At 65.0% G+C, this 230,686-nt stretch carries 218 protein-coding genes, 5 tRNA genes and 1 other RNA gene (2 of these 224 only partly in view); 158 read left to right on the top strand and 66 right to left on the bottom strand.

Annotation, left to right across the window (positions count from 1 at the left end; translation table 11 throughout):
- A protein-coding gene (locus BM197_RS01335) for a GNAT family N-acetyltransferase (RefSeq protein ID WP_090708138.1) crosses the window boundary here: on the bottom strand, positions 1-379 show its 5' portion. It extends 110 nt beyond the left edge of the window; the window shows 379 of its 489 coding nt (coding positions 1-379); the start codon lies at positions 377-379; the stop codon falls past the left edge of the window.
- Between BM197_RS01335 and BM197_RS01330 the strand changes: the two genes are divergently transcribed.
- From BM197_RS01330 to BM197_RS01310, 5 genes are all read left to right on the top strand, one after another.
- The gene (locus tag BM197_RS01330) at positions 359-1,228 is read left to right on the top strand and encodes a sulfite exporter TauE/SafE family protein (protein WP_342714537.1); all 870 of its coding nucleotides are present in this window, start codon (positions 359-361) and stop codon (positions 1,226-1,228) included. The genes BM197_RS01335 and BM197_RS01330 overlap by 21 nt on opposite strands.
- 96 nt (positions 1,229-1,324) lie before the next feature.
- Positions 1,325-1,981 carry a DUF937 domain-containing protein gene (locus BM197_RS01325; RefSeq protein WP_090708134.1) on the top strand — a complete coding sequence of 219 codons (657 nt, stop codon included), beginning with the start codon at positions 1,325-1,327 and terminating at the stop codon, positions 1,979-1,981.
- A 64-nt stretch (positions 1,982-2,045) separates the two neighbouring features.
- A complete protein-coding gene (locus BM197_RS01320; protein WP_090708133.1) occupies positions 2,046-2,492 on the top strand; it encodes a MaoC family dehydratase N-terminal domain-containing protein in 447 nt (148 codons plus the stop codon).
- Complete coding sequence (locus BM197_RS01315) at positions 2,489-2,908, top strand: MaoC family dehydratase (RefSeq protein ID WP_090708131.1); 420 nt, start codon at positions 2,489-2,491, stop codon at positions 2,906-2,908. Before BM197_RS01320 ends, BM197_RS01315 begins: the two co-directional genes overlap by 4 nt.
- A gap of 3 nt (positions 2,909-2,911) precedes the next feature.
- Entirely contained in the window at positions 2,912-4,048 is a 1,137-nt protein-coding gene (locus BM197_RS01310; RefSeq protein WP_090708128.1) for a UDP-N-acetylmuramate dehydrogenase, read from the top strand.
- Positions 4,049-4,139: 91 nt separating this feature from the next.
- Here BM197_RS01310 and BM197_RS01305 read toward each other — a convergent pair whose 3' ends face one another.
- From BM197_RS01305 to BM197_RS01295, 3 genes are all read right to left on the bottom strand, one after another.
- Positions 4,140-5,342 (bottom strand): pyridoxal phosphate-dependent aminotransferase, encoded by a 1,203-nt coding sequence (locus BM197_RS01305; protein ID WP_090708126.1) that lies wholly within the window; start codon positions 5,340-5,342, stop codon positions 4,140-4,142.
- An 82-nt stretch (positions 5,343-5,424) separates the two neighbouring features.
- Positions 5,425-5,865, bottom strand: coding sequence for a VOC family protein (locus BM197_RS01300; RefSeq protein ID WP_090708124.1), 441 nt, complete (start codon positions 5,863-5,865; stop codon positions 5,425-5,427).
- Between the two features lie 217 nt (positions 5,866-6,082).
- Positions 6,083-7,507, bottom strand: coding sequence for a dihydrolipoyl dehydrogenase family protein (locus BM197_RS01295; protein WP_090708123.1), 1,425 nt, complete (start codon positions 7,505-7,507; stop codon positions 6,083-6,085).
- Positions 7,508-7,757: 250 nt separating this feature from the next.
- Here BM197_RS01295 and BM197_RS01290 point away from each other — a divergent pair.
- The 6 genes from BM197_RS01290 (at position 7,758) to BM197_RS01265 (ending at position 11,307) form a co-directional block, all read left to right on the top strand.
- Positions 7,758-7,830 (top strand) — tRNA-Trp (locus BM197_RS01290).
- 50 nt (positions 7,831-7,880) lie between these two features.
- Positions 7,881-8,156 carry a preprotein translocase subunit SecE gene (gene secE, locus BM197_RS01285; RefSeq protein WP_090708121.1) on the top strand — a complete coding sequence of 92 codons (276 nt, stop codon included), beginning with the start codon at positions 7,881-7,883 and terminating at the stop codon, positions 8,154-8,156.
- Positions 8,157-8,239: 83 nt separating this feature from the next.
- Positions 8,240-9,235 carry a transcription termination/antitermination protein NusG gene (nusG, locus tag BM197_RS01280; RefSeq protein ID WP_090708119.1) on the top strand — a complete coding sequence of 332 codons (996 nt, stop codon included), beginning with the start codon at positions 8,240-8,242 and terminating at the stop codon, positions 9,233-9,235.
- Positions 9,236-9,323: 88 nt separating this feature from the next.
- Positions 9,324-9,755, top strand: coding sequence for a 50S ribosomal protein L11 (gene rplK, locus BM197_RS01275; protein WP_090708117.1), 432 nt, complete (start codon positions 9,324-9,326; stop codon positions 9,753-9,755).
- Positions 9,756-9,893: 138 nt separating this feature from the next.
- Positions 9,894-10,583 carry a 50S ribosomal protein L1 gene (rplA, locus tag BM197_RS01270; protein ID WP_090708116.1) on the top strand — a complete coding sequence of 230 codons (690 nt, stop codon included), beginning with the start codon at positions 9,894-9,896 and terminating at the stop codon, positions 10,581-10,583.
- A 181-nt stretch (positions 10,584-10,764) separates the two neighbouring features.
- Positions 10,765-11,307, top strand: coding sequence for a GNAT family N-acetyltransferase (locus BM197_RS01265; protein WP_342714535.1), 543 nt, complete (start codon positions 10,765-10,767; stop codon positions 11,305-11,307).
- A gap of 4 nt (positions 11,308-11,311) precedes the next feature.
- Here BM197_RS01265 and BM197_RS01260 read toward each other — a convergent pair whose 3' ends face one another.
- The 3 genes from BM197_RS01260 to BM197_RS01250 form a co-directional block, all read right to left on the bottom strand.
- A complete protein-coding gene (locus tag BM197_RS01260) occupies positions 11,312-12,322 on the bottom strand; it encodes an NADP-dependent oxidoreductase (RefSeq protein ID WP_245762330.1) in 1,011 nt (336 codons plus the stop codon).
- 132 nt (positions 12,323-12,454) lie between these two features.
- Positions 12,455-13,087, bottom strand: coding sequence for a YqaJ viral recombinase family protein (locus tag BM197_RS01255; protein WP_090708112.1), 633 nt, complete (start codon positions 13,085-13,087; stop codon positions 12,455-12,457).
- Between the two features lie 86 nt (positions 13,088-13,173).
- On the bottom strand, positions 13,174-13,434 hold the full coding sequence (locus BM197_RS01250; protein ID WP_090708110.1) for a thioredoxin family protein: 261 nt from the start codon (positions 13,432-13,434) through the stop codon (positions 13,174-13,176).
- 67 nt (positions 13,435-13,501) lie between these two features.
- On the opposite strand from BM197_RS01250, the gene BM197_RS01245 reads away from it, so the two are divergent.
- The 11 genes from BM197_RS01245 to rplL all read left to right on the top strand — a co-directional run bounded on the left by BM197_RS01245 (position 13,502) and on the right by rplL (position 23,747).
- Positions 13,502-14,338: an NAD-dependent epimerase/dehydratase family protein gene (locus tag BM197_RS01245; RefSeq protein WP_090708109.1), complete on the top strand. Its 837-nt coding sequence runs from the start codon at positions 13,502-13,504 to the stop codon at positions 14,336-14,338.
- A 90-nt stretch (positions 14,339-14,428) separates the two neighbouring features.
- Positions 14,429-15,256, top strand: coding sequence for an IclR family transcriptional regulator (locus tag BM197_RS01240; RefSeq protein WP_090708107.1), 828 nt, complete (start codon positions 14,429-14,431; stop codon positions 15,254-15,256).
- Between the two features lie 180 nt (positions 15,257-15,436).
- Positions 15,437-16,210: a protocatechuate 3,4-dioxygenase subunit beta gene (gene pcaH / locus BM197_RS01235; protein ID WP_090708106.1), complete on the top strand. Its 774-nt coding sequence runs from the start codon at positions 15,437-15,439 to the stop codon at positions 16,208-16,210.
- A complete protein-coding gene (gene pcaG / locus BM197_RS01230; protein WP_090708104.1) occupies positions 16,203-16,850 on the top strand; it encodes a protocatechuate 3,4-dioxygenase subunit alpha in 648 nt (215 codons plus the stop codon). The genes pcaH and pcaG overlap by 8 nt, the downstream gene beginning before the upstream one ends.
- Before the next feature lie 22 nt (positions 16,851-16,872).
- Positions 16,873-18,375, top strand: a complete 1,503-nt coding sequence (locus tag BM197_RS01225) for a lyase family protein (RefSeq protein ID WP_090708103.1) — start codon at positions 16,873-16,875, stop codon at positions 18,373-18,375.
- Complete coding sequence (gene pcaDC, locus BM197_RS16770) at positions 18,372-19,547, top strand: bifunctional 3-oxoadipate enol-lactonase/4-carboxymuconolactone decarboxylase PcaDC (RefSeq protein ID WP_090708101.1); 1,176 nt, start codon at positions 18,372-18,374, stop codon at positions 19,545-19,547. Before BM197_RS01225 ends, pcaDC begins: the two co-directional genes overlap by 4 nt.
- Before the next feature lie 72 nt (positions 19,548-19,619).
- Positions 19,620-20,378, top strand: a complete 759-nt coding sequence (locus BM197_RS01215; protein ID WP_090708099.1) for a response regulator transcription factor — start codon at positions 19,620-19,622, stop codon at positions 20,376-20,378.
- Complete coding sequence (locus tag BM197_RS01210) at positions 20,375-21,865, top strand: sensor histidine kinase (RefSeq protein ID WP_218151792.1); 1,491 nt, start codon at positions 20,375-20,377, stop codon at positions 21,863-21,865. The genes BM197_RS01215 and BM197_RS01210 overlap by 4 nt, the downstream gene beginning before the upstream one ends.
- The gene (locus BM197_RS01205; protein WP_090708097.1) at positions 21,862-22,524 is read left to right on the top strand and encodes an HAD family hydrolase; all 663 of its coding nucleotides are present in this window, start codon (positions 21,862-21,864) and stop codon (positions 22,522-22,524) included. The genes BM197_RS01210 and BM197_RS01205 overlap by 4 nt, the downstream gene beginning before the upstream one ends.
- A gap of 270 nt (positions 22,525-22,794) precedes the next feature.
- Positions 22,795-23,310: a 50S ribosomal protein L10 gene (rplJ, locus tag BM197_RS01200; RefSeq protein ID WP_090708095.1), complete on the top strand. Its 516-nt coding sequence runs from the start codon at positions 22,795-22,797 to the stop codon at positions 23,308-23,310.
- A gap of 53 nt (positions 23,311-23,363) precedes the next feature.
- Complete coding sequence (gene rplL, locus BM197_RS01195; protein WP_090708093.1) at positions 23,364-23,747, top strand: 50S ribosomal protein L7/L12; 384 nt, start codon at positions 23,364-23,366, stop codon at positions 23,745-23,747.
- 123 nt (positions 23,748-23,870) lie between these two features.
- Here rplL and BM197_RS01190 read toward each other — a convergent pair whose 3' ends face one another.
- Positions 23,871-24,896 carry a LacI family DNA-binding transcriptional regulator gene (locus BM197_RS01190; protein ID WP_090708091.1) on the bottom strand — a complete coding sequence of 342 codons (1,026 nt, stop codon included), beginning with the start codon at positions 24,894-24,896 and terminating at the stop codon, positions 23,871-23,873.
- A 324-nt stretch (positions 24,897-25,220) separates the two neighbouring features.
- On the opposite strand from BM197_RS01190, the gene BM197_RS01185 reads away from it, so the two are divergent.
- The 4 genes from BM197_RS01185 to BM197_RS01170 all read left to right on the top strand — a co-directional run bounded on the left by BM197_RS01185 (position 25,221) and on the right by BM197_RS01170 (position 30,571).
- Positions 25,221-26,570, top strand: coding sequence for an ABC transporter substrate-binding protein (locus tag BM197_RS01185; protein ID WP_090708090.1), 1,350 nt, complete (start codon positions 25,221-25,223; stop codon positions 26,568-26,570).
- Between the two features lie 78 nt (positions 26,571-26,648).
- Positions 26,649-27,620 carry a carbohydrate ABC transporter permease gene (locus tag BM197_RS01180; protein ID WP_090708088.1) on the top strand — a complete coding sequence of 324 codons (972 nt, stop codon included), beginning with the start codon at positions 26,649-26,651 and terminating at the stop codon, positions 27,618-27,620.
- On the top strand, positions 27,617-28,609 hold the full coding sequence (locus BM197_RS01175) for a carbohydrate ABC transporter permease (protein ID WP_090708086.1): 993 nt from the start codon (positions 27,617-27,619) through the stop codon (positions 28,607-28,609). The genes BM197_RS01180 and BM197_RS01175 overlap by 4 nt, the downstream gene beginning before the upstream one ends.
- 84 nt (positions 28,610-28,693) lie before the next feature.
- Positions 28,694-30,571 carry an ABC transporter ATP-binding protein gene (locus tag BM197_RS01170; RefSeq protein WP_218151807.1) on the top strand — a complete coding sequence of 626 codons (1,878 nt, stop codon included), beginning with the start codon at positions 28,694-28,696 and terminating at the stop codon, positions 30,569-30,571.
- Between the two features lie 18 nt (positions 30,572-30,589).
- Here the strand turns inward: BM197_RS01170 and BM197_RS01165 are convergent, their stop codons facing one another.
- The 3 genes from BM197_RS01165 to BM197_RS01155 form a co-directional block, all read right to left on the bottom strand.
- Positions 30,590-31,324 carry a LysM peptidoglycan-binding domain-containing protein gene (locus BM197_RS01165; protein ID WP_090708083.1) on the bottom strand — a complete coding sequence of 245 codons (735 nt, stop codon included), beginning with the start codon at positions 31,322-31,324 and terminating at the stop codon, positions 30,590-30,592.
- A 256-nt stretch (positions 31,325-31,580) separates the two neighbouring features.
- Positions 31,581-32,294 (bottom strand): DUF305 domain-containing protein, encoded by a 714-nt coding sequence (locus BM197_RS01160; RefSeq protein WP_218151791.1) that lies wholly within the window; start codon positions 32,292-32,294, stop codon positions 31,581-31,583.
- Between the two features lies 1 nt (position 32,295).
- A complete protein-coding gene (locus BM197_RS01155) occupies positions 32,296-32,991 on the bottom strand; it encodes a thioredoxin-like domain-containing protein (protein WP_090708079.1) in 696 nt (231 codons plus the stop codon).
- Positions 32,992-33,295: 304 nt separating this feature from the next.
- On the opposite strand from BM197_RS01155, the gene BM197_RS01150 reads away from it, so the two are divergent.
- The 12 genes from BM197_RS01150 to BM197_RS01095 all read left to right on the top strand — a co-directional run bounded on the left by BM197_RS01150 (position 33,296) and on the right by BM197_RS01095 (position 49,760).
- A complete protein-coding gene (locus BM197_RS01150; protein WP_090708078.1) occupies positions 33,296-34,663 on the top strand; it encodes a cystathionine beta-synthase in 1,368 nt (455 codons plus the stop codon).
- Between the two features lie 137 nt (positions 34,664-34,800).
- On the top strand, positions 34,801-35,973 hold the full coding sequence (locus tag BM197_RS01145) for a cystathionine gamma-synthase (protein ID WP_090708912.1): 1,173 nt from the start codon (positions 34,801-34,803) through the stop codon (positions 35,971-35,973).
- Between the two features lie 139 nt (positions 35,974-36,112).
- Complete coding sequence (locus BM197_RS01140) at positions 36,113-37,537, top strand: MFS transporter (RefSeq protein ID WP_425435660.1); 1,425 nt, start codon at positions 36,113-36,115, stop codon at positions 37,535-37,537.
- Positions 37,538-37,711: 174 nt separating this feature from the next.
- On the top strand, positions 37,712-38,731 hold the full coding sequence (locus BM197_RS01135) for a LacI family DNA-binding transcriptional regulator (RefSeq protein ID WP_090708076.1): 1,020 nt from the start codon (positions 37,712-37,714) through the stop codon (positions 38,729-38,731).
- 454 nt (positions 38,732-39,185) lie between these two features.
- The gene (gene chvE, locus BM197_RS01130; RefSeq protein ID WP_090708074.1) at positions 39,186-40,265 is read left to right on the top strand and encodes a multiple monosaccharide ABC transporter substrate-binding protein; all 1,080 of its coding nucleotides are present in this window, start codon (positions 39,186-39,188) and stop codon (positions 40,263-40,265) included.
- Between the two features lie 95 nt (positions 40,266-40,360).
- On the top strand, positions 40,361-41,890 hold the full coding sequence (gene mmsA / locus BM197_RS01125; protein ID WP_090708072.1) for a multiple monosaccharide ABC transporter ATP-binding protein: 1,530 nt from the start codon (positions 40,361-40,363) through the stop codon (positions 41,888-41,890).
- 28 nt (positions 41,891-41,918) lie between these two features.
- A complete protein-coding gene (gene mmsB, locus BM197_RS01120; RefSeq protein ID WP_090708070.1) occupies positions 41,919-43,160 on the top strand; it encodes a multiple monosaccharide ABC transporter permease in 1,242 nt (413 codons plus the stop codon).
- Positions 43,161-43,204: 44 nt separating this feature from the next.
- A complete protein-coding gene (locus BM197_RS01115; RefSeq protein WP_143094956.1) occupies positions 43,205-44,551 on the top strand; it encodes a sugar ABC transporter ATP-binding protein in 1,347 nt (448 codons plus the stop codon).
- Between the two features lie 14 nt (positions 44,552-44,565).
- Positions 44,566-46,221 carry a xylulokinase gene (locus BM197_RS01110; RefSeq protein WP_090708066.1) on the top strand — a complete coding sequence of 552 codons (1,656 nt, stop codon included), beginning with the start codon at positions 44,566-44,568 and terminating at the stop codon, positions 46,219-46,221.
- Positions 46,218-46,949, top strand: coding sequence for an L-ribulose-5-phosphate 4-epimerase (locus BM197_RS01105; protein ID WP_090708064.1), 732 nt, complete (start codon positions 46,218-46,220; stop codon positions 46,947-46,949). Before BM197_RS01110 ends, BM197_RS01105 begins: the two co-directional genes overlap by 4 nt.
- An 80-nt stretch (positions 46,950-47,029) precedes the next feature.
- Positions 47,030-48,547, top strand: coding sequence for an L-arabinose isomerase (gene araA, locus BM197_RS01100; protein ID WP_090708062.1), 1,518 nt, complete (start codon positions 47,030-47,032; stop codon positions 48,545-48,547).
- 124 nt (positions 48,548-48,671) lie between these two features.
- On the top strand, positions 48,672-49,760 hold the full coding sequence (locus BM197_RS01095) for a glycerate kinase (RefSeq protein ID WP_090708060.1): 1,089 nt from the start codon (positions 48,672-48,674) through the stop codon (positions 49,758-49,760).
- Between the two features lie 75 nt (positions 49,761-49,835).
- On the opposite strand, the gene BM197_RS01090 is transcribed toward BM197_RS01095, so the two are convergent.
- Positions 49,836-50,816, bottom strand: coding sequence for an N-acetylglucosamine kinase (locus tag BM197_RS01090; protein WP_090708058.1), 981 nt, complete (start codon positions 50,814-50,816; stop codon positions 49,836-49,838).
- A gap of 93 nt (positions 50,817-50,909) precedes the next feature.
- On the opposite strand from BM197_RS01090, the gene BM197_RS01085 reads away from it, so the two are divergent.
- The 5 genes from BM197_RS01085 (at position 50,910) to BM197_RS01065 (ending at position 55,993) form a co-directional block, all read left to right on the top strand.
- Positions 50,910-51,878 carry a MurR/RpiR family transcriptional regulator gene (locus BM197_RS01085; RefSeq protein WP_090708056.1) on the top strand — a complete coding sequence of 323 codons (969 nt, stop codon included), beginning with the start codon at positions 50,910-50,912 and terminating at the stop codon, positions 51,876-51,878.
- Positions 51,871-52,626 (top strand): sugar isomerase domain-containing protein, encoded by a 756-nt coding sequence (locus tag BM197_RS01080; protein WP_090708054.1) that lies wholly within the window; start codon positions 51,871-51,873, stop codon positions 52,624-52,626. Before BM197_RS01085 ends, BM197_RS01080 begins: the two co-directional genes overlap by 8 nt.
- A 42-nt stretch (positions 52,627-52,668) precedes the next feature.
- On the top strand, positions 52,669-54,075 hold the full coding sequence (gene ngcE / locus BM197_RS01075; protein ID WP_090708908.1) for an N-acetylglucosamine/diacetylchitobiose ABC transporter substrate-binding protein: 1,407 nt from the start codon (positions 52,669-52,671) through the stop codon (positions 54,073-54,075).
- Between the two features lie 113 nt (positions 54,076-54,188).
- Positions 54,189-55,088, top strand: coding sequence for a carbohydrate ABC transporter permease (locus BM197_RS01070; RefSeq protein WP_245762358.1), 900 nt, complete (start codon positions 54,189-54,191; stop codon positions 55,086-55,088).
- Positions 55,085-55,993: a carbohydrate ABC transporter permease gene (locus BM197_RS01065; protein WP_090708050.1), complete on the top strand. Its 909-nt coding sequence runs from the start codon at positions 55,085-55,087 to the stop codon at positions 55,991-55,993. The genes BM197_RS01070 and BM197_RS01065 overlap by 4 nt, the downstream gene beginning before the upstream one ends.
- A 13-nt stretch (positions 55,994-56,006) precedes the next feature.
- Here the strand turns inward: BM197_RS01065 and xylB are convergent, their stop codons facing one another.
- Together xylB and xylA are read right to left on the bottom strand one after the other, a co-directional pair.
- Positions 56,007-57,404, bottom strand: coding sequence for a xylulokinase (gene xylB / locus BM197_RS01060; RefSeq protein ID WP_090708048.1), 1,398 nt, complete (start codon positions 57,402-57,404; stop codon positions 56,007-56,009).
- Between the two features lie 140 nt (positions 57,405-57,544).
- Entirely contained in the window at positions 57,545-58,735 is a 1,191-nt protein-coding gene (gene xylA, locus BM197_RS01055) for a xylose isomerase (RefSeq protein WP_090708047.1), read from the bottom strand.
- A 107-nt stretch (positions 58,736-58,842) separates the two neighbouring features.
- On the opposite strand from xylA, the gene BM197_RS01050 reads away from it, so the two are divergent.
- The 6 genes from BM197_RS01050 (at position 58,843) to BM197_RS01025 (ending at position 66,071) form a co-directional block, all read left to right on the top strand.
- Positions 58,843-59,544 carry a ThuA domain-containing protein gene (locus tag BM197_RS01050; RefSeq protein ID WP_090708045.1) on the top strand — a complete coding sequence of 234 codons (702 nt, stop codon included), beginning with the start codon at positions 58,843-58,845 and terminating at the stop codon, positions 59,542-59,544.
- Positions 59,529-60,626 (top strand): Gfo/Idh/MocA family protein, encoded by a 1,098-nt coding sequence (locus BM197_RS01045; protein WP_090708043.1) that lies wholly within the window; start codon positions 59,529-59,531, stop codon positions 60,624-60,626. Before BM197_RS01050 ends, BM197_RS01045 begins: the two co-directional genes overlap by 16 nt.
- A gap of 134 nt (positions 60,627-60,760) precedes the next feature.
- Positions 60,761-61,945 carry an ROK family transcriptional regulator gene (locus tag BM197_RS01040; protein WP_090708042.1) on the top strand — a complete coding sequence of 395 codons (1,185 nt, stop codon included), beginning with the start codon at positions 60,761-60,763 and terminating at the stop codon, positions 61,943-61,945.
- 244 nt (positions 61,946-62,189) lie between these two features.
- On the top strand, positions 62,190-63,419 hold the full coding sequence (locus tag BM197_RS01035; protein WP_090708040.1) for a multidrug effflux MFS transporter: 1,230 nt from the start codon (positions 62,190-62,192) through the stop codon (positions 63,417-63,419).
- Positions 63,420-63,579: 160 nt separating this feature from the next.
- On the top strand, positions 63,580-65,883 hold the full coding sequence (locus tag BM197_RS01030) for a carbon starvation CstA family protein (RefSeq protein WP_090708039.1): 2,304 nt from the start codon (positions 63,580-63,582) through the stop codon (positions 65,881-65,883).
- On the top strand, positions 65,880-66,071 hold the full coding sequence (locus BM197_RS01025) for a YbdD/YjiX family protein (RefSeq protein WP_090708037.1): 192 nt from the start codon (positions 65,880-65,882) through the stop codon (positions 66,069-66,071). Before BM197_RS01030 ends, BM197_RS01025 begins: the two co-directional genes overlap by 4 nt.
- Positions 66,072-66,188: 117 nt before the next feature.
- Here BM197_RS01025 and BM197_RS01020 read toward each other — a convergent pair whose 3' ends face one another.
- Positions 66,189-67,001: a DUF2382 domain-containing protein gene (locus tag BM197_RS01020; RefSeq protein ID WP_090708035.1), complete on the bottom strand. Its 813-nt coding sequence runs from the start codon at positions 66,999-67,001 to the stop codon at positions 66,189-66,191.
- Between the two features lie 250 nt (positions 67,002-67,251).
- Between BM197_RS01020 and BM197_RS01015 the strand changes: the two genes are divergently transcribed.
- The 6 genes from BM197_RS01015 to BM197_RS00990 all read left to right on the top strand — a co-directional run bounded on the left by BM197_RS01015 (position 67,252) and on the right by BM197_RS00990 (position 74,213).
- Positions 67,252-67,965: a phosphatase PAP2 family protein gene (locus BM197_RS01015; RefSeq protein WP_090708034.1), complete on the top strand. Its 714-nt coding sequence runs from the start codon at positions 67,252-67,254 to the stop codon at positions 67,963-67,965.
- Entirely contained in the window at positions 67,962-68,762 is an 801-nt protein-coding gene (locus BM197_RS01010) for a hypothetical protein (protein WP_090708032.1), read from the top strand. Before BM197_RS01015 ends, BM197_RS01010 begins: the two co-directional genes overlap by 4 nt.
- 34 nt (positions 68,763-68,796) lie before the next feature.
- The gene (menC, locus tag BM197_RS01005; RefSeq protein ID WP_090708031.1) at positions 68,797-69,909 is read left to right on the top strand and encodes an o-succinylbenzoate synthase; all 1,113 of its coding nucleotides are present in this window, start codon (positions 68,797-68,799) and stop codon (positions 69,907-69,909) included.
- 161 nt (positions 69,910-70,070) lie between these two features.
- Positions 70,071-71,333: an FAD-binding protein gene (locus tag BM197_RS01000; RefSeq protein WP_090708029.1), complete on the top strand. Its 1,263-nt coding sequence runs from the start codon at positions 70,071-70,073 to the stop codon at positions 71,331-71,333.
- A gap of 172 nt (positions 71,334-71,505) precedes the next feature.
- Positions 71,506-73,356, top strand: coding sequence for a helicase HerA-like domain-containing protein (locus tag BM197_RS00995; protein WP_090708028.1), 1,851 nt, complete (start codon positions 71,506-71,508; stop codon positions 73,354-73,356).
- A gap of 272 nt (positions 73,357-73,628) precedes the next feature.
- Positions 73,629-74,213, top strand: coding sequence for a GNAT family N-acetyltransferase (locus BM197_RS00990; RefSeq protein ID WP_090708026.1), 585 nt, complete (start codon positions 73,629-73,631; stop codon positions 74,211-74,213).
- Here the strand turns inward: BM197_RS00990 and BM197_RS00985 are convergent.
- Both BM197_RS00985 and BM197_RS00980 read right to left on the bottom strand, forming a co-directional pair.
- Positions 74,210-74,761 carry a hypothetical protein gene (locus tag BM197_RS00985; RefSeq protein ID WP_143094955.1) on the bottom strand — a complete coding sequence of 184 codons (552 nt, stop codon included), beginning with the start codon at positions 74,759-74,761 and terminating at the stop codon, positions 74,210-74,212. The genes BM197_RS00990 and BM197_RS00985 overlap by 4 nt on opposite strands.
- 168 nt (positions 74,762-74,929) lie before the next feature.
- Positions 74,930-75,017: transfer RNA gene (locus BM197_RS00980), tRNA-Ser, on the bottom strand.
- Positions 75,018-75,134: 117 nt separating this feature from the next.
- On the opposite strand from BM197_RS00980, the gene ffs reads away from it, so the two are divergent.
- The 5 genes from ffs (at position 75,135) to BM197_RS00955 (ending at position 83,008) form a co-directional block, all read left to right on the top strand.
- Positions 75,135-75,231, top strand: an RNA gene (gene ffs, locus BM197_RS00975) — signal recognition particle sRNA small type.
- A 294-nt stretch (positions 75,232-75,525) separates the two neighbouring features.
- Complete coding sequence (locus BM197_RS00970; RefSeq protein WP_090708022.1) at positions 75,526-77,979, top strand: phosphoketolase family protein; 2,454 nt, start codon at positions 75,526-75,528, stop codon at positions 77,977-77,979.
- Positions 77,980-78,045: 66 nt separating this feature from the next.
- Positions 78,046-80,160 (top strand): phosphate acetyltransferase, encoded by a 2,115-nt coding sequence (gene pta / locus BM197_RS00965; RefSeq protein ID WP_090708021.1) that lies wholly within the window; start codon positions 78,046-78,048, stop codon positions 80,158-80,160.
- On the top strand, positions 80,157-81,377 hold the full coding sequence (locus BM197_RS00960; RefSeq protein WP_090708019.1) for an acetate/propionate family kinase: 1,221 nt from the start codon (positions 80,157-80,159) through the stop codon (positions 81,375-81,377). The genes pta and BM197_RS00960 overlap by 4 nt, the downstream gene beginning before the upstream one ends.
- Positions 81,374-83,008, top strand: coding sequence for a sensor histidine kinase (locus tag BM197_RS00955; protein WP_090708017.1), 1,635 nt, complete (start codon positions 81,374-81,376; stop codon positions 83,006-83,008). Before BM197_RS00960 ends, BM197_RS00955 begins: the two co-directional genes overlap by 4 nt.
- On the opposite strand, the gene BM197_RS00950 is transcribed toward BM197_RS00955, so the two are convergent.
- The 3 genes from BM197_RS00950 to BM197_RS00940 are packed head-to-tail and all read right to left on the bottom strand — an operon-like array spanning position 82,983 to position 85,783.
- Positions 82,983-84,443, bottom strand: a complete 1,461-nt coding sequence (locus BM197_RS00950) for a glycosyltransferase family 2 protein (protein WP_090708015.1) — start codon at positions 84,441-84,443, stop codon at positions 82,983-82,985. The two genes, BM197_RS00955 and BM197_RS00950, sit on opposite strands and share 26 nt — an antisense overlap.
- A 1-nt stretch (position 84,444) precedes the next feature.
- On the bottom strand, positions 84,445-85,413 hold the full coding sequence (locus BM197_RS00945; RefSeq protein ID WP_090708014.1) for a HEAT repeat domain-containing protein: 969 nt from the start codon (positions 85,411-85,413) through the stop codon (positions 84,445-84,447).
- Position 85,414: 1 nt separating this feature from the next.
- Positions 85,415-85,783, bottom strand: a complete 369-nt coding sequence (locus tag BM197_RS00940) for a response regulator transcription factor (RefSeq protein WP_090708012.1) — start codon at positions 85,781-85,783, stop codon at positions 85,415-85,417.
- A 152-nt stretch (positions 85,784-85,935) separates the two neighbouring features.
- Between BM197_RS00940 and BM197_RS00935 the strand changes: the two genes are divergently transcribed.
- On the top strand, positions 85,936-86,514 hold the full coding sequence (locus tag BM197_RS00935; protein WP_090708011.1) for an ArsR/SmtB family transcription factor: 579 nt from the start codon (positions 85,936-85,938) through the stop codon (positions 86,512-86,514).
- Positions 86,515-86,518: 4 nt separating this feature from the next.
- The gene (locus BM197_RS00930; protein WP_090708009.1) at positions 86,519-87,760 is read left to right on the top strand and encodes an MFS transporter; all 1,242 of its coding nucleotides are present in this window, start codon (positions 86,519-86,521) and stop codon (positions 87,758-87,760) included.
- A gap of 84 nt (positions 87,761-87,844) precedes the next feature.
- Here BM197_RS00930 and BM197_RS00925 read toward each other — a convergent pair whose 3' ends face one another.
- Positions 87,845-88,708 carry a type IV toxin-antitoxin system AbiEi family antitoxin domain-containing protein gene (locus BM197_RS00925; RefSeq protein WP_143094954.1) on the bottom strand — a complete coding sequence of 288 codons (864 nt, stop codon included), beginning with the start codon at positions 88,706-88,708 and terminating at the stop codon, positions 87,845-87,847.
- A 258-nt stretch (positions 88,709-88,966) separates the two neighbouring features.
- Here BM197_RS00925 and BM197_RS00920 point away from each other — a divergent pair, with 258 nt between their 5' ends.
- The 6 genes from BM197_RS00920 to BM197_RS00895 all read left to right on the top strand — a co-directional run bounded on the left by BM197_RS00920 (position 88,967) and on the right by BM197_RS00895 (position 97,828).
- A complete protein-coding gene (locus tag BM197_RS00920; RefSeq protein WP_090708906.1) occupies positions 88,967-91,594 on the top strand; it encodes a DNA polymerase III subunit gamma and tau in 2,628 nt (875 codons plus the stop codon).
- A 6-nt stretch (positions 91,595-91,600) separates the two neighbouring features.
- The gene (recR, locus tag BM197_RS00915; protein ID WP_090708006.1) at positions 91,601-92,200 is read left to right on the top strand and encodes a recombination mediator RecR; all 600 of its coding nucleotides are present in this window, start codon (positions 91,601-91,603) and stop codon (positions 92,198-92,200) included.
- Positions 92,201-92,456: 256 nt separating this feature from the next.
- Positions 92,457-93,725 (top strand): aspartate kinase, encoded by a 1,269-nt coding sequence (locus BM197_RS00910; RefSeq protein ID WP_090708005.1) that lies wholly within the window; start codon positions 92,457-92,459, stop codon positions 93,723-93,725.
- 121 nt (positions 93,726-93,846) lie between these two features.
- Entirely contained in the window at positions 93,847-94,905 is a 1,059-nt protein-coding gene (locus tag BM197_RS00905) for an aspartate-semialdehyde dehydrogenase (protein WP_090708002.1), read from the top strand.
- A 70-nt stretch (positions 94,906-94,975) separates the two neighbouring features.
- The gene (locus tag BM197_RS00900; protein WP_090708001.1) at positions 94,976-96,619 is read left to right on the top strand and encodes an ATP-binding protein; all 1,644 of its coding nucleotides are present in this window, start codon (positions 94,976-94,978) and stop codon (positions 96,617-96,619) included.
- 3 nt (positions 96,620-96,622) lie between these two features.
- Positions 96,623-97,828 (top strand): GGDEF domain-containing protein, encoded by a 1,206-nt coding sequence (locus BM197_RS00895; RefSeq protein ID WP_090707999.1) that lies wholly within the window; start codon positions 96,623-96,625, stop codon positions 97,826-97,828.
- On the opposite strand, the gene BM197_RS00890 is transcribed toward BM197_RS00895, so the two are convergent.
- Positions 97,817-98,431, bottom strand: coding sequence for a MerR family transcriptional regulator (locus BM197_RS00890; RefSeq protein ID WP_090707997.1), 615 nt, complete (start codon positions 98,429-98,431; stop codon positions 97,817-97,819). The two genes, BM197_RS00895 and BM197_RS00890, sit on opposite strands and share 12 nt — an antisense overlap.
- 85 nt (positions 98,432-98,516) lie before the next feature.
- On the opposite strand from BM197_RS00890, the gene BM197_RS00885 reads away from it, so the two are divergent.
- The 7 genes from BM197_RS00885 to BM197_RS00860 all read left to right on the top strand — a co-directional run bounded on the left by BM197_RS00885 (position 98,517) and on the right by BM197_RS00860 (position 105,764).
- Positions 98,517-98,933, top strand: a complete 417-nt coding sequence (locus tag BM197_RS00885) for a hypothetical protein (RefSeq protein ID WP_090707996.1) — start codon at positions 98,517-98,519, stop codon at positions 98,931-98,933.
- A 773-nt stretch (positions 98,934-99,706) separates the two neighbouring features.
- Positions 99,707-99,841, top strand: coding sequence for a hypothetical protein (locus BM197_RS16685; RefSeq protein WP_281247377.1), 135 nt, complete (start codon positions 99,707-99,709; stop codon positions 99,839-99,841).
- A gap of 213 nt (positions 99,842-100,054) precedes the next feature.
- Positions 100,055-101,533 carry a malate:quinone oxidoreductase gene (locus tag BM197_RS00880; protein WP_090707994.1) on the top strand — a complete coding sequence of 493 codons (1,479 nt, stop codon included), beginning with the start codon at positions 100,055-100,057 and terminating at the stop codon, positions 101,531-101,533.
- A gap of 248 nt (positions 101,534-101,781) precedes the next feature.
- Positions 101,782-102,987, top strand: a complete 1,206-nt coding sequence (locus tag BM197_RS00875; RefSeq protein ID WP_177216671.1) for a glycosyltransferase family 4 protein — start codon at positions 101,782-101,784, stop codon at positions 102,985-102,987.
- A 19-nt stretch (positions 102,988-103,006) separates the two neighbouring features.
- The gene (locus tag BM197_RS00870) at positions 103,007-103,621 is read left to right on the top strand and encodes a thymidine kinase (protein ID WP_090707990.1); all 615 of its coding nucleotides are present in this window, start codon (positions 103,007-103,009) and stop codon (positions 103,619-103,621) included.
- 177 nt (positions 103,622-103,798) lie between these two features.
- Complete coding sequence (locus tag BM197_RS00865) at positions 103,799-104,806, top strand: diacylglycerol/lipid kinase family protein (protein WP_090707989.1); 1,008 nt, start codon at positions 103,799-103,801, stop codon at positions 104,804-104,806.
- 28 nt (positions 104,807-104,834) lie between these two features.
- Positions 104,835-105,764 (top strand): alpha/beta fold hydrolase, encoded by a 930-nt coding sequence (locus BM197_RS00860; protein WP_090707987.1) that lies wholly within the window; start codon positions 104,835-104,837, stop codon positions 105,762-105,764.
- A gap of 20 nt (positions 105,765-105,784) precedes the next feature.
- Here the strand turns inward: BM197_RS00860 and BM197_RS00855 are convergent, their stop codons facing one another.
- Entirely contained in the window at positions 105,785-106,252 is a 468-nt protein-coding gene (locus BM197_RS00855; RefSeq protein ID WP_090707986.1) for a VOC family protein, read from the bottom strand.
- Between BM197_RS00855 and BM197_RS00850 the strand changes: the two genes are divergently transcribed.
- A complete protein-coding gene (locus tag BM197_RS00850; protein WP_090707984.1) occupies positions 106,251-106,955 on the top strand; it encodes a histidine phosphatase family protein in 705 nt (234 codons plus the stop codon). The two genes, BM197_RS00855 and BM197_RS00850, sit on opposite strands and share 2 nt — an antisense overlap.
- 164 nt (positions 106,956-107,119) lie before the next feature.
- Here BM197_RS00850 and BM197_RS00845 read toward each other — a convergent pair whose 3' ends face one another.
- Together BM197_RS00845 and BM197_RS00840 are read right to left on the bottom strand one after the other, a co-directional pair.
- Positions 107,120-108,094: a LacI family DNA-binding transcriptional regulator gene (locus tag BM197_RS00845; RefSeq protein ID WP_245762329.1), complete on the bottom strand. Its 975-nt coding sequence runs from the start codon at positions 108,092-108,094 to the stop codon at positions 107,120-107,122.
- A gap of 7 nt (positions 108,095-108,101) precedes the next feature.
- The gene (locus BM197_RS00840) at positions 108,102-109,160 is read right to left on the bottom strand and encodes a carbohydrate kinase family protein (RefSeq protein ID WP_090707980.1); all 1,059 of its coding nucleotides are present in this window, start codon (positions 109,158-109,160) and stop codon (positions 108,102-108,104) included.
- A 145-nt stretch (positions 109,161-109,305) separates the two neighbouring features.
- On the opposite strand from BM197_RS00840, the gene BM197_RS00835 reads away from it, so the two are divergent.
- Both BM197_RS00835 and BM197_RS00830 read left to right on the top strand, forming a co-directional pair.
- Entirely contained in the window at positions 109,306-110,148 is an 843-nt protein-coding gene (locus tag BM197_RS00835) for a class I fructose-bisphosphate aldolase (RefSeq protein WP_090707978.1), read from the top strand.
- Positions 110,145-111,293 carry a Gfo/Idh/MocA family protein gene (locus BM197_RS00830; protein WP_090707977.1) on the top strand — a complete coding sequence of 383 codons (1,149 nt, stop codon included), beginning with the start codon at positions 110,145-110,147 and terminating at the stop codon, positions 111,291-111,293. Before BM197_RS00835 ends, BM197_RS00830 begins: the two co-directional genes overlap by 4 nt.
- Here BM197_RS00830 and BM197_RS00825 read toward each other — a convergent pair.
- Together BM197_RS00825 and BM197_RS00820 are read right to left on the bottom strand one after the other, a co-directional pair.
- The gene (locus BM197_RS00825) at positions 111,261-112,304 is read right to left on the bottom strand and encodes a LacI family DNA-binding transcriptional regulator (RefSeq protein WP_218151790.1); all 1,044 of its coding nucleotides are present in this window, start codon (positions 112,302-112,304) and stop codon (positions 111,261-111,263) included. The genes BM197_RS00830 and BM197_RS00825 overlap by 33 nt on opposite strands.
- A 26-nt stretch (positions 112,305-112,330) precedes the next feature.
- Complete coding sequence (locus BM197_RS00820) at positions 112,331-113,059, bottom strand: SDR family oxidoreductase (protein WP_090707973.1); 729 nt, start codon at positions 113,057-113,059, stop codon at positions 112,331-112,333.
- A gap of 226 nt (positions 113,060-113,285) precedes the next feature.
- Between BM197_RS00820 and BM197_RS00815 the strand changes: the two genes are divergently transcribed.
- Together BM197_RS00815 and BM197_RS00810 are read left to right on the top strand one after the other, a co-directional pair.
- Positions 113,286-113,957, top strand: coding sequence for a nucleoside/nucleotide kinase family protein (locus BM197_RS00815; protein ID WP_090708905.1), 672 nt, complete (start codon positions 113,286-113,288; stop codon positions 113,955-113,957).
- A 41-nt stretch (positions 113,958-113,998) separates the two neighbouring features.
- Positions 113,999-115,483, top strand: a complete 1,485-nt coding sequence (locus BM197_RS00810; protein ID WP_090707972.1) for a mannitol dehydrogenase family protein — start codon at positions 113,999-114,001, stop codon at positions 115,481-115,483.
- A 48-nt stretch (positions 115,484-115,531) separates the two neighbouring features.
- On the opposite strand, the gene BM197_RS00805 is transcribed toward BM197_RS00810, so the two are convergent.
- Positions 115,532-116,065 carry a P-loop nucleotide/nucleoside kinase family protein gene (locus BM197_RS00805; RefSeq protein WP_177216670.1) on the bottom strand — a complete coding sequence of 178 codons (534 nt, stop codon included), beginning with the start codon at positions 116,063-116,065 and terminating at the stop codon, positions 115,532-115,534.
- Positions 116,066-116,288: 223 nt separating this feature from the next.
- Here BM197_RS00805 and BM197_RS00800 point away from each other — a divergent pair, with 223 nt between their 5' ends.
- From BM197_RS00800 to BM197_RS00780, 5 genes are all read left to right on the top strand, one after another.
- A complete protein-coding gene (locus tag BM197_RS00800; RefSeq protein WP_177216669.1) occupies positions 116,289-117,332 on the top strand; it encodes a LacI family DNA-binding transcriptional regulator in 1,044 nt (347 codons plus the stop codon).
- A complete protein-coding gene (locus BM197_RS00795) occupies positions 117,329-118,372 on the top strand; it encodes a class I mannose-6-phosphate isomerase (protein ID WP_090707967.1) in 1,044 nt (347 codons plus the stop codon). The genes BM197_RS00800 and BM197_RS00795 overlap by 4 nt, the downstream gene beginning before the upstream one ends.
- Before the next feature lie 106 nt (positions 118,373-118,478).
- Positions 118,479-119,240, top strand: a complete 762-nt coding sequence (locus tag BM197_RS00790; RefSeq protein ID WP_090707965.1) for an ATP-binding cassette domain-containing protein — start codon at positions 118,479-118,481, stop codon at positions 119,238-119,240.
- Positions 119,237-120,319, top strand: a complete 1,083-nt coding sequence (locus BM197_RS00785; protein ID WP_090707964.1) for an ABC transporter permease — start codon at positions 119,237-119,239, stop codon at positions 120,317-120,319. The genes BM197_RS00790 and BM197_RS00785 overlap by 4 nt, the downstream gene beginning before the upstream one ends.
- 97 nt (positions 120,320-120,416) lie before the next feature.
- Positions 120,417-121,412, top strand: coding sequence for an ABC transporter substrate-binding protein (locus BM197_RS00780; RefSeq protein ID WP_218151789.1), 996 nt, complete (start codon positions 120,417-120,419; stop codon positions 121,410-121,412).
- Positions 121,413-121,471: 59 nt separating this feature from the next.
- Here the strand turns inward: BM197_RS00780 and BM197_RS00775 are convergent, their stop codons facing one another.
- Entirely contained in the window at positions 121,472-122,287 is an 816-nt protein-coding gene (locus BM197_RS00775) for a class II fructose-bisphosphate aldolase (protein ID WP_090707962.1), read from the bottom strand.
- A gap of 13 nt (positions 122,288-122,300) precedes the next feature.
- A complete protein-coding gene (locus BM197_RS00770; protein ID WP_177216668.1) occupies positions 122,301-123,107 on the bottom strand; it encodes a DeoR/GlpR family DNA-binding transcription regulator in 807 nt (268 codons plus the stop codon).
- A 189-nt stretch (positions 123,108-123,296) separates the two neighbouring features.
- On the opposite strand from BM197_RS00770, the gene BM197_RS00765 reads away from it, so the two are divergent.
- From BM197_RS00765 to BM197_RS00755, 3 genes are read left to right on the top strand one after another with little or no spacing between them, the layout of a single operon-like run.
- Positions 123,297-124,832, top strand: coding sequence for an FGGY-family carbohydrate kinase (locus tag BM197_RS00765; RefSeq protein WP_143094953.1), 1,536 nt, complete (start codon positions 123,297-123,299; stop codon positions 124,830-124,832).
- Positions 124,829-125,617 (top strand): DeoR/GlpR family DNA-binding transcription regulator, encoded by a 789-nt coding sequence (locus BM197_RS00760; RefSeq protein WP_090707957.1) that lies wholly within the window; start codon positions 124,829-124,831, stop codon positions 125,615-125,617. Before BM197_RS00765 ends, BM197_RS00760 begins: the two co-directional genes overlap by 4 nt.
- On the top strand, positions 125,614-126,594 hold the full coding sequence (locus BM197_RS00755; protein WP_090707956.1) for a 1-phosphofructokinase family hexose kinase: 981 nt from the start codon (positions 125,614-125,616) through the stop codon (positions 126,592-126,594). The genes BM197_RS00760 and BM197_RS00755 overlap by 4 nt, the downstream gene beginning before the upstream one ends.
- Before the next feature lie 28 nt (positions 126,595-126,622).
- Here BM197_RS00755 and BM197_RS00750 read toward each other — a convergent pair whose 3' ends face one another.
- A complete protein-coding gene (locus BM197_RS00750) occupies positions 126,623-127,384 on the bottom strand; it encodes a DeoR/GlpR family DNA-binding transcription regulator (protein ID WP_090707954.1) in 762 nt (253 codons plus the stop codon).
- Between the two features lie 92 nt (positions 127,385-127,476).
- Between BM197_RS00750 and BM197_RS00745 the strand changes: the two genes are divergently transcribed.
- The 8 genes from BM197_RS00745 to BM197_RS00705 all read left to right on the top strand — a co-directional run bounded on the left by BM197_RS00745 (position 127,477) and on the right by BM197_RS00705 (position 137,210).
- On the top strand, positions 127,477-128,964 hold the full coding sequence (locus tag BM197_RS00745) for a rhamnulokinase (RefSeq protein WP_090707952.1): 1,488 nt from the start codon (positions 127,477-127,479) through the stop codon (positions 128,962-128,964).
- Positions 128,961-129,764 (top strand): class II aldolase/adducin family protein, encoded by an 804-nt coding sequence (locus tag BM197_RS00740; protein ID WP_218151788.1) that lies wholly within the window; start codon positions 128,961-128,963, stop codon positions 129,762-129,764. Before BM197_RS00745 ends, BM197_RS00740 begins: the two co-directional genes overlap by 4 nt.
- The gene (locus tag BM197_RS00735) at positions 129,761-130,489 is read left to right on the top strand and encodes an SDR family oxidoreductase (RefSeq protein WP_090707951.1); all 729 of its coding nucleotides are present in this window, start codon (positions 129,761-129,763) and stop codon (positions 130,487-130,489) included. The genes BM197_RS00740 and BM197_RS00735 overlap by 4 nt, the downstream gene beginning before the upstream one ends.
- Before the next feature lie 57 nt (positions 130,490-130,546).
- Entirely contained in the window at positions 130,547-131,314 is a 768-nt protein-coding gene (locus BM197_RS00730; protein ID WP_245762328.1) for an SDR family oxidoreductase, read from the top strand.
- A 151-nt stretch (positions 131,315-131,465) separates the two neighbouring features.
- The gene (locus BM197_RS00725) at positions 131,466-132,356 is read left to right on the top strand and encodes a DUF4432 family protein (RefSeq protein WP_245762357.1); all 891 of its coding nucleotides are present in this window, start codon (positions 131,466-131,468) and stop codon (positions 132,354-132,356) included.
- 166 nt (positions 132,357-132,522) lie between these two features.
- The gene (locus tag BM197_RS16410) at positions 132,523-134,871 is read left to right on the top strand and encodes an FGGY family carbohydrate kinase (protein WP_218151787.1); all 2,349 of its coding nucleotides are present in this window, start codon (positions 132,523-132,525) and stop codon (positions 134,869-134,871) included.
- Between the two features lie 48 nt (positions 134,872-134,919).
- Positions 134,920-135,909 carry a LacI family DNA-binding transcriptional regulator gene (locus BM197_RS00710; protein ID WP_090707946.1) on the top strand — a complete coding sequence of 330 codons (990 nt, stop codon included), beginning with the start codon at positions 134,920-134,922 and terminating at the stop codon, positions 135,907-135,909.
- 362 nt (positions 135,910-136,271) lie between these two features.
- A complete protein-coding gene (locus BM197_RS00705) occupies positions 136,272-137,210 on the top strand; it encodes a hypothetical protein (protein ID WP_090707944.1) in 939 nt (312 codons plus the stop codon).
- 113 nt (positions 137,211-137,323) lie between these two features.
- On the opposite strand, the gene BM197_RS00700 is transcribed toward BM197_RS00705, so the two are convergent.
- Together BM197_RS00700 and BM197_RS00695 are read right to left on the bottom strand one after the other, a co-directional pair.
- Positions 137,324-138,550 carry an ice-binding family protein gene (locus BM197_RS00700; RefSeq protein ID WP_090707942.1) on the bottom strand — a complete coding sequence of 409 codons (1,227 nt, stop codon included), beginning with the start codon at positions 138,548-138,550 and terminating at the stop codon, positions 137,324-137,326.
- A gap of 103 nt (positions 138,551-138,653) precedes the next feature.
- On the bottom strand, positions 138,654-139,307 hold the full coding sequence (locus BM197_RS00695; RefSeq protein ID WP_090707940.1) for a cyclodeaminase/cyclohydrolase family protein: 654 nt from the start codon (positions 139,305-139,307) through the stop codon (positions 138,654-138,656).
- 139 nt (positions 139,308-139,446) lie between these two features.
- On the opposite strand from BM197_RS00695, the gene BM197_RS00690 reads away from it, so the two are divergent.
- The 13 genes from BM197_RS00690 to BM197_RS00635 all read left to right on the top strand — a co-directional run bounded on the left by BM197_RS00690 (position 139,447) and on the right by BM197_RS00635 (position 153,880).
- Positions 139,447-140,646, top strand: coding sequence for a hypothetical protein (locus BM197_RS00690; RefSeq protein WP_143094952.1), 1,200 nt, complete (start codon positions 139,447-139,449; stop codon positions 140,644-140,646).
- A 111-nt stretch (positions 140,647-140,757) separates the two neighbouring features.
- Positions 140,758-141,051: an IclR family transcriptional regulator domain-containing protein gene (locus BM197_RS00685; RefSeq protein WP_090707937.1), complete on the top strand. Its 294-nt coding sequence runs from the start codon at positions 140,758-140,760 to the stop codon at positions 141,049-141,051.
- Positions 141,052-141,232: 181 nt separating this feature from the next.
- A complete protein-coding gene (locus BM197_RS00680) occupies positions 141,233-142,696 on the top strand; it encodes a tyrosine-protein kinase domain-containing protein (RefSeq protein ID WP_090707935.1) in 1,464 nt (487 codons plus the stop codon).
- Positions 142,697-142,698: 2 nt separating this feature from the next.
- Positions 142,699-143,301, top strand: coding sequence for an arsenate reductase/protein-tyrosine-phosphatase family protein (locus tag BM197_RS00675; protein ID WP_090707933.1), 603 nt, complete (start codon positions 142,699-142,701; stop codon positions 143,299-143,301).
- A 10-nt stretch (positions 143,302-143,311) separates the two neighbouring features.
- Complete coding sequence (locus BM197_RS16005) at positions 143,312-144,277, top strand: hypothetical protein (RefSeq protein ID WP_143094951.1); 966 nt, start codon at positions 143,312-143,314, stop codon at positions 144,275-144,277.
- Positions 144,274-146,112 carry a polysaccharide biosynthesis protein gene (locus BM197_RS00670; RefSeq protein ID WP_342714533.1) on the top strand — a complete coding sequence of 613 codons (1,839 nt, stop codon included), beginning with the start codon at positions 144,274-144,276 and terminating at the stop codon, positions 146,110-146,112. Before BM197_RS16005 ends, BM197_RS00670 begins: the two co-directional genes overlap by 4 nt.
- Complete coding sequence (locus BM197_RS00665) at positions 146,109-147,245, top strand: DegT/DnrJ/EryC1/StrS family aminotransferase (protein ID WP_090707931.1); 1,137 nt, start codon at positions 146,109-146,111, stop codon at positions 147,243-147,245. Before BM197_RS00670 ends, BM197_RS00665 begins: the two co-directional genes overlap by 4 nt.
- The gene (locus tag BM197_RS00660) at positions 147,242-147,880 is read left to right on the top strand and encodes a sugar transferase (protein ID WP_342714532.1); all 639 of its coding nucleotides are present in this window, start codon (positions 147,242-147,244) and stop codon (positions 147,878-147,880) included. The genes BM197_RS00665 and BM197_RS00660 overlap by 4 nt, the downstream gene beginning before the upstream one ends.
- Complete coding sequence (locus BM197_RS00655; protein ID WP_090707930.1) at positions 147,880-148,524, top strand: acetyltransferase; 645 nt, start codon at positions 147,880-147,882, stop codon at positions 148,522-148,524. The genes BM197_RS00660 and BM197_RS00655 overlap by 1 nt, the downstream gene beginning before the upstream one ends.
- 74 nt (positions 148,525-148,598) lie before the next feature.
- Positions 148,599-149,864 carry a glycosyltransferase family 4 protein gene (locus tag BM197_RS00650; RefSeq protein ID WP_218151786.1) on the top strand — a complete coding sequence of 422 codons (1,266 nt, stop codon included), beginning with the start codon at positions 148,599-148,601 and terminating at the stop codon, positions 149,862-149,864.
- Positions 149,861-151,045 (top strand): glycosyltransferase, encoded by a 1,185-nt coding sequence (locus BM197_RS00645; RefSeq protein WP_090707926.1) that lies wholly within the window; start codon positions 149,861-149,863, stop codon positions 151,043-151,045. Before BM197_RS00650 ends, BM197_RS00645 begins: the two co-directional genes overlap by 4 nt.
- Positions 151,035-152,498, top strand: coding sequence for a lipopolysaccharide biosynthesis protein (locus BM197_RS00640; protein WP_143094950.1), 1,464 nt, complete (start codon positions 151,035-151,037; stop codon positions 152,496-152,498). Before BM197_RS00645 ends, BM197_RS00640 begins: the two co-directional genes overlap by 11 nt.
- 260 nt (positions 152,499-152,758) lie before the next feature.
- Complete coding sequence (locus tag BM197_RS00635; protein WP_177216665.1) at positions 152,759-153,880, top strand: O-antigen ligase family protein; 1,122 nt, start codon at positions 152,759-152,761, stop codon at positions 153,878-153,880.
- A 66-nt stretch (positions 153,881-153,946) separates the two neighbouring features.
- Here the strand turns inward: BM197_RS00635 and BM197_RS00630 are convergent, their stop codons facing one another.
- Positions 153,947-155,017 carry a glycosyltransferase family protein gene (locus BM197_RS00630; protein ID WP_143094949.1) on the bottom strand — a complete coding sequence of 357 codons (1,071 nt, stop codon included), beginning with the start codon at positions 155,015-155,017 and terminating at the stop codon, positions 153,947-153,949.
- Between the two features lie 444 nt (positions 155,018-155,461).
- Between BM197_RS00630 and BM197_RS00625 the strand changes: the two genes are divergently transcribed.
- From BM197_RS00625 to BM197_RS00575, 11 genes are all read left to right on the top strand, one after another.
- A complete protein-coding gene (locus BM197_RS00625; protein ID WP_281247376.1) occupies positions 155,462-156,658 on the top strand; it encodes an N-acetyl sugar amidotransferase in 1,197 nt (398 codons plus the stop codon).
- A complete protein-coding gene (gene hisH / locus BM197_RS00620; protein ID WP_218151784.1) occupies positions 156,655-157,284 on the top strand; it encodes an imidazole glycerol phosphate synthase subunit HisH in 630 nt (209 codons plus the stop codon). Before BM197_RS00625 ends, hisH begins: the two co-directional genes overlap by 4 nt.
- The gene (locus BM197_RS00615) at positions 157,281-158,048 is read left to right on the top strand and encodes an AglZ/HisF2 family acetamidino modification protein (RefSeq protein ID WP_090707916.1); all 768 of its coding nucleotides are present in this window, start codon (positions 157,281-157,283) and stop codon (positions 158,046-158,048) included. Before hisH ends, BM197_RS00615 begins: the two co-directional genes overlap by 4 nt.
- A 140-nt stretch (positions 158,049-158,188) precedes the next feature.
- On the top strand, positions 158,189-159,490 hold the full coding sequence (locus BM197_RS00610) for a nucleotide sugar dehydrogenase (RefSeq protein ID WP_090707915.1): 1,302 nt from the start codon (positions 158,189-158,191) through the stop codon (positions 159,488-159,490).
- Positions 159,491-159,639: 149 nt separating this feature from the next.
- On the top strand, positions 159,640-160,251 hold the full coding sequence (locus BM197_RS00605) for an acyltransferase (protein WP_090707913.1): 612 nt from the start codon (positions 159,640-159,642) through the stop codon (positions 160,249-160,251).
- Complete coding sequence (locus tag BM197_RS00600) at positions 160,244-161,344, top strand: DegT/DnrJ/EryC1/StrS family aminotransferase (protein WP_090707912.1); 1,101 nt, start codon at positions 160,244-160,246, stop codon at positions 161,342-161,344. Before BM197_RS00605 ends, BM197_RS00600 begins: the two co-directional genes overlap by 8 nt.
- The gene (locus BM197_RS00595; RefSeq protein ID WP_090707910.1) at positions 161,344-162,330 is read left to right on the top strand and encodes a Gfo/Idh/MocA family protein; all 987 of its coding nucleotides are present in this window, start codon (positions 161,344-161,346) and stop codon (positions 162,328-162,330) included. The genes BM197_RS00600 and BM197_RS00595 overlap by 1 nt, the downstream gene beginning before the upstream one ends.
- Positions 162,331-162,638: 308 nt before the next feature.
- The gene (locus BM197_RS00590; RefSeq protein WP_177216664.1) at positions 162,639-163,499 is read left to right on the top strand and encodes an LCP family protein; all 861 of its coding nucleotides are present in this window, start codon (positions 162,639-162,641) and stop codon (positions 163,497-163,499) included.
- A gap of 91 nt (positions 163,500-163,590) precedes the next feature.
- A complete protein-coding gene (gene galE, locus BM197_RS00585; protein ID WP_090707907.1) occupies positions 163,591-164,607 on the top strand; it encodes a UDP-glucose 4-epimerase GalE in 1,017 nt (338 codons plus the stop codon).
- Between the two features lie 168 nt (positions 164,608-164,775).
- Positions 164,776-165,774, top strand: a complete 999-nt coding sequence (rfbB, locus tag BM197_RS00580; RefSeq protein WP_090708885.1) for a dTDP-glucose 4,6-dehydratase — start codon at positions 164,776-164,778, stop codon at positions 165,772-165,774.
- Between the two features lie 34 nt (positions 165,775-165,808).
- Entirely contained in the window at positions 165,809-167,197 is a 1,389-nt protein-coding gene (locus BM197_RS00575; protein ID WP_090707905.1) for a sugar nucleotide-binding protein, read from the top strand.
- Positions 167,198-167,242: 45 nt separating this feature from the next.
- On the opposite strand, the gene BM197_RS00570 is transcribed toward BM197_RS00575, so the two are convergent.
- On the bottom strand, positions 167,243-167,677 hold the full coding sequence (locus tag BM197_RS00570) for a VanZ family protein (protein WP_090707903.1): 435 nt from the start codon (positions 167,675-167,677) through the stop codon (positions 167,243-167,245).
- A gap of 182 nt (positions 167,678-167,859) precedes the next feature.
- Between BM197_RS00570 and BM197_RS00565 the strand changes: the two genes are divergently transcribed.
- Together BM197_RS00565 and BM197_RS00560 are read left to right on the top strand one after the other, a co-directional pair.
- Positions 167,860-168,339 (top strand): MarR family winged helix-turn-helix transcriptional regulator, encoded by a 480-nt coding sequence (locus tag BM197_RS00565; RefSeq protein WP_090707902.1) that lies wholly within the window; start codon positions 167,860-167,862, stop codon positions 168,337-168,339.
- A 337-nt stretch (positions 168,340-168,676) separates the two neighbouring features.
- Positions 168,677-169,387 (top strand): spermidine synthase, encoded by a 711-nt coding sequence (locus BM197_RS00560; protein ID WP_090707900.1) that lies wholly within the window; start codon positions 168,677-168,679, stop codon positions 169,385-169,387.
- Here BM197_RS00560 and BM197_RS00555 read toward each other — a convergent pair.
- From BM197_RS00555 to BM197_RS00510, 10 genes are all read right to left on the bottom strand, one after another.
- A complete protein-coding gene (locus tag BM197_RS00555; protein ID WP_090707899.1) occupies positions 169,384-169,653 on the bottom strand; it encodes a hypothetical protein in 270 nt (89 codons plus the stop codon). The two genes, BM197_RS00560 and BM197_RS00555, sit on opposite strands and share 4 nt — an antisense overlap.
- A 124-nt stretch (positions 169,654-169,777) precedes the next feature.
- Positions 169,778-171,013, bottom strand: coding sequence for an RNA polymerase sigma factor (locus BM197_RS00550; RefSeq protein WP_090707897.1), 1,236 nt, complete (start codon positions 171,011-171,013; stop codon positions 169,778-169,780).
- A gap of 10 nt (positions 171,014-171,023) precedes the next feature.
- Positions 171,024-171,449 (bottom strand): YciI family protein, encoded by a 426-nt coding sequence (locus tag BM197_RS00545; RefSeq protein ID WP_090707896.1) that lies wholly within the window; start codon positions 171,447-171,449, stop codon positions 171,024-171,026.
- Positions 171,450-171,666: 217 nt separating this feature from the next.
- Positions 171,667-172,635 (bottom strand): hypothetical protein, encoded by a 969-nt coding sequence (locus BM197_RS00540; protein ID WP_143094948.1) that lies wholly within the window; start codon positions 172,633-172,635, stop codon positions 171,667-171,669.
- A gap of 278 nt (positions 172,636-172,913) precedes the next feature.
- The gene (locus BM197_RS00535; protein ID WP_090707892.1) at positions 172,914-173,606 is read right to left on the bottom strand and encodes a nucleoside/nucleotide kinase family protein; all 693 of its coding nucleotides are present in this window, start codon (positions 173,604-173,606) and stop codon (positions 172,914-172,916) included.
- A complete protein-coding gene (locus BM197_RS00530) occupies positions 173,593-174,465 on the bottom strand; it encodes a sugar phosphate isomerase/epimerase family protein (RefSeq protein WP_218151783.1) in 873 nt (290 codons plus the stop codon). Before BM197_RS00530 ends, BM197_RS00535 begins: the two co-directional genes overlap by 14 nt.
- A gap of 9 nt (positions 174,466-174,474) precedes the next feature.
- Positions 174,475-175,377: a sugar phosphate isomerase/epimerase family protein gene (locus tag BM197_RS00525; protein WP_090708882.1), complete on the bottom strand. Its 903-nt coding sequence runs from the start codon at positions 175,375-175,377 to the stop codon at positions 174,475-174,477.
- Between the two features lie 35 nt (positions 175,378-175,412).
- Entirely contained in the window at positions 175,413-176,165 is a 753-nt protein-coding gene (locus tag BM197_RS00520) for an ATP-binding cassette domain-containing protein (RefSeq protein WP_090707891.1), read from the bottom strand.
- Positions 176,162-177,145 (bottom strand): ABC transporter permease, encoded by a 984-nt coding sequence (locus BM197_RS00515; protein WP_090708880.1) that lies wholly within the window; start codon positions 177,143-177,145, stop codon positions 176,162-176,164. The genes BM197_RS00520 and BM197_RS00515 overlap by 4 nt, the downstream gene beginning before the upstream one ends.
- 107 nt (positions 177,146-177,252) lie before the next feature.
- Positions 177,253-178,278, bottom strand: a complete 1,026-nt coding sequence (locus BM197_RS00510) for a substrate-binding domain-containing protein (RefSeq protein ID WP_090707890.1) — start codon at positions 178,276-178,278, stop codon at positions 177,253-177,255.
- A gap of 149 nt (positions 178,279-178,427) precedes the next feature.
- Here BM197_RS00510 and BM197_RS00505 point away from each other — a divergent pair, with 149 nt between their 5' ends.
- The gene (locus BM197_RS00505) at positions 178,428-179,603 is read left to right on the top strand and encodes an ROK family transcriptional regulator (protein WP_090707888.1); all 1,176 of its coding nucleotides are present in this window, start codon (positions 178,428-178,430) and stop codon (positions 179,601-179,603) included.
- Between the two features lie 139 nt (positions 179,604-179,742).
- On the opposite strand, the gene BM197_RS00500 is transcribed toward BM197_RS00505, so the two are convergent.
- From BM197_RS00500 to BM197_RS00480, 5 genes are all read right to left on the bottom strand, one after another.
- The gene (locus BM197_RS00500) at positions 179,743-180,510 is read right to left on the bottom strand and encodes an HAD-IIB family hydrolase (RefSeq protein ID WP_090707886.1); all 768 of its coding nucleotides are present in this window, start codon (positions 180,508-180,510) and stop codon (positions 179,743-179,745) included.
- Positions 180,503-180,910, bottom strand: a complete 408-nt coding sequence (locus BM197_RS00495; protein WP_090707884.1) for a hypothetical protein — start codon at positions 180,908-180,910, stop codon at positions 180,503-180,505. The genes BM197_RS00500 and BM197_RS00495 overlap by 8 nt, the downstream gene beginning before the upstream one ends.
- Before the next feature lie 139 nt (positions 180,911-181,049).
- Entirely contained in the window at positions 181,050-181,403 is a 354-nt protein-coding gene (locus BM197_RS00490; protein ID WP_090707883.1) for a hypothetical protein, read from the bottom strand.
- 127 nt (positions 181,404-181,530) lie between these two features.
- Positions 181,531-182,250 (bottom strand): ANTAR domain-containing protein, encoded by a 720-nt coding sequence (locus BM197_RS00485; protein ID WP_090707881.1) that lies wholly within the window; start codon positions 182,248-182,250, stop codon positions 181,531-181,533.
- Entirely contained in the window at positions 182,247-182,957 is a 711-nt protein-coding gene (locus BM197_RS00480) for a GAF and ANTAR domain-containing protein (protein ID WP_090707880.1), read from the bottom strand. Before BM197_RS00480 ends, BM197_RS00485 begins: the two co-directional genes overlap by 4 nt.
- Before the next feature lie 313 nt (positions 182,958-183,270).
- Here BM197_RS00480 and BM197_RS00475 point away from each other — a divergent pair, with 313 nt between their 5' ends.
- Positions 183,271-183,570: a hypothetical protein gene (locus BM197_RS00475; protein WP_090707878.1), complete on the top strand. Its 300-nt coding sequence runs from the start codon at positions 183,271-183,273 to the stop codon at positions 183,568-183,570.
- An 8-nt stretch (positions 183,571-183,578) separates the two neighbouring features.
- Positions 183,579-184,595: an NAD-dependent epimerase/dehydratase family protein gene (locus tag BM197_RS00470; RefSeq protein ID WP_090707876.1), complete on the top strand. Its 1,017-nt coding sequence runs from the start codon at positions 183,579-183,581 to the stop codon at positions 184,593-184,595.
- Between the two features lie 247 nt (positions 184,596-184,842).
- Here the strand turns inward: BM197_RS00470 and BM197_RS16520 are convergent, their stop codons facing one another.
- From BM197_RS16520 to BM197_RS00455, 3 genes are read right to left on the bottom strand one after another with little or no spacing between them, the layout of a single operon-like run.
- Entirely contained in the window at positions 184,843-185,250 is a 408-nt protein-coding gene (locus BM197_RS16520; RefSeq protein ID WP_245762327.1) for a heavy-metal-associated domain-containing protein, read from the bottom strand.
- Between the two features lie 20 nt (positions 185,251-185,270).
- Positions 185,271-185,684, bottom strand: coding sequence for a heavy-metal-associated domain-containing protein (locus BM197_RS16515; protein WP_245762326.1), 414 nt, complete (start codon positions 185,682-185,684; stop codon positions 185,271-185,273).
- A gap of 50 nt (positions 185,685-185,734) precedes the next feature.
- Complete coding sequence (locus BM197_RS00455) at positions 185,735-186,016, bottom strand: metal-sensitive transcriptional regulator (RefSeq protein WP_090708875.1); 282 nt, start codon at positions 186,014-186,016, stop codon at positions 185,735-185,737.
- Positions 186,017-186,109: 93 nt separating this feature from the next.
- Between BM197_RS00455 and BM197_RS00450 the strand changes: the two genes are divergently transcribed.
- Positions 186,110-188,380, top strand: coding sequence for a heavy metal translocating P-type ATPase (locus BM197_RS00450; protein WP_090707875.1), 2,271 nt, complete (start codon positions 186,110-186,112; stop codon positions 188,378-188,380).
- A 181-nt stretch (positions 188,381-188,561) separates the two neighbouring features.
- Here BM197_RS00450 and BM197_RS00445 read toward each other — a convergent pair whose 3' ends face one another.
- From BM197_RS00445 to BM197_RS00435, 3 genes are all read right to left on the bottom strand, one after another.
- A complete protein-coding gene (locus BM197_RS00445) occupies positions 188,562-189,458 on the bottom strand; it encodes an EamA family transporter (protein ID WP_245762325.1) in 897 nt (298 codons plus the stop codon).
- Between the two features lie 126 nt (positions 189,459-189,584).
- Positions 189,585-189,794 (bottom strand): CDGSH iron-sulfur domain-containing protein, encoded by a 210-nt coding sequence (locus tag BM197_RS00440; protein WP_090708872.1) that lies wholly within the window; start codon positions 189,792-189,794, stop codon positions 189,585-189,587.
- Positions 189,795-189,808: 14 nt separating this feature from the next.
- Positions 189,809-190,906, bottom strand: a complete 1,098-nt coding sequence (locus BM197_RS00435) for an iron-containing redox enzyme family protein (protein WP_090707873.1) — start codon at positions 190,904-190,906, stop codon at positions 189,809-189,811.
- A 179-nt stretch (positions 190,907-191,085) separates the two neighbouring features.
- Here BM197_RS00435 and BM197_RS00430 point away from each other — a divergent pair, with 179 nt between their 5' ends.
- Entirely contained in the window at positions 191,086-191,571 is a 486-nt protein-coding gene (locus BM197_RS00430) for a transporter substrate-binding domain-containing protein (protein ID WP_090707872.1), read from the top strand.
- Positions 191,568-192,578, top strand: a complete 1,011-nt coding sequence (locus tag BM197_RS00425) for a cation efflux transmembrane domain-containing protein (RefSeq protein WP_090707870.1) — start codon at positions 191,568-191,570, stop codon at positions 192,576-192,578. Before BM197_RS00430 ends, BM197_RS00425 begins: the two co-directional genes overlap by 4 nt.
- Positions 192,579-192,608: 30 nt before the next feature.
- Here the strand turns inward: BM197_RS00425 and BM197_RS00420 are convergent, their stop codons facing one another.
- The 3 genes from BM197_RS00420 to BM197_RS00410 are packed head-to-tail and all read right to left on the bottom strand — an operon-like array spanning position 192,609 to position 195,244.
- Positions 192,609-192,956 carry a DUF7882 family protein gene (locus BM197_RS00420; protein WP_483869182.1) on the bottom strand — a complete coding sequence of 116 codons (348 nt, stop codon included), beginning with the start codon at positions 192,954-192,956 and terminating at the stop codon, positions 192,609-192,611.
- A 55-nt stretch (positions 192,957-193,011) separates the two neighbouring features.
- Positions 193,012-194,448, bottom strand: a complete 1,437-nt coding sequence (locus tag BM197_RS00415; RefSeq protein WP_090707868.1) for a diguanylate cyclase — start codon at positions 194,446-194,448, stop codon at positions 193,012-193,014.
- Positions 194,432-195,244: an alpha/beta fold hydrolase gene (locus tag BM197_RS00410; protein WP_090707866.1), complete on the bottom strand. Its 813-nt coding sequence runs from the start codon at positions 195,242-195,244 to the stop codon at positions 194,432-194,434. Before BM197_RS00410 ends, BM197_RS00415 begins: the two co-directional genes overlap by 17 nt.
- Before the next feature lie 349 nt (positions 195,245-195,593).
- Here BM197_RS00410 and BM197_RS00405 point away from each other — a divergent pair, with 349 nt between their 5' ends.
- Complete coding sequence (locus tag BM197_RS00405) at positions 195,594-196,352, top strand: EAL domain-containing protein (protein WP_177216663.1); 759 nt, start codon at positions 195,594-195,596, stop codon at positions 196,350-196,352.
- Positions 196,353-196,446: 94 nt separating this feature from the next.
- Here the strand turns inward: BM197_RS00405 and BM197_RS00400 are convergent, their stop codons facing one another.
- On the bottom strand, positions 196,447-196,710 hold the full coding sequence (locus BM197_RS00400) for a hypothetical protein (RefSeq protein ID WP_245762324.1): 264 nt from the start codon (positions 196,708-196,710) through the stop codon (positions 196,447-196,449).
- Positions 196,711-196,924: 214 nt separating this feature from the next.
- Here BM197_RS00400 and BM197_RS00395 point away from each other — a divergent pair, with 214 nt between their 5' ends.
- Together BM197_RS00395 and BM197_RS00390 are read left to right on the top strand one after the other, a co-directional pair.
- Positions 196,925-198,223: a UDP-glucose dehydrogenase family protein gene (locus BM197_RS00395; protein WP_090707863.1), complete on the top strand. Its 1,299-nt coding sequence runs from the start codon at positions 196,925-196,927 to the stop codon at positions 198,221-198,223.
- 63 nt (positions 198,224-198,286) lie between these two features.
- Positions 198,287-198,360, top strand: a tRNA-Pro gene (locus tag BM197_RS00390).
- 210 nt (positions 198,361-198,570) lie between these two features.
- Here BM197_RS00390 and BM197_RS00385 read toward each other — a convergent pair.
- Together BM197_RS00385 and BM197_RS00380 are read right to left on the bottom strand one after the other, a co-directional pair.
- Positions 198,571-199,548, bottom strand: a complete 978-nt coding sequence (locus BM197_RS00385; protein ID WP_090707862.1) for a metallophosphoesterase — start codon at positions 199,546-199,548, stop codon at positions 198,571-198,573.
- On the bottom strand, positions 199,548-202,133 hold the full coding sequence (locus tag BM197_RS00380; protein WP_090707860.1) for a transglycosylase domain-containing protein: 2,586 nt from the start codon (positions 202,131-202,133) through the stop codon (positions 199,548-199,550). Before BM197_RS00380 ends, BM197_RS00385 begins: the two co-directional genes overlap by 1 nt.
- Positions 202,134-202,206: 73 nt before the next feature.
- Here BM197_RS00380 and sp36 point away from each other — a divergent pair, with 73 nt between their 5' ends.
- The 3 genes from sp36 (at position 202,207) to BM197_RS00370 (ending at position 203,861) form a co-directional block, all read left to right on the top strand.
- Positions 202,207-202,365, top strand: a complete 159-nt coding sequence (gene sp36 / locus BM197_RS16175) for a Sp36 family protein (protein WP_177216662.1) — start codon at positions 202,207-202,209, stop codon at positions 202,363-202,365.
- Complete coding sequence (locus tag BM197_RS00375) at positions 202,365-202,826, top strand: RidA family protein (protein WP_090707859.1); 462 nt, start codon at positions 202,365-202,367, stop codon at positions 202,824-202,826. The genes sp36 and BM197_RS00375 overlap by 1 nt, the downstream gene beginning before the upstream one ends.
- Before the next feature lie 198 nt (positions 202,827-203,024).
- A complete protein-coding gene (locus BM197_RS00370; RefSeq protein ID WP_090707857.1) occupies positions 203,025-203,861 on the top strand; it encodes a type IV toxin-antitoxin system AbiEi family antitoxin domain-containing protein in 837 nt (278 codons plus the stop codon).
- Positions 203,862-203,974: 113 nt separating this feature from the next.
- On the opposite strand, the gene acs is transcribed toward BM197_RS00370, so the two are convergent.
- Positions 203,975-205,945, bottom strand: coding sequence for an acetate--CoA ligase (acs, locus tag BM197_RS00365; protein WP_090707856.1), 1,971 nt, complete (start codon positions 205,943-205,945; stop codon positions 203,975-203,977).
- A 429-nt stretch (positions 205,946-206,374) separates the two neighbouring features.
- Between acs and BM197_RS00360 the strand changes: the two genes are divergently transcribed.
- The 5 genes from BM197_RS00360 to BM197_RS00340 all read left to right on the top strand — a co-directional run bounded on the left by BM197_RS00360 (position 206,375) and on the right by BM197_RS00340 (position 209,788).
- Positions 206,375-207,532 carry a TadA family conjugal transfer-associated ATPase gene (locus BM197_RS00360; RefSeq protein ID WP_425435659.1) on the top strand — a complete coding sequence of 386 codons (1,158 nt, stop codon included), beginning with the start codon at positions 206,375-206,377 and terminating at the stop codon, positions 207,530-207,532.
- 41 nt (positions 207,533-207,573) lie between these two features.
- Positions 207,574-208,653: a hypothetical protein gene (locus tag BM197_RS00355; protein WP_143094946.1), complete on the top strand. Its 1,080-nt coding sequence runs from the start codon at positions 207,574-207,576 to the stop codon at positions 208,651-208,653.
- Positions 208,654-208,769: 116 nt separating this feature from the next.
- Positions 208,770-208,967 carry a DUF4244 domain-containing protein gene (locus BM197_RS00350; RefSeq protein WP_090707852.1) on the top strand — a complete coding sequence of 66 codons (198 nt, stop codon included), beginning with the start codon at positions 208,770-208,772 and terminating at the stop codon, positions 208,965-208,967.
- A gap of 2 nt (positions 208,968-208,969) precedes the next feature.
- On the top strand, positions 208,970-209,410 hold the full coding sequence (locus BM197_RS00345) for a TadE family type IV pilus minor pilin (RefSeq protein ID WP_090707851.1): 441 nt from the start codon (positions 208,970-208,972) through the stop codon (positions 209,408-209,410).
- A 12-nt stretch (positions 209,411-209,422) separates the two neighbouring features.
- Entirely contained in the window at positions 209,423-209,788 is a 366-nt protein-coding gene (locus tag BM197_RS00340; RefSeq protein WP_090707849.1) for an Rv3654c family TadE-like protein, read from the top strand.
- Positions 209,789-209,831: 43 nt separating this feature from the next.
- Here the strand turns inward: BM197_RS00340 and BM197_RS00335 are convergent, their stop codons facing one another.
- Entirely contained in the window at positions 209,832-210,074 is a 243-nt protein-coding gene (locus BM197_RS00335; protein WP_090707847.1) for a hypothetical protein, read from the bottom strand.
- A 119-nt stretch (positions 210,075-210,193) separates the two neighbouring features.
- On the opposite strand from BM197_RS00335, the gene topA reads away from it, so the two are divergent.
- From topA to BM197_RS00255, 16 genes are all read left to right on the top strand, one after another.
- Positions 210,194-213,055: a type I DNA topoisomerase gene (gene topA / locus BM197_RS00330; RefSeq protein WP_090707846.1), complete on the top strand. Its 2,862-nt coding sequence runs from the start codon at positions 210,194-210,196 to the stop codon at positions 213,053-213,055.
- Positions 213,055-213,690 (top strand): dTMP kinase, encoded by a 636-nt coding sequence (tmk, locus tag BM197_RS00325; RefSeq protein ID WP_090707844.1) that lies wholly within the window; start codon positions 213,055-213,057, stop codon positions 213,688-213,690. The genes topA and tmk overlap by 1 nt, the downstream gene beginning before the upstream one ends.
- Positions 213,691-213,730: 40 nt before the next feature.
- Positions 213,731-214,873, top strand: coding sequence for a DNA polymerase III subunit delta' (locus BM197_RS00320; RefSeq protein WP_090707843.1), 1,143 nt, complete (start codon positions 213,731-213,733; stop codon positions 214,871-214,873).
- A 43-nt stretch (positions 214,874-214,916) separates the two neighbouring features.
- Positions 214,917-216,470: an alpha/beta hydrolase gene (locus tag BM197_RS00315; protein ID WP_245762323.1), complete on the top strand. Its 1,554-nt coding sequence runs from the start codon at positions 214,917-214,919 to the stop codon at positions 216,468-216,470.
- 68 nt (positions 216,471-216,538) lie between these two features.
- Positions 216,539-216,614 (top strand) — tRNA-Thr (locus BM197_RS00310).
- A 435-nt stretch (positions 216,615-217,049) separates the two neighbouring features.
- Complete coding sequence (locus BM197_RS00305; protein ID WP_090707839.1) at positions 217,050-217,961, top strand: PfkB family carbohydrate kinase; 912 nt, start codon at positions 217,050-217,052, stop codon at positions 217,959-217,961.
- Positions 217,962-217,972: 11 nt separating this feature from the next.
- Complete coding sequence (locus tag BM197_RS00300; RefSeq protein WP_177216661.1) at positions 217,973-218,956, top strand: LacI family DNA-binding transcriptional regulator; 984 nt, start codon at positions 217,973-217,975, stop codon at positions 218,954-218,956.
- A gap of 51 nt (positions 218,957-219,007) precedes the next feature.
- Positions 219,008-220,507 (top strand): sugar ABC transporter ATP-binding protein, encoded by a 1,500-nt coding sequence (locus BM197_RS00295; RefSeq protein WP_090707836.1) that lies wholly within the window; start codon positions 219,008-219,010, stop codon positions 220,505-220,507.
- Entirely contained in the window at positions 220,504-221,538 is a 1,035-nt protein-coding gene (locus BM197_RS00290; protein ID WP_090707834.1) for an ABC transporter permease, read from the top strand. Before BM197_RS00295 ends, BM197_RS00290 begins: the two co-directional genes overlap by 4 nt.
- Positions 221,531-222,616, top strand: a complete 1,086-nt coding sequence (locus tag BM197_RS00285) for an ABC transporter permease (RefSeq protein ID WP_090707832.1) — start codon at positions 221,531-221,533, stop codon at positions 222,614-222,616. The genes BM197_RS00290 and BM197_RS00285 overlap by 8 nt, the downstream gene beginning before the upstream one ends.
- The gene (locus tag BM197_RS00280; RefSeq protein WP_090707831.1) at positions 222,616-223,662 is read left to right on the top strand and encodes a rhamnose ABC transporter substrate-binding protein; all 1,047 of its coding nucleotides are present in this window, start codon (positions 222,616-222,618) and stop codon (positions 223,660-223,662) included. Before BM197_RS00285 ends, BM197_RS00280 begins: the two co-directional genes overlap by 1 nt.
- A gap of 93 nt (positions 223,663-223,755) precedes the next feature.
- The gene (locus BM197_RS00275) at positions 223,756-224,757 is read left to right on the top strand and encodes a nucleoside hydrolase (RefSeq protein WP_090707829.1); all 1,002 of its coding nucleotides are present in this window, start codon (positions 223,756-223,758) and stop codon (positions 224,755-224,757) included.
- Positions 224,758-224,957: 200 nt separating this feature from the next.
- Positions 224,958-225,033, top strand: a tRNA-Thr gene (locus BM197_RS00270).
- Positions 225,034-225,123: 90 nt separating this feature from the next.
- On the top strand, positions 225,124-225,588 hold the full coding sequence (locus BM197_RS00265; RefSeq protein WP_090707828.1) for a phage tail protein: 465 nt from the start codon (positions 225,124-225,126) through the stop codon (positions 225,586-225,588).
- A 4-nt stretch (positions 225,589-225,592) separates the two neighbouring features.
- Positions 225,593-225,958 carry a VOC family protein gene (locus tag BM197_RS00260; RefSeq protein WP_090707826.1) on the top strand — a complete coding sequence of 122 codons (366 nt, stop codon included), beginning with the start codon at positions 225,593-225,595 and terminating at the stop codon, positions 225,956-225,958.
- Positions 225,959-226,024: 66 nt separating this feature from the next.
- Positions 226,025-226,357 carry a hypothetical protein gene (locus BM197_RS00255; RefSeq protein WP_090707824.1) on the top strand — a complete coding sequence of 111 codons (333 nt, stop codon included), beginning with the start codon at positions 226,025-226,027 and terminating at the stop codon, positions 226,355-226,357.
- 9 nt (positions 226,358-226,366) lie between these two features.
- Here the strand turns inward: BM197_RS00255 and BM197_RS00250 are convergent, their stop codons facing one another.
- The gene (locus BM197_RS00250) at positions 226,367-226,882 is read right to left on the bottom strand and encodes a GNAT family N-acetyltransferase (RefSeq protein WP_218151782.1); all 516 of its coding nucleotides are present in this window, start codon (positions 226,880-226,882) and stop codon (positions 226,367-226,369) included.
- Between the two features lie 39 nt (positions 226,883-226,921).
- Between BM197_RS00250 and BM197_RS00245 the strand changes: the two genes are divergently transcribed.
- The 3 genes from BM197_RS00245 (at position 226,922) to BM197_RS00235 (ending at position 230,131) form a co-directional block, all read left to right on the top strand.
- Positions 226,922-227,908 (top strand): Gfo/Idh/MocA family protein, encoded by a 987-nt coding sequence (locus BM197_RS00245; RefSeq protein WP_090707822.1) that lies wholly within the window; start codon positions 226,922-226,924, stop codon positions 227,906-227,908.
- Between the two features lie 40 nt (positions 227,909-227,948).
- On the top strand, positions 227,949-229,454 hold the full coding sequence (dacB, locus tag BM197_RS00240) for a D-alanyl-D-alanine carboxypeptidase/D-alanyl-D-alanine endopeptidase (protein ID WP_245762322.1): 1,506 nt from the start codon (positions 227,949-227,951) through the stop codon (positions 229,452-229,454).
- Positions 229,455-229,528: 74 nt separating this feature from the next.
- The gene (locus tag BM197_RS00235; RefSeq protein ID WP_090707821.1) at positions 229,529-230,131 is read left to right on the top strand and encodes an isochorismatase family protein; all 603 of its coding nucleotides are present in this window, start codon (positions 229,529-229,531) and stop codon (positions 230,129-230,131) included.
- Between the two features lie 18 nt (positions 230,132-230,149).
- Here BM197_RS00235 and hpaD read toward each other — a convergent pair whose 3' ends face one another.
- Positions 230,150-230,686 carry the 3' end of a 3,4-dihydroxyphenylacetate 2,3-dioxygenase gene (hpaD, locus tag BM197_RS00230; protein WP_090707819.1) on the bottom strand. The gene runs 588 nt beyond the window's last position, so only the last 537 of its 1,125 coding nucleotides appear in the window; its start codon lies beyond the right edge, outside the window — the gene reads right to left on this strand; the stop codon is at positions 230,150-230,152.

Raw genomic sequence — 230,686 nt, 5'->3', positions numbered from 1 at the left:
TCGCGCCGACGTTCGTCTCGACCACGGCGTTGAACTGCATCGCCCGGAAGCCGTCGCTGGCGGCCTTCTCGAGTACGTGCACGGCGAGTGCCCGGCCGATCCCGCGGCCACCGGCGGACGGGGCGACCATGAAACCGGCGTTCGCGACATGCGACCCAGCGGCCGGCTGGTTCGGATGCATTTCGGCTGTGCCGAGGACGCTGCCGTCGTCTCCCTCGGCGACGAACACCCGGCCGCCGGCTTTCTCCATCCACCAGGCCCTGGCGTCCTCTTCGGACGTCGCGGCCGGCCAGCAGTACGTCTCGCCGTCGGCGACGATCTCGTGAAGGAACGGCCAGATGGCATCCCAGTCCTCGCCATGGGCATCCCGAATTCGCATGCCATCACGCTACCGGCATCCTGCGCGGTGATAGCGTCGGAACCTCGCGCCGAAACGAGGAGAAGGATGCCACAGCAACACACCAGAGGACGCTGGGTCCGGTTGGTTCTCATCGGTCTTGCCGCTGGCTTCCTGTCAGGGTTGTTCGGTGTCGGGGGCGGCATCCTCATCGTTCCTGCCCTGATGCTTCTTGTCTCGTTCGACCCGCGGGTCGCGGCCGGGACTTCGCTCGCGGCGATCGTGCCGATGTCGATCGTCGGCGTTCTCAGTTACGCCGCCGGGGGCTATGTCGACTGGGCCGCTGCGGCCCTGCTCGCGGCCGGCGCCATCGTCGGGGCGCAGATCGGAAGCCACCTGCTCAGCCGGCTGCCGCGGCGCGCGCTGCGCTGGGGCTTCATCGCCTTCCTCCTCGTGGTGATCGTCAGCCTGTTCCTTGTGATTCCATCGCGGGATGCGTCGATCGAGTTCACGGCCGGTTCCGTAATCGGGCTGATCGCGCTCGGCCTGGTCACCGGTGTGCTCTCCGGCCTGCTGGGGATCGGTGGCGGAGCGGTGGTCGTGCCGATGCTCATCGTGCTGTTCGGAGCGAGCGACCTCGTCGCCAAGGGCACGAGCCTCTTGATGATGATCCCCACCGCGTTGTCGGGCACGATCGGCAACGTGATGCGGAAGAACGTCGACCTTCCGGCCGCCGCCGTTCTCGGCGTCGCCGCGTGCACGACAACGGCTCTCGGTGCCCTCGTGGCCGCGGCGATCACCCCGCAGCTCGCGAACCTCCTCTTCGCGGGCTTCCTCGCCGCCGTGGCCGCGCAGCTGATCGTCAAGGCCATCCGGTCCCCCTCATCCTGAGAACGGGACGCCCGCGCTACCCCTACCCGTCGGCGAATCCGCCTCGGTAGCCTGTCGGAAGCGCCGCTGCCCGCGGCCGCAACCGGAAGGAAGCACATGGCATCCCTGGATGAACTGATGAGCCAGATCCCGATCGGTGACGTCGCCGCGAAACTCGGCGTCGACGAACAGACCGCCAGAGCCGCGGTCGAGCAGGCTCTCCCCGCGCTGGTCGGCGGGCTCGAAGCCAATGCGAAGGACCCCGGCGGGGCGGCGTCCATTGAGAAGGCTGTGAGGAAGCATCCGCCGACCCTTGTCGACGGCGGAGTCAACCTCGACGAGGTCGACACCGACGACGGTGAGAAGATCGTGTCGCACATTTTCGGTCCGAACAAAGAGCGGGTCGTCCAGACGCTCGGCGCCCAGCCCGCCGCGGTGAGCGGTCAGGGTCTCGGCCCGGTGATCGGAAAGCTCCTGCCGATCCTCGCCCCCATCGTGCTCAGCTACCTCGCCAAGAAGTTCCAGGAGCGCAAACCGACGACCGAGTCGGTGCAACCCACCGAACCGATGCAGCCGAAATCGGCGCCGAAGGAACCAGAGGGTGGACTCGGCGGCGTGCTTGGCGGCATCATCGGTGGAGGGTCCGACTCAGGCTCGGGCGGCGGGATCGGTGACATTCTCGGCGGGATCCTCGGCGGAGGCAGCTCGAAGGGCGGTAGCTCCGGCGGTATCGGCGATCTCCTCGGTGGGCTGCTGGGCGGTGGACGCAAGTAGCGCAGCGCTCCCCGGCGTGCCAGCGCTATCCGGCGTCTTGGAGGCGCCGGGTAGGCTGGATTCCGTGTCAGTGAACCCCGAACTCCAGGGCCGTGTCTTCGCGCCGGCCCCGCCCTATCTGGTCGGTCGTGAGAAAGTGCGTGAGTTCGCTCGCGCCGTTTTCGCCACCTCCCCGATCTCCCTCGACCCGGATGCCGCCAGGGCGGCCGGTCACGCGGACGTCGTCGCGCCACCCACCTTCCCCGTCGTGATCCAGGAGCACACGCTCGCCCAGCTGCTCGGCGAGCCTGATGCGGGCATCGACTTCTCCCGGGTCGTCCACGGCGACCAGCGATTCACCTACTCACGGCCGATCGTCGCCGGTGATGAACTCACCGCGACCCTCACCGTGACGAGCGTGAAGACGCTCGGCCCGCACGCCATGGTGACCGCATCCTCCGAGATGCTCGACGCCTCGGGTGCCCACGTCGTCACCGCGGTTTCCACTCTCGTCGTTCGGGGTGGCGAATGAGCGCGCCGCAGCTGGATTCGCTGACCGTCGGTGATGTCGTCGCCGAGCGGGAGTTTTCGCTCACCCGCGATTCCCTCGTACGGTATGCGGGAGCATCCGGCGACTTCAATCCGATCCACTACCGTGACGACGTCGCGGCATCCGTGGGGCTGCCCGGGGTGCTCGCCCACGGCATGCTGACCATGGGATTCGCCGTGCAGCCGGTCGTCGACTGGGTTGGCGACCCGGCGGGGATCGTCGACTACCAGGTGAAGTTCACCCGCCCGGTCGTCGTCGACCCCGAGTCCGGCGCGGCCGTCACCGTGACGGCGAAGATCGGCGCCCTCACCGAGACCACAGCCCGGGTCGACCTCACGGTCACCTTCGACGGGGCGACAGTGCTGGGCAAAGCCCAGGCCGTCGTGAAGCTCGGTTAGGCGATGACGACGCTTCTCTCCGAACTGACGACCCTTCGTGTCGGCGGCCCTGCGGAACGGCTCGTCCAGGCGACCACCCGCGAGTCCCTGGTAGGCACGGTGCTCGAGGACTGGGCAAACGGGGAAGACCCGCTCATCCTCGGCGGGGGCTCCAACATGCTCGCCGCCGACGAAGGTTTCGACGGCACCGTCGTCCAGGTCGCCACCCGCGGCATCGAACGGCTGGAATCCGTGCCGGGGCGAGTCCGGCTCCGCGTCGAGGCAGGGGAGTCCTGGGACGACCTCGTCGCCTTCGCCGTCGGCAACGGCTGGAGCGGGATCGAAGCGCTCAGCGGTATCCCCGGTTCGAGCGGTGCAGCACCGATCCAGAACATCGGCGCGTACGGGCAGGAGCTTGAAAGTGTCCTCGTCTCGGTCGATCTGCTCGACCGTGACCTGCACGAGGTCGTCCGGGTGCAGGCGGAGGAGCTTGCGCTCGGCTACCGGACCTCGGTGCTGAAGCGCCACGGCGGGTCGGTTCCCGAGCGGGACGGCGTCGTCGTCGCCATCGAACTCGACCTCGCCGACGATGCCGGGCTCAGTGCGCCGATCGCTTACGCTCAGCTCGCAAACGCCCTGGGCGTCGAGCTCGGAACGCGGCTACCGATCGCCGATGTCCGCCATTCTGTGCTCGAACTGCGGTCGTCGAAGGGCATGGTGCTCGACCCAGCCGACCCCGACACCTCCAGCGCCGGCTCGTTCTTCACGAACCCGATCGTCTCCGAGGCCTTCGCACGGAGCCTGCCGGCGGATGCTCCGCGCTGGCCGATCACCGAAAGTTCCGACCCAGCGCTCGTCATCCCGCTGGGGGAGTGGGATGGCACGGTGCCTGCTCCGGCCGGCTCCCCGTCGTTCGAACACGATGCGCAGGTGAAACTCAGTGCCGCCTGGTTGATCGAGCGGGCAGGCATCCGTCGCGGATTCCGGTTGCCCGGTTCACGTGCCGGGATCTCGACGAAGCACACCCTCGCGCTCACCAACACGGGCGGGGCGACGGCAGACGAGATCGCTGCCCTCGCGCGGTTCGTGCAGGCCCGGGTCGCCGCTGAGTTCGGTGTCGTGCTGCAGCCGGAACCGGTGTTCGTCGGCGTCTCGCTGTAGGCCCCCGCCGCCACGAGTTCACCCGTTGCGGTCGGGCTCACGCGGTGTGCCGGGTGGTTCCGTCCGGAGTGGGTGAACTGGCGCGCCGGGCTCAGCCGAACAGCTTCTGCAGCCGCTGCACCCCTTCGAGAAGCGGTTCGTCACCGAGCGCATAGCTGAACCGCAGGTAACCGGATGGCCCGAACGCCTCTCCGGGCACCGTCGCGACCTCGGCCTGGTCGAGGATCAGGTCGGCGAGTTCAAGCGACGTCGTCGGCGTGACGCCGCCCCACTCACGGCCGAGCAGCGCCGAGACATCCGGGTACACGTAGAAGGCGCCCTCGGGGGTCGGCGTGCGGAAGCCCTCGATCTTGTTCAGCTCCGAGACGATGAGCGCGCGACGACGGTCGAATGCCTCGCGCATCGCGTCGACGCCGTCCTGGGGCCCGGTCAGCGCGGCGATCGCCGCCCGCTGCGCGATGTTGTTGACGTTCCCGGAGAGGTGCGACTGCAGGTTCGAGAGCGCTTTGATGACGGATGCCGGTCCGACGGTCCAGCCAACCCTCCAGCCGGTCATTGCGTACGTTTTCGCGACGCCGTTCACCAGCAGGGTTTGCTCCGCGAGCTCAGGGACGGCCTCGACGATGGAGACGGCTTTCGCACCGGCGTAGGTGAGGTTCTGGTAGATCTCGTCGGTGATCACCCAGAGGTTGTTCTCGAGAGCCCAGCGGCCGATCGCTGCGGTCTCTTCCGGGGAGTACACGGCGCCTGTCGGGTTCGACGGCGACACGAAGAGCAGCACCTTGGTCCGGTCGGTGCGGACCGCTTCGAGCTGCTCGACGGTGACCTTGTAGTCCTGGGAGGCATCCGCGAAGACGTCGACAGCGACACCGTCCGCGAGCGCGATGACCTCGGGGTAGGTGGTCCAATACGGCGTTGGAACGATCACTTCGTCGCCCGGGTTCAAGAGAACCTGGAACGCTTCGTAGACCGATTGCTTGCCGCCGTTGGTCACGAGCACCTGGCCGGCGGATGCCTCAAGGCCTGAGTCCCGCAGCGTCTTCGCCGCGATCGCCTCCCGCAGGTCCGGCAGCCCCGCTGCGGGCGTGTACCGGTGGTTCTTCGTGTCGCTCGCGGCGGCGATGGCAGCCTCGACGATGTGCGCGGGGGTGGCGAAGTCGGGCTCGCCGGCGGCGTAGCTGATCACGGGACGGCCCTGCGCCTGCAGGGCTTTCGCCTTGGCATCCACCTTCAGTGTTGCTGACTCGGCGATGGCGGAAATCTTGGTGGAAATCTTCGGTGGTGTGCTCACCATAGAAGGGTATCGCTTGACCGCGCGCCCCGAGCGGATGCCGTCGGCGAACGACGAGCGGTGCCCGTCGTTCGCCGACAGACTGTCAGGACTGGGTGCCCTGCTCCGCCAGATGGGCGTCTGGTCCCTTCTCGGCGGCGACCGGGTCCATGTAGACGAATTCGAGGATGTTGCCGTCCGGGTCTTCGAGGTCACGCGAGTACATGAAGCCGTAATCCTGCGCCGGGCGCGGCTCCGTGCCGCCGGCTGCGACGCCCGTGTCGAGAGCGGCGTCGACTGCTTCGCGGCTCTCTTTGCTGAACGCCGTCATCGCCTGCACGTGGGTCCCAGGGTCGATGATCGGCTTGTCGGTGAAGGTGCTCAGGAAGTCGCGGGTGAGGAGCATGAGGTAGATGTTCTTGTCGACGACAATGCAGGCGGCGTTCTCGTCGGTGAAGTTCTCGTTGATCTCCCAGCCGAGGGCCGTGTAGAACGCTTTCGTGCGCTCCAGGTCGGTGATGGGGAGGTTGACGAAGATGTCAGTCATAAGAGTTCCCTTGGACGATTCGGCGGTGACGGTCACCGTCTCGAAAGATGCTCGTTCCCGGTATGCGGATCGTCAAGGGGGCGACCGCCGACCGAGTACGTGTCCGCTGCGGGGGAGGGCGCCATGGCGGAGTCGCTCGTTCATCAGTATCTGGCCGAGAACCAGGCGTGACGGCTGCATATCCGCATCGGCCTGGACGTTGCAGCTGCAAGAAGCGTCACGCCTCCGGGCGACCGTATTCCTCGAGCAGTCGCAGCCAGATTTCGTTCACCGTGGGGTACGCGGGAACCGCATGCCACAGTCGGTCGATCGGCACTTCCCCGACGATGGCGATGGTCGCCGCCTGGAGAAGTTCGCTGACGTCCGGGCCGACGAAAGTCACCCCGAGGAGGACCTTCCGCTCTTCATCCACCACCATGCGCGCCTGGCCCCGGTACCCGCTCTCCCGGAGGCTCGCCCCCGCGATGTCGCCGATCTGGTAATCGACGGAGCGCACCTCGAAGCCGGCCTGCCGGGCGGCGGCATCCGTCAGTCCCACCGACGCGACCTCCGGTTCGGTGAAGGTCACCTGCGGGACGGCATCATGGTCTGCCGTTGCGACGTGCGTGCCCCAGCGTTCATCGGAGACCGTTTTGCCTGTAGCGCGGGCGGCGATCACGTCCCCGGCTGCCCGGGCCTGGTACTTGCCCTGGTGGGTGAGGAGGGCACGGTGGGTGACGTCGCCGGCGGCATAGAGCCAGTCGAAGCCCCGGACGAGCATGGTGTCATCGGTGTTGAGCCAGCCGCCAGGGGTGAGGCCGATCGACTCGAGGCCGATGTCGGCGGTGCGCGGGTTTCGCCCGGTCGCAACGAGCACCTCGTCGGCGGTGATCGACTGACCGTCGCCGGTCTCGACCGTGACTCCCGAGGCGGAGCGGGTCGCTTTCGTCGTGTCTGTGTGAAGCAGCACGGTCACCCCCTTCTTCCGGAGCGCCTTCGCGACGGCCTCGCCAGCGAACGGTTCCATGCCGCCCAGGAGGCCGCTCCGAGCGATCACGGTCACGGCGGTGCCGAACCCGGCGAACGCCGTCGCCATCTCCGCGGCCACGACGCCGCCACCGAGGATGACAAGGCTCTTGGGAACCGTCTGGGTGCTCGTCGCCTCCCTGCTCGTCCATGGAGTCGCGTCGCGGAGCCCGTCGATGTTGGGCACGGCTGCCCGCGAGCCGGTGGCAACGGAGACCGCATGCCTCGCCGTCAGGACGGTGGTGGCGCCGTCCCGCGCGGTCACGGTGACTTCCCTTGGCGCCGTGATCCGGCCGTGGCCGCGCACGAGGTCGATGCCGGCGCCCGTCAGCCATTTGACCTGCCCGTCGTCGGACCAGTGCGAGGTGAAGGAATCACGACGCGCGAGCACGGCCGGAATGTCCAGTGTGCCCGTCACGGCTGCTGCCGCACCGGGAACGCGTTTGACGGCCCGGAGCGCCTGGGCGGGGCGAAGCAAAGCCTTGGACGGCATGCACGCCCAATAGGAGCACTCTCCGCCGACCAGTTCGTTTTCGACGATCACAGCGGTCAGCCCGCCCTGCACGGCACGGTCGGCGAGATTTTCGCCCGTGGACCCTCCGCCAAGGACGATGAGGTCGTATTCGGTGGAGGTCATGCCTGCTGCCTTTCGGTTGGCCGAGTTCGGAGCGCTGCTTCGACCATATGTCGCGCGTGCCCGGCTGGCCAGTTCGAGTCTCGGTGCCGAACTTTGCGGTGCCAGCATCGCCCTGTACACTTATCGAGGTAGTTGAAGTCTGCCAAGCTTTTCTGCGCCAATTTTCTTGGTTCCTTCCCGGATAATCGAAATGCCAGCGAGGAGAAGTACGTCAGGTTTCAGCGTCCTGACCGGGAGAATTTCCGGTCTTAGGGCGGTGGCTCAATTGGTAGAGCAGCGGTCTCCAAAACCGCAGGTTGCAGGTTCGAGTCCTGTCCGCCCTGCGCGTCGGTAGTGAATTCATGAAGTGCCGACACACGAAAGGTGTAACCAGGTGGCCCGAAACGTGATCGACGAACCGAACGAGGAGATCGTCGCAGCAGCAAAGAAGGAACGCGCAGCCAAGCGCGGACCCTTTGCCGGGATCATCCTGTTCCTGAAGCAGGTGATCGCTGAACTCAAGAAGGTCGTCACCCCGACCCGAAAAGAACTGTTCAGCTACACCGGCGTTGTGCTCGTTTTCGTCGTGATCATGATGGCCCTGGTGTACGGCCTTGACCAGTTGTTCGGCTGGATCGTCATCTTCGTCTTCGGGACGCCCGCCGCCTGACGGCTCCGGGATCCGATCGAAAGATCGACAACGCGAACGGTGGCTTCCACGGCCACACCACAAGCAAAAGGAATGAGATTTAGGTGTCTGAGAGAAATCTGGACGACGTCGACTGGGCGACTGCCGCTGAGCAGTCCAGCGAGGATGACGAAGCGCAGGAAGGCAACGTCCTGGCCGCCGAGGAGCACTCGGTCGAGCCCGCTGAGCACGAGGCTCTGCACGTCGAAGACTCGAATGACGTCGTCGACCTCGACGCCGTCCTCGACGCCCTCGCCGAGGTCAGCGACCCCGAAGCCGACGCGGTCGTCGATGACGCCCTGGAGATCGACGAAGCCGCCGAGGTCGAAGCCGCAGCGCTCGCCATCGGCGACGAGATCGAGGTCGAGCTGGAAGAGGACGCCGACACTGAGCCTGAGGTTGAGCCGTACACCGGCGAGGAGCCGGACGTTGAGCCCGCCGACATCGACCCGTACGAGGCGTTCCGCAAGGAGCTTCGCACCCTGCCAGGCAAGTGGTTCGTCATTCACTCGTACGCAGGATTCGAGCGCAAGGTCAAGGCGAACATCGAGCAGCGCAAAGGCTCGCTCGACGTCGCCGACTTCATCTACCAGGTCGAAGTGCCGATGGAAGACGTCGTCGAGATCAAGAACGGCCAGCGCAAGATGGTCACCCGCGTGCGCATCCCCGGATACGTTCTCGTCCGGATGGACCTCAATGAGGATTCCTGGTCCGTCGTTCGCCACACCCCCGGTGTGACCGGGTTCGTCGGCAACGCTCACAACCCGACACCGCTCCGCGCCGAAGAGGCGTTCAACATGCTGAAGAGCCTCGTCGAGGTCAAGGACACCGCTCCGGCGAAGTCCGGCGGCGCAAAGGGCGGCCAGACCGCTCGCGCCATCCCCGCCGAAGTCGACTTCGAGATCGGCGAGACGATCACCATCAAGGAAGGCTCGTTCGCAGGCCTCCCGGGTTCGATCAGCGAGATCAAGCCGGAGAGCGGCAAGCTCACGGTCCTCGTCTCCCTGTTCGAGCGCGAGACCCCGGTCGAGCTCAGCTTCGACCAGGTCACCAAGCTTTAGATTTCCCAATCCACCGCGGCCCAACCGGGTCGGCGGGAGAGCATCCGTCATTCGTCGGGAGCTCGAAACCCAATAAGAAGGAAGAAACATGGCACCGAAGAAGAAGGTTACTGGTCTGATCAAACTTCAGATCAAGGCCGGCGCCGCCAACCCCGCCCCGCCCATCGGCCCGGCCCTGGGTCAGCACGGCGTGAACATCATGGAATTCTGCAAGGCATACAACGCCCAGACGGAAGCCCAGCGCGGAAACGTCATCCCGGTGGAGATCACCGTCTACGAGGACCGTTCATTCACGTTCATCCTCAAGACCCCGCCGGCCGCTGAGCTCATCAAGAAGGCCGCAGGCGTTGCCAAGGGGTCAGGAACCCCCCACACCGTCAAGGTCGCAAAGCTCACCAAGGACCAGGTCCGAGAGATCGCCGAAATCAAGATGGCTGACCTCAACGCGAACGACATCGAGGCTGCCTCGAAGATCATCGCCGGAACCGCCCGTTCCATGGGAATCACCACCGAGGCGTAAAGCCTCAGACGAATGGATGCTCCGCTTCACGCGGCATCCGTCGTCACCCTGGAAGACGCATCGCGTTTTCCGTACAACTTTTTCGTGGCAGCGCCGGCCAGGCGCAGATGACCACATTCTCGAATTGGAGAAATTCACATGGCACAGAAGTCAAAGGCCTACCGGGCCGCCGCCGAGAAAATCGGCACTGACAAGGTTTACTCGGCACAGGAAGCTGTCTCCCTCGCGAAAGAGACCGGCTCGACCAAGTTCGACTCGACCGTTGAGGTTGCACTCAAGCTCGGTGTCGACCCCCGCAAGGCTGACCAGATGGTCCGCGGTACCGTGATCCTTCCTCACGGCACCGGTAAGACCGCCCGCGTCATCGTTTTCGCAACGGGCCCGGCAGCAGAAGCCGCTATCGCGGCCGGCGCTGACGAGGTCGGTGGCGACGAGCTCATCGAGAAGGTGGCCGGCGGCTACACCTCGTTCGACTCCGCCGTCTCGACCCCTGAGCTCATGGGTAAGGTCGGTCGTCTCGGTAAGGTCCTCGGACCCCGCGGCCTCATGCCGAACCCGAAGACGGGCACCGTGACCCCCGATGTCGCGAAGGCCGTCTCCGAGATCAAGGGTGGAAAGATCGAGTTCCGCGTCGACAAGCACTCCAACGTGCACTTCGTCGTCGGCAAGGCCTCGTTCGCTCCCGAGCAGCTCACCGAGAACATCCAGTCGGCGCTCGAGGAGATCAACCGCCTCAAGCCGTCGTCCTCGAAGGGTCGTTACATCCTCAAGGGCACCGTCTCGACGACGTTCGGTCCTGGCATCCCGATGGACATCTACTCCATCTAGTTCTGTGAAAGAGGGCCCCGCGGTTTCCGCGGGGCCTTTTTCGTGCGCCCGGCTCTTTGGTGCGGATGGTATCCGCGGGTCGTCACCTCACCCGTTCCCGACGGGGTCACCCGCTGCGCCCGGTGAGCCGGTCCGGAACGGGTGATCGGGTGGTGTGCCGGCAGCCAATAAACTGGGCGGCGTGACAACAGGAGTGACAGCAACCATGCGACCGGCCGCGAGTACGGATGCCGATGCCCTTGCGGAGCTCGCCCGGGTCACCTTCCCGCTCGCCTGCCCGCCGGGAACCGCGCCTGAGGCGATCGCCGAGTTCCTCGCCACCCACCTCTCCGCCCCGCGTTTCGGCGATTACCTGGCCGACCCGGGGCGCCTGATCACGGTCGCGGAGGACGAAACGGGCCTGTGCGGGTACACCATGCTCATCTCCGGGGAGCCGGGCGACGACGATGTGGCCGCCGCGATCGGCATCCGCCCGACGATTGAACTCAGCAAGGTCTACGTGCTGCCCGGCTCGCACGGGCGCGGGATCGCGGCACCCCTGATGCAGGCAACCCTCGACGCTGCCCGCGGCACAGGCGCCGCAGGGATCTGGCTCGGCGTGAACCAGAAGAACGCACGGGCCGTGCGCTTCTATGAGAAGAGCGGCTTCGCGATCGTCGGCGAGAAAACCTTCCGCCTCGGCCCCGAGCTGCACTCCGACTTCGTCATGGAACGGGCGCTGTAACTGTTCAGCGGCTCGGCACGGTGAGGACGATCTTGCCTCGCGTGTGCCCCGACTCGAGGGCGCGGTGCGCGTCCGAAATCTCCGCCAGGTCGAAGACCTGGTCGACGAACACCCGCACGTCACCCGACTCGAGCAACCGGCTGATCGTCGACAGCGTGTCGCCGTCCGGCGCGACCTTGTAGGTGGTCGCCCTGACCCCAGCAGCGGCGGCCTCGTCGAGGAACGTCGGCCAGCTGCCCGTCGGGGCGTTCACGATGAGCCCTCCGGGGTTCAGGACCGACAGCGACCGGGATCCGGTCTCGTCGTGCACGTTGCCGATCAGGTCGATGACGACGTCGATGTTCGTAGCGACGTCCTCGAACCGGGTCGTCGTGTAATCGACGACCTCCGCGGCGCCGAGTTTGCCGAGCCAGTCCTGATTGCGGCCGGATCCGGTCGCAATCACGTGGGCGCCGAAATACCGGGCGAACTGCACCGCGAAGTGGCCCACCCCGCCGCTTCCGGCGTGGATCAGCATCCGCTGCCCCTGGTGTGCCTTCGCGACTTCGACGACCATGCCCCACGCGGTGAGGGCAGCGAGCGGAACGCCGGCGGCTTCGACATGGGAGAGGGTGGACGGCTTGCGGGCGACAGACAGGCTGGGCACCGCGACGTACTGCGCGAATGTCCCCGACATCCGCGGCACAGGAACCATGCCATACACCTCGGTGCCGGGCGAGAGCGGATGCGCCTCGTATGGCGACTTCACGACGATGCCGCTGAAGTCGTTGCCGAGGACTGCCGGGTACGTCAGCCCGGCCGCCGTGCCCTTGCCAGCCCGAGTCTTAGCGTCGATGGGGTTGATGCCCGCTGCGACGACCTTGACGACGAACTCGGAGTTGAACGAGGCAGGCACCGGCACCGTGTCGAGGCGAAAGGCGTCAGCGTCTCCGGGGCCGTCGATGACGGACGCGAGCATGGACTCGGGCACAGTCAGGTTCTCGTCGTTGCTCTCTGGGATCGTGTTCGTCGTCATATCCCGAGTCTGCCACGCCATCCACACACCTTCACGCATGTGAGCCCCCCGTCGCCGTTGCCATGGCCCAAGTCAAGCCGCACAATGCGTCGTCCGTGTTACGGCGTCGTTCCGCGTCGCAAACGAATTGAGCTACGGGATGTCGTACGGGTCGTCGTTCACGAGGTAGCGCGAGACCGGGCGGGTCGTGCGGCGGTGCAGTTCGTCGATCAGATTGTTGGCGAGGCCGACGAGTTTGCTGATTTCCTTCTCGTCGCGATCGACCCAGCGGCAGCGCGGTTCGTCGTCCACCGGCACGAAGTTGGTGTGTTCCTCCCAGACGACGAGAGTGCGTTCGGCGCCGAGCACGTACTGCTGCCACCAGATCTGACGAAGGTAATTCCGCGGAACGGACCGCCACGCTTTCGTCGTCGTTTTGATCTCAGCGAGCACCAGCGCGCCGGATGCCGTCATCGAGAGGCCGTCAGGGGTTGCCAGGTGCCGCCGTTCGATCTCGGCATGGAACAGCGCCGATGACGGGGCGATCCCGTGTGTGGCTGCGACCCAGCGGGCGATCTCCGGCTCGCGGATGCGTCCGTGGTCGGTGTAGGCGTTGCCGGAGAACCCGGGTCCGCCGCCGAGCTTCTCGGTTGCGACGGCGTCGATGGCCGCGGGGCCAGACAGTCGGGCGACATCCGTTGCGGTGATCCCGCGCGAACGTGCGCGAAGCCAGGCCACCCGATCCGTCGAATCGGCGACGAGGCGGTCGAGGTAGGTGGATGGCACCCCCCTATTCTGCCCCGAGCTCGGCGACACGCCCGCCAGCGGATGTCGTCGGCGCGTCCTCGTGAGCGGGGTCCGGGGCCGCGGCGTTAGAGCGCCTGCGCCGCCGCGGTGAGAACCTGGTTGAGTGTCGGGACGCCGGTCGCGCGGAACACTTCGGTGCCGTCATCTGTGAGGACGATGACGGTCGGCGTCACCCGGATTTCGTCGTCGTAGGCCAGCGCGTTCTCCCTCGCCACGTCACGCTCGGTCACCGTCGCCTGCGGGAGAAGCCTGGCGGCATCCGCGAGCACCGACCGGGCCTGGGCGCACGGCGAGCAGAACGACGAGGTGTAGAGGACGAGTTGCATGATTCAAGCCAACCATGCCCGGCGCAATCCCATTCCCCTCGATTGCGGCATGGACCAGACTTGCGCCATGAGAATTGCAGTCACCGGAGGATCAGGCAAGCTGGGACGAACCGTCGTGCGGGTGCTCCGTGAGGCGGGACACGAGGTGGTCACCCTCGATGCGGCCGGCGAAAGGGGTGACGGCTTCGTCCGCGTCGACCTCACCGACTACGGGCAAACTCTCGACGCGCTCCTCGGGGTGGACGGGCAGGACGGGTTCGACGCGGTCGTGCACCTCGCTGCTATCCCGGCTCCCGGCATGACGAGCAACGTGGCGACGTTCTCCAACAACATGCAGGCCACATACAACGTCTTCGCGGCGGCGATCCGGGCGGGCATCCGCAACGTCGTGTACGCGTCGAGCGAGACGGTGCTCGGGTTGCCGTTCGACGTACCCCCGCCATACATTCCGGTCGACGAGGAGTACCCGGCCCGCCCCGAGAGCACGTACTCGCTCGTCAAGCACCTCGAGGAGCAGATGGCCATCGAACTCGTGCGCTGGCATCCGGACCTGAAGATCGTTGCCCTTCGCTTCTCGAACGTCATGGACGAGGAGGATTACGCCCAGTTTCCGTCGTGGGATGCCGATGCCAGAGCCCGCAAATGGAACCTGTGGGGGTACATCGACGCGCGCGACGGCGCCCAGGCCGTGCTGCGGGCGCTCGAACTGGAGAGCGTCGGCTTCGACCGCTTCATCATCGCCGCGGCGGACACGGTGTCCGACCGCCCGAATGCGGAGCTCCTCGCTGCCGTGTTCCCCGACGTTCCGGTGACCAGGGAAGTGGGCGAGCACGACACCCTGCTCTCGATCGACAAAGCTCGTCGCATCCTCGACTACTCGCCCAAGCACTCCTGGCGCGACTAGATCGTCGCGAGATGCCGACTTTGCGGGGGTTCGAGGGCTTCTGGACCCCTGCAAAACCCGGCAACTCGCGAGTGTTGTAGCGTGAGGTTGATGTCAGGAAAGCCGGCCAGGGCCAGATACACCGAAGAGCGAGGCGAGGGCGCCCCGGCAGACGACCGCGGCGTCGCACGCCGGCTGTTCGCGATTCTGGATGCCTTCACCACGCCGACCCTCGCATCCTCCCTCTCGCTCACGGCGATTGCCGACCGCGCAGGACTCCCGCTGTCAACGACTCACCGCATGGTCGCCGAGTGGGTGTCCTGGGGCGGACTTACCCGGCAGGACGACGGCCGGTACTCGCTCGGGATGCGACTGTGGGAGGTCGGCGTGCAGACGCCGACGGCGCGGAACCTGCGCACCATCGCCCTGCCGTACCTGGAAGACCTCTACGAGTCGTCCCGGGAGCACGTGCACCTGGCCGTCCTCGACGGCCTGGATGCCCTCTACCTCGAAAAGCTGTCAGGACACCACGCCGTGCGGGTGATCTCGCGTGTCGGCGGCCGGCTGCCGCTGCATTCGACCGGGGTCGGCCTTGTGCTGCTCGCCTATGCTCCGAACGACCTGATCGACGCGTACCTCTCCGGGTCCCTGGACAAATACCTGCCCGGTACGGTGACCTCGCCGGAGGAGTTGCGGAGGCGACTCGCGGGCATCCGTACCGAGGGGGTCGCGGTGATGTCGGAGGAGATGACCGCCGGATCCAGCTCGCTCGCGGCCCCGATTCGCGATCGCACTGGCCGTGTCGTCGCCGCCGTGTCGATCGTGACGCGGACGAGCCCCTTCGCGCCGCACAAACCAGACCCGGCGCACGAACAGGCGGTCCGGGCCGCGGCGCACGGGGTCAGTCGTGCGCTTGGCTACCGCCGGTCGGACTCCTGACGCAGCCGGGAACCGTCCGCAGCGGGAAAACCGCCCGCCGCTGGGGACAAGTTCAGCTATGAGGCAGCTTCCACTCAGTGGAAACTGCCTTTGTCTCGGCCGCGGCCGCTTCCAGACTGGGGACGCACCCTCCCTGTGCGAAGCAGTTCGGCCGCCTCCCTTTGCAGCGAAAGACACAGCATGACAATGAACAGTCAGAACGAGATCACCGAGGAGATCCTCGCCATAGAAGCCGATGCGCGAAAGAGCGTCGAGGCGGGCGGGTCTCCCGAACTCCACCCGCGCCGCGATTACGCGCCATACCGCAGCTCGCTCCTGCGCCACCCCACGCATGAGCTCGTGCGCGTGGACCCGGAAGAGATCGAACGGGTGTCGCCGGCGTTCGGGCACACCGACGTGAGCCTGCTCGAGAGCGACCTCACCATCGCCCACGCGGCAGAGCCGATCGGTGAACGCATCACCGTAAGCGGCCACGTCCTCGACGGCGAGGGCCGGCCGGTCCGCAACCAGCTGGTGGAGATCTGGCAGGCGAATGCCGCCGGTCGGTATGTGCACAAGCGCGACCAGCACCCAGCCCCGCTCGACCCGAACTTCACCGGCGTCGGCCGGGCGATCACCGGCGAGAACGGCGAGTACACCTTCCAGACGATCAAGCCGGGGCCGTACCCGTGGCGGAACCACGTCAACGCCTGGCGGCCGGCACACATCCACTTCTCGCTGTTCGGCAGCGCATTCACCCAGCGGCTGGTCACCCAGATGTACTTTCCGAGCGACCCGCTGTTCGCGCTCGACCCGATCTATCAGTCCATCGCGGACCCCGCCGCGCGGCAGCGACTCATCGGAGCGTACGACCACAGCCTGAGCGTGCCTGAATACTCACTCGGGTACCGCTGGGACATCGTCCTGACCGGTCCGAAGTCCACCTGGATGGAAGGCGAAGAAGACCATGACTGACACCAGGACGAACACCGACGCCAGTGGTCCGGGCGCTATCGGACCCGTCGAACTGAACACGTCACAGATCGGCACCGAACGGCAGGGCGATGGCAAGCAGACCCCGTCACAGACGGTGGGTCCGTTCTTCGGATACGCCCTGCCCTATAACAAGGGCTGGGAACTCGTTCCACCGCACCGCGCCGACGCGATCCGCCTGCACGGCACGGTCTTCGATGGGGACGGCGCAGTCGTACCCGACGCCATTCTGGAGATCTGGCAGGCCGACGCGACCGGCACCTTCAGCCGCGAACAGGGGAGCCTCGAACCCGACGGCTACACCTTCACCGGATTCGGCCGGGCGAGCGTCAACCTCGCCGGGCACTACTCGTTCACCACCGTGAAGCCCGGACCAACGTCGGTCGGCAGAGCCCCGTCCGTCCTGGTCACCGTTTTCGCACGCGGCCTGACTCACCACCTGTTCACGCGGGTCTTCTTCCCCGAAGACACCGATGCGCACGGCACCGACGCCGTGCTCGCTGCCGTGCCGGCCGACCGGCGCTCCACCCTGCTGTCCGTCTCGGACGGACCGGCGTCGTACCGGTTCGACATCCGCCTGCAGGGCGACGGCGAAACCGTGTTCCTCGACTTCGAGAACTGACGCAGAAACGGATGCTCCACGCATGAACGCAGGACCGGCTTCGAAAATCCCACCATCGGCCTGGGACGTCGGGCTGCTCGACCCCCTCAGCGCCGGCACGGGTGCCGCTGAGATCACCAGCGATTCCGCCTGGCTGCAGGCCATGGTCGACGTCGAACTGGCGCTCACCCGGGCGCTCATCGACGCGGGACTCGTGCCGGAGGAGATGCGCGACGTCTGCGACCGGCTTGCCGACGCCGGGTCGCTCGACCTGGCTGCCATCGCTGCGGAGGGCCGGGGAGGCGGAAACCCCGTCATTCCCCTGGCGAAGCACCTGGGTGTCGCGGCTGAGGCGGTCCGTTCCGGGGCATCGGACCACATCCACGTCGGCGCGACCAGCCAGGACATCGTCGACACCGCAGCCATGCTTCTCGCCTCCCGCGTTGCCGCCGAAGTGCTCGCACAGCTGGACGTGCTCGCAGCAGCGCTGGCGGAGCTTGCCGATTCGCACCGCGCGACAGCAATGGCCGGGCGAACCCTCGGACAGCAGGCCTCACCGACGAGCTTCGGCCTCGTCGTTGCTGGATGGCTCGACGCTACGCTCCGTGCCGCCGAGCGTCTGGCTGACGTGCGCGCCGCCCTCCCCGTGCAGCTCGGGGGAGCAGTGGGAAACCTCGCCGTGCTCACCGGCATCGCGTCGGCCAGACGAGCGGATGCCGCATCCTCCGCGGTCGTGGACCAGGTAATCGCCGCCTTCGCCGGCCGACTCGGCCTGTCGGCTCCCGCGGTCAGCTGGCACACCGATCGCCTGGTCATCTCCGAACTCGCGTCGGTGCTCGCCGCGGCGACCGGTGTCGTCGGAGCGTTCGCGATCGACGTCTCTGTTCTGTCCCGCACGGAGATCGGCGAAGTCAGCGAGCGGCTCGGAAAAGGCGAGGGCGGGTCGAGCGCCATGCCGCATAAACGCAACCCGGTCACCGCTATTCTCGTCACCGCCGCGGCGCGACGCGCGCCTGCCCTCCTCACCACGCTGTACGGCAGCATGCTCGCCGAGGACCAGCGGCCAAGCGGAGCGTGGCACGCCGAGTGGCAGGCGCTGAGAGACCTCGAACGCCTGTGCATCTCAGCCGTCACCGGTGCGGCATCGCTCGCCGAACGACTCGACGTCGACGACGACCGGATGCGCGCCAACCTCGACCTCACGGATGGCCTTGTCTTCAGCGAACGGGTGACGACGATCCTCGCCGAGGCGCTCGGCAAGAGGGTCGCGTTCGACCTCGTCACCAAGGCATCCCACGAGTCGGTCAGCACTTGCCGACCGTTGCAGGTTGTGCTGTCGGGTGCACTGGCGTCTGAGGGGGCATCCGACGAACTCCGCCAGAAGATCTGGGCGGCATTCGACTACTCGGGTGACCTCGGCCAGGCCGACAGTGGGATCGACCGGGTGCTGGTGAAGTACCGCGAGCGTCGTGCCCGCGCCGAGAACACAGGAGGCGCAGGGAACACCGCAGGCGCCGAGAACACAGAAAGCGGAACCCCGTCATGACCGAGCCCATCCTCCGTTGCCTCGTCGAACCGGCAGCAACAGGAGACCCGGAGGCACCCCTGATCGTCCTCGGCCCGTCGCTCGGAACCACGACCGCCCTGTGGGACGGCGTCGTGAGCGCGCTGTCCGCCCAGCACCGCGTCTTGCGCTTTGACCTGCCCGGGCACGGCATCAGCCCGGCCACCACCGAGGGTTTCACCGTCGCCGACCTCGCGGCATCCGTCCTTGCAGCCGTCGACGCAGCCGGTGGTGGCTCCTTCCATTACGCGGGCATCTCATTGGGCGGCGCGATCGGGCTGGAACTGGCCATCCGACACCCGGATCGGCCGCGCAGCCTTGCCGTGATCTGCTCAGGGGCGAAGATCGGAACCGCCGACGGCTGGCTCGAACGCGCCGCAAGAATCCGCGCGAGCGGCACGCCGTCACAGGTGCAGGGCAGCTCCGAGCGGTGGTTCGCGCCCGGGTTCCTCGACCGTGATCCCTCCGCCGGTTCGAAGGCGTTCGAGACGCTGATGGATGTAGACGACGAGTCCTACGCACTCGCCTGCCAGGCGCTCGCCGATTTCGATGTGACGGATGCCGTTCGGAGCATCCGTTCGCGGACGCTGTGTGTCGCAGGAGAGCACGACCTGCCCACGCCGCCCCAACTGCTGGTCGACCTCGCGAACGCGATCCCCGGCGCACGCCAGGTGACAATTCCCGGTGTGGCGCACCTGCCGGCGTACGAGCGCCCGGACGTCGTCGCGGAACTCCTTCTCGAGCACGTCGGAGCCGACGCGAATCGTGGTTCCCGGACCGTTGCGGACACCTATGCCGCCGGCATGGCCGTGCGCCGCGCCGTTCTCGGCGATGCCCACGTTGATGCTGCAAACGCCGCCATCACCCCAGAGACCGCCGACTTCCAGGACTTCATCACCCGGTACGCCTGGGGTGAGATCTGGACCCGCCCAGGACTCGACCGGCGAACACGGAGCTTCCTCACCATCGCGTCGCTTGTGACCGGTGGGCACGAACACGAGCTCGCGATGCACGTCCGGGCGGCGCTGACCAACGGGCTGACCCGCGCCGAGATCAGCGAGGCGATTCTGCACACGGCGATATACGCCGGACTCCCGGCCGCGAACGCGGCACTCGGCATCGCCCGCGACACCTTCGCGAAGCTGGACGGCTAAAACCTGCAACTCGCGCAGTAGCTGCAAAGGTTTCTCAAAGCTCCTTCATAGGTCAAAGAAGATACTGGAAGTGTGAGTTCATTCGTATCGTCGTCCCGTCCGGCCGCGTCCCTGCCGCTCAAGAGAGCGGACGGCAGCGCTGTGCGCGTTCTTGTCGTTGATGATGAGCGAAGCCTCACCGACCTGTTGAAGATGGCCTTGCGCTATGAGGGGTGGGAGATCCGGACGGCGGAAACGGGGCGGCAGGCGCTCGACATCGCCCGCGAGTTCCGGCCGGATGCCATCGTCCTCGACATCATGCTCCCGGACATCGACGGCATGAGCGTTCTCCATCGGTTGCGCGCCGACGGTGACGACGTCCCCGTCCTCTTCCTCACGGCGAAGGACGCGCTCGACGACCGGATCGCCGGGCTGACCGCCGGCGGAGACGACTACGTCACCAAGCCGTTCAGCCTTGAGGAAGTTGTGGCTCGGCTGCGCGGCCTCATCCGGCGTTCGACGCTGACAGGGGCATCCTCCTCGCCCGTGATCTCGCTCGGCGACCTGACCCTCAACGAAGACAGCCACGAGGTGTCCCGCGGCGGTGTGCCGATCGATCTGACAGCGACCGAATACGAGCTTCTTCGATTCCTCATGCGGAACCCTCGCCGGGTGCTCTCGAAGGCGCAGATCCTCGACCGGGTCTGGAGCTACGAATTCCAAGGCAAGTCGAGCGTCGTCGAGATTTACATCTCGTACCTGCGGAAGAAGATCGACGCGGGTCGCCCGCCGATGATCCACACGGTGCGTGGCGCCGGCTACCTGCTGAAGGTCCCCGAGGCGCAGGAGTGAACCCGCTGTCAGGGTGGACCCTGCGAAAGCGCCTCGTGGTCGCCGTGGTCGCGCTGCTCGCGCTCGCTGCGGTGATAATCGGCTTCGCGAGCGTCGTCAGCGTCCGAACGGTGCTGCTCGACCGGGTCGATGCGCAGTTGACCGCGGCAACGACCCGATCGTCCGGCGCCGCTGAGGAGCGGCCGGGCCGCGATGCTTTCGCGCCGTCGTCAGAACCCCCGATCCCCGAGTTCGTCGGAGTACCCGGACAATCCGCAGGCACCCTGGGCGCCATCATCGCCGGGGGCGCGGTGCGTTACGCGGGCTACCTCGACGCCGACGGCGACCTGCAGCCCCTGACCACTCGGCAGGTGGCAACTCTGCTGACCGTCGGCCTCGGTGGAGAACCGGAGTCGATCGACCTCGGCGGGGACCTTGGCTCGTACCGGGTCGTTGCCGTCGAAACCAGCGACGGCGCGATGATCGTCGGGCTGCCGCTCGCCGACCTCGAGTTCACCCTCGGCCAGCTCATCGCCGTGATCAGCGGAATTGCGCTCGGCGTGCTCGTGCTTGCCGGAGTCGCGGCTTACGTCATCGTCCGGCTCGCCCTCCGGCCACTCGACCGGGTCGCGAAAGCGGCGTCGGATGTGTCGGAACTCCCGCTCGACCACGGCGAGGTTGCGCTCGGCGTTCGGGTCCCCGACGACGATGCCGACCCGCACACCGAAGTCGGGCGCGTTGGCGCCTCGATCAACAGGATGCTCGGGCACGTCGCCGCCGCGCTGTCCGCACGCCAGGCATCCGAGAACAAGGTGCGAACGTTCGTGTCAGATGCCAGCCACGAACTCCGCACACCGCTCACCTCCATCCGTGGCTACGCCGAACTCACCCGGCGGTCGGGTGAGGACCTCCCCGAGGATGCGACGTACGCCCTCGGCCGGATCGAATCGGAGGCGGTGCGGATGACGGCCATCGTCGAGGACCTGCTCCTGCTTGCCCGGCTGGATGAAGGGCGCGAACTGGCGAAGGACCCGGTCGAACTCTCCGCCCTTCTTGACTCGGCGGTCAGCGACGCCCGGGCGGCGGCGGCCGACCACGACTGGGTTCTCGACCTCGAAACCGCACCAGTCACCGTGATCGGAGATTCGCAACGGCTGATGCAGGTCGTCGCCAACCTGCTGGGAAACGCGCGCGTGCACACCCCGGCCGGAACGCGGGTGGTGGCGAGGCTGTCCGTCGTTGGCGACCAGGCGCAGATCTCGGTAACCGACAACGGTCCGGGCATCGACCCCGACGTTCTCGGCCAGGTCTTCGAACGGTTCGTCCGCGGGGACGTGTCTCGCCAGCGCGCCTCCGGCGGCACCGGCCTCGGCCTGGCGATCGTCGCCGGCGTGGCCGAGGCTCACGCCGGCGCCGTTGTCGTCGAGTCGGTCCCCGGGCGAACGGAGTTCCGGGTCTTGCTGCCGTTGGCTAGAGTTGGCGCAAACGCCAGGAGCGGGATGCCATGACTGAGACGCCGAAAGCCGTACTCTTCGATGTCGACGGAACTCTGGTCGACTCGAACTATCTGCACGTCGAGGCGTGGAGTCACGCCTTCTACGAACTCCGGGTGCCGGTGCAGGCGTGGCGCATTCACCGCGCCATCGGCCAGGACTCCGCGAAGCTCCTCGGCGCGCTCCTCGGCGATCGCGCCGACGAACTCGGAGACCGGGCAAAAGCTCTCCACTCCCACTTCTACACCCCGCTTGCATACCGGCTGCGTCCGCTCGATGGAGCGAGGGAACTCCTCCAGGCGCTCGCCGAGCGCGGGACGACGGTCGTCCTTGCAACGTCCGCCCCTGAGGACGAACTCGCCCTGCTCACCGCCGCCCTCGACGCCGACAACTCGATCGACGCCACGACGAACGCCGACGACGTCGACGTTGCGAAACCCGACCCGTCGATCGTGCAGGTCGCCCTCAGCAGGGCCGACGTCCGAGCCGAGGACGCCATCTTCGTCGGTGACTCCGTCTGGGACTGCATCGCCGCCTCGCGCGCCGGAGTACGCACCATCGGCTTGCTCTGCGGCGGCTCCTCATCGGCCGAACTCCGGTCGGCCGGCGCGATCGCGGTGTACGACGACCCCGCCGCGCTTCTTCGAGAGATCCATCTCAGCCCGCTCGCCTGAGAACCGCGCGGCCGCCCGATTTGGCCGAGGACAACGGATGCCCTAAGCTGGGACAAAACCAAAGACCGCAGGTTTTCGGCGTGCGCGCAAAAGCGAGCATCCGATCGAAGGTTCTCGACTGAGACAACCCGCGCAGGTGGACGAAACATTCTCGAGATTCTCTCTGACTGCTCCGTGCGCTTGCGCCGGAGCTTTTCTTATTTCTGAGCCGACTGCCCCTTTGGCTCGTGCCGCTTCCGCGGTACGAGGAAGACTAATCAAGGAGTGGCTATGGCGAACAAGGAAGCCTCGGTTGCCGAACTCACGGAGAAATTCCAGAGCTCGACCGCCGTTCTGCTGACCGAGTACCGCGGCCTCACTGTTGCTCAGCTCAAGACGCTGCGCAAAGACATCAGTGCAGACGCAACCTACGCCGTGGTGAAGAACACGCTGACCAAGATTGCCGCGAACAACGCGGGCATTTCGTCGTTTGACGAAGAGCTCGTCGGTCCGTCGGCCGTCGCATTCGTGCACGGTGACCCTGTCACCGTTGCGAAGAGCCTGCGCGCCTTTGCCAAGGCAAACCCTCTCCTGGTGATCAAGGGCGGTTACTTTGACGGTAACCCCCTGACCGCCGCAGAGGTAGGCAAGCTCGCCGACCTCGAGTCCCGCGAAGTTCTGCTCGGCAAGCTTGCCGGCGCCTTCAAGGCCTCGCTGTTCGGAGCCGCATATCTGTTCAACGCACCGCTGTCGAAGGCCGTTCGCACGGTCGACGCGCTGCGTGAGAAGCAGGAGTCCGCTTCCTAGGTTCAAACCTGGGACAGCGGTGAGTAGACCAAAGAAATCTAAGGGAGAAAATCATGGCAAAGCTGTCAACTGAAGAGCTGCTTGAGCAGTTCAAGGGACTCACGCTCATCGAACTCAGCGAGTTCGTGAAGGCATTCGAGGAGACCTTCGAGGTCACCGCCGCAGCACCCGTTGCTGTTGCCGGACCGGCTGCTGCCGGTGGCGAGGTCGAAGAGGTCGAAGAGAAGGACTCCTTCGACGTCGTTCTCGAGTCTGTCGGAGACAAGAAGATCCAGGTCATCAAGGCCGTGCGCGAGCTCACCTCGCTGGGTCTCGGCGAGGCCAAGGCCGTCGTCGATGGCGCTCCGGGCACCGTCCTCGAGGGTGCAAACAAAGAGACCGCCGAGAAGGCAAAGGCTGCCCTCGAAGAGGCAGGCGCAACCGTTACCCTCAAGTAATTGATGCCCTCCGGGGCTTCAGCTTGAAACGGAACGCGCTACCGATTCGGTAGTCGAACGTGGGCGTCACCCCTCCGGGGGTGGCGCCCTTCGGCGTTTAACCGGATGCCGGCTCCGGGGATCTCAGACGGCGTCCGCGCTCAACTGCGCGAATGTCGTGCTCGCGCGCACGACGAGTCGGGCGGGCACGTCGACGACGTCGGCAGCCAACGACTCACCGGAAACAGCGGCGAGCAGGTCTGTCACCGCCGACTGTCCCTGGGCGCGGGGTTGCTGTTCGATCGTCGTCAGCGAGAACATCTCGGCGTACTCATGGCCGTCGATGCCGACGAGGGACAGATCGCCTGGCACGGCGAGACCGAGCCGTCTGGCGGCGATGATCACCCCGATGGCGATTTCGTCGCAGGCTGCGAAGACGGCGGTCGGGCGGGAGCTCGAATTGCTCAGCTCGTGCGCCCCTGCGTCATAACCGCCCGGAACACTCATCTCGGTCTGCGCGAAGCTCATTTCTCGCTCAAGGCCAGCCTGCGTCATCGCGCTGACATACCCGCGCATCCGCCTGCCGTGCACCGATGTGTCGCCCTCGCCCGTCACCGTGCCGCCCATGTGCAGAATCCGGCGATGCCCGAGCCCGATCAGGTGCTCAGTTGCCAGCCTGCCCGCGACCTCATCGTCGATCGTCAGCGATCGCACGTCGGCGACGGGTGCGCCGACGCTCACCAGGGGAATGTCCAGCCGGAGTAGCCGTGCTGTCTCTTCCGGCGTCGGTTCGACGCCGATCACGATCACACCGTCGAATCTTTTGCGGGCGAGGAAGAAGTCGAAGACGCGGTCCCGGTCGGCAGAGCCCGGGTGGATGTTGTAGAGCGTCATGTCGTAACCGCGGTTCAGCAGCGCTTCCTCAACGCCTTCGAGAATCTCCCCGAAGAACCAGCGGTTGATGAAGGGGATGACGACGCCGATGTTCTTCGTGTGCCCGGTGACGAGGCTCGCAGCATTGGGGGAGGCGACGAAGCCGATCTCCTTCGCGGCCTGAACAACCCGCTGCCGAGTCACTTCGGCGACGTAGCCCTTACCGGAGAGCGCACGGGATGCCGTCGCTTTGGACACGCCGGCACGTGCCGCGACGTCCGCGATCGCACTCCCCATGGTGTCCTCCCGACGCTGGGCTGGCGTCGTCGACGTGGCACGGACGGCGCTGTTGGTCCAAAGAGTACCGAATACGCCCTCGATAGGGAAACGGTTCCATAAAGCGGCCGCGAATGAGCGCCACTCACCTTCCAGTTCTCACGCCGGCGGGAGGAGGGCGCCTATAGCCCATTCATTCGTTATACGAGCGACCTTGTGCATCTTCGGACGGTGCCGTAACTTTTGCATGGAACCGGTTCCCTAAGGGGTCCCGGGCCGCACCAACCGGGCCGCAAGCTCCCGACTTCGGCCCAGAGTCAATCACACTCAATGAGGAGAACAGAGATGAGCTTAACGACCCATCGCCGGATACTTCTGCCGTTGGCGGCAGCTGGCATCGTCGGTCTCGCACTCACCGCCTGTACAGGCGATGTCGAGGCGGGGAACGTAGCCGACACCGATTGCGCCGACTACGAGGCGTACGGAACTTTCGACGACAACCCCGAGGTGACCATCGGTGGCACCATTCAGGACGACGAAGCCGACCGGCTCGTGGAGTCCTGGGCGGACTTCTCCACCTGCACCGGAATCGAGGTCTCGTACCAGGGCACGAAGGAATTCGAAGCCCAGATCGCTGTGCTCGCCGAGGCTGGCAACGCACCCGACATCGGCATCGTTCCGCAGCCAGGTCTTCTGGCCCGTCTGGCGGCCGGCGGCTGGCTGAAGCCGGCACCTCAGGCGGTCGAGGAGAACACCGACGAGTTCTGGGGCGAAGACTGGAAGCAGTACGGCAGTTACGACGGAACCTTCTACGCGGCTCCTCTGATGGCCAGCGTCAAGGGCTTCGTCTGGTATTCCCCGACGGAGTTCGAGGAGAAGGGCTACGAGGTCCCCGAGACGCTCGACGAACTCACAGCGCTCAGCGAAGAGATCGCAGCTGAAGGCGACCACAAGCCGTGGTGTGTCGGTCTGGGGTCAGGCGACGCGACCGGCTGGCCGGGAACCGACTGGATCGAGGACTACGTCCTCCGCCAGTCAGGTCCAGAGGTGTACGACCAGTGGATCAACCACGAAATCCCGTTCAACGACCCGCAGATCGTCGAAGCGTTCGACGCCGTCGGTGACATCATCAAGAACCCCGACATGGTCAACGGCGGACTCGGTGATGTGTCCAGCGTCATCTCCACCGAGTTCGGCGACGCTGGTCTGCCGATCCTTGACGGCGAGTGCTCGCTTCACCACCAGGCATCCTTCTACGAGGGATTCTGGCCTGAGGGCACCGACGTCAGCCCTGACGGTGACGTCTTCGCGTTCCTGCTGCCGTCGACCGAGGCCGGTGGAGACAAGGCCGTCACCGGCGGTGGCGAGTTCCCTGTCGCATTCAGCGAAGGTGAAGAAGTGGACGCTGTCCGCGCCTACCTCTCCAGCGACACCTGGGCGAACAACCGCGTCGCGCTCGGAGGCGTGATCAGCGCCAACAAGGGCCTCGACCCGGAGAACGCATCGAGTGACGTGCTCAAGGAGAGCATCGAGATCCTGCAGGACGAGAACACCGTCTTCCGGTTCGACGGATCTGACCTGATGCCGGCAGCCGTTGGCTCGGATTCCTTCTGGAAGGGCATCGTGGCCTGGGTCTCTGGTGACAGCACCCAGCAGACGGTAGATGCCATCGAATCCAGCTGGCCGAGCAGCTAGCTGATCCCACCCCATCAAGGGCGGAGCCGCCAACGGCGGCTCCGCCCTTGATCTCCTTCTTCCGAAAGGCGTAGTTCTATGACGACCGCTGACCTCATCGGCAAAATCATCCAGGTGGTGGGTGGGCTGGCGATCTTCGCCGCCATAGTGGGCCTGCTGTTCTTCTTCCTCGACAAGGCGCCCAAGCGCGGCAAGGACTACTGGCAGCTGGTCGTTTTCCTGGCGCCCGCCCTCATCCTCGTCTTCCTCGGCCTCATCTACCCCGCCATCCGAACGAGCCTCCTCGCCTTCACCAACAACCGGGGTGATTTCAACGGCCTGGACAACTTCGTCTGGATGTTCACCCAGCCGGCCATCATCAACACTCTCGTCAACACCGTCATCTGGGTGCTCCTCGTACCGACCGTGTCGACGGTCGTCGGTCTCGCTTACGCCGTCTTCATCGACAAGTCGCGCGGCGAGAAGATCTACAAAGCGCTCGTTTTCATGCCGATGGCGATCTCCATGGTCGGAGCGGGCATCATCTGGAAGTTCGTCTACGACTACCGCCAGTCGGGCACCCAGCAGATCGGCCTTCTCAACCAGGTCGTCGTCTGGTTCGGGGGTGAACCGGTGCAGTGGCTGCAGACCTCCCCGATCAACACCTTCCTCCTCATCGTCGTGATGATCTGGATTCAGACCGGCTTCGCCATGGTCGTGCTTTCCGCGGCGATCAAGGCGGTTCCTGTGGAGCAGCTCGAGGCAGCGGAGATCGACGGCACCAACCCGTGGCAGAGGTTCACCAACGTGACGCTCCCCGGCATCCGCGGGTCGCTCGTCGTCGTCCTCACCACCATCTCGATCGCCACGCTGAAAGTCTTCGACATCGTTCGAACGATGACAGCCGGAAACTTCAACACCAGCGTGATCGCCAACGAGATGTACACCCAGGCGTTCCGCGCCGCTGAGCCCGGCCGTGGTTCGGCCCTTGCCCTGGTGCTGTTCATCCTCGTCCTGCCGATCGTCATTTACAACGTCAGAGTCATGCGGAAGCAGAGGGAGATCCGATGAGCACCACACCGATCGTGCCCACCACGACCGACACCGCCACCGGAAACAAACTCGCCAAGGGGGCCGACGCCGAAGTCGGTACCAAGTCACGGAGGGTCAAGCGTCGCCTGACCTCCAGAACGGCGACGGTTGTCTCCCTCATCATCGCCGTCCTCTGGACCATCCCGACCTTCGGCCTGTTCGTCTCCTCCTTCCGCCCGGCTGAACTGATCCAGTCGACGGGGTGGTGGACGATCTTCCAGAACCCCGGTTTCACCTTCGGGAACTACTCGGAAGTGCTTCTGTCGGCCTCGCAGTCGTCACCGCAGCTGGGGTCATACTTCGTGAACTCACTGGCCATTGCGATTCCGGGGACGATCTTCCCGCTCATCCTGGGTGCCATGGCGGCCTATGCGTTCGCCTGGATGAAGTTCAGGGGCTCGAACGGGGTGTTCATCCTCATCTTCGCCCTGCAGATCGTCCCGCTCCAGATGGCGCTTCTGCCGCTGCTGCAGATGTTCACCACGTTCCTGCGCCCCCTGCAGAACAACCTCCACGATGTGCTGCCGATGATCCCCGAGCAGAACTACCTGCCGGTGTGGGTCGCCCACACGATGTTCGGTCTGCCGCTCATCATCTTCCTGCTGCACAACTTCATCTCGGAGATTCCGGGCGAAGTGATCGAAGCAGCTCGGGTCGACGGAGCCAGCCCCGGGCAGATCTTCTTCCGGATCGTCCTTCCGCTGGCGCTGCCGGCGATCGCTTCGGTCGCGATCTTCCAGTTCCTCTGGGTGTGGAACGACCTGCTTGTCGCGCTGATCTTCTCGGGCGGTACGCAGGATGTCGCGCCGCTGACGCAGAGGCTCGCCGAACTCACCGGTACCCGAGGGCAGGACTGGCAACGGCTGACCGCCGCGGCATTCGTCTCACTGATCATCCCGCTCATTGTGTTCTTCAGCCTGCAGCGTTACTTCGTCCGTGGCCTGCTTGCCGGTTCGACGAAGGGGTAGGCGCCCGTCCGTTTTCTGCCGGCCCCCGGCATCCGGGCCTCGTTATTCGAGGTCGGATGCCGGGGTTAGGGTGAACCCATGAGTATGCATGGGGGCGGCGGCGGTGGCCGCGGTGGCCGGATGCGTGGCGGCGGCGATGAAGACGCCCAGCGCGCCGTCAACGCCGAAGCACCGCGAATTCCTCACCTCTTCGGCCGCATCGCCGCCCTGTTCAAACCGCACCGGGCGAAGATTGCCCTCACCGTCGCGCTGGTGCTCATTGGTGCCGCACTGAGCGTCATCCCGCCTCTTCTTGTGGAGCGGGCTTTCGATGAAGGACTGTTCCCCGAGAGCGGAGGGCCCAACCTTCCGGCCCTCGTGCAGATCGTCGGCGCGATGATCCTGATCTACGTGCTCGCGACGGGTCTGGGCGTCTGGCAGACCTGGCTCACGGCGACCGTCGGCAACACGGTGATGGGGCAGCTGCGGGTGTTGCTGTTCCGGCGGTTGCAGGCGATGGAGCTCTCGTTCTTCACCCGGACGAAGACCGGCGTGATCCAGTCGCGGTTGCAGAACGACGTCGGTGGCGTTGCCGGGGCACTCAGCAACACCATCGCGAGTGTGCTCGGCAACACGGTGACGGTGCTCGCGGCGTTCGTCGCGATGGTGCTCATCAACTGGCAGCTGACGATCGTCGCGCTCGTGCTGATGCCGGTCCTCGTCATCGCCCAGCGCAGAGTCGGGCAGGTGCGTGCCAGGATCGCGACCAAGACGCAGGAATCGCTGTCGGACATGACGGCGATCACACAGGAGACCCTGAGCGTCTCCGGGGTGCTGCTGTCGAAGAGCTTCAACCAGCAGCCCGCCGAGATCGACCGTTACTCCGAGGCGAACACGGAACAGGTCGGCCTGCAGGTCAAGCAGACGATGAGCGGCCAGTGGTTCTTCGCCATGGTGAACATCTTCCTCTCCTCGATCCCCGCGATCGTCTACCTGGTCGCCGGCTGGCTCATGGCAGGCGGCGCCGATGACATCACGGCAGGCGCGATCGTCGCCTTCACCACCGTCCAGTCGCGGCTGTTGTTCCCGCTGATGGCACTCATGCGGGTGGGACTGGACCTGCAGACATCCGGGGCTCTCTTCGCCCGCATCTTCGAATACCTCGACCTGAAGCCGGCGATCGCCGACCGTCCGGGTGCCGCGCCGGTGACGGATGCCAGGGGTCGCCTCGGCAGCGTCGCATTCGACGAGGTGTCCTTCCGCTACCCCGACGCGTCCGAGGACTCCCGCCCGACCCTCGACCTTGTGTCGTTCTCGATATCACCCGGACAGTTCGCGGCGTTCGTCGGTCCGAGCGGGGCGGGGAAGACCACGGTGTCATACCTCGTGCCCCGGTTCTACGATGCGACCGGTGGGCGGGTGCTGTTCGCTGGGACCGACGTCCGCGACCTCACCTCCGAATCGCTCGTCTCCAACATCGGCATCGTCAGCCAGGAGACCTACCTCTTCCACGCGACGATCGCGGACAATCTCCGGTATGCCAAACCGGATGCCACCGACCTCGAACTCGAGCAGGCGGCGCGTGCGGCGAACATCCACGACACGATCCTGTCGTTCGAGCAGGGGTACGAGACGGTCGTCGGCGAGCGGGGCTACCGGCTGTCCGGGGGAGAGAAGCAGCGGATCGCGATCGCCCGCGTTCTGTTGAAGGATCCGCCGGTGCTCGTGCTCGACGAGGCGACGAGTGCGCTCGACACGATCTCGGAGAGGGTTGTCCAGCGGGCGCTCGAGGCGGCATCCGCTGGGCGGACCACCATCGCGATTGCGCACCGGCTGTCGACGATCGTGCAGGCCGACGTGATCTTCGTGATCGAGGCGGGGCGGATCGCCGAGCAGGGAACGCACGCGGAGTTGCTCGCCCAGGATGGCACGTACACGCGGATGTTTGAGGAGCAGTTGGGCAGTCGGCCGCTGGTGGATTGAGCGGCGCGTTTTCGGTCGTTAGCGGTGGGCCTTGCTGAGGTTGAGGACTTCTCCGGTCTGGAGGAGGGGGTACCGGATATGCGTTGTGCGAATCGGGTTGAGGTAGAAGAGGTCCGTCACCGTGATCCCGAATCGCGCGGCCACCTCGACGGCGAGGTCGTTGCGCGCAACGGTGTAGGCCAGCGGATCGGTGCCCATGAGCGTTACATCGCCCGTCGCCCCGCCGGTCTTTCCGGTGTCCGCGACGATGAGTCCTGGCCGCATGTCGGGCAGCGTCCAGGTGAGGATCGCACTCGACAGAATCGGGACGTAGCATCCGTTCTGGCTCGCGACCGGGTCGAAGTGGCTGATGATGACCGTGTCGAGGAAGCTCGGATCGCCGTGGGTGAAATCCTTCGGCAGCGGAAAGGACTGCAGCATCCCAGCTGGCAGGTTGCCGTACGACATGGTCATGATCGACGTCGTGCACTCCGAGCCGGGCGGCACAACGTGCGGTGACACGCGCAGTTCGACCTCGCCGGCGTTCTCCGACCGGAAATCGATCAACCGCAGCTCGAAGGTACCCTTCCCGGTGACCCGCACGTCGACGTCGCCGGAGATGCTGTCGCTGCCGACCAGTCGGCCGGTAGCGACGACGGAATGGACGTCGAGGATCGGTGGCGCGACGGTGGGTTTCGGTGTCGGCGCCGCGGATGCCGCAGGGGTCGTTGGCGTCGGAGTGGCGGAGTTTTCTGCGTCCCGGCGAACGTGCACCCGCTTAAGAGTGTCGACACAGCTAGGGCGATGGTGACGAAAACGTGCGGACGTTGGGTCGGTGCCACGGCGCTCCTCCGGGCCGCGGTCAGTCCGCCGTCGCCGTGAGCCGAGGCTAGCGCAGGGGGTGAGGGGCCGCGAGCACCCGATCGGGGGTTGCCTCTGGTCGGGCTGCCCGATGAGCCCGGTGGGGCGTTTCCGACCACCGAAGCGATGCGCCGCGGACGCCACAGGATCCGATGACTCTGGACCGCAGCTACGCGGCCGGACGCTCCGCGAGCATGTCGTTCATGAGGTCGATCTCCGACTGCTGGCTCTCCACCACGCCAGTCGCAAAGGTCCGCACCGTGTCGTTCGTGCTGCGGTCGAGCACCGCGTTCGCCATCTCGATCGCACCCATGTGATGGGCGATCATGAGTTCGAGGAACATCCGTTCGGCAGGGACACCGGTCAGGCTCTTCAGTTCCGTGATCTGCTCGGGAGTTGCGAGCCCAGGCATCGGCTCGCCCGGCTTGTGGGCGCTCTCTTCCGAGCCGTGGTTGTGGCCTTCGCCCTTGAGGGTCGGACGCATCATCCACGTCATCTCGGGCTCCGGGGAGTGCGCAGGCAGACCCCAGATGTCGAGCCAGCCGCTCATCCGGCCCGACTGCCCGCCCTGCGTCAACGCGATGTCGTAAGCCAGGACCCGAACTGCTTCGTCGTCCGTGAGGTCACGGATGATCATCGCCAGTTCCACACCCTGGTTGTGGTGGGTCTGCATGTCGCGAGCGAACCCGGCCTCCGCGCTTTGCGTCGTCGGCGTCGGATCACCCAGCGTCGACAGGCGGCCGACGGAGAAGGCGATGATCCCGACAACGACGATCGCCGCGAGGGCGAGCAGAAGAAGGGCGAGCGGAGACCGCTGCCGTGAAACCGGAGCCGACGAATCCTCGGATGCCGAGGCATCCGGTTCGAAGGCGGTGTCGGTCAACTTACGCCTTGCCCGGTCCGTCGACGGCACCCGTGCACGGGGCGTTCGGCTCGGGAACGTCGCCGCTCTTCCAGTACTCCTCGAGGAACTCGCCGATCCGCTCATCGGATGCCTCGTCGACCTGCAGCTGGACATCCCAGCCGGAGAGGACGATGGGGGAGGGCAGTCCCTCGAACGGGGAGAGGATCACGAACGTGGACGGCAGCTTCGTCTTCAGCAGGTCGAGTTCCTCGGCGGAGATCGACGGGTCGTAGGTGACCCAGATGGCGCCGTGCTCAAGGGAGTGCACCGCGTTCTCGTTTGCCTGCGGTTCGGTGTAGACGCCGCAGTTGAGCCACGCCGGGTTGTGGTCGCCACCGGCGGGAGGGGTCTGCGCGTACTGCACAGCCGTCTCGACGTGCTTGTTGGTGTTGGTGAACGTCTCCACGCCTTCGATCTCGGCCCCCGAACCACCGGCGGTGTAGCTTGCGGACCTCGGTGTCGCGATCACCAGGGCGGTCACCAGGAACGCGACGATCGCGACACCGGCGACGATGGCGGTGATGATCCCGATCCGCTTGGTGCGGCGCTTCTTCGCCTGCTCCTTCTTGAACGCCTCGACTTTGAGGGCGCGCTGTTCGGCACGCTGTTCCTTGATCGTCAGCTGCTTCGCAGGGTTGCCGCTCTTGCTACCGGGGGAATCGCTTCGCGGGGTCACTGTGGCCTCTCGTTTTGTCGGGGGAACCCGGACATGGCGCAGTGCACAGAGAATCCGGGTGTCCACTCAGTTTAGAACCCGGAATTCCTGTTTGCTGAGAGCAGGCGGTGAACGGATGCCCCCGCCGTCGCCCCCAGAATGGCCGCCGTCCCGCTGCGGCGGGTCCACGCGCACCCGCCACTCGCCTCCGGCGCGAACCTGTAACAGAACGGGACCAGCGGCTAGGCTCGAACGGACGGCCACGAGCCGCTCCCGGGCCACCGGCATCCGCGCCCGACGCACACCCATCACCGAACGGACGAATGTGAAGTACGCAGAGAGCATTGTCGATCTCGTGGGAAACACCCCGCTGGTCAAACTCAACCGGGTGACCGACGGCATCAGCGCCACCGTGCTGGCCAAGGTCGAATACCTCAACCCAGGCGGAAGCGTGAAGGACCGCATCGCGGTGCGCATTCTCGACGCGGCGGAGGCATCCGGTCAGTTGAAGCCGGGTGGAACGATCGTCGAACCGACGAGCGGCAACACCGGCGTCGGCCTCGCGCTCGTTGCACAGCAGCGCGGATACCGCTGCATCTTCGTTGTGCCCGACAAGGTCGGCGAGGAGAAGCGGAACGTCCTGACTGCGTACGGTGCAGAGGTCGTGGTCACGCCGACCTCCGTCGCACCGGAGGACCCCGAGTCGTATTACAGCGTCTCCGACCGGCTCGCCGCCGAGATTCCCGGCGGCTACAAGCCCGACCAGTACTTCAACCAGAACGGTCCGCTCAGCCACTACGAGACCACCGGTCCTGAAATCTGGAACGACACCGATGGCCGCATCACCCACTTCGTCACCGGCGTCGGCACCGGCGGAACGATCACCGGCACCGGTCGCTACCTGCGCGAGGTGTCGAACGGCGCCATCCGCATCATCGGCGCCGACCCCGAAGGCTCCGTCTACTCCGGCGGAACTGGTCGCCCGTACATGGTCGAGGGCGTCGGCGAAGACATGTGGCCGGGCGCGTACGACCCGGGTGTCGTGCACGAGGTGATCCCGGTGACGGATGCCGAATCCTTCGCGATGACGCGCAGGCTCGCCCTCGAAGAAGGGCTCCTCGTCGGCGGATCGAGTGGCATGGCCGTCGTCGCGGCGCTCAAAGCAGCCCGCGACCTGGGACCCGATGACGTCGTCGTCGTGCTCCTCCCGGACGGCGGACGCGGCTACCTCGCCAAAATCTTCAACGAACAGTGGATGCGCTCCTACGGCTACACCGATGAACCCACCGACGGCCAGACGGTCGGTGATGTCGTGCGGGCCGTGGCTGGTGAAGTTCCCCCGTTCCTGCACGTCCGGCCGACCGACACGCTGCATGACGCCATCAGCCGCATGGCAGAACACGGTGTCTCCCAACTGCCCGTGATCAGCGCCGAACCGCCGGTCGTGATGGGTGAGGTCGTCGGGGCCGTGTCCGAAAGTTCCCTGCTCGACAGCGTCTTCTCCGGGGACGCGCAGGTGACGGATGCCATCGCAACCGTCAACCAGCCTCCCCTGCCGGTCATCGGGTACGGAGAGTCCCTGACGGCGGCGCGGGCGGCGCTGAAAGCATCCGACGCCCTGATGGTGGCCAAGGACGGCAACCCGGTCGCGGTTCTCACGCGCCAGGACCTGCTGACCTTCCTCAGCGAATGACCTCAAATTCAGGAGATTGACCCATATTCAGGAGATTGCAGCAGACACGCCGTCCGGGCGACCCGTCGCACGGCGTGTTGCACGGGATCTCCGCAATTTGCAGCAGCACAGAACACGACGACGAGCAGGGAGACAGCATGAGCGCCGAGAAGAAGAACAGCGGATTCGCCACCCGGGCGATCCACGCCGGACAGGACTTCGACCCGACGACCGGAGCCGTGATCCCCCCGATCCACCAGTCGTCGACGTTCGTGCAGACGCATATCGGCGGCCTGCGCAACGGCTACGAGTACGGCCGGGGAGGCAACCCGACCCGCAACGCGCTCGAGGAGCAGCTCGCGGCGCTCGAGGGTGGCACGCACGGTATCTCGTTTTCATCCGGGCTCGCCGCTGAAGACGCACTGCTGCGCGGCATCCTCAAGCCCGGCGACCACATCGTGCTCGGCAATGACGCATACGGCGGAACCTACCGCCTGATCAACCGCATCTTCGGTGCATGGGGTGTCACCCACACTGTTGTCGACATGTCGAACCTGCGCTCCGTGCAGTCGGCGATCACCGAGAACACCCGGGTACTGTGGGTGGAGACGCCCTCGAACCCGCTGATGAAGATCACCGACATCGCTGAGCTGGCCGAGATCGGACACGCCGCGGGACTCACCGTCGTCGTGGACAACACCTTCGCCTCGCCTGCGCTGCAGAACCCCCTCGCTCTCGGTGCCGACGTCGTCGTGCACTCGACCACGAAGTACCTCGGCGGGCACTCCGATGTCATCGGCGGCGCCCTTGTTCTCAACGACGACGACATCCACGAAAAGGTCCGGTTCATGCAGTTCGCCGCCGGTGCCGTCTCGGCGCCGATGGACGCCTTCCTGACCAGCCGCGGCATCAAGACCCTCGATGTGCGGATGCAGCGTCACTCTGACAACGCCGAAGCGCTCGCTGTGTACTTCGCCGAGCACTCGGCCATTGAGACCGTGTACTACCCGGGCCTCGAGTCGCACCCGGGGCACACCCTTGCGGCGAGCCAGATGTCGCGATTCGGCGGGATGCTCGCACTCGGCTTCGCGGGCGGAGAACGGATCGCACGCCGGTTCGCCGAGTCGACGCGGGTGTTCCAGCTGGCGGAGTCCCTCGGCGGCGTCGAGTCGCTCGTCAACTACCCGGCTGAGATGACGCACGCCTCCGTCGCCGGCACGGAACTCGCCGTTCCCGCCAACGTTGTGCGGCTGTCGGTCGGCCTGGAGTCGGTCGATGACCTGCTCGCCGACGTCGACCGGGCGGTCGGGAAGGCACTCAAGAAGCGCTGAGTGCGCATAACTCAGTCTCGGCGTCCACGACGGCCGTCGGCGGGCCCGCAAACTCGGGCCCGCCGACCGGCCGGTTGCACTGCCAGGCTGAGTTACGCGCAGGCGAGACGCGTGCCCTGGGGAGGGTTAAGCTCGACTGGTGACGTCCGACGCCAGGCTTGACGCGGCATCCGGAAACCAAGCACCGGATGCCCCGCGCGGGATCTTCTCGTCCCGCTACCTGTGGGTGACGATCGGCGCCTGTGCACTCGTGTTCCTCGCCGCGTTCGAGTCGCTCGCCGTCACGACGATCATGCCGCTGGTCAGCGACGACCTCGACGGCGCTGCACTCTACGCGCTTGCGTTCGCCGGTCCGCTCGCCACCGGCGTCATCGGCATGGTCTTCGCCGGCAACTGGTCAGACCGCAACGGCCCGATCGCGCCCCTGCTCACCTCGGTTGCAGTCTTCATTGTCGGGCTCCTCGTCGCCGGCCTCGCGACCGACATGACGATGTTCCTCGTCGGCCGCCTCGTGCAGGGACTCGGTTCAGGCGCCATGAACGTCGCACTGTATGTGGTCGTCGCCCGAATCTACCCACCGACGCTTCACGCCCGCATCTTCGCCGGGTTCGCCGCAGCCTGGGTGGTCCCCTCGCTGATCGGGCCGTTCGCGGCCGGTATCGTGGCCGAGGCCACGAGCTGGCACTGGGTGTTCCTCGGGGTCGTCGTGCTCGTGCTTCTCGCCATGCTCATGGTCGTGCCGGCGATCCGGATGCTGCGCGGCGGCCCGCAGCCGGACCCCTCGACGCGACCCGGCTGGGCTTTCGGCAAGATCGCCTGGGCGCTCCTCGCTGCCGCAGCGGTGCTCGGCCTCAACCTCTCCTCCCAGCTCGACGGCGCCCTCGTTGGGGTCGTCGCCGTTCTCGCCATCGTGGTCGCACTCATCGCCGTGCGACCCCTGATTCCTGTCGGCACCCTCCGAGCCGCCCGTGGGCTCCCCGCTGTGATTCTGCTCCGCGGTCTCATCGCAGCGGCGTTCTTCGGCGCCGAGGTGTATATCCCCTATCTCCTGACCGACCGCTACGGGTTCTCGGCGTCACTCTCCGGGCTCGCGCTGACCGGTGCAGCCCTCACCTGGGCAACGGCATCCTGGCTGCAGGGGCGGCTCGACGGCATCCTCAGCCACGTGAACGCGATGCGGATCGGAACAGTCCTCGTCCTCGTGGCGATCGCCCTCGCCGTGGCAACGGCTGCAGCCGAACTCTCCCCAGCGGTGGTCATCGGCGGATGGCTTCTTGGCGGCGCGGGGATGGGGCTCATGTATCCGCGGCTGAGCGTGATGACGCTCTCATACTCCACCCCGAGCAACCAGGGCTTCAACAGCTCTGCCCTGTCCATCTCGGATTCACTCGGCGCGGCGCTTGCCCTCGCGTCGACCGGTATCGTTTTCGCGGCCCTGGTCGGAATCGGCGGTTCGTGGCCGTTCGCGGGGTGCTTCGCCCTCGCCGCGGTGATCTCCTGCGTCGCGCTCAGCATCGCCTCACGGGTGGGAACCGGGCGGTGCATCGACGACGCGCGGGTATAGCGTTCGCGGCATGCTCTGTTTGAATGAGCAAAGTCTCCGCATGTGACAACGTGTGACAGGGCTCGGAGCCCGTCACATGGTCGTCACATTTCCCCCCACGATCCGCTTGGGGGCGTGCATAATTGACGTAATAGTGCGGATGTGACCGTGCACATACGGGAGCGGGTTTCGACAATGGCCGACAGCATCGATCGAGGCCGAGCGCCGAACATCCGTGATGTCGCGCGCCTCGCCGGGGTGAGCCACCAGACCGTTTCACGCGTTCTCAACAACCACTCCAGCATCCGAGAGTCGACGAAGCAGCGGGTGCTCGACGTGATGAGCGAGCTGCAGTACCGGCCGAACCGGGCTGCGCGGGCGCTCGTCACCAGCCACTCCCGGACCATCGGAGTGCTCGCCTCCCAGCGGTCGCATTACGGCCCGTCGAGCATCATCCAGAGCATCGAGACCGCAGCGCAGGATGCCGGTTACTTCGTGACGACCGCGAACATCACCAAGGCGGATGAAGATTCGATCGTCACCGCGCTCGACCACCTCAACGCGCAGGCCATCGAGGGGCTCGTCATCATCGCCCCGCAGGTGCGCGTGCTGCGCGCGATCTCCAATCTGGACCTCCGGGTCCCGTTCGTCACCATGCACACGACCGGCGGTGACGACGACCACGCCGTCGCCGTCGACCAGGTCGCCGGCGCACGGCTCGCCACCCGCCACCTGATCGGGCTGGGGCACCGCAACATCTACCACCTGGCCGGTCCGCAGGACTGGATCGAGGCGGAAGCGAGGATGCACGGTTTCCTGCAGGAGATGAACGCCCAGGATGTTCCCACGACCGCTCCGATCCTCGGCGACTGGTCTGCCGAATTCGGCTACTACGCGGGCCGGGAACTCATGCGGGTGCGCGACTTCACGGCGATCTTCTCGTCGAACGACCAGATGGCGCTCGGTTTGATGCACGCGATCCGCGACGCCGGCCAGGATGTTCCGCACGACGTCTCGATCGTAGGGTTCGACGACATCCCGGAGGCGGCGCACTTCTGGCCCCCGCTGACAACCGTGCGCCAGGACTTTCCCGAACTCGGGCGACGCTGCGTCGCCCAGCTGCTGGGGACGATGGGGAAGTCGACGGAGGGGTACACCGGCCGGATCCAGCCGGAGCTCATCGTGCGTGCGTCCACGGGCGCGCCCTCGTTCTAACGTGCTTTCCTCAGGCATGTGGTGCTCGCGCGGGCGTTGTGGCCACCCGCGGGTGTTGTTACGCCTGCGCGAGGCACATTCACCCGCGCGAGCTTGCGGCGCGGGGCATCCGAAGCTCGGTTATCAAATCGAGACATTCCGACTTGACATCATTGTGGGTTCTCTGCGTAACATGTGAGACACAATGTGAACGGTCACATTACGCCACCGAAATCGACAGCGTCGAGTTCGACCGTGTCGAAGTTCAGTGACGAAGGAGTCCCCCCACACTTTTGCGGTTACCCGCCCCGGCTTGCTTCGGCAGTCGACTCGAGCATGGCTTTCATGGACGCAGCCTGCTCTCGCGGTCCACCACCCTGTCTGAATCTCAGACGACAACGACGTCCATGGCACCGATTACAGAGAGGTAAACACAGTGAAAAAAATTCTCATCGCTACGCTTGCGGCCGGCGCAATGGTCGTGTCGCTCGCAGCTTGCTCAGGGGGCGGCGCAGGCAGCGGAGGCGGCGAAGGCGGAGGCGCTCTCGTCGGCGTTGCCATGCCGACAAAGTCGAGCGAGCGCTGGATCCAGGACGGCGACGCCGTCAAGAAGCAGCTCGAAGACGAGGGTTACAAGGTCGACCTGCAGTACGCAGAGGACGACATCCCCACGCAGGTGTCCCAGATCGAAAACATGATCACCAAAGGCGCAGAAGCCCTGATCATCGCATCGATCGACGGAACGACGCTCACGCAGGTCCTCCAGGATGCCGCTGACGCCGAGATCCCCGTCATCGCCTACGACCGCCTCATCCGCGACACGGAGAACGTCAGCTATTACGCGTCGTTCGACAACTACAAGGTCGGCGTGCAGCAGGCCAACTCGGTACTCAACGGCCTCGGCCTGGTCGACCTCGACGGTGCTCCGGTCGACGGCGCCCCTGCTGGTCCGTTCAACATCGAGATGTTCGCCGGTTCGCCCGACGACAACAACGCGACCTTCTTCTGGGACGGCGCGCAGGACACCCTGAAGCCCTTCCTCGACGCGGGCACGCTCGTCGTCAAGAGCGGACAGACCGACTTCGAGCAGGCTGCAACCCTCCGCTGGGACGGCGAAACCGCCCAGAAGCGCATGGAGAACATCCTGACGTCGAGCTACTCCGACGGCTCCAAGGTGAACGCCGTGCTGTCGCCGTACGACGGCATCTCGCGAGGCATCATCTCGGCACTGACCGACGCCGGCTACTCGACCGGCGACGAATGGCCCATCATTTCGGGTCAGGACGCTGAGATCGACTCGGTGAAGGCCATCGCCAACACCGGTGAGCAGTACGCAACGATCTTCAAGGACACCCGCAAGCTGGCAACGGCTGCGGTCGAGATGACGATCGCCGTTCTGAACGATGAAGAGCCCGAAGTGAACAACGAGAAGGACTACGACAACGGCAAGTTCGTCGTCCCGTCGTACCTCCTCGAGTCGCAGATCGTGGTCAAGGACAACGTCAACGAGGTCCTGGTCGAGTCCGGCTACTGGACCGAAGAGGAAATCGGCTAAAACCGATTCCCAACTTGACGCCGGTGGGGGAGTAGATTCTCCCCCACCGGCAGTCACGCAATGAAGCAGGTTTTCGGTATGGAGAAGGTGCGGAAGTGACCACAAACATCCTCGAGATGCGCAACATCACCAAGACGTTCCCGGGTGTCAAGGCACTGTCGGATGTCACACTCGACGTTGAGCGCGGGACGGTCCACGCCATCTGCGGCGAGAACGGGGCGGGCAAGTCGACGCTCATGAAGGTCCTCTCTGGCGTGTACCCTCACGGCACGTACACCGGAGACATCGTCTTCGAGGATGAGACAGTGGAGTTCAAGGACATCCGCGACTCGGAAGCCAAAGGAATCGTCATCATTCACCAGGAGCTGGCTCTCAGCCCGTACCTGTCGATTGCCGAGAACATCTTCCTCAACAACGAGCAGACCGGACCACTCGGGCTGATCGACTGGAACAAGACCAACCATGAGGCGGCCAAGCTGCTCGCCCGCGTCGGGCTGAAAGAGAACCCGACCACCAAGATCCTCGACATCGGCGTCGGCAAGCAGCAGCTCGTCGAGATCGCGAAAGCGCTCTCGAAGCGGGTGAAGCTGCTCATCCTCGATGAGCCGACCGCAGCCCTCAACGACGAGGACTCCGACCACCTGCTCGACCTGATCCTGCACCTCAAGGGGCAGGGCATCACGTCGATCATCATCAGCCACAAACTCAACGAGATCAAGAAAGTCGCCGACACCGTCACCGTGATCCGCGACGGCAAGACCATCGAGACCATCCAGAAAACGGATGTCACCGAAGAGCGCATCATCAAGGACATGGTCGGTCGCGACCTCGAACACCGCTACCCCGACCACACGCCGAACATCGGCGCCGAGATCCTGCGGGTCGAGGACTGGACGGCCCACCACCCGCAAGACCCCACCAGGGTCATGGTCGACGAGGTCAGCCTCAACGTCCACGCCGGTGAGATCGTCGGCATCGCCGGCCTCATGGGTGCCGGCCGCACCGAGTTCGCCATGAGCCTCTTCGGCCACACCTACGGCACCCGGATCTCGGGCAAGGTCTTCAAACACGGCATCGAGATCAAAACCCGCACCGTGTCCGAGGCGATCAAGAACGGCCTGGCCTACGCGACCGAGGACCGTAAGCACTACGGCCTCAACCTGCTCGAGGACATCAAGCGCAACATCGCCCTTGCCTCGCTCGACAAGCTGTCGAGCAACGGCCTCGTCAACGACAACGAGGAATACAAGATCGCCGACGGCTACCGCAAGAGCATGAACATCAAAGCTCCGAACGTGCTGGCCAAGACCGGCAAGCTGTCCGGTGGCAACCAGCAGAAGGTCGTGCTGTCGAAGTGGATCTACTCCGACCCGGATGTCCTCATCCTCGACGAGCCGACCCGCGGTATCGACGTCGGCGCCAAGTACGAGATCTACGCGATCATCAACGCCCTCGCGGCTGAGGGCAAGGGGATCATCGTGATTTCGAGCGAGCTGCCCGAACTCCTCGGCATCTGCGACCGCATCTACGCCCTCAGCGAGGGACGCATCACCGGCCAGCTCCCCATCGAGGAAGCCAGCCCGGAATCCCTCCTCAAACTCATGACCATGGAAAAGCCGCGCTAGAGCGCCGCCACCAAGGAGAATCGCGACAATGACAAACACACAGACCCCGGTGACCGAGGAAACCGCCGCAGGCGGTGGAATCCACCCGACCGAGAACAAGTTCACCAGCTGGCTCAGCCACCTGCTCGCGGACCTCGGCAAGAATGGCATCTTCCTCGCCCTCCTGGCCGTGGTGATCTTCTTCGCCATCGTCACCGACGGCATCCTGCTGCGTCCGCAGAACATCTCGAACCTCATCGTCCAGAACGGGTACATCCTCGTGCTGGCCATCGGAATGGTGATGATCATCATCGCCGGGCACATCGACCTCTCGGTCGGATCGGTCGCGGCATTCGTCGGCGCCTGCTCGGGTGTCTTCGCGGTCTCGTGGGGCCTGCCGTGGTGGCTGTCCATCATCCTGTCGCTCGGAATCGGCGCGCTCGTCGGCGTCTGGCAGGGTTTCTGGGTCGCCTACGTCGGCATCCCGGCGTTCATCGTGACGCTGGCCGGCATGCTCATCTTCCGCGGCCTCGCGCTCGTCGTGCTCGGTAACGCGAACATCGGCTCGTTCCCCACCGAGTACCGCGCTCTCGGCAACGGCTTCCTCAGCAACGTGTTCGGCGACCTCGACCTCGACCCGCTCACCCTCATCGTCGCTGCCATCGCGGTCGTCGCGCTCATCGTCGGTCAGTTCCGCACCCGCGTGGCCCGCCAGAAGTACGGCCAGGAGGTCGAGCCGATCGTCTGGTTCGTCGCCAAGCTCGTGCTCATCACGCTCGCCATCGGATTCTTCGCCTACGCTCTCGCCAGCTACAAGGGCATCCCCGTCACGCTCATCGTTCTCGCCGTCCTCGTCCTGATCTACGGCATCATCATGAACCGCAGCGTCTTCGGCCGCCACGTCTACGCGATCGGCGGAAACCGCCACGCTGCAGAGCTGTCGGGCATCAAGACCCGCAAGACCGACTTCCTGCTCTTCGTGAACATGGGAGTGCTCGCCGCCCTCGCCGGGCTCATCTTCACCGCCCGCCTCAACCTCGCCGGGCCGAAAGCCGGTGACGGGTTCGAGCTCGAAGCCATCTCGGCAGCGTTCATCGGTGGAGCCGCGGTGCAGGGCGGTGTCGGCACCATCGGCGGCGCGATCATCGGTGGTCTGATCATCGGTGTCCTCAACAACGGCATGTCGATCCTCGGCCTCGGAATCGAGTGGCAGCAGGCGGTCAAGGGCCTCGTCCTGCTCCTCGCCGTCGCCTTCGACGTCTACAACAAGCGTCGTTCAGGCGGAAAGTAACGAAGCGCGGGTCGCCGGCCTGTCCGGCAACCCGCGTACTTACCATGGAAGAGAAACGGATGCCCCTCAGCGGCGCGCTGCCGGACGGTGCCCGGCTGATCGCCGTTCTCGGCGACCCGCCCGCGGTCGACGGCGTGCCCGTCCTCGGCGTCGAGTCGCTTCTCATCCCACTCCAGACCGTCGCCGACAACGTTTTGCTCGGTGCAACCAGCGGGTTTTTCCTGAACAAATCGAGCCGGGAGCGGCGTGCGATGGAGCTGATCGACCGCGTTGGGCTGGCTGTTCCGCCGACGACGCCGGTCTTCGAGCTCGACGCCGTCGACCAGCGCATCGTCGAACTGGCTGGGATCCTTGGGCGGACGCCCGAGGTCGTGCTCGTCGATGACCGTTCGAGCCGCTTTGACGCAGCTGAGGCGCTGCGCTGGCACACGGCTCTCGCCCACGCGACCGAAGTTGCGCCTGTTCTTGTCGCGGTGAACACGCTTGCCGATCTCCGGTTCAGCCCCCGCGCTGTCGACTGTGTCGCGGTTCTCCGAGCAGGCGACGTGGTGGGCACGGCGGGTCCCGCGGACACGGATCGCCTGCTGGGGCTTCTCGTTGGCGACGGCCCGGCTGTAACGGAGAACGCCGACGACGCGCCAGAGAATCGACCGTTCGGCCCTGTCGTTCTCGAGCTCCGGAACATCTCCGTCTCCCACCCCGTCCACCGTGAGCGGATGCTCGTTGAGGACGCTTCGCTGGCCGTGCGAGCGGGGGAGATTGTGGGACTGGCAGACGCGCAGGACCTCGTGCTCGGGGTCTTCGGCGCTTCCTCCGGCGGTGAGGTGAGCGGAACGATCCTGCTCGACGGCGCGCCGGCCGACCTGTCTACGGTCGAGCGGGCCATCGCATCCCGGGTGCTGTTCATTTCCGAACATCCGCCCACATATGACATCGGTCTCCTCGGCGGCATCCCGACGAGTGTCTCCGGTGAGAAGCTGGCGCGGCTTGCCCGGATGGGGGTCATCGACCGCCGTAGGGAGTACCTTCCCCGGCAGGCGCCATCGATGCTCATCGACGCCCTCTCCGGTGCGCGGTCGCGGCCGTCGACCGCCGCCATGAACGAGGTCCTGGCGGGCTGGGTGGCGAACCCGCCGCGCGTCGCCATGATTACCGAGCCGTTCTCCGGGCTGTCTCCGGCCGAGCAGGGAAAGCGTCGCGCGCTGATCGAGCGCATCGCGGCGGCCGGTGTGGCTGTGATTCTCGAGTCGACCGAGCCTGAACAGCTCGTCGGGCTGAGTGACCGCCTTCTCCTGCAACACGGACGACGCCTCGCCACCGAACTTCGCGGTGAAGACGCAACTCTCCGCGGGGTCGCGGCTTTCCGCACCCGCACCGATTTTCCAACCTGAGATTGAAGGACCATGTGACGAACCAGCAGGTGCCCACCCCCGGGCGAGCCGAGAACGACTCCATCCGGGACGCGCTTCGGAGCGGGAAGACCTCGCTCGGAATCGAACTGGGTTCCACCCGTATCAAGGCCTGCCTCATCGGCGAGGACGCGGCAACGGTGCTCGCTACGGGGAGTTACGAGTGGGAGAACGACTTCATAGACGGAGTGTGGACATATTCGCTTGAGTCCGTGTGGTCTGGTCTGCAGGCGGCTCATGCTGCCCTTGTCGCCGACACCGAACGCCGCTATGGCGTTCTCCCGGAGCGTTTCGGTGCGATCGGGGTCTCGGCGATGATGCACGGCTACCTCGCCTTCGACGAGTCGGACGAGTTGCTCGTGCCATTCCGGACGTGGCGCAACACAACCACCGGCGCCGCCGCGGCAGAGCTCTCGGAACTATTCAAAGTGAACATTCCGCTTCGATGGTCGATCGCGCATTTTCACCAGGCAGTGATCGACAACGAGCAGCACATCCCTGACGTGCGGTTCATGACGACGCTGGCTGGGTACGTGCATTGGCAGCTCACCGGCGAGAAAGTGCTCGGAATCGGCGACGCGTCGGGGATGTTCCCTATCGATTCGCCGGCGAAAGACTACGACGCCAAGCTTCTCGCCCGGTACGACCGCTTGGCCTCCGAGAAACCACCGGCGCCGAGAATCGCCGATCTTCTGCCCAAGGTTCTGGTCGCAGGAGAGTCAGCCGGACGGCTCACCGCCAAGGGCGCCTCGCTCCTGGACCCGACGGGCACACTGAAGCCCGGCACCCCGTTATGTCCGCCAGAGGGCGATGCTGGGACGGGCATGGTAGCCACGTGTTCCGTGGCGCCACGTACCGGTAATGTCAGCGCCGGCACAAGCATCTTCGCGATGGTGGTGCTCGAGCGCCCACTCGACGAGGTGCATCACGAGCTCGACGTCGTCACCACCCCGGCCGGGGATCCAGTGGCGATGGTGCACTGCAACAACGGCGCGAGCGAGCTTGCCGCGTGGGTTGGCCTCTTCAGCCGCTTCTCAGTCGCGGCCGGCGCCACCGTCGACTCCGACGCGGTGTTCGACGTTTTGTTCCGCGAAGCGCTCGAGAGCGAAGCTGACGCCGGAGGCCTGCTGGCCTACAACCACCTGTCCGGTGAGCCGATCGCAGGGCTCACCGAGGGCAGGCCTCTGTTTGTCCGCACACCCGACAGCCGGTTCACGCTCGCTAACTTCATGCGCGCTCAGCTCTACGGCGTGTTCGGCAGTCTGAGCCTCGGTATGCGCGTCCTGGCTGAGGAGGGCGTCGCCTTGGACCAGATGTTCGCGCACGGAGGCGTGTTCCGCACCGCAGGGGTAGCCCAGCGGTTTCTCGCCGCGGCGCTGAATGCGCCCGTATCGGTTACCAAGACTGCCTCTGAAGGCGGGGCCTGGGGTATTGCGGTGCTGGCCTCATACCTGTCAGAAGCAGGATCAGGCCAGAGCCTCGACGGGTACCTGCGCGAGCGGGTATTCGGTGACGCAGCATTCGAGAGCACTGATCCAGATGCCGCAGACGTCGCCGGATTCGCCACCTACCTCGACCGCTACCGCGACGGGCTCGCCGTCGAGCGCACTGCCGTTACCGCGCTCCCGCTGAAAAGAGAGGCCCACACGTGAGCACATTCTCCCCTGAAATCGAGGTCGCCATTGCACGGGTGCGCGCCGACGTCGCACGACTGCACGGCGAGCTCGTACGCTACGGACTCGTCGTCTGGACCGGCGGGAACGTCTCGGGCCGTGTGCCCGGCGCCGACCTGTTCGTCATCAAACCCTCCGGTGTCTCGTACGACGACCTGGCACCCGAGAACATGATCCTCTGCGACCTCGACGGCTCCGTCATCCCCGGTACCCCAGGGGCGGAGCGGTCACCGTCGAGCGACACGGCCGCGCACGCATACGTTTACCGGCATATGCCGGAGGTCGGCGGTGTCGTGCACACCCATTCCACCTACGCGGTCGCCTGGGCGGCACGCAACGAACCCATTCCCTGTGTCATCACCGCCATGGCCGATGAGTTCGGCGACGCGATTCCCGTCGGGCCGTTCGCGATCATCGGCGACGACTCGATCGGCCGCGGGATCGTCGAAACCCTGACCGGGCACCGCAGTCGCGCCGTGCTCATGGCCAACCACGGCCCGTTCACCATCGGCAGCAACGCGAAGGATGCCGTCAAAGCGGCCGTCATGGTCGAGGACGTCGCCCGCACCGTGCACATCTCCCGCCAGCTCGGCGAGCCGGTGCCGATGCCGCAGTCCGCCATCGACTCCCTGTTCGACCGTTACCAGAACGTCTACGGCCAGGCGCCGCAGGGGGCGCTTGCCAGTTCGCAGGACCCCGGCCGCTGATCGCCCCGCTGATCGAGTAGGCCGCCCGCGGCCGTATCGAGATCCCCGACAAGCCCCATCCAACTCCCAAGGAGACATCCATGCCGAAACTCACCACCTCACTCGACGCGTACGAAGTCTGGTTCCTCACCGGAAGCCAGAACCTCTACGGCGAGGAGACCCTCCGGCAGGTGGCCGATCAGTCGCAGGAGATCGCGCGGACCCTTGGTGCAGCATCCGATGTGCCGGTGAAGGTTGTCTGGAAGCCGGTGCTGAAGGACTCCGAGTCGATCAGGCGTGCGGCCCTCGACGCCAACGCGGACGACCGGGTCATCGGCCTGATCGCCTGGATGCACACCTTCTCGCCCGCGAAGATGTGGATCGCTGGCCTCGACGCTCTGCGGAAGCCGCTGCTGCACCTGCACACCCAGGCCAACGTCGCGCTGCCCTGGGGTGAGATCGATTTCGACTTCATGAACCTCAACCAGGCAGCGCACGGTGACCGTGAATTCGGTTACATCCAGACCAGGCTCGGGGTCTCCCGCAAGACCGTCGTCGGCCATGTCTCCAACCCTGCCGTCACGGCACAGGTGGGCACCTGGATGCGCGCCGCCGCTGGCTGGGCTGCCACCCACGAGCTCAAGCTCGCCCGCTTCGGCGACAACATGCGCTACGTCGCCGTCACCGAGGGTGACAAGACCGAGGCTGAGCTGCGCTTCGGTGTGCAGGTCAACACCTGGGGAGTGAACGAACTGGCGGATGCCGTCGCGGCAGCATCCGAGAGCGACATCGACGCCCTCGTCGCCGAGTACGAAAAGTTGTACGACGTCGTGCCCGAGCTGAGGAAGGGTGGCGACCGCCACTCGGCGCTCCGCGACGGTGCAGCGATCGAGATCGGGCTGCGTTCCTTCCTCGAGGAGGGCGGATTCGGGGCGTTTACGACGTCGTTCGAGGACCTCGGCGCCCTCAAACAGCTGCCAGGACTGGCCGTGCAGCGGCTGATGGCCGAAGGTTACGGGTTCGGCGCCGAGGGAGACTGGAAGACCGCGATTCTCGTGCGCGCGGCATCCGTGATGGGGTCCGGCCTGCCCGGCGGGGCGTCGCTCATGGAGGACTACACCTACCACCTGGTTCCCGGTGAGGAGCAGATCCTCGGCGCGCACATGCTCGAGGTCAGCCCGGGCCTCACTTCCGCGAAGCCGACTCTCGAGATCCACCCGCTCGGCATCGGTGGCAAGGACGACCCGGTCCGGCTGGTCTTCAACGCCGACCCCGGCCCCGCCGTCGTCGTCGCGATGAGCGACATGCGCGACCGGTTCCGCCTCGTCGCGAACGTCGTCGAGGTTGTCGAGCCTGCCGAAGCGCTGCCCAACCTTCCGGTCGGGCGCGCGGTGTGGAAGCCGCAGCCGTCGTTCGCGACCTCCGCCGCTGCCTGGCTCACCGCCGGCGCCGCGCACCACACCGTGATGAGCACCGCGGTGGGCGTGGACGTGTTCCGGGACTTCGCCGAGATCGCCGGCACCGAACTTCTCGTCATCGACGAGGGCACCACCCTCGACGGTTTCGCCCGCGAGGTTCGCTGGAACAACGCGTACTACCGGCTCGCACAGGGGTTCTAGGGGCTTTACGGCCCGGTGCACCCCCAACAGGTGAACAGCACTGAAAAGTGCTGATTCCTCCTGTTGAGCGTGCATCCGCGCCTCATTGCCCGGTTGGGCGGTGCGAGCGTGGCATTGTGGAGTCATGACAGACCTCCGAGTGGCGATCGCGCCTGACTCCTTCAAAGGCACAGCGACCGCCATAGAGGTGACGACCGCGCTCGCCGAAGGCTGGCTCTCGGTCCGCCCCGGTGACAGCCTGATCCGGATGCCGCTTGCAGACGGCGGCGAAGGAACCCTCGACGCGTTCGAACTTGCCGTGCCCGGCGCCAGGCGGATGCCGGTGACCGTTGCCGGCCCGGACGGGCGACAGGTCGAGGCCAGCTGGATCCTGCTGCCGGACAACTCCGGCGTGATCGAGCTCGCCGTAACGAGCGGCATCACCCTTCTCGATCCGCTGCAGCCTATGGATGCACACACCCTCGGCTTCGGGCAGGCCATCGCCGCTGCCATCGATTCCGGCGTCGACCGGCTCTACCTCGCCATCGGCGGGAGCTCCTCCACCGACGGTGGCGCCGGAGCCCTCACCGCGCTTGGCGCCACATTCTTCGACGAGGACAATCGCCCGATCGCCCCGGGTGGGCACGGGCTCGCCAGTGTCGCGTCGATCGACACGTCACACCTCCGCGCGGTCCCGGCCGGCGGGGCGATCATCCTCAGCGATGTGACGAACCCGCTGCTCGGCCCCAGCGGGGCGGCCGCGGTGTTCGGTCCGCAAAAAGGCGCCAGCGAAGCGCAAGTCGCCGAACTGGACCAAGGGCTTCGCCGCCTGGCTGCCGTCCTCGGCACAGACCCCGAGACGCCAGGCGCAGGCGCCGCCGGTGGCACCGGCTTCGGCTTGATCGCCTGGGGCGCCGCGATCGCCTCCGGTGCCGACGCGGTAGGCACGGTGATGCGTGCACCGGAAGCGGTGTCGTCTGCAACGGTGGTCCTCACTGGCGAGGGCCGCTTCGACGGACAGTCCGACGCGGGCAAAGTGCCGTCATACGTTCGGTCACTGGCGGAACAGGCCGGAGTTAGGCCGATGCTCGTCGCCGGTGCGATCAGCGCGGAACCGACCGGGTTCGCCGCTGCGGTGTCGCTGACCGAGCTCGCCGGAAGCGCGGATGCCGCCATGGGCGAGACCGTGCACTGGCTGCGGGAGGCCGGCGCTCACCTCGCACAGAGCCTGTAGGCGCGGACTCACCCGGTTCGGACGGAAGCAGCCGCCGTGCCGCGTGAAGCCGTCCGGAGCGGGTGAACCGGCGAGTCAGCGGAGGGCGGCGAGACTCGTCACGATCCGATCGAACACCTCGGGTCCCACATCGACGCCTGCCGCCCGGAGGCTCAGCACGATTGCGCCGACCATCCCGTCCGGGACCTGGTGCATCCGGGTCACCCTGCCCGCGGCCGCAGCCGCGACCGACTCCGCCACCACCCCCTCCTGCGCCAGGATGCTTCCGCCGAGAACAAGCGGACCGGTCACCGCGGGCGACGCGATTGCGGTGAACAGGTCGGCAAGCGCGTCGGCGGCGTCGGCCAGGATCGCCTTCGCCGTCGCGTCGTCTCGGGCGGCGAACGCCAGTGGTGCGAAGCGAGACAGCTCGACGGGACGCAGGCGGTACAGCGCGTCTGTGGCAAGGCGCAGTGACTCGAGCCGGCCGCTTTGAACGAGCTCTCCCGTCGCCGGGATGCCGAGGTCCTCGAGCAGCAGGGCGGTGAGAGCCGTCGGGCCCGTGCGTCCGTCGAGGGCGGCGACGACAGCGCGGGCGACCCGGTGCCCGATCCAGAAACCGGATCCGACATCCCCGAGAAGCCACCCCAGCCCGTCGGCTGATCGTTCGACGAGACCGGAACGCACACGGATGCCCGCCGATCCGGTTCCGGCTACGACGCCGTAGCCGTCTGGCTCCCAGGTGCCGGAGAAAAAGGTGGCGAGGAGGTCGGACTCCAGCCGGATTGGACCGTCGAAGCCACGGTTTTTCAGAGGGCCGGAGATCCAGTCCGTCGAGGCATTGACACTCATCCCGGCCATGGCCATAAGCACAGGTCCGACGTCCGACGGCGCGGCACCGGTCGATGCCACAGCGCCCTCTGCCGCAAGGCCGAGCTGGGACGACGCGTGCTCCAGACCCGATGAGACGGGGTTTCCGCCACCGGCCCGGGCGTAGGCAATGCAGCGACCGGTCGGGTCGAGGAGCGTGGCCCGGGTGGATGTTCCACCGGCGTCGAGAGCGAGGAGAAGAGGCATTGTTACCAACTTGTAGTGAATCGTCGTTGACCACAGTGAGCACTAAGAATAGTTTTCAGTCAAGCGATAAGCCAGTGAAACGGATTTTCAGCTATGACGACGACGTCAGCGACCGGCACCACCGAGGGCGGTGTCCGTGCATCCCATCGCATCCAGGCCAACCTGCCACAGATGTCGAGCGTCATGGTGAAAATCGCTGAACTCCTCCTCGAGAATCCGACAGCTCCGCTCGAACTCTCGATCACCGAACTCGCCGAGCGAGCCGGGACATCAGCCGCCACCGTCACACGGTTCTGCCGGCTGATCGGATACTCGGGTTACGTCCAGTTCCGCGTCGGCGTGGCCAGCGACATTGGGCGCGGCAACGCCCACGATTCGTGGCGGGCGGACATCGGCCGCGCGTTTGACCCGGACGACTCACCCCGGGACGTGCTTGGCACGCTGCTGAACTCGCACATGCACTCACTCCAATCGACGGCGGACCGTATCGACCTCGAGACGGTCGCCGAGATCGCCCGGCGGATCAGCGTGTGCAGCCACCTCGACATCTACGGGATCGGCGGAAGCGCTGGCATGGCCGCCGAGATGCAGAGCCGGCTGTACCGGATCGGAATCAACGCCCACTGCTGGGGCGAGGTACACGGCGGCCTGACGAGCGCCGCGATCCTCGACGAGGGTGCGATGGCGCTCGGCATCTCGAACACCGGTCGAACCGAAGAAACCATCCAAATGCTCTCCCAGGCGAAATCCTCAGGGGCGTTCACGATCGCCCTCACCAACAACGCCGACTCCCCGCTCGGCGAGGTCGCCGACGTCACGGTCATCACCGCAGCACCCGAGCTCTACCTGCAGCCGGACGACCTGTCCGCCAAGCACTCGCAACTCTTCGTGCTCGACCTGCTCTACCTGCTCGTCGCGCAACTCGACTTCACCGAAATCGCCACCCGGCTCGCGGCATCCGCGATGGCCGTTTCCGAACATCGGCGCCCCGGCCGCCCCGCGCGCGGATCACGCCGGACTATCCAGCCCCAACCAGTCTCCGGGAGCACCTCACATGTCTGACCTCGTCCCGGAATTCCTCGCCCAGGCCACCAGCCGTCTCGAAGCGATCGCCCAGGCCGCATCAGCAGGGGCATACGACGAAGCGATCGACCTGATCGTCGACGCCCTCGACAACGGTGGAGTCGTCCAGGCATTCGGCACAGGACACTCGCAGGCCTTCGCGATGGAGATCGCCGGCCGCGCCGGTGGGCTGATTCCGACCAACAACCTCGCCCTGAGGGATGTCGTGCTGCACGGCAGCCGCGACGTGTCGGCTCTCGGCGGGTCGAGCCTCGAACGGGACCCGTCCGTCGTCGATGAACTGTTCACCGTCTCGCCGATCAACCCGGCAGACGTCTTTATCATTGCGTCGAACTCGGGCGTCAACGGTTCCGTCGTGGGCGTCGCGCTGCGGGCGAAGGAACTCGGCCACAAGGTCATCGGGGTTACGAGCATCGAACACACCAGCGCCGTGGAGCCGAAGCATCCGAGCGGCAAGCGACTGAGCGAGATCGCCGACGTCGTCATCGACAACCGGGCGCCGTTCGGCGACACCACGCTGTCACTGCCCGACGATGTCGGAGTGGGGGCGATCTCCTCGATCACCTCAGCGTTCATCGCACAACTGCTCACCATCGAAGTGTCCAGCCGGATCTCGGAGCGCGGGAATGTTCCGCCGCTCTACATTTCGGCCAACATCCCCGGGGGAGACGAGCACAACTCAGCCCTCGAGAATCTCTATCGCGATCGGATCCGACGCACCGCCTGACCCCAAGAGTCCCACCCACACGGAAGGTACACAATCACCATGATGAACATCCAGAACGTCACTATGGACCGAAGGAACGTCCTCCGCGGCGCTGTTGCCGCCGCGATTCTCATCCCGCTGGGCTCCACGCTCGCCTCGTGTGCGACGGGCGGCCCATCCACCACCGCGCCGGGGGGAACGGTTTCGAAAACGAACCCGTTCGGCATGGCGGACAATTCGACCGTCGACGCCGTCATCTTCGACGGCGGTTACGGCGTCGACTACGTCGAGTACGCCGCGAAGATCCTCGAGAAGAACCACGACGGTTCAACCGCCAAGGTGGCGTCGTCGACGCAGATCTCCCAGGAGCTCCAGCCGCGCTTTGTTGGCGGAAACCCGCCTGACCTCATCGACAACTCCGGTGCCCAGGCGATCGGCTTCAACACCATCCTCGACCAGCTCGAGGACCTTCAGGATGTCATCGACGCTGACAACCTCGAGGGCGACAAGATCTCGGACACGCTCTACGGCGGAGTGCTCAAGCCGGGTACCTTCGACGGCAAGCTCGCCGCGATCAACTACGTGCTCACCGTGTACGCGGTGTGGTACTCGTCGAGCCTGTTCGAAGAGAACGGCTGGACGCCCCCGACCACCTGGGCCGAAGCGCTCGATCTCGGTGCGAAAGCCAAAGCTGCAGGCAAGTATCTGTTCGTCTTCGGTAAGGAAGCAGCGACGTACTACCAGACCCTCGCCATCGAGTCGGCGATCAAGGAAGGCGGCGACGAAGTACGGCTCGCCCTCGAGAACCTGCAGGAAGGCTGCTGGTCGCTGCCTGCAGTGCAGAGCGTCTTCGAAGCGATGCACGAGATCATCGCGGCTGGCTACATGAAGCCGGGCGGATCGGGAACCCAGTTCACCGCGGCGCAGGCGCAATGGAGCAACGACCAGGAAGCACTGCTGTACCCGTCGGGTTCCTGGATCGAGAACGAGATGAAGGACAACACCGCTGAGGGCTTTGAGATGAGGGGCTTCCCGGCGATGGTCGTCTCCGAAAACTCCGCCATGCCGGTCGAGGCGCTGCACTCCACGGCAGGCGAGCCGTTCATCGTCCCGTCGCAGGGCAAGAACGTCGCCGGGGGCAAGGAGCTTCTCCGCACGATGCTGTCGAAGGATGCCGCGACGAACTTCGCGAAGACGAAGCTCGCCCCGACGATCGTCAAGGGCCTCGTTCCCGCCGACGGTTTCGGCTCCACCGCCCTGGTCTCGCAGACCGACATGCTCGATGCCGCCGGTGAGAACATCTTCACCTGGGGCTTCGTCGACCTGTACGGCATGAACCAGGACCAGCTTGTCCCGTGGAACACCTTCCTCGAAGGCAAGTCTGATGTCGCCACTCTGACCGCGGCCCTCCAGACCATCACCGACAAGGTGAGGGAAGACGATTCGGTGAATAAAATCGAGGTCAAATGACCGCGGCCGGCGCAAACCCAGGGCCTGCGATTGCATCAACCCTGGCACCCTCCGGCGGTCGAAAGACCGCCGTGGGGCGCCGGCGCAAGCTCACGGTCGACTACGTGACGTTCATGCTGGTCTTCCTTGGGCTTCCGCTGGCAATCTTCCTGATCTTCGTGATCTGGCCGTTCATCCAGGCGGTGTTCTACTCGCTGACCGACTGGTCGGGGTTCAGCCCCGAAATGAACATCATCGGCATTGAGAACTACATTCGGCTCTTCAACGACGACATCTTCATGACGGCGCTGGGGAACAATATCCTGCTGGCCATCGTCGTCCCGCTGGTCACGATTGTGCTCTCGCTCGCCCTCGCCACGATGGTCACCGTCGGTGGGCCGAGCCACGGGCCCATTCGAGGGCTCCGTAACTCCAGCTTCTACCGTGTCGTCTCGTTCTTCCCGTACGTCATCCCCGCCATCATCATCGGCATCCTGTGGAGCCAGATCTACACCCCCGGCGGGCTGCTCAACGGCATCTTGGGACTCTTCGGACTCGACATGTTCGAGTCCTTCCCCTGGCTCGGCGATGAGCGAACGGCGATGGGAGCGACCATCTTCGTCATCGTCTGGAGCTTCGTCGGCTTCTACATGGTGCTCTTCGTCGCCGCGATCAAGGGGGTGCCTGCGGAGACGTATGAAGCCGCTCGCATCGACGGCGCCGGGCGTGCCCGCACCGCATTCTCCATCACGATCCCGCTGATCCGCGACAACATCCAGACCGCGTACATCTACCTGGGCATCCTCGCGCTCGACGCCTTCGTTTACATGCAGGCGTTGAACCCGAGCGGTGGCCCGAACAACTCGACGCTCGTGATGAGCCAGCAGCTGTTCCGGACCGCGTTCAACAAGGGTGAGTTCGGGCAGGCCAGTGCGATGGGTGTCGTCCTCGCCGTCGTCACCCTGGTCTTCGCGGCCATCGTCTTCGTCGTGAACCGCCTCACCGGCGGCAAGGACGAGGGAGGTCGGGCATGACAACCCAAGCCATCACCACCGCAGGTTCGCGGAAGGGCACGGTGAAACCCGTTTTCACCCGCAAACCGAAGAACACACCGGGCGATAGAGCGGTCGGGGTGATCTCGCACACCGCCCTGATCATCTGGTCGCTGATCGTCATCCTCCCGCTTCTCTGGACGCTCATGACGAGCTTCAAGACGACCCGGGAGATCTTCGCCTCGCCGTTCTCACTGCCGGCGAACTGGAATTTCGACAACTACGTCTCGGCGTGGACGCAGGAGGGAATCGGCAACTACTTCCTCAACACCGTCATCGTCGTCGGGTTCGCCCTCGTCATCGTCATGGTTCTCGGCGCGATGTGCGCGTATGTGCTTGCACGCTACAAGTTCTTCGGCAGCCGCGCGATCTACTACCTCATGCTTGCCGGGCTCACCTTTCCGGTGTTCCTCGCGATCGTTCCGCTGTTCTTCGTACTCCGTAACATCGGGCTGCTCAACACGCTGCCGGGGCTCATCCTCACCTACGTCGCTTTCGCGCTGCCGTTCACGGTGTTCTTCCTCTATTCCTTCTTCAAGGGGCTGCCTGACGAGATCGCCGAGGCGGCCGCCATCGACGGCGCAGGTGAGTGGCGGACCTTCTTCCAGGTGATGCTGCCGATGGCGAAACCGGGCATGGCATCCGTCGCGATCTTCAACTTCCTCGGCCTCTGGAACCAGTTCCTGTTGCCGGTGGCGTTGAACACGAACAAGGACAACTACGTTCTCTCGCAGGGCATGGCATCCTTCGCGTCATCGGCGGGTTATGCCGTGGACTTCGGTGCGCTGTTCGCCGCTGTGGTGATCACGATCGTGCCGGTGCTGATCGCGTATGTGATCTTCCAGCGCCAGCTGCAGGGTTCGGTCAGTCAGGGGACGATGAAGTAACGGATGCCGCCGGTCAGGCCCGGCGCGCCCGGTACTGCTCGCGGATGACGGGTCGATAGTCGACGGCGGGCTCAGCGACGACCGACAGCGGCCAGGAGGGGCGGTCGCCGGTCAGCGCCCAGGCAGCCTGGGCCGCGGCCCCAACGGCGACGTACTCGCCCGGGGTTGGAATGACGACCGGAACGTCGAAGACCTGCGCGGCGATCCGCTGAACCGCCGGGTTTTGCGCGGCGCCCCCGATGAGAAGGATGCGGTGGGCGTCGACGCCCTGCGCTCGCACCGCCTCGAGCCCGTCGGCAAGGCCACAGAGCAGCCCTTCGATCGCGGCACGGGCCAGGTTCGGCCGCGTCGTCGAGCCGAGGGTCATGCCGAACAGCGTTGCTGTGGCGTCCGGGAGGTTCGGCGTGCGTTCGCCCTCGAAGTAGGGCTGCAGCACGAGGCCGCCGGAACCGGGTTCGGCTGTGAGCGCGAGATCGCCGAGCTCGTTCTGGCTGACCCCGAGGAGCGCGGCGAGAGAGTCGACGATACGCGCCGCATTGAGTGTCGCGATGAGGGGCAGGAACAGTCCTGACGCGTCGGCGAACCCGGCAACCGTGCCTGTGGCATCCGTTGCAGGGGTTTCGGTCACGGCGAAGACGGTGCCGCTCGTCCCGATCGAGAGGACGACGTCACCGGATGCCGCCCCAAGGCCGAGCGCGGCGCCTGCGTTGTCGCCTGCGCCGGGGCCGACGAGGGTGCCAGTCGTCGTGATACCTGCCTGCTCCCCAGGGCCGAGCACGCGGGGAAGGGCGGCCGAGTGGCCGAGGGCGCGTTCGAACAGGTCGAGGTCGTATTCACCGGTGACGGCGGACCAGTATGCGGTACCCGAGGCGTCGGACCTGTCGGTTGTCAGCTCCTCGAGAACTGGGCCGAGCTCGGAGTCGTCGACCGGGCCGAAGCCGCGGAGGCGCCAGGTCAGCCAGTCGTGGGGGAGCGCGACAGCGGCGACGCGGGCTGCGTTCTCGGGTTCCGCGTCGCGCAGCCAGCGGAGCTTCGCCGCCGTGAACGAGGCCACAGGGACGACGCCGAGCCGCTCGGCGTATTCGTTCGCCCCGACCTCGTCGATAAGGTCGCGCGCGGCCTGTGCGCTGCGGGTGTCGTTCCACAGGAGGGCGTCGCGGATCACCCGGCCGTCCTCGTCCAGCACGACCATGCCGTGCTGCTGCCCCGCGACCGAGATCGCCACGACGTCATCCAGCCCGCCGGCAGCGGAGATCGCTGACTGGAGCGCCTCCCACCACGCCGACGGCGCCACCTCCGTGCCCGCCGGGTGTGGTGCACGGCCCTTCCTCACGATGTCGCCGGTGTCGGCGTCGACGATCACGATCTTGCAGCTCTGGGTCGATGAGTCGACGCCGGCGACGAGGGCCATGAGGTACCTTTCGGGGTTCTGGTGTGGGAGTGCGCATAACTCCGCTAATCCGCGGGGCGGCATCCGTTGCCTCAGTGAGTTACCGGCTAGCGGCAACCCACTGAGGAAATTCTGGCGGAGTTATGCGCAGGCTGCTGGGATCAGCGGGCGTTGAGCAGGTGCTCGAGCGCCAGCTGCTGGAGGCGGACGAAGCCGAAGCCCTTGCCGTTGAAGTAGGCGTTGGCGTCGAACTCCTCGTAGGCCGAACGGTCGGCGAGGAAGTCGTCGTAGCTTTCGCCCGCGCCCAGGGTCGGGGTGGACAGCTCGTCGACGCGCGAGGCGGCGAGGGCCGCCTGCACCTCGGGGTCGGCACGGAACGCCGCTGCCCGCTCCTTAAGCAGAAGGTAGGTGCGCATGTTCGCTGCAGCGGACTCCCAGACGCCGGTCTCATCTTCGGTGCGGCTGGGCTTGTAATCGAAGTGGCGCGGGCCGTCGTACGCCGGTCCGCCGTTGGGGCCACCGTTTTCGAGCAGGTCGACGAGCGAGAACGCATTCTGCAGGTCGCCGTGACCGAACACGAGGTCCTGGTCGTACTTGATGCCGCGCTGGCCGTTCAGGTCGATGTGGAACAGCTTGCCCGCGTCGAGCGCCTGGGCGATGCCGGCGGTGAAGTTGAGCCCGGCCATCTGCTCGTGACCGACCTCGGGGTTGACGCCGACGAGTTCGGGGCGCTCCAGGGTGTGGATGAAGGCGATGGCGTGGCCCAGGGTCGGCAGCAGGATGTCGCCGCGCGGCTCGTTCGGCTTCGGCTCGATCGCGAAGCGGATGTCGTAGCCCTTGTCGGTGACGTAGTCGCCGAGCAGGTTGACTGCCTCGCGGTAGCGCTCGAGTGCGCCGCGGATGTCCTTGGCTGCGTCGTACTCGGCGCCCTCGCGGCCGCCCCACATAACGAAGGTCTTCGCGCCGAGCTCTGCGGCGAGATCGACGTTGCGCATCACCTTGCGGAGAGCGAAGCGGCGCACGGCGCGGTCGTTCGAGGTGAAGCCGCCGTCCTTGAAGACGGGAGCCGAGAAGAGGTTCGTGGTGACCATCGGCACGATGATGCCGGTGTCTGCGAGGGCCTGCTTGAGGCGGTCGATCTGCTTCTGGCGCTCCGCGTCTGTCGAACCGAAGGCGAAGAGGTCGTCATCGTGGAAGGTGAGGCCGTATGCGCCGAGTTCCGAGAGCTTCTCGACGCCGTGCACCACGTCGAGGGGTGCGCGGGTGGGGCCGCCGAAAGGGTCGGCTCCGTTGTATCCGATGGTCCAGAGCCCGAACGAGAATTTGTCTTCGCGGGTGGGGGTAAGTGACATGAACGTGCTCCGTTTTCAGCGTCGTTGGTGATATGTTGGTTATTAAAACATATTACAGGGACGGGGACAAGAATCGCACCGTGCGCCAATGAACGAAAAGGACAACGATGACCGTGCAGCGCAGGGCCCTCATCGTCCGCGGAGGCTGGGACGGACACCAGCCCATCGAGACGACGAACAGCATGATTCCGTTCCTCGAGTCCAACGGATTCGAGGTCCGGGTGGAGGACTCGACGGCGGTTTACGCGGATGCCGACTATCTCGCGACGGTCGACCTCATCGTGCAGACCAACACGATGAGCACCATCGAGGCGGACGAACTGGCCGGGCTCATCGCTGCGGTTCGGAGCGGGACAGGCCTTGGCGGATGGCACGGCGGGATCGCTGACTCATACCGCAACAGCGCCGATTACCTGCACATGATCGGCGGGCAGTTCGCGCACCATGCGGCCAAGGCACCCAAAGACCAGCTGGACGGGACCCAGGCAGACAACTACCTGCGTCACACCATTAACATCGTGCCCGAGCGCGCCGACCACCCGATCGTGGCCGGACTCAGCGACTTCGAACTGGAAACCGAGCAGTACTGGGTTCTCAGCGACGACCACAACGATGTGCTCGCCTCGACGACCGTCGCCGCACGGGACTTCGACGCCTGGAACCGACCGGTCACAACACCGGCCGTCTGGACCAGGCAATGGGGGAACGGCCGAATTTTCGTATGCACCGCCGGGCACCGCCTCGAGGTGCTCGACAACCCAAACGTCCGGACCATCGTTGAAAGGGGACTGCTGTGGGCAGCCCGTTGAGAGTCGGCGTGATCGGCGTGGGGCACATCAGCGCCCAGTATTTCGAGCAGTTCCCGGCGCTCCCCGGCATTCGCCTCGTCGCAGTCGCAGACCTGAGCGCCGAGCGCGCAGCGGCCGTCGCCGCCGAGCAGGGTGTGCGCGCCCTGGGCGTCGATGAATTGATCGCGGATCCCGACGTCGACATGGTTCTCAACCTGACGATTCCTGCGGCGCACGCAGAGATCGGCATCCGCGCGCTGAAGGCCGGCAAGCACGTCTACGGTGAGAAGCCACTTGCGCTCAGCCCTGACGAAGGCGCTCCCCTTCTCGCGCTCGCCGCGGAGCGCGGACTGCGGGTCGGAAGTGCCCCGGACACGGTCCTGGGGACGGGCGTACAGACGGCGCGCCGCCTCCTCGACGACGGCGCGATCGGTGAACCGGTTGCCGCAGCGGTGCACTGGAGCGCGGCCGGCCATGAGCGGTGGCATCCAGCGCCCCAGTTCTATTATCAGCCGGGTGGTGGGCCGCTGTTCGACATGGGTCCGTATTACCTGACCAGTCTGGTCACGCTGTTCGGCCCGGTACTCCGGGTGTCAGGAACATCGCGCCGATCCGTGCGCGAGCGGTCGATTGCGACCGGGCCGCTGGCAGGGACCGCCATTGCCGTCGAGGTCGACACGCACATCAACGCGCTGCTCGAGCACGCCGACGGTGTCACGGCGACCGTGACGATGAGCTTCGACGTGTGGGCGACGAAGACGCCCCTGTTCGAGGTGTACGGCACCTCAGGCACCCTGGCCGTACCCGACCCGAACCAGTTCTCCGAACCCGTCTCGCTGTACACCGCCGACGAGCCGGGCTGGACGACGGTCGAAGCATCCGTCGGTTACCGTGACGCTGGGCGAGGGTACGGCCTTGCCGATATGGCCCGAGCCATCGAGACCGATCGCCCGCACCGGGCCTCGGGCGAGTTGGCGTTCCACGTGCTCGAGATCATGGATGCCGTGCTGCGCGCCGGCAGGGAGCACAGGGTCGTTGAGCTGTCCAGCACGGTCAAGCGCCCCGAGGCGGTGCCAGAAGGCGCGACGCCGGACTCATGGTGACGAACCGGCGACAGTCGGCAGAGAAAGAGTTCGGTATCGTTCGTCTGGACTATGAAATCCTCGAACGCTCGCCCACGAACCGTGCGCACTGGTGCGCCTCAGCTGCCGGCAGCCACAGAACTCCGAGCTGACCGATGAACAATCGCGGAACCAACCTCGATACGGTTCGGCGATACAACCTGTCTCGGATCCTCGGGCTCGTTCACCACAGCGGAGCTGTGTCTCGATCGACGCTGACCCGGGAGACCGGGCTCAACCGCTCGACCGTTGCCGCGCTGGTCGGCGAACTCACCGCGCTTCGCCTCGTCATCGAGGTCGAGCCAGCCGGAACCCGCAGTGTCGGCAGGCCGTCGCCCGTGGTTCGCCCGCACCCGGACTGCGTGGCGTTCGCGGTGAACCCAGAGCAGGATGCCATCACCGTCGGAGTCGTGCGCATGCACGGGCACGTGATCACACAGGTGAGGCACGAACTGGAAGAACCGCTGGGGGTGGCAGAAACGGTGCAGGTGACCGCCCGGCTGATCGCCGAACTGCGGGCCGGGCTGCCGGCATCCGTCGTGGTCGCCGGTGTCGGGGTGGCTGTTCCCGGGTTGGTGCGCACACCGGACGGCCTCGTGCGCCTGGCGCCGCACCTCGGCTGGGTTGATGAACCCGTGGCTACTCTCCTTGCTGAAGCGACCGGGTACGCCTGTTTCGCGGCCAACGATGCAAGCCTCGGAGCGCTCGCCGAGCACATCTTCGGCGCGGGCCGCGAGGTCAGCAACCTGATCTACCTCAACGGCGGGGCGAGCGGCATCGGAGGCGGCGTGATCGCCAACGGGATGCCCCTCGGCGGCGCCGGCGGCTACGCAGGCGAATTCGGGCACAACCTCGTCACCGCGCCCGATGGGCCCGCCGAGCCTTCCACAGGGGGAGTGCTCGAGGATGAGGTCAACCGGGGCCGCCTGCTCGAGCTGCTGGGCCTCAAGTCTGCCGATCCGGTGGAACTGGAGCGGGCGCTGCTCGAGTCGGACGACGCAGAGGTGCGCCGTGAGGTGTCGCGGCAGCTGGGCATCCTCAGCATCGCGATCCGGAACGCAATCAACGTGCTCAACCCGGAACTCGTGGTTCTGGGCGGGTTCCTCGGCTCGCTTCATGCGATTGACGCGGATCTGCTTGAAAGGCTCGTGGCCGGGCAGACGCTTTCGGCGTCGTACGAGGACGTGCGCATCGTACGTGCGACGCTCGGGCCGGATCTGCTGCTGATCGGGGCGGCCGAGTTGGTGTTCGAGCCGCTTCTCGCCGATCCGGCCGGCGTGGCCGCGCGCGCGGGAGCCTGACGCCGGTCAACAGGAGGGTTGGTCCTGCAAACGGGCATTTCTCCTGTCGAGCGTTCGAGTCGCGGATTGCCACCTGTTGAGTGCACGGGCTCTGCCACTGGTACTGCCTTTTCGTCCAGGTCGAATCGATTCGATTTCTGTCGCCGAACGGGAATACCACCCCGACCAAGCGGTTACGTTCAGGGCACCGGTAGTCGGCCGGGGCATTCCCGGCTCTCCCGCTCGTACCAAGGACTGAACTTTCATGACCACCGTTGTGCACCCAGGCGACGCGCTCTCGCGCCGGCAGAGACTCGTCTACATTGTCATCCTCGGGGCGCTCACGGCGCTGGGTCCATTCACCATCGACCTGTACCTGCCGGCGTTCCCCGTGCTTGAGAACGAGCTCAACGTCTCTGCGACGCTCATCCAGCTCACCCTCACCGGTACGACCATCGGCTTCGCAGTCGGCCAGTTGTTCATGGGCCCGTGGAGCGACAAGGTCGGGCGTCGCCTTCCGCTGCTCCTAGCGACAAGCGTGCACATCGCCGCGAGCGTCGGCGCCGCATTCGCCCCGGACATCGTCTGGCTCGGCGTCTTTCGGGTGCTCCAGGGTGCAGGCGCAGCGGCAGGCGGTGTCGTGGCGATGGCGATGGTGCGTGACCTCTTCGGCGGGAAACCGCTGGTCAGGATGCTGTCGCGCCTCGCACTCGTGAACGGCCTCGCCCCGATCTTCGCCCCGGTGATCGGATCGCAACTGCTGCGATTCCTCGACTGGCGCGGCCTGTTCGTGTTCCTCGCCTTGTACGGGGTGCTCGTGATCATCGCCGTGTCGCTCTTCATCGTCGAGACATTGCCTCCTGAGCGCCGCGTGGTCGCCGGCCACTCGACTGCTCGTGAGCGTTACCGTGCCGTGTTCAGCGACCGGGTTTTCGTCGGCGTCGCCCTGATCGGAGGGATGAGCTTCTCCGGACTGTTCGCCTACCTGTCGGCCTCCTCGTTCCTGTTCCAGGACGTGTACGGGCTCAACCCGCAACAGTACGGTTACCTCTTCGCGATCAACTCGCTCGGCATCGTCCTCGGCGTGCAGATCTCGTCACGACTGATGCGGCGCTACGGCCCGCAATGGATCCTCGGCGTGACCACCGCCGTCCAGGCCCTCGCCGCCCTGGCCATCGTGGTGCTCGCGGAGTCCGGTGTCGGGTTCCTGGGCGTACTCATCCCGCTGTTCTGTTTCATCACGGCTGCCGGCTTCGGTTTCCCCGCCGTTCAGGTGCTCGCCCTGGTGAACCACGCCCGTGAGGCGGGCACCGCGGCATCCGTTCTCGGCGCCCTGAACTTCGGACTCGCCGGGGTTATCTCACCGATCGTCGGCTGGCTCGGCATCGACACCGCTGTGCCGATGGGGTCGGTGATGTTCGCGACGGCCCTCGTGTCGATCGGCGCCCTGTGGCTGGTCGTGCAGCCGAAGCGGGTGCCAGCGCTCGTCGGGTAACGGGCAACCCTCAACCACGGGTCTCTTTGGCGCTGCCACTCCAGCCGATCAGTGGCCCCCGTTCGGGCCGCCGCGGCTGTAGCATCGGAGCTAACACAAGCTCGCGACGTGGCGGAACGGATGCCACGCAGCGCGGGTAAAAAGCGACTGAGGGGTTCCGATGAGTTACGACGCCAGGCACGAGAAAGACAGTGCCGTTCCGGCCAGCACCACGGCGGCCACGATCGAGCAGGATCCCACCCTGCCCCCGGTCGCTGTCCCCGACGACGAGCGGGAGGCAGAGGAGCGCCACTGGACTCCCGCGAAGATCGCCATCTGGGCGGCGATCGCCCTGCTCGGCGGTGTGGCCTGGGTCATGCTCGCTGTGGTTCGCGGCGAAACCGTGAACGCGATCTGGTTCGTCTTCGCCGCTGTCTGCACCTACCTCATCGCCTACCGCTTCTACTCGAAGTTCATCGAACGGGCGATTACCAGGCCAGACGACCGGCGGGCGACACCGGCCGAGTACAACGCCAACGGCAAGGACTACGTCCCCACCGACCGGCGCGTGCTCTTCGGTCACCACTTCGCCGCGATCGCCGGAGCGGGTCCGCTGGTCGGCCCCGTCCTCGCCGCACAGATGGGTTACCTGCCCGGCACGCTCTGGATCATCGTCGGCGTCATCCTCGCCGGCGCGGTGCAGGACTACCTCGTGCTCTTCTTCTCCACCCGCCGGGGCGGCCGTTCGCTCGGCCAGATGGCCCGTGACCAGCTCGGCCGGGTCGGCGGAACAGCCGCCATCCTGGCGACGCTCGTCATCATGGTCATCATCGTGGCCATCCTCGCCCTTGTCGTGGTCAACGCCCTCGGCGAGAGCCCCTGGGGTGTCTTCAGCGTCGCGATGACCATCCCGATCGCCCTGTTCATGGGCGTGTACCTGCGCTTCCTGCGCCCAGGCAAGATCACCGAAGTGTCGATCATCGGTTTCGTCCTGCTCATGGCCGCCATCATCGGCGGTGGCATGGTCGCAGACACCGAATGGGGTGCAGCGGCATTCACGCTCGACCGCACGACCATCGCATGGGGCATCATCATCTACGGCTTCATCGCGGCGATCCTCCCGGTGTGGCTGCTCCTCGCCCCGCGCGACTACCTCTCCACCTTCATGAAGATCGGCACGATCTTCATGCTCGCCGCCGCCATCATCTTCGTGCGGCCCGAGATCAGCGTCCCCGCATTCAGCGAATTCGCCGGAAACCCGGCGGGTGGCCCCGTCGTTCCTGGGTCTCTGTTCCCGTTCCTCTTCGTCACCATCGCGTGTGGCGCGCTGAGCGGGTTCCACGCGCTGATCGCATCCGGAACCACTCCAAAGCTCCTCGAGAAGGAACGCCAGGCCCGGTTCATCGGCTACGGCGGAATGCTGATGGAAAGCTTCGTCGCGATCATGGCCCTCGTCGCTGCAATCTCGATCGACCGCGGCCTGTACTTCGCAATGAACGTCTCCGCCGCGAACACCGGCGGGACGATCGAAGGCGCCGTCGCGTTCGTCAACTCGCTAGGCCTCACCGGCGTGAACCTCACCCCTGAGCTGCTCGCCGAAACGGCGAAGAACGTTGGTGAGGAAAGCATCGTCTCGCGCACCGGTGGCGCGCCGACTCTCGCCGTCGGGCTTGCGCACATCATGCAGTCGTTCATCGGCGGCACCGCGATGATGAGCTTCTGGTACCACTTCGCGATCATGTTCGAGGCGCTGTTCATCCTCACCGCCGTCGACGCAGGTACCCGGGTCGCCCGGTTCATGCTCCAGGACACGCTCGGAAATGTCATTCCCCGGTTCCGGGATGCCAGCTGGACGGTCGGTGCCTGGATCTGCACGGCCATCATGGTCGCAGCCTGGGGAGCGATCCTCATCATGGGGGTCACCGACCCACTCGGCGGGATCAATACGCTGTTCCCGCTCTTCGGGATCGCGAACCAGTTGCTCGCCGCAATCGCCCTCGCTGTCTGCCTCGCCATCGTCGCCGACCGCGGGTACTTCAAGTACCTATGGGTCGTCGCCCTGCCGCTCGCGTTCGCAACCGTGGTCACGGTCACCGCGTCGCTGTACAAGATCTTCTCGCCGGTCCCGGCCGTCGGGTACTGGGCGCAGAACGCCGCGTTCCGCAACGCGCTCGAGCAAGGGGAAGAGAGCTTCGGCACCGCGCCGACGAGGGCGGCCATGGAAGCGGTCGTGCGCAACACGTTCGTCCAGGGCACGCTGTCGATCCTCTTCGTCACCCTCACCGTCATCGTGATCGGGATCGCGGTGTACCGCACCATCCGAGCGTTCCAGAACGGTGGAGGTATCAACACCGAGGACCCGATCGTGCCGTCGAGGATCTTCGCCGGTTCCGGGATCTGGTCCAGCAAGGCCGAGAAACGTATCCAGAAAGAGTGGGATGCTCTCCCCGTCGAGCGTCGCCGGGTGAAAGCGAGGCACGAATGAACGTTCTCCAGGCCGGCCTCACCGCCGCCGGGCGCTACGTGAAGGCGGTGATGGGCGACAACGCGTACGAGGTATACCTCGCCCACCATGCAGTCACGCACCCCGATACGCCGCCGATGCCTGAACGTGTGTTCTGGCGTGAACGCGACGACGAGCAGGACCGCAACCCGCAGGGACGCTGCTGCTGACACCGTGAGAGGATCGGATGCCGCGGCATCCGGTCTCAACGCATCCCCGTTCACAGACAAGAAGCGGTCGGCCGGCGAAAAGCCGGCCGACCGCTGTATTGTCTCGGTCAGAGGTACTCAGACGCGGTCGCGATCCGTTCCGCGAACCGTGGTGTCTCCCTCGAGTTCGATCTCTTCGTGAGCGACCTCTTCCGACACGCTCTGCTGCTCGGTGACCGTGTCCTTGTCGAGGCGGACGCGTTCGACAGGAACGGTCTCCTTCTCGATGACCACGCGCTCCTCTGTGAGCGTGACTTCGTGCTCCTCGTTGCTGAGGTCAGGGCCCGACATGGCGTCGCCGACGTTGGCATCCGTGATCGGCTCGCGCTCGAGCCGGACCTCCTCGCGCTGCACCGGAACCGTGACGTTCTGCTGCTCGGTGACGACGTACTTGCGGAGCCGTGCCTTGCCCGTCTGGACTTTCTGGGTGCCGACGTTCAGCTGCTGCTCGGAGCGGGTCATGGCGGAGTCGGTGTTCGGACCGGAGGTGTCCTGTCCTGGGCCGCCGACGGTGTCCCTCCTGCTGGTGTCTGTGTAGTCGGCGGTGTCGGTGTCGCGGTAATCGGCCCCGGCATAGCTGGAGCTCATGCCGTAGTACTCGTAGAGCTTCTCCTGGTCGACCGTGGAGAGCTCGCCGTCCACGTCGATGCGCGGAGCATCCTTGACGAACGCCTTGTCATACGGGACGCGAAGGGTGTCGCCGTCCGGGGTTGCGTTCTCGAGGGGCACGAACGACTCGCTTGTGCCGAAGAAACCGGTGTTGACGCTGGCCCAGACTGGGCGGCCGTCGTCGGGGTCGACGTATACCTGGCCGACCTTGCCGATCTTGTCTCCGTCGTTGTCGTACGCGGTTGCGCCGATGACGGCGTCGATAGAGCTGGTCTCAATCATCGTGAATCTTCCTTTGCTCGACTGTTTTTTTCGCTCAGGGGGCATCAGGCGAGAGACAACAGCCCGGGGTGGGTGCTGCTGGCACAGTCAGTATGCGACGGGATGGCATTGAACCCCGCGGGGCTTGACACTCGATCCTCGGTGCCAGAACATATGCCGCCATCGACCCGGTACAGATCACACCGGGTACGCCGCTGTCAATGTCGGCTGTCAATGACCGTTTCTTCGCGAGCCGGTGCATTATTAACCAATGTCTCAACAACGCGTCGATCCCTCAACACAGGCCGATCCGTCCGCTAAACGCGTCGCCAACCATTGGCCGTGGATTTCGGGAGGAATCGCGCTCGCACTCGGCGTTATCCTCGCCGTTCTCATCATGCAGCGCGCCAACGAACTGCCGTTCGCGCTCGACTCCGAGTGGAGCGAAGAGGTCTTCGATGACGATCGGCTTCCCATCCTCGAATGGCTCTCGTATGGCATGAACTGGCTCGGCGGAGGTGTTTTCGCCACGTTCATTCTGCCGATCGTCGTCGTGATTGTTTTGCTGATCATGAAACGGCCGTGGTCGGCGTTGTTCTTCGCGCTGGCGTCGCTCGCCAGCGTCGCCGTCGTGCAGCTTCTGAAGAACCTGGTCGACCGCGCCCGCCCCGAGGAGATGCTCGTCCTGAGCGATCACGGGTCCTTCCCCTCAGGCCATGCGGCGAACGCGGCGACCATGGCGGTCGCCCTCGGCATCATTTTCCCGAGGCTTTGGGTCTGGATCGCGGGCGCGGTCTGGGTCGCCCTGATGATGTTCTCCCGCACCTACCTCGGCGTGCACTGGCTCACCGACACCATCGGCGGTGCCCTGCTCGGCGCGGGGGTCGTGCTCATCCTCTGGGCACCGTTCGCTGCCAAGATCTCAGGTGAACCGATACGGAAGAAATCGCCGGCCATCCCCGACCGTAAGGAATCGGTGGCGTGACGTCGGCCCGCGAGCAGGCGGATGCCGCCGCGCGCGACTGCGGCGTCGGCATCCGGCCGGCACGGGCGTTGAAGGACTTTGCCGAGATCTCCCGGCTGCTCGATGAGACCTGGGGCCGTGGAGCAGGTGCCGACCCGTCGTTCGTTCAGGCCATCGCCCACGCGGGGAACACCGTGCTGCTTGCTGAACGGGAGGGAGCGACGGTCGGCGCCCTCGTCGGCGTGCTGGGCTGGGATGGCGGGCTGCACGTGCACTCGCACGTGACCGCTGTGACCCCGGCCGCCCGCGGCGGCGTCGGCTTCGCCCTCAAACTGGCCCAGCGTGCGCTCGCCCTCGATCACGACGTGCGCGAGGTGCGCTGGACGTTCGACCCGCTCATCCGCCGCAACGCCCACCTCAACCTGGAGAAGCTCGGCGCGACGGTGCGCGCGTACCTTCCCGACTTCTACGGCCGCCTCGACGATTCCATTTCGGGCGCCGATGCGAGCGACCGATTCGAGGTGAGCTGGCAGCTGGACTCGCCGGGTGTCGACTCGGCTATCTCGCGGGTGCTCGCGCGGGCGTCTTCGCCCGGCGCGGGTGAAAAAGAGCCAGCGCCCGGCGCGAACACCGGCGCGGAGCCCGCTGCCCACGACCACGGCATCCGTTTTGAGCTCCACGAGGACTTCGAGACCCTGCGGTGGAACAACCCGGATGCCGCAGCCGAGTTCCGGGAGGCATCCCGCGCCGTCTTCGTGCCCGCTTTCGAGGAGGGCCTCTCGGTCGAGTTCGTGAACGGCGGCTACCTGTTCACGTAGGGTGACCCCAGCGGTGACACGCTAAGGTCAGGCCATGAAGGTCGAATCGATCACCCTCCACCGTGTCGGGATGCCACTCGTCCGCCCCTTCGAGACGAGTTTCGGCCGTGAAACCGAGCGGGTTGTTCTGCTCGTGCACCTCGTCACCGACGTCGGCGAGGGCTGGGGCGAGTGCGTGGCCGGGAAAACGCCCGGGTACAGCTCCGAGTATGTCGAGGGTTGTGCGCACGTGATCGAACACCATCTCGCCCCGCTGCTCTTTCGCGCCCCCCACGTCAGGGCGGCCGACCTCGAGCGGCTGTTCGCCCCGGTCGTCGGACACCGCATGGCAAAGGCGGCGCTTGAAGCCGCCGTCCTCGATGCCGAGCTGAGGGCATCCGGAATCAGCTTCGCCCACTACCTGGGCGCCGTCCGCACCGAGGTTGACTGCGGCGTCTCCGTCGGCATCAGCCCGTCGATCGATGAACTGCTCACCGAAGTGCAGGGGTACGTCGACGCTGGCTACCGCCGCATCAAACTGAAGATCAAGCCGGGCTGGGATTTTGAACCGGTCCGCAGGGTGCGTGACCTGCTCGGACCGGATGCCGCCCTGCAGGTTGACGCGAACACCGCGTACACGCGGGAGGACATCGCGCACCTCAGCCGCCTCGACGATTCCGGGCTGCTTCTCATTGAGCAGCCGTTCGACGAGGAGGACATCGCCTCGCACGTGGTGCTCGCCCAGGCGATCGAGACGCCGGTGTGCCTCGACGAGTCCATCGTCTCGGTCGGTGTCGCGATCGACGCGATCGACCGCGGCGCCACCTCGATCGTCAACATCAAGCCCGGACGGGTCGGCGGCTACCTGCCTGCGGTCGCGATCCACGACGCCTGCCGTGCCCGCGGCATCCCCGTCTGGTGCGGCGGGATGCTCGAAACTGGCATCGGCCGGGCGATGAACGTGGCGCTCGCCGCGCTGCCCGGGTTCACCCTCCCGGGGGATACCAGTGCGTCCGACCGGTACTACGCCGAAGACCTCACCGAACCGTTCGTGCTCGACGACGGCCGGCTCGCCGTGCCGACCGGCCCGGGCTCCGGGGTGACCGTGCGCACCGAGCTCGTCCGGGAGTGGGGGCTGCAGCCGCCGGTGCTCCTGACGGAACGGTAGTGAGCGAGTGGTCGCGCTGCCTGCGGCCCCTGGTCGCCCGTTCCGGTCGGTCTCACCCGGTGTGCCGTGTTCCGGTCCGTATTGGCATCGCGGCCCAGCATCCCGGTACGGTTCCAGAGGGCGCCACTACGACCCGCGGCTCCGCGCAACGAAAGGCAGCAATGACGAACGTCCTCGGCACGAACTGGTCAGGCAATCACGCATACCGCGCTGCCCGCATTGAAGCGCCGGCCAGTGTCAGCGACGTTCAGGACCTGCTTCGCGGGGCAACGGCGGTGCGGGCGTTGGGGACCCGGCACTCGTTCAACACCATCGCCGACTCGGCCGACCTGCTGATCTCGACCGAGCTGCTGCGTGCCGAGCCGGTCCTCGATGCGGAGGACCGCACGGTGACCGTGGGCGCGGGCATCCGTTACGGGGACCTCGCGGCACAGCTGCAGGAATCCGGGTGGGCGCTGCCGAACCTCGCATCGCTTCCGCACATCTCTGTCGGCGGTGCCATCGCCACCGGGACGCACGGTTCGGGTAACCGGATTCCGTCACTCGCAGCCTCCGTCGCGGCCCTGGAACTCGTCCTGGCCTCGGGGGAGGTGCTGCAACTGCGCCGCGGCGACCCGGACTTCGACGGTGCCGTCGTCAGCCTCGGCGCTCTCGGGATCGTCACCCGGGTCACGCTCGACATCGAGCCAACCTTCGACATCGAGCAGTCCGTGTTCGAGCGACTCCCGTTCGCCGCGGTGGAGTCGAATTTCGACGCGATCACATTCTCGGCCTACAGTGTGTCCCTCTTCACGACCTGGCAGGATCCGGATGTTCTCGACCAGGTCTGGCTGAAGCGGCGGGCGAGCGTGGATGCGGCGGCACCGTCCGACCTGTTCGGTGCGACGGCGGCGCCGGCCGACCGGCATCCGCTGCCCGGCATCTCAGCGGTGAACTGCACCGCGCAGATGGGCGTGTCGGGAGCGTGGCTGGACCGCCTGCCGCACTTCCGGCTGGACTTCACTCCGTCGAACGGTGAAGAATTGCAGAGCGAGTTCCTCGTTCCGCGGCAGCACGCCGTCGCCGCGCTGCGCACCGTGCGGGGTCTTGCCGACCGGATCGCGCCGCTGCTGCAGGTGTGCGAAGTGCGGACGTTTGCCGCAGACAGCCTGTGGCTGAGCGGCGCCTATGGCACGGATGCCGTTGGGCTGCATTTCACCTGGCTCAGGAAACAATCCGACGTCGAGGCGCTGCTGCCGGTGCTTGAGGCGGCGCTCGCGCCCTTCGCTGCCCGTCCGCACTGGGGCAAGCTGTTCTCCGCCGATGCCGCGGCGCTGGAACGCGTGTATCCGCGGCTCCCGGAGTTCCGGGCGCTCGCCGCACGGCTCGACCCCGAGCGTGTGTTCGTGAATGAGTTCCTGGAGCGGACAGTGCTGCCCGCCTGATCCGGCGGTGACGGTGTTCCGAACTTCGGAGATTTTCGTGGATTTGTGTCGCCGGTTCCGGAAATGCGAGCTTTACGGAGCTTTCTCCGAAGTTGTGAAGGGTGTCGGGCGATCTACGCAATCCCTCTGTCGAAACCTCTGGCGAAAAGGTGCCGATGGTTAGGCTCAACCCATGAGCGACGCCACCCGATCAGACCCCCTTGCCGCAGCACGAGCCGAAGCCGCTGCCCTCGCCGCGGCAGCCGAGCAGGCCCAGGCTGCTGCGGCTGCGGCTCTGAAACGGCTCGAGGACGCAGCCGCGGCAGCAGAAGCCGAGGCAACGGCAGCGCAGGCAACCCCCGCGGATGCCGTACCACCGGCACCCGCCGCACCACCGGCATCCGCCGTGCCTGGACCCCTCGGCGCCGACGACGTCGAGAAGATCCGCGCCGGCTACAACTTTGAGGGGCCTGCCCTGCAGATGGGCGCCCTGGTCAACGGTGACGCGCTCCCAGACGTTCAGGTGCGCATCCCGCTCGCGATGATGAACCGGCACGGGCTCGTCGCCGGAGCGACCGGCACCGGCAAGACCCGCACCCTGCAGGGGCTCGCCGAGCAGCTCAGCGCCCACGGCGTGCCGGTCTTTGCCGCTGACATCAAGGGCGACCTGTCGGGGATGGCTCAGCCGGGTGAGGGCAACGAGAAACTGCTGGCCCGCACCAGGGGGATCGGCCAGGACTGGACTCCTGACAGCTTTCCGCTGGAGTACTTCTCACTCGGCGGTGTCGGCAGGGGAGTACCCATCCGGGCGACGATCGCCGGATTCGGACCGATCCTGCTGAGCAAGGTGCTCGGACTCAACGACACGCAGGAATCCAGCCTCGGCCTCGTCTTCCACTACGCCGACCGATCAGGGCTGCCGCTGCTCGACCTGACCGACCTCCGCGCCGTGCTCACATTCCTCGCGAGCGATGAGGGCAAAACCGAGCTCAAGGATCTCGGCGGTCTCTCGAGCGCTACCGTCGGGGTCATCCTGCGCGAGCTCATCATCTTTGCCGACCAGGGCGCCGACGTGTTCTTCGGCGAACCCGAGATCGACACGGCAGAGTTCCTCCGCAACACCGCCGACGGCAAAGGCATCATCAGCCTGCTCGAAGTGCCCGGAGTGCAGGACAAACCGGCCCTCTACTCGACGTTCCTCATGTGGCTGCTGGCTGACCTGTTCAACGACCTGCCCGAGGTCGGTGACCTGGACAAGCCCAAACTGGTCTTCTTCTTCGACGAGGCCCACCTGCTGTTCCAGGACGCGTCAAAAGACTTCCTCGCCCAGATCACCCAGACCGTCCGTCTCATCCGTTCGAAGGGCGTCGGCATCTTCTTCGTGACGCAGACGCCAAAGGATGTCCCCGGCGACGTGCTCGCGCAACTGGGCTCGCGCGTGCAACACCAGTTGCGCGCTTTCACTCCCGACGATGCGAAGGCGCTCCGTGCCACCGTCTCGACCTACCCGAACTCCGGCTACGACCTCGAGGAGACGCTGACAGTGCTCGGCACCGGCGAAGCCATCGTCACGGTGATGAACGAGAAGGGCGCCCCGTCACCGGTCGCCTGGACGCGCCTCCGCGCACCGCAGGGACTGATGTCGCCGAGTCCGGATGCCGCCATCGACGCAGCCGTCGCGGCATCCGCTCTGCTGCCCAGATACGGCACACCCGTCGACCGGGAGTCCGCGCGCGAAATCCTCGCAGCGAAGATGGAAGCCGCGAGTTCGGCTGCGGCCGCTGAGGAAGCAGCCCTGGAACAGGCCAAGGCTGAGGCGGAGTACGCGAAGCAGAAGGCGGCGATGGACAAGGCGCAGGCAGCGGCGCAGAAGAAAGCCGACGCCGAGTATGAGCGGCTGGTGCGCAAAACCCGGGGCACCGGCCGGCGCACGAGCACCCGCAAACAGAAGACCGTGCTCGAAGAAGTTCTCGGCTCCCCGGCGACGAAGACGATCCTCACCGGTGTCGTCGAGGGGATCTTCGGGACCCGCAGGCGACGCTAGCGGATATTTGGGCGGTCATCCTCCGGGTCCAACGAGCAGGTGACATCCGTTCGCTTCTTCTGCGATCCGGGCGACTTTGAGCATGGCGCGCTCGCCGTGCCACAGCACCGGCTGCAAGTGTGATGAGGGCGTGGAGAACGCGGTGCCCACCGGGTGAGGTGCCAGCGGCGAACGTATTCGTCGAGCGTCGCGGTCTGCCAGGTCATGCGTTTCAGCTTTCGAGGGTCGATCCCGCCGACTGTACTCCGACTGTGGGTAAGCTCAGGCGCGTGATGCACATTCGACCGTTCGAGCCCACTGACCGTGCGGATATCGCCGACATTTGCGTCAGGACCGGGGACAACGGGCAGGATGCCACGGGGCTGCACTCTTCGGACGGTCTCCTTCCCGACATCTACGCCCTCCCGTACGCCGACCACGAGCCGGAGTTGGCCTTCGTTGCCGACAACGGCGAGCGCGCGGTCGGATACATCGTCGGCACGGGAAACACGAGGACTTTCGCCGAGTGGTTCAGCGCCGAATGGTGGCCGACGGTCGCCGGGAAGTACCCAAGCGACGGAGAACTCGAACGCTCGATCATCGCCTCGGCGCACAACCCGGAGCGGATGCTCATCGCCGCCGTCGACGAGTATCCCGCCCACCTGCACATCAACCTTCTCCCCGAAGCGCAGGGCCAGGGACTGGGCCGCCGGCTCATCGAGACGCTGGCGGCGGCGCTTGCCGAGCGGGGCGTCCAGGGGCTGCATCTCGTCGTCGGCACCGGGAACACGGATGCCCAGGCCTTCTACCGTCGCGTCGGATTCACCGAACTAGCGTCAAATGAGGGCGGGATCGTGTTGGGGATGAAACTCGCCTAAGGCATCCGGCTGGGGCGGCGCTCGAACCAGTAGAGCATCTCCGGTCGCGTGCTCTGGAGCTCGTCGAGCGTGACCGGGTGGTCGACGTGTTCGATGGGCGCCATGGTCAGGTGCGAGGCGATGCGGTTGATGTCGTTGCGCGACCAGTACTCGCCGCGCATGCGCATGAGTGGGCGGCCGGCGGCATCCAGGACGAACATCTGAAGCCGGGACTGTGAAGCCATCGTGCGATGCATCTCGAGCATGACCACGCGGCCGATCGAGGTGAGGGGCACGCGATTGGTGCCGAAGAAGAATCGCCGTTCGAGCAGGTGCGTCGGCGTCACGCTGACGCACACGCGAAGATAGCGGATCACACCGAGCAGCACGGCGGCGAGAACCACCGTCTGGACGGTGACCACCCATACCCAGTCACCGGTCGGAATGGTGAGCCAGTAGAGCACGAGCAGCACAGGCACACTCAGCGCGAGCAGCGCCGAAATGCCTTGCGCGAGGAGCCCCTGGCGCACGCGAACGGTCACCACCACATCTTCAGTTTCAATCGTCACGTTGCGCCCCCGCTTCGACATTCATTCTGGCGCATGAACATACGAATCGGGTAGCCACCCATACGGGGATTCGTTCACATGACGAAACATCACGAAAAGCCCAACACGCTTTTGTTTCCGACCGCAGAAACGCCCACCGTCTGCGGTGGGCGTTTCTGGTTGTGCAATTGGCGGAGAATGGGGGATTCGAACCCCCGAGGGCGTTAACCCAACACGCTTTCCAAGCGTGCGCCATAGGCCACTAGGCGAATTCTCCTGGCCGGTTTTGACGTTCGCACGTTTTCAACCTCAGCTATCCTATCGTGCTTGCGGAGAGCATCCGACCGCATGGCCCAGCGCGCGCAACCACCGGTCCGGATGTCGTAGAATGGATGTCGGCTCCCCGCGTGGCGCCATCCAGGCCAACTCCCCCAGGACGGAAACGTAGCAAGGGTAACCGGGCTCTGGCGGGTGCGCGGGGAGTCTTATACGTTAACTGGCCGTCAAGGGTAACCGGGGCTGCGCCGTTATGCCGAGGTGCGCGGGGAGTCTTATACGTTAACTGGCCGTCAAGGGTAACCGGGGCTGCGTCGTTATGCCGAGGTGCGCGGGGAGTCTTTTACGTTAACCGCACCGGGCCCGGACGCGTGAGTTCATCCGCTCCGGACGGATGCATGCGGCGCAACGGGTGTCTTCGACCGCAATGGGTGTTCCAGCGGCCCAGCGCGTGTCAACTCCGGCGGCAGCCCTATCGGCAGCCGCACCCCGCTTCCTAAGATGAGCGCATGGCTCCCCAGACGGAAGACACCGAATCACTCGAACTCATCGACGCCTGGTGGAGAGCCGCCAACTACCTTTCAATCGGGCAGATCTACCTGCTGGATAATCCGCTGCTGCGAGAACCGCTCACCGCAGACCACATCAAACCCCGACTTCTCGGGCACTGGGGCACGACGCCCGGCCTCAACTTCGTCTACGCGCACCTCAACCGGGTGATCCGTGAGCGCAGCCAGCCGATGCTCTACATCGCAGGTCCCGGGCACGGCGGCCCCGGCATGGTCGCCAACGCCTATCTCGAGGGAACATACTCCGAGTTCTACGCGCGAATCAGCGAGGACGAAGAGGGGTTGCGGCGGCTCTTCCGCCAGTTCTCGTTCCCCGGCGGCATCCCGAGCCATGTGGCCCCGGAGACGCCCGGGTCGATCCATGAGGGTGGCGAACTGGGCTACGCGCTGAGCCACGCCTACGGCGCCGCCTTCGACAACCCCGACCTCATCGTCGCCGCCGTGGTCGGTGACGGGGAGGCCGAGACCGGTCCGCTCGCAACGAGCTGGCACTCGAACAAGTTCATCGAGCCCCTGCAGGATGGCGTCGTGCTGCCGATCCTGCACCTCAATGGGTACAAGATCGCGAACCCCACGGTCCTCGCCCGCATCCCCGAAGAAGAACTCCTCGACCTGATGCGTGGTTACGGCCACAACCCGTACCTCGTCTCCGGCGGATTCGACGGCGAAGATCCCATGCTCGTGCACGCCCGCATGGCCGAAACGCTCGACGCGGTGATGGATGAGATCGCGGCGATCAAGCGGACCGCCGCCGAGCGGCACGAGGCGGGCGAGGAGTTCGAGCGACCGCGCTGGCCGATGATCATCCTCCGCACACCGAAGGGCTGGACCTGCCCGGCCGTGATCGACGGCGAACCCGTCGAGAACACGTGGCGCGCGCACCAGGTTCCGCTTGCGAACGCGCGCGACACCGCCGAGCACACGAAGATCCTCGAGGACTGGCTGAATTCGTACCGTCCAGACACACTCTTCGACACCGACGGCCGGTTGCGCGAGGATGTCGCCGCCCTGGCCCCGGCCGGGAACCTGAGGATGAGCGCGACCGCCCACGCCAACGGTGGGCTCCTCCGCCGCGACCTCGACCTGCCCGACTTCCGCGAGTACGCCGTCGAGGTCGCGGCCCCGGGCGCGACGACAGCGGAGGCGACGAAAGTGCTCGGCATCTGGCTGGCCGACGTGATCGCCGAGAACCCGCACAACTTCCGCATTTTCGGGCCCGACGAAACGGCATCCAACCGCCTCGCGCCCGCCGTGTACGAGCACACCGGCAAACAGTGGAACGCCGAACTGCTGCCGGTCGACAAGAACCTCTCCAGGGCGGGCCGGGTGATGGAGGTGCTCAGCGAACACCAGTGCCAGGGCTGGCTCGAGGGATACCTGCTCACCGGGCGGCACGGCCTGTTCAACTGTTATGAAGCGTTCATCCACATCGTCGACTCGATGTTCAACCAGCACGCCAAGTGGTTGAAAACCTCACGCGAGATCCCCTGGCGCCTGCCTGTCTCGAGCCTCAACTACCTGCTGTCGAGCCACGTCTGGCGCCAGGACCACAACGGCTTCAGCCACCAGGACCCCGGCTTCATCGACCACGTCGTCAACAAGAAGGCTGATGTCGTGCGGGTCTACCTGCCACCGGATGCCAACACGTTGCTCTCGACGTACGACCACGTCCTCCGCTCGGTCGATTACGTCAATGTCGTCGTCGCCGGCAAACAGCCGCAGGCGAACTGGCTCACCATGGACGAAGCCATCGCCCACTGCAGCCGCGGCCTGGGGATCTGGGACTGGGCCGGCAGCGAGGTGCCCGGCACCGAGCCGGACGTCGTCCTCGCCTGCGCCGGCGACGTGCCGACCCTGGAGACGCTCGCTGCGGCATCCATCCTGCGTGAGCGGCTGCCCGAGCTGAAGGTCCGCGTCGTCAACGTGACCGACCTGATGCGGTTGCAGGCGGCGTCCGAGCACCCCCACGGCCTGTCCGACGCCGAGTACGACACGATCTTCACTACCGAAAAGCCCGTCGTCTTCGCCTACCACGGGTACCCGTGGCTCATCCACCGGCTGACCTACCGGCGCACCGGCCACCCCAACCTGCACGTGCGCGGATACAAGGAAGAGGGCACGACGACGACCCCGTTCGACATGGTCATGCTCAACGACCTCGACCGGTACCGGCTGGTCATCGATGTGATCGACCGGGTGCCCGAACTCGCCGCAACCGCCGCGGGACTGCGTCAGGAGATGCAGGATGCCCGCCTGCGCGCCCGCCAGTACACCCGCGATCATGGCGAGGACGTTCCCGAGGTGGCGAACTGGTCCTGGTCGTCCGACGGCGCTGGGGTCTCGCAGGAAGACGCCCAGGAACGAGTGGACGAAACCGGCGGCGACAACGCCTAACCCGCCAGCTCGAGACGACGACAGTACTGAGCGGTGTGCCCCGGTGTGGGGCCGTAGGGTGGAACCGTGGCAAAAAGCATCTACATAACCTCGGCCGAGGGACAGACAGGCAAGTCGACGATCGCGCTCGGCACCCTCGACACTCTCTCGCACCAGGTTCAGCGCGTCGGCGTGTTCCGTCCGATCGCGCGGTCGACGTCTGAACGCGACTACGTCGTCGAACTGCTGCTCAACCACGACAGCGTCGACCTCGACTACGACGAGTGCATCGGCGTCACCTACGACGCCGTCCACGAGGATGCCGATGCGGCGCTGTCGCACATCGTCGAGCGATACAAGGCGGTTGAGTCGAAGTGCGACGCCGTCGTCATCCTCGGTTCGGACTTCACCGACGTCGGCAGCCCGACTGAACTGGGTTACAACGCCCGGATCGCCACCAACCTCGGTGCCCCGGTGCTGCTCGTGCTCGGCGGCCGGTCGAATCAGGGCTCGGGCGAACGCCTCGGCCAGGCCGACCCTCGGAGTGCGCACCAGATGGGCGACATTGCAGAGCTTGCGCTTCTTGAACTGAAGAACGCCCACGCCACCCTCCTCGCCGTCATCGCGAACCGTGTTGACGCCGACCACCTCGGCGAGGTCACCGCTGCGATCGAGAAGGCGGAACCGGGTGTGCCGGTCTGGGCCATCCCCGAAGACCCGTACCTCATCGCGCCGAGCATGGAATCGATCATGCGCGCAACCGACGGCGTGCTCCTCAAAGGTGACCCGGGGCTCCTCGGCCGCGAGGCGCTCGGCGTGGTCGTCGCAGGCATGGGCATGGTCAACGTGCTGCCACGGCTCATCGAGGGCGCCGTTCTCGTCGTCGCCGGCGACCGCACCGAAGTCCTGCTGGCCGCAATGATGGCGCAGAGCTCAGGCACGTTCCCGTCCATCGCCGGCATCGTGCTCAACGGCGGGTTCGACCTGCCCGAACCGGTCGAGCGTCTCCTCGACGGACTCCCGCAAACGCTGCCGATCATCCGGACCAACCTCGGCACCTATGACACGATCGTCGCGATCACCCGCACCCGCGGACGCCTCGCCGCCGACTCCCAGCGCAAGTATGACGCCGCACTCGCCCTGTTCGAGAAGAATGTCGACGCCGAAGGGCTGGTCCGGCTGCTCGAGTTGAGCCGCACCGATGTCGTCACCCCGCTCATGTTCGAGTACGGGCTCCTCGAACGCGCCCGTGCGAACACCAAGCACATCGTCCTCCCCGAGGGCGACGACGACCGGATCCTCCGCGCCGCCCACACCCTCCTGGCTCGCGGCGTCGCCCAGCTCACCATCCTGGGTGAACCGTTCGAGGTGCGTTCCAGGGCCATCGAGCTCGGGCTCGACATCTCCGCCGCCGAAGTGCTCTCGTCGCACGACCCGGTGCTCGGGCTGAAGTTCGCCGAGGAGTACGCCAGGATCCGCGCCCACAAGGGTGTCACGCTCGACCAGGCGCGCGACCAGGTCAGCGACGTATCGTACTTCGGCACGATGATGGTGCATCTCGGCCTCGCCGACGGCATGGTCTCCGGCGCTGCACACACGACGGCGCACACCATCCGCCCCGGGTTCGAGATCATCAAGACGAAACCCGGCGTCAATGTCGTCTCGTCGGTGTTCCTCATGGCGCTCGAGGACCGCGTGCTCGTCTACGGCGACTGTGCGGTGATCCCCGACCCGGATTCGTCACAGCTCGCTGACATCGCGATCTCCTCCACCGAAACCGCTGTGCGGTTCGGCATCGACCCCCGTGTCGCGATGCTGTCGTACTCCACCGGCGAATCCGGCTCAGGAGCCGACGTCGAGAAGGTGCGTGAGGCCACCGCTCTTGTTCGGTCGCGTCGGCCTGACCTCCTCGTCGAAGGACCGATCCAGTACGACGCCGCAGCGGATGCCGCGGTCGGCGCGTCGAAGATGCCCGGCTCAGAGGTGGCCGGTCGAGCCACGGTCTTCATCTTCCCCGACCTCAACACGGGCAACAACACGTACAAGGCCGTGCAGCGCTCGGCCGGTGCCGTCGCCATCGGTCCCGTGCTCCAGGGACTCAACAAGCCGATCAACGACCTCTCCCGCGGTGCCCTCGTGCAGGACATCGTCAACACCGTCGCCATCACGGCGATCCAGGCGCAAGGTGACGTCCCAGTATGAGCACAATCCTCGTCGTCAACTCGGGATCGTCGTCGTTCAAGTACCAGCTGATCGACATGGACACCGAGCAGATGCTCGCAACGGGGCTCGTCGAACGCATCGGTGAAAGTACCGGTCGCTCGGTGCACACGATTCCGTGGGATGCCGTGCCCTCGGTCGACCGGACGGATGCTCCGCAGACGACGGAGCGGGACCTCCCGATCCCCGACCACACCGCCGGATTCCGGGTCATGCTCGATGCGTTCGAAGCGCACGGGCCGTCGCTCAAACGGCATCCGCTTCGAGCAGTGGGCCATCGGGTCGTCCACGGCGGCAAACGGTTCTTCGAACCGACCCTCATCACCGATCTCGTGAAGATCAACATCGAGGAGCTCTCCGAACTCGCGCCGTTGCACAACCCGGCGAACCTGCAGGGCATCGAGGCCGCGCAGAAAGCCTTCCCCGACATCCCGCACGTTGCCGTCTTCGACACAGCATTCCACCAGACCCTGTCGCCGGCTGCATACAGCTACGCCATCGACACCACGCTGGCCGACAAGCATCGACTGCGGAAATACGGCTTCCACGGCACCTCGCACAAGTTCGTTTCCGAGCAGGCTGCGGCCTTCGTCGGCCGCCCGCTCGGCGAGCTCAACCAGATCGTCCTCCACCTGGGCAATGGGGCGTCGGCGACCGCTGTCGCCGGCGGCCGTTCGGTCGAGACCTCGATGGGGCTGACGCCGCTGGAAGGCCTCGTCATGGGCACGCGCTCTGGCGACATCGACCCGGCTGTCCTCATCCATCTGCACCGCCGCACAGGGATAAGCTTCGACGAGCTCGACACGCTGCTCAACCGAAAGAGCGGCCTGCTCGGGATGTCGGGTGCCGGCGATATGCGCGATGTGCTGGAACGGTCGGCTGGGGGCGACGAGAAAGCGTCCATCGCCTTCGACGTCTACATTCACCGGCTCAAGGGGTACATCGGAAACTACCTGGCGCAACTCGGCCACGTCGACGTCATTTCGTTCACCGCCGGAGTGGGGGAGAACGCCGCAGCCGTACGCAAGGCGGCGCTGTCGGGTCTCACCCGGCTCGGCATCCGTCTTTCGGACGAACGCAACGAAGAGCGATCGCGCGATGCGCGGCGCATCTCAGCGGATGACTCAGATGTCACCGTGCTGGTGATACCGACGAACGAGGAACTCGAGATCGCCCGGCAGACACTGTCGGTCGTATGACCGGCATCAGTTCGGCGGAGCGCACACCCCGCTGGTTCGGTTATCGGGCGGACGTCGCGTTCCAGGTCGCAATGCTTCTGCTCGTGGCCGCAGCGATCGCCGTCTCGGTAGCCTTCGACCCTGCGCCGCTGCAGACCGTCGCGTCCGTCATCGCCGTGGCCATCTTCGGGACGGCGACCGTGCTCGCCCTCATTCTCGGTCGTTTCGACACGGTCTGGCTGCTCGTCGTTCCTGTCCTCGACATGATCGCGCTCATCGTCCTGCGGCAGCTGCCGCAGGACCACGTGCACGCCATCGGATACCTGGCGATTCTCCCGGCGCTGTGGCTGGGCTGGTCGGGGCGCGCGCCGTTCGCCGCGCTGGCCGTGGTGCTCTCCGTCGGGCTGATCGAGCTCCCAGGGCTGAGCAACACCGAGTCTCTCGATCTCGAACACGCGCTACGGAATCTGCTCGTCCCGTCCGTGGTCGCGATCGCCACCACCAGCACGTACCTGGCAGTCCGGCTCATGCGGTCGATCATCCGGTCCCTGGTCAGCCTGGAGAAGAGAACCGCTGAGGCGCTTGAACAACAGCAACGGGCGTCGAAGCTGATCGACGCCATCGTCGACGCCGTCGATACGGGGGTTCTCGCATTCGATGCCGACGGCAACCAGCTCCTGGTGAACCGACGGGCGAAGAATCATCCGTTGGTCGTCGAAGCCGGCGTCGCCAGTCTCGAACTGGAAGCAGAGGGTTTCCTTTACGAACTGGACCGGGTCACACCGATTCCAGCAGGAGACGGGATCATCGGGCGAGCGCTTCAGGGTGAGGAGTTTGGTGACCGGATCGCCTGGGTCGGTTCTCCAGACAACCGCCAGTACGCTGTCTCGGCGTCGGCACGCGCCCTGTTTGACGCGGAAGGAAATTTCGCCGGCACGGTGATCGCCATGAACGATGTGACCTCATACCTCGAGATCATCGCGGCGAAGGATGATTTCGTCGCGTCGGTGTCGCACGAGCTTCGCACACCGTTGGCGGCGATCGTCGGGTACCTGGAACTCATCGAGGATGACGAGGGCGACGTTCCCGAGAACGTTCGCAAGCACCTGTCGGTGATCGACCGCAACACGCAACGGCTCCAGCGGCTCATCACCGACCTCCTGGCGACGGCCAGTGAAGGCGACCAGGACATGAAAATCGAACGCCGGCCAAGGGACATCCGCCAGTTGTGCGAGGTCGTTCTCGAGGGGTTCGCGAAAACCGCACGGAATTCACAGGTCCGGCTTCACCTGCACGCCCCGGATGCCGCACCGGCGATGGTCGACGAGGCCCGGATGCGCCAGGCAATCGGCAACCTGGTGTCGAACTCGATCAAGTTCAGCCCGGCCGGCACCGTCGACGTGACCGTTTCGGCGGTGGACGGTTCGGTCGTCGTCTCCATTGCGGACACCGGTGTGGGCGTCCCCGCAGGCGAGCTGGAGGCGATCATGTCCCGCTTCTACCGGGCGACGACGGTGCGTGAGCACTTCCCCGGGATGGGACTCGGCCTCTCAGTGAGCAGGGCGATCATTGAGGCGCACGACGGCTCCATCGATATCCTCAGCGAGGACGAGCGGGGCACGACGGTTACCGTGACCCTTCCCGCACAGTAACGGCAGGCTCTTCCAGGAATCCGGCGCGCGTCATGACGCCCCACTCCTGCTTGGTTCCGCGCAGGGCAGCCCACCAGCCCTGCAGCCGCCAGACCGCGGTCAGCTGGCGGTAGCCAAGGTTCTCGACGAACGCGGCCCAGATGCAGCTGCCGAGGTCACGCCAGCGGTCGTAACGGTGGAAGGATGCTTCCTCGACGACCAGCGCGGCGAGGGTGACGAAGAACCCGTACGCGTAGGAGACAAGCAGGAACATCAGGCCGTACCCAGGGTCGACCAGGCCGAATGCGAGGCCGAGTGGCACGAGAATCAGGCCACTCAGTTCGAGCAGCGGGGCGAAGAGCTCGAACAGCCAGTAGAACGGCAGCGCCACCATCCCAACCACGCCGTAGCGCGGGTTGAACGTCATGCCACGGTACTTCCAGAGCACCTCCCACAGCCCGCGGTGCCAGCGCCGACGCTGCCGCGCCAGGACGCGCATCGTGGGCGGGACCTCGGTCCAGCTGACCGGCTCCGCGACGAATGTCACCCGGTACGGGCGTTTCGAACGGCGCATCAGCCGGTGGATCCGCATCACGAGTTCGAAATCCTCGCCGATGCTGTCCGCGTCGAGGCCGCCGACCTCGAGCAGGATGTCACGGCGAAACATTCCGAACGCGCCTGAGATCAGCACGAGGGCATTGAGCTGGGACCAGCCGGTGCGTCCGAGCAGGAACGCCCGCAGGTACTCGACGACCTGGATCTTGGCGAGGAGCTGGCGGGGCATGCCCACTTCGACGACGCGGCCACGGTTGACGAGGCATCCGTTCACCGCGCGCACCACACCACCGGTCGCGACCGTGTTCTCAGGGTCGTCGGCGAACGGTTTGGAGACCTTGAGCAGCGCGTCGGGGTCGATGAGCGAGTCGGCGTCGACCATCACGACGAGGTCTCGTTCGGCGAACCGGATGCCGGCGTTGAGAGTGTCGGAGCGGCCGGAGTTCTCTTTGTCGACGACGGTCAGGTCGAACTCGCTGCTGGGGGACACCCAGATCTGGCGGATGTGACCGCGGACGGGCAGGCGGACCGGGTGTTCGCGATCGTCCGGCACCAGCCCGAAGGTGTCGATGAGGATCTGCAGTGTCGCGTCGGTGCTTCCGTCGTTGACGACGATGACTTCGTGGTCGGGGTAGCGGAGGTCGAGGACGGATCGAACGGACGCAACGATCACGGTTTCTTCGTTGTACGCCGGCATCACGACGGAGATCCCCAGTGACAGTGGGGATGCCGCCATCGACCGCTCCCCGGTGAAGGAGGACCGGCGGGCGTGCTTGGCGAAATGCCGGCTCGCCAGCGCAATCAGGGCCAGGTAGGACGTGTTGATGGCGATGAAGTAGGCCAGCATCGGAATCGCGAGAAAGGCGAAGATGGCGCTCAGGATGTCGCGGGTCGCGTCCATGTCAGCCTTCGATCGGGGTTGCTGATGCCGCGCGCCGGATATCGACGTCCGGGTGATGCTTGAGATCGGTGAGTACCTCGTGCGTCCAGGCGGGCGGGAACGTGGCGAGGGCGGTGGTCGCCGCGATGCGGACTCCGGAGTGCTCGGACGATGCGGCCTCGTAGAGCGCCGGCACCGCGTCGCGTGTCTGCAGCCTCATGATCGAGCGTGCCGCCGCAATACGCACAAGCGGTTCGTCATCGGTCGCGAGGGCCCTGATGAGCCTCGGTGTGGCGCCCGGGCTCATCACATGACTGGCGAGGATCGCCGTCGTGCGCCGCACGGCGGGGTCGCTGTCGGTGAAGCCACGGCCGATCGCCGCGGCGGAGTGCTCAGCGGCCTCGAGGAGCGCAGAACCGACGACGACGGCGGGGACTCCGCTCGACGAGGGCAGGGCGGCGAGCAGCCCTGCGATCGCCTCCGGCCGGCCGCTGCGTCCGAGGGCACGGGTTGCCACCGCGCGTACCTCGTCGCTTTCGTCCTGGGCGAGTCGGATGAGGTGACTGATGGCATCCGGGTAATCGATCAACCCGAGGATCTCCGCCGCACGGGCCCGTCGAACCGGGACGGTGCTCGTCGTGCGCGAGACGGCTCTTGTGATCGTGCCACAGGCGGCCAGGACGTAGGTGAGGTTCGTGCGGGTTTCTCCGGTGACGTCGTAGAGCATCCGGGTGGCGATCGACTCGGCGTTGCGACGAGCGCGACCACGCATCGAGCGGAACACGGTGAGGCTGTTGTCCAGTGCGTCCTGCTCGGCGACCGCCGCCTGCAGGACCGCAGGGCGGATGCGTTCGGTGAGGCGTTGCAGCCTCGACCCGCGTACCCGCCGGGCGAGCCTCATCACCGTGACGAGGACGATGGCAACGACGCAGGCGATGGTGCATGCGATGAGCACCACGAACACCACGGAGCTCGGGAACAGCGTCGGCATGTCAGCCGCGCGTCAGGAGCGCATTGACTCGCGCGAGCAGCGCCCGCGGGCTGAACGGCTTGGTGACGTAATCGTCGGCGCCGACGGCGAAGCCCGCTTCGACGTCGCGCTCCTGGGCTTTGGCGGTCAGGAGGAGCACCGGTGTGGTGACCTCGGCCTGCCTCAGGGCGGAAAGTACGTCGATACCTGACATGCCCGGCATCATCACGTCGAGCACGATGCCGTCGAAGTTGCCGGTGAGTGCCTGCTGCAGGCCGCTGTTACCGTCCAAAGCCACCTGCACGTCGTATCCGGCGGATCCCAGTTTCAGAGCGATCAGATCGCGTATGTCGGCTTCGTCATCGACGACAAGAATGCGCTTTCCTGGCATTGGACCCCCGGTGAAAATTCTGTGGGGATTTCCTGCCGCGATGCAGCGCCCCCCGATCATCCTAGGGGGCGGACGCGTGCCCGCGCACGACAAGGTGGAATAGGTCAGCAAGAAACATTGCACAAGAGATGTTGTGGGTCTATTCTTGCCGCATGACCGGCTCTTCTGACACACCCCGTTCCCTTGTCGACCCCCACGCCATGCGGGCGCTCGCGCACCCGTTGCGGGTGAGGATGCTGGGCGAACTTCGGGTCTCCGGCCCCCGTTCGGTCGGGATGCTCGCCGACCTGTTCGACGAGGCCCCCGGCTCGATCAGCTATCACGTCGGTGTGCTTGCCAGGGCAGGCTTCGTGATCGAGGCGCCGGAGCGCGCCCGCGACGCCCGTGAACGCTGGTGGCAGGCTGCCGAGTCGCACACCCGCTTCGAGCCGAGCCGGCTCAACGCTGACCCGGAGACCCGCCTGGCGAGCGTCGCGATGCGGCATACCTTCGTGCAGGCGCTCAGCACCGAAGTGGGAGAGTACATCGACCTCGAGCCGACCCTTGAACCCGAATGGGTTGCCGCGGCGACGAGTGGGGACACCGTCACGTTCCTCACACCGGCTGAGCTGCGTGAGCTCTCCGACGAGGTGGAGGCGCTGGCGAGGCGCTGGGGAGCGCGCAGCCGCCCCGGGGAGCCCGGTGTCCGCGCGGCGCGTCTGATCTACAACGCTTTCGTGCGGCCGAGGTGAGCTGATGCCGACTTCTGCACTGACCGCCAGGCGTACGCCGCTGATCGGATTGCTGGCGGCCGAACTCATCTCGAAGGCCGGCAACGCCATCACCATGGTGGCCGTTCCACTGTATGTGCTCGGTTCGACCGAGTCGGCGCTCGCCACCGGCGTCGCCGGAGTCTTCACCACCGTGCCCGTCATCCTCGGCGGTGCCCTCGGCGGGGCGGTGATCGACCGGTTCGGATACCGAACGTCAAGCATCGCCGCCGACCTCTCCAGCGGCCTGACCGTTCTCGCCATCCCGGTCTTTGCGCTGACCAGCGGGCTGCCGTTCTGGCTGCTTTTGCTCCTCGTCTTCTGCAGCGGGTTGCTCGACACCCCCGGCGATACGGCGAAAACCGTCCTTCTTCCTGAACTGGCCGAGCGGGGCAACGTCCCGCTGGCACGGGCAGCCGGTGCACAGTCCGCCGTTCAGCGCAGTGCGTCGATGATCGGGGCGGCGAGCGCCGGCATCCTCGTGGCGGTGGGAGGAGCGACGAATTCGCTCCTCGTGAACGCGGCGACCTTTGCGGCATCCGCTCTCCTTATTGCTGTGTGCATCCCATCGGATGTCGCCCGGCCGTTGCGGGAGGATACGGGCGATTCGTACTGGCGGGAGTTGGCAGACGGCATCCGATTTCTCGGGCGGCAGCCGCTGCTGCGGAGCGTCGTGCTGCTCGTGATGTTCACCAACGCGATCGACATCGCCGGGATCACGGTGATCAAGCCGATCTATGCGACGGGGGAGTCGGACTCGGGGGCGCTGCTCGGCTTCATGGTCGGATGTTTCGCCGGCGGCGCGCTCGTCGGGTCTGTGCTGTTTGCGATGTGGGGGCATCGGCTTGCCGGGCGGGCGATGTTCGTCACAACGTTCTTCTGCGCCGGGGTTCCCCCATACCTTGCGATGCTGTTCGGCGTTCCTGTGCCGGTGCTGCTTCTCGTGTTCGCACTGTCGGGGCTGTCGGCCGGTTCGATCAACCCGATGCTGTCGACGGCAATGTACGGCCTGACGCCCGAGGCGATGCGGGCGCGGATCTTCGGTGCGACGACGGCGGGAGTTGCGGCAGCGATGCCGGTCGGAAGTTTCGTGGCCGGGCTGGCCGTCGCCGGGTTCGGGCTGGGGCCGACGCTCCTCGGGTGTTCCATCCTCTATGCGGTGCTGACGCTGCTGCCGCTGTTCGGGAAGCGCTGGGCTGGGCTCGATGCGGCGCGGCGGCAGGCGTAGGGGGTTCGCTCGCAACTGCGGAGATATGCAGGATCCAATGGGATTTCGGAACGAAACTCGACACAGGCGGCAAATCCTCCGAAGTTACGAACGGCCCCGCCGCCGCTGGGGTCGCCGCTGGGCTTGTGCGTCGGACACCATCCGCCGAATCGTCGCAAGAGTCGTATCCCAGTCGTTGAAGACATGGAATCCGCCGATCCGGAGCATCCTCAGTCCCTGCAGCTCAGCGTTGCGGTCCTTCGTGCGGTCATGGAGAAATCGTTCCGGCCCGTGCCACCTCTCGCCGTCGATCTCGAGACCGACGCACTCTTCGACGATGATGTCGACATGCCCGGCTCCGGGTACATACCCCTGCGTCCGAACTTTGAGGTTCGCCCTGACGAGCTTGAGGCGGGCGAACGTCTCGTAGCCGGACTGTGCGCCGCGGTCGATCGAAGACAGCATCGGATGAAGCCGGGCAGGGGCATGCGCGACCACGAGATCGAGTTGGTCGTCGCTGAGGAATCGCGTGTGAAGTGCGGACTCGATGCAGGCGAGTGCATCATCCGGACCGAGGCATCGGATGGCCTCTAAAACCGCGTCGACCGGGGCGACTTCGAGCAGGCTGCCCGGCTGCAGCGTGCCGCTCCAATGGACAAACGCACCGGCAATCGACCGGCGCGAATGCTGGTGCGGCTTCATCCGTAGGTGCAGCCCGGGTCGTTCCAGGCCTGACCACACGTCGTGTCTGGCGAGGGAGCTCACACAGTCGAGTCGTCCGCCCGACTGGGCAGCAAGAACGAGCGGGGTCTCAATGTGCGTGCACGCGTAAATGCCTCGTGCCAGGCGCCGGATGAGCCCCCTTTCGCGCGCTCGCTTGAGATCTTGGGCGGTGGCGAAGTTCCGCAACTGAGCAGTCGTTGCCACATGTCCTGAGTCACACAGGCGGGCAATGATGTCGGTGCTCATGCGGCAAGTGTGAGGGTTCGCGGGTCCGGCTCCCGGACCGGGCCTCGTCGGTGGAGAGCTGCCCTCTGGGCGGCTGGTGGGAGGGAGCAACGGGGTGGGTACGCAACTGCGGAGTTTGTCGGAAATTGTGCCGATTTTGGGCTTCACATCGTCTGTCGCCAGAGATTCTCCGAAGTTGCGAACGTGGGCCGCCGCGGCAGCGCCCACCGCACACAGCCGACCCGCCTCAGTGTCAGCGGCGGCGACTACGATGAGGGAGTGGTTACAGCCCTGTATCGCCGTTACCGGCCAGAGTCCTTTGCCGAGCTGATCGGTCAGTCTCAGGTGACCGATCCGCTCATGACGGCCCTGCGCACCAACCGCGTCAACCACGCGTACCTTTTCAGCGGGCCCCGCGGATGCGGCAAGACCACGTCAGCCCGCATCCTCGCGCGCTGCCTCAACTGCGTCGAAGGGCCTACAGACACCCCATGCGGCGTCTGCCCGAGCTGCGTCGAACTCAGCCGTGACGGCGGCGGCTCCCTCGACGTCGTCGAGATCGACGCCGCAAGCCACAACGGTGTCGACGACGCCCGCGACCTCCGCGAGCGCGCCATCTTCGCGCCGGCCCGCGACCGCTACAAGATCTTCATCCTCGACGAGGCACACATGGTCACCCCGCAGGGCTTCAACGCCCTGCTCAAGATCGTCGAAGAACCGCCGGAGCACATCAAGTTCATCTTCGCGACGACCGAACCAGACAAGGTCATCGGCACGATCCGCTCGCGCACCCACCACTACCCGTTCCGGCTGATCCCGCCGGCGCAGATGCTCGAATACGTGCAATCGCTCTGCGAGTCCGAGAATGTGCAGGTCGAGCCAGGAGTACTCCCGCTCGTCGTGCGAGCCGGCGGCGGTTCCGCGCGTGACACCCTCTCGCTCCTCGACCAGCTCATGGCCGGATCCGAAGGTGACACCGTCGATTACGAACGCGCCGTCGCGCTTCTCGGCTACACCCACTCGGCGCTCCTCGACGAGGTCATCGACGCGCTGTCCGCCCGGGATGCCGGCGCCGCGTTCTCCGCTGTCGACCGCGTCATCCAGACCGGCCAGGATCCGCGCCGTTTCGTCGACGACCTCCTTGAGCGCCTCCGCGACCTCATCGTGGTCGGCGCAACCGGGGGAGACGCGGCATCCGTTCTTCGCGGAATCCCGCAGGACGAACTCGACCATATGGCTCTTCAGGCGACCGGATTCGGCCAGGCCGAACTCAGCCGCACTGCCGATATCGTCAACACCGCCCTGAGTGAGATGACCGGTGCGACCTCACCGCGACTGCACCTCGAACTCATGGTCGCGCGCGTTCTCGTGCCGTCAATGGACGACACCGCCCGCGGCGCCCTCGCCCGGGTGGAGCGACTCGAACGCCGGGTCGGCATGTCCGACACCGCGACCCCCGAAACGGCCCTTGCATCGACGGATGCCGTTGCCCCGGCGGCCGCTCAGCGGTCGTTCGATGAACCGGTCGAACCTGCCGCGTCCCGGCCGGAGGCCGCCCGCACCCCGTTGCCGGCATCCGGACCCGCGGCTCCCGGTCCGGCGGCATCCGCAGCGCCCAAGACCCCTCGGCCGCCAGCACCCCCTGTGACCGTGAAGCCCGTCGGGCCGGTCACCCTGCAGCAGCTCCGCGACTCCTGGACCGAGGTCCTCGAGCGCGTTGCGTCGACCAAACGGTCGGCCTGGCTGGTGGCTCAAACGGCAACCGTCCGCGCGTTCAGTGACGACGCGGTGCTGCGCCTGACCTTCCCGAGCGCCAAGGACGTCGAGGACTTCAAGCTCCTCAACGCCGGCGACGGCGTCAGCACGCTTGTTCGCCAGGCGATCCTCGATGTGCTCGGCGTTACCGTCAAATTCATCGCCCAGGTTGATGCCCCGGGTGACGCGGATGCTTCCCCCCGCGGCACGTCGGCCGGCCCGACCCAGCCCGGTTCCGCTGCGCCGTCCGGTGGAAGTTCCGACCCCGGAAACCCCGGCCCCGGAAACCCCGGCCCCGGAAACCCCGGCCCCGGAAATTCCGGCCCCGGAAACACCCCGGGTGGGGCTCCCGATCCGGCCGGGATAAACGCGGCGAGCACTCCGGGTGCTGCACCCGGAGGAGCACCGACAGCGAGCGGCGCCCGCCAGCCCGCGGCGCCGTCCACGCCCCCGGGTGGGGCTGCTCAAACCCAGCCTGCCCCGTCCGCCGGAGCGTCTTCTCGAGCGAGCGGTCCGAGCGCGTCAGCCGGCGGTGCGCCCGCGCGAGCGGCAGCCGCGCCAGGTGTGACCGCGCCGAGTGCGTCCGCGCCAGCCGCAGGAGGGTGGCACGTCGTTGCCATCCCGATCTCCGATCCAACACACCAGCCGGACGACAACGATGCACCCCCGTTCGATGATGCACCGCCGTTCGACGACGCGCCTCCGCCCGAAGACGAGCCGCCGTACCCCGACCCACAGGTCGACCCCGGGCGGGAGCCGGTCGCCATCGGCGATGTGCCCTCGATCATCCCTCCCGGACGCTTTGCGCCGCCTCCCGGCCGCTCCGTTGCCCCGACGCCGCCGACCGGCGGGACCGCCCCGGGTACCCCACGCGACGCCGCACCGGCACGGCCAGATCCCATTGCCGCCGCGAGGCAGGCAGCACCCGTCGCGCAGCCAGCCGCTGCGAACCCTCGACCCGCCGAAGCAGCGTCCGACCGGCCGAGCTCGGCAGCATCCGCCGCACCAGCAAATGGCCGTCCGACGCACCGTCAGCCGGCACACCCGGCCGCGAGCTCGCGATACGGCGAATCCGTGGTGCGCGAACTTCTCGGCGCGAGCTTCATCGAGGAGCAGCCGCACACTCCGCCGACCCGATTCAACAGGGACTAGAACCACATGTACGAAGGCATCGTCCAGGAACTGATCGACGAATTCGGTCGGCTTCCCGGCATCGGACCGAAGTCCGCGCAACGGATCGCGTTCCACATCCTGCAGACCGAGACATTCGACGTCACCCGGCTGGCAGAACTGCTCACCGAAGTGCGCGAGAAAGTGCACTTCTGCGAAATCTGCGGCAATGTCGCCGAACAGCCGACGTGTTCCATCTGCCGTGACCCGCGCCGCAACCCGGCGAGCATCTGTGTCGTCGAAGAAGCCAAGGATGTCGTGGCGATCGAACGCACCCGCGAGTTCCGCGGGCTCTACCATGTGCTCGGCGGGGCGATCAGCCCGATCGACGGCATCGGCCCGGACGACCTTCGCATCCGCCAGCTGATGCAGCGGCTCGCAGACGGCGTCGTGCAGGAAGTCATCATCGCCACAGACCCCAACCTCGAGGGGGAAGCGACGGCGACATACCTCAGCCGGTTGCTCACCGTCCTCGAAATCAAGGTGACCCGGCTGGCCTCCGGGCTTCCCGTCGGCGGCGACCTCGAGTACGCCGACGAGGTCACCCTGGGCCGCGCCTTCGAGGGTCGCACCGTCGTCAAGAACTGACCGGCGACGCGCCCGCGGACGGAAGCCGCGGGCATCCGTCGCAGCCGGCGGGAACGGGACGCCGGGGCATCCGTCGCCGATTCACGCACTCCGGTCGCATTCACGCGGCACGCCGGATGCTCCGGTCCGGAATGAGTGAACAGACCGCTAACAATCGCCTCCAGCACGAACGCCGTCACATAGCAGCCCCGGCATGCGCCCGCGTTTAGAATGGAGAGTCGGGTCGAACCCGATCGACCCCCACCCAGGAGTATCCGTGAGCCTTATCGTGCAGAAGTTCGGCGGTTCATCCGTCGCAGACGCCGAAAGTATCAAACGTGTCGCCAAGCGCGTCGTCGCATCGCACAAGGCCGGCAACGAGGTCGTCGTCGTCGTGTCCGCCATGGGCGACACCACCGACGAACTGCTCGACCTCGCCGCCGCCGTGTCGCCCCTCCCGCCCGAGCCACGCGAAATGGACCTGCTGCTCTCGAGCGGTGAGCGCATCTCGATGTCGCTGCTCGCGATGGCGATCAAGAACCTCGGCGTCGACTCGCGCTCGTACACCGGGCTGCAGGCGGGCATGCGCACCGACAAGCACTACGGGGCTGCGCGCATCGTCGACGTGAACCCGGTGCGTGTGCGCAAAGCCCTCGACACCGGCGCCATCGTCATCGTGGCCGGGTTCCAGGGATTCAACGACGAAACCGAAGACATCACCACCCTCGGCCGCGGCGGCTCAGACACCACGGCCGTCGCCCTCGCCGCAGCGCTCAACGCCGATGTCTGCGAGATCTACACGGATGTCGACGGCATCTACACCTCGGACCCCCGCGTCGTTCCGCGCGCGCAGAAGATCGAGACGATCACGAGCGAAGAGATGCTCGAGCTCGCGGCCAACGGCGCCAAGGTCCTTTATATCCGCGCGGTGGAATACGCGCGCAGGCACGGCGTGACACTTCACGTGCGGTCATCGTTCAACAACAACGAGGGAACCCTCGTCATCAACCCGAAAGAGGGCGAAGAGATGGAACACCCCATCGTCACCGGTGTCGCAACCGACCTCAGCGAGGCCAAGATCACGGTCGTCGGCGTTCCCGACGTACCGGGCAAGGCTGCTCAGATCTTCAAGATCATCGCCTCCACCGACGCGAACGTCGACATCATCGTGCAGAACGTGTCCGCTGCGGCCACCGGCCTCACTGACATCTCCTTCACCCTGCCGCAGGATGAAGCGCACAAGGTTCTCACTGCGCTGCTCGAACAGCGCGAAGACGTCGGGTTCGAGTCGCTGCAGCACGACGACCAGATCGGCAAGCTCGTTCTCGTCGGCGCAGGCATGAAGGCGAACACCGGCGTTTCGGCCCGGCTGTTCGAAGCCCTGCACCAGGCCGGGATCAACATCGAGATGATCTCCACCAGTGAGATCCGCATCTCGGTGATCACCCGCGCGGACAGCATCAAGGAAGCCGCCCGCGTCGTCCACGCCGCGTTCGGCCTCGACAGCGACGAAGAAGCCATCGTGCACGGCGGAACCGGCCGCTAAGCCGCGTCCGCAACTGCGGGGAAATTTCCCCGGAACACCCCCGAATCGCTCATCAAGAGCCGATTTGAGAGAATTGTCCGAAGTTAGGCGCGGGCCCCCGCGCGGCACAGGAGAAGACATCATGAGCAACGGAGTTCACCTCGGCATCGTCGGCGCCACCGGCCAGGTCGGCGGGGTCATGCGCGCCCTGCTGGAGCAGCGCGAGTTCCCGATTGCGAGCATCCGTTTTTTCGCGTCGGCTCGCTCGGCCGGCAGCACCCTGACGTTCCGCGGCGAGGAGGTCGTCGTCGAGGATGCCGCGATCGCTGACCCCAGCGGCCTGGACATCGCGCTCTTCTCAGCCGGCGCGACCAGCAGCCGTGCCCAGGCGGAGCGGTTCGCCGCAGCCGGCGCCACCGTCATCGACAACTCGAGCGCATGGCGGATGGACCCCGAGGTTCCGCTTGTTGTTTCCGAGGTGAACCCGCACGCCATCGATCAGGCAACCAAGGGCATCATCGCCAACCCGAACTGCACCACCATGGCAGCGATGCCGGTCCTCAAGGTCCTGCACGAGGAGGCTGGTCTCGAGCGCCTCATCGTCAGCACTTACCAGGCGGTGTCCGGCTCAGGTCTCGCCGGTGCGCGCGAACTCGCCACCCAGGTCCGCGTCGCCGTCGAAGACGAGAACCTTCTGCAGCTCGTGCACGACGGCAAGGCCGTCACGCTCCCCGAGCCCGTCATCTACAAGCGCCCGATCGCGTTCGACGTCGTGCCGCTCGCGGGCTCGATCGTCGACGACGGCCAGAACGAGACCGACGAAGAGAAGAAGCTCCGCAACGAGAGCCGCAAGATCCTCGAACTCCCCGAACTTCTCGTGTCTGGCACGTGCGTGCGCGTTCCGGTGTTCACCGGCCACTCGCTCTCGATCAATGTCGAGTTCTCGCGGGACATCTCCCCGGAGCGGGCCACCGAGCTGCTGACGGATGCCCCGGGCGTCGCGCTCGCCGACATCCCGACGCCGTTGGAAGCAGCAGGCCAGGACCCCGCTTTCGTCGGTCGGATCCGCGCCGACCAGAGCGCCCCGGCGGGCAAGGGCCTCGCGCTGTTCATCTCGAACGACAACCTTCGCAAGGGGGCGGCACTCAACGCGGTTCAGATCGCTGAACTCGTCGCAGCGCGACTCGCCGCCGCAGTATAAGCACACGCCACGCACTAGCACAAGTCATGGAGCGGCGCAGACCGTCGTTCAGGATTGCTAGTGTCAACACATGAGCAGTCCCTCGGCGTCGCCGATGAAGTCGCACGGGCGACAACGCCTCGAGCGTTCGGTGTTCCTGTGGCAACTGCTTTTGGCGGTCGGGGTGCTCATCCTGATGTGCATCCTGCTGGTCATCGACATCGCCCTGCCGAGTGAACCGCTCCTTCTCTTCGGCGTCTCAGTCATCTTCATGGCCACGATGGCGGCATCCACGGTGCCGTGGCGCAACCTGCCCCGGCGCGCGACGATGGCGCTTCCGATCGTCGATATCCTCGGTATCGGCCTGATCGTTGCCGGCGAACCGATGTTGGGTGCTGCACTCTTCCTCGTTTTTCCGGTGATCTGGCTCGCCACCTATCACGGTCGGTTTGGCGCCGTGCTCGGTCCCACACTGTCCTTTCTCCTCGTGGCGGTCAGCTGGCTCCTCAACCCGGCCCGCGCGGTGAACCTCCCCACGTTGCTCGTGTTCGGGATCGTCCTCGCTTTCGTCGCGACGGCCAGCTACACCGGAACACAGAAGAATCTGGCTCAGCGCCGCCTGCTCCGCCAGCAGGCAATGCTCCTGGAAGAAGCCTTCGACCGGACGCGCCGCCAGGAACGCACGCTCCACGAAGTCATCAACGCTGTGACTTTCGGCGTTGTCGCCTACGACCGGTTGGCCAGGCCAACGATGGTCAACCGGGCGCATCGGGAGCGGCTGCGGCAGTTTGGCTACGATGAAAACGAAACCGTTCCGGATGTTATCTACCGCGAAGACCGGGTGACACCCTTTTCGGAAGAGGAACGCCCGCATAAACGCCTCGCTCGCGGTGAATCGTTCGACGATGTCGTCATGTGGTACGGCGATCCTGGCGGGTACCGGATGGCACTCGCCGCGACCGGGCGGCCGCTGACGAACGCGAACGGTGTTCGGGAGGGCGCTGTTTGGGTGTCACGCGACATCACCAGGGAACTCGAAGCGATCGGTGCGCGCGACGACCTCGTCGTTTCGGTGTCGCACGAGCTCCGCACACCGCTGACGTCCATCCTCGGCTACCTGGAACTCGTGCTCGACGGCGACGATGTCGGCGAAGAAAGCCGGGTCCACATCGAAGTGGCCCTGAAGAACGCGGATCGCCTGCTCTCACTCGTTTCTGACCTCCTCGTGGCATCCCACGACGATCAGGTCGGCTTCCTGCTGAACTTCGGTCCCACCGACGTCGCCGTGATCGCCAAACAGTCGATCCAAGCCCTCAAACCGATGGCCGAGGAACGCAAGATCTCACTGCTGCTCACCACGATCGGCGACCCGATCGTGCAGGCAGACGAGTTCCGGATCCGCCAGGTCATCGACAACCTGCTCTCGAACGCTGTGAAGTACAACAACACTGGCGGCCGGGTGAGCATCGCCGTCATCGGTGACGTCGACGAGGTCGAGATTTTCGTGTCGGACACGGGCCGCGGCATGACCGAAGAGGAACAGAAGAACCTGTTCTCACGGTTCTACCGGGCCGAATCCGTGCGCAACACCACCATCCACGGCACCGGGCTTGGCCTGAGCATCAGTCGCGAGATCGCCCGTGCACACGGCGGCGACGTCCGGATGTCTGCCAGCAGCCCAAGCGGGACGACCATGGTTGTCACCCTCCCGCGCAAGAACGACGAGGAGGCCTAAACCATGACAACAGCGGCAGACAGCACTGCAGCCATGCTCGACCTTCAGACTCTTCTGATCTCGAGCGGAATGGTGGTCGCGATCTGCGGCGCTTCATTCGTCCTCAACACGGTGTTCGGCCGGAACGACCCGCCAGGGCGACTGTGGAGTGCCGGCTTCATCGCGGGCATCCTCACCTCCATTTCTTACGCCATCTGGGGTTCAGAGCCATCCGCATGGTGGGCGACCGTGGTCGGCAACGCGTCGCTGGTGCTCGCCATGGGATGTGTCTGGTCCGGCTCGCGCATCTTCAACGGGCGCTCGTCGCGGCTGGCGTTCGTCCTCGGCGGCTCCGCTGTGGCCGCAGTCGCTGCGGTTATCGAAAGCCCGCACGGCGGAGCCTGGGCCGGTGGCTTCGTATTTCTCTTCGGGGTAGCCGTGTTCGCGGCGCTCGCCGGCGTCGAATCCCTCCGGGGGCGGATGCGTCGCAACCTCAATGCGCGCGTCCTCGCGATCCTGATGCTCATCGTCGGCGGGTACTACGGAACGCGAGCCGTCGTGTTCCTGGTTGCGACGCCAGACAGCGAGCTCTTCCGGGAGGCATTCGGCACAGCGGTCACGACTTTCGTCACGATCCTCTTCGTGATTATCGCGTCCACGTCGATGTCACTCCTGCGGACGGAACGCTCCGGGACCCGTATGGCCCGGCCGATCGAGGCGGGCAATTGGAACGGCATCCTCCCTGACGCGATGTTCTCGACACCGGCCGCGGACCGCATCCGTCGTGCCACCAAGCACGGCGAGCATGTCGCCTTCATCGGCGCTGAGATCGACAACATGGCCGACATGAATACCGCGTTCGGCCGTTCGTTCGGCGACGACACGATTGAGTCGTTCAGTTCGATCCTGCAGGATTACCTCCCGACGACCGCGATCATCGGGAGACGTGCCGGCGCGCAGTTCGCGTGCGTCGTCATGGCGGACGACCTGGATCAGGCCTACGACATCATCGAACGGGTGCGTGCCGCCCTCGTAGACGAGCCGATCGAGAACTCCACGGGTATCCGGCTCAGTGTCAGTTGGGGCGTGGTCATGGTCGAACCCGATGAGCCCGACGTGTCCACACTCACAGCCCAGGTGCGCAGTCTCGTGAAGGTGGCACAAGAAGCCGGCGGCAACCGCATTGCCGGTTCTCCAACCCCCACCGAAAGCGGCGTCTCAGCCGGCTGAACCACCGAGGCGTTTGGCGGCGATGTCCTGGTGGGCGAGCCGGCGCATCGCCAGGAGAACGGGCTCGTAGAGGGCGGTGCCGAGCACGGCGTATTCGACCGGACTGAGCTCGCTCGATCCCATCCGCTGGAGATCGTACTCGGCGATTCCCCGGATCTGACGGGCGTAGACCTCGAGCCTCTCGTCGCTCATCCCGATGCCGGCTTCTTCGGCTGCTTCGAGGGCGTGCTCGAGCTGCGCCGTGGCGGGGTACGCGGGGTCGTAGAGCTGCCCGATGCGTTCGAGTAGCGCTCGAGCCCGCGGATGCTCCGTCGCGGGTTCGTCGCGATACGGGGGCAGGCTGGCGACCGCCTGCCCCAGTGCGGAGAACAGGTCGCTTCCGGGGGCGTCGATGAGGCTGAGCACGATCTTTACCTTCTGGAGGGGGAGACCGGCCGCCGACGTCAGCGCTTTGATCACCTGCAATCGGTGCACGTGGTCCTCCGTGTAGTCGGCCTGGGTCGCTCCGGTGGAGATCCCCGGCGGCAGCAGCCCTTCCCGCAGGTAGTACTTCACGGTTGCGAGCGGCACGCCGGTTCGCTCGACGAGGGCGGAAATTCTCACGAGACCCCTTGCTTGGATAGTTCCAGTATCTAATACTGGATACTACTACTATCCAATCACTTCTTCTCCAGCCACAGGAGTTCCGATGAATGCATCCACCCTCATCACCGCTGGCATCGTCCTCCTCACCGTTGTCGCGGTCGAATCCGGAGGGCTCTTCCTGCTCAAAGGGGTGCGCGGCCGGCAGCCAGCCAATGCCCTGCAGACCAGCTTCTACCGGGCCGGGCATGCCCACGCCGGGGTGCTGATCATCCTCGGGCTCGTGACCCTGCTCCTCGTCGATGGAAGCGGAGCATCCGGGGCGGTGGTCCTTGCCCCCACCCTTGTGCTGTCCGCAGCCATTCTGATGCCCGCCGGGTTCTTCCTCTCGGTGCTCGGGAAAGACCCGCAAAAGCCGAACGGTCTTGCCGTGCTCCTGTATGTCGGAGCCGCGGCGCTCGCCGCAGGGCTCGTGCTTGCCGGGGTCGGTCTCATCGGGGCGGGTGTGGCGCAGCTCGGGTAAAGGCCGCCTCGCCCAAGGCTGTAATGCAGGGGCCAGCAGGGCTCGCCGCAGACGGACTGTTCACCCTGCTGAGTGTGTGGCCGTGCCCGTCCTGTCGGGTCAGCGGAGCGGTCTGCTGTTGCCTTGCGGATGCGGCGGCTGGAAGTACCGAGCGAGCTGCGGTTCAGCGCACGATGGGGCGGCCCTGGGCGAGAATCTGCCGGACGACGGCCATCGACGTGGCCGACCCCGCGGACGAACACCTGCATTTCGACGGCCCACCCCTCGGCTTCGGCGGCTAGGCGGAACAGCGTTTCGATGCCTGACATCGCCTTGCGCGAGCTCCGCGCGACCGAACGTCGCAGACGCCGAGGTAGAGCGTTTTCGATGTCCTGCACCAGAACGTCGTCGATCAAGCCCATGTACCGGGCGCTCTCAAGGGAGGCGACGGCATCCGTGGAGTCGCCGCGAAGGAAGGTCTGGATGAGTGCGTCCGGCACAGACACCCGCCATCGGATGTCGGAGGGTGAAATGAATCGTTCGGGCGCCATGATCCGGTGCTCACCTGGAAAGAGAGCCGGCAACCGGCTGGCGTGAGGTGGCGACGCCACCCAGAGCCCGGAGCTCCTGCCCACCCACACTCCGTAGCTCCGGAGAGCGGACGAGGCGGCCAGTTTTCCACCGCGGTTGACTGCCCGAACGGCATCCGGATGCGCTGAAGGCGTGGTTACCCACGGTCGGCGGATCGCCCGCACCGACCCGTCGGAGAGTGCAGTTCGGATCCGGTGTGCTGAATGACCGAGCTCAAGCAGCTGGCGCCGCTGCGCGAGATTGCCGAACCGACGCATGTCTTCGAGGATGTCGCGTGTCATGCACCCACTGTCGCGGCGGGCAACCTCCGCTGGCGGCGGAGGTGTGAAGCAGTGTGATTCCACACGCCGTTTGGTCGCTGTGGAGGGAACTTCGGCCGTGAATGCGCACCGCCGAACAACAGGAGCGGAGCTGCCGATCTGGGCCCATCCTCCTGTTGAGCGTGCGCGGCGGAAGGAATCTCCTGTTGAGCGGCGGGCGAGCCCCGTAGCGTCACGGCGCACCCGCCGGCGGGTGCGCGACCCACTGGGTCCGCCGCCTAAACTAGAAGCATGACCTCTTCCAGCCCGGTGGATGTCGCCCTGATCGGTGGCGGCATCATGAGCGCAACTCTCGCAGCCCTGATCAAGCAGCTTCAGCCGGACTGGACCATCGAAATCTTCGAACGACTCGGCGATGTCGCCGAGGAGAGCTCGAACCCCTGGAACAACGCCGGCACCGGCCACGCTGCACTCTGCGAACTGAACTACATGCCACAGGGTAAAGACGGCTCACTCGACCCGTCGAAGGCCATCGCCATCAACGAGCAGTTCCAGCTGAGCCGCCAGTTCTGGTCCTCCCTCGTCGCCCGCGGCATCCTGCGTGACCCGTCCACCTTCATCAACGCGACCCCGCACATGACCTTCGTGCAGGGCGGGAAGAACGTGGCATACCTGCGCGAGCGTTACAACGTGCTCAAGAAACAGCCGCTGTTCCACGACATGGAGTATTCCGAGGACTCGCGCGTCATTCACAAGTGGGCTCCACTTCTCATGAAGAAGCGCCTCAAGGGCGAGCCGTTCGCGGCGACCCGCGTCGCTTCGGGTACCGATGTCGACTTTGGCGCGCTGACCCACCAGCTCTTCGACGCGACGACGGATGCCGGTGCCCGGCTCCGTCTCAACACCGAGGTCCGCTCGCTGAAGAAGCAGAAAGACGGAACGTGGCTCATCCGTCACCGTCTCCTCGTGGGCAAGACTCCCGGCGAGACCCGCGCGCGGTTCGTATTCGTCGGCGCCGGTGGCTGGGCCCTGAAGCTCCTGCAGAAGTCCGGTATCCCTGAGATCAAGGGTTACGGTGTCTTCCCGATTTCGGGACAGTTCCTGCGCACAGACAACCCGAGCGTCGTCGCCGCACACAAGGCCAAGGTGTACAGTCAGGCCGCGGTCGGTGCCCCGCCGATGTCGGTTCCGCACCTCGACACCCGCGTCGTCAACGGTGAGTCCAGCCTGCTGTTCGGGCCGTACGCGGGCTTCAGCCCGAAGTTCCTGAAGAACGGCTCGGTCCTCGACATCGTCGCCCAGGTGCGTCCGTCGAACCTCATCCCGATGCTCGCCGTCGCGAAGGACAATCCCAGCCTGATCACCTACCTGATCGGTGAACTACTCGCCAGCAAGTCGAAGAAGTTCCGTTCCTTGCAGGCCTTCATGCCGACGGCCAAACCAGAAGACTGGTACCTCATCACGGCCGGCCAGCGCGCCCAGGTGATGAAGAAGGACGAGAAAAAGGGTGGTGTGCTGCAGTTCGGCACCGAGGTCATCGCGTCGAGCGATGGAACCATCGCCGGGCTGCTCGGGGCGTCGCCCGGGGCGTCCACAGCGGTTCCGATCATGATCGACGTGCTGAAGAAGTGCTTCCCCAACGAGTTCGCACAGTGGGAACCGCAGATCAGCGGCTTGATCCCCAGCTACGGGATGCTGCTCAACGAGAATCCGGCCCAGGCCAGCGCCGTGCTGTCCAAGACGGCCGAAGCGCTCGCGATCACCCGCTGAGCCCGACCCCACAGCCCGTCCATAGCATCGGTCCCCTAGTTGGGGGAACCCCCGTGCCGCGAAGTTTGAGCATTACTCACACTCCACGGTATATTGAGCCCCAACCGGGGGGCACTGGTCGCAGTCCGGCCGGGGCCATGCGTCCCTAACGCGACCCGTGGGCAGGCACCCCGTTCGGTGTCGGAGGGTGATGGTTAGCTGTGGGCGCAGCAAATAATACGGGTACGCGACCGGCGTCCCTGCGCGTTTTGTACAGTTTCCCGGGAGCGATCGGCAGCCGCGGTGCGGGAGCGATCGCCTGGCATCAGGTCAACCAGCTCGTTCTTGCCGGGCACGACGTCACCCTCGTCGTTGGGAGCGTGGCGCGCGCGGTCGTCGGCATCCGGTCGATCGTCCGATCCCCTGATTTCGGCAGCCGGCGCATCCCGGAGCGCACTCTGGGCAGGGCGCGCGCGTATGCCTGGCACGACTGGCGCGCACGCCGGGTGCTCTCCTCCGGCCAGTTCGATGTCGTTCACACCTGGCCACTCGCCGCAGCCCGAACGCTGGAACTCGCTCAGCGCCTCGGCGTGGTCGGCCTGCGGGAATCTCCCGGAAGCCACGTCGCCCAGGCATGCACGACCGTCAATCGTGAGTACGCAGTGCTGGGCCTCGAGGTTCCCCCGGCATGGTCACTCTTTGGCGAAGGCGACCGGCTCGAGACAGAAGAGCGCGAGTACGCGGCTGCCACCGCGCTTTTGGTGCCGTCGGATGCCGTCGCGAACTCCTTCCTGTCGCGCGGCTTCGAACCCTCCCGGCTGATCCGGCACCAGTACGGGTTCGATCCCAACGAGATCCGCGTTCCCGTCCGCGAGAAAGAGCATCCGTTCACCGCCGTCTTCATCGGTCGATGCGTGCCCCGCAAAGGGCTTCACTACGCGCTCAAGGCGTGGCTCGCGTCACGCGCGAGCGAGACCGGACGGCTGCTGATCTACGGCGCCTTCGACGAGGAATACGCCGAGCTGTTGCGCCCAGCGCTCTCGCATCCGTCGATCACCATCTGCGGGCCGACCGAGAAACCCGGCACCGCATACGCCCGAGCCGACGCTCTCCTCGCCCCCAGCATCGAGGAGGGGAGCGCTCTCGTCACGTATGAAGCGCAGGGAGCCGGTGTGATCCCTCTCGTCTCGACCGCGAGCGGCGCCATGGTGGACCATGGCGTGAACGGTCTCGTGCACAAGACCGGCGACACCGACACGCTGGCCGGGCACATCGACCTGCTCTTCGACCAGGAGAAGGTCCGCAGGTTCCTCCGCACCGCGGCGCTGTCCCACGCGCAGCAGCTGACCTGGACGGCGGCCGGGTGGGAACTCGCGAACGCGTACCGCACCGCTACGGAGCAGCCCGCACGGGGCAGACACGCCCGCCCATCGGCGATGATGCGCGCCAACTGGGACGGAAGCGCCGTCTCCTAGCCGCCACTAAACTCGAGCCGTGGCAAAACTTTACTTCCGCTACGGCGCGATGAACTCCGGCAAAAGCACGGCTCTCCTGCAGGCAGCATTCAACTACGAGGAACGCGGCCACTACGTCCTCCTCGCCAAGCCCGCCGTCGACACGAAGGCCGACTCGAACATCCAGAGCCGGCTCGGGGTGGTCCGCCCCGTCGACTACATCATCGAACCGGATGCCGACGCGTACGCCCTCTTCCAGCACCACCGTGCCGCGGCACTCGCGAAAAACGGCGCCGACATCAGCTGCCTCCTGCTCGACGAGGCCCAGTTCCTCACCGACGCCCAGGTGAATGACCTTCTCCGGATTGCGTTGCTCGAGAGCATCCCGGTGCTGGCTTACGGCATCCGCACCGATTTCCAGACGGTGGCCTTCCCCGGCAGCCGTCGCCTGCTTGAGGTCGCGCACAGCCTCGAGGAGCTCAAGACGATCTGCCGTTGCGGCCGCAAGGCGCTGTTCAACGGCCGCAGGCTCGGCGACCGGTTCGTCTTCGACGGCGATCAGGTCGCCATCGATGGCGTCGAGGTGACCTACGAGTCACTGTGCGGGGTCTGTTATCTGCAGGAGTCCGCTGGCGCGCTCGGTCCCGTCCGCTGACGGGACGGATGCGCGCAGGCGGTGTCGCCGTCAGAGCCGGTCGTTATGCCTCGAAGTCAAGGCTCAGCGCCGGTTTAGGTGCGCCTCCGTGCGCGAAATAGTCTTTTCACAGACCTTCGAGCCGCGACGGCAAACGTCGTGCTTCACAGGCGCCGAAAAGTACAGGAAGCTGAACGTATGACCGACACGACCGACTCGACAGACACGACCGCCCCCCAGGCATCCCGAACGTCCGTGGCAGCGGTGATCTACAACCCGATCAAGGTCGACCTCGACGCCATCAAGGCCGTTGTCAGCGCCGAACAGCAGGCCGCAGGCTGGGGGGAGACCCTCTACTTCGAGACCTCGGTCGAGGACCCGGGCCAGGGTGTCACCAAGAAGGCGATCGAGGCCGGTGCCGACATGGTGATCGTTGCCGGGGGCGACGGGACCGTTCGCGCCGCTGCGGAGGCGATCCACGACACCGAGGCGACGCTCGCTCTCCTGCCGTCGGGCACGGGCAACCTCCTCGCCCGCAACCTCGACCTCACCCTCGATGACCTCGAGCACTCCATCCACAGCGCGTTCAGCGGCAAGGACCGTGACGTCGACCTCGGCCTCATCGACATCCGTCACGGTGACGACTCGCTCACCGAGCACGTCTTCCTTGTTATGGCCGGGCTGGGTCTCGACGCCAAGATGCTCGCGAACACCGACGAAGACCTGAAGGCGAAGGTCGGCTGGCTGGCATACGTTGGTGCGATCTTCAAGGCGCTGACCGACAAGAACGAGCTGCGGGTGCGCTACCGGCTCGACTCAAGTCGAACGAAGTCCGTGCGGGCCCACACGATCATCGTGGGCAACTGCGGATCCCTGCAGGCCAACGTGCTGCTGCTCCCGGAAGCGGCGGTGGATGATGGCAAGTTCGACATCCTGATCCTGCGCCCGGAGAACCCGTTCCACTGGATGCAGATCACATTCAAGATCCTGTGGGAGAACGGCGTGCTGCACCGCACAAAGCTCGGCCGGAAGCTGCCCACCAAAGAGGTGAAGGCGCTCAACTACGTCAAGGGCACGTCGCTGACCATGCAGCTCAGTCGGGCAGAGGAGATCGAACTCGACGGCGACGGGATGGGCACCGCGAAGGCGGTACGGATCAAGATCAAGCCAGCCGGCCTGACGGTGCGGGTTCCGAAGGACGCATAGCCGGGCCTCTGAACGGAGGGAGCGCAGGATGGCGACCAGGTCAAGCGGTTCAATCGCGGGGCGGCGCCACGTGCGGCACACACCCAGGCGTCCCGCGTCGGGCCTGGCGGAGCGCTGGACGACGATTGACGGGGTCGACATTTTCTACCGGGAGTCCCCAGAGCCCCCTCGCGACGCTCGCGCGATGATGCACCTGCACGGGTTCGGTCTCTCGGGCCGCTACCTCCTCCCGACGGCCGAACTGCTCAGCACCGAGTTCCACACCCTCGTGCCTGACCTCCCGGGCTTCGGCCGGAGCGGGAAGGCGCCCCATGGTCTCGATGTACCCGACCTGGCTCATGCGGCGGTCCGGTTCCTCGACGACCGCGGGATCGAGATGGCCACCCTCGTCGGCAACTCGATGGGCTGCCCGGTCATCCTGGAGTTCGCGGCGCATCACCCGGAGCGCATCGACCGTGCCATCCTCGTCTCGCCGGCGGGCGGCATGTACAACCAGCCGTTGCGCCGGGCCATCGGACAGCTCGCCCGCGACGGCGGGCGGGAGCCGCCCAGAATCGTGACGGTGGCGACCCCGGACTACCTCCGGTTCGGGGTCCCCAGCACGTTCCGGATGTTCCGCGCCCTCACCCAGTACCCCTCGCGCGACCGGCTGCTCGAACTGCAGATCCCGACACTCGTCGTCATCGGCGACCGGGACCCGCTGATGCCGGGTCCGGCGCGTGTGAAGGAGGTCGCCGCTCAGACCAACAGCCAACTGCTCCTGGTCACGATCGAGGGAGCCGCCCACGCGATCAACTTCAGCCACCCGGGCGAGCTGGCCCATGTCATCCGCCTGTTCATGGCCGACCAGCCGATCGAAGACGACCCCGATTCGCCCGGTCTGCCGCGGGCGCGGGAGATCCACCGCGGTAGACCTCGCCCGCCAGCGTCTAACACCGGCCCCGAGGCCGACGCGTAAGCATTCGTCGCCGCTGACGGTCAGGCGTTCACGAGCTCGTCGATCACGATCTTCTTCTGCCCCATCATCACCCGGATCTGCTCGGGCCGACGGGTCAGTTCATTCATATTCGCCGGGATGATCTGCCAGCTGACCCCGAAACGGTCCTTGCACCAGCCGCACTGTTCCGACTCGGGCACGTGCGAGAGCCGTGACCAATACCGGTCGATCTCCTCCTGGTCGCGGCAGGCCACGACGAACGAAATCGACTCGTTGAAAGTGAACTGCGGCCCACCGTCGAGGCAGACGAAATCGACACCGTTCAGGGTGAACTGTCCGTTCAGCACCTTGCCCGACATCCCGCTGAAGTGTTCGTCCAGCGACTCGTCCGGGTACTCGTCAATCGATGTGATCCGCGAGTTCGGGAACACCGAGACGTAGTACTCCATCGCTTCGCGCGCCTGGTCGTTGAACCAGAGGCAGGGTTGGATCGGTGAAAGTTCGGCCATGGGAAACCTCCTTGTTCTGCCCCTCAGCTCGCCCTCACTGTACGCGGAGGCCTCGACACTGGCGAGGGGGAGAGCCGGCGTACCCGGCGGGTCGTTCCTGGCGAGTACAGCCATCCATCAGGAGCGGCTCAGCTACGGTGGAAGCATGACGACAATTGCCCTCGTGCGCCACGGTGAGACCGACTGGAATCTCCGGCGACGCCTGCAGGGCCGTGCCGACATCCCGCTGAACGAAACGGGGATCGAGCAGGCGCGTGTGCTGTCCGGCAGCTTCGCGCGTGAAGACTGGTCGTTCGTACTCAGCTCACCGCTCTCACGCGCCTCGGCGACGGCGCTCGAAATCAGCAAGGGCGCGGACATTCCTTTTGCCGGAACCGTGGACGACCTGATCGAGCGCAGCTTCGGGCAGGCCGACGGCGCAACCGCCGAAGACATTGCCGCCAAGTGGGCTGACCGCATCTTCCCCGACGCCGAACCGGTCGAGGACGTTCAACGCCGTGGCGCCGCTGTCGTCGATGAGCTCGTCGACCAGTACGAGGGCAACCTCATTCTCGTGTCGCACGGTGCTTTCATCCGCGCCACCGTGTTCGCGCTCACCGGTGAAGACATCGGCGGGATCGCGAACGCCACGATGGTGCTGCTCTCGCGGACGGATGCCGGCAGCTGGGAAAGCGTTCCGGCTGTCGTGACCGTGGCTGGCTAGACGCAACGCGCACTATCGCATTACGCCCGATCGGCCGGTTTCGGGGCCCGTAGCCACGACACTTAGCTGCGGAGATTGGTGCGACAACGGTCGGTTTTCGCGCGAAAAGCACTCCGTAGCCGTGATTCTCCGAAGTTGCGAACGCGCCGGGCGCGAGAGCATCGTCAGCCGTCTTCAGAACCTCGCAGAACGAGTGTCGCGGGCAGCACGTGGGTGCGACGCGCCGAGGTGTCCCCAGACAGGCGAGCGAACACAATCTCTGCCGCTGCTTCTCCCATCAGGGTGATGTCGTGAGAGACGACGGACACCGCTGGGGTGCTGAGGGTGGCGGCTTCGAAGTCATCGAAACCGATCAGCGGCACCCTGGCCCCACTGTCGCGAAACGCCATCAGGGCGCCGACGGCCGCCCTGTTGTTGGCGGCGAAGATCCCGTCTATGGCCCGCTCGTTGAGCAACCGCCGGATGGCGACTGCTGCGTCCACGCTTCGGTGCGCGTCGGTCACGACCAGCTCGGGGTCTTCGCGCACGCCATGCTCGATGAGCGCAGTGCGGTAGCCCGCCAGACGCTCGCGCATGGTCGAGATGTCGAGTGAATCGCCGACGAAAGCGATCCTCCGGCCTCCGCGCTCGGCAAGGGCCGCTGTAGCCAGCCGGGCACCGCCCGCATTGTCTGCCACGACGGCATCGGCCTGATCGAAGTCGACCGGCCGGTCCAGGAAGACCAGCGCAGGGATCGGGGGAGGCAGTTTCGACCAGTCGCGGGCGGCGCCGGTCGGCGGCACGATGATGAGCCCGTCGACGCGCTGCTCCATGAGCCGGTCGACCAGCTGGTCGTGTCGGCGGCCGTCCTCATCGGAGCTGCCGATCGTCAGCAGGTAGCCGTGGTCGCTGGCGGTGCTTTCGATAGCGCCCGCGATGGTGGAGTAGTAGGGGTTCGACAAGTCGCCAATGATCAGTCCGAGCATCCGGCTTGTGCGCCCAGGGCGGATGCTTGCTGCGGCGAGGTTCCGTCGGTAGCCAAGTGCATCGATCGCCTCCTGGATCCGTGTCGCGAGGGGCGCACCGATATTGGTTTCGCCGTTGACGTACCGCGAGACGGTCTTGAGGGCGACGTTCGCTTCACGGGCGACGTCGTTCATGGTGGGGTTACCGGACAGGGTAGCCTCCCGGGTCGACGGTAAGAACGGATGTCAGGTCCGGGCGGAGCTCGAGCAGCGTGTCGATCGTCGTCGGCCGACCCGTGATGACGGCCGCGGAGCATGCCGAGGCGATCGTCCCTGCTTCCTGCGGGCCTACCCCGGCGGCGATCGAGTAAAGGAGGCCCGCTGTCGCGGCGTCACCGGCGCCGTTGGTGGTGACGGCTTCGGGCACCGGAACGGGCGGTATCTCGAGCCGAACGTCCGCCCATAGTTCGCTCAGCCCGGAGAGCGCTGATCCGCCGGCGGCCAGACGCTCGCGGCTACCTGTGCGGAGGAAGAGGCCGCCACTGCCAGACGAGAGCATCACGACCGCGGCGCCCCAGGCGATGAGCTGGTCTGCCAGTCGCGAAACCAGGGCCATCCCCGGAGGTTCGTCGATTCCGAGGGCGGAGGTGAGGTCGTCGAGGGAAGGGCTCAGCACATCGGTGGCAGACGCCATCCGGCGCAGGATTGTGTCCCAGTCCAGGTGACCGGTGGCGCTGTCGCGGTCGACGACAGCGAGGTCTATCGAGGTTGTGACCCCGGCAGCACGTGCACGTTCGAGGAGGGCGACCAGGGGCGCCCCGTGGTCTACGAGCAGGCCGGGGAGTAGCGGCGGATAGCCCAGATGCATCAGGTCGCAATTCTCGAGAGGAACAGTCGTGCCATCGAAACGATCGTTCGCCCCGGTGTGATGCCAGAAGGTCCGATCGACGCCGGGTGGCTCCAGCACGAGGCTGTAGGAGGTATTCGCCCCGCTCACGACGAGAGGCGGGCCAACCATGCCGGGGCGCTGGGCGATGAGCCGGGTGACGATGCTCCCGAGTTCATCGTCCCCGACTGCGGTGTGCACCCGAACGGGCAATCCGAGGTCGGCCAGGTCGCCGCCTGTGTTGGCCACGCAGCCGCCGAGCGACATGGCGAGCGCACCGACTTCGAAGAGCCGCCCTGGCTCGATTCGCGTGGTCGCGAGCAGGCCAGGGGTGATGTCGACGCAGATGTGTCCGGCGATGACGACGCGACGCATGCTGGGCTCCTTTCTCCGTTTCAGGACTGACACGGAATTGCCACCGAGTCCTAGACAACGTTGTCTCGGTTTGGATACTCTGGCACACGACAGGCGCCCAGCGGAACCTCCGGCGTCTCAACCGACCGAAACAGGAGATCACGCAATGTCGCTGTACCGCCTGAACAGGCTCTTCAACCCCCGCTCCGGCCGCGCGCTCGACGTCGCCGTCGATCACGGCTTCTTCGGAGAGCGCTCTTTCATTGCCGGGATCGAGGACATGGAGAGGGTCGTCGCCACCCTCGTCCGCGCCAACCCCGACGCCATCCAGCTCACCGTCGGTCAGGCGCGGCACCTGCAGAGCCTGCCCGGCAAAGCGAAGCCAGCGCTCGTGCTTCGCACTGACGTGGCCAACGTCTACGGCAATCCCCTCGATGATCACCTGTTCAGCCACCACCTGCCCAACGCCATCGAGGAGGCCGTGCGCCTCGACGCCGTTGCCGTGTGCGCGAACCTCATGCACCTTCCCGGTCGTCCCGAGATCCGCGAGGCGAACATCCGGTCCATCATGGCGCTGCGGGTGGAGGCGACCCGTTACGGGATGCCCCTCATGATCGAACCGCTCGTCATGCAGGACAATGCACGCGGCGGCGGATACATGGTGGATGGCGACGTCGACAAGATCGTCACGCTCGTGCGGCAAGCGAAGGAGCTCGGCGCGGACCTTATCAAGGCGGACCCGACCGACGATATCGCCAACTATCACCGCGTGATCCAGGTGGCCGGAGATGTGCCGGTGCTCGTGCGCGGCGGTGGCCGGGTCGACGACCGCACGCTGCTCGAACGCACCGCAGCGGTCCTCGACGCCGGTGCCAGTGGCATCGTCTACGGGCGGAACGTGATCCAGCACGAGAAGCCTGCAGGGATCACCGCGGCCCTGCTTGCGGTCCTGCACGACGGCAGCTCCGTGGACGAGGCACTGGCCATCCTGGACGGAGCTGCCGCATGAGCGCGCCGACCGTCAACATCGCGATCATCGGCGGTGGGCTCATGGGGCGCGAGGTCGCGGCCGCCATTCAGCGCTGGCCCGCACTCATCGACCATCCGGTCCGGCCACGGCTCACCGCTGTGTGTGACATCAACCCGGATGCCCTCGACTGGTTCGACGAGATCGACAGCGTCGTCACGAAAACCACCGACTACGCAGACCTCCTGGCCGACGACTCCATCGACGTCATCTACGTCGCCGTGCGTCACGACCTGCACGAGCGGATCTATACCGACGTCATCCGGAGTGGCAAGAGCCTGCTGGCAGAGAAGCCATTCGGCATCGACGCCGATGCCGCACAGGCGGTGCTCGCTGCGCTCGCCGAGCACCCGGAAGCTTTTGTACGCTGTTCGAGCGAGATGCCGTTCTTTCCTGGTGCCCAGCTCGCCATCGACTATGTGCGGTCGGGTGCCCTTGGCACGATCATCGAGGCGCGCAACAGTTTTCTACACTCGAGCGACCTCGACGTGAACAAGCCGATCAACTGGAAGCGCCAGACGCAATTCTGCGGTGAGGCCGGGGTGATGAATGACCTCGGGATGCACACCTGGCACGTCCCGCTCCGCCTGGGGTGGGTGCCTGAATCGGTGTTCAGCGTCCTGCAGAACATCGTCGAGGAACGCCCGGGCCCGGACGGGCTCGCGGTGCCGTGCGACACATGGGACAACGCCGTCATCCACAGTTGGGCGCGTCACGACGGCGTTCGCTTCCCACTGACAACAGAGACGAAGCGTATCGACCCTGGGCAGAAGAACACGTGGGAATTCGAGGCGATCGGGCTCGACGGCGGCGTCCGGTTTAGTACGAAGAACCCGAAGCTCGTTGAGGTGTTCACGGTGCAGAACATCCCAGGGGGCGGGCGCGAACAGGTGTGGCAGCAGATCGATGCCGGCAGCCAGTCGGTATGGCCGACGGTGACCGGTCCCAATTTCGAATCCGGGTTCTCCGATACGATCCTGCAGATGTGGGCCGCGTTCCTCGCCGAACGCCACGGTTCGCTTGGAGACAGGTTCGGTACCGTCCGCCCTGAGGAGGCTGCTCGAACACATGAGATTTTTCGAGCGGCGATCCGCTCACACGAGGAGGGACGCGCCGTCGGTCTGTGATCTCGTCGCGGTGGGGGGAGGGCCTGAAGCTCGATCCGCCGGGTCTTCCGGCACCACGCACGATTCGCGCTCCACGAGATGAACCGGCAATACTGTGGACCGGCGGAACCGCCGGTTCGGGTGGTCAAGGCGGTCGAGGATCCGGTGGGCCGCCAGCCGGCCCAACTCGGCGGGATCCTGCGCCATGACGGTGAGCGAGGGCCGCAGCACATCTGCGAGAGGGAAGTCGCCGAAGGTGACGATACTCATCGGATCGGCGAGGGGGAGAAGCGCCATGGTGCAGCGCGCGTTGGACGAGAAGACCGCCGTCGCCGGCCGGGCCAGCCCTCGCAATGTCTGTAACGCGCAGGCAGCGCTGGCGCGGGTGCCCGCTCCCATCGCGATGAGCTCGTCGTCCGCGCTCAACCCAGCGGCCTGAAGAGCTGACCGGTAACCATGCAACCGAGCGGCCGTGGTCGGCACAGTGACCGTGTCTCCGAGAAACCCGATTCGGTCGTGACCGTGTTCCACGAGGTGCATTGTCGCCGTGAACGCGCCGGCGAAGTTGTCCTGCGTGAACGAGTCGGCGGAGAGTCCGAGGGGTGGGCGGTCGACGAAAACGATCGGCAACCGCAGCGACCACGCGGCGAGGAAACTCTGATCACCGCTGATTGGCGCTACCACGATCCCACTGGGCTGTCCCCGCAGCATCGATTCGAGGATCAAGCGTTCCCGGGTGGGGTCCTCGCCCAGGCTGGTCACCAGGGTCGACATGTCCCGGGCCAGCGCGACGTGCTCGACGGCGCGCACGATGGAGGCGAAGAACGGATCCACGATGTCGGGCACGGCCACACCGATGACCGACGAACGGCCCGACCGGAAGGTCGTTGCAAGGCTATTCGGCACGTAGTCGAGCTCCCGCATCATCGCTTCGACGCGGGCGCGAGTGCTCGGATGGACGTGCGGATCCGAGTTGAGGACCCGCGACACCGTTTTCGAGCTCACTCCCGCGGCAGCTGCGACGTCCCGCATGGTCGCCATGATTGTTGTCCCGTCCGTCAGCGCGCGGTGTAACCGCCGTCGATCGGCAGAGAGACCCCCGAGATCATGCCGGCAGCGTCGCTCAGCAAGAAGACGATCGGCCCAGCGATGTCGTCTTCCGTGGCCCATTTGCCGAGCGGCATCTGCTCGAGGAACGGCCCTTCGATGTCGGGGCGGCCCCAGTACCAGGCTGACATCGGGGTCATCACGACGGTTGGATTCACAGCGTTGACCCGGATGCCATGCGGCCCCAGTTCCAGTGCAGAAACGCGCGTGATGTTGTCGAGCGCCGCTTTCGACGAGCCGTACGAGATGTGGCCGGCGAGGGCCACGAGGCTCGCCTGGCTCGATACGTTCACGATCGCGCCACCACGACCCTGGCGGATCATCTCACGTGACGCGTACTTGGTCACGAGGAGGGGTCCGCGCGCATTGACCGCCATCACCTTGTCGAAGACATCGATATCGGTGTCTTGGGGAGTTGCAATCTCGCCGCCCCACCCGCTGGAATTCACAACGCCCCAGATGTCGCGCCCCTCGATGGCGTCGCGGACGCTGTCTTCAGAGGAGATCTCGAAGGGGAGCGAGGTCGCGCCGATCTCGTCGGCGAGCGTCCGAAGCTTGTCGGCATCCCGCCCAGCGACAAGCACGTCGGCTCCCGCAGCGGTCAGGTGACGCGCCGTCGCGCCGCCGATGCCTCCGCTTGCCCCCGTCACGAGGATGGTGCGGCCAGTGAAATCAGTCATGTGTTCTTCCGATCGGATCGCCTGGGGGTGGATGCTGCGCATCTCGTCCGCGCAATACTAGCCCCGGGACACTCGTCATGTCACCGGTGACATGTGAATTGATGTCACCGATGACATCACTGTTGACATGCACCCCTGTCGCGTCTAACGTGAGCGAACGCGCCCGTGAGCGGACCGGTGTTGGGCGTGCGTGTCGGTCGATGTGGACGACGGGAATGGGGAGACAGTGGGCGAGCGATCACAGGCAGAGGCGACGAAGCCTCTGGCACAGGTGGCGACGCTCGACGAGCTCGTTCTGCGGGGTCGCGAATTGATGGCCTCGGGCTCCCGGTCCATTCTTGGCATCACCGGCACTCCAGGCTCAGGCAAATCCACGCTGAGCGTCGCGCTCGCCGCAGCACTCGGCGAAGACGCCGTCCTCGTCGGAATGGACGCTTTCCACTTCGCGAACCGGGAACTCCGACGGCTGGGTCGACAGCATCGCAAAGGTGCGCCGGACACCTTCGATGTCGATGGGTATGTCGCTCTGCTGGGCCGCCTCGCCACGCAGGGCGACCACGACATCTACGCGCCCGTTTTCGACAGGGAACTCGAAGAGTCGATTGGCAGCGCCGTACCGGTGCACCCCTCCGCCAAGCTCGTGATAACCGAGGGCAACTACCTCCTCTTCGACGAGCTCGGTTGGGGCGCAGTGAGCGCTTACCTCGATGAGAGCTGGTTCATCGACGTTGCCCCTGGGCTCCGCCGCGAGCGACTTGTCCGGCGCCGCATATCTTTCGGGAATGACCCTGACGGTGCCGCCCGGTGGGTGCGCGATGTCGACGAAGTCAACGCACTCTTGATCGAAGAAACCCTCACCCGCGCCGACCTCGTGGTCAGGATCGACACGCCTTTGTGACGGCTCCCGCCCCTCGCGACCACACAACCAGGAGAGACTCCATGACCAGGCTCAGTAACAGCACTCTCGGCGACCTCCCGCCCGACGTCGCCCGGCCGGCATACGACCGCGCCACAATCCGCCCAGGCATCGTCCATTTCGGAGTCGGCGCTTTTCACCGCTCGCACGAGGCGATGTTCGTCGATCGGGTGCTCGAACTCGGCCGGGACGGGTGGGGAATTGTCGGCGTCGGGACCCTTCCGAGCGATCGCGCGATGAAGGCAGCGCTTGTGCCGCAGGACTGTCTATACACCCTTGTGACGACGAGCCCCGAGGGGACTTCCTCGGCGCGGGTCATCGGGTCGATCGTCGAGTACCTTTATGCTCCTGATGATCCGGCTTCTGTACTGGCGCGCCTCGCCGACCCGGCCACGCGAATCGTGTCCCTGACCATCACCGAGGGCGGGTACGGGGTGACCGATGTGACGGGTGAATTCCAACCCCATGACGAGGCCACGATCGCGGACCTCGATGGCCTGCCGAACGGAGCGGCGCCGCGAAGCCCGCTCGGCTTCATTACAGAAGGCCTCCGGATGCGTCGAGACGTCGGTCACATGCCGTTCACTGTGATGTCCTGCGACAACATCCAGGGCAACGGTATTGTCGCGCGGACCGCGCTCCTTGCCTTCGCGAACCACATCGACCCCGGACTTGCCCGGTGGATCGAGACGGATGTGCGGTTTCCGAACTCGATGGTCGACCGCATCACCCCGGCTACGACCGCCCAGGCCCGGGCATCGGTCGCCGAGCGTTTCGGTGTCGACGACCGCTGGCCGGTGCTGTCGGAGTCCTTCGAGCAATGGGTCCTCGAGGATTCGTTCTCCGACGGCCGGCCTCCGCTCGAACGCGTCGGCGTGCAGCTCGTCGACGACGTGGAACCCTATGAGGTGATGAAGCTCCGGCTGCTCAACGCCTCCCATCAGGCGATGAGCTACCTCGGTCTGCTCGCGGGCGAAACCTACGTTCACGAGGTGTGCCGCGACGAAGTCTTCGCTGCCTTTCTCCGTGGCTACATGGAGCACGAGGCGCGTCCCACGCTCAGTCCGGTTCCCGGTGTGGATCTGGATGCCTATTGTGACGAGCTCATGCGTCGTTTCAGCAGCGAAGCGATCAGCGACACCCTCGCGAGGCAGATCGTCGACGGCTCTGAGCGCATCCCGAAGTTCTTGCTTCCCGTCGTGCGGGAGCAACTCCGTACGGGCGGGCCTGTCGACCGCTCAGCTCTCGTCCTCGCTGCTTGGAGTCGGTTGATCGAGGGGCGTGCCGACGATGGAACGCCGCTCGAGCCCGTCGACCGACGTCTTAGTGATCTCCGGGCTGCGGTGGCGCAGGAGGCGTCATCACCGGGCGCGTTCCTCGGTCTCACGGCCGTTTTCGGGGACCTGGGCTCCAACGTGCGGCTTCGTGAAGCGTTCATCGCGGCGAGGGCGGACCTGCAAGGCCTGGGCGCCCGTGGCGCTGTCGAGCGGGTGAACGCAACCGCCTGATGTCGTGAGCAGTGGCGCTCGGCCAGGGAACGCCTCGGCCGGGCAGAATCAGCCCGGCCAGTCGGCGATAGCGGGATGCTGAAGGACGACCTGCACCTGCTCAGCCGTCGGAAGTGCGGCGTCGACGGCCAGGTGGGCGACGGCGGGGGGAGTGCCCCCTATGGCGTCCACGATGTGCGCATCGCGGTCAGCTGCGCGTGCAGCACGTCGCTCGGCCAGCAACGCCGGGCTGGCGCGGACCCAGACGACGGCGGGCACACAGTCGGCAGCATCGACGAGCTTGTCCCACTCATCGCCGCCCTGCAGCTCGGCAGTGAAAGGAGCGACGAGAACCGCGCCGAGCCCGGCGGCGACCTGGTCTGCGAGCGTGTCGCGCAGCGCTCGGTAGCGGGCCGGGCGCACGACCTCACGGAGCCGGGGATCATTCCAGTGCATCTGCTCTGCCAGCACGACCCCCAAGCCTTCGAGGACCGGGTTGGTCATGGTGTCGAGGTCGAGATAGGGCAGTCGCAGCGCTCGTGCCAGAGAAAGCCCGAGGGTGCTCTTGCCGCTTCCCGCTGGCCCTGCCACGACGACGATCACGTTTTCCTCCCGAGCGTAACGTTCTGGAAACAGATGCTTGACAACGTTGTCGTTGCTCGTTCATTATAGGTCCAACGAAGGAATAATGGGGCTCCGAACAGGGGTTCCCAGCCCAGATGACAACGCTGTCAGGAGGTGGGACCATGGTGACCGACATCGCCGCAAGCATCCGTTCCGCTCTCCACGCGGGCGTCGGAAACGTTCCCGGGCGGGGGCGCAGCTGATGCGGCGGCCCGGAATCAAAGAAGTCGCCGAACAGTCCGGCGTCAGCATCAAGACGGTTTCCCGTGTGGTCAACGGTGAAACAGCCGTTCGTCCGGAGACGCGACACCGCGTGCTCGACGCGATCCAACGCCTCGGATACGTGCCGAACACCGCCGCCCGATCGCTCAAATCGGGCACAGGTGGGGCCATCGGTGTCGTGATCGATTCGCTGGCCGACCCGTTCTTCGCGTCGTTGGTGAGTGCCATCGAGACGCGGGCGCTGACCGAGGGGTTGAGCGTGCTGGTTGCCAGCACGGGGCTCGATGCCGACCGTGAGCGGGAACAGATCCTCAGCCTTGTCGCTGGCCACCAGGTGGCTGGGATCATCTTCGCCCCCGTCGCCGAAGAACTGCCATACCTCGAACCATTCCGCAAGGTGACACCCGTCGTAGCCGTGGACCGTGCAAGCGCCGCCTTCGACTCGGTGGTTGTGGATGACTACGCTGCGACGTCGGTCGCTGTCCAGCAGTTGGTCGGGTTGGGGCATGAACGGATCGCGTTCTACGACCGCGACGAACGTTTCTCGACTATCCTTCGACGCTACCGGGCCTATCAGGACGTTCTGGAGGCTGCGGGCATTCCCGTCGACCCCGACCTGGTGTCCTGGACTGTCGACGGAGCACTCGACTATTCGGCCGAGACAGCCCGGCTCTTTGCGCTTTCCGATCCGCCCACGGCGTTTTTCGCGTCCAATTCGAAAGCGGGAATCGGACTCGTGACGTCGCTCGCCCACATCGGCCGAGAGAACACAGCGATGATCGCATTCGGTGATTTCTCGCTCGCCGACGTCCTTCGGCCCGCCGTCAGCTGCATCGACCAAGACCCGTTCCTCATCGGGAATGCTGCGATCGAGCGCCTGCTCGAGTTGCGTGCGCTTCCTGTGAGCGAACCTCGTGAGTGGGTTGTGCCGACGACACTGCTGCGTCGTGGATCGGGCGAGATACCCGCACCACTTCGCCCCGCGGTGTCCGCAGTCGGCTCCACGAGAGGAGGCGCCCTGTGAAACCGATCGCGCTCGCCCCCAACCTGATCGAACACTTCTATCGTGGCGGAGACCGGATCGCGCGGCTGCGCGGCATCGAGCAGACCTCCGAGTTCCAGCCGGAAGAATGGCTGGGCGCCACGGTGAGCCGAGCCGGCGAAGGCGAGATCGGCCTCGCCCGGGCTCTGGATGGGACGCTGCTGCGTGACCTCGTCGCCGCCGATCCGGCGGCCTGGACCGGTTCGGAGCCGGCATCCAGCGCATCGGATGTCGGCATTCTCGTCAAGCTCCTCGACGCTCGTCAGCGGCTCCCCGTACACGTGCATCCGTCGCGAGAGTTCGCAACGCGTCACCTGGACTGCCCGTATGGCAAGACGGAAGCGTGGTTCGTGCTCGATGCCGAGCCCGGAACCGCCGTATACCTGGGCTGGGCGGCCACCGTCGATCGCGACGAGCTCGACCGTCGACGCGACGCGCAGGACAGCGAATGGATGCTTGCTCAGATGAACCGCATCGAGGTCGAGGCGGGTATGGGGATCCTCGTCCCTGCGGGAACCGCCCACGCCATCGACGGCGGCATCTTCGTGACCGAAGTCCAGGAGCCCACCGATTTTTCCATTCTTCTGGAGTGGTCTGTCACGACCTCAAGCAGGGAGGAATCCCATCTTGGCCTTGGATTCGAGACGAGCATGTCTGCCGTTTCGACGGAGCCGCTGACAGGCGCGGACCTCGATCGTCTCGTGGTTCGGAACGATCTCGATCGCAGGTCCGCAGAACCTGCCAGCCTCCTGCCGGTTGCCGCAGATCCCTATTTTCGACTGCTGCATGCGGCACCGGAATCGGGGGGAACGGTGGCGATCGACGCCGGATTCTCTGTGGTGCTCGCAACCGGCGGTGCCGGCTCACTGGTCGGGGCGGGAGAGATCGGATACTCCGCTGGCGACGTGTTCGCCGTCCCGGCGGCCTTCGGGCCGTGGGCGGTCCACGGAACAGGAAACCTTCTGATTTCGACACCGGGGCAGGGCTGGCCCCGCACGCTCACGGCGGGAGGCAATCTTTGACCCTTTCTCCCGTAACACCGAATGCACTATCCACGCGGGGGCGGCATCGCCGCTCTCACACGATCGCCTCGCTCGCCGGGGTTCATCGGAAAGGAAATCTCTCGACATGACTACCCCGGTATTAGAAGCACGTGGGCTCTCGCGAGCGTTCGGACACGTTCTCGCCCTCGATGACGCTGACTTCGAGGTCTACCCAGGCGAAGTTACCGCCCTTATCGGCGACAACGGTGCTGGAAAATCCACGTTGGTCAAGGCTCTGTCCGGCAACCTCGCCGTTGACTCTGGCGAGATCAAATTCGCAGGCGAACCCATCCAGCTGACCTCACCCACACAGGCGAGCGCGCTGGGAATCGAGACCGTCTATCAGGATCTCGCCCTCGCTCCCCATCTGGACCCGGTGCAGAACATGTACCTCGGGCGCGAGCTCATGCGCGGTGGCCTCGGCGGCGCAGTTGGTCTCATGAATGTGAACGAGATGCGGTCCCAGTCGCGGGTCGCATTCGACGAGCTCGGCGCGACGGTCCGCTCACTCACGACTCCCGTCGGCTCGATGTCCGGCGGCCAGCGGCAGGCCGTCGCAATCGCGCGGGCCGTGCACTGGGCGAACAAGGTCGTCTTCCTGGACGAGCCGACGGCCGCCCTCGGCGTGCGCCAGACGAAAAACGTTCTGGAGACGATTCGTCGGGTGCGCGACAAGGGAATCGCCGTTGTCTTCATCAGCCACTCCATGCCGCACGTGATGGAAGTGTCGGATCGCGTTCAGGTCCTGCGGCTCGGGCACCGCGCTGCGGTCCTCGATGCCAAGCACACAAACATGGAAGAACTCGTCGGCCTGATGACCGGCGCGAGCACGAAGGGCGCGGCATGACGAACATCAAAACCGGCATGGGGCCGGAGACGACTTCCATCGAAACCGCGCGGCAAAAAGAAGGCCCATTCAAGCGGATGCTCAAGCTGCAGGCCTTCCAGATCTTCATCGTGCTGATCGTTCTCGTGCTGATTTTCAGCGCCCTCGCTCCAGAATCGTTCGCCACACTCTCAAACCTCCGACTTGTGGTGCAGAACGCGTCGATCCTGGCGGTGCTCGGTGTTGGAATGACGTACGTCATCATCACCTCGGGCATCGACCTCTCGATCGGCTCGGTGCTCGTGTTCTCGGGTGTTGTGTCAGCACTGACGATGCGTGCCATCGGCGGCGACGACTGGGGTACAGCAGCTATCGGCGTCGTCGTCTCGATCGTCGTCGGACTGGCATGGGGTATCTTCAACGGCGTTCTGATTTCGAAGGCCAAAGTCCCGCCGCTCATCGTCACACTCGGTAGCCTCGGCATGGCCCTCGGTCTGGCTCAGATCCTGACGGGCGGAGTGGACGTTCGTGACGTGCCCTCCGTGCTCACGACGACCATCGGTTACGGAAACATCCTCGGCGGCATCCCCGTGATCTCCGTGATCGCCCTCGTTGTCGTCGTCATCGGCGCCCTCGTTCTCCATTACACAAAATTCGGCCTCTATACCTATGCGGTCGGATCGAGCGAGGAGGCTGCACGTCGCGTCGGCGTCAAGGTCGACCAGCACCTGATCAGGGTCTACGCAATCTCGGGCGGTCTCGCCGGGCTGGCCGGCGTGATGTCGTTGTCGCAGTTCAGTACAACGGCGATCGCAGGGCAGTCTCAGACCAACCTGAACGTGATCGCGGCCGTTGTCATCGGCGGTACGTCGTTGTTCGGTGGATACGGAACAATCTTTGGCACCGTCGTCGGTCTCTTCATTCCGGCCGTTCTTCAGAACGGCTTCGTGATCACCGGCATCCAGCCGTTCTGGCAGCAAGTCGCTGTCGGCGCGGTCCTGATCGTCGCGGTCTACATCGACCAGGTCCGTCGTGCCGCGGCGGCGCGTGGACAGTCCACAAACCTCTGGCGGCGTCTCGTCAGTCGAAAAAGCGAGTAAGGCGGCGGCCCGGCCGGCAAACTCGACAGCACCACCAGCACCTCCCCTAAATGAACAGTCCAGCAATGGATGACCAACAAGAGAATGGGTAATCACAATGAAGTGGAATAAGTCAGTCCTCACGGCCCTGGCAATCGGGGCCTCAGCCGGATTCGTGCTCACCGGTTGCTCAGGCGGCGGCGGAGGCGGAGGCGAGTCCTCCGGGGGCGGCAGCAGTGAGGGTTACAAGCTCGCCTTCGTGCAGGGGGTGGCAGGCGATGAGTTCTACATCTCGATGCAGTGTGGGATTGAAGCCGCCGCCGAGGAAGCCGGGGCGACGGTGACGACGCAGGGGCCGGAAAAGTTTGACCCGACCCTGCAGAAGCCTCTCGTCGACTCCGTGGTCGCATCAAACCCGGATGCCCTCCTTGTGGCACCGACGGATGTGAAGGCCATGGAGGGCCCGCTGAAGGCAGCGGCGGATGCTGGCATCAAGGTCGTCCTCGTCGACACGACGCTCGAAGACCCGTCGATGGCTGTCTCCCAGATCGCCAGCGACAACAAGGGCGGCGGCGCGGCGGCATTCGAGGCGATCAAGGAAGAGCACCCCGAGGGCGGCAAGGTGCTCGTGGTCTCGGTCGACCCTGGTATCTCGACGACCGACGCTCGCGCCGAGGGCTTCCAGGAGGCTGCCGAAGCAGAGAGTAACTTCGAGTTCCTCGGCGTTCAGTACAGCCACAACGAGCCTGCCACCGCGGCTGAGATCGTGACGGCGGCGTTGCAGAAGGACCCTGACATCGTGGGGATCTTCGCAGCGAACCTGTTCGCCGCAGAGGGAACGGCAACCGGCGTGCAGCAGGCGGGCAAGCAGGGGAGTGTGACCATCGTCGGCTTCGACGCCGGCCCTGCCCAGGTGAAGCAGCTCGAGGCTGGTACGGTTCAGGCCCTCGTGGCACAAGAGCCTGCGACGATCGGCGAGATGGGCGTAGAGCAGGCCCTGCTGGCGCTCGATGGCAAGGAGACCGAAGAGAAGATCCAGACGGGCTTCACGATCATCACGCAGGACAACGTGGCCGGCGACGCCAAGGACGCCATCTACAAGTCCAGCTGCTAATCGACTAAGCCAACAACGGCCCCGGGAATCCCCGGGGCCGTTGTTGTGTGCGTGAATCGTCAGATCAGGAGCAAGAGGCGTTCAACCTCGTCGGCCACAGCATCCCGAGCGGGGCCGAGATACTTCCTCGGGTCGACGAGGTCGGGGTGCGCCGCGAGCGTTGCTCTCACGCTCCGGCTGAAGACACCGTTGATGTGCGTCGAGATGTTCACTTTGCGGATGCCGAGGGAGACGGCGCGGACCAGATCATCATCGCTCACTCCGCTCGAACCATGAAGGACGAGGGGTACGGAGACGGCGCCGGCGAGCGCGGCGATGAGGTCGAAGTCCAGCGACGCGCTCCGCGACGTCATCGCATGTGAGCTACCAACCGCGACAGCGAGGCCGTCGATCCCCGTTCGTCCGGCGAAGTCGACGGCCTCGTCAACGTCGGTTCGCACTCCGGGAGTGTGCGCGCCCCCCTTGCCACCGATCGCACCGAGTTCCGCTTCGACCCACACGCCACGCGCCTGTGCAGACCGGGCCACGACCGCGGTGCGCTCCAGGTTCTCGGCATACGGCAGCGTCGCCGCGTCGAACATGACGGACGTGAACCCCAGCGCCACGGCTTCGGCGATCAGATCTTCGTTCTCTGCATGATCCAGGTGGACGGCCGCGTCAACGGGCGCATCTGCCGCGAGGCGGAGCACCGCCAGACTGGTCGGTGCGAGTGCGCCGTGGTATTTTACCGCATTTTCAGAGAGTTGGAGCACGACCGGCCGCTTGGCACGCTCGGCTCCGATCAGGATGGCCTCGGCGTGTTCAAGCTGGATCACGTTGAAGGCGAGGACCGCGCGGTTGCGGTCCAATAGCTCTCCGGTGCTCAGAAGTGGCATGGGGCGGTTCCTCTCAAGGGGGTGGTTGAACGAGGTTGCGGGGAGCTTCCCCAGGAGTGACGACGTGCACCTCGGGACCGAGAATGCTGGCCGCTGCGACAGTGGCGGCGTCGAGTCTGTCGTCGGTCACAATGACGTCGAACTCGGCGATGTCGGCGGCATGGCAGAACGAGATGGCACCGAACTTCGACGCCGTCACGGCCAGCACGCGACGGCGAGCCGCGCGGAGCATCCCGCGTTTGACCTCGGCTTCCTCGGGAAGCGTTGTTGTGACGCCCGCCTCAAGGTGCACACCGTTGGCACCGACGACGGCGACATCGACGTGTAACTGGGCGAGTCGACGCCCCGCCCAGTCGCCGACGGTCGCCTGGGTCACAGCGCGTGCCTGCCCGGGAATGGTGAGGACGGTGAGTCGTTCGCGTCCGGCGAGCAGGGCGGCGACGGGCAGACTGTTGGTGACGACGAGGAGCGTGCGGTTCTCGGGGAGCAGCATGGCGATCTCAAGGGTCATGGAGCCGGAGTCCAGCAGGATTGAGCCTTCCTCCGGCAAATCACCGACGATGCGCTCGGCGATCGCCCTCCGCTCCCTCGCCTCGGTGGACTGACGGGTTTGCAGCGACAACTCGAACGGGACCCGGTCGATGAGAACCGCTCCACCGCGGTGCCGTCGAACGACGCCCTGGCGTTCGAGTACAGCGAGGTCTCGTCGGATGGTCTCCCGGGCGACCCCGAGGCGCTCGCTCGTTTCTACGACCGCAATTCTCCCGGTCCCCTCGTGCGCAGCCGCCACGATGGCGGCGTGGCGTTCGGCAGGATACATGGGACTCTCTCGTGCGGAGGGCTGAGATCCGCTCGGCTTCATGGTAGCTGAAATTGTCGGTGAAATCGTCTGTTTCTGTTGGTATGCTCTTTCAACACACACGATCGGACGTGTGTGCGGAGACAACCGGGCATATCGGGTCAGACACAAATCGGGTCAGGCATATTTCGGGTCGGGCGGGGAGCAGATGTGAGCGAGCAACGCGGCGGCCGCAGGTACCTCCTCGGGGTCGACGTCGGACAAACCGCTGTGAAGGCGGTCGTCCACGACGAACTCTTGCGCCCAATCGCCATCGCCCGTCGGTCCAGCCCCGTAGATCGTCGCATCGAGCGGCATGCGGAACGGTCTCAAGAGGCTCTGTGGAATGCGGCAGCGGATGCCATCGGTGAAGCGATCCGTACGTCCGGGGTGGATGCCGATGACATCGTCGCCGTCGGGATCACTGGCCACGGCGACGGGCTGCATCTCGTCACCGCTGCCGGGGAGCCGGTGGGGCCTGCGATCACCGCGATGGATTCGCGAGCACATCGAGAAGCTGCGGAACTCGCGTCAGATCCAGCGCGGCTACGGACATTGCTCGAGCGATCAGGCCAGTTGCCGACGCCGGGGGCGGCGGGTAACCTCCTGCGCTGGTTGTTGCGGAATGACCCCGAGAGTGTGCGGCGTGCCGACACTCTGCTGTTCTGTAAGGATGTCATCCGACTCCGCCTCACCGGGGTCCTTGCGACCGATTACTCCGACGCGTGCGCATCGTTCCTCGACACGGCGACGGCTGAGTGGAGCGCAGAAATCATCGAAGCGTACGGACTTCCCGCCGAGATCGCACGGCTGCTTCCGCCCGTGCACGCCAGCGGCGACGTCATCGGCGAAGTGCTTGCCGAGGCAGCGACACGAACAGGTCTGGCAACGGGCACCCCCGTGATTGTGGGAATGCACGACGTGCAGGCGGCGTCCATCGGAATGGGGGCGCTCGTTCCGGGTCGGCTCGCGCTGGTTGCGGGGTCGTTCAACACAAACGGTGTGACCACCCGTCAGCCCGATGTTGATGCCAGGTGGCAGTCGCGGCTATCGATCACGCCAGACCTGCGCATCGCCATGTCCACGTCAGCGACCGCGTCACCGGCGTTCGACTGGACGCTTCGACTGATGGGGGTTCGGAGCGACGACGAACGCGATTCTCTCCTGGCCGAGGCCGCTCAGCTCGACCCGCAGGAGAGCGTGCCGCTCATTCTTCCGTTCCTGGTCGACTCGCCGATCGGCGCCGAGGCGTCCGGGACCTTCGCGGGGGTTCGAGCGTCGCACACACGGGCGCACGTTCTTCGGGGCGCCCTGGAAGGAATCGTGCTCATGCACTGCTGGCATACCCGGGCCCTGGCCGACCGGTTCACCTGGGACGAGCCGGTTCTGTTGGGTGGCGGTCTCAGCCGGTCCGCGCTCTATGTTCAACTCGTTGCCAACGCCCTGCGGTCCCCGGTGTCGGTTGTGAAATCAGAAGAAGCAGGAGCATTCGGCGCAGCCCTTGTCGCTGGCGTCGCGGTCGGGGTCTTCGACACTGTCGAGCAGGCGCAGAACGAACTGGTGACCCGGGCGCCGGCGGTGTCGCCGACTGCCGAGTCTGCCGGCTACTGGGAGGGTCTCTCGTCGTCGTTCGACGCCTTACTGAGCGCGCTGGATCCGTGGTGGCTCGAGATGGCGGGTCGAAGCCCGCTGGAGCACGGCGAATGATCGTCGCAGAAGCAACCTTTGGGCGGCGGGTCGCCGTGAGGCGGGACGAAATCCTCGAGCGCCTCGCCCGTGACGGACGGGTGGAGGTCGGTGAACTCGCCAGGGCGCTTGGCGTGACGGAGGAGACCATTCGACGGGACCTCCGGGCGCTCGAAGACCGGCGTCTTCTTCGTCGAGCCCATGGGGGAGCGATCAGCCTGGTCGCTGACGAGACGCTCGCGCACCCGCCGAGCGACGGTCTCGAAGCGGCGGCCGCAGCTGTGGCGGGCCTCATCTCGGATGGGGATGCGGTCTATCTCGGGGCAGGACGGGGCTGCGAGGCGGTCGCCGTGCTTCTGGCTCGGCGCCGCGGTATTTCACTGGTTGTCGGCTCCGCGCCCGTCGCGCGTGCTGCGATGCTCGCCAACCCGGCCGTGCAACTCCACACAATCGGGGGCACTGTGCAAGCAGACGGCGCGCTGAGCGGCATGTGGGCTCGTGAACAACTCGCCGGCCTGGTGATGGACTTCAGTGTCGTCGAAGCGGAGGGCCTCGCGCCGGACGGGCAGCTTCTGGCGTCCGACCCGGAGCGCGCCGGGGTGCAAGCCGCCGCCATCGCCGCCGCTCGCACGGTCGTCGTGCTCGCCGGGCCGGACTCGCTGAAAGGCTCCGGCCACGCGAAATTTGCCCAGCTGGCAGAGGTGGACCATATCGTGACAGGCCCTGGCTTGCCGGGCGACGATCTCGATCGGTTGCGGGAAGCCGACGTCGACGTGATCTTCACCGACTCGGGCCCAGAATCATGACCGGTATCGTCACGGTGACCCCGGCAGCGGCCATCGACCTGACCTATCACCTGTCACAGCTCCGGTTCGGGGAGGTGAATCGGGCGGATGCCGTGTCCACGGAATTAAGTGGCAAAGGAGTCAACGTCGCGAGGGCCGTCGCACTCAGCGGCCACCCGGTGAGCGCCGTCCTTCCGCTCGGGGAAGATGGGCTCGTGCTGGCCGAATCGGCCGGAATCCGAGATCTCCTCGTCGTCGTACCCGCAGGACCGAGGACCCGGGTGAACACCACGTTGGTCGGCACCGGGTCTGGCACGACGAAAATCAACGAAAGTCCGTTGCCTCTCGACCGCGCGGTCTGGGAATCCCTGATCGCACGGGTGGACGCAGAGATCTCCCGACTCTCCGCGGATTGGCTGGTGTTGTCCGGCTCCATGCCCCGCATCACCGACGGCGATATGGTGCCGTTTCCCGATTTGCTGTTGGATGCGAGGGATCGCGGGGTCCGCGTCGCCATCGACACCGCCGGGACCGCGCTTGAGCTTGCGGTGCGACGACTCGATCTCGTGACTCTGCTGAAGCCCAACACGCATGAGCTGGCCGAGCTCACCGGGCGCACGCTCAGGTCGGTTGGCGATGTCGCCGAGGCGGCGGGAGAGTTGCACCGAGCAGGCTGCGATGTCGTCTTCGTGAGTATGGGCGCGGACGGCGCCCTGGCGCTGTCGGCCGATGGCCTCTGGCATGCACGCGCACACGCCCAGGTCGTGAACACCGCCGGGGCCGGCGACGCCTCACTGGCGGGGTTCCTCGTGGGGTCATCGATTCCCGATCCAGCACTCATCGACGTGCCGTCCGGTCTCGCGACGGCGGCATCGTGGGGAGCGCTCGCGGTCTCGCAGGCGACCACCGTTCTGGCGTCGCTTGATGGAGCGCCGAAGCCGATACTCGTGCGCGATCCGGACCCAGCCACCGACCTGACCGAACCTGCGACGCCGTAGGCAACACAAGAGCGGAGGCGGTTCTGCTTCAGCGGATCTCCGGCACGAGACGGCGGTAAGGGTCGAGGCGCCCGTTTTCCGGGTCCAGATCTGTGACGAGCGTGGTGACGCGCTCCAGTGCGAGCGCGTGAACGTGCGAATGGAATTCAAGCTTGCTGGCGTCCACCGCGAGGATCACCCGGTCGGCGGCCCGTGCCATGGCATCCTTTACGGCGGCCTGCGCGAGGGTGCTCTCGCTCGTTCCACTCCGTGCATGCACGCCCATTGCCGAGATGATGCTGCAGTCGAGGTGGAATGTGTCGAACGCCTGCTGGGTCAGGTGCCCGACCAGGCTCAGGTTAAGTTCCTCCCGCTCTCCGCCGGTGAGGTAGGCCTGGACCGCGGATTTGCGGGACAGCGCGTCGAATGCGACGAGGCCGTTCGTCACCGCCGTGATCGCCCGGTCAGCGGGCAACATCTCGGCCAGGGCGCAGACAGTAGTGGATGCATCGAGGCCGATAGCTCCGCCGCTGGGAATCAGCGGCAGAACCTTGGCGGCGATCACCTGCTTCGCTCGAAGATTCCTGACCTGCCGCATCGCGAACGGGTCGTCGTCAACCGTGACGACGCCCCCGCGGACCCGGCGAACGTGACCGTCGCGCTCCAGAAATTCGAAGTCTCGGCGGATGGTCATGGGATGCACGTCGTACCGGGTCGCGGCATCCACCAGGTCGACGCCGCCACTCGTACGAGCGTCCTCCAGCAACCCGGCGCGCCGTGCCTCGGCGCTCAGTGTGCTTCTCAACGCCATTCGATGCCCTCATCTGTTGCCCGGGAGTGTGACTCAATGATAGCTTTCACATGGAATAACATTCAACCGTTCGTCCGGCACGAGGAGGTGTGATGAGCGAAAGCGCTCAGCCTGCCCGCTATTTCGCCGCCGTCGATCTCGGTGCCTCAAGTGGCCGCGTGGTCGCGGCACGCGTCGATGACGGAGGCATCCGGGCGGCAGAGGTGCATCGCTTCGGCAATGGACCCGTTCTCCTGGACGGGGTCCTGTGCTGGGCCGTCGAGCGGCTGTTCGAAGAGACCGTTCGTGGGCTGACGATCGTCGCAGAGACGGCACAGGCAGAAGGTGCGGTATTCGCCGGCATCGGAGTCGACAGCTGGGGGGTGGACTACGGTCTCCTGGATCTCAACGGGAATCTCCTGACCGGCGTGAAACACCACCGAGGCGCCGATCCCAACGGGCCCGCTGACGCCGAACAGGCCATTTCGGCAGTCAACGCGTACCGGATGAGCGGAATCCCGCCGCAAGCCATCAACACGTCGTACCAACTCCGGTCAGACGTGCGGGCCGGCGCGGTCCGCGGAGGAGAGCAGGTGCTCCTCATTCCTGACCTCTGGGTTCATTTCCTGACGGGAGTGGCCGGAGCCGAGCGAACCATCGCGTCGACGACGCAGCTGATCGATCCGCGAACGGGGGACTGGTCGCCCCAATTGATCGAGGCGTTCGGGCTCGGGAACTTCGCCTTCCCGCCGACGGCGGATTCCGGAACTTTCGCCGGATACACGACGAGCGAGATAACCGCCCGGATAGGCGCATCCCGCCCGGTCCCCGTCTATCGGGTCGCCGGCCACGACACGGCGTCCGCACTCGCGTTCGCCGTGCCCGACGGCGCGGAGTTGCTGATCTCGAGCGGCAGTTGGTCGCTCGCCGGCGTTTGCCTCTCCGAACCACTGCTCTCCGAAGATGCACGGGTAGCCGGGTACACCAACGAGGCAGGAATAGGGGGCTCGACACTCCTCCTGCGAAACCTCGCCGGCATGTGGCTCTTGACCGAATGCACCCGGGTCTGGGCGGAGCGAGGCGAAGCGGAGCCGGACGTCGTACGTCTCGTCCGCCAGGCCTCGAGCGAGCCAGCCGACCCGGCGCCGATCTTCGACGTCTCGGATCCGCGGCTGCTTGAACCCGGCGACATGCCTGCGCGAATCGCAGCGTTGTGCCGTGAAAGCGGTCAGTATCCTCCACCCGACGTGCTCGGAACCGTCCGCAGCATCATCGAGAGCCTTGCGGCTGCCTACGCAGAGACGGCCCGGGTATGCGAGCGGCTCACCGGCGTTCCGTTGACATCCGTACGCATCGTTGGTGGCGGATCCCGGAACGACTTGCTGTGCCGACGCACCGCGGAATTGACCGGGCTGCCTGTGACGGTGGGCCCAGCCGAGGCGTCTGCGCTCGGAAATCTCGCTGTCCAGCTCGTTGCGGCGGGAGAAATGACGTCAACCAGCGCGGTTTATGACCGCTTCGAATTGGAGGACGTGGCGGTACGGATGCCGCGAGGCCGGTATCCCGCTGCAGTTGCCCTCTCGAAGGATGGGCGTTCATGATGCAAGACGACAACGAACCGACCGTCCAGAGCCGGCGAACGATCGCAGCACTCTCGCGCGAATTAGGCCGGCCCGATCGGGACTGGGCGATACTGGCGGAGGGAAACACGTCGATGGCGCTTGGCGACGGGCGGATGCTCGTCAAAGCGAGTGGAGTGTCGATGGAAACGGCGTTGCCCGAGGACTTTCTCACTCTCGGAATCGGCGAGACGCTGCAGCTCGTCGATTCGCCGGGCGGGGGAGACGATGAGGTGCGCGCGCTCTTCGACGCTGCCGCAGTTTCTCATCGTCGGCCCTCAGTCGAAGCGCTTTTGCACGCGGTGTGCCTCGGTCTGCCCGGCGTCGACGTGGTCGGGCACACCCACCCCATCCCCGTCAACGCGCTCCTCTGTTCTCCGCGCGCCTCGGCTCTCACCGACGGGTCACTTTTTCCCGATCAGATCGTCGTGCTCGGGGTCAAGCAGCTGCTCGTGCCATACATTGACCCGGGGCTGCGGCTCGCGCAGGTGGTCCGATCGATGCTCCGCGAACATGTCGCCGAGACCGGTGCCCCGCCAAAGGTGATCTATTTGCGGAACCACGGCATGTTCGCACTGGGTGCGAGTGACAGGGAAGTCCTGCAGATCACAGAGATGGCGGTCAAGGTCGCCAGGGTCATTCTTGGGGCGCTCGCGGCGGGCGGCCCGGTCTACCTCGAGCCGGAACATGTCGCGCGGATCGATACTCGCCCGGATGAACTGCTTCGCCGCACTGTATTGAGTCGTGATGCACACGCAGAGCAGGAAGGAGTAACGCTGTGACCAACCTGAAGGAAAAGGTGGCGGTGATCACCGGAGCAAGTTCCGGCATCGGTCGCGCATATGCTGAGGCGTTGTCCTCCGAAGGCGTGCGACTTGTGCTCGTCGGAAGATCGACGGAGCGCCTCGCCGAGGTGGCGGAGTCGCTTAAATCCCCTGCTGTCTATCTGGCGGGCGACGTTGCTCGTGCCGAGACGTCTGAAGAAGCGGTGCGCTATGCGCTCGCCGAGTTCGGGCGACTCGACATCGTGATCGCGAATGCGGGACTTTACGCCGGCGGGAGCGTCGACGAAGTGCCTGCCGACGAGATCGAGAAGATCGTGTCGGTGAACGTGTTCGGGGTGATGGCGACGATCCGCGCCGTCCTCCCGTACTTCGTCGAGTCCCGCGCGGGAGACATCATCGTCACGAGTTCTGTTTCCGGTCATCAGGACATTCACTGGGAGCCGGTCTACTCGGCAACGAAACACGCGGTGCAGGCTTTCGTTCACACCGTGCGGCGGCAGCTCGTCGGCACAGGGGTTCGAATCGGCGCCGTGGCACCCGGCGTGGTCCTGAACGAACTATGGGGCTTCGGCGCAGCGGCCGATGAGGTGGAGGTGCAGATAGAAAGCGGCACCGGCATCCGATCGGAGGATGTCGCCGAGGCGGTGCTCTTCATGCTCACGCGTCCGTCGCACGTCACCATCCGCGATCTGGTGATCCTGCCCACGAACCAGGAGATATGACCAGGCAGCCGGCAACGAGCAACCTGTTGAAAGAACGCACGAGCGAGGAGAACACTGATGTTTGAGGATCTGGACGGCCGGACCGCCGTCATCACCGGAGGTGCCCGCGGGCTGGGATACTCGCTCGCCACTGCGCTCGCACGCCAGGGCATGCGCGTCGCTCTCCTCGATGTGCTCCCATCGGTGGAGGAGTCCGCGGTGCGCCTCGCCGCCGAATATGGTGTCGAGGCGCGGGGTTGGGTCGTCGACGTGACAGACCCTGACGCGGTCGAAGCGGTATTTGCAGAAGCCGAGGCCGAGATGGGCGCGCCCTCTGTACTGATCACGGCGGCGGGAATCACCATCTGGGGAGAGAGCGTCGACGTCCCCGCCGATACCTGGAAAAAGGTCATCGCCGTCAACCTCGACGGCACGTTCTTCTCCGCGCAAGCCTTTGCCAGGCGCGCGCTTGCGGCAGCGGAACCTGCCTCGGTGATCTTCATTTCGTCGATGTCGGGCTTCATCGTGAACGAACCGCAGTTCCAGGCCTCCTACAACTCATCCAAGGCCGCCGTGAGCCACCTCGCGACCTCACTCGCCGTCGAATGGGCGAGTGGAGGCATCCGCGTGAATGCGATCGCCCCCGGCTACTTCCTGTCAGACATGACCCGCGAGTTCACCGAGGCCAATCCGGAGCTCGCCGAGCAGTGGATCGGCAGGATCCCGGCCGGGCGAATGGGCGAGCCGGAGGACCTGCATGGTCTGGTGACGTACCTGGCGTCGGAGTCGTCGTCCTATCTCACGGGGCAAAGCATCGTCATCGACGGCGGCTACACGGCCGTCTGACGATTCGAAACGCCCAACGAAGAATCGCTCAACGAGGAGCAGCGGATTGATCAATCACGATGAACGCGGTGAAGAAATTGAAAGCCAGGAGCGGCAACGATTCCTTGAAGCGCGGATAGGGGCCGTCGAGCGGATCTGGGCGCCCCGGGCCGTGCGGAGTGAAGATGGCGTCGCGGCCGGGCGGCGACAGATCGAGCTTCGCCATCTCGGCGGTCTCGACCTGACGATCGAGCCGGATCAATTCCTTGACCTTGGCGAGGCGGCGTGGCGGGGTCGGACGGTGTCGTTCGTGCCGCCGTCGACCTCGATCCGCGCCGAGAGTTGGGGGCGACGCTGGCAGGGGGGTCTGCTGACCACGTGCGGGCTGAGCGCTGTTGGGCGTGCCGCGCCCGAGGACGGTGGCATGCACGGTCGCGCTCATCTCATTCCGGCGACCGTTACTCAGCGAGAGGGACGGTGGACCGACGGTGGCGAGTATGAACTCATCGTTCGAGGATCGCTGCGAGAGGGCGCGGTTTTCGAGCAGAACCTCACGGTTGAGCGGACGATCCGGGCGACGCACGGTGTGAGCGAAATCCTCATCACGGACGTCATCCGCAATGAGGGCTTTGTTCCGGAGCCGGTCAAGGTCCTCTACCACGTGAATATCGGCTGGCCGTTGCTGCACGGCGGTGCCGAGGTCTCCGTTGACGCCGCCGAGCCCGGGGCGGCCGGGGGTACCAGCTGGGAGCGTGAACTCGAAGACCCGGCACCCGGTGTGCCCGAGCGGGTGGATGCCTTCGTCGCCATTCCCGACGCGGAGGGTTGGTGCCGTGCGAGGGTCGCAGGGGATTCCGGGTCGCTGACGGTGCGATTCCGTTCCGATCAACTGCCGTACCTCACGGTGTGGCGCAGCGGAGCGTCCGGCTCCTACGCGCTCGGAATCGAGCCGGGAACCTGCTGGCCCAGCCACGCTGATGGTCCGAGCGAGGGCAAGGTCGGCAGAATTCTCGCGCCAGGCGAATCCTTCACGGTCGACCTGGCTCTCACCTTCGCTGACTGACGTCGCGTGAGCGGTCGCCTTTGAGTGGTCGCCCTGAGTGGTCGGAAAACTTCCCAAAAAAATGCTATGACATCGATGTCATTGGCGTTATGCTCAGATGACATCGATGTCATAGCACCTCGATGCCGTGCTGACACCGCCGTCGCATGGGGAAGGGATTGCGACAGTGAATGACACATTGGTCGTCGGGCTCGATCTGGGAAGCACCGGAATCAAGGTTCTTGTTGCTGACAAATCGGGTGCGGAAGTGCTCGTCGAGCAAGCTCCAACGCCGTGGAAGTCGGGCCGGGGCGGCACGACCGCGATGACCGCGGGAGCGCTCGTCGGTACGGTCCGCGCTCTGCTCGAATCGGTCGCCGAGCAACTCATCGAGCGCTATGGCATGGAGGCGCGGGTTCACGCGATCGGCGTCTCCGGAATGGGGGAGTCGGGAATTCTCATCGATTCCGACGGCGACCCCCTGGCGCCCGCGATCGCATGGTTCGACCCCCGCGGTTCCGAGCAGCTCGTGGCGATCCCGGAGGCGCTGCGCACGCAGTTCGCCGGCCGGACCGGAATGCCGCTCGGCGTTCAGGTCTCGGTCGTCAAGCTCCTCCACCTGCAGAATCAGGGGGTCGATCTCAGCGGAACCCGGTGGCTCAATCTTCCGGAGTTCGTCGTCACGGCGCTGGGCGGTGAGCAGGCCGCTGAGTATTCGCTGGCTTCGCGCACCGGTCTGATCGACCAGGACACGGGAGCGCCGTGGCCCGAAATTCTCGACTACCTCGGCGTGACCCCGGACTTCCTCCCTCCGCTGACGGATGCCGGAACACCGCTTGGCGAGGCATGCGCCGCCTGGCTGCCCGGCGTATTCGTCGGGGCGAAGCTCACCGTGGCAGGGCACGACCATCTGGTTTCGGCCGTATCGACCGGCGACTTTCCCGCTGACCGGTATCACGTGTCGATGGGGACCGCCGAAGTGCTTCTTCGCGTTCTTGACGGACCGCTTTCGTTCGAGGCGAGGACGCGCCTCGCTGACCGGCTGATCAACTGCGTTCGTCACGTTGAGCCCGGCAGGTGGGTACTCGTAGCCGGGGTGAAGACCGGGCTGCTCATGCGCCGCACTCTGCAGTTGCAAGGGATCACCGACCGTGCCGGCAGAGATGCGCTCGATGCGCGGGTCATGGACGCACCGTTTGCAGGCAACCTTCCCTCCGGCGACATCGAGGTGTACGGCGCACGGAATGACGACGGGGTGCTCCATTTGACGATCCGGGGTGACGGGGCCGATCCGGCAGAGATCTTCAGCGCTGTGCTGCGCCACGGCAATGACGAGATCGAACTGCTCATCGACGCGATGGACAGGGAGATTCCAGCCGCGCGCTCGAGCCTGCTGACCGGCGGCTGGGCCGCCATGAACTCGGTCCGTCGTGCACGGTCGGAGATCCTGCCCGCCGTCGAATTCTCCGACCGCGCCCAGGACACCGCCTACGGCGCGTCAGTTTTCGCCCGGCGCCTTCTTGTTCCCGCCGCTGTCCAGGCCGCAGACAGCCATTCACCTCACCAGAACCACTCACCTCAACACACCCGCATCCCAGCCGTCTTGGCCTCAGCGAAAACACAGGAGAACACGATGAACACCCTCACCACCCTCGAACGCCGCGCATTGGCCACCATCAGCACCCCGGGAGGCGGCATGCTCATTGTCGCCGCCGACCAGCGGAACGGCATGAAGGCCGTCATGACCGATGCTCCAGACGGAGCCTCGTCAATCAACACGGATGAACTCGCGCAGGCGAAAGCGGACCTGCTGCGTTACCTCGGCAACGAGGCCCCGGCGATCCTTCTGGACCCGGAGGTTGCACTTCCGCTGGTCGTCGACGACGCCACCCTGCGCAGGGACACCGGTCTCGTCGTCGGTATGGATGCGTCAGGGTTCGCCATGGAGGGCGGACTCCGTCGCACGCGCTATGTCGAGGGAATGTCGGCCCGCAAGGTTCGGGACCTTGGCGGCGACGCAGCGAAAATGCTCTTCTACCTTCGCCCAGACAAGCTCGAAGCCGAAGCGGTCGTCGTCGACGAGATCAAGCGTCTGTCTGCAGCATGCGAGAACGAAGGCCTGCTGCTCATCGTAGAGATTCTGGTGTACCAACTCGAGGATGAGAGCGACGACGACTACCGCGACATCTTCCCCGAGCTGGTGCGGGGGGCCGCCGAGATCAGTGTTGCTGCCGGCGCCAAAGTTCTGAAACTTCAGTACCCCGGATCCGCCGCGGCATGCGTCGCCGTGACCGAGGCCGCCGCAGGTGTGCCATGGGCGGTGCTCTCGGCGGGCGTCGACCATGAAACGTTCGTTGGTCAGGTGCGCACTGCAGTGGAGAACGGTGCGAGCGGGGCGATGGCTGGCCGTTCACTGTGGAAGGATAGCCTTTCGGTGTCGGCGGCGATCCGCCGGGATCTGCTCACCACTCGGGCGCTCCCGCGGTTGCAGGAACTCGAACACATCATTGACGCCGCACTCAGCGGTCGCGCATAATACCGGGCCGACCGGCGGTCGACCCGGCTGAGGATCGGAGAGGCCCGCATGGCGACGATGCAGGATGTTGCGCTGCACGCGGGCGTGAGCCCCAAGACGGTGTCGCGCGTGTTCAACGACGACCCGCACGTGCTCCCCGAGACGCGCAGCAAGGTCGAGCACGCCATGCGAGAGCTGAACTACGTTCCCAATGTGCTCGCCAGGACGTTCCGTGCGGGGCGTTCCTCATCCATCGGTGTAGCGGTGCCAGACCTGGTTGACCCGTTTTTCGCCTCCGTTGTGCACGCAGTCGAGGGCGTCTGTTCGTTGACAGGGATCACCACTCTCGTAACGAGCATCGGCCCAGATCCGGCGCGGGAGCGTCCTGTGCTGGAATCACTGCTGCGCAACCAGATGCGAGGGTTGATCCTTGCCCCGGTTTCCGAAGACCAGTCATGGCTCACCCGGTGGGCCGAGCACACCCCGATCATCTTTGTTGACCGGGCGCCGAGCGGGATCGAGGCCGACACCTTCATCGAAGATGATCGGCACGGTGCGTACCTGGCGACGGAGCACTTGATCGGTCACGGGCACACTCGGATCGGCTTCGTCGCTGATGCAACGCACCCGCCGAGTACCCGGCGCCGACTGGACGGGTATCGCGCGGCCCTGGCCGACGCAGGCATCGCCTTCGACGAGAGTCTGGTGGCCTGCGAAGCGGGCGGGCGGGCCCGCGCAACGGCAGAGATCGACCGCCTCTGGAACAATCGGATGCCTCCGACCGCTATCTTCTCGTCGAACGCGCGAGTGACGATGGACATCATCCCGGCGCTGCGGGGCCGAGGCGCCGCGCTTGTCGGTTTCGGTGACTTCCAGATGGCCGACCAGCTGACCCCGTCGGTCAGCGTCGTCGGTCAGGACCCGTTCGAACTTGGGCGTTTGGCGGCAAACCGCGCTCTCGCACGGTTTGCCGATGGTGCGGGCGCACACGAGCCGGCCTCCGTCCTCCCCGTCGCTCTCGTTCGCCGGGAATCGTGCGGGTGTTCTCCCGTCAGTTGACGGGCATCCGCGGTCGCGCTCCTTCCGCCCCTGTGCCGCATTGCGCACAACTCCGCCAATCCGAGGTGGGCAGAACCGCACGGCCGCCCAACACCGCGGAGCCGCTCCGCACTCACACCCGTCGTCGCCCGATCTGGCGGAGTTATGCACAGTGATGGCGAAAGAACGAACGGGCACCGGATGAATCATCCGGTGCCCGTTCGAAACGCTGAACGCGTCAGGCGGTCCGTCGTCGAACCGTCACTCTGTCCAACGTCAGGCTACTCGCGATCTATTCCATACATATGCATGAAACTGGATCCGTTCTCTGCTCGCGCCCAAGCCCTTCCTGCACGGCGGCTGCGCACTCTAAACTGCCCCGCATGACTGTGACCGACTGGCTGCTCGACTCGGACCCGGCGATCCGCTGGCAGGTGATGCGCGACCTCCTCGATGAGCCCGCCGACGCCGTCGAAAACGAGCGGGCCCGGGTCGCGACCGAGGGTTGGGGGGCGAAGATCCTCGCCCTGCAGGAGCCGACCGGCCAGTGGGACGGCGGCGTCTACGACCCGGCCGAAAGTCGAGACCCGGATGCTCCAGGCCAGCCGTGGAGCGCTACACACCACACGCTCGTGCTGTTCCGTGAGCTCCGACCAGACCCCGCCAGTGCAGCGGCACGCAACGCCATCGACCTGGTCCGCGAGAACGTCACCTGGGATCACGGCAAGCAGCGTTACTTCGACGCCGACGACGAACCCTGCGTCGACGGCATGGTGGTGGCGATCGGCGACTACTTCGGTGAAAACGTGCAGGGCATCGTCGACCGAATCCTCGACCAGCAACTCGACGACGGCGGCTGGAATTGTGACGCCCAGATCGGATCGACCCGCTCATCGTTCCACTCAACGATCTGCGTACTCGAGGGGTTATTGCAGCACGAGCAATCCACGGGTGCGACAGCAGACGTCACGGCGGCGCGGCGGCGAGCGGAGGAATACCTCCTCGAACGCCGGATGCTCCGCCGCCTGTCGACCGGGCAGATCGCCGACCCTGAGTGGACGCTCTTCTCGTTTCCAAACCGGTGGTACTACGACGCGTTGAGGGGCCTCGACTACTTCCGGGCTGCCGGGCTCGCACCGGATCCGCGCCTCGATGAGGCCATCGATCTTGTCGAGAGCAAGCGGGGGGCCGACGGCCGGTGGCTGCTGGAGAACACGCACCCCGGCAAGGTGCACTTCGAGATGGAGAAGGAGGGGGAGGCGAGCCGCTGGATCTCCCTCCGTGCGCTGCGCGTCCTGGACTGGTTCGCCAGCGGCCCATGATCCCCGTCCGCTCGCTGGAGGGAGCGAAGCGACCGAAGCGGAGGGCACTCTGCAGAAATCCCTTGGCTTCGTCGCTAGCGCTCCTCCAGCCGGCGGAGCCAGCGGGGCTTCGGCTACGCCGCGACCGACCGGTGCCGGCGAGCCATCAGCACTACGACGCCCGTGAGTAGGAGGAGGCCGCCGACGGCGAGGAACGCGGTGTTCGGCTCGGCACCCGTCTCGGCGAGCAGTAGGTCGTCAGTGGCGTCGGGTGTCACCGCCGGAATGACCGGCTCAACAGGCGCTGCCGGCGCCGCCGGAACAACCGGAACCACCGGAACCACAGGGGCCACCACGCTCGCGGCCGCAGTGATCAGCGTGTAGTCGGCGGTCGCATCCGGTGATGTCCCATTGCTGGCTGTGATCGTGAACGCTGATGACCCTGCCGTCGTGGGAACGCCTGAGATCGCGCCGGTCGAGCCGTTGAGGGCGAGCCCGGCGGGAAGCGTGCCGGCTGTAACCGAGTAGGCCGCGGCGGGTGTTCCGCTGGCGGTGACGGTGAATGAGTAGTCGGCGTCGACGGTGGCTGCCGGAGGAGCAGCCGAGGTGATTGTGGGGCTGGTCGACACCTCGGTGCTGCCAGCGGCGCATCCGGTCGGGGTGGTGATCACGTTCGAGTCCAGCGTCACCGCTCCGGTGTCTGCCAGCAGTCGGCCGGTGATGCTCGCACCCGTCACGGCCGTGATCGATGTGCTCGCCATCACGGTACCGACGAACTGTGAGTTGCTGTCCAGTGTTGCCGAGCTCCCGACCTGCCAGAACACGTTGCAGGCGCTCGCGCCACCGGTCATGGTGATCCGCGCGCCGGATCCAGCCGTCAGGGTGCTCGCGGCCTGGAAGACCCAGACAGAGTCAGCCGAGCCGGCCAGTGTGAGTTCCCCGTTGAGCGACAGCTCGCCGCCCGAGTACACACCGGGGATCAGCGACAGGTCGGCCAGTTCGCCCTGCCCGGTCGCGGTGGGGGTCAGGCTCGCTGCGACGTTGTAGGCGGTGGTCAGGTCGCTCTGTGCCTGTGCCGCTTCGGGGTCGGCAGAGTGCTGGACGCCGCCGATGATGCCGGGCGGGAATCCGACGATCGCCGTTCCGGGGCTCACCCCGACGTCACCGGCGATGACGCTTGGCCCGGTGTTGGTCACCGTCGAGGCGCTCAACACCCCGAAGTTGGCTGCGCTGCCCAGGCCGATCGGCCCGTCGAGAACGATGGCGGCATGCGCAGGTGCCGCTGAGATCAGCAGGAGACCCGCTGACGCCAGGGCCGCGGATGCCGTGACCAGGCGAGTGAATAACGGGGACCGGGTCATAGCGACGCCTCTCAATAATGAAGGCGTCCGTTGAGACCTGTCAGCCCCTCGTCCACTACCCCCTGTTGCATGTATACCACGGCGAACGCGAGGAAGCGCACATCTAACCCGCGGCCGTCACGTGTCCTTCGATCTTCGCCGACAACCGGTCGATGCGACGGAGCACGACATCGAGTTCCTGGACTGTCTCCCACAACACCGGATGCTCGTCGCGCACGTCCGAGAGCCCATCACCGCTCGAGGTGAGAGACCCCAGGTCGAAGCTCACGTTCGTGCGGGCGCCGGCGATCGCCGCCCGAAGCGCTCCGGAGGCGACAGCGACGTCGGCGACGAGTGCGGGGTTGCCGTGCCGCGCCAACCATTCCAGGTCGGAGACGACTTCGGTTCCCTGTTTGCCAAGGGCGGCGGAGGCTTGCGCGGCCCTGACCGAGGCGTCGCGGATGGCATCCTCCCGCTGCGCGCCGGGCTCCAGGCGGAACGCGCTGCCGAACGATTCCGACGCTGAGGCATCCTGATCCGCCAGCCGAAGCGCCGTTTCGCGTCCCCGACGGGCGCGTTGGCGAAGCTCGTCGCACTCGCGCGACAGATCGCCCTCGAGGTCGGTGTAGCCAGCGACCATCGAGGTGAGGCCGTAGGCGATGGCGAGCATCACACCGGAAGCGGCGCCGCCGCCGGGGGAACCGGTGGATTCGGCCAACGCCTCGGTCCATTCGTCGATCGTGGAGTGACGGGCTGACACCTTCTCCGGGTTCTGCATGTCTCCAGTCTCACCCCTCCGGTCTGAAGCGCGCAGCACCCGCCCCAGTCCGGGGGCTGAACTGGTCGACGCGGGTTGCGCTCGCGATAAGGTGACACTCGGCGGCAGCGAGGATCTGGTCTGCCGGGGGGACACCGACATGAAGGCCAACGACGCCGACCGCGCGCTCATCGGGAGTGACGACGCTTTCTTCGACGCCGCGCTCGGGCACGACAGCAACTTCACGCTGTCGCTGCCGTTCCAGAAGACCCCGGTGGCCGCCGATGTCAGCGACACCCCGTCTGAAGCCGAAACAGCGCAGCTGGCCACACTTCTTCTCGATGACGGAAAAGAAGTCAGCGCCGAGATCGCCGAGCGGGAGCGGATCAGCCAGCCGGTCCCGACCGTCTTTCTCCCGGGCAACAAGCAGCGCAGCACGCGAAGCATCCTGACCATCGTCGTCTCGATCCTCACCGTTCTTGCCCTCGTGGCTGTCGGCATCCTGCTCGCGGTGAAGAGCCAGGCCGCCACCCCCGAGCAGAAGGCCTTCGAAGCGTATGCGGCGCGGCAGCTCACCGTCGAGACGGCCGACCGCAAGCTGACCTCGACATTTAAGGCGATCGGAACCGCGAAGACGGATGCCGAAGCCCTCAACGTCGCAACGGCCGCCGCGCTCGCCGCCGTGGTGGGGGTCTCGGACGAGACCGCGCGCGCCGCCGCCGACACCGCGCGCGTCGCCATGGCCGCTGCCATCGCCACGATCACCGTCGTCGACCCGGCCGAAACCCCGTACGTCGCCCCTGACGTGCCTGCACAATCAAGCCTCAGCCTGATTGCACGGGGACTCGACGAGGTGTCAGCCGAGGCGACCCGCATCGACGACGCGCAGGCCGAGCTGGATGCCGCGCTGACAGCGATAGCGGATGCTCGCGCCCCGTTCACGAAGTCGTTCACCGCGTTCGGCAAGACCATTCCGGCGACCGCGACTTCCCTGCTCGCCGTGAACCCGGACGCCGGCCAGCGGTGGCGTGACGCCGTGACGGCGGCCGCCACGGCGTTCACGACCGCAGCGAAGACCGGGTCAGGCGCGACGGAGCTCCAGGCCTACGCCGCGGCAGCCTTCGCATTGCAGGGCGAGAATGCTCGTGTGCTCCTCGAGCGGGAAGCCGTGGAGCCTGACGAGGACACCAACGAGGAAGAAGCTCCGCGGCAGACTCCTCAGCGGCCGAGGGCGACCACTCCGCCGAGTGGTGGCTCGACCAGTCCAGCGCCTCCGGCGAATCCAGAACCAGCGCCGCCGGTCGACCCGGCCCCGCAGCCGGAGCCCGAGCAGCCAGAAATTCCTCCGATCGAAGGCTAGTTCGTACCGACAGTAGGTGGCTCGCACCCTCCGTGGGGTGCTTTCGAGCGCTCCCCGGCGGAGCTACGACCGTGCAACCGCAGGCCTATCTGAGCGCTCGCGCCGGCAGAAATGCCCGTCGGGGCCCCGGTTTCTGACCCATTCGCGCCCGAGCAACGCCGCAAGGCGTTCGTTGACGAACTCAACCAGATCGCCGCCGAGGGTATCTCCGAGAGCGACTCCGAGGTCGACGACGGCATTTGGGCTATCGCCGCACCGATAACCGTCGATGGCACCGTTGTGGCCTCGCTGTCGATTGCCGGGCCGTCGTTTCGGTCTGATGAAAAATCTCGATCCGACCATCGCGCGGTGGTGCGAAGGGCAGCCGCTGAGATCAGCGAGTCGCTTCTCCCGAGCGCGCTCTGACGTGAACGAGCTGTCACTGCCTTAGTCGCCCGCGCGTGAGAAGCGGTGATTGTCGCGGCTCTCGAGCCGGGGCAGCCGAACACAAAAGAAGACAACTCTCGTGTTCCGTCAAAAGGATCCACAAGCATATGCAAAGCTAAGGAAATGTGTCTAGAGATTGACACGACTAATAGGGGGACTCGTGGAGCTCAAAGACTACGTAAGAATTCTGCACAAAAGCTGGATTCTCATCGTCGCCTGCACCTTGCTCGGTGTCGGTGCGACTGCCGCATACTCGCTGACCCTCGCTCCGAAGTACCAGTCGACGACGCAGCTGTATGTCTCCGTCCGTGCCTCAGAGGGCGCCGCTACGGGCGACCTGGTGAACGGAACTAGCTTCGCCCGCCAGGCGGTCACCTCGTATGTCGATGTTGTCAACAGCGCTCTGGTGCTCGACAAAGTCATCGACGAACTCTCGCTCGATCTCACTGCGCAACAGCTCGCCCCGGTGGTTGCTGCAAGTTCCCCACTGAACACGGTCCTCATCAACATCACGGTCACCCACACCGACCCGGTTCAGGCAGCGGCCATTGCGAATTCAGTTGGCACCACGTTCGCTGACGTGGTCACGAATCAGCTCGAGAAGCCGGAGGGGGAGACAGCGAGTCCGGTGAAGATCGAGACGATCCAGCCCGCCGTAACGCCCACGCAGCCTTCGAGCCCGAACGTGCAGCTCAATATCATTCTGGGTCTTTTGGTCGGCCTGGCCATCGGACTTGGCGTCGCAATTCTGCGCAGCGTCCTCGATACCCGCATACACAGCTCTCACGACATCGAACAGGTGACGGAGGCTTCCATCCTTGGCGGCATCGCGCTGGACCCCGAGGCGAAGAAACGTCCTCTTGTCGTCCATGCCGACCCGCGCAGCCCGCGCGCCGAGTCCTTTCGCAGCCTGCGCACCAATCTTCAGTTCGTCAACTTGGAGAAGGGACCGCGCAGCTTCGTCGTCACCAGCTCCATCCCCGGCGAGGGCAAGAGCACCACCACAGCCAACCTCGCCATCGCACTGGCCGAGACGGGAGCATCCGTCGCGCTTGTCGACGGTGACCTTCGTCTGCCGCGGGTCGCGGATTACATGGGCATTGAAGGAGGCGTTGGTTTGACCGACGTGCTCATCGGCCGTGCTGAACTCGCTGACGTGCTTCAGAAGTGGGGCCGGGGCAAGCTTTACGCTCTGCCGAGCGGCCGGGTACCTCCGAACCCCAGCGAATTGCTGGGCTCCGCAGCGATGAAGCGTGTGCTGAGTGCTTTGACCGAACAGTTTGACTTCGTGCTCATCGATGCCCCGCCGCTGCTTCTTGTCACCGACGCCGCCGTTATCTCCAAGCTGACTGGGGGGGTCATCATGGTCGCTGCTTCGGGGCGCACCAAGAAGAACGAGCTCGCTGCAGCCGTGCGAACGCTAGAAAGCATCGGAAGCAACCTGGCAGGCATCGTCGTGACCATGCTGCCGACCAAGGGTCCTGACTCCTATGCATACGGCCAGTACAGCTACGGCAAGTTCGACGAAGCGGAACCCGGGGTCGAACATGTCGCCGGCAAGAAGTTCGGCAAGATGGCGGCAGTGAGAGGGCGACGGACGCTCCGCGACGCGAGGATGGAGTAGCAGTGGCAAATTTCACAATTCTCACAGTCTGCTCCGGCAATATCTGCCGCTCGCCGATGGCAGAACAGCTCCTGCGCTCCGGCCTGAATGCGTATCCCGGCGTCACGGTGAGCAGCGCGGGCACCGTCGGACTGGTTGGCGAACCGATGGACCAACGCGCCCTCAGTCTCGCAGCAAGTTTCGGTGTCACGGATGCCGCTGATCATGTCGCACGTGAACTCAACGAACAACAGATCCGCGACGCGGACGTTGTGTTCGCGATGTCTCGCGAGCATCGTCGTGCGATTGTGCAGCTTCACCCTCGCGCCTCTCGCTATACCTTCACCATTCGCGAATTCGCGAGAATCGCCGCGGAGATCACTGACGCCGATCTGACAGATGCGGCGTTGCTTTCCCGGGATGACGTCGCGGGTCGATTCGCCGCCGCCATCGAAGCAGCGGCGTCGCTGCGTGGGGTCGTCACTCCGTTACTGAACGCCGATGACGACGATGTGGTTGACCCGTACCGACGTTTAGATGACGTCTATACGCTCTCCGGCCAGCAGTTGGTACCAGCTGTCGAAGGCGCGCTCGCGTTGTTCGAGCGCGCGGCGGCCGCGGTCTAGGAAGGCTTTCGTGGGTACGAACAGAGCGTTCGTCCGTCGTCATAATGGCGAAGGGCGCCGTCGATGGTGGATTCTTGCGCTTTCTTTGTTCCTTCTGTTCGATATCGCTCTGGTCGCGTTCGCGCTAAATGCCAACAGTGCCCGGACTGCAACGGGTGAGCTCAGGCTATCCTCGACCGCTTCTGCGTCGACTACGCCGACCCCTTCTGTCACTCCAACGCTTACCGTTGCCCCCACTGTCGCCGTTTCGCAGCGTTTACTCGCCGCGATCAGTGTCGACGTGGCGTGGCGTGGGGTGGTCGGCACGTGCCCCGATGGGCTGTCTGAGTTGGAGTACACGAATGACGGTGGTGAGAGCTGGGCCGTTGTGGACCCAGCACGCGCAACCGGCGCAAACACACTCGTTCGAGTGGCTCTGGGTTCGACTTCTGAAGCACATGTTGTAACCCTCGACGGTGAATGTGCGCCCCAGCTCGTCGGCACATTCGTGGCAGGTGAAGCGTGGGAGGACTACTCCTCGAACCTTGGCTCCTATTGGTATGTAGACCCGGCTGACCGCGGCAACATTCATGCGCCCGACGGCACTGTGGCCGCTCCTTGCGAATCGGTCGTTGCGATCGCCACCCGATCCTCCTCGGAGGCCGTCGCGCTCTGTGCAGATCAGGCGCTATTCGCAACAAGCGATGGCGGCGCTGAGTGGTCGAGCACTATTTCCGTCCCTGGCGCGGTGGCGATTGACGCATCGGCTGATGGCTATGTCATCGCCGTCGCCGCGCAAGGAGGCTGCGTCGGCACCTCAGTCGTCATGCTGGCCGGTGGGGAACCAAGTGAGCCGGTGGGTTGCTTTGGGGAAGCAGCGCCATCCGGTCAGACATCCTTGGCAGCTGCCGGTGACAACGCACTTTGGCTTTGGGCTGGCGACAATTTTGCACAATCTACCGATGGGGGAGAGACGTGGATTCAGATCCTGACTTGAGCGACAAAGACGGCGTCGAACGTCGGAACGGTGAAGTGCCGCTGGTGCGATTCGGCGCACAATTCCTGCTTGACGCCGCTGCATGGGCAGTCGCGCTAGTTCTTGCCGTCGTCTTCCGGTACGAGTTCATGCTTGCGGAAATCGGGTGGCCTGCGCTCTTCGGCCTGGTGGTTCTTGCGTTGGTGCTTCAGTTCGTGGTCGGGTGGGGCTACGCCCTTTATAAGGGCCGGTATACCTATGGCAGCTTTGAAGAGGTGCGCGCCCTCATGTTCGCGGCGCTTTGCGTCTTCGCGATACTCAGCGTCCCTGTGCTTCTCTTTGGGCCAGTAGTCGACATCGCGCGCAGTGCCACCGTCATCGCGTTCCCCATTGCACTCATACTCATGTTCGCAGTGCGATATGCCAAACGGCTTTACGTCGAGCACAAGCACAGGCCCGGCAGTGAAGCCAACCGAACGATCATCTACGGAGCCGGGTATCTCGGTTCCACGCTCGTCCGTCGCATGCTCAGCGACCCGTCTTCGCAGTTCCTGCCCGTCGGACTCATCGACGACGATCCCTTGAAATCAAATGCTCAGCATCGTGGCGTGCGGGTGATTGGGACGTTTCACGATCTGCACAAAGTCGTAGAGAAAACACGCGCAACTGAACTCGTTATCTGCATCGGGCGGGCAGATTCCGTACTTATTCGAAAGATCTCTGATGCCGCGACGGCAGCCGGTCTTCGGGTGAAAGTCTTGCCTCCGCTGGAGAAGTTGCTGGAGCGCAAAACGAGCCTTGCCGACATGCGCGACATATCGATTGAAGATCTAATCGGGCGGCACCCAGTAGACACTGAGGTCCACACCATTGCTGGATACCTCGGGGGCAAGAAGGTCCTCGTCACTGGTGCAGGGGGATCCATCGGCGCCGAACTTTGCCGTCAGATCGCCAAGTACAACCCTGGTGAATTGATCATGCTCGACCGTGATGAGACTGGACTGCAGGGAGCACAACTCGGCATTTCGGGACACGGCCTTCTTGACACGAGAGATGTCGTCCTCGCTGATATCCGCGACCAACCCGCTTTGGCACGGATCTTCCACGAGCGTAAGCCCGATGTCGTGTTCCACGCGGCGGCGCTCAAACACTTGCCGATGCTCGAGCAGTACCCCGATGAAGCGTGGAAGACAAATGTCCTAGGCACACTCAACGTGTTGGAAGCCGCTCGCTCCGTGGGAGTGAAAACGTTTGTCAACATCTCAACAGACAAAGCGGCGAATCCGACAAGCGTCCTTGGCCATTCCAAGCGCGTCGCTGAAAAGCTGACCGCCTGGATGGCTGAAGAAACTGGTCGCACGTACTTGTCCGTCCGCTTCGGTAACGTGATCGGCAGCAGAGGTTCCATGCTTCCGACGTTCACATCGCTGATCGAGTCTGGTGGCCCGCTCACCGTCACGCACCCTGATGTAACGCGATTCTTCATGACTATTCCAGAGGCTTGTCAATTAGTCGTTCAGGCGGGCGGCATCGGTAGTGCCGGTGAGGTCCTGATCCTCGACATGGGAGAACCGGTCAGGATCCTCGATGTAGCGCAGCGGATGATCTCTATGTCCGGCAAGGATATCGAAATCATCTACACCGGCCTCCGACAAGGCGAAAAACTTCACGAGGAACTTATCGGCCAAAACGAGACAGATGAACGCCCTCTTCACCCGAAGATCTCGCACGCGCGCGTCGGAGGCATCTCCCCCTCGCGGCTCGACAAGCAGGGGTGGGAGGAACGGATGTTTGCGTCTCCTCGATACAACGACACGACCGTTATTGAACGTCTGCCGGTGGGGAATGTTCGATGAACGAACGTATCTACATGTCGTCTCCCGATGTCGGGGAGTTGGAAGAGCAATACGTCGTGGCGGCGATTCGTTCGGGTTGGATCGCACCGTTAGGCCCCGACGTCGATGCGTTCGAGCGTGAACTCGCCGAGCGCGTGGGAGTGGACCATGCCGTCGCGTTGAGCTCCGGCACCGCTGCCCTTCACCTGGGCCTGCTCGGTCTCGGTGTCAAACGAGGCGATGTAGTGCTGACGTCGACCATGACGTTTGCCGCAACCGCCAACGCCATCGTCTATGCAGGCGCTTCGCCTCATTTCATCGACTGCGATCCCGAGTCCGGCAATATGGATCCCAGCCTCCTCCGTCGGGCTCTGGAGCAATTCGCGCAAGACGGCGTGAAGCCAACCGCCATCGTCCCGGTGGACCTTCTTGGCAAGACCGTTGACTACACGACCATCCTGGCCATCGCCGCCGAGTACGGGGTTCCGGTTCTCTGCGACGCGGCCGAATCCCTCGGCGCAACCCACCGTGGAGAAGCTGCCGGTTCCTTCGGACATGCATCAATTGTCTCCTTCAATGGCAACAAGATCATGACAACGTCCGGTGGAGGCACGCTTCTGACGAATGACGAATCACTGGCGAAGCACACGCGCTACCTCGCCACCCAGGCGCGTCAGCCGGTCGTGCATTACGAGCACACAGATATCGGCTACAACTACCGATTGAGTAATCTTCTTGCCGCACTTGGCCGGGCCCAGCTGTCTCGCCTCGACGCGATGATTTCGCGGAGGCGCTCGATTCGAGACCGCTACCGAGACCTCTTCGCACGAGTTGACGGGGTTGAGGTCTTCGGCGGAGAGGACGATTCAGAGGACAACGTCTGGTTGACATCGATCCTCGTAGACGCAAGTGGCACCGGCTGGATCCCCAGCGAATTGACCGCTGCCCTTGCCACTGAGAACATCGAAAGCCGCCCGCTCTGGAAACCCATGCACCTGCAACCGGTATTCCAAGACGCCTCAGCTACCGTCAACGGATCGGCGGAGCGTCTATTTGAAACTGGGATGACCTTGCCGAGCGGTTCTGCGCTCTCCGACGATCAGATCGAGCACGTATTGGCGACGATCAGGGATTTCGTGGAGACCGCGCGGTGAACGAAAGAGCGGTCCGTGTGCGGTACGACATGAAGAAGCGTGTCTTCGACGTTTTAGTTGCACTCGCGCTCTACATCCTGTCATTGCCGATTCAAGCTGTGGTTGCCGTTGCGGTCGCCGTTCGGCTCGGCAGACCAGTGCTGTTTCGTCAGCCGCGCCCCGGCCTGCATGGCGATGTCTTCACCATGGTGAAATTTCGTACGATGAGACCGGCTGCCGTCGACGAAGGTGTGAGTTCGGATGCAGCCCGCCTCACGAGCCTCGGGCGCTTTCTGCGAGCCACCAGCCTCGATGAACTGCCCACGTTGTCCAATGTCGTCAAAGGGGACATGAGTCTGGTAGGCCCGCGGCCGCTTCTCACGTCGTACTTAGATCGCTACTCGCCAGAACAGGCGAGGCGACATGAAGTCCGGCCCGGCGTAACTGGTCTTGCACAGGTAAATGGGCGAAACGCTCTCAGCTGGGAAGAGAAGTTTGCGTTCGACATCGACTACGTCGACAACCGCTCCTTCAAGCTCGACCTGCAGATTCTCCGAGCAACCGTGTCAAGCGTGCTTCGACGAAACGGAGTCTCTGCCGTGGGCCAGGCGACGACGACCGAATTCCTCGGAACGACGACGGATGTGACGGCCTAGTGACTACACCACTGATTGTCATTGGTGCCGGCGGGTTTGGGCGTGAAGCGCTTGACGTAGTCGTTGCGATCAATCGCGCCACTGTCGAACCGTTTTTCGAACTCGTCGGGGTTGTCGATTCGAACTTGAGCGAATCCAACCGAGGTCGATTGGACGCTCGGGGTGTCAGGTACCTGGGCACCGAAGACGAGTGGTTCAATTCGCGCAGGTCCGCACAATTTGTTGTCGGTGTAGGGGATCCCTCGGTGCGATCCCGAATAGTCGAAAGGTGGACCAGCGCCGGCTATGACGCCGCCACTCTCGTTCATCCATCCGTGGGGATCGGTGAACAGTCGACCATCGGCCAAGGCAGCATCATTTGTGCCGGAGCCCAAATTTCGACGAATGTCTCAATCGCTGAGCACGTTCACCTCAACCCCAATTCGACTGTGGGACATGATTCAATCATCGAGGACTTCGCGTCGATCAATCCCGGCGCCATCATATCTGGCGATGTGCGCGTGGGGCTCTGCTCGCTCGTTGGGGCGGGGGCAGTCGTGCTTCAAGGTCTTGAGGTAGGGCCCTTCGCCACCGTAGGTGCGGCCGCCTGCGTCGTTCGCGATGTTCCCTCTCGGGTAACGGTGAAAGGTGTTCCCGCGCGATGATCAATCGTCGGCGCTTGGACTCGATTCCTCGTTTCTTGCGGGCAGACCGCTACTCAATGGAAAGACCCAAAGAAATGAAGAAAATGTACAAATCCGTATGGATTGTGAACCACTATATTTCTGATCCTCGAGATACGGCTTCCGGTTCCCGGCACTTCTCACTAGCAGCGGGCCTCGCGAGGTTGGGCTGGGCAGTGAGTCTCATTGCCGCGAGCGCTGGTCACAATACAGACTTGCAGCGAGTTGGCAAGAACGAGCGGTCTCTGACGACTGAACATCTGGGCGTCACATTTAGGTGGCTCCGCACATCCACTTACAAAGGCAACGGCGTAGGCCGGGTACTCGGCATGCTTCAATTCTCGATCGCGTTGCTCCGAAAGCGCTCAGTCGCTGGACTCGCTACGCCGGATGTGATCGTGGGGAGCACGGTGCACCCTTTGGCAGCCTGGGCGGCAAGTGTCATGGCCCGACGCTACGGTGTGCCATTTGTGTTTGAGATCCGCGACCTGTGGCCTCAGACGCTTATCGATATGGGGAAACTTCGGAGCGGCGGATTGCCTGCTTACCTGATGCGAATTCTCGAGCGCCACCTCTGTAAGTCGGCAGAAACCATCATCGTTCTCATGCCATTTGCCGCCGACTACCTGGCTGGCCAGGGTGTCAGCCGCGACAAGGTGGTATGGATCTCGAACGGGACCGACGTTGATGCCTTCCCGCCGAGCGAACCCCCCACGTCGCTCCCGTTTACATTCATGTATTTTGGTGCTCACGGTGGGGCAAACGGGCTTGAAGCTATTGTTCAGGGCTATGCAATGTTTCGGGACAGTTCCGACCAAGAGTCCCGCCTAATGCTCATCGGCGACGGCCCGCGTCGAGGTGCGTTGCGTGAGCTGGCGGCCAGCCTCGAGTGCCGGGACGAATTAGTCTTCGTCGACGCCGTGCCGAAATCCGAAATTCCAAGAATCGCGGGCGAAGCGCACTGTCTGGTTCTGAACCTCCTCGATCTTGAACTGTACAAATACGGAATTAGTCTGAACAAACTGTTCGACTACATGGCCGCTTCGCGACCCATCATTATTGCGAGCAATGCTGCAAATAACCCCGTAAGAGACGCAGGCGGTGGCGTTACGGTGCCTGCTAATGACCCGAGCGCAATTGCAAAAGCAATGCAAACCGTCGTGGAAGCGTCACATGAGCAACGTGTGGATTGGGGCACGGGGGCTCGTCGACACGTCAGTGAGTACTTCGACTACGCCCGTCTGTCGGAGGATCTTGACGGGGCCCTGAACGCGGTTGTCGAGAGGCCTCACATTTCATCGCCTGCTAGGAGCAACGAATGACTCAGCCCGCGCAACTGGACGCGTCTGCGGCTCAACGAGCGGCAACGAGAGTCGTGCATGTGAGTTCCGCTCATCCATGGACCGACATTCGCATTCATCAACGCGAAGCCAGAACGCTCGCAGAGGCTGGCTACGATGTCCACCTGGTTGCGGTGGACAACCGCCTATCCGCGCCTGAGACCGGCGTAAAGGCTGTCCGGCAACGGCGACGGAGCCGCGCAAACAGAGTTTTGATTGGGTCGATTTCTGCTGTTATCGCGGGACTTCGAACGCGGGCACAAATAGTACATTTACACGATCCAGAACTTATCTGGGCGATTCCGTTGTTGCGCGTTCTTCGAAAGACAGTGATCTATGACGCCCACGAGGACCTGCCGTCACAGTTGCGTGATAAGAGTTACATCCCGATGGTGATGCGCGCGGCGGTCTCGCGACTATCACTACTCGTCGTGAAAGTCTCCGGCGTAGCCAATCACGTCGTCGCTGCAACCGAGCGAATCGCGGACCGCTATTCGCCTTCCAAGGTCACTGTGATCCGCAACTACCCGCGGATCCGAGACGCCGATAGCAACAACTCGGCTGTTGAGACGCGCCAGAAAAAGCTTGTCTATGTCGGCGCTATGAGTGAGTCACGCGGAGCGCTTCAAATGCTCGATGCCCTGGCGAGCGACGCGTTCCCGACCGGGTGGACACTTGAACTTGCCGGAAGCATAGTGCCTGCGGAACTTGAAGTCCGAATGAGGAACCACCCGGCGTGGGGGATCGTAAACTACCACGGGGTTGTCTCCCCTGATGAAGCAAGAGACATCGTGTCTGGCGCTCGGATAGGCCTCGTGACGCTGCAGGCAAATGCGGCCTACGTTGATTCGCTGCCCACCAAGTTGTTCGAGTACTTGGCAGCTGGAATGCCTGTGATCGCGTCAGACTTCCCGCTTTGGCGTCGAATTGTTGAGGCGAACGAGTGCGGAACATTGGTGGACCAGACCAACCCCGAGAGCATTGCGGCTGCCATTGCCGAATATGAGACGGATGTTAACAGGCTCGCGGCCGAGGGTCGCAACGCGCTGAGGGCATCGCGCGGCGAACTGAATTGGGATAGCGAATCGGCTGCGCTACTCCGCCTCTACGACAGGATTGCGACTCGCTCGTCACTCGCGAGTGGGATTACCCATGTCGCTTGAACCGATTCGGTTCGACGGGGTTTCATCAGTCGGGGCCGGCCGGAATGGAGTCCTGGGGCTATTTTCAACTTTGCTTCTAGGAGGATCACGGATCGTCACAAACGTGGTGCTTGGTCGCCTCGGTGGCCCAGAACTCCTTGGCTTGGTGCAGAACGTCCTATCGACTGCAACACTCGCCACACTTTTTCTGCCGACGTCGGCAGGCAGCGCGGCAAGCAAGTATGTCGCTTTCTACAGAGCGAGGGAAGACGTCGAGAGCGCGAAGGCCGTGACAAAGTTCATTGGCGCGCGCACGTTCCAGGCCACCGTGGTTCTGCTCGTCATCGTAACCGCGATTGGTCTCTATGTTGGACCCGCGGACCCTGCTATTGCTTGGGTTACAGGTCTGCTTGTAGTCAGTATGTGTAGCCAAACGTTCATCCGTGGTGTTCATTACGGGACGGGGCAGGTATCTCGTCTCGTCAAATGGGATGTTCTGGCGAGCCTCGGGAGCCTCGTCACGGTTGTTGTGCTTGTACTCGCTGGGGTGCGCAATGTGTGGGTGTTAGTTCCTCTCGCCGCGATCACCCTAATCTTTGTCTTGGTTTCATGGCCGCGTGGGAGAGTCCCAATCGCGAGGGAAGCGATTCGTCGAGAGATTGATCGGTTCATGTTGCTCGGAATTGTGGGGACAGTCTCGAGTTCCGGTTTCCTGCAAAGCTCTATTCTGGTAGCAACCGCGACCAACGGCCTTCATTACTCGGGTCAATATGCCGCTGCGTTGACCTTGACGACGCCGGTCACACTCATCGCCAGTGCCATCGCGCTGGCCTTGTTCCCTGCTATGGCAGGCGACCATGGACGGAATGACTTGCTCGCGCTCAACAGGCGAACCAACAATGCGACGCGGATACTTATCACGGTAATGATCGCCATGTTTGGCAGCATTTCAATACTGGCAGAACCACTGACCATGCTGGTCTGGGGTCGTGAATTCGAGAACACTTCCCAAATCTTAATTCTTCTGCTCCTAGCGGTCGTGCTGATTACAGTTGCGGTGCCGTCGGTCAACTTCCTGACGACTCAGTCGAATCGCGGTATGGCGGTTTCGGCTTTCTCAAGCCTTCTGGGCTTCGCTGTCGGAGCCTCCACGTGGGTTTTCTTGGGCGGTACGGCACCGGGATACTCTGTGCCGGCGGGCTATCTGTTAGGGGCGATGATAATCTCAGGGGCACCCTATGTCTTGGTTTGGCGAAGGCAGCGTCAACATTGGTTCGTGCAGACAATGGTGCTTTTGGGGGCACTTGCCAGCGTCTTGACGATCACATTTTCCGTGAGGGCTGCTGATCTACCTGATTGGGGCCTTCTTATTGCTGCAGCCTTGTTCCTTGTTGTTTGGTGCGCTGTCAGGTCCAGGGATGTAAAACAAATTGCCCGCTTGCTCGTCGACCTTCTCGGCCGACGGGGCGCTTGATGGGAAAAGCGAAGATGAAAGTCGACTTAGAATCTGCTAGCGCGTCCCCGCACGGTATGGAAAAGGGCGGCCGAAGACTGCCTCGAGCTCAGCGTTGGTTAATCTTCATCCTTCCAGTGCTCGGTTGTTTCGGTCCCGCCATTGCTATTGTGGGGCCGATTTTCGGGTTTCGACTCGCGGTTCTCCTTCTTGTTGCAACTTCGCTTCCTTGGCGGCGTGTAGACGGGTCAGCGGTCGTACTTGTCACCAGGGTCCTCGCAGTGATTTGGATCATCGTGGCTCTTTTGCTACTGCTGCTGCGCGGTGCGTCGGTGTACACGTGGCCGGAGGCGGGTTCGCTCCTCTTCGGAATCTTGTTCATCGTCGCGATTGTGGGGACGAGATCGACGCGACATGCATTGCGTGTTTTTCTCGCCGGCTGGCTACTGGCGTTCTGTGCAACTGCCGCGGTGGCGGCGCGTGAGATCCTCTTCGGCATTCCATTTGGGAATTACTACCGGCAGGAGGCGGCCAACCCGATCCTCGAAGGCCTCGGAAGCGCAAGCACGTTTTCCAACCCGAACAACTACGCCTTCTTCCTGCTCGTCTCCTTCCCGGTCCTGACGCTCGGGAGGTCCGCTGCGACGCAGAAGACGTGGAAACTGTTGTACCTAGGCGCGATGGCCTCGGTGCCGGTCCTAATGCTGGCGACCGGCAGCAGGATCGGACTCTTGATTCTTATCGCGGTCGGTGCGGTTTTCGCTGTTGCGTTTGTTCGGGCCAAGTGGGCTGCCGTTGCCGCGGGAGGAGTCGCTCTAGCAGCTCTGTTGTTTCCGGTCGCATTCGACTTTGCCGTTCAGTCGCTTCTGCGACCCTTTGCCTTTGGTGACGGATTTCAATTGCAAGCCTTCATCTACGGAATTTTCGAGGAGAGTTCCATGATGGTTCGTATGAGTCTCATCCAAAACGGCTACGGGTTTTGGCTTGATTCGTATCTGATGGGGGTCGGGATGGGCGGGTTCGAAGCAGCCATGGCTGGCGGGTCGGGGGACCACCCAACGATGGGAATCGAGAGCCCACATAGCGGTGTAATGGAGATCTTGTCCCAATTTGGCATCCTCGTTTTTGCGCCATTCGCGCTGCTTCTAATCACGCTCTTGCTGATTGGTTGGAAGACCTTTTCCACTCGCCAGACCCATAGCTCAATGCGAGTTGGAGGCCTGTTGCTTGTGACTCTGACCAGTGCGTTTCCGATCTTTACTGTTATGAACAGTTCGTTCTTGGAACCGTCGTCGTCCTGGCTATTCCTGGCTCTACTGCTACTGGTTGGTCTTGCCATCGACGAGACAGCCGATGGAGTCGCCACCGGTGAACTGCATTCTTCAGCCCGAATCGTGCTCTGAGTAAGTGGGATCTGGGTTGCGGCTGGACTTCAACCGGCAACTCGAGTCGTACGCGAAGCGCGAGGCTCAACTGTTCTCTAGAAACCCCTGAAGTGAGCGAGCTGAAGCAATACCGCTATGCCATTTCGCGACGTATTCCTTTCCGCTGGCTGCAGTGACTCTCGCGGTTTCGGGGTAAGCGAGCAAGTCGCGCATTACTTCTTCGAAGGTCACCGGCGTAGCGTTCACGATCGGGACGTTGGAACCGAATACGCCGGCGGCGCCCGGGGTAACATTGCCGACCACGAGCCTTCCCGCTGCCATAGCTTCGATTGCCGCGACCCCGTAGGCGCCGGTTTGTATTTGGTCTACGACGATGTCGACCTGGTTCAACAGCATGAACATATCGGCGTGCGGAACTTCATGTGTGTGCACATATTCAATTAGCCCTTCATCTGCAAGCTTGCTGAGTATCGGGTGAATGTACTGCGTGCCCTTGATGGGTGGGTCGCTGCGGCTCGGACGGTGCAGCACTCGAGGGCGACCAGTTTCAAAATCCGCGGCGGCAGTCTGGTTCCAACCGGATGTGTCGATCGCCAAGGGAAGCAGCTTGGCACCGGGAAGGTGATCCAGCAGATCAGGAGTGGTGACGAACATTGTCAATCCTGAATCCTCGGCGAACGTTCGGTTCCGCCGGACGATTCGATCTAAATTATCGACCCAGTCCTGCGGGGCATCCTTGAAGTACGAGTATTCGAACGCCTCTTTGTGTCTTTCTGGGTCGCGAATTTCGCTGCCATGGAACACGACGGCCATCCGAACACCGCGGCGCTGAAAGTCGAGGACCTCGTCACTAAATTGATGAGCGCGTGGATGCTTGAGCAGAGAAATGTTCGACTCATTAAGCAAATGCGTTGTCCCACCGAGCACGGCCCGAGTCCAGACTGTCCGCAGCATGGGCGGGGTGATTCGCGGATGGGGGATAGTCGAATGTGCTCGACCATTCATCTGTACGCCTCGTAGCCGCGCCGAAATCAGTCCATCTCTGGCAATCGAGCGCGCATCAATGCCCAGATGCGAACTCACCGCGTTTGCCCAGGCACGGCCTTGGCCAGCCTGGTTGAGGGGCCCGATGGCTAATTTTTGATTCTGAGTCACTGTGGTCCTTGACTATGAAATGCCGATGGAGCATAGGAGAACTTCACCTGCTCCATCGGCTGCTGCGTGTGGCTCAAGAGTTACCGGAGTCATTTCGTGCCGTTTGATCCACCGGAGATGTACGTTTCATATCCGCGAACCTTGCTGATCACCAGCGAGCCGAAGCCAGCAGAGGCGCAGAGGTGGGCCACCAGAGGCGCAGAGGTGGGCCACCAGAGGCGAGACCGCATCCGGGACCCCAGGCCGAGCACACTGCCCGAGACCATCCGCACAACGACGCCACCGGGCCTCGAGCCTCGCGTTCTAGACCCAATCAAGCTTGCTCCCCGGTTGTTGCGGCTTCGGAAGCAAACTTAGTCGACATCGCAAGGATGGCTGCACAGGCCGCTCTCGGTGGCTTGGTGAAGATATTCTGGCGGCTACTGTTGAATAAGTTTGCTGGCGGTGAGTTTCTACCACGAAGGGTTCGCCTTGCCGTCCAATATCCAAGGAGATGCGTTGACAACGGCTGCTCGATATCAGGTCTGCACTCGTTGCGTGATGGACACAACAGATACGGCGATTTGGTTCGATCAAACTGGTCTTTGTCGCTACTGCGTTCACTATGACGAGAAGCTGCGAGCCACTGTTGAGTCAGCTCAGAAGGGTGGAAGGCAGCACGAGCTGGAGGCCCTAGTCGGTCGAATCAAGGCAGCTGGCGCGGGCAAAGCGTACGACTGCATCGTGGGGGTCAGCGGCGGGGTAGACAGTTCTTATGTCGCACTTCAAGCGATCCAGCTGGGGCTTCGGCCGCTTGCCGTCCACTTTGATAGCGGATGGAACTCGGAACTCGCAGTGAGCAACGTCGAAGGCATCGTTAGCAAGCTGGATCTTGACCTCTACACGGACGTCGTGGACTGGCGCGAAATGCGTGACTTACAGCTAGCGTTCCTCAGGTCATCCGTTGCGAATTCTGACACCCCTACGGATCACGCATTTCCTGCGGTAGCGTACCGCCAAGCATCTAAGTACGGTATTCGGTACATCCTCTCAGGCAGCAATTTGGCGACCGAGTCGATTCTGCCGAAATCGTGGGGTTATAACTCCGCGGACGCAGTTCAGCTGAAGGCCATACATCGTCGCTTTGGGTCCCGCCGATTGAAGAGCTATCCAGTGATGGGGATCCTTCGGCGGTATTTTTGGTACCAGCGAGTGCGACGGATTCAAACCGTGAAGTTCCTGAACTTCATGCCGTACGTCAAGACCGATGCGAAGAAGGCCATATCTGAGAAACTGGGCTGGCGGGACTACGGGGGCAAGCACCACGAGTCTGTCTTCACCCGCTACTTCCAGGGATATTATCTTCCGACCAAGTTTGGTTTTGACAAGAGGCGCGCTCACTTGAGTTCGCTGATCAACGCGGATCAGATCTCAAGGGACCAGGCATTAGAAGAACTGGAGATGGAGCCTTACGACGCCTCTCTAAAGGCCGACGACCACAAGTTCATTGCGAAGAAGCTCGGAATATCAACCGACGAACTAGACGCACTCGTTCGCTCGGCACGGAAGGACTACAAGGAATATCCGAACCAAGAATGGCTTTTCGACCTGCTCTTGAGAGTTCGCTCGCGCTTGTCCTGCAAGAACGGAACGCGGCATTGAGCCGTTCCGAGGTGATCGGCGTACTGGACTACGGCGTCGGGAATCTAGGCTCTGTTCTCAATATGCTTCGACACATCGACGTGAAGGCAACGACCATACGGACGCCTGATCAGCTCACGGAGGTGACAAAACTTCTTCTGCCCGGCGTGGGTTCATTCGATCATGCCATTGAGAAGCTCGATGCGTTGGACCTCGCAGAGCCGATTCGTGGGTATGCGCGCTCGGGTGGCACTATTCTCGGGATTTGTCTCGGCATGCAACTCCTCCTTGACTCGAGCGAGGAGGGCCAACGACAAGGCCTCGGATTAATCCCGGGCCGTAGCAAGCGATTCTCGTTCGCGCCTGAAGCTAAGCGCCGGGTGCCACACATGGGTTGGAACGCTGTAATCCCTCGTGCCGAGAACCCATTGTTGGCAGGTTTGGAGACCGACAACCGCTTCTATTTCGTGCACAGCTACCATGCAGTCTGCGAGAACGACACTGACATTTTCGGGGAAACTGAGTACGGCGAGATGTTTCCGTCAATGATCGGTCGCGGGAACGTCTTCGGAGCTCAATTTCATCCCGAGAAGAGCCACAGGTACGGCATGGACTTACTAAGAAACTTCGCAGGTTTCCGCGCGTGATCCCAAGAGTCATACCCGTCCTCCAGATCAGCGACGGCTATCTGGTGAAGACATCGAAGTTCAAGCACCCGCTGTATGTGGGCGACCCGATTAATGCTGTCAAGATTTTTAATGAAAAACAGGTTGATGAACTCGTTGTCGTCGATATCGATGCGAGCAAACGCGGTGCCATCACAAGTCTGTCGGCCTTGGAGGAGTTCGCATCAGAAGCGTTCATGCCTGTCGCGTACGGGGGCGGAATTTCAAACGTGGAAGATGCAACGCGCGTGCTTGCCGTGGGCGTAGAGAAGGTCATTTTGGGCTCTGCGGTTGCGAAAGACCCACTGCTAGTTCGACGGATAGCCGATGCGGTGGGGTCACAAAGCGTTGTCGTGAGTGTCGACATCAAGCGAGACCCGTTGGGCCGGCGGCACGTTTATACAAATGGGAGCAGACGAAAGACAGGATCCGCTCCCTCACCTTGGGCAGAGATGGCAGTTCACAACGGCGCAGGGGAGCTGTTGGTCTCTTCGATAACGCGGGACGGGACGGGTGGCGGCTACGACCTCGAAGTAGTGAAGGAAATTGCAGAGAGCAACGACGTCCCCGTCATTGCTCTGGGTGGGGCTGGGTCGCTCGATGACGTTGAAGCAGTGATCCGTAGCGGCGCGTCCGCTGCGGCTGCGGGTAGCTTTTTCGTCCTTAACGGAAAGCACAAAGCGGTGCTCATCACCTACCCCAGTCCGGCCGCTCTTCGCGACCTTGCGGCTCGGCTCCAAAACTGATGCTGTGACGTGGGTTGCCGGTCACGAGATAGTTATCGACCGTGCTATCGGTAGACGTTGCTCGGTATCGATGGCGCAGGCGGCCCGCTCGAAACGGCGTTCGGTCAAGGCGTTGTCTCGCGTCATTTAGAGTTGACCCCATGCGTCTTGCGGTAGTTGCTCTAGGTAAAATCGGTCTTCCCCTCGCGGTCCAGTTCGCGGACGCGGGGCACGAGGTCATCGGGGTCGACGTGAACCCGTCGACGGTGGACCTGGTGAACCAGGGGATTGAACCGTTCCCGGGTGAGGCGCAGCTGCAGGAGAAACTGTCCGCACTGGTGCCAGCCGGGAAGCTGCGGGCGACCACGGATTACGCCGACGCGATCCCGGGTGCTGACGCGGTGGTGTTGGTGGTTCCGTTGTTCGTGAACGATTCGACCTGGGCACCGGACTTCGCCTGGATGGATGCCGCGACGAGATCACTGGCAGAGCACCTGACCCCCGGCACCCTGGTGTCCTACGAGACGACCCTGCCGGTGGGAACCACCCGGACCCGGTGGAAGCCGATGCTGGAGGAAGGCTCCGGGTTGGTCGAAGGCATCGACTTCGACTTGGTCTTCTCCCCAGAGCGAGTGCTCACGGGGCGAGTTTTCGCTGACTTGAAAAAGTACCCAAAACTTGTCGGAGGGCTCAGCGCTGAGGGAGCGCGGCGGGCGACCGAGTTCTATGAGGCAGTTCTGACGTTTGATGAGCGGACGGACCTGCCCCGCCCGAATGGGGTGTGGGACCTCGGCTCGGCCGAAGCAGCGGAGATGGCAAAGCTGGCCGAGACGACGTTCCGAGATGTGAACATCGGTCTAGCGAACCAGTTCGCGCTTTTTGCCGACACCGTTGGGATCGACGTCTACTCGGTAATCGACGCCTGCAACTCCCAGCCTTACTCGCACATTCATCGGCCCGGAATCGCAGTGGGTGGGCACTGCATTCCGGTGTACCCGCGACTGTACCTCTCCACAGACCAGGACGCGGAGATCGTACGCACAGCCCGCACCTTGAACGCCTCCATGCCGGACCGGGTAGTCGAACAGGCGGCGAGTGTATTAGGAAACCTGACCGGGATGCGCGCTGTTGTCCTGGGGGCTGCGTACCGTGGTGGCGTTAAAGAGACCGCATTCTCCGGGGTGTTCCCCACTGTCGACGCTCTCGCGGCACGCGGGGCGAGCGTATCGGTGCACGACCCTCTGTATTCGGATGACGAGCTGGAGCGGTTCGGGTTCACGCCCTACACGATTGGTGACGAGGTAGACCTTGCGATCGTGCAGGCCGACCATCTCGAATACCAGGCGCTGACCGCCGCGGACCTTCCTGGCATTCGCCTCCTCGTAGATGGCCGCAATTCGACGAGCCCGGACGCCTGGGTCGGCACACCGCGCCTGGTGATTGGTGGCGGCGGCGCGCGCTGATTCCTAGTCCGCGCACAGGGTCTTCCTGTCGCCCGAGACGTGCGCGCTCGACGCTGGTGAACGACGGCCGGTTGTGTCCCGACCCACGAGATGGTCGCGATAGTCTGGGGGCGCGTCAGCCCAGAATCGAACGTGTGCGAGGAGCCCACTTGACTCTTCATCCGAACACTCGAATCCTGCCCTCGGCGGATGTCGCTGAGAGCGCAGTCATCGGCGATGGAAGCTCCGTGTGGCACCTGGCACAAGTTCGCGAAGAGGCGAAGCTCGGGCGGAACTGCATCATCGGCCGCGGCGCGTATATCGGCACAGGCGTCGAGATGGGCGACAACTGCAAGGTACAAAACTACGCGCTGGTCTACGAACCGGCGAAGCTCGGCAACGGGGTATTCATTGGACCCGCTGTTGTGCTCACCAATGACACTTTCCCCCGCGCGGTTAACCCCGACGGTTCACAGAAGAGCGGCCATGACTGGGAGCCCGTCGGTGTCATCATCCACGAAGGCGCCGCAGTAGGCGCCCGTGCCGTCTGTGTAGCCCCAGTCACCATTGGGGCCTGGGCGACCATCGCCGCTGGTGCCGTCGTCACTCGCGACGTTCCGGCTTTCGCGCTCATGGTCGGTGTACCCGCGAAACGCATCGGGTGGGTTGGAAAAGCAGGACTGCGATTAGCTGAAACCGAATTCGGTTGGCAATGCCCAGCGACAGCAACGCTTTACAAAGAAATCGACGGCACACTCGGAGAGGTCCCTGCGCATGACTAAGTCCTTCATCCCACCAGCGAAACCGATCATCGGCGACGAGGAACGCGAGGCCGTCGACCGTGTTCTGCGTTCCGGGATGGTCGCACAGGGTCCTGAGGTGGCGGCATTCGAAGGCGAGTTCGCCGACGTCATGGTTCAGGGACGAGCCAGCGTTGCGGTGAACTCGGGCACCTCCGGTCTGCACCTTGGTCTTTTGGCTGCTGGGGTCGGCCCGGGCGATGAGGTGATCGTTCCGTCCTTCACGTTCGCTGCAACGGCGAACTCGGTGGCTCTCACCGGCGCGACCCCGGTGTTCGTGGACATCGAGCCGGAGCAGTTCACGATTGATCCCACCGCGGTCGAAGCGGCAATCACGAGCCGGACGAAAGCCGTGATGCCGGTGCACCTCTACGGTCACCCGGCGAGGATGGTCGAGCTGATGGCTTTGGCAGAAAAGTATGAGCTGGACCTGTACGAAGACGCCGCGCAGGCACACGGCGCGGAACTCGATGGCGAACGAGTCGGGACGTTCGGTCGATTCGGAATGTTCAGCCTGTACCCGACGAAGAATATGACGAGTGGCGAGGGCGGGATGGTGACCTGTGACAGTGACGAGTTCGTCCGCCGGGTCAAGCTCTTCCGCAATCAGGGCATGGAGGCCCAGTATCGGAATGAGGTCATCGGACTGAACAATCGGATGACTGACATTCATGCCGCGATTGGGAGGGTGCAACTGACCAAGGTCGACGCGTGGACTGCGACCAGGCAGCGAAACGCGGCGTTCCTGGATAAAAATCTTGAGGGCGTGATCGTGCCTGCAGTTGCTGCTCGAGCGGTGCATGTCTATCATCAGTACACAATCCGTGTTCCGGAAGGTCGCGATGCGTTTGTCACCGCGTTGAAGGAAGAGCATCAGGTGGGCTCCGGTGTGTATTACCCGGTGCCGAATCACCGGCTCCCGTCGCTGGCTCATTTCGCCGACGGACTGGATCTTCCGGAAACTGAGAAGGCCGCAGGTGAGGTCCTTTCTCTCCCGGTTCACCCTTCTCTGTCGCAAGAAGATCTCGAGCGCATCGTGAACGCGGTCAACACGGTCGCAAAGGCTGGCGCGTAATGGCTGAGTTGCGTGCCGGCTTGCTTGGGGTCGGCCAGATGGGCCGCCATCACGCCCGCGTACTGAGAGAACTTCCAGGGGTCGACTTGGTCGCGATCGCCGACCCCGGGGGAGACCCACACGGTGTCGCCGGTGCCCTCGACGTCCTACCAGACATCGACGCCCTGATCGCCGTCGGCATCGACATCGCCGTCGTTGCTGTGCCGACGGCCTTTCATGAGGCCGCCGCGCTGAAACTCGCCAGCGCCGGCGTGCACACCCTGGTTGAGAAACCTATTGCGCATTCCGTGGAAGCGGGGCAGCGAATGGTCGACGCATTCAAAGCGAATGGGTTGGTCGGTGCGGTTGGTCACATCGAACGGTTCAACCCGGCGTTGCAGGACCTCCGGCGCAGGATCGAGGCCGGCGATCTCGGCGAGGTATATCAAATCACCACTCGCCGCCAAGGGCCGTTTCCGTCCCGGATCGCGGACGTCGGTGTAGCGAAAGACCTTGGTTCCCATGACGTGGATCTGACGGCGTGGGTAGCGCAGTCTCCGCACGAGACGATCTTCGCGCAAACAATGGTGAAGAGTGGCCGCCAGTATGAAGACATGATCATCGCAACCGGACGCTTGCAAAACGGTGTGATGGTAAACCACGTTGTGAACTGGCTTTCTCCAATGAAAGAACGAATCACCATCGTCACCGGCGAACGTGGCGCGTACATCGCCGACACGAACTCAAGTGATCTGACCTTCCACGCCAACGGCACCATTCCGACCGAATGGGACTACATGTCGGCTTTCAGAGGTGTATCGGAAGGGGACGCCACCCGGTTCGCGCTTTCGAAACGCGAACCGCTTCGAGTCGAACACGAAGCATTCCGTGACGCGGTCCTCGGCCTTCGCACTGATGTGGTCACCATGGAAGAGGGGGTGCGTACTCTCGCTGTTGTGGAGGGAATCATCCAGTCGGCAGCCACAGGAAAGTCGGTTAGTTTCTGAGCGACTAGGTTGATCCGCATCTTGGGCAGAGACACTCATGTTCCTTCCGATGCCTCTTTGGGCGGATCGGGATGGCGCTGACACCATAAGCGCGGTGGAGAGCTCTGCACCGTTGCCGCGGGTTTATCTGCTTTGATGAGCATGTGACGTTCCCCTTCGAGTTCAAAGAGCCGCCGCCCCCGCGCAAGAAACACGGCGTCCGCAACTTCTTCATAGTCGTCAGCGCGCTTTTGGTCGTCGCGATCGCTGTCGGTGGGATCTACCTGATGAACTTGTCGAGCACGTTCGACAGCGCCAAGAAGATCGAAGTGGAAGAGGTGTTCCCGGAAGAGACGACGCGGCCGGCGACGGCGGTGAACGCATCGCAGAACATCTTGCTGATGGGAACCGACACCCGCGGTGAAGTCTCGGATGATATCAACGACGTCAAGGGCACTCGTTCCGACACCATGATGGTTGTCCACATATCGGCCGCTCGCGACAGCGTGCACATCATGTCGATCATGCGCGACAGCTGGGTAGACATCCCCGGCCACGGCAAGGCGAAGATGAATGCCGCGCTGGCCTTCGGCGGGGTCCCGCTCGCCGTGCAGACCATCGAGGGAATGATCGGATCCCGCATCGATCGGGTGGCGCTCGTCGATTTCGAAGGTTTCAAAGGCATCACGAATGCACTCGGTGGTGTTGAGATCGACAACCCGATCGCCTTCGATTCTTCGAGCATCAAGGGAAAGCATTTCGAACTCGGGTTGAACACCCTAAACGGCGAGGAGGCGCTCGCCTTCGTGCGCGAACGCTATGCCTTCAGTGATGGCGACTACCAGCGGGCTCGCAATCAGCAAATCTATATAAAGGGAGTGCTGAGAAAAATACTCAGCGCCGAAACTCTCACCAACCCGGTGACCATCAATAACCTGGTGTCATCGGTGGCTCCGTACCTCACCGTGGATGCCGAATTCACATCCGCGTACGCAGCCGGACTCGGGGTCGAGCTGAGGAACATCCGCATGGATGACATGACGTTCTTCACCATGCCCACCTTGGGTACTGGAATGGAGGGGGACCAGTCGGTCGTCTATGTGGACCCGGAGCAGATGGCTCTCATTCAGCAGCACTTCCGCGACGACACGATGTCTGAGTATCAGGTGCCTCCGCCACCTGGGGGATAGAGCAGGGGGATCTCGATGCGCTCCCTTCCCGAGCGACTCGATCACCGGAGTGGACTCCCACTCGTTCAGCGCAGCACAATAAGGGGTTTGAATGCGGGTTCTACTCACCGGTGGTGCCGGCTACATCGGCTCACACACTGCAGTTGAACTGTTGCAGAGCGGACATGAGGTCACCGTTCTCGACAGCCTGGTGAACAGCAACGTCGAGTCGATCCGGCGAGTGGAGCAGATCACCGGGCGGAGCGTCACCCTGCACATCGGCGATCTCACCGATCCCGCGCAGGTGGAGAAGGTGTTCGCCCAGGAGACGGTCGACGCCGTCGTTCACTTCGCCGGGCTCAAGTCGGTGGCAGAGTCGGTGTCACAGCCGCTCGAGTACTACCGCAACAACATCGACTCGACCCTCGTGCTGCTCGACGCCATGGCGCGGTGGGATGTCAAGGACCTGGTTTTCAGCTCCTCAGCAACAGTCTATGAACCGGATGGATCCAACCCCGTCGCTGAGAACGGCCGGGTCGGCCTTGACCTGGCCAATCCATACGGCCGCACGAAGGCCATGATCGAACACATCCTGAGGGATCTCGCCGCCGCTGATGCTGGCCTGCGAGTCGCGATCCTGCGGTACTTCAACCCGGTCGGCGCGCACTCGAGTGGCCTCATCGGTGAGGACCCCAAGGGCATCCCGAACAATCTGATGCCATACGTGAGCCAGGTCGCCCAAGGCATACGCGATCGCGTGTCGGTGTTCGGGGACCAGTACGACACCCCCGATGGCACAGGAGTACGCGACTACGTGCACGTCGTCGACCTGGCGGCAGGCCATGTGGCAGCGCTCGCCGGACTCCGCCCGGGGGTTGAAGCCTTCAATCTGGGCACGGGTCGCGGCGCGAGCGTGCTCGAGGTGATTGACGCCTTCTCCGCCGTGATCGAACATCCCGTGCCGTACGAGATCGTCGCGCCGCGCGCCGGCGACGTCGCGAGCTCGTTCGCGGATGTGTCGAAGTCCAAGGATGTGCTGGGTTGGGAGGCTCAGCTGACGCTCGAGGATGCCTGCGCCGACGCGTGGCGGTGGCAGTCAGGGAACCCCGATGGGTACGGAACGAGCTGAACGGGGAGGGTGGGCATTTTCTGCCCTTTGCAGGCCTGAGGTAGGCTTCCAGCGTGGCTCGATGACTCTCGCCGCACGGTTTTCACTAGCGGAACCATTCCAGACGACACACGCGAAACAGCCTGAGAAGGCTCCTTCCTGCGGGCAGAACATAAGGGCATGGGACAAATGAAAAACATCCTCGTAACCGGCGGCGCCGGATTCATCGGATCGAACTTCGTGCACTACGTGCTGAACAACACCGACTACTCGGTGACGGTCCTCGACAAGCTCACCTACGCCGGCAACCGGGCGTCACTCGAGGGGCTCCCCGAAGACCGTTTCACCTTCGTGGAGGGCGACATCGCCGACGCGGCGGTCGTCAACCCGCTCGTCGAGGCCACCGACGCGGTCGTGCACTACGCCGCCGAGTCGCACAACGACAACTCGCTCAACGACCCCGCACCGTTCCTCACCACCAACGTCATCGGCACCTACACGCTGATCGAGGCCGCACGGCGCACCGGCACCCGGTTCCACCACATCTCCACCGACGAGGTCTACGGCGACCTCGAACTCGACGACCCGGCGCGGTTCACCGAAGAGACCGCCTACAACCCGTCGAGCCCCTACTCGTCGACCAAGGCGGCATCCGACCTGCTGGTGCGCGCCTGGGTGCGCAGCTTCGGGCTGCAGGCGACGATCAGCAACTGCTCCAACAACTACGGCCCGTACCAGCACGTCGAGAAGTTCATCCCGCGTCAGATCACGAACGTGTTGTTGGACATGACGCCGAAACTGTACGGCGACGGCCTCAACGTTCGCGACTGGATCCACGCCGAAGACCACTCGTCGGCCGTGCTTGCCATCCTCGAACGCGGCACGATCGGCGAGACCTACCTCATCGGCGCTGACGGCGAACGCAACAACAAGGAGGTCGTCGAGCTGATCCTCGAGCAGCTCGGCAAGCCGCGCGATGCCTATGAGCACGTCGTCGACCGCCCAGGGCACGACCGGCGGTACGCGATCGACTCATCAAAGCTCCGCACCGAACTCGGCTGGCTCCCGGCCTTCTCCGACTTCGAGCAGGGTCTCGAAGCGACGATCGCCTGGTACGCCGAGAACCGCGACTGGTGGATGCCGCAGAAACAGGCCACCGAAGCCAAGTACCAGCTCAGCAACCAGTAGCCAGCTCAGCAACCAGAAGAGAGACGCTTCCTCCGTGATTGAAACCGGCAAATCCTTGAACGTGACCGAGTCGAGCATCCCCGGACTGCTCGTGGTTGACCTGCCCGTCCACGGCGACAACCGAGGATGGTTCAAGGAGAACTGGCAGCGGTCGAAGATGCTCGAACTGGGGCTGCCCGACTTCGGGCCGGTCCAGAACAACATCTCGTTCAACGACGCCGTCGGCACCACCCGCGGCCTGCACGCTGAACCGTGGGACAAGTACGTTTCTGTGGCCACCGGCCGCATCTTCGGCGCCTGGGTCGATCTGCGTGAGGGCCCGAGCTACGGCACGACCTTCACCGTCGAGGTGGATGCCTCACGGGCGGTGTTCGTGCCGCGGGGAGTCGCCAACGGCTACCAGACCCTCGAGGCCGACACCGCATACACCTACCTTGTCAACGACCACTGGTCGCCGGATGCCTCGTACGCGTTCATCAACCTCGCCGACGAAACCGCCGCCATCGACTGGCCGATCGCGCTGGACGAAGCCGAAACCTCGGCCAAGGACCGGGCCCACCCCCGCCTCGCCGACGTGGTGCCGATCCCTCGTCTGAAGACCCTCGTCATCGGTGGGGGACAGCTCGGCACTGCACTGCGATCCGCTCTCCCCGAGGCGGATGTCGTCACGCGCTCCACCCTGGACCTCACGAAGCCGTCCGACTTCGACGCGGTGCAGTGGAACGAGTACGACACCATCATCAACGCTGCCGCGTACACCGCCGTTGACACCGCTGAGACGCCGGAAGGCCGGCGTGCAGCCTGGGCAGTCAACGTCGAGGCCACGGCACGGCTCGCCCGGATCGCGACAGAGAACCGGCTCACCCTTGTTCACGTGTCGAGCGACTACGTGTTCGACGGAACCGCCGAAACCCATGTCGAGACCGAGGCGTTCAGCCCGCTCGGCGTCTACGGCCAGACCAAGGCAGCGGCCGACGCCCTCGTGAGCACGGTGCCGCGCCACTACGTCGTCCGTACCAGCTGGGTCGTGGGCGAAGGGCAGAACTTCGTCCGCACCATGGAGTCCCTCGCCCAGCGCGGCATCAAGCCGAGCGTCGTCGACGACCAGTTCGGGCGCTTGACGTTCGCGGATGACCTGGCCGCAGGCATCCGTCACCTCGTGGAGACGAAGGCGCCATTCGGAACGTACAACGTCAGCAATGAGGGACCGGTCATGAGCTGGGCGGATATCGCCCGTGAGATCTTCGACATCGTCGGAGTGGGCAAGGATGCCGTCACTGGCGTGACCGGTGCCGAGTACGCCGCTGGCAAGAGCCTCGCTCCGCGGCCGAACAACAGTGCGCTCGACCTGGCGAAGATCGAGGCGACCGGCTTTGTGCCGCGCGATGCGAGTGAAGCGTTGCGGGCGTACCTGCAGTCCTGACCCGTAGGTCGAGTGCCGATTTCGTTCGCTTGAACGGTCGTGTAGCTACTGCGGTTTCACCCGTTCTCGGCGGTACTGCAGCGCGACGGCTAGAAGGGTGCCGAGCACTCCGCCGATCGAGTTGGCGAGCACGTCTGTCGGATCGGCCACGCGCTCCGGGCGCAGCATCAGCTGAGCGAACTCGGCGGCGAAGGAGCCTGCAACACACAGGAGCGCGGCAATCCATCGGCGGCCTCGCGGCAAGAGCAGGGCAAGCGCGAAACCGAGTGGAACGAACAGCAGCACATTAGCGCCGAACTCCACAACGCCGTAGCGGAAAAGATCCGGCAGGCCGGCGGCACGCAACCGGTCGAGGAAGCTGCGCAGCGACCCGCTCAGCACTCGATCGACCGGCGTCGGCCACAGGATCACCAGCGCCCCGCCGATGAGCATGATTCCCAGCAGGGACAGGCCAACGATTCGGGAGGCACGAGTCGACATGGGGCCTCCGGATGCTGATCGGCGAGCGGTTGTGCGTCAGTCTAGGGGCCGGACTCCGCCGCCGGTGGCCCGGGCACGCTGATGGCCGCCGACGGAGGGCAGTCTCTCAGCAGGAAGCCGGAAGAAAGTCCCGCGCGGCCTTGTCGCGTAGTGTTGCTCGGACGGGGTGAAGGGGGAAAGATTTGAGAAACCGAAAACAGACGCAGAAGACGATCTCGCAGCTTCTCACCCATCGTTTGACGGCGCTCTCCGGCGCGCTCACCCGCAGCGCTGGTTTGCGGTACCGGCGCGAGTTCGACGTGAGCCTCGGCGAGTGGAGCGCGCTCGGGCTGCTGGGACAGGATCCGCAGCTCACCGTCAACCGACTGGCCGCCCGCGCCGGCGTCGACAAAGCACAGATGAGCAGAATCCTCTCGAAGCTTGTGGAACGCGGCTACATTGAGCGGGAACCGGGCGCTCGGAGGTCGACCCGGCTTACGCTCACGGCGTCGGGCAAGGACATCTACGCCGGGCTCCTCGGCGCCGCGAATGAGCGGGATGCGGAACTCCACGGCTCCATCGAGCCGGCGAAGATGCAGATCTTCGAGGAAGTTCTCGAACAGCTGACGGCACGCGCACGCGAGATCGAGGCCACCGAAATGGACCAGTCTCCGGAATCCTGACGCTAGAGGCAACATCGGTCGAAAGATTGAGCGCTACGAGCTCCGCTGGCTGGAGCGAAGCGAAGCCAAGGGCGTCTGGGTGATGCGGGAGGCGAGGACTGTGGGCCGACGCGCTTCGGTCGCTTCGCTCCCTCCAGCGAGCGGAAAAAGGGTCGCTCCCTCCAGCGAGCGGAAGTGGGTTCCCCCAGCGAGGTCCGCTGGCTGGAGCGAAGCGAAGCCAAGGGCGTCCCTCCAGCGAGCTCCGCTGGCTGGAGCGAAGCGAAGCCGAGGGCGTCTGGGTGATGCGGAAGGTGCGACCATTGGGCATGCGCACTTTCCCCCGACCACCCCGCACCCGATGAGCCTGCGCTTCGAGGAGCTGGCCTGGCAGGAGACCCCGCTCGGCGAGGTGAGCCTGCGCCGCCGGCGCGACCCCGCGCTCGACGTTGACATCTATGAGGTGAAGCTCGGCGACGAATTCCTGATGTCGAGCCTCTTCCCGGTCGCGGAGATCGAACTGGCCCACCTCGGCCTTGCCGCGGTGACCGGCGACGCCCTCACCGTCGTGATCGGCGGTCTTGGCCTCGGATACACCGCGGAAGCCGTACTCACCCACGATCGGGTCGCCAGCATGACCGTCGTAGACGCCCTCGATGCCGTGATCGACTGGCACCAACGTGAGCTGCTGCCGGTCTCGACTCCGATCGTGACGGATGCCCGCACCCGCCTTGTCCACGACGATTTCTTCGCGCTGATGCGGCGCCCGCCGGCATCCGACTCGTTGTTCGACGCGATCCTCGTCGACATCGACCACTCGCCCCGTCATTTGCTGAACGAGAACTCGGCGGGCTTCTACACGGCATCCGGCATCCGGCAGGCGGCTGCCCACCTCGAGCCTGGGGGAGCGTTCGCGCTCTGGTCGGATGATCCGCCCGACGACGCGTACGCCGCCCTGCTCGGCGACGTGTTTCACACCGTCGAGGCGCACGTGGTGTCGTTCGCGAACCCGCTCACCGGCGGCACGTCCTCGAACACGGTCTATGTGGCATCGAACGTGGTACGCCCCTAGGAGCGTGACCGCTGTCGTGCCAGAGTGCGACGCTTCAGGATGCCGATGATGATGAGTACGACGCCGGCACCGGTGAAGAGGGCGGCGCTGACGACCGTAGCCGTCTGCCACGCGGCATCCGCGGGTGCGTTTCCTTCGACAGGAGTGTTGGTGCCCTGGAATGTGTACAGCCCAACGAGGATCAGCCCGACGGCCAGCAGGATTGAACCGGTGATCAGCCAGCGCTTGCTCGTCGATGGTGTCTGGATGTTGTCGGTGGTAGCCATGGGGACACGGTAAAGACTTGAATGCAGGCGTTCAACCACTTGACTGGATCGGCGGACAGCCTCGACGGGTCAAAAAGTAAGCCCGGGTAGAGGCCGGCATCCGTTGCCAACGAGGCTCACCGGCTTAAAGCGACCGGGCTTTGGCTTCCAGGACCGCGCGTTCCTTCTCGTTGGCGGTGCGTCGGGCGGCGGTGAGCAGCTCGGAGCGGGCCTCGTCGACGCGGCCGAGCTGGGCGAGCAGCTCGCCACGCACACTCGGCAGAAGGTACGAGCCGCGCAGTGCCCCCTCGGCGACGAGGCTGTCAACGATGCGGAGCGCGTTCGCCGGGCCGGTGGCCATCGACACCGCCACCGCCCGGTTGAGGTCGATCACCGGGCTCGGGGCGATCCGGCCGAGTGCCTCGTAGAGCAGCACGATCTGCTCCCAGTCCGTGTCGTCGACGCTCGCCGCGGTGGCATGGCACTCGGCGATCGCCGCCTGCAGGCTGTAACTTCCTCGCCCGCGACCCACGGCATCCGCCTTCTGGAGCGCCGCCAGACCGCGCCCGATCTGGGCGCGGTCCCACCGCGACCGGTCCTGATCGGCGAGGAGGATCGGGCTGCCGTCTCGCGCGGTGCGGGCCGCGAACCGCGACGCCTGGAACTCCATCAACGCGACGAGCCCATGCACCTCGGGTTCGCGGGGGAGCAGGCCTGCGAGCACGCGGCCGAGCCGTAGGGCTTCAGAGGCAAGCTCGGTGCGGATCCACCGGTCCCCGCTTGTCGCAGCGTAGCCCTCGGTGAAGAGCAGGTACACGACACCGAGCACAGCGCTGAGCCGGGCGGGCCACTCGGCTGGTTCGGGCGCTTCGAACGGCACCTTCGCGGTGGACAGGGTCTTCTTCGCCCGAACGATCCGCTGCTGCACCGTTGCTACCGGCACGAGCAGCAGTCGGGCGATTTCTTCGGTGGTGAGACCGGCGACCACCCGCAGGGTCAACGCCACCTGCGCCTCGCGCGACAGCACCGGGTGGCACGCGGTGAAGACGAGTCGGAGTACGTCGTCGTCGATCGGCTGCCACTCGTCCTCGCCCGCCTGGTCGAGGTCGTGGGCGATGGCACGGTAGCGCTCGTCGAGCCGCTCCCGCCGCCGCCAGCCATCGATGGCTTTGCGCTTGGCGATAGCCGTGAGCCAGGCGCCCGCATTCTGCGGAACGCCTGACTCAGGCCACTGCTTCAACGCATCGAGGACCGCCTCTTGCGCGAGGTCTTCGGCGAGGCCGACATCACCGGTCATCTTCGCGAGCGTCGCGACGATGCGGGCGCCCTCGATGCGCCAGACGGCATCGACCGTGCGACGGATGTCGGTTGCCGCGGTCATCAGATGCCGCCTACTTGGCCTCGAGCTCTTCGCGCCAGCGTTCTTCTTTCTTCAGGTACTCGTTGTCGGCGAACTCTGCGAAGTCGCTCATGTCGGTGACGCGGCGAACCTCCAGCTTGCTGCCGGGGCCGAGGGGGCAGCGGGTTGCCCACTCGATGGCCTCTTCCTTGCTGCCGACTTCGAGGATCCAGAAGCCGCTGAACAACTCGTGGGTCTCGCCGTACGGGCCGTCGGTCACGAGAGGTGTCTCGGTGTTGAAGTCGACGACGAACGCGTCACTGAGGTCGTCGGCGAGCCCATCGCCGGAGAGCAAGACGCCGGCCTTGATCAGTGATTCGTTGTATGCACCCATCGCGTTGATGATCTTCTCGAAGTCGGCCTTCTCGTATTCCTTCTTCGCGGCATCCGTCGAGCGCATGATCAGCATGAACTTCATGGTGTTCTCCTTCGTGCCGGGGCCGCCCGATGCGTCCCTCTACTTATGCGTCGAATGGGATCGTGCCGGATCGACATCACCTCGAAAAATACCCTCCAAAGTTTGCGAGAGCTACGGCGGTGCACAATTCAGCCTGGATTCCGCCGGATCTGCCCGGAGTTCCCTCCCAGGGCCACCGACGCGACGGATTGGCTGAGTTATGCGCACCGAGCGGGTTCTACTTCGCCGCCTTCTCCTTCGGGAGCAGCAGGGTGCGCAGCGAGTCGTCCTGAAGATTGTCGATAGCGCTCTGCTTCTCTTCCTTGAGCTCCTTCTTCTTCGCCGCCGTCAGTCCCTTGGCACCGAGCTTCTTGTCGAGCGCTGCGATCTCCTGGGTCAGCCGGACATCGTTGAAAGCTGCGAAGGCATCCGTCACATCCGTGTGAAGCGGCCCGCGATCAGCACTGAGGAATCGTGTCGTCAGCTCAGCGGTCAGCTCCATCGCCTTCCACTTCTTGAGATCGTCGTCCCGGGTTCCATCCACCTTCAGGAGCGCGTAAGGCCAGTCCTCCTCGACCCGCTTGCGGGTGTCCCGCCACAGCAGCTTGCCGTTCTCGTCGACGACATAGTCCTCGCCGTCGATCTCGAGTTCGACTTCAGCGGACTCCTTCCACCACAGGAACTCCGACACCTCCACGTTGATGTAGTCGGGTGTCAGCAGCACCCATCCGCCCCGGAAGTTTCCTTCGCGGGTGGCCTCGATGTTCATCTGCCAGCCGAGATTGACCGGCTCACCGTCGAGGAGATTGTCGATGAGATCGACGCCGATCTCTAGCGCGGCACCCGCGGCAGTCACGATCGCCTGACCTTGCGGGCCGGCGCCGAGAAAGGCCGGCAGCCCGGCGACGCCGGTCGCCGTCTGGACCCATTTCTTGGCGACCTCCGGGTCGAAGGCGTGGTCGGTCGCGATCTTGATCGAGACGTCCAGCTCCCGCGCGTCAACCGCAGCCGAGTAGTAGACGAGCTTCGAACCCTCCCCAGCGTCAACCGGCAGGAACCGCCGGGGCTTCATGCCGGAGCGGTACCAGTTCAGGGCCTTCACCCCCTCGGGGTGATCGCGGGGATCCTTTACCCGGGAGAGGATAAGTACGTCGCGCTTGCCCTCGAAGAGGTCGCCAAGCCAGACGTCTTCGATCTGGATGGTCATCGGCTTCCCCGGGCCGATCGGCTTGCCAGGGAGCACTCTTGTCGAGGTATGTCTTCCTTCCGACCTCACCGGTGTGCCTTCTGCCGGCACGACGGGCGTTCCCCGGCGTTTCGTTCCCGCTGCGCTGCCTAACTGCTCGACTGGGCGTCCCTGGCGTGGATTGTCGCTTCTCATGGTCGGACTCCAATGCTCAGACGATGGAGCCGATGTTCCCACCGGCCCATCCGGTGGGCAACACCCCGTATGGGGCACGTCCGGCCCTTCAGTTCTGTGCGACTTCAAGCCGAGAGGATGGTGGTATCGACTCCTGAGATGATGAGCGTTGCCCGCTCCCTCGACGGCTCGATCATGAGCGCATTGGTGCCGTCGACTGTGCGGGCCCACGCTTCGGCGGCCTCCGCGGAACGGCCGTGCCGCTCGTGCCGGTCGACGAGCCGTCGCAGTCGCTCCGACTCCGAGGTCTCGCAGAACCAGGACTCGGCCATCAGTGGCGCGATCTGCGACCACGGCTCCCGGTCGATGAGCAGGTAGTTGCCCTCGACGACGACAATCCGAGCGGATGCCGCGACAGCGATCTCCGCCGCGATGCCCTCGTCCACGCGGCGATCGAAACTCGGGGCATACACTTCGTGGTCGGTCTCGACGAGTACCCGGCGGAGCAGGGACACGAATCCCCACCCGTCGAAGGTGTCGATCGCTCCCTTGCGGTCGTGAATGCCGAGCCGGTCGAGGGTGGCGTTCGCGAGGTGATAACCGTCCATCGGCAGGTAGACGGCAACAGGGGCGGTCTCACCAGCTTCTGTGATCGCGTTGATCCTGTCGACGAGTTGGCGGGCAAGCGTCGTCTTGCCGGCACCCGGGCTCCCGGTGATGCCGAGGAGAACCCGGCGTTCCGACCCGATCAGGTCGATCGCCCGGCGCGCGAGGGCATCCCAGTCGCCCGTACTCGACTCGGGCTTAGAAGTCGCCACGGTTCGCCGCGAGCATGGTGCTCATGTAGGTGTGGGCATGCTTGGCGAGGGCCGGGCCGTCGTTCCACAGGTTGCGCCAGATCGCCAGGTCGTTCGACAGGGTCGGCGATACCACGGCGGAGGAGAACGATTCGAAGGTGATGGCGCCCGCGTACCCGATCTGCTGGAGGGCGTGGAAGAACGACATGAAGTCGAGGTGCCCGCTGCCGAGGTAACCGCGGTGGTTCTCGCCGACGTGGACGTAGCCGAGGCGGTCGCCGGCGAGCAGGATCGGCCGTACGAAGTCGTCCTCCTCGATGTTCATGTGGTAGGTGTCGAGGTGGATCAGCACATTGTCTTCGCCGATGTCATCAGCGAGCGTAAGAGCCTGGCTCGCGGTGTTGATGACGTTGGTTTCGTACCGGTTGCAGACCTCGAGGCCGAGGGTCATGCCCTTCTCCTTCGCGTCCTTGGCCAGGTCCTGCAGCACGGCAACGACGTTGGCACGTCCGGCAGAACTCAGCGCCTGACCGTACTTGCCGAGCGCGCTGTAGAGCGCCCCGGTGAAGTGGGTTCCACCGAGGTCCGCGGTGATCTGCAGCGAATTCTGCAGCAGCTTCGCGCCCCTGGCGACGATCGCTGGGTTGCTGCTCGACACATCCGCGTCGAAGGCGAGCCCGCGAGAACAGACGATGTCGAGCCCGGCGTCATCGAGAGCCGACTTCGCCGCGGCGACATCGAGGTTGACGGCATCGTGCAACGACATCTCAAGGATGTCGTAGCCGGCCTTCTTCGCTTCACCGACGGTGTACGCCACCTCGTCCGGTGTCGTTCCACCGGAGAAGACGAGAGCGTGAACGCCGAGTTTGTTGATCGTCATGGGAGTTCCTTAACCGGTTGTGGAGAGTGGGCGGGGAGAAAACTCGACACAGGCTCGGCGAGCGGTCTCGAGGTTGCTGCGGAGAAAGAGGTTCGCACTGCGGGCCAGGTCGGCGGGGTCGTCCCAGAGGTTTCGCCACAGCCCGATGTCGTCGGCGGTGTCCTGGCCGACAACGTCGCTCGAGAAAGACTCGAACGTGATCGGGCCGGTGTACCCGCTGAGCACGAGCTGGCGGAACAACCCCGGCCAGTCGACGCTGCCCGACCCGAGATAGCCACGGTGGTTCTCGGCGGCGTGGACGTAGCCGAGCAGCTCGCCCGCATCACGCACGGCGGTCGCCTGGTCGGGTTCCTCCAGGTTGGCGTGGAACGTGTCGAGGTGCAGGAGAACGTTGTCGGCCCCCAGATCGTGGATGAACTCCACGGTCTGCCCGGCGGTGTTGAGCAGGTTGCTCTCGTACCGGTTCACGTACTCCATCCCCAGGCGGATGCCCGCGTCGCCGGCTTTCGCCGCCACCCGGCGCAGCACGGCGAGTGAGTTGTCACGGCTCGCCGCGCTTGCCGCGTGGGTGTACTTGGCCATTTTGGAGTAGAGCACCCCGCCGATGTACGGCGCGCCGATGCCGCGGGCGAAAGTGACCGCGTCCTCGAGCATCCGTTCGCCGCGATCGGAGGCCTCGGCATCCTCGGTGTTGATGTCGAGGTTCTCGCCGAGGGCCAACGATACGACCGCGTCGAGGCCATTGTCGGCGAGCAGGCGCCGGGTCAGGGCCAGGTCGGTGGTGCGCGGGTCGCGAACCGGGATCTCGATCAGGTCGAAACCGGCCCGTGCGCTTTCACTGATCGCGTATTCGGCCGAGGCGGGAGTCCAGTCGCCGACCCAGACGCCGGCGTGGATGCCTATCGGGTTCACGGCTAAGAACTGTGCATCGGGGGTGCCCACGACGCTCACGCGGCCTTGGCGCCGGTGATGAGGGCGACGAGTTCATCTCCGCTCGTCTCCGACGAACGCCGTTCGGCTACGGCGAGTCCGGCGCGCATCACCCAGATGTGGTTGGAGAGCCGCATGACCTGATCGAAGTTGTGGCTGATCAGCAGGACGGCGACGCCGGAGTCCCGCAGCGTGTTGATCACGTTTTCAACGCGCGCGGTCTCCTGCACGCCGAGTGCAGCGGTCGGTTCGTCCATGATCACGATCTTGCTGCCCCAGCCGGCGGCCCGGGCGATGGCGACCGCCTGGCGCTGGCCGCCAGACAGTCGGCGCACTTTGCTGGTGACGGAAGGAGCGTTGACCGCGAGGTTGTTGAGCAGCTCGTGCGACGTCGACTTCATCTGCTTGCGGTCGAGGGTCTTGAACGGCCCGGCACCCTTGGTGAGTTCCCGGCCAAGGAAGAAGTTCTGCCAGACGGCAAGCTCCTCAACCAGGGCGAGGTTCTGGTGCACGGTTTCGATGCCGTGCTGGCGGGCGAGGTTCGGCGTCTCGAAGGTGACATCCTCGCCATCGAGTGTGATGGTTCCGCTGTCGGGGCGGTGGATGCCGGACAGGCAGCGGACGAGGGTCGACTTGCCTGCACCGTTGTCGCCGATGAGGGCGGTGATCTCGCCGCGTCGCATCCCGATCGATGCGCCTTTGAGAGCGTGGACCCCGCCGAACGACTTGGTGATGTTGTCTGCGGTGAGAACGAAATCTGGAGTGGTCATTTCTTCTGGAACCTCGTCAGTAGGGCGGCCAGGACGACAACGAGTCCGACGGCGAGCGGCTGGTAGAACTGCGACACACCGAGCAGGGTGAGTCCGTTGGTGAGGGCGGTGAGCAGGAGCGCACCGATGATCGGACCGACGATCTTGGCCTTGCCGCCGGTGAGGCTCACGCCACCGAGCACGACGGCAGCGATGGAGTTGAGGAGGAACTGGGTGTTGATGGCCGGTTCGGCGGCACCGACACGGGCGACGAGGAGGAGCGCGGCGACACCGGCGAGTACTGCGGCGATGAGGTAGACGGCCATCCGGACCCGGGTGGCGCTGATGCCGTTGGCGACGGCGCTTTCCTCACTGCCGCCGACTGCCTGCACATGGAGGCCGAAGCGCGTGCGGAACATGACGAACCAGGCGACGACACCGATGATGGCCGCGAGGATGATCGGATAGCCGAAGATCCCGATGGAGCCAGAGGTGAGGACGAGCAGCTCGGAGGAACTGACGGGGATCGGCTTTCCGTTCGAGATGATCAGCGCGAGGCCGGTCGCAACCGAGAGAGTCCCCAGGGTGGCGATGAAATCGGTCACCTTGCCTTTGGCGATGAGCAGGCCGTTCGCCAGGCCGATCACGCCCGCCGTGAGGATGGCGATGATCGCTGAGAGAATGAAACCGTACCCGGCTTGCCAGGCGAGGCCGAAGCCCACAGCGCCCAGGGTCATGGTCGCTGAGATCGAGAGGTCGATGCCGCCTGTCGTGATGACGAAGGCCTGGGCGACAGCCAGGACGATGAGGATGGCCGCGGCGACGAGCATGGCGCGGATGTTGCCAAGGGTGAGGAAGCTTGGGCTGAGGATCGAGAACACGATCACCAGGGCGATGAGCCCGATCGGTGCGGCGTTCTCGGCCCAGAAGCTGATCTGGCGGGCCTGGCCCAGTATCGACGAAGTTGTCGTCGTGGGCCGCTCTGCCTCGATTTTAGTCATGATGCTCACAGTTCTTCTTCGAAGTTCGCGTCGTGGATACGCTGGCGGAAGGGGCGGGGCGGTGTGCCGGTCGGGAAACAGGCACACCGCCACGGATGGCGCGCGGATTATTTCTCGAGCGGGTTCTCGAACTCTTCGAACGGCTGCGGAAAAGCCTCGATAGCGTCGTCGGCCACGTCAGTGGTCACCAGCGCGGTCGGCGATTCGACCGTTTCGGGCAGGTCGTCACCGGCAGCCGCTGCCTCGCACGCCTGCACGCCGAGCTGTCCGATTGCGTACGGGTACTGGGCGACGGTCGCGGTGAGCCCGCCTGCTTTGACCGATTCAAGAGCATCCTCGTTGCCGTCGACGCTGACCACGACGATCTCACCGGTGCGGCCGGCGTTCTCGATGGCCTTCACGATGCCGAGACCCATGTCGTCGTTCGCGGCGAAGAACGCCTTGACGTTGGGGTTGGCGGCGATGATGTCGGTGGCCGCGGTCAGCGCCACCTCCCGCTTCCAATCTGCGGCGCTCTCCTGGATCACAGTCAGCTTGCCGTCAACGGCCGCTTTGAATCCGTCGACGCGGGCGCCGCTGGTCACGTCGCCGGCGATCCCGCCGATGATCGCCACCTCGGAGTCCTGCTCGACTTGCTCGGCGACGAAGTCACCGGCTTTGCCGCCTGCTGCCTTGTTGTCGGTGCCGATGTACGTGGCGATATCGATGTTCGCCGTCTTCGCGGCATCCGCGTCGATCGGGCTGTCGATGTTGACGATCGTCTTGCCTGCTGACGACACCTGGGTCAGGGCCTGGATGAGGTTGGTGCCGCTGATCGGGTTGACGATGTAGCAGCCGAAGTCCTGCCCGGCGAGCGTGGTGAGTTTGTCGGCCTGGCCGGTGGTGTCGCCGATGTCTGCGGCGGCCTGGACCGTCGCGTCGGGGTCGGCATCCTTGATGCCATCTTCCATGGCTTGGAAGAACGGGTTGTCGAGGCCTTTGATGACCGCGGCGATCTTGTCGCCGGAGGCGGCGTCTGAGCCGGAGCCGGAGCCGCTGTCGCCACCCGAACAAGCGGTGAGGGCAAGGGCGAGAACCCCGACGGGAATGACGACACGCAGGCTCTTTGCCCACGGTGCTGGTGAACTGAACATCTTCGTCCTTGAGGGATCAGGGGCACCACTGTGTGCCGTTACCCAAAAACTACGCGACCTTTCGTGTTTACGCAACACAAAAGTCAGGAATGTTTTAGTTCTTGGTATATTCAACGTATCTCGTACCCCTGCAGCGCAACGGAGCCCCTGTGTCACTTATCGAAACCGGATCGCACATCAGCGACGTGCTCGACCTCTTCCGCACGCACGGCGAGCTCAGCCGCACCGAGGTCATGGACATCTCGGGGTTATCGCGGTCAACGGTGAACCAGCGTCTGACGTCCCTCCTTGCCGGGGGGCTCATCACGCCGCTGACCGGTGGCGAGTCCACCGGTGGGCGCCCGTCCAGCCGGTTCGCGCTCAATGCGGAACGCGCCGTCTTCCTCACCGCCGACATCGGGGCATCCGGCTTCACCGTGGCTGTGTGCGACTTGAGCGGAACCGCGCTTCGCCACACGAAGCGTTCCATAAACGTGTGGGAAGGCCCGGATCTGGTCTTGGGCGAAGTGCACGCCGCGTTCGAAGAGCTGCGCGGGGATGAGGATGTCTGGGGCATCGGCATCGGTGTTCCTGGGCCGGTGGAGTTTGCTGCCGGCCGCGTGGTGAATCCGCCGATCATGACCGGTTGGGATGGTTTCGACATCGCCGGCTGGTTCACGTCGCGGTATGGCGTGACGGTCGTCGTCGAGAACGACGCCAACGCCCGAGCGGTGGTCGAGTCGCGGCAGCACCACAGTGACAATCTCATCAGCCTCAAACTCGGCACAGGGATCGGGTCGGGACTGGTCTTTCACGGGCAAATCATCCGCGGGAGCGAGGGCGCCGCCGGAGACATCGGGCACACCCGTGCCGCGATCGCCACAGATGTTCCCGCTCTGCAGTGCCGGTGCGGCAACATCGGATGCGTCGAGGCCTACGCAGGAGGGTGGGCTCTCGTCCGGGACCTCGAAGCCGAGGGGCTGGCCGTGTCGAGCGTGGCCGACGTCGTCGACCTGGTGAAACGCGGTGACATCTCAGCGGTGCGTGTGGTTCGTCAGGCCGGGCGGGTTCTCGGTGAGGCGGTCGCCGAGCTGGTGAGCATCCTGAACCCCGGCACGATCGTTGTTTCCGGGTTGCTTGCGGAGTGCGACGAGGTGCTTCTCGCCGGCGTGCGGGAACGGGTGTACCAGCGGGCGCTTCCCCTGGCGACGAGGAACCTCACGATCACGCGGTCCGTGCTCGGCGAGTTGGCCGGGGTCGCCGGACTCGCCCTCATCACCGCGGACCAGATCTTCCACGCGGCGACAATCGACAGGCTGCTGACGCCGGTCGTCGCATCCGCGTGAGGATTCGCGGCTCGCATCCCGTTGCTCCGTCGGTAATGGCTGGAGTTTTCAAAGAAGTCCGACCATTAGCGACCGGGCGGGCACCGCGCCGAACAGCCGTTTGCGACCGAGCAAGCTGGCCGCGGCATCCGCGTGAGGGCTACGCGGCGGCTCGCAACTGCGGAATCAGCGCCTCGATGAAGCGTGCGGTGTCTTCCCAGCCGTCTACTGCTTCACAGCGCACGCCCAGGGCCTTCACCGGGTAGTCGTTGCCGTTCTCGTCGAGGCGGTCACCGACGAAGAGCATGTCGTCGAGCGGGATGCCGGTGAGCTCGGCGAGCTTCTTCATCCCGTACGCCTTGTCGATTCCCTTGCGGGTGATGTCGACGGACGTGGAGCCGCCCGAACGGACCTCGAGGTCGGGGATGTCGGCGGCAACGGCCTCACGGAGCGTGTTCTTCTTCTCGCCGGTCGGGTCCCAGGCCTGCTTCGCCGCAACCGGCGCAGCCTGGCCGAGGGCCGAGAACGTGATCTGCGAACCGCGGTCTTCGAGGATCGGGCCCCAGGTGTCCGACTCCCAGAAGCCGAGCTCCTTCGCGCGCGCCTCGACAGCGGCAAGGGCACGGCTCTTTTCGTCTTCGGTGAGGTTCTCGGCGTAGACCTGCTCCCAGGCGTCGTTCTCGAACCGGAAGTACTGGGTGCCACACGTCGGCATCAGGTGCAGGCGCTCGAGGTGCGCCGAGCCGGCCTTGGGCAGGTTGTCGATCGCCTGCATCTTGAACTGGGCGAACTGGCCGCCGGAGATGATGCACACCGGCACGACGTCGAGGAGGTCGGCGAGGATTTGTGACATCCGCGGGTCCATCGGCGACTTCGAGGGAGCGAGCGTGTCATCGAGGTCGAACGCGACCAGGCGGGTTTCAGGCATGGGTCCATTCTTGCAAGTTTGTTGTGACGGCAGGTTCGGCGTGAACGAAGGCTGGGTCCGGGGGCGGAGGGGCACCCGGGATCAGGCCGAGCGAACCGACGAGAACATCGTCCTCACCGAGGACAAGTGCGTAGCAGTACCAGGCAGGACCCTCGGGTCCGGCGAACTCGAAGCGAGCGTCGAACCCGCTGGCGAAGGGTGCATCCCGGGCGACGACGATACTGCAACTGCGGTCAGCGGTTCGCGTCGCGGTTGAAGCGGTCACCAGGATGCCGGGGAGCACGAGTCCGAGAATCCCGAGAACGATGAGGATGCGAGCTGGGCGCAGGATCCGCTGCGAGGCGAGAGGTCGGCCATCATTTGGCTCGTAGCCATCAAGTTCGGGGTGGTAGTCGCTCACCGTGCCATTGTTCCACCTGTGGCTGGGTGGGGCCTCTTCACGGCCGCGTCGAGGTATGACGTCGCTGGCCCGGCTCCGTTGGCAGGCGGGGCAACCGCCTCAGGAGGATCATCCGGGCCAGCGACGGGTCGTGGAGTGATCAGACGGATTCGGCCAGGTCGCTGTAGTCGAAGGAGAAAGCGCTGAATGACAATTCGGGCGCGACCGTCTGAGGGCTCGACTCATGTTGGCCGTCTGAACGGTCGTACAGGACTTTCACCAGGTCGTTGTCGAGCAACTCGCTGAACCGGCTGTCCTCTGACTCGGAGACCAGCTGGCTGGTCGGACCGAGCAGGAAGTTCGCACGACCTACCGTGCCGTCAGCTTTGCGAATCGGGATGTCCACCGATGCCGACGTATTGTGAGCAGAGAGGAAGTGGGCATAGTTGACAAGCGCGTGAGCGATCAGGTCGCCGGTCACAAATGAACTGCCCGCATAATGGATGCGTTCCATGGCAATACCCCTTCAGCTCAAACTCTCGCGTGGCGAGGGCCGTCCCGGGGTCCAGGGGACGCACGTTACGGATTGGAACCAATCCGTTCATACAAACTACACCCGATTGGGGGGGCAAGTGAAGGGGTCATTCTCCGATTATCAGCGAACGTGAAACCACCTGTTCCGCTACCGTCGAGAGGAGCATCCCGTGGTTCCGGGAGTACCGGCGCATCAGGTTGAACGCCTCGTCTGTCGTCACGCTGTGCGTCTGCGAGAGCACGCCCTTGGCCTGCTCGATGACGATGCGCGAGGTCAGCGCCCGCTGTAACTGGTCGCGAACGGCATCGCTCTCCTGCAGGGAGCGCGCGTGCAGGATGCCTATTGTTGCGACATCCGCGAGCGCCTGTGCCGCCCGAACATCGCGTTCGTTCAACTCTCCGAAGTCTGAGCGGAGCAGGTTGAGCGCTCCGATGGTCGTCTCGCGCAGGCGCATGGGAAGCGCGTACACCGACGCAAAGCCTTGCTGTGCTGCGCTGTCCCTGAACCGATTCCACTTGTGGGGACTCTTGCTGATGTCGGGAACGGACACCGCCTGCCCTGTCGTGATGCAATCGATGCAGGGTCCGGCCTGGGCGCTCAACTGCATGACCTCCACCAGCCGCGACGCTTCGCTGGTCGACGCGACCACTTCGATGTTGCCGTCCGGGTCCGTGAGCAAGATGCCGGCGGCCGTCACATCAAGCAGGTCGCGGCAGTTGTCCACGAGCGTCTGCAGAAGGTCGACCGCGTCGTAGTCGTCAACAAGCGTGTCTGCAAGGGTCGCGAAGGCATCCACGAGCTGTCCTTCCCGGGTTAGCTCAGTCATGGCGATTCCTCGATTCCGGAGTCTCTCATCGAGAAGTTGAGTCGCCTGTCAACGATGTCTTCTGCGATTTCCTGCATGGTGCGCCCCGTCGCGAACGCATGGGCCTGAATGACGAGCCGGGCCTCGTCTGGTGGGATGTCGAGCTGGGCCAGTACCATTCCCGTCGCCTGGTGGATGGTGCGACGCGAGAATTGCGTGTCTGTGAGGGAGTTCGGGTCGCCACCGGCGCGTTCAAGGGCGCGGTGGAGCACGAGACGGCTCACTACCCTCGCGAAGGCGGCGCCTTGTCGGGTCTGCACCTCGCTCAGCGACGCGGGTTTGATCGAGTACATATCCATCGCGCCGAGTCGGAGAGTGCCGACAAAGAGAGGGAAGGCGTGGATCGCGCCGATGTTCTCCCGCCGGATCGCATCGGAAAAAGCGGGCCAGATTCCGCCAGGGTGCTGCCGCAGATTCGGTTCGAGAACCGGCCTCCTCGACTCGAAGGCGTCCCAGCACGGGCCTTCGCCGAGGTCGAACTGTAACTCGTCGAGTCGGGCGGCAAGCGCGTCAGACGCGGAGAGGGTTTCATTGCCGAGAAAGTCGCCCATTGTCGAAATGGCCACTCCGCTGACCGGAAGCGCGTCGGCGATCGGTATTGCCAGGCTGGTGCCGGGGGGCGTGGGACCGGTCAGTGCGTCCATGGCTTCGGCGAACGCGTCAGGCACGGCAACCTCCCTCGGCTTTCCTCTGGACAACACTGCCCTGCCTTAATGTTACGCCTCGGTTGCCCCGGTCAGAATACCCTTGTCGAGTCCTGCGGATGCCGTTCGCGTGCCGTGAGCGGCATCCGCTCATCCGCCCAAACGGCTGCGCTCGCGGACGCTCGCATAGCGCGAAAACTGGATTGCACAAGGGCCACCTTTTTTGCGTTTACCAAGGGTAATGTTGCCCAATCACACGCAGTACGGCTGGACCGTGCGAAGCATGCCGCTGCCTGTGACGTGACGGGGCGTCGCTAGTCAAACGAGGGAAGCCGAGATGTCAGACCAGACCGAAAACCGCTCTTCAGATCAACCGGGCGCCGATGCAACAACGCCGCCGCCGGACTCGACGATTCCTGATTCTGACACGGGCGTCGCCGTCGGCTACACGGGCGAACCATCGACGTTCGAACCCGAAGAAGACGCGCCGGTGGAAGAGTCGGGCGACGACGCCACCGACTCTGATGCCACCGATCCCGGTGGAACCGGACAGCGATTCCACGAGCAAGAGATGGAAGGCGACGACCTCTCCGTTTTCCAGAGCCACTGGGACGATTTTCCCGGACAGTCCGTCTGAGGGTCCGTATGCGCATTGTCATCGTCGGGGCGACCGGCAACCTGGGAACGGCGCTCCTGCGTCGACTGCACAAGCAGCCGACGGTCACCGGCATTGTGGGTGTCAGCCGCCGACTGCCTGATCGTGCCGCCGCGCCGTACAGCGGAGCGACGTGGCATGCGCTCGACATCGGATCGCCCTCCGCGCCCAGGCAGCTTGCGAAGATCTTCGCCGGGGCGGATGTCGTTGTGCACCTTGGCTGGGCGCTGCAACCCAACCACGATGAAGCAGCCCTCTGGCGTACCAACGTGATAGGGACCAAGAATGTGCTCGCGGCGGTCGCCGCTGCCCGGGTACCCCAGTTCTCGTATGCCTCCTCGGTTGCCGCGTACAGCCCGGGCCCGAAGACCACCCGGGTCGACGAGCGCTGGCCGGCCGGCGGCATCCCGTCGTCGCATTACAGCAGGCACAAAGCGATCAACGAGCGGGCGCTCGACCGGTTCGAGGAGGACTACCCGTCCATCGTCGTCAGCCGGCTGAGGCCGGGGTTCGTGTTCCAGCGGCGTGCGGGCAGCGAGATCGCCGGGCTCTTCGTCGGGCAGCTCGTGCCGCTGGGCTGGTTGCGCTTCGTGTCGCCGCCGTTCGTGCCGCTGCCGCGGCAGTTCGTTGCGCAGGTCGTGCATTCGGACGATGTGGCGGATGCCTTCTGGCGCGTGATCGAACGCGGTGCGGCTGGCGCATTCAATATCGCTGCTGAACCGATCATCGACCCGACGGTCGTGGCATCCGTTCTCCAATCCCGGTGGCTGCCGGTGCGGCTGCGTGTGCTCCGCGCGCTGGTCTTTGTGACGTGGAAGCTGCGTTTGCAGGCGGCGGACCCCGGCTGGATCGACGCCGGCGCGATGGTTCCCGTGATGTCGACGGCGCGGGCGAGGGATGAGCTGGACTGGTCTCCGCGAGTCTCCTCGACGGTTGCGCTCGGCGAGATCGTGCGCGGGATCGCGGAGCATGCCAACGTGGAGGCGTCGCCGCAGTTGCGGGGGTGAGCGCTCCTGGCCCCCGCTCGCTGCAGCCAAGGGCGGGATCGCGTCGGCCGAGGTCGCGCGCGTCGGAACCGGTGCGACCCCGGCACCCTCGTCGACGTGCTGGCGGCTGTGGGCCACGCAAGCTAGACGGCGCCCCATCCGACCGGTTGATGAGCATTCCGGTAACGAAAGAACCCCGAATAGCGTGTTATTCGGGGTTCTTTCGTTACCTGAAGGGCGTTAGCCGACGTGCTCGCGGCCGCGGCTTCTAGTCGGCGTCGATGTCGGCGAGCTCGTAGCCGGCTTCGTCGACGGCGGCGCTGACGGCATCCGGGTCGAGGGCGTACGCACTCGTCACCGTGACCCGTGACACCCCACCGTTGTTCAGCAGCACATCGACCGAGTCGACACCCTGGATCGTCTCGAGCTCGTTCATCACCGACGCGATGCAGTGGCCGCAGGTCATTCCTGTGATTCCGAGAACGGATGTGACGGGGGTCATCGAAACGCGTGTCGTGGGCGCTCCGGTCACCGTGTCGGCACGCAACGCTGGGGCGGGCGCCGCCTGGCTGCAGGCGCATCCGCCCGCTCCGCCGCCGCAACATCCGCCGCTCGGTGCGTCGAGGCCCGTGCGCTTCTCGGTCAGTCCGAGGTCGTGAAGGGGTCCGGTCGTCATAAGAGTCTCCTTAAGTGAGTTCAGAGGTTCGGGGAGAAGAGCGGCGTGCTGACGAGCGCGTACCCCGCCTCTTCGATGGCGGCCGCGACGTGTGCCCGGTCGAGCGGAAACTCGCTCAAAACCACCACGGTGGAGGTCCCGGTCGGGTTGAGCGTCACATCCACACCGTTGACACCGTAGATCTCGGCAAGTTCCTCGGTGACGTACCGCACACAGGTGCCGGACGTCATGCCTGACACCGACAACTCGGTTACCACCGCAGTAGCGGCTGCCGAAGTCGCAGCACCCGCGCTGTGTTCGCCGCACGCGCATCCGCCGCCGCCGTGTCCGCAACCGCACCCGCCGCCGCTGGCGTTCACGTCGGTGAGTCCGAGGTCCCGAGCGGAGCGCAGGTCAGAGCGTGCGCTCAGTCCGAGGTCGTGATGAGCAGGCATGACGTCTCCTTGGTGCGGTGTAGATATGGGGTGCTGTGAAGGATATGAAATCAGGAGCGCACGAGTCGCGCAATGGCGGCGGATGCTTCGCGCAGCTTCTCGTCGGCGACGGGACCGCCTTCGCGGGTGGCCTCGGCGACGCAGTGGCTGAGGTGGTCTTCGAGCAGCTGCAGGGCGACGGTTTCGAGCGCCTTCGTCGCCGCCGACACCTGGGTGAGGATGTCGATGCAGTACACATCGTCTTCGACCATGCGCTGGATGCCACGGACCTGGCCTTCGGCGCGACGCAGCCGCTTGGTCAGGTCGGCTTTGTTGTCGACGTAGCCGTGCATGAAGTCCTCCTTGATGGCGTCGTACAAATATACCCGCCGGGGGTATTCTCGCACACCCTTGCCTGATACCCCTAGGGGGTATACGGTGAAGCCATGAACGCACATGAGGACCACGCCGGGCGAGACGCCGAAGCGACCTCGGGCGGTGAACCGCCGGAGAGGGCCGCGCATCACGGGCACGTGGGGATGGAGCACGGTGCGCACGCTTCGGTCGCTTCGCTCCCTCAAGCGAGCGGGGAAGCGCACGTGGGGCACGTTTCGCTCCCTGAAGCGAACGGCGGGGCGCACGAGGATCACTCGGGGCACATGGGCCACGCCGGCCACGCCGGCCACGGCGATCACGTCGGCCAGTTCCGCCGGCTGTTCTGGGTGATGCTGCTGCTCGCCATCCCTGTTGTGGCATTCAGTCCGATGTTCGCCGACATCCTCGGCTATCCGCTGCCCGATGCCGCCTGGGTCGGCTGGATCTCGCCCGTCCTTGGCACCGTCATGTACGTCTGGGGCGGCAAGCCGTTCCTCGTCGGCGCGGTCGACGAGCTCAAAGCACGAAAGCCGGGCATGATGCTGCTGATCGGCCTTGCGATCACCGTCGCATTCCTTGCTTCGTGGGGCGCGTACCTCGGCATCCTCGACCATCGGCTCGACTTCTGGTGGGAGCTTGCGCTCCTGATCGTGATCATGCTGCTCGGGCACTGGATCGAAATGAAGTCGCTCGCCCAGACCTCGTCGGCGCTCGACTCGCTTGCAGCGCTGATCCCGGACGAAGCCGAACGTGTCGAGGGCGATACCGTCGTGTCTGTGCCGCCCGCTGCCCTCGAGGTCGGTGACCTCGTCGTGGTTCGCCCCGGCGGGCGGATCCCCGCCGATGGGCAGATCGCCGAAGGAAGCGCCGACATCGACGAAGCCATGGTCACCGGCGAGTCGATGCCCGTCCGCCGTGGGGTCGGTGACCCCGTTGTTGCCGGTACGGTCGCGACCGACAGTGGGCTGCGCCTCCGCGTCACTGCGGTGGGAGAGCAGACCGCGCTCGCTGGCATCCGTCGCCTGGTCGCAGACGCGCAGAACTCGTCGTCGCGGGCGCAACGGCTCGCGGACACCGCCGCCGGCTGGCTGTTCTGGTTCGCGCTGGGGGCCGCGGTAATCACGGCCATCGTCTGGACGATGCTCGGGATGCCCGACGACGCCGTGATCCGCACGATCACCGTTCTCGTCATCGCCTGCCCGCATGCGCTTGGGCTGGCCATTCCGCTCGTGGTGTCGATCGCGACCGAACGCGCGGCGCGCGGCGGCGTGCTCGTGAAGGACCGGCTGGCGCTCGAGAGTATGCGCACTGTCGACACCGTGGTCTTCGACAAGACCGGAACGCTGACCCGCGGAAAGCCTGTGGTGTCCGCTGTGGTGCCCGCCGACGGCTTCACATCGGATCACGTTCTGGCGCTCGCCGCTTCGGCGGAGTCCGACAGCGAGCATCCGCTGGCGCGGGCGATCGTGCGTGCCGCCTCACATCTGTCGCTGTCGCCCGCGAGCGACTTCCGTTCGTCGCCAGCCGAGGGCGTCTCAGCGATGGTGGACGGAACATCCGTTGCGGTGGGCGGCCCGTACCTGCTGGAGCGGCGGGGCGTGTCGCCGCTGGCTGCGGCCGACGCCTGGGGCGGATCTGGTTCCACGGTGCTCCACGTGCTCGTCGACGGTCAGGTGGCGGGAGCGTTGTCGATTGCCGACGAGGTGCGGCCGGAATCGTTCGATGCGGTCCGCGCCTTGCATGCCCGTGGCATCCGGGTGGTGATGATCACGGGAGACGCGCTACCGGTGGCGCAATCGGTGGCGGATGCTCTCGACATCGACCGCGTGTTCGCCGGCGTTCGCCCCGAAGACAAGTCCGCGCGGGTGGCCGAGTTACAGTCCGAGGGCCGCCGGGTCGCGATGGTCGGCGACGGGGTCAACGACGCTCCCGCCCTGGCGCAGGCCGATGTCGGGCTCGCGATCGGCGCCGGGACGGATGTCGCGATCGCCTCCGCCGGTGTGATCCTCGCCAGCGATGACCCGCGGTCGGTGCTTTCGGTGATCGAACTGTCGCGCGCCAGCTACCGCAAGATGAAGCAGAACCTGTGGTGGGCGGCCGGCTACAACCTGCTGTCGGTGCCGCTCGCCGCCGGAGTTCTGGCCCCGATCGGTTTCGTGATGCCGATGGCGGTGGGTGCGCTGCTGATGTCGCTCTCCACGATCATTGTGGCGCTCAACGCCCAGCTGCTGCGGCGGCTCGACCTGCGGCCTGGCGCGGTGGCCGGTGCTGGTGCTGGTGCTGGTGCTGGGGATGCCGGTCGTCGTGCCGACCGGGCCGAGATCTCGGTCAGCCCGAGGTAAGGATAGGCACCAGATAAGGACGCTGTACGGCTGCGGTCCTTGCGCGGTGCCTATGTCCTTGTGTCGCGCCGGAGGGTGCGCACGCAAATCAGGAGATCGCACGGTTATCAGGATGCTTTCGCGGGTTTGGTCCTGAAAAACGTGCGATCTCCTGCAACGCGTGCGCTGGCGGCATCCGCTCTCAGGGGACGGGCACGGCCTGATCGGCCTGTCTCCTGGCGTGGAGGGATGCTGACCGCACGGCTCCTGCGCTCGCAGCGACCACAAGCAGAATGGCGAACCCGCTGATCAGGGTTAGCTCCTGCCCGAGCACCAGGGCCCCGGCGATGGCGGCGATAGCCGGGGCGAGGCTCATCAGGATCGAGAACGAGGCGGCGGCGAGCCGGCGCAGTGCGAGGAGTTCGAGCGCGTAGGGGATCGCCGACGACAGCAGGGCGACAGCCAGGCCCAGCAGCAGTACTGCCGGCGAGAACAGCGCTGACCCCGACGTGGCCAGGCCGAACGGCAGCGTCACGATCGCCCCGATCGCCATCGCGATGGCGAGACCGTCGAGCTTCGGGAACCGCGCCCCGGTACGCGCCGACATGAGGATGTACCCGGCCCACGCCACCCCGGCGCCGGCGGCGAACGCGACTCCGACCGGGTCGAGTTCCTCGAGGCCACCCCGGCTGAGGAGGGCTACGCCGACGAACGCGAGCACGGCCCACAGCCAGCTCGCCGCTCGCCTGCTCACGATCACCGAGAGCAGCAGCGGCCCGAGGACTTCGATGGTCACGGCGGCGCCGAGCGGCAACCGGGCCAGTGCCTCGTAGAAGAGCACATTCATGGCGGCGAGGGTGAGCCCGAAACCGGTGACGGTGAGCCAGTCCCGCCGCGAGTGCGCGCGCAGCCTCGGGCGGCAGATCAGTAAGAGAACGATCGCCGAGAAGACGAGGCGCAGCGCCACCATTCCGAGTGCACCCACCGTCGGAAACAGCAGAACCGCGAACGACGCTCCGAGTTCCTGGCAGAACAGTCCGGCCAGGACAAGTCCCGCGGCTCCCAGAGGTGCACGGGACGCGGGGCGGGTCGAAGTCACACGTTCCAGCGTACGCGGCCACCGGCATCCGTCGTGTCACACGCAAATCAGGAGATCGCGCGGTATGCAGGACGGATTCACCCGTTCGGTCCTGATAACCGTGCGATCTCCTGGGAACTGTGCGCGTCACTCGGTGGTGGTGAACCCGATCGCCTTGTGCGTCCCGTCGCAGAACGGCTTGATCGACGACACGCCGCACCGGCACAGGGCGATGGTCCTGCGCTTGCGTTCGATCGGGTCGCCCTCCGGCGTCACGAGGTCGAGTTCGCCGCGCACGAGCAGCGGACCGTTCGGGCATGCGACGATCCGCGGCGCAGCCCGGTTGAGGTCGCTCATGTCTGCCTCCACGATCAGGACTCCGAACCGGATGCCGGCGCGGACGCAGCAGCGCCCGTCACCAAAGGGACCCGCAACGCGGAATTCCCGGCGGTCCACGCGTCGAGGATGTGGGCGCCTGCCCAGCCGTCGACGGTCAGGCACGCGGCCGCCCCGAACAGAATGTCGGGAAGGAGCGAAGGTTCGTCCTCGGCGAGGGATCCTGCAAGGTCTCGCCCTGCGATCTGTTCGTGGACGGCATCCGCTTCGACGTGCTCATCGAAGTACCAGGTGACGTCCTGGCCGAATCCGTTGCGGCGGAACCCCCGCGAATACAGCCCGCACGGGATCGATGACGTCATCTCGAACGCCGCGAGGTGCCCGGCGATCGCCCCGCGCAACCGCCGGTTCAGCCCGAACATGCTCATCATGTTGAGGGACGCCAGGGTCACGGCCGGAACCTGGTCGACATAGGATCCATACCGGTCGTCGAGGCCGAGGCCGCGCATCATGCCGGCGAAGATGGTGGCGTGCATCCGTTCGGGCCGCCCGCCGCCGTACTCGTCGGACTGGATTTCGACCATCGCGGCCTTCGCGCGCCCGGTCAGCCGCGGGATTGCCCACGAGTGCGGGTCGGCCTCCTTGAGTGTGTAGATCGACCGGTGTACGAGGAACTCAGCTAGCTGCTCCCGGTTGGCCTTCGCGGCGATGTAGCGTGACAGGCTCGGCCCTGAATCCTCGCCGGTGAGCGCGAACAGGGCGGCCGCAACCGCCGCACTCGACGGCTCGGGCAGTGCAGGCACGGGCACCACGCGGCGCAGCTCCGCTTCGAATGCCGCCTCAAGGTGCAGGCGAAGGGCGATGAGCGACGGATGCCACTCCCATGCGTCATCCGTCTCCACGACGGACCCGTAGTGGAGCCCGTACAGCAGAAACAGCGCAAGCTGGATGTCATCGTCGTGCACGATGTCGGTCGCCGCCTGGAGTGCTTCATCGGCGAGCGGAATGAGGTGCGGGTCGCCGTCGGGGGCGGCGCTGAGCAGGTCGAGCAAGCGGACGCTCAGCGGGCCGCGGGCGGAGAACGGGGGAGTGGGGAAAGTGCCCTGCTTGGTCAGGGTCTCGGATAGTGCCATTGTTCAACCATCCTTCGCCGCAGGAAACCCGGTCAAGGCCTTGCCACCGGTTCTGACTGATGCAACGGATGCCGGTAACGTGGGTCTGTTTGCCTTGCGCGGAAAACCGAATCAAAGCAGAGGAGGGAACGCCCTGCAAGTCGAGGGCCGGGTCGCCCGTTCGGGACTATGGTGTGGCTATGAACCGCCGGATCCGACTCCGTTTCGCCGCCGTAGCGCTCGTGCTGGCGGCGAACCTCTCGGGGTGTGCGTCGAGTATTCCGGCCGACCCTGAAGGAACCCTCGACCGGGTCAGCGGAGGCACCCTGCGCGTCGGCATCTCGCCCAACGGCGAGTGGACGGACATGAGCGACGGGGGTGAAGCATCCGGAATCGAAGTCGCCCTGGTCGAGGAGTTCGCCGAGTCGATCGAAGCCGAGGTCGCGTGGGTGGAAGGCGGAGAGGAGAAACTCTTCACCCAGCTGCACGAAGGCGCGCTCGACATGGTCATCGGCGGGTTCACCGACAAAACACCGTGGGTGAACAAAGCGGCAATCACCAAGCCGTTTACCGAAGTGACGACGAGTAAGGGGTTAGAGAACCACGTCATGGCCGCGGCGATGGGGGAGAACGCGTTTCTCCTCGAACTTGAGCAGTTCCTGCTCAACCAGGAGGGTGCACCGTGAACGGCAACAACCATCCCGCTGACGATGGCGCAGGATTCGGCGAAACCGAACTCCCCGAAAAACAACAAGAGACCCTGAAGAAGGCAATCCGGCTCGAGTGGATCACGATCGGCTTCCTTGTCGTCACCGTGACCCTGGTCTTCCTCGTGCTGGGCAATTCCCAAGCGATGAAGGCCGCCTGGATTGAGGATCTTCTCTCCTTCATCCCGCCGATCGTGTTCCTTGTCGCGCTCCGCGTGGCACGCAAAAAACCCAACCCCACGCATCCGTACGGGTACCACCGCTCGGTCGGTGTCGGCCACCTCGTCGCCGCGGTCGCCCTCGTCACCATGGGCACCTTCCTCATCATCGACTCGGCAACGGGACTGATCGCCGCTGAGCACCCGAGCATCGGCTCGGTCGAATTGTTCGGGCAGGTTTTCTGGCTGGGCTGGCTGATGATGGGCGTCATGGCGCTCATCGCCCTCCCGCCGGTGTTCATCGGCCGGGCAAAGATGAAACTCGCGCGGGAACTGCACGACAAAGTGCTGTACGCAGACGCCGACATGAACAAAGCAGACTGGATGACCGCCGTCGGGTCCATCGTGGGTGTGGGCGGCATCGGACTCGGACTGTGGTGGGCGGACTCGGCAGCAGCACTGTTCATCGCCGGCAGCATCCTCTGGGACGGGCTGAAGAACACCCGCGCCGCCGTCGAAGATCTCATGGACACCCGCGCCATGACCTTCGACGACGCGAAACCCCACCCGATCGTGCACAAGGTCGACGAGTACCTCCGTTCGCTCGACTGGGTCGCGGATGCCGGTTCACGCGCCCGCGACCAGGGTCACGTCTTCCACATCGAATCGTTCGTGGTGCCGCGCTCCCGGCGCAAGGTGAGCCTCTCCGATCTCAACGAGGCACGCGACGGATGCATCGCGCTCGACTGGAAGGTCGAGGACATCGTGCTGGTCCCGGTGACCGAACTGCCACGGGTGGTACAGGAGTCACAGCCGGCGCGCGTCTGACCGTCGCCGTTCGGGCCCGTCGCGGGGTGTTTACAACAGTGCTGCCTCGGGGCTTGCGCTGGCTGGCAGGGCTGGGGGTTCCGGGAGGATCTCCAGCCCGCTCACCGAGTTCGATGAGCGCACGAGGGCCTGGATCCAGCGGGAGTTGATCGGCGGAACCTTGCCGCCGTAGTACTGGAACGTGAGCGAGATCGCGTTGTGGATCCAGATCGTCGTCCGGCCGAGACCGTTGGCGTTCTCGTTCCAGGTGAAAGCGAACGGCTCGCCTCGGCGCAGCTTCGCCAGCATGACCACCTGCAGGTGCGCGAGGATCCGATCGTCGATGCTAGCGGTCACTTTCGAGTCGTAAGTGAGCGTTCCCACCAGCAACCTCCACATTTTCAGATTCAGGCCGCACCAGGGGATGAGCGGCGACCACACCAATTCTAACGAGTTACACCGAGACCGTTGTGACACGGTCCTTACCGCCGTTCTTCGATTCGTACATCGCAGCATCCGCCAGTTGAAGCACGTTATCCGAGGAGATGGCGGGGTTCGTCGTCGGGCCGAGCAGGGCGATTCCGATGCTGGCGGAGATCGGGCACGAGTCAGGTACGCCATCCAGCGGCTCACGGACAACGGTCCGGATGCGGTCGGCGATCACGGTGGCAGAGGCCGCCTCGGTATCGTCACAGATGATGACGAACTCATCCCCTCCGTACCGGCCGATGGTGTCGCCCGCCCGGATGACGTCGCGCAGGCGCGCTGAGATCTGCTGGAGGACGGAATCCCCGACCGCATGCCCGCACTGGTCATTGACGACTTTGAAGCCGTCGAGGTCGAGGAACAGGATGGCGACGGCGCGCTGCTTGCGGATCACCGCCGCGACTGTCTGGTCGAGGCGTTCCTCGAGCAGCTTGCGGTTGGCGAGCCCGGTGAGCTGGTCGTGCAGCGCCAGTTCCGCGAGCTGCTCCTGGAGCCGGATGCGGGCGAGCACGTGCGAGGCCTGCCTCGCCAGCGTCTCGAAGAGCTCGATCGAGCCTTCGTCGAAGCGCCTCTGCCGTCCGAAGTGGCTGACCACGACTCCGGTCGTCTGGCCCTTGTCGAGCAGCGGTGTAGCCATGGCGGCCTCGAGTCGCGCCCCGCGCAAGGCGTCCCCCAGGCCGGGAACGAACACGTCGGCCTCTTCGGGGGTCGAGATCGTGACGGTCCGTCCGAGCCGGAGTGCCTCCGTCGCGGGCGTCGCTGCGCCGCTCGCGATCAGTTCCTCTAGCGGATTCGTGCCGGAGACGAGCTGCAGGTTGGCTTCGGCGTCGAGAAACAGGACCGATGCATGCGTTGCGGTGAACGCATCCCGGATCGTGTCCGTCAGCGCAGCGCTCAGCCGCTCCTCCGTGTCGGCGAGGGTGAACGCACTCGACGCGCGCTGAAGGACACGTACGCGCGCCTCGGACGACTCGGCGGCTCGGCGGGCGGCGAGCAGGTCGCGTTCATAGTCGCGACGCCCGGTGGAATCGAACAGCACCATCCGGATCTCGTCGGGTTCGCCGTCGGACGGTACCAACGCGGAGTTCACCAGCGTGGGCACCGTGGTTCCGTCCGCGCACTGGATGGACAGGGCGATCTCGTCCGCGCGACCCTGCAGACGCAGCACAGGCACATGGCGGGTCTCGTGAAACAGTTGGCTCCCGGGAGTCAGAAGGCCCACCAGCGACCGGCCGATGAGATCGTTCGCCGGGTACCCGGTCATCGTCGCGAACGTCGCGTTGGCAGCCGTGATCACCCAGTCAGTGGAGGTAACGACGTAGCCGCAGGGGGCATTGTCGAAGAGGTCCTCGAAATTCTCCTGGGACGGCGGAAGCTCGGTTCCGCGCTCAACCGAGGTAGGCACGGATTTCGTCGCGCAGTTCCTCCGGCGCGGAGAGATTGGGGCAGTGACCGGTGGCCGACATCACGACGAGCGTGCTGCCGGGGATCTCTTCGTGTACGTATTGCCCGACGGGCAGCGGCGCGATGATGTCGTTCTGGCACTGAAGGATGAGCGTTGGCGTCGTGACGTCCCGCAGATCCCTGCGGTTGTCGGAGAGGAATGTGACCCGTGCGAAATGTTCGGCGATGGTGGGGTCGACGTTGCAGAAGCTCTCGGTGAGGGTCTCGCCGAGAGCAGGCTTGTCGCTGTTGCCCATGATGAGCGGTGCCATAGCGGCCGACCAGCCGAGGTAGTTGGCATCGAGCGCGTCAAGGAGCGAGTCGATGTCGTGCTGCTCGAAACCGCCGACATATCCCTCGGTGTTGATGTATCGGGGCGACGGGCCGACGAGGATGAGGGCGCCGAACCTCTCCGGGTTGCGGGCGGCAGCGAGGACACCGATCATGGCGCTGACCGAATGGCCGACGAACACTGCGTCCTGCAGGTTGAGGTCGTCGAAAATGTCGAGCAGGTCCTCGGCGTAGCCGTGAAGCGAATCGTACTTGTTGGCGTCATAGGCGGTCAGGTCTGAGCCGCCTGCACCGACCTGGTCGTAGCGTACGACCCGGTACTCCTCCTCGAACGAGGGAGACACGGCGTTCCACATCTCCTGGCTGCACCCGAAGCCGTGTGCGAAAACCATCGGCCGCCCGGCCTGGTTGCCTGAAACGGTGACATTGTTGCGCCGCTGAATCGGGCTCAACTGCTCCGTGGGCATGGGACTCCTGATCCTGGTGCGATATGGGAGAGGCAGCCGAATCCTGGTCCTCAGAACACCAAAAATCGTATCGGAGGGTATAAGGCGCCCCAATTTATTCAGGGGGGTTCCAATTCGCTCGCAAATCGTGTATTGGCACCGCAAGGATCTCACATTTTCGGGGTGCCCGGGGGTCCCGGCCGAGTTCGACGTCGGATTATACGCACATTCTCACGAAGCCGGGGAGCATAGATTTCTGTAGGATCGCGAACAAACATGAAGGTATGTTCTGCTGCCGATGCCGACCACTAAGCCACTCTGTGAGACGTCCGGTGTCGAGACAACGAATGCCGCGGGGAGGCGAGGTCGAGTGAGTATCGGGAACGAACTGCGCGGCGCCGTCGACCGTGGTGAGATCGTCGCGTGGTTCCAGCCACAGGTCGAGGTCGAGTCCGGCCGGGTCACAGCGGTGGAAGCACTCGCACGGTGGCAGCACCCTACGCGGGGGCTCGTATCGCCGGTGGTGTTCATCCCGGAGGCGGAAGACACCGGCACCATCCATGAGATCGGTGCGCACATGCTGTGGGAGGGATGCCGCCACGCCGCGCGTTGGCGGGACCGCGGCTTCAACGTCGATGTCTCCGTAAACGTCTCGGCGGTTCAACTCGCCAAACCCAGTGTCTTCGCCCAGTTGCAAGACCTGCTCGAAACCTTCGCCCTGCCCGAAGGCACGCTGACCATCGAGATCACGGAATCGCAGCTCATCGCCGACCTGCAAGAGGTCGCGACCCGGCTGGCGAGACTCAAGTCGTTCGGTCTGGGAATCGCGCTCGACGACTTCGGCACAGGACATTCGTCGCTTGCCCAGCTCCAGGACCTGCCGATCACCGAACTGAAGATCGACCGTTCGCTCATTCAGGCGACGACGTCGATCGGCGGCGAGCTGATTGCTCTCGCTGTTGCGCTGCTGCAGGAGCGCGGGGTCCGCGTCGTCGCCGAGGGCGTGGAGACCGAGGAGCACCTCAACCGGGTCCGCCACCTGAGGTGCGACCGTGCGCAGGGCTACCTGTTCGGGCGACCGATGCCCGTAGAAGAAGTCGACGAGCTGCTCGCCCACGCGCTCGCCTGAGGTCGGCGAGAGCCCCGGACGGGAGGCCATGCCCGCCCGCACGCGGAAGCAGGCCTGGAGGCCAGGCGCGCCGCGCCCGCAGGCAGAAGTAGGTCTAGAGGCCGAACGCGTCGTCGAGTTCCGCGTCCGCCGACGTGCTCGGCTCTGTGCCGTTGTCGCCGCCGACGTCGATCTGGGTCCACAGCACCGGCATCCCGGGGGAGAAGAGGATGTCGATCCCCGGGCCTCCGCGAAGGGGCGGGATGTTCACGTAGCCGCCGCCGGCCTGAATCGCCGCAAGAATCTTGGAGCGCAGTTCAGTAATGGGCTCGGGGAGAAAATAGTCGCGGCCATCGACGGTCAACCTGTGTACGATCACTCGAAATAATCCTGTCTGTGCCTGGCGCCAGCCGAACGGCGCACGAACCACTACGTTACCGGCTCCAATCTGAACTTCTTGACAATGGGGTGGGGCTTGCATCTCGGCGAACCAGCCGCGATAGTTCTCAGCCGTGTCCGGCTGCCGAGCACCGTAGGGCCACGTGGACATCGTCTTCCTCCCGTTCACCCGCGCTCGATAGGCTGAGCGCACTATGAAGATCTCGGTGATCGGTTGCGGCTACCTCGGTGCCGTGCATGCAGCGTCCATGGCTTCCCTCGGGCACGACGTCGTCGGTATCGACGTCGACGCCGCAAAGATCGGAGCCCTCTCCGAAGGACAAGCCCCGTTCTACGAACCCGGCCTGCCGCAACTCCTCACGGAGGGGATCGCTTCAGGGCGGCTCCGGTTCAGCACGGACATCGCGGATGCCGCCGGCAGTCGCGTCCACTTCGTCGCGGTCGGCACCCCCCAGATGAAAACGAGCGGGGGAGCGGACCTCACCTATGTCGACGCCGCTTTCACGTCCCTGCTGCCGCACGTGGCATCCGGGGACCTGCTCGTCGGCAAGTCCACCGTGCCCGTCGGGACGGCTGCCCGACTCTCGGAACTCGTGGAACCCACGGGTGCGTTGCTCGCCTGGAACCCGGAGTTCCTCAGGGAGGGCTTCGCCGTGCAGGACACCGTCAGCCCCGACCGGCTCGTGTACGGAGTCCAGGCCGGGCAGCAGGCATCCGTAGACCTGTTGAACGAGGTGTACGCGGCTGCCGTCTCGGCGGACACCCCCGTCGTGGTCACCGACTTCGCGACAGCGGAGCTCGTGAAGGTCGCGGCGAACGCCTTCCTCGCCACGAAGATCTCATTCATCAACGCGATGGCGGAGATCGCCGAGGTCACCGGCGCCGACGTCACCCAACTGGCGGATGCCATCGGCTACGACGCCAGGATCGGCCGCAGGTTCCTGAACGCCGGGGTCGGGTTCGGCGGCGGCTGCCTGCCGAAAGACATCCGGGCGTTCACAGCACGGGCTGAGGAGCTCGGCCGGGGTGAGTCCGTGGCCTTCCTCAAGGAGGTCGATGCGATCAACCTGCGGCGGCGGCAGCGGGCGCTCGACGTGGTCGTCGAAGAGCTCGGCGGCAGTGTGTACCGCAAGAAGGTCGCCGTGCTGGGGCTTGCGTTCAAGCCGGACAGCGACGACGTCCGCGATTCACCGGCCCTCGATGTGGCCGTGCAGCTGCACGGGCTCGGCGCCCACGTCGTGGGAACCGATCCCGAGGCGATCCCGAATTCACAGCGCCTGCATCCGCAACTCACTTTCGGCACGCTCGACGAGGCGCTCGACGGCGCTGACGCGGTCGTGCTGCTCACCGAGTGGAAGCAGTACCGCGCCCTCGACCCGTCGGCCATCGCGGCGCAGGTCTCCCAGCCGATTCTCGTCGACGGCCGGAATGCCCTCGACCCCGCGGCATGGCGGGCCGCCGGCTGGACCTACCGGGGTCTTGGCCGCCGCTAGCTGTGCGGTGCGTCATCGGGGAACGAAAATATCGGCTATTCTTATTGAGGCCTCAGGGCCAATCGGGGTGTGGCGCAGCTTGGTAGCGCGCTTCGTTCGGGACGAAGAGGTCGTGGGTTCGAATCCCGCCACCCCGACAGTCAGACCGTTCGGTTCCATAAGGAGCCGGGCGGTCTTTTTGTTGCCCGCAGTCGCATCCGCTCTTCAGCGCGCGCCGCCGCACGGCTATCAGGAGATCGCACGATGATCAGGATGCTTTCGCGCCGGTCCCTGGCCGCTCGCGGCCGCGTCGAAGGGCGGTCCTGAAAACTGTACGTTCTCCTGCGCAACCGGCGAGCGGGCGGACCTCAGTCGCGGGCGACGAGGGTCAGAAGGGTCGCCTCCGGCCTGCACGCGAAACGCACGGGAGCGTAGATCGAGGTGCCGAGGCCGCCGCTCACGTGGAGGAACGCGGATCGAAGGGCGTGGCGCCAGAGGCTCAGTCCCTTGACCTGGGCGCGCGGGATGTCACAGTTGGTGACCAGGGCGCCATAACCGGGGATGCACACCTGGCCGCCGTGCGTGTGCCCGGCGAGGATCAGGTCGGCTCCGTGGTTGATGAACGAGTTCAGCACACGCTGGTACGGCGCGTGTACGACGCCGATGTGAACGACGTGCCGCAGGCCGGCATCCGTGGTCTCGAGGGTCTCATCGTCCTGCTGGTTATCCAGCAGCCCGGTGAGCAGGTCGAGCCGGTCGGCCGCGATGTGCGGGTCGTCGACACCGAAAACGTCAAAGCGGGTGCCCTTGACGGTCACGCTTCCGACGGCGTTGTTCAGGTTCTGCCAGCCCAGGGCATCCGCGAAGAACCTGTCGAGCCGGCCAGTGTCGAGGTTGCGTATCTTGGGAGGCTTCGGGCCCCGGCCGGCGCTTGACGGGCCGGTGAGGTATCGCAGCCAGTTCTTGCGCATCGGACCGTAGTAGTCATTCGAACCGTGGACGTACAGGCCCGGGATACCGCCGAACTCGGCGAACGCGCGCTCGACGCCGGGGATACCGTCTTCATGCCCGAGGTTATCGCCGGTGTCGACGATCAGGTCGGGTTTCAGCAGTGCGAGCGAACGGACCCACGCCTGCTTGTCGTGCTGCCACGGCGCCATGTGGAGGTCGCTGAGGTGGAGGATCGTGACCGGTTCGGCACCGGTGGGCAGAACGGGTACCGTCTCACGTCGCAGGGTGAAGAGCCGGCGTTCTACGAGGGAACCCCAGGCGAACGCGGCGGCGCCAGTGAACGCGAGGGCGCTCAAAGCAACCCCAGCCCCCCGGCCGCCAGAAGACCTTGCCATCAACACTTCTGTTTGGCGATGGTGATGGTCACTTCACTGTCCGGCCCGGCCTCGGCACCGGCTTCAGGGTTCTGGGCGGCCACGACCTCAGGTTTTCCGGCCGCACCAGGAGCGACTTGACACGCTTCCTTGACCTTCGAGTAGCCCGCTGCCGCCAGGTCGCTGCGCGCGGCATCCGTTTGCTTGCCAACGACATTCGGGACGCTGCCGGCCTCCGGCTGCTCTGGCTCGGGGGCCTGCGGCGGGGTACCGGTCGACGGCTGGATGGTGATGGTCGAGCCGGTGGATACGGAGGCCCCAGGCCCAGGGCTCGTGGACGCCACAAGGCCCGCTCCGACGCTCGAGGCGACAGGTTCACCGACCTGGGTTCCGAAGCCCGCCTTGGTGAGCGCTGCTGTCGCAGCCTCGACCGACTGGCCGGTGACATCCGGGACCTTGATTTGCTTGGCGCGGATCAGTGCGTCATCCGGTGTGCCGAAGTTGTCTCCGCCGTACTTGGCGATCGACGTGCGCAGGATGCCGGAGAAGATGCCGAACTTCGCGCTGAAGCCGGTCACCCCCTTCTTGACGCGGACGTCGTACATGCTGTCCTGGCCGACGACGTTTCCGACCCAGAGAGAGGTGACGGCCTTGGTGGTTCCGCCGGTGATCCAGGAGTGCCGGGCTTCGTCGGCGGTTCCGGTCTTGCCCATGAGCGGGGCTCCCGGGACGGCGGCGCGCGCGGCGGTGCCGCCACCCTCAAACACGGTCTCCAGAGCGAACGCGGCCGTGTTGGCGACCTCAGGGGTCACGGCCTGGGTGCACTGGCTCTTCGGCGCGGCGATTTCTTCGCCGTCGGGGCCGGTGATCTTGTCGATGGCGACGGGGGTGCAGGTCAGGCCCTGCGCCGCGATGCCTGCGATGGCTGTGGCAAGCGAGAGCGGGGCGATCTCGTTCGACCCGAGGAGCGTTGCGGGGTGCCGCTGGAGCGGGTCGCCGTCCGCGCGGTGGACGCCCATGTCTTCGGCGGTCTGGAAGATGTCGCACATGTCGAGTTTCTGCGCCATGGCGATGAACGCGGTGTTCACCGATCGCTTGGTTGCCTCGATTGGAGTGATCTGGCCCGGGCTCGTGCCGTCGTAGTTCACCGGGGTGTACGACTTGGTGTAGTTGCCTGAGCAGCTGTCGGTCCACCGGCTGAATGTGCGCTTCTCGCCGCTGACCGTCTCTCGGAGCGAATGCCCGTTCTTGAGCCAGTCGAGCAGGATCATCGACTTGAACGTCGATCCGACGTCGAAGCCGCTCGAGCCGCCGTACTTGTAGTCGGTGTTGTAGTTCACCGACGTGAACTCGCCACCGGGCGCCGTCTTTTCCGGGTCGTTGCTGTAGGTCTTGTTCTGCGCCATCGCGAGTACGCGACCGGTTCCAGGCTGAACCGTCACTGCGGCACCACCGATGCGGACTGTTTCCATGGACTTCGGCAGGTACTCGTTGATCGCAGCGGCGGATGCTGCCTGCAGGTCGGGGTCAAGCGAGGTGTAGATCTGGAGGCCACCGCGACGCAGCGTGGCTGCACGAGCCTCCGCTGTCTCGCCGAATACCGGGTCGTTCTTGACGACCCGGGTCACGTAGTCGCAGAAGTAGGCGCTGTCGCCGGCCGTCTGGCATCCGGTGCTTGGCGGGTTGATCGACGGCGTGACGGGGACAGCCCGTGCTGCGTCGTGCTGTTCCTGGGTGATCTTGCCTTCTTCGAGCATCTTGGTGATCACATAGTTGCGGCGTTCGAGGGTCTTCGCGTAACCGTTCGCTGCACCGTTCGACTCGCTCTCAGGCATGTCGATGCGGAGCGAAGACGGGTAGTTCACGATCGCAATGAGTGTCGCGGCCTGTTCGATCGTCAGGTCAGCGGCATTGACGCCGAAGTAGTACGAGGACGCCGCCTGGATGCCGTACGTGCGCGCTCCGAAGTTGGCGATGTTGAGGTAACCGAGAAGGATCTCGTCCTTGCTGTAGTCCTTCTCGACGCCGATCGCGAACCGCATCTCCTTGAGCTTGCGGCCGGCGCCTTCCGCGCCGTCTGCGGTCGTCGCATCGTTTGCACAGGCGTTGAGTTCTTCGTCGGTGGTCGAATCGATCTCACACTGCTGCACGAGGACGTTCTTCACGTACTGCTGGGTAATCGACGAGCCACCCTGGGTGTCTCCGCCGATGTACGTCTTCAGGACGGCTCGCGTCGTGCCCATGACGTCGATTCCGCCGTGTGAATAGAAGCGGGGGTCCTCGGCCGCGACCGCGGCATCCTTGGCGTACTGCGAGACCTGGTCCCAGGCCACTTCGTCGCGGTTCTGGTCGAAGAAGGATGCCAGAAGCACGGGCTGGCCGTCTGCTGAGTTCGCCCAGATGTTCGTCTTCTCCATGGTCTTTCCGACCTTGAGGTAGTCCGGGAGACCGTCGAAGACGCTGATGGCGTTGTTGGCGGTGACGCCGGTCACGGCAATGGCGGGGGTGATGGCTGCAGTGACGAGGAGTCCGGCTGCGACACTAAGGCCGATGAAGCCGAGGAAGCCCCCGAGCACACCTCTACCCGTGCGTTTTTGTTCAGGCATAGGATCGAGAATAAGTGACAAATCTGTAAAAGCGCCTCTACCCGCACAAAAACCGCACAAACAGAAGGAAAACATGCCTCGCTGGGAGTACATCACCACGCCGCTGATGATCCATAACACCGCCGCCATACTCAACAACTGGGGCAGTGACGGATGGGAGCTCGTGCAGGTCGTCAACGGCCCTGAAGGTGGCCTCGTTGCGTACCTCAAGCGTCCACTGGCGGATGCCTGATGTCGCGAATCGCAGACCGCCTCAGTGAGCTCGGCCTCACCCTCCCCGCCGTCGCCGCACCCGTTGCCGCCTACGTCCCCGCCGTCGTGCAGGGGAACCTCGTCTACACCTCCGGCCAGCTGCCGTTTGTCGACGGCGTGCTCCCAGCAACGGGCAAGGTCGGCGGCTCGGTGTCGGCTGAGGATGCACAGTCGTACGCGGCGACCTGCGCACTCAACGCTCTTGCGGCCGTCCAGGGCGTGATCGGGTCGCTCGATCGGGTGACCCAGATCGTGAAGGTCACCGGCTTCGTGGCATCCGACCCGTCGTTCACCGGCCAGCCGGGAGTGATCAACGGCGCGTCGACGCTGCTCGGCGAGATCTTCGGTGGGTCGGGCATCCACGCCCGCTCTGCCGTCGGTGTTGCGGTGCTGCCGCTCGACGCCCCGGTCGAAGTGGAGCTCGTGGTCGCGTTCGCGTAGCGCGCGACTCCTCTTCGCACGATTAGCAGGAGATCGCACGGTTATCAGGATGCTTTCAAGCATTTGGTCCTGATAACCGTGCGATCTCCTTTTGGGTTCGCTGCGGGTCATCCCTGCCCCGGCCGTTTCGGCGCTGCCATTCTCCACAGATTGCTGTGGACGGCGGAGCCAGCCCTCTCGCTCCGGGATCGTCGAGTCATGGACATCGAAAGCTGGGTGCGACGCAGCGGTCAGATCGCCCACACGAGTGACATCATCAGGGCCGGAGCTACTCGGTACGGCATCCGTGCGGCGCTCGCCTCCGGCGAACTGGTCCGCGTTCGCCGGGACTGGCTGGCCCTGCCCGGATGTGACCCCGACATCCTGCTGGCTGCACGTCACGGCGGCCGGCTGACCTGCTTGACTGCTTCGAAGCGCTATGGGCTCTGGACGCCTGAGGACACCGCGACGCACCTCGCCGTTCCGGCCAACGCCGGCAGGCTCGCCCTTCCGACCGACGTGAAGGCCCACTGGTCCGAAGGCCCCGTCCCGGTCAGCTCCCTGAGGCTCGTCGACCCACTCGAGAAGGTGCTCGTGCGAGTGGCCGAATGCCAGCCGTTTGAAACGGCCGTCGTCGTCCTCGACTCGGCGTTGAGGCTGAAAAAGATCAGTGCCAGCCAGTTGGCGCGCGTCTCATCGAAGTCAACACGGTTCCGTATCGCGCGGGAGGCAGCGAGCGAATCGTCAGACTCCGGCATTGAGTCCATTCCGCGGCTGAGGTTCGCGCGGATCGGCATCGTCGTTCGTCAGCAGGTGATCATCGACGACCATCCCGTGGATGGACTCATCGGCGATCGGCTCGTCCTCCAAATCGACGGGTACGGTCCGCACTCGAACGCCGAACAGCGCCGCCGCGACTTGCGGCAGGACGGCAGATTAACGCTAAGGGGCTACACCGTCTTCCGATTCGACTACGCGCAGGTCCTGGGTCGCTGGGAGTACGTGGAGTCAACCGTGCTCTCGGCGATGGCGCAGGGGCTGCACCTGGCCGCGTGATGGGCATCCGTTATCGTGACCGGCATCCGTTCATAAGGAGATCGCACGTTTTTCCGGATGCGTCTGGGCATTTCGTCCTGATAAGCGTGCAATCTCCTGCACAACGTGCGACGCTACTTCGCCGTCACCTGCCCGGTGATGATCTGCATCACCGTGGTGTCGGCCAGCGTGGTCGTGTCGCCGACCTCACGACCCTCGGCGACATCGCGCAGCAGGCGCCGCATGATCTTGCCCGACCGGGTCTTCGGGAGCTCGTTGACCACGAACACGTCGCGGGGGCGCGCGATGGGTCCGATCTGCTCGCCGACGTGCGCCCTGAGGACCGCTGCGATGTCGTCCACCGCTGCGGACTCCTCGAGCATGCTCTCCTTGATGATGACGAACGCCACGACGGCCTGACCCGTGGTCTCGTCGTGCGCACCGACGACCGCAGCCTCTGCGGTGAACGGATGCGCGACGAGGGCGGACTCGATCTCCGCCGTCGAGAGCCGGTGCCCCGACACGTTCATCACATCGTCGACACGGCCGAGCAGCCAGATGTCGCCTTCGTGGTCGAGTCGTGCGCCATCGCCGGCGAAGTACTTGTCGCCGAACTTCTCCCAGTAGGTCTCCTTGAACCGCTCGGGGTCGCCCCAGATGCCACGCAGCATCGACGGCCACGGTTCGGTGACGACGAGCAGCCCGCCATTGCCCGTGCCCACGTGCTGCCCGTCATCGTCGACGACGTCGATGCTGATCCCGGGGATCGGCACCTGCGCGCTGCCGGGCTTGGTCTCGGTGATCCCAGGCAGCGCCGAGATCATGATCGCGCCGGTCTCGGTCTGCCACCAGGTGTCGACGATCGGGGCGGCCTTTCCTCCGACGACCTTGCGGTACCACATCCATGCTTCAGGGTTGATCGGTTCACCGACCGACCCGAGCAGGCGCACGCTCGACAGGTCGAACTGCTTCGGGATCTTCCGCCCCAGCTTCATGAACGAACGGATGGCGGTCGGCGCGGTGTAGAAGGTCGTCACCTTGTACTTCTCGATGATCTCCCACCACCGTCCAGGGTGAGGTGTGTCCGGGGTGCCTTCGTAGAGCACCTGGGTGGCGCCATTCGCGAGCGGCCCGTAGACGACGTAGCTGTGGCCTGTCACCCAGCCGACGTCAGCCGTGCACCAATAGACATCCGACTCCGGCTTCAGGTCGAAAACGATCTTGTGAGTGAAGGCGCACTGTGTGAGGTAGCCGCCTGAGGTGTGCAGAATTCCCTTCGGCTTGCCGGTCGTCCCCGAGGTGTACAGGATGAACAGCGGGTTTTCCGCACCGAACGCCTGCGCCTCGTGTTCGGGCTCGGCCTTCGCCATCTCGTCGTGCCACCACAGGTCGCGGTCGGTCCACTCGATCTCGTTCTCCCCGCGCTTCACGACGAGCACATTGGTGACCGTCTCCTGGGGGCCGAGGTCGCCGCGGGCCTGCAGCGCGGCATCCACCGCGGGCTTCAAGGCCGAGACCTTGCCCTTCCGCCACCCACCGTCGGCGGTGATGACCAGCTTCGCACTGGCATCGTCAACCCGAGAACGGATGCTGTCGGCGCTGAATCCGCCGAAAATGACCGAGTGCACGGCGCCGAGGCGCGCGACGGCGAGCATGGAAACCACGGCTTCGGGGATCATCGGAAGGTAGATCGCGACGCGGTCGCCTTCGCCGATGCCCAGGCCGGAGAGCACGTTCGCCGCGCGCTTTACCTCTGCAGTCAGTTCTGCGTACGTGACGGTGCGGCTGTCGCCCTGCTCACCCTCCCAGTGGAACGCGACACGATCGCCATTGCCGGCCTCGACGTGGCGGTCGAGGCAGTTGTATGCGACGTTCAGCCGGCCGTCCTCGAACCACTTCGCGAATGGCGGGTTCGACCAGTCGAGGGTGCGGGTGAACGGTGTTTCCCAGTCCAGCAGCTCACGCGCCTGCCGGGCCCAGAACCCCAGGCGGTCCGCTTTGGCTTCGGCATAAAGTTCGGCCGTGGCCACCGCATCCCGGGCGAAATCCTCGCTCGGAGGAAACTTGCGGTGTTCGTGCAGGAGATTGTCGATCTGCGTATTCATCTTGTGGCTACTCGCTCCTTTGCGACGGGTTAGCGGCATCACAGCTGTGTGACTCATACAGACCTTACTCCGATCACCGTGGCCCCTCCTCGGGGGGTGTGGACCGTGCTGAGCGGGGCGCTGGCTGAGTGTCCACTCTTTGGGGGACCAAAAACCCCTCCAAAGTCTTGCGTAGCGGCCGTATGCGCGTACACTTGGGCTCGGCCGAATTCTTATATTCGTGCGTGCGACGTGATGATTCCCCCCAATCGAGCGTCGCGTGTGGCGGCATCCATTCCCCCCAATGGGTGTCGCCCTCTTAATTTCCCAGGTGCCGGATTCCGTCGCCCGCGCGAGCAAGCTCCCTCACACCGACCGGTTCTCATCTAGTTATCCACGGATGCCTCTGGCCCCGCTTCTGCGATCGTCCCGCTCCGTACTCTGGCCTGCATGACCGACCGATTCGTCGCTACGCCCAAACTGGGATTGCTCGGGGCGGGCATCCCTCCGGCCTCGACTCGGCCTGCTGATGGCCGCACGACGAACGATGCGCTTCAGCGACACGGCCGCGAACCGCCGCCGTTCGGTGGGGCGCCATCGTCGAACAGCATTCGGGCGGGTCCACCCGGGCAGACGCTCGCCGATGCCCGACTTGCCCGGATGCGAATGGCCGCCGAGTTCGGCCCGCTTGCGCCCTATTTAATGGCGGCGGAGGTCACCGACGTGTTCGTCAACGGCGAAGGCGGGTTGTGGATCGATCGAGGCGCAGGACCTGAGCGGGATGCAGCGTGGTCGATGGCGGAACGTCCGCTGCGCGAGCTCGCGGTTCGACTCATCGCGCTCGGCGGCCGCCACATTGATGAGGCGACGCCCTGCGTCGACGTGCGGTTGCACGGCGGCGTTCGGGTTCACGCCGTTCTGCCGCCGGTGTCGGTCGGAGGTACCGTGCTGAGTATCCGCATTCCGCAGGTACGCCGTTTCGGGCTCGCCGACCTGGCTGCCGCCGGTATGTTCGGCGAGGACTCCGCCAACCTCGTGAGCCGGTTGCGCGCGGCGGTCGCCGAACGCGTCAACCTGCTCGTCACCGGTGCCGGCGGCTCCGGCAAGACGACGCTTCTCGGGGCGCTGCTTGCCGAGGCGCCGCACGACGAGCGGATTGTCGCGATCGAGGATGTCGCCGAGCTGGGCGTGGAGCATCCCCATTTCGTCTCGCTCGAGTCCCGTCAGGCCAACCTCGAGGGCGCGGGCGCGATCGGCCTGGAGCGGCTGGTGCGTGAGGCGCTTCGCATGAGGCCGGACCGCCTCGTCGTCGGCGAATGTCGTGGCGGCGAAGTGCGGGAGCTGCTCGCGGCGCTGAACACCGGGCACGCTGGCGGGGCAGGAACCCTGCACGCCAACTCGCTGCCGGATGTCCCGGCACGGGTCGAGGCGCTCGGCGCGCTGGCCGGGATGACACCGGATGCCGTTGCCCGGCAGACCGTGAGCGCGATCGGCCTCGTACTGCACCTTGAACGGCGCGGCGGCGTGCGGCGGCTGGACCGGGTCGGTCGGTTCGAACTCGACGGGAACGGCAGGCTCGCAATTCGATCGGAGGCGGGCGCGCAATGAAAGGCAGGGATCGAACGCCACCGGTTGAACGGGTCGCCGCGGTGACTGAGCGCCTCGCGGTTCTTCTCGCTGCGGGGGTCCCGCCGTCCGCGGCGTGGGGTTACCTGGCGTCTGGCCAGCTGGCCGGTGAGGACTCTGCCGGGTCGGGGGGCCGGACGCGGCGGACCCGGCGTGACGGACCCCGGCCGCCCCCGCCTCGCAGGGCGCCCGGCCGGATGCCTGCCAAGGCGGTCCGCGCCCGGGCCGATGTTGGCGGTGTGTTGGACGCCGCGGCGGCTGCCGCGGAGAACGGTACCGATGTTGCCGCGGCCATCGCGGAGGCAGTCCGGGGTCCGACCGGTGGTGAAGGGCGTTCGGTGAAAAGCCGCCGGGACTCCCCGGCGGCGGATGCCTGGCTGACCGTTGCTGCGGCGTGGTCGGTGGCGACGGAGACCGGGGCGCCGCTGGCCGGATGCCTGCGCGAGCTCGCACGGTCCCAACGCGCCCTCGGCCAGGCACAACGGGATATCGACACAGCCCTGGCCGGACCCCGGTCGACGTCACGACTGGTTCTGGCGCTCCCGGTCGTCGGGCTGCTCTTCGGACTCCTGCTCGGCTTCGACACTCTCGGAACGCTGGTCGGCACGGTCCCCGGCCTGGTCTGCCTGGGCGGGGCGATGATGCTCATGCTCGCCGCGTGGCGATGGTCGGCGGCGATGGTGCGCCGGTCCACGCCGCAATCCAGCGCTCCCGGCCTTGCGATCGACCTCACCGCGATTGCGATGTCGTCAGGAGCATCCGTGGACCGGGCGGTTGCCGTCGTGGATTCCGCGCTCGCCGAGTTCCGTCCATCCGCGACCGTCCGCTCCGCCCGTCTTTCTGAGGCGACCAGGGAGGACGCTGCGATTGCCAGCGTGCTGGCGCTGTCACGGGCGGCGGGTGTCCCGGCCGCTCACCTGCTTCGCGGTGAAGCGGATCAGGTGAGGCGCGACGCCCGGTCGAACGCCCAGCAGGCGGCGGCCTCCCTCGCCACCCGGCTGATGCTGCCGCTCGGACTCTGCATTCTGCCGGCGTTCATGCTCGTCGGTGTCGCGCCCCTGCTCCTGAGTGTTCTCTCCTCCACGCTGCGGGAGATCGAATGAGGTTTCCACCGATCCCATCGAACCGGTTTCGGGCCTGACCGGGAGGGGAGGATGGCTGTACTCGCGCCGCCCGATCACCTCGAATACCTAACGAATACCTAAAGGAGAAGAACGACATGGTGCGACTACGGAACCCGGCTGAACGCCTGCGAACGCGGCTGGCTGATGACTCCGGGGCGGCCACGGCGGAGTATGCCATCGCGACGATGGCGGCGGTCGGCTTCGCCGGGTTGCTGGTCGCGATCATGCGCTCGGATGAGGTGCGGGGGATTCTCACCGATCTCATCCGCCGGGCGCTCACCGTCAACGGCTGATCATGCGGTCCTCAGGGTTCGGCGGCGCCCAGGTTCGGGCCGGGCGCCGCCGGCGGACCGAACAGCCGCCGACGATCGGTGGACACGGCAGCGAGGGGCCCGCGCCGCCTCACGAACGGGGCAGCGCCGCCGCCGAGTTTGCTGTGGCGGTCCCTGTCGTCGTGCTGGTGCTGGCCTGCTGCCTGGGAGCCATCCAGGTTGCGTCGCAGCAGATACGACTGACAGATGCCGCCGCGGACGCCGCGCGCACCCTGGCTCGTGGTGACCCGCCCGCCGTCGCCGCCGCCCGGGTGCACCGGGTGGCGTCGTCTGCAGCGATGAGCACGTCGATGAGTGGCGACTTCGTTTGTGTGCAGCTCAGCGCCCCCGCCGGCTTCGGCCCGGCGGCGATCGCCGGTGTGCGGGTGCGCGCGTCGGGCTGCGCCCTCGCCGGCGGGTTGTGAGGAGGAGACGGCATGGGGTTCACACAGGACGAAGCTTCGGCCCCGGGGGAGGCGGGGTCCGGGTCGGTGCTGGCCGTCGCGCTCGTGGCGTCGGTGCTCCTGCTCGCGGGACTGGCGTTGCCGCTCAACGCCGCCTTGACGGCACGTCAACTGACCGCGAACGCCGCCGATTCCGCGGCGCTCGCCGCAGCCGACACGGCGTCCGGGCTGGTGCCGGGGTATCCGTGCGCCAACGCGGCGGAAGCGGCGCGGCTCAACGGGGCGGTGCTGGGCGAGTGCACGGTGAACGGCCTTGAGGTACTTGTTACGGCGACACGGCAGGTGCTCGGAATTCCGGTGAGCGTGAGGTCGCGGGCCGGGCCTTCGCCGCCGGGGTGACAGGCGTCGCGGGGCAGGGACGAACCGGGAACCGAAGAGCGGCCTAGGCCTCGTCGAAGTTCGTGGTCAGGTACCGATAGTTGACCGCGGTGGGGCGGTCGGAATCTTCCGATTCGAACTCCTGGCCCGACGTGCGTGCATAGACATAGGTCTTGCCGCCGGGCGCGGCGATGTCAACGGTGGGACGCGGATCACCGGAGTCGAGGAAGTCCGCCGACAGGGTCTTGCCCTCCAGTGGCCCATCCGTGAGCTTTGCCGTATAGGTCGTCGTCGCTGATGCACTCATAGCCCCCATTCTGCTCTTTCTCCGGTTGTTATCAAGAGGACCCACGGATGTGACGGCACGGGCTGATTAGGTGGACACTGGGAAATGGTGTGTATGGTGTGCACGACGAAAGGAGTCGGGTGCCAGGCACAAAAAAGTTGGTCATCGTAGAGTCGCCGACCAAAATGAAGTCCATCGCCGGGTACCTCGGCGACGGCTATGAGGTACTGAGTTCCGTGGGGCACATCCGTGACCTCGCCGAGCCGAAGAACCTTCCGGCTGAACTCAAGAAGGGTGCCTTCGGCAAGTTCGCGGTCGACATCGACAACGATTTCGAACCGTATTACGTGGTCTCCGACAACAAGAAGAAGACGGTAGCGGATCTCAAGCGGGCGTTGAAGAACGCTGACGAACTCCTCCTCGCGACTGATGAGGACCGCGAAGGCGAAGCCATCGCGTGGCACCTGCTTCAGGTTCTCCAGCCGAAAGTCCCCGTCAAGCGGATGGTCTTCCACGAGATCACCAAGGACGCCATCCTCGAGGCCAGGGAAAACACGCGTGACCTCGACGTCGCCCTTGTCGACGCCCAGGAGACCCGGCGGATTCTCGACCGTATATATGGGTATGAGATTTCGCCCGTCCTGTGGCGCAAGGTCGGCCCCAGCCTCTCGGCCGGCCGCGTGCAGTCCGCCGCTACCCGCCTTATCGTCGAGCGTGAACGCGAACGCCTCGCCTTCACCCCCGCTTCGTACTGGGGTCTGACCGCCCAGGCCGCCCCGGACCCCGACTCCACCCATTTTGAGGCCCGCCTCGTCCGCCTCGATGGTGAACGCATCGCCACCGGGCGCGACTTCGACGACACCGGCAAGCTGACGAGCAAAGCGGTGCCGCTCGACGAGCAGTCAGCCCAGTCGATCGCCGCCGCGCTCGCCGCCCCCGGCGCATCCGTCGTCGTCTCGAAGGTGGAGTCGAAGCCGTACTCGCGCCGCCCGGCAGCACCGTTCACCACGTCGACGCTGCAGCAGGAAGCAGCGCGCAAGCTGCGCTTCTCGGCCCGCCAGACGATGAGCGTGGCGCAGTCGCTGTACGAAAACGGGTACATCACCTACATGCGTACCGACTCGCCGTCGCTCTCGAGCCAGGCGATCAAAGCCGCCCGCGACCAGGCGACCGCACTGTACGGTGCCGAGACGGTTCCCGACAAGCCGCGCCTGTACAGCGGCAAGAACAAGAGCGCCCAGGAAGCCCACGAGGCGATCCGTCCCTCCGGTGACACCTTCCGCACTCCCTCGTCACTGAGCGGCAGCCTCCGCGGCCAGGACTTCAAGCTGTACGAGCTGATCTGGAAGCGCACCGTCGCCAGCCAGATGGCCGACGCCAAGGGCCAGACCGCAACGGTGACCATCGAAGCCGACGCGAACGGCAAGCGGGCCGAGCTGACGGCATCCGGAACGGTCATCACCTTCCGCGGATTCCTCCACGCCTACGAAGAGGGCCAGGACGAGGAACGTAACGCAAGCGACAACACCGCCCGTGAGGCGAAGCTTCCGCCGCTGACCGAGGGCCAGTCGCTGATCCTCACCGAGGTCGACGCCAAGGGCCACGAAACCTCGCCGCCCCCGCGCTACACGGAGGCGAGCCTCGTCAAGACGCTCGAAGAGCTGGGTATCGGGCGCCCGTCGACCTACGCGCAGACCATCGCGACGATCACTGACCGCGGTTACGTCACCGCGCGCGGCCAGGCGCTCATCCCCTCGTGGATCGCGTTCAGCGTCGTCCGGCTGCTCGAGGAGCACTTCAACGACCTCGTCCAGTACGACTTCACCGCTGAGATGGAAGAAGACCTCGACCGTATCGCCGGTGGCGAGCAGGATCGCACCGCCTGGCTGAAGTCCTTCTATTACGGCAGCGACCAGCACCGCGGCCTGCGCACCGTCGTGGACAACCTCGGCGACATCGACGCCCGCGAGATCAACTCGCTGCGCCTGAACGACGAGATCACCATCCGCATCGGCAAGTACGGCCCGTACCTCGAGGTGACGGATGCTTCCGCTCCTGCCCAGGCCGACGGCGAACCGGCCACACCGCGCCGGGTCAACATCCCCGAAGACCTCGCCCCCGACGAACTGACCCTCGCCAAGGCGCAGGAACTCATCGACGCTCCGGTGCTCACCGACCGCGTGATCGGCGTCAACCCGGAGAACGGCAAGGAGATCGTCGCGAAGGACGGTCGGTTCGGCCCATACGTGACCGAACTCGAGCCCGAACCCGAGGCGGAAGAACCCGTCGTCGACGCTGCCACCGGTGAAGTGACGGATGCGCCGAAGAAGAAGGCCCCAGCGAAGAAGAAAGCTGCTGTGGTCAAGCCGCGGACGGCATCCCTCTTCAAATCGATGTCGCTCGACGCGATCGACCTCGACACGGCGCTGAAGCTTCTCTCGCTTCCGCGCATTGTCGGCGTCGACCCGGAGATCGCGGCGGAAATCACCGCCCAGAACGGCCGGTTCGGCCCGTACCTGAAGAAGGGCACCGACTCCCGGTCGCTCGAGAACGAAGACCAGATCTTCGAGATCGATCTGCCAGCGGCGCTCGAGATCTTCGCCCAGCCGAAGTACGGCAACCGCCGTGCGTCGAGCGCCCTCAAGGAATTCGAGGCCGACCCGGTCAGTGGCAAGCCGATCAAGGTGAAGGACGGCCGATTCGGTCCGTACGTCACCGACGGCGAAACCAACGCGACGATCCCGAAAGCGGAGACCGTTGAGGACGTCGACTTCGACCGTGCTGTGCAGTTGCTCGCCGACAAACGGGCGAAGGGTCCTGCTGCTCCGCGCAAGAAGGCACCGGCCAAGAAGCCTGCCGCGAAGAAGCCCGCCGCGAAGAAACCGACGGCTGCCGCCACCACCAAGAAGGCCGCTGCGGCGTCGAAGACGGGGGTGTCGACGGCCACGCCGAAGAAACCTGCGGCTCGCAAGCCCGCTGCGAAGCCCACAGCGGCGGAGTAATGGGACGGACCGATTCGTATCCCGGGCTGTTCATCACCCTCGAGGGTGGTGACGGCTCGGGCAAGTCCACGCAGGCTGCTGAACTCGAGACCTGGCTGCGCGAGCAGGGCCGTGAGGTCGTGCGCACCCGCGAGCCCGGAGGCACCGAAGTCGGCGTTGAGATCCGCGAAATCGTGCTCCACCATCGCGGCGATATCGCGCCGCGTGCCGAGGCGCTGCTCTACGCAGCGGACCGGGCCCACCACATTGCCTCGAAGGTGCGTCCAGCCCTCGAACGCGGAGCGGTGGTCCTGCAGGACCGGTACATCGACTCGTCCGTCGCCTACCAGGGCGCAGGGCGGGATCTTGGCATGGACGAAATCCGGGACCTGTCGATGTGGGCGACCGGCGGTCTCATGCCCGACCTGACCGTTCTGCTCGACCTCGACGAGGATGCCGCCCGGCTGCGTCTCGATTCCGCCAGGACCCGGTTCGACCGGCTCGAGGCAGAAGCATCTTCGTTCCACCGCCGGGTGCGGCAGGTGTACCTGGAACTGGCCCAGGCGGAGCCCGGCCGCTTTCTTGTCCTCGATGCGACGGATGCCGTCGCGACGCTCGCGGAGAGCATCCGTTCGCGGGTCGCTGCTCTGCTCTGACGCCGCCGGCGGTGTCAGGTGTCGCAGGTAGGCTTGGGCCATGGCCAACTGGGATGACGTCATCGGGCAGAGCGACGCTGTCTCCCTGCTGCGCGACGCCGCCGCCGACCGCGGGGGAGAATCCCACGGCGCGATGACGCACGCGTGGCTGATCACCGGTCCGCCCGGCTCTGGCCGGTCGAACCTGGCGTACGCATTCGCCGCCGCCTTGCTCAGCCGCGAAGCCGACGGCGATCCGGTCACGGCGGCGCAGGTCGACGCCAGAACCCACCCGGATCTCACCGTGCTGGCCACCCCCAACGTCATCATCAAGATCGATGAGGTGCGTGAACTGGTGCGCAGCTCGTACTTCGCGCCCGCCGTCGGCCGATACCGGGTAATCGTCATCGAAGACGCCGACCGGATGGTGGAGCGCACATCGAACGTGCTTCTCAAAGCGCTCGAAGAACCACCGGAGCGTACCGTCTGGGTGCTCTGCGCGCCGAGCGAGGCCGACCTTATCCCGACGATCAGGTCTCGCGTGCGCGCCATCCGCCTGCGCGTTCCCGACATCGCCGAGGTGGCCGATCTGATCGTGCGCCGTGACGGCGTCGACCTCGAACTCGCCGAGCGAGCGGCGCGACACGCTCAGTCACACGTCGGTATGGCGCACCGGCTCGCCACCGACGAAGGGGCCCGCGCTCGACGTGACGAGACGCTGACGGCGGCCCTTGGCATCCGCTCCGTGTCGGATGCCGTTCTCGCGGCCGCCCGGATGCTCGCCATCGCCACCGATGACGGCAAGGCCTACACCGAACAGCGCGATGCGGAGGAACGCGAGCACGCCCTCCGCTCGCTCGGTGTCGAACCGGGGCAGACGCTGCCGCCGGCGCTGCGTTCGCAGATCCGCGGCCTCGAAGAAGACCAGAAACGCCGGGCCACGCGCAGCCTCCGCGACGGGCTCGACCGTATCCTGGTCGACCTCCTCTCGCTGTACCGCGACATCATCATGCTGCAGCTCGGCCGCTCCGAAACGATCATCAACCGTGAACTGATCGCGGCTCTCACCGCCGCAGGCGAAGAGAGCACCCCTGCAGAGACGATGGCGACGATGGATGCCATCCAGCAGGCCCGCCAGCGCATCGAAGGGAACGTCGCACCGGCGCTCGCCCTCGAAGCCATGCTCGTTTCGGCGATCCGATGACCGGGCCGTGCGCGGCAGCCGACCCCGCAGGAGAGACTTTTCCGTGACACGTCCGACCGCAACCACTTGCCGCGTCCGGATGGCGCTCCTCGCGCTGCCGGTCTGCCTCGCGCTCAGCCTGAGTGGATGCGTCACCGCGTTCTTCCCTGCGCCGGAAACGACATCCACCCCGACCGGTGAAGACGTCGCTGACAGTCTCCGCCCTTTCTACGAGCAACAGCTGATCTGGGAACCCTGCAATGACGGTATGCAATGCTCGACCGCCACAGCGCCGATGGATTGGGAGAACCCCGACGCCGGCGACATCGAACTCGCCCTCGTGCGAAAGCCAGCGAGTGGGAACCCGATCGGCTCCCTCCTGATCAACCCGGGCGGGCCGGGCGCGTCCGGGTTCGATTACATCGCCCAGAGCGTCGACGCCGCCGCGGACGCACGCCTGCAGGCCAACTTCGACATCGTCGGCTTCGACCCTCGCGGCGTCAACCGGTCGACCCCCGTCTCCTGCCTCGAGCCGGCCGAGATGGACGAATACCTCTACGGCATCGCAGACAACGAGCGGGGCAGTGAAGCCTGGATCGCCGAAGTCACAGCCAGCGCCGAGGGGTTCGCAGCGGCCTGCGCCGAAAACACCGGTGAGTTCCTCGAGTTCGTCGACACCGTCAGTGCGGCGCGCGACCTCGATATGCTTCGCGCCTCGCTCGGCGACGAGAAGCTCAACTACCTGGGCTACTCATACGGCACCTTCCTTGGTGCCAGCTATGCGGAGCTCCACCCCAAAACGACAGGACGCCTCGTGCTCGACGGCGCGATCGACCCGGCGTCGAGCATCTACGAGGTGAACGAAGCCCAGGCGAAGGGCTTCGAGAGCGCCCTTGCGGCCTACCTCGATGCCTGCCTCGGCTCTCGCGACTGCCCGTTCACCGGGTCTGCGGAGGAGGCGCTGTCCACGATCGGCGACCTGATGGCATCTGTCGACGAAACGCCGATCAAGAACTCCGACGGGCGGAAGCTGGGGGCCAGCGCCCTGCTCACCGCCATCATCTACCCGTTGTACTTCCCCGCCGGAGAAGCGTGGCCGCAGCTCAGCGAGATGCTGGCATCCGTCATGAACGGCAACGCCGAGTACGCATTCGCGTTCGCGGATGCGTACAACGGCCGTTTGGAAGACGGCACCTACGACAACAACACGACCGAGGCATTTATCGCGTACAACTGCCGTGACTACACGCACAACGCGGATCCGGCCCGCATGGCTGAGGAAGCCGCGAAACTGGCCAAGGCCGCACCGGTGATCGGCCCGTACTTCGGCTACGGCGACATTGGCTGTGCGGCCTGGTCGTACCCCGACGGCGCCGAGCGCGACGAGATCCACGCAGCGGGTGCTGCTCCGATCCTTGTGATCGGAACGACCAACGACCCGGCCACCCCGTACGTCTGGGCTGAGGCGCTTGCCGACCAGCTCGAAAGCGGGGTGCTCGTGACCTATCAGGGCGAGGGACACACCGGGTACAACAAGGGCAGCCGCTGCGTTGACGCTGTCGTCGACGACTTCTTCATCGACGGGACCGTGCCCGGTTCTGACCCGCAGTGTTCGTAACTGCTCCAAACACCCGGTAAGATCGTTATCTGTGCGTCGCGCAACCCTCGGGTCGCCGCGAATCACGCGCCGCCTTAGCTCAGTCGGCAGAGCGTTTCACTCGTAATGAAAAGGTCGTGGGTTCGATTCCCACAGGCGGCTCCACATTCATAACTGATCAGGAATTCGGCCGTCCCGGAAGGGACGGAGATTTGATTCAGTGGCCATTTATTAGCCACAAATGGCGCTCCGCGGCATGTTTCGTTTGATCTGCGCCCGGAAACTCGCCGACTCGATCGGCCCGGGCCGAGAACGAAGCCTCGCCCGCCGCGAGAACGGGTGCTCGAGCATCGCGACTCTGTCTCCTCCGTCGCGCCATGCCACCTCGACTCGTTACCGCACGCCTCAGCCGAGCCGAAAAGGCGGAGAACTCTGAGTTCCGGCCAAGGGTGGACGATTCCGGCATGCGGCTGGCCAAGAGCATTTCCAGGTGTGGGAGTCGGGGAGTGAGGCAATCCTCGATTTGCGCTATCCGGGCGCGCTCTATACATTGTTGTCTACGCGCGTAGCTGTTGCGTAGATCCAGGGCAAGGAAGTGCAATGAAGCATCCGAATGACGGTGTAGCGGTCGATGTATTGACGATCGGTTCCATCCACCTTGACCACCAGTTCTCGGTCGATGCGCTCCCGGGTCCCGGCGAGACGGTTCTTGCTCTTTCTGCACAGCGAGGGCTGGGTGGCAAAGGGGCCAATCAGGCTGCCGCCGCATCCCGTGCTGGGGCACGGTCAGCGTTCTTTGGGTTCGTCGGGGATGACCCTCAGTCAGCGGACATCTTGCAGAGGCTGCACGGGCTCGGCGTCGATGTCTCAGCGGTGGTGACGGTCCAGGGCGCTGAGTCGGGCTCGGCGATCGTGGTCCGCGACGCGAAAGGTGAGAACCAGATCGTCGTCAACTCCGGTGCGGGCGCGGAAGGGCGAGTGACCGATGCCAGCCTCGCAGACCAAATCTCCAAAGCACGGGTGTTGGTGGTGCAGGGCGAGCTCCCATCTGTTCTTTCTGTGCGGGCTGCACGGCTGGCACATGAATTGAACGTCCGCCTCGTGATTAACCTCGCTCCTGTGGCCTCATTCGACGGTGTACTTCAATGGGCCGACCCGCTTGTCGTGAATGAGGTGGAGGCCGCTCAGCTCGTAGGGGGCGACGCACGTCATACGGACGAGACACTCGTCCTTCGACTCGGCGATCTCGCCAAAACGGTCGTTGTCACCCTCGGCGCACGCGGCGCGATCTACCTGGAGAATGGTTCCGTTCGGCGCGTGCCGGCCCGCGTCGCGCGCCAGGTCGTTGACACGACCGGTGCTGGCGACGCTTTCGTGGGTTCGCTGGCTGCCGCCCTGGCTCGGGGTGCAGCGCTCGGCCAAGCGGTGGGCGTGGCGGTGGTGGCGGCATCTCTCTCCGTGGAGAACCTCGGTGCAGCCGAGACCTACCCCATGTTCGAAGCGGGGTCGTGATGGTGAAAAGGGTGAGTCGGGACGACGTGGCCCGTCTGGCGGGCACTTCAGCGGCGGTCGTGAGCTATGTGATCAACGGGGGGCCGCGCAACGTGAGCCCAGAACGCAGGCAGCGGGTGCTCGCGGCCATTAAGGAGCTCGGGTACGAGCCAAGCCCCATCGCGCGGTCGCTTGCGGGCAGCGGAACTGGAACAACGGGCATGATTGTGCCGAATCTCGACAGCAGCTTCTTCTCTGAACTCGCAACAGCTGTTGAGGAAGCCGCCCTGCAGACCGGCAGGCTAGTGTTCATCGGCAACTCTGCCGAGGATCGTCGCCGTGAGGCTGCGTATGTGTCGAGCTTTGTCCGCCACAGAGTGGACGGCGTGGTTGTCATCGGGGTGAGTAAGCAGTTGTCGCTGCAACCCGCACTTGATGAGGGTATTCCGGTCGTGGTCGTGGACCGACCCAACCCGCATGCGCTTATCCGATCGGTCAGTATCGACCATGCGGAAGCCGCCGAGACGGCCACAGCCCATCTGATCGGGCACGGCTATGACGGCATCGCGTGCCTGACTGGCATGGAAAGCACCTTTGTCAGCGACGATCGCCTTGAGGGATTCCGCCGCGCCATGGGGCGCGCCGGCCTCGAACCGGTGGCGACGCTGCGTTCACCGTACTCATACGCAGGGGGGGCAACAGCATGGGAGCGGCTCAAGGAACTCCCCAACCTCCCGCGGGCGGTTTTCTGTGCGAGCGATGACCAGGCGCGCGGCCTGATTGCCGCCGCCCTCGCCGACGGCATCTCTGTGCCTGAGCGTCTTGCGACTGTCAGCATCGACGGCACCAAGCAAGCGTCGGTTCTGAAGCCCTCGCTGACAACGGTTCGGCAGCCGAGCGACGTCATCGCCCAAGCGACTCTGCGTCGGCTATTCGAGGACGCCCAAGCCGAACTCCACTGGGGGGTCCCCACGGAGCTTATTATCGGCCGCTCATGTGGATGTACGCCCGACTAACACCAGGAGAACTACAACGTGTTCAATGAAGAATCAACCAGCTCGCCAGGCATGGCGATTGCCCTTGAGATGACCGGAGTGACGAAGTCCTTCGGTGCCGTGGTCGCGCTGCGTGACGGCGAGCTGAGGCTGCGCTATCACTCCGTGCATGCACTGATGGGCGAGAACGGCGCGGGCAAGTCAACCTTGGTTAAGATCATCGCTGGCTTGTACTTGCCCGACGCGGGAACGCTCTCACTCGCCGGTAACCCTGTGTCATTCAAGACAACTGCAGACGCAAAGGCGGCGGGTGTCGCAGTTGTGTACCAGGAGCCGACGATGCTGCCGCATCTTTCGGTGACCGAGAACATTTTCATGGGCCGCCTGCCAACAAGCCGGTCCGGAAACGTGGACCGCAAGCGTATGCGTCGAGAGGCGCGGGCACTCTTCGACCGACTGGGTGTGCATATCGATCCGGACCGGATTGCGGACGGTCTTTCGATTGCGGACCAGCAGATCATTGAGATCGCCAAGGCAATATCAATGGACGCCCGTGTTCTCATCATGGATGAGCCCACCGCCGCACTCAGCCCCGAGGAGGTACGTCGGCTGTTCGCGATCACTCGATCGCTCAGAGATGAGGGGCGAGCTATTCTGTTCATCTCGCACCGATTTGAAGAGGTCTGGGACCTGTGCGACACCGTCACCGTTATGCGTGACGGCGCCTACGTTTCGACCTCCCCGCTGGCCGAGACCACCGAGCGCGACGTCGTGAGGCAGATGGTGGGTCGGGATGTTGACTCGCTCTATCCGCGAGGGGAGCGCACCCACGGCAACACCCTATTGAAGGTGCATGAACTCACGTCGCTCGGTGTCTTTCACGACATCGACTTCGAGGTGCGCGCCGGCGAGATCGTCGGCCTTGCCGGACTCGTGGGCGCGGGAAGGAGCGAGGTCGCGCGTGCAATCTTCGGAGTCGACCGCTACGACTCTGGGACGGTCGAACTCGACGGCACTCCGGTGCGAAGGCACGACCCCCTCCACGCGATGGGCTTGGGGCTCGGTTTCGTCCCGGAGGACAGACGCCATCAGGGCCTGATCCTCGAGTTCGGTCTGAGCAGGAACGCGGCTCTTGCAGTTCGCCGTATGCTGGCTCGCCTTGGCATCATCACGGATTCGCGCGAGAACTCGCTCGCGCGAACCTGGTTGTCCAGGCTTCAGGTTAAGGCGCGTGCGCTCGACACCCCAGCCGGCACTTTGTCGGGCGGCAACCAGCAAAAGATCGTGCTCGCTAAATGGTTGGCTGCATCACCTCGCGTCTTAATAGTTGACGAGCCGACACGTGGCATCGACGTCGGCACAAAGGCAGAGGTGCACCAGATCTTGGCTGATCTGACACATGCGGGCATGGGCATCCTTATGATCTCCTCCGATTTGCCCGAGGTGCTGGGTATGGCCGATCGCGTGCTCGTCATGCGCGAAGGACGAATCACGGCAGAGCTGTCGCACGAGGACGCAGACGCAGAGAGCGTCATGTATGCGGCCACTCACAGTGAAGCGGTAAAAGCATGAGCGCGATTCAGACCCGTCCGTCTCAGCTGACCGCAGGACAGCGCTTCGCCGCGGTACTTGCCTCCCGCGAGTCGGCGGTTGTGATCGTATTGGCGTTGCTGATCCTCGTCGCCACGCTGCAGAACCCGAGCTTCCTGTTTGGACCCGACGGAGTGCGCGATCTGTTGCTGACACCGTCCATTCTTGTGCCCTTGGCGGTGGCGCAGGCGGTCGTCTTGATCACTCGGAATATCGACCTGTCCGTCGCGTCAATCCTCGGTCTCGGCGCTTGGCTGTCGGCCAGCACGCTCGCGAACAATCCCGGACTGCCGCTCTGGCTCGTCGCCGTCGGTGCGGTGGTACTCGGTGCCGTTCTCGGCTCCGTGAACGGCGTCCTGATCGCCGTGCTCGGCGCTCCGGCGCTCGTGGTCACGCTAGGCACCCTCTACATCTACCGAGGGTTGAACGTGCTGTGGGCCGATGGCAAGGTGGTCAGCGCGGTGAACATGCCGAAAGAGTTCCTCGAGTTCGGAGTCGGCTCCTTACTCGGCATCCCTAACCTGATGATCATCGCCCTAGTAATCGTTGTGGCTGTGACCTGGTACATGCGCAGCCGACCCAGCGCTCGGGAGCTTTACGCCATCGGCTCGGCGCCGTTCGCGGCGACCCTGCTCGGGCTGCCCAGCAAGCGGCGGGTGTTTATGGCACTGGTCGCAAGCGGCGCGATCGCCGGGCTCGCTGGATTCATGTACGCCGCGCGCTATGGGGCCGTGGACTCCCAGGCCGGCAGCGGACTCGAATTGAGCGCTGTGGCTGCAGCTGTGCTCGGGGGCGTTGCGATATTCGGGGGATCCGGCACCGTGTGGGGTGCCGCGATCGGCGCCGTGCTGCTCGTAACCATCAACCGCGCGCTACCCATTCTTGGGGTGCCAGATTTCTGGCAGCGAGCCGTGGTAGGTCTCCTCATCCTCGGGGCGATCGTGCTCGATCGGCTTCTCGCGCTCAGACACGCCAGGAAGCTGTCCGAAATCAGGGAGAAAGAAAATGACTGAAGTCGCCTTCACCGCGTCGGCAACGTCCGGGACGCGGACCTACCTCACCCATGCGTTACCGTTGTGGCGGCGCACCCTGTTGACCCATGAGGCCATGATTATCCTCTCGGTGGTGGTCGTTTCGATCATTGCGGCGGCGTCCATTCCTCGTTTCGCCACGCCTCTAACTCTCAGCTATCTGCTGCTCGACGTAACGCCGATCCTGCTTTGCGCGCTTCCCGTCACCCTCATCCTGGTGTCGGGCGAGATTGACCTCTCGGTAGCGAGCGCGGTCGGGTTCAGCAACGTGGTCATCGGGTGGCTGTTTGCCGAAGGGGTTCCAATCCAAGGGGCTATCCTCGCTGGTGTCCTCTCTGGACTTCTCGTCGGCTTAGTGAACGGCTTCCTGGTAGCGGTGCTGCAGTTGCCGTCTCTCGCCGTCACGATTGGTACTCTGGCGTTGTTTCGCGGTATCTCGATCGGCATTCTCGGAACTGACTCGATCACGAACTTCCCGGTCGAACTGAAGTCACTCGCGAACGCGAATGTCCCCGGCACAGGCTTCCCGCTGGTCATGTTCGCGGTGCTGGTAGCTATCGTTCTATTCGCAGTCATGCTGCACTTCACGCCATTCGGCCGATCCGTGTATGCAACCGGTCAGGGAATCGACACCGCAAGATTCTCCGGAGTGCGTACGGTCCGTGTGAAGTTCACACTGTTCCTCCTTAGCGGGCTGCTGGCGGGGCTCGTCGGCGCCTACTACACATTCCGCTACGGCAGTGCGAGGGGCGATAACGCCGCTGGTCTCGAGCTCGCTGTCATCGCTGGCGTCGTTCTTGGTGGCGTGTCCATCTTCGGAGGTCGGGGACGGATCGTCGGGGTAGTGGCGGGTGTACTGCTGATCGGGCTGGTCCAGAGCGTATTGCGTTTCATGAACTACTCGTCGGACGTCATAAATATCGCGGTGGGCGGACTCCTCGTTGTATCCGTCGCCGTGCCGCTTGCCTTCACTGCCATCACTCAAACGGTCGCGCATGCGCGACGAAAAACCTCTACGCCTATGCGGGCGGAAGAGTCACAACACCGAAAGGGAAAATAATGACCGCACACTCAAAGAAGAGCAATACGTGGAGGGCTGCCGCAATCGCGGCAGGTGCGATGAGCGCCGTCCTATTGCTGTCAGGTTGCACCGGAGCGGCGGCTGGCTCCTCATCTTCCGACCAGGGCACCACGGCATTGAGCGTCGGCTACGTGCCGAAGATGCTCGCTAACCCGTACTTCGATCAGGCTGGAGTGGGCGCCGAGGAAGCCGTCAAGGAGCTCAACGGTGACTATGTCGCGGTCGGCCCGCAGGTTGGGGCGGCTGACGCGCAGGTACCGTTCATCAACACCCTCGCCCAGCAGGGCAGAAACGGCATTATCCTGTCTGCGAGCGACCCCAGCGCGCTGGGTCAAGCGTTGACCACCGCGCGGGAAGCGGGCACAAAGGTCGTCACCTTCGATTCCGACGTCGAGCCTGAGTACCGGGACCTTTTCGTCTCCCCGGTGCCGGACATGAGCTTGTCGAAGGCCATGGTTGACGTCATGATCGAGCAGATCGGTGAGGAAGGTAAGATCGCGATTCTTGGTGCGTCGCCGAACGCGAAGAACCAGAACGCCTGGATCAGTGGCATCGAAAAGGACATAGCCGACTCTCACCCGGGCATCGAGATCGTAGAAAAGTTCTACGGCAACGACGACGATCAGGAATCATTCGATAAGACGGCCGCTGCCTTGCAGAAGACGCCGGGACTGAGCGGCATCATTTCAACGTCAACGGTCGGCACCGCCTCGGCAGCCAGGTACATTTCCAGTTCCTCGTTCGCAGGCAATGTCGCGCTGACCGGCATCGGCATGCCGAACGCGACGAAGGCCTACCTCGAGGACGGCACCATCAAGAAGTTCGTGCTGTTCGACCCGGCAGACATGGGGCGAGTGGGGGCTTACGCAATTCGCGCGCTGCTCGACGGGGACATCACGGGGAAAGCTGGCGACACGTTCACGGCCGGGGACCTCGGCGAGTACACGGTCGAAGAGGGCGGCATCGTCCAGGCGGGGGAGCCCATCGTCTTCGACCTTGAAAACATCGACCAGTACAACTTCTGACGCCCGTAATGGGCATCCCCGCACGTTCAAACTAACCCGTGCGCCGGGCGCCAAGAACGGCGTCCGGCGCGCACCAAGAAAGGGAGGAAAACCATGGAAAAGACACGAATCATCCTGGACACCGACATCGGCACCTACTACGACGACGCGGTCGCCGTAATGTTCGCCGCCCAAAGCCCGGAGCTTCAGGTCGAGGGAGTCACCGTTTGCTACGGAGACACCCATCTGCGCGCGCAGATCGCGGTAAAGGTACTCGAGATTGCCGGCCGCAGCGACATTCCGGTGTTCAAGGGCATTGGCGTGCCTATGCGTGATGAGTCGCTGATGTTCGGATTCGAGGGCGAAGGAATCCTCGAGCCCGGCGAGGAGCCGACGTATTCCGATCAGCATGCCGTCGACTTCATGATCGAAACGATCATGAACAACCCGGGTGAGATCACGGTGGTCACGCTGGGCACGGTGTCCAACATCGCCCACGCGATCATCAAGGAACCCGCCGTAGTCGACAACATCAAAGAGCTGATCATGATGGCCGGCGTTGTCGTTCCGATTGTGGACGACAAGGGCGTCAGGCGCTCACCTGTCGAGGAATACAACTTCAACAACGACAAGATCGCCGCCGAACTGGTCCTGCGTTCAAAGATGCCAATGACGCTGATTCCAATCGACGTGACGCTCGGTGCGCCGCTTCTGGACGAGGACCTTGCGCGCATTCAGGCGTCAGACAGCCCGATCGCGAAGCTCACTGCGCGGATTTTCGAGCTGTGGCCGCCGCAGGAGAAGCTGATCTACACAGCAGTGGGTATCCCGACCGAGCACACCGCGCTCTGGCTGCATGACCCGCTCACTGTGATGCACGCGTTCGACCGTAGCCTGATGACGACCTACCCGTTGCACATCGCCGCTGAATACAACCAGACGCCGATTGAGCGTGAAATGTACCTTCACAACGCGAACGGTCGTCAGGAGATGCTTCGCACAAACCCGAAGAAGTTGACGGCGAACATGGATGTCGCACTCGAAGTGGACGGCGTCGCGGTGAGCCGGCTGTTCGCTGACCGGCTGTCAGCCCCGATCGGAATGGGCCTGGCCTAGACCGTTCGGTAGAACATCTCGGAGCGGGGCGCGACCAGTTGGGGGCGCCCCGCTCCTGCGTTGACATAGGACTGTTTGTTTTGCCGTACGACGGGCGTGTTTCCCCGTAGGGGTCTCACCCCGATCGAGCTTGAGACAATCAAACCGGCCGTTCACGCGGCCTGATCAGTCCCGATGAATCGAGTCTTTGTCTCGGTCGCGCCGCCTTAGCTCAGTCGGCAGAGCGTTTCACTCGTAATGAAAAGGTCGTGGGTTCGATTCCCACAGGCGGCTCCATTTCACCCCCTCCGCGTTGAGGGGGTTTTGTGGGTGTGGCTGAGAGCGTCGCGTTATCGTAGATCCTACGTCGACTGGCCAGGAGTGCCCATGCCGTACATCGTGAACTACGAGGACGTTTCACCCGACGGGCTGGAATCCTCGCCGGTCGCCGGGGCGCTCGCCGGGCTGCGAGCAAACGAGGCACGGTACTACCGGAACAAGTACGACCACGTCTTCAGTGTCGAACCGGCAGAGGATGTTCCTGAGCTGGTCGACCGGGTGAGCCGCATCCTCAAGGAAGAGCGCGACATCGTGATCAGCTCCCGCCCGCTCGAAGCGACGGACTTCGTGGTCGACGGTCTGCGGATGACCTACGTGTTCTACGAATCAGGGTTGTCGATCAACGTCATGTACAGCATCGAGGACGGCGGCAAGCGAGCGGTCGGATTCAAACTCGCCGAAGGCATGGAGATCCCGGAGGAACTGGCATCACGGTTCAAATTCGCGCGGCAGAAGTCTAAGCTCGCCGGTGTCATCCGCGGCTCCTTCTTCGTGCTCAAAGGGGAGTACTGACCAGATGGACATGAGACTGGAACTGGTTCCGCTTCTGTCGACCGACGTCGATCGGAGCAAGGCATTCTATGTAGATCAAGTGGGTTTCCACGTCGATCACGACATCGAGCACGGCAACGGGATGCGGGTGGTGCAGTTGACCCCTCCCGGGTCAGCGTGCTCCATCGTGATCGGAGTCGGCATTGGGGAGCCGGATGCGGCACCCGTACGCAACCTGCACCTCGTCGTCGACAATGTCGAGGCGGCTCGGGACAAGCTGATCGGCAACGGGGTCGCAGTGTCAGGCATCAATGACATGGGAGGCGTTCTGTACGCATACTTCAGCGACCCCGATGGCAACTCCTGGGCGCTGCAGCAGATCGGCAGGTAAACCCGTCGGCCAACGCGTCGCCTCCAATCGCCGACCGGTGTCGGCGGCTGGACATACTCTCGGGTCATGCCCGGCCTGTCCCACGTCACCACGCCCGTCGAATGGGTCGTCACGCATTCGGCAGCGACGGGACCGATCGCGGTGGTGCGCCGGTTGCGGCTCGGCCCGGATCGCGAACTCTATTTCCGTGCGGTCACCTGGCATGAAGACCCCGCGCGTCGTGAACTCGTCGGGTACTGGGGGTCGGTGGAAGAAGCCGTCCAGAACGTATATGGACTGTACGAAAGGTCGCTCCCACCCCAGTTCCTGATGACCGGGGGAGGGGAAGCCCGCCAGCCCGCTGCCCTCACCAAACCGAAAGCGCCGCCGACCCGGCAGATGGCGTCGGCGGGGCGGTGAGCGGTGCGCTCAACCGACCGGCAGCTCGTAGATCAACTCGAGTCCGTCGATCTCATCCATCTGCTCGCCGACGTGGCGGAACGGGAACGCCGCGAGCGTCGCCAGGGACGCGGCATTGTCCGGGCTGATCGTCGCCCGCAGGATCCGCACACCTGGGTGATCCTCCGCGTAGCGAACCAGCGCCCGCAGAACCGCCGTGGCATAACCCTGCCGCCGGAACTCCGGCAGCACGGTGTAGCTGAGCTCGACCATGCCGTCCGCATCCGGCCCAGAATGAAACCCTGATCGCCCGACCACTCGCCGGTCGTCCGCACGGGCGACGATCCACGCCACCCACGGCTCATCCGACGGCGTCGACTGCAGCTGTTCGTGCCGCAACTGCCACAGCCATGACGCCGACCGGTATTCCTCGGGCAGGTCGAATCCGGTGATCCGGGACGCCGCGGTCAGGTCGCCGGCCGCGAGCGCCCGCAATCCTGCAGCTCCGATCGGCACGAGAACGAGGTCGTCGCTGGATACTGTCACGTGTGGCCTCCGAGCCGTTGTCGCCAGTAGTCTAAGCCGATGACTACTGCAGGCCTCCGCTGGGGCATTCTCGGGCCGGGCGGCATCGCGCAGGCCTTCGCCAACGACCTCGTCCTCAACGGGCTGACCGTGCAGTCGGTCGGCTCCCGCCGAGCGGATGCCGCGGCGGCGTTCGCAGAGAAATACGGCATCCCGAACGTGCACGGCAGCTATGAGGACCTCGTCGCCGACTCCGAGGTCGACGTGATCTACGTTGCCACCCCGCACCCGTTCCACGCCGCGCAGGCGCTGATGGCGCTCGAGGCCGGCAAACACGTTCTCGTCGAGAAGCCCTTCGCCCTCAACGCCCCGGAGGCCGAAGCGGTCACCGCGCGCGCCCGGGAACTCGGTCTCGTGGTGCTCGAAGCGATGTGGACCCGCTTTCTGCCGCACATGGTGCGGATCCGCGAGATCCTCGCCGAAGGAACCCTCGGCGAGCTGCGTTCCGTCATCGCCGACCACACCCAGTCCCTGCCCTCAGACCCGGCCCACCGGATCAACGCGCTCGAGCTTGGCGGAGGCGCCCTGCTCGACCTCGGGATCTACCCGATCTCCTTCGCCAGTTCCGTTTTCGGGACCCCGGCGCAGGTCACGGCCTCCGCCACCTTCCGCGACACCGGGGCGGACGCATCCGTCGCCACGATCTTCATCTATTCCGGCGATCAGATCGCGACGACGCTTTCAGCGAGCAACGCGCACGGGCCGAACGTGGCCAGCGTGATCGGCTCGGAGGGTCGCATCGACATCGACTCCGTCTGGTACTCGGCGAGTTCGTTCACCGTCTACAACAACGCCAATGACGTTATCGAGTCGTACACCTCCAACGTCGTCGGCCGCGGGATGCAGTTCCAGGCCTTCGAACTCGAACGGCTCGTCGCCGCAGGCGAGCTCGAATCCGACGTGCTTCCACACGCGGAGACGGTGTCAATCATGCACACGCTCGACGACATCCGCCGCCAGATCGGCCTCGTCTACCCGGGCGAGTGATCCTGGGGCGATTCCCGCGGACTCCCGGTAGCATCGTCGAGTGTCCACCTCCCTGCCCGGCGGCGCGAACGACCGAACGACTCCGATGACGGATGCCGCATCGAGCGCGCCTGCGACCCCGCCGGCACACCGGCGCGGTGGCATCGGGTCGGTGCTGGGGCGGCACCGAACCGCGTGGCTCGTCACCGCTTCGGTTGCCGCGTTCACACTGTTGGGCGGAAGCGCCGTCGCTCTCGGGGCGGCGACTACGCCAGCTGGCGCTCCGGCGGCCGTCACACCGGTCTACAGCCCGACGCCCACCCCCACTCCGACGCCGCCGCCCCGCCCGGTGTCAACGATCGAGCAGGCCGCTTCGCCGCTCCGCACCTGCTCGGTGGGCTCCCTGCTCTCCGACGGCCGGTTCGGCACGCTGCAGGCGCAGGTGCTGCGAGCCGACGGGCAGGTGATGTTTGAGCGCGACGCCGACACGGCATCCCAAACCGCCAGCTCCCTCAAGGTGCTGACCGCGGCGGCGGCCCTGAACGTGCTCGGCCCGGACTTCCGCGCGTCAACCCGGGTTGTGGCCGGAGCGGAGGCCGGCACAATCGTCCTCGTCGGCGGGGGAGACCTCACCCTGACCCGGCTGCCCTCCGGGCAGGAACCGGTCTACACTGGGGCGGCGCACCTCGATGATCTCGCCGCGAAAACGAAGACCGCGTGGCAGGCGCAGTTCCCCGGCACGCCGATCACCCGCATCGTGCTCGACTCCAGCTATTTCGGGGGAAAAACCTGGGGCGACACCTGGCCGCCGACGGAGCGAGGGACCGGGTGGCTGTCCCACATCACGGCGCTGCAGGTTGACGCCGACCGTGCCGACCCCCGGGTGTTCCTGTCCCCGCGCGGCGACGACCCGATCGGCCGGGCCGGAGCCGCCTTCGCCCAGTACTTCAACGATGTTCCCTTCGAACAGGGCACCGCGCCGGCCGGAGCCGCCGAACTGGCATCCGTCTCCTCGCAGCCGCTGGAGACGCTGATTCCGCAGTTCCTGATTCCGTCGGACAACTCGCTCGCCGAGATGGTCGCCCGCCACGTTGCGATCAAACTCGGTGTCGGCAACACGATCGACGCCCTGGCGGCCGCTATTCCGCGGTCACTCGACGTGTACGGGATCGACACCTCCGGGCTGCGGGTCGCCGACGGATCGGGGATGAGCCGCAACAATGCCGTGGCGCCGTCGTACTTCACCGCACTGTTTGTGAAGATTCACGCGCGGGAGGGTGCCCTCGGCATTGTCCGCGACGGGCTGCCGGTTGCCGGGGAATCCGGAACCCTCAACTACTCGAACCGGTTCTTCGGCGACAACGCCGTGGCGCGAGGGCACGTGCGCGCGAAGTCCGGGTCGATTTCGTCGGCCTACACGTTGACGGGGATCATCGACGCGGCCGACGGGTCGACCCTGATCTTCGCTATTTTCGCCACCGGTCGGGTGGGTGCCGAGGCCCGCACGGCGATCGACACCCTCGCGACCGCGTTCTACCGGTGCGGCGGTAACCTCTCCAACAGGTAGCGGCTCACGGAGGGCAGACACCACACAAACGACGACGGTACCCTGAGAATGACTGCTCGGACCGGGAGGCCATAATGACCAGAGCGCTGTTCATCATCGACGTGCAGAACGATTTCACCGAGGGCGGTGCACTCGGGGTCGACGGCGGAGCTGCGGTGGCGGCACACCTGACCAGCTACCTTGAGCGGGCAGCAGACGGCTACAGCCTGGTGATCGCCTCCCGCGACTGGCACAACGCCGACGGTGACAACGGAGGCCACTTCGCCCCCGTCGGTGAGGAACCGAACTTTCTCGACACCTGGCCTCCGCACTGCGTCGCCGGCACACCGGGCGCTGAATACCACCCGGCTCTGGACCAGTCGCGGATCACCATCCACGTCAAAAAGGGGCAGGGAGAACCGGCGTACTCGATCTTCGACGGGCACGTCGACGGCGGCGCCTCCGACGGCGCCACCATCACCGAAGTGCTCGAGGAGCATGGCGTCACTGAGGTGGACATCGCGGGGATCGCCACTGACTACTGCGTGCGGGCATCCGCTCTGGACGCCGTGGAACACGGCAGGCACGTGCGGGTCTTCACCGATCTGATCGCCGGGGTGGCCCGCGAGACCAGCGACGCGGCGATCGCCGAGATGGGGCACGCAGGCGCCATCCTCGCGTCGAGCGACGGCGAGTAACCGGATCAAGCCGGCGAATTACAGCGTGTCGCCGAGCTTGAAACCCTTCTCGACGTCGCCTTCGCGGGTGTAGGAGAAGCCGTCGGCGCCGACGGTGACCGCCATTTCGCTCGGTTCCTCGCGCACGACGATCGGCTGGACGTTGCCGTCGAGGTCGAGCACGGGAGAAGCCTCGGTGTACCAGCTCGGGACGACGGGGTTGCCCCACCAGTCACGACGCTGGTTGTCGTGGACATCCCAGGTGACGACGGGGTTGTCCGGGTCGCCGGTGTAGTAGTCCTGGGTGTAGATCTCCACCCGGTGACCGTCCGGGTCGAGCAGGTAGAGGTAGAACGCGTTCGACACGCCGTGGCGGCCGGGGCCGCGCTCGATGAGGTCGGACTTGCGCAGTGCGCCGAGCTTGTCGCAGATGTAGAGGATGTTGTGCTTCTCGTGTGTGGCGAACGCGACGTGGTGCATCCGCGGGCCGTTCCCGCCGGTCATGGCGGTGTCGTGCACGGTGGACTTGCGGCGCATCCATGCCGCGTAGGTCACGCCGTCTTCGTCCTGGATGTC

This window comes from Mycetocola miduiensis, from assembly GCF_900115155.1.
In the GTDB taxonomy this organism is placed as follows: Bacteria; Actinomycetota; Actinomycetes; order Actinomycetales; family Microbacteriaceae; genus Mycetocola_A; species Mycetocola_A miduiensis.
Note: the sequence above shows the minus strand (reverse complement) of the source record. Positions and strands in the feature narration are given on the sequence as shown.

Coding starts and splice junctions, on each gene's coding strand:
- BM197_RS01330 (WP_342714537.1), top strand. CDS start 359: ATGGGCATCCCGAATTCGCATGCCATCACGCTACCGGCATCCTGCGCG.
- BM197_RS01325 (WP_090708134.1), top strand. CDS start 1,325: ATGGCATCCCTGGATGAACTGATGAGCCAGATCCCGATCGGTGACGTC.
- BM197_RS01315 (WP_090708131.1), top strand. CDS start 2,489: ATGAGCGCGCCGCAGCTGGATTCGCTGACCGTCGGTGATGTCGTCGCC.
- BM197_RS01310 (WP_090708128.1), top strand. CDS start 2,912: ATGACGACGCTTCTCTCCGAACTGACGACCCTTCGTGTCGGCGGCCCT.
- BM197_RS01305 (WP_090708126.1), bottom strand. CDS start 5,342: ATGGTGAGCACACCACCGAAGATTTCCACCAAGATTTCCGCCATCGCC.
- BM197_RS01300 (WP_090708124.1), bottom strand. CDS start 5,865: ATGACTGACATCTTCGTCAACCTCCCCATCACCGACCTGGAGCGCACG.
- BM197_RS01295 (WP_090708123.1), bottom strand. CDS start 7,507: ATGACCTCCACCGAATACGACCTCATCGTCCTTGGCGGAGGGTCCACG.
- rplK (WP_090708117.1), top strand. CDS start 9,324: ATGGCACCGAAGAAGAAGGTTACTGGTCTGATCAAACTTCAGATCAAG.
- rplA (WP_090708116.1), top strand. CDS start 9,894: ATGGCACAGAAGTCAAAGGCCTACCGGGCCGCCGCCGAGAAAATCGGC.
- BM197_RS01260 (WP_245762330.1), bottom strand. CDS start 12,322: ATGACGACGAACACGATCCCAGAGAGCAACGACGAGAACCTGACTGTG.
- BM197_RS01250 (WP_090708110.1), bottom strand. CDS start 13,434: ATGCAACTCGTCCTCTACACCTCGTCGTTCTGCTCGCCGTGCGCCCAG.
- BM197_RS01245 (WP_090708109.1), top strand. CDS start 13,502: ATGAGAATTGCAGTCACCGGAGGATCAGGCAAGCTGGGACGAACCGTC.
- BM197_RS01240 (WP_090708107.1), top strand. CDS start 14,429: ATGTCAGGAAAGCCGGCCAGGGCCAGATACACCGAAGAGCGAGGCGAG.
- pcaH (WP_090708106.1), top strand. CDS start 15,437: ATGACAATGAACAGTCAGAACGAGATCACCGAGGAGATCCTCGCCATA.
- pcaG (WP_090708104.1), top strand. CDS start 16,203: ATGACTGACACCAGGACGAACACCGACGCCAGTGGTCCGGGCGCTATC.
- BM197_RS01225 (WP_090708103.1), top strand. CDS start 16,873: ATGAACGCAGGACCGGCTTCGAAAATCCCACCATCGGCCTGGGACGTC.
- pcaDC (WP_090708101.1), top strand. CDS start 18,372: ATGACCGAGCCCATCCTCCGTTGCCTCGTCGAACCGGCAGCAACAGGA.
- BM197_RS01205 (WP_090708097.1), top strand. CDS start 21,862: ATGACTGAGACGCCGAAAGCCGTACTCTTCGATGTCGACGGAACTCTG.
- rplJ (WP_090708095.1), top strand. CDS start 22,795: ATGGCGAACAAGGAAGCCTCGGTTGCCGAACTCACGGAGAAATTCCAG.
- rplL (WP_090708093.1), top strand. CDS start 23,364: ATGGCAAAGCTGTCAACTGAAGAGCTGCTTGAGCAGTTCAAGGGACTC.
- BM197_RS01190 (WP_090708091.1), bottom strand. CDS start 24,896: ATGGGGAGTGCGATCGCGGACGTCGCGGCACGTGCCGGCGTGTCCAAA.
- BM197_RS01185 (WP_090708090.1), top strand. CDS start 25,221: ATGAGCTTAACGACCCATCGCCGGATACTTCTGCCGTTGGCGGCAGCT.
- BM197_RS01180 (WP_090708088.1), top strand. CDS start 26,649: ATGACGACCGCTGACCTCATCGGCAAAATCATCCAGGTGGTGGGTGGG.
- BM197_RS01175 (WP_090708086.1), top strand. CDS start 27,617: ATGAGCACCACACCGATCGTGCCCACCACGACCGACACCGCCACCGGA.
- BM197_RS01170 (WP_218151807.1), top strand. CDS start 28,694: ATGCATGGGGGCGGCGGCGGTGGCCGCGGTGGCCGGATGCGTGGCGGC.
- BM197_RS01145 (WP_090708912.1), top strand. CDS start 34,801: ATGAGCGCCGAGAAGAAGAACAGCGGATTCGCCACCCGGGCGATCCAC.
- BM197_RS01135 (WP_090708076.1), top strand. CDS start 37,712: ATGGCCGACAGCATCGATCGAGGCCGAGCGCCGAACATCCGTGATGTC.
- chvE (WP_090708074.1), top strand. CDS start 39,186: ATGGTCGTGTCGCTCGCAGCTTGCTCAGGGGGCGGCGCAGGCAGCGGA.
- mmsB (WP_090708070.1), top strand. CDS start 41,919: ATGACAAACACACAGACCCCGGTGACCGAGGAAACCGCCGCAGGCGGT.
- BM197_RS01115 (WP_143094956.1), top strand. CDS start 43,205: ATGGAAGAGAAACGGATGCCCCTCAGCGGCGCGCTGCCGGACGGTGCC.
- araA (WP_090708062.1), top strand. CDS start 47,030: ATGCCGAAACTCACCACCTCACTCGACGCGTACGAAGTCTGGTTCCTC.
- BM197_RS01095 (WP_090708060.1), top strand. CDS start 48,672: ATGACAGACCTCCGAGTGGCGATCGCGCCTGACTCCTTCAAAGGCACA.
- BM197_RS01090 (WP_090708058.1), bottom strand. CDS start 50,816: ATGCCTCTTCTCCTCGCTCTCGACGCCGGTGGAACATCCACCCGGGCC.
- BM197_RS01085 (WP_090708056.1), top strand. CDS start 50,910: ATGACGACGACGTCAGCGACCGGCACCACCGAGGGCGGTGTCCGTGCA.
- BM197_RS01080 (WP_090708054.1), top strand. CDS start 51,871: ATGTCTGACCTCGTCCCGGAATTCCTCGCCCAGGCCACCAGCCGTCTC.
- ngcE (WP_090708908.1), top strand. CDS start 52,669: ATGAACATCCAGAACGTCACTATGGACCGAAGGAACGTCCTCCGCGGC.
- BM197_RS01070 (WP_245762358.1), top strand. CDS start 54,189: ATGCTGGTCTTCCTTGGGCTTCCGCTGGCAATCTTCCTGATCTTCGTG.
- BM197_RS01065 (WP_090708050.1), top strand. CDS start 55,085: ATGACAACCCAAGCCATCACCACCGCAGGTTCGCGGAAGGGCACGGTG.
- xylB (WP_090708048.1), bottom strand. CDS start 57,404: ATGGCCCTCGTCGCCGGCGTCGACTCATCGACCCAGAGCTGCAAGATC.
- xylA (WP_090708047.1), bottom strand. CDS start 58,735: ATGTCACTTACCCCCACCCGCGAAGACAAATTCTCGTTCGGGCTCTGG.
- BM197_RS01050 (WP_090708045.1), top strand. CDS start 58,843: ATGACCGTGCAGCGCAGGGCCCTCATCGTCCGCGGAGGCTGGGACGGA.
- BM197_RS01040 (WP_090708042.1), top strand. CDS start 60,761: ATGAACAATCGCGGAACCAACCTCGATACGGTTCGGCGATACAACCTG.
- BM197_RS01035 (WP_090708040.1), top strand. CDS start 62,190: ATGACCACCGTTGTGCACCCAGGCGACGCGCTCTCGCGCCGGCAGAGA.
- BM197_RS01030 (WP_090708039.1), top strand. CDS start 63,580: ATGAGTTACGACGCCAGGCACGAGAAAGACAGTGCCGTTCCGGCCAGC.
- BM197_RS01025 (WP_090708037.1), top strand. CDS start 65,880: ATGAACGTTCTCCAGGCCGGCCTCACCGCCGCCGGGCGCTACGTGAAG.
- BM197_RS01020 (WP_090708035.1), bottom strand. CDS start 67,001: ATGATTGAGACCAGCTCTATCGACGCCGTCATCGGCGCAACCGCGTAC.
- BM197_RS01015 (WP_090708034.1), top strand. CDS start 67,252: ATGTCTCAACAACGCGTCGATCCCTCAACACAGGCCGATCCGTCCGCT.
- menC (WP_090708031.1), top strand. CDS start 68,797: ATGAAGGTCGAATCGATCACCCTCCACCGTGTCGGGATGCCACTCGTC.
- BM197_RS01000 (WP_090708029.1), top strand. CDS start 70,071: ATGACGAACGTCCTCGGCACGAACTGGTCAGGCAATCACGCATACCGC.
- BM197_RS00995 (WP_090708028.1), top strand. CDS start 71,506: ATGAGCGACGCCACCCGATCAGACCCCCTTGCCGCAGCACGAGCCGAA.
- BM197_RS00990 (WP_090708026.1), top strand. CDS start 73,629: ATGCACATTCGACCGTTCGAGCCCACTGACCGTGCGGATATCGCCGAC.
- BM197_RS00970 (WP_090708022.1), top strand. CDS start 75,526: ATGGCTCCCCAGACGGAAGACACCGAATCACTCGAACTCATCGACGCC.
- BM197_RS00960 (WP_090708019.1), top strand. CDS start 80,157: ATGAGCACAATCCTCGTCGTCAACTCGGGATCGTCGTCGTTCAAGTAC.
- BM197_RS00955 (WP_090708017.1), top strand. CDS start 81,374: ATGACCGGCATCAGTTCGGCGGAGCGCACACCCCGCTGGTTCGGTTAT.
- BM197_RS00950 (WP_090708015.1), bottom strand. CDS start 84,443: ATGGACGCGACCCGCGACATCCTGAGCGCCATCTTCGCCTTTCTCGCG.
- BM197_RS00945 (WP_090708014.1), bottom strand. CDS start 85,413: ATGCCGACGCTGTTCCCGAGCTCCGTGGTGTTCGTGGTGCTCATCGCA.
- BM197_RS00940 (WP_090708012.1), bottom strand. CDS start 85,783: ATGCCAGGAAAGCGCATTCTTGTCGTCGATGACGAAGCCGACATACGC.
- BM197_RS00935 (WP_090708011.1), top strand. CDS start 85,936: ATGACCGGCTCTTCTGACACACCCCGTTCCCTTGTCGACCCCCACGCC.
- BM197_RS00930 (WP_090708009.1), top strand. CDS start 86,519: ATGCCGACTTCTGCACTGACCGCCAGGCGTACGCCGCTGATCGGATTG.
- BM197_RS00925 (WP_143094954.1), bottom strand. CDS start 88,708: ATGAGCACCGACATCATTGCCCGCCTGTGTGACTCAGGACATGTGGCA.
- recR (WP_090708006.1), top strand. CDS start 91,601: ATGTACGAAGGCATCGTCCAGGAACTGATCGACGAATTCGGTCGGCTT.
- BM197_RS00905 (WP_090708002.1), top strand. CDS start 93,847: ATGAGCAACGGAGTTCACCTCGGCATCGTCGGCGCCACCGGCCAGGTC.
- BM197_RS00900 (WP_090708001.1), top strand. CDS start 94,976: ATGAGCAGTCCCTCGGCGTCGCCGATGAAGTCGCACGGGCGACAACGC.
- BM197_RS00895 (WP_090707999.1), top strand. CDS start 96,623: ATGACAACAGCGGCAGACAGCACTGCAGCCATGCTCGACCTTCAGACT.
- BM197_RS00885 (WP_090707996.1), top strand. CDS start 98,517: ATGAATGCATCCACCCTCATCACCGCTGGCATCGTCCTCCTCACCGTT.
- BM197_RS16685 (WP_281247377.1), top strand. CDS start 99,707: ATGACCGAGCTCAAGCAGCTGGCGCCGCTGCGCGAGATTGCCGAACCG.
- BM197_RS00880 (WP_090707994.1), top strand. CDS start 100,055: ATGACCTCTTCCAGCCCGGTGGATGTCGCCCTGATCGGTGGCGGCATC.
- BM197_RS00865 (WP_090707989.1), top strand. CDS start 103,799: ATGACCGACACGACCGACTCGACAGACACGACCGCCCCCCAGGCATCC.
- BM197_RS00860 (WP_090707987.1), top strand. CDS start 104,835: ATGGCGACCAGGTCAAGCGGTTCAATCGCGGGGCGGCGCCACGTGCGG.
- BM197_RS00850 (WP_090707984.1), top strand. CDS start 106,251: ATGGGAAACCTCCTTGTTCTGCCCCTCAGCTCGCCCTCACTGTACGCG.
- BM197_RS00855 (WP_090707986.1), bottom strand. CDS start 106,252: ATGGCCGAACTTTCACCGATCCAACCCTGCCTCTGGTTCAACGACCAG.
- BM197_RS00845 (WP_245762329.1), bottom strand. CDS start 108,094: ATGAACGACGTCGCCCGTGAAGCGAACGTCGCCCTCAAGACCGTCTCG.
- BM197_RS00840 (WP_090707980.1), bottom strand. CDS start 109,160: ATGCGTCGCGTCGTCATCGCCGGACACATCTGCGTCGACATCACCCCT.
- BM197_RS00835 (WP_090707978.1), top strand. CDS start 109,306: ATGTCGCTGTACCGCCTGAACAGGCTCTTCAACCCCCGCTCCGGCCGC.
- BM197_RS00830 (WP_090707977.1), top strand. CDS start 110,145: ATGAGCGCGCCGACCGTCAACATCGCGATCATCGGCGGTGGGCTCATG.
- BM197_RS00825 (WP_218151790.1), bottom strand. CDS start 112,304: ATGCGGGACGTCGCAGCTGCCGCGGGAGTGAGCTCGAAAACGGTGTCG.
- BM197_RS00820 (WP_090707973.1), bottom strand. CDS start 113,059: ATGACTGATTTCACTGGCCGCACCATCCTCGTGACGGGGGCAAGCGGA.
- BM197_RS00810 (WP_090707972.1), top strand. CDS start 113,999: ATGACCAGGCTCAGTAACAGCACTCTCGGCGACCTCCCGCCCGACGTC.
- BM197_RS00800 (WP_177216669.1), top strand. CDS start 116,289: ATGCGGCGGCCCGGAATCAAAGAAGTCGCCGAACAGTCCGGCGTCAGC.
- BM197_RS00790 (WP_090707965.1), top strand. CDS start 118,479: ATGACTACCCCGGTATTAGAAGCACGTGGGCTCTCGCGAGCGTTCGGA.
- BM197_RS00785 (WP_090707964.1), top strand. CDS start 119,237: ATGACGAACATCAAAACCGGCATGGGGCCGGAGACGACTTCCATCGAA.
- BM197_RS00780 (WP_218151789.1), top strand. CDS start 120,417: ATGAAGTGGAATAAGTCAGTCCTCACGGCCCTGGCAATCGGGGCCTCA.
- BM197_RS00775 (WP_090707962.1), bottom strand. CDS start 122,287: ATGCCACTTCTGAGCACCGGAGAGCTATTGGACCGCAACCGCGCGGTC.
- BM197_RS00770 (WP_177216668.1), bottom strand. CDS start 123,107: ATGTATCCTGCCGAACGCCACGCCGCCATCGTGGCGGCTGCGCACGAG.
- BM197_RS00760 (WP_090707957.1), top strand. CDS start 124,829: ATGATCGTCGCAGAAGCAACCTTTGGGCGGCGGGTCGCCGTGAGGCGG.
- BM197_RS00755 (WP_090707956.1), top strand. CDS start 125,614: ATGACCGGTATCGTCACGGTGACCCCGGCAGCGGCCATCGACCTGACC.
- BM197_RS00750 (WP_090707954.1), bottom strand. CDS start 127,384: ATGGCGTTGAGAAGCACACTGAGCGCCGAGGCACGGCGCGCCGGGTTG.
- BM197_RS00745 (WP_090707952.1), top strand. CDS start 127,477: ATGAGCGAAAGCGCTCAGCCTGCCCGCTATTTCGCCGCCGTCGATCTC.
- BM197_RS00740 (WP_218151788.1), top strand. CDS start 128,961: ATGATGCAAGACGACAACGAACCGACCGTCCAGAGCCGGCGAACGATC.
- BM197_RS00730 (WP_245762328.1), top strand. CDS start 130,547: ATGTTTGAGGATCTGGACGGCCGGACCGCCGTCATCACCGGAGGTGCC.
- BM197_RS00710 (WP_090707946.1), top strand. CDS start 134,920: ATGGCGACGATGCAGGATGTTGCGCTGCACGCGGGCGTGAGCCCCAAG.
- BM197_RS00705 (WP_090707944.1), top strand. CDS start 136,272: ATGACTGTGACCGACTGGCTGCTCGACTCGGACCCGGCGATCCGCTGG.
- BM197_RS00700 (WP_090707942.1), bottom strand. CDS start 138,550: ATGACCCGGTCCCCGTTATTCACTCGCCTGGTCACGGCATCCGCGGCC.
- BM197_RS00695 (WP_090707940.1), bottom strand. CDS start 139,307: ATGCAGAACCCGGAGAAGGTGTCAGCCCGTCACTCCACGATCGACGAA.
- BM197_RS00690 (WP_143094952.1), top strand. CDS start 139,447: ATGAAGGCCAACGACGCCGACCGCGCGCTCATCGGGAGTGACGACGCT.
- BM197_RS00685 (WP_090707937.1), top strand. CDS start 140,758: ATGCCCGTCGGGGCCCCGGTTTCTGACCCATTCGCGCCCGAGCAACGC.
- BM197_RS00665 (WP_090707931.1), top strand. CDS start 146,109: ATGAACGAACGTATCTACATGTCGTCTCCCGATGTCGGGGAGTTGGAA.
- BM197_RS00650 (WP_218151786.1), top strand. CDS start 148,599: ATGAAGAAAATGTACAAATCCGTATGGATTGTGAACCACTATATTTCT.
- BM197_RS00645 (WP_090707926.1), top strand. CDS start 149,861: ATGACTCAGCCCGCGCAACTGGACGCGTCTGCGGCTCAACGAGCGGCA.
- BM197_RS00640 (WP_143094950.1), top strand. CDS start 151,035: ATGTCGCTTGAACCGATTCGGTTCGACGGGGTTTCATCAGTCGGGGCC.
- BM197_RS00610 (WP_090707915.1), top strand. CDS start 158,189: ATGCGTCTTGCGGTAGTTGCTCTAGGTAAAATCGGTCTTCCCCTCGCG.
- BM197_RS00600 (WP_090707912.1), top strand. CDS start 160,244: ATGACTAAGTCCTTCATCCCACCAGCGAAACCGATCATCGGCGACGAG.
- BM197_RS00595 (WP_090707910.1), top strand. CDS start 161,344: ATGGCTGAGTTGCGTGCCGGCTTGCTTGGGGTCGGCCAGATGGGCCGC.
- galE (WP_090707907.1), top strand. CDS start 163,591: ATGCGGGTTCTACTCACCGGTGGTGCCGGCTACATCGGCTCACACACT.
- rfbB (WP_090708885.1), top strand. CDS start 164,776: ATGAAAAACATCCTCGTAACCGGCGGCGCCGGATTCATCGGATCGAAC.
- BM197_RS00570 (WP_090707903.1), bottom strand. CDS start 167,677: ATGTCGACTCGTGCCTCCCGAATCGTTGGCCTGTCCCTGCTGGGAATC.
- BM197_RS00560 (WP_090707900.1), top strand. CDS start 168,677: ATGAGCCTGCGCTTCGAGGAGCTGGCCTGGCAGGAGACCCCGCTCGGC.
- BM197_RS00555 (WP_090707899.1), bottom strand. CDS start 169,653: ATGGCTACCACCGACAACATCCAGACACCATCGACGAGCAAGCGCTGG.
- BM197_RS00550 (WP_090707897.1), bottom strand. CDS start 171,013: ATGACCGCGGCAACCGACATCCGTCGCACGGTCGATGCCGTCTGGCGC.
- BM197_RS00545 (WP_090707896.1), bottom strand. CDS start 171,449: ATGAAGTTCATGCTGATCATGCGCTCGACGGATGCCGCGAAGAAGGAA.
- BM197_RS00540 (WP_143094948.1), bottom strand. CDS start 172,635: ATGACCATCCAGATCGAAGACGTCTGGCTTGGCGACCTCTTCGAGGGC.
- BM197_RS00530 (WP_218151783.1), bottom strand. CDS start 174,465: ATGACGATCAACAAACTCGGCGTTCACGCTCTCGTCTTCTCCGGTGGA.
- BM197_RS00520 (WP_090707891.1), bottom strand. CDS start 176,165: ATGACCACTCCAGATTTCGTTCTCACCGCAGACAACATCACCAAGTCG.
- BM197_RS00515 (WP_090708880.1), bottom strand. CDS start 177,145: ATGACTAAAATCGAGGCAGAGCGGCCCACGACGACAACTTCGTCGATA.
- BM197_RS00510 (WP_090707890.1), bottom strand. CDS start 178,278: ATGTTCAGTTCACCAGCACCGTGGGCAAAGAGCCTGCGTGTCGTCATT.
- BM197_RS00500 (WP_090707886.1), bottom strand. CDS start 180,510: ATGCCTGAAACCCGCCTGGTCGCGTTCGACCTCGATGACACGCTCGCT.
- BM197_RS00490 (WP_090707883.1), bottom strand. CDS start 181,403: ATGGAACGCATCCATTATGCGGGCAGTTCATTTGTGACCGGCGACCTG.
- BM197_RS00485 (WP_090707881.1), bottom strand. CDS start 182,250: ATGACTGAGCTAACCCGGGAAGGACAGCTCGTGGATGCCTTCGCGACC.
- BM197_RS00475 (WP_090707878.1), top strand. CDS start 183,271: ATGTCAGACCAGACCGAAAACCGCTCTTCAGATCAACCGGGCGCCGAT.
- BM197_RS00470 (WP_090707876.1), top strand. CDS start 183,579: ATGCGCATTGTCATCGTCGGGGCGACCGGCAACCTGGGAACGGCGCTC.
- BM197_RS16520 (WP_245762327.1), bottom strand. CDS start 185,250: ATGACGACCGGACCCCTTCACGACCTCGGACTGACCGAGAAGCGCACG.
- BM197_RS16515 (WP_245762326.1), bottom strand. CDS start 185,684: ATGCCTGCTCATCACGACCTCGGACTGAGCGCACGCTCTGACCTGCGC.
- BM197_RS00455 (WP_090708875.1), bottom strand. CDS start 186,016: ATGCACGGCTACGTCGACAACAAAGCCGACCTGACCAAGCGGCTGCGT.
- BM197_RS00450 (WP_090707875.1), top strand. CDS start 186,110: ATGAACGCACATGAGGACCACGCCGGGCGAGACGCCGAAGCGACCTCG.
- BM197_RS00440 (WP_090708872.1), bottom strand. CDS start 189,794: ATGAGCGACCTCAACCGGGCTGCGCCGCGGATCGTCGCATGCCCGAAC.
- BM197_RS00435 (WP_090707873.1), bottom strand. CDS start 190,906: ATGGCACTATCCGAGACCCTGACCAAGCAGGGCACTTTCCCCACTCCC.
- BM197_RS00430 (WP_090707872.1), top strand. CDS start 191,086: ATGAACCGCCGGATCCGACTCCGTTTCGCCGCCGTAGCGCTCGTGCTG.
- BM197_RS00420 (WP_483869182.1), bottom strand. CDS start 192,956: ATGTGGAGGTTGCTGGTGGGAACGCTCACTTACGACTCGAAAGTGACC.
- BM197_RS00410 (WP_090707866.1), bottom strand. CDS start 195,244: ATGCCCACGGAGCAGTTGAGCCCGATTCAGCGGCGCAACAATGTCACC.
- BM197_RS00395 (WP_090707863.1), top strand. CDS start 196,925: ATGAAGATCTCGGTGATCGGTTGCGGCTACCTCGGTGCCGTGCATGCA.
- BM197_RS00385 (WP_090707862.1), bottom strand. CDS start 199,548: ATGGCAAGGTCTTCTGGCGGCCGGGGGGCTGGGGTTGCTTTGAGCGCC.
- BM197_RS00380 (WP_090707860.1), bottom strand. CDS start 202,133: ATGCCTGAACAAAAACGCACGGGTAGAGGTGTGCTCGGGGGCTTCCTC.
- sp36 (WP_177216662.1), top strand. CDS start 202,207: ATGCCTCGCTGGGAGTACATCACCACGCCGCTGATGATCCATAACACC.
- BM197_RS00375 (WP_090707859.1), top strand. CDS start 202,365: ATGTCGCGAATCGCAGACCGCCTCAGTGAGCTCGGCCTCACCCTCCCC.
- BM197_RS00370 (WP_090707857.1), top strand. CDS start 203,025: ATGGACATCGAAAGCTGGGTGCGACGCAGCGGTCAGATCGCCCACACG.
- acs (WP_090707856.1), bottom strand. CDS start 205,945: ATGAATACGCAGATCGACAATCTCCTGCACGAACACCGCAAGTTTCCT.
- BM197_RS00360 (WP_425435659.1), top strand. CDS start 206,375: ATGACCGACCGATTCGTCGCTACGCCCAAACTGGGATTGCTCGGGGCG.
- BM197_RS00350 (WP_090707852.1), top strand. CDS start 208,770: ATGGTGCGACTACGGAACCCGGCTGAACGCCTGCGAACGCGGCTGGCT.
- BM197_RS00345 (WP_090707851.1), top strand. CDS start 208,970: ATGCGGTCCTCAGGGTTCGGCGGCGCCCAGGTTCGGGCCGGGCGCCGC.
- BM197_RS00340 (WP_090707849.1), top strand. CDS start 209,423: ATGGGGTTCACACAGGACGAAGCTTCGGCCCCGGGGGAGGCGGGGTCC.
- BM197_RS00335 (WP_090707847.1), bottom strand. CDS start 210,074: ATGAGTGCATCAGCGACGACGACCTATACGGCAAAGCTCACGGATGGG.
- tmk (WP_090707844.1), top strand. CDS start 213,055: ATGGGACGGACCGATTCGTATCCCGGGCTGTTCATCACCCTCGAGGGT.
- BM197_RS00320 (WP_090707843.1), top strand. CDS start 213,731: ATGGCCAACTGGGATGACGTCATCGGGCAGAGCGACGCTGTCTCCCTG.
- BM197_RS00305 (WP_090707839.1), top strand. CDS start 217,050: ATGAAGCATCCGAATGACGGTGTAGCGGTCGATGTATTGACGATCGGT.
- BM197_RS00295 (WP_090707836.1), top strand. CDS start 219,008: ATGGCGATTGCCCTTGAGATGACCGGAGTGACGAAGTCCTTCGGTGCC.
- BM197_RS00290 (WP_090707834.1), top strand. CDS start 220,504: ATGAGCGCGATTCAGACCCGTCCGTCTCAGCTGACCGCAGGACAGCGC.
- BM197_RS00285 (WP_090707832.1), top strand. CDS start 221,531: ATGACTGAAGTCGCCTTCACCGCGTCGGCAACGTCCGGGACGCGGACC.
- BM197_RS00280 (WP_090707831.1), top strand. CDS start 222,616: ATGACCGCACACTCAAAGAAGAGCAATACGTGGAGGGCTGCCGCAATC.
- BM197_RS00275 (WP_090707829.1), top strand. CDS start 223,756: ATGGAAAAGACACGAATCATCCTGGACACCGACATCGGCACCTACTAC.
- BM197_RS00265 (WP_090707828.1), top strand. CDS start 225,124: ATGCCGTACATCGTGAACTACGAGGACGTTTCACCCGACGGGCTGGAA.
- BM197_RS00260 (WP_090707826.1), top strand. CDS start 225,593: ATGGACATGAGACTGGAACTGGTTCCGCTTCTGTCGACCGACGTCGAT.
- BM197_RS00255 (WP_090707824.1), top strand. CDS start 226,025: ATGCCCGGCCTGTCCCACGTCACCACGCCCGTCGAATGGGTCGTCACG.
- BM197_RS00245 (WP_090707822.1), top strand. CDS start 226,922: ATGACTACTGCAGGCCTCCGCTGGGGCATTCTCGGGCCGGGCGGCATC.
- BM197_RS00235 (WP_090707821.1), top strand. CDS start 229,529: ATGACCAGAGCGCTGTTCATCATCGACGTGCAGAACGATTTCACCGAG.